148 protein-coding genes, 1 tRNA gene, 2 pseudogenes and 1 riboswitch are annotated in these 166,078 nt (G+C 68.8%); of the genes and pseudogenes, 76 read left to right on the top strand and 75 right to left on the bottom strand.

Translation table 11 applies throughout. The annotated features are described in order from the left end of the window. Window positions 1–359: 359 nt before the first annotated feature. Genes AB0395_RS10375 through AB0395_RS10335 form a run of 9 tightly spaced genes read right to left on the bottom strand, consistent with a single transcriptional unit; the run spans window position 360 to window position 12,354 of the window. Window positions 360–2,180 carry a glycogen debranching protein gene (locus AB0395_RS10375; RefSeq protein WP_366278923.1) on the bottom strand — a complete coding sequence of 607 codons (1,821 nt, stop codon included), beginning with the start codon at window positions 2,178–2,180 and terminating at the stop codon, window positions 360–362. A 29-nt stretch (window positions 2,181–2,209) separates the two neighbouring features. Next, the gene (locus AB0395_RS10370) at window positions 2,210–3,124 is read right to left on the bottom strand and encodes a carbohydrate ABC transporter permease (protein ID WP_366278922.1); all 915 of its coding nucleotides are present in this window, start codon (window positions 3,122–3,124) and stop codon (window positions 2,210–2,212) included. 13 nt (window positions 3,125–3,137) lie between these two features. Beyond that, window positions 3,138–4,076 (bottom strand): sugar ABC transporter permease, encoded by a 939-nt coding sequence (locus AB0395_RS10365; RefSeq protein ID WP_366278920.1) that lies wholly within the window; start codon window positions 4,074–4,076, stop codon window positions 3,138–3,140. A gap of 5 nt (window positions 4,077–4,081) precedes the next feature. Then, window positions 4,082–5,389, bottom strand: a complete 1,308-nt coding sequence (locus AB0395_RS10360) for a sugar ABC transporter substrate-binding protein (protein ID WP_366278918.1) — start codon at window positions 5,387–5,389, stop codon at window positions 4,082–4,084. 39 nt (window positions 5,390–5,428) lie between these two features. Further along, window positions 5,429–6,196 (bottom strand): SDR family NAD(P)-dependent oxidoreductase, encoded by a 768-nt coding sequence (locus AB0395_RS10355; protein WP_366278916.1) that lies wholly within the window; start codon window positions 6,194–6,196, stop codon window positions 5,429–5,431. Then, window positions 6,193–7,428 (bottom strand): NAD(+)/NADH kinase, encoded by a 1,236-nt coding sequence (locus AB0395_RS10350; RefSeq protein ID WP_366278914.1) that lies wholly within the window; start codon window positions 7,426–7,428, stop codon window positions 6,193–6,195. Before AB0395_RS10350 ends, AB0395_RS10355 begins: the two co-directional genes overlap by 4 nt. Continuing rightward, window positions 7,425–8,984 (bottom strand): aminomethyl-transferring glycine dehydrogenase subunit GcvPB, encoded by a 1,560-nt coding sequence (gene gcvPB, locus AB0395_RS10345; RefSeq protein ID WP_366278912.1) that lies wholly within the window; start codon window positions 8,982–8,984, stop codon window positions 7,425–7,427. Before gcvPB ends, AB0395_RS10350 begins: the two co-directional genes overlap by 4 nt. Continuing rightward, on the bottom strand, window positions 8,981–10,312 hold the full coding sequence (gcvPA, locus tag AB0395_RS10340) for an aminomethyl-transferring glycine dehydrogenase subunit GcvPA (RefSeq protein ID WP_366278910.1): 1,332 nt from the start codon (window positions 10,310–10,312) through the stop codon (window positions 8,981–8,983). The genes gcvPB and gcvPA overlap by 4 nt, the downstream gene beginning before the upstream one ends. Further along, window positions 10,309–12,354, bottom strand: coding sequence for a beta-galactosidase (locus tag AB0395_RS10335; RefSeq protein ID WP_366278908.1), 2,046 nt, complete (start codon window positions 12,352–12,354; stop codon window positions 10,309–10,311). Before AB0395_RS10335 ends, gcvPA begins: the two co-directional genes overlap by 4 nt. A 109-nt stretch (window positions 12,355–12,463) precedes the next feature. Between AB0395_RS10335 and AB0395_RS10330 the strand changes: the two genes are divergently transcribed. Next, complete coding sequence (locus AB0395_RS10330) at window positions 12,464–13,102, top strand: GntR family transcriptional regulator (protein ID WP_366278906.1); 639 nt, start codon at window positions 12,464–12,466, stop codon at window positions 13,100–13,102. 243 nt (window positions 13,103–13,345) lie between these two features. Further along, a complete protein-coding gene (locus AB0395_RS10325) occupies window positions 13,346–13,567 on the top strand; it encodes a hypothetical protein (protein ID WP_366278905.1) in 222 nt (73 codons plus the stop codon). Between the two features lie 53 nt (window positions 13,568–13,620). On the opposite strand, the gene AB0395_RS10320 is transcribed toward AB0395_RS10325, so the two are convergent. From AB0395_RS10320 to ngcE, 5 genes are all read right to left on the bottom strand, one after another. Further along, the gene (locus tag AB0395_RS10320) at window positions 13,621–13,911 is read right to left on the bottom strand and encodes a 4a-hydroxytetrahydrobiopterin dehydratase (protein ID WP_366278904.1); all 291 of its coding nucleotides are present in this window, start codon (window positions 13,909–13,911) and stop codon (window positions 13,621–13,623) included. Next, on the bottom strand, window positions 13,898–14,503 hold the full coding sequence (locus tag AB0395_RS10315; RefSeq protein ID WP_366278902.1) for a hypothetical protein: 606 nt from the start codon (window positions 14,501–14,503) through the stop codon (window positions 13,898–13,900). The genes AB0395_RS10320 and AB0395_RS10315 overlap by 14 nt, the downstream gene beginning before the upstream one ends. 85 nt (window positions 14,504–14,588) lie before the next feature. After that, window positions 14,589–15,497: a carbohydrate ABC transporter permease gene (locus AB0395_RS10310; RefSeq protein WP_366278901.1), complete on the bottom strand. Its 909-nt coding sequence runs from the start codon at window positions 15,495–15,497 to the stop codon at window positions 14,589–14,591. Continuing rightward, window positions 15,497–16,408 carry a sugar ABC transporter permease gene (locus tag AB0395_RS10305; protein WP_366278899.1) on the bottom strand — a complete coding sequence of 304 codons (912 nt, stop codon included), beginning with the start codon at window positions 16,406–16,408 and terminating at the stop codon, window positions 15,497–15,499. Before AB0395_RS10305 ends, AB0395_RS10310 begins: the two co-directional genes overlap by 1 nt. 6 nt (window positions 16,409–16,414) lie before the next feature. Then, complete coding sequence (ngcE, locus tag AB0395_RS10300; RefSeq protein ID WP_366278897.1) at window positions 16,415–17,872, bottom strand: N-acetylglucosamine/diacetylchitobiose ABC transporter substrate-binding protein; 1,458 nt, start codon at window positions 17,870–17,872, stop codon at window positions 16,415–16,417. A 330-nt stretch (window positions 17,873–18,202) separates the two neighbouring features. Between ngcE and AB0395_RS10295 the strand changes: the two genes are divergently transcribed. The 6 genes from AB0395_RS10295 (at window position 18,203) to AB0395_RS10270 (ending at window position 22,523) form a co-directional block, all read left to right on the top strand. After that, window positions 18,203–18,868, top strand: a complete 666-nt coding sequence (locus AB0395_RS10295; RefSeq protein ID WP_366278895.1) for a class II aldolase/adducin family protein — start codon at window positions 18,203–18,205, stop codon at window positions 18,866–18,868. Between the two features lie 141 nt (window positions 18,869–19,009). Beyond that, a complete protein-coding gene (locus tag AB0395_RS10290; RefSeq protein ID WP_366278893.1) occupies window positions 19,010–20,221 on the top strand; it encodes a DUF4032 domain-containing protein in 1,212 nt (403 codons plus the stop codon). 152 nt (window positions 20,222–20,373) lie between these two features. Then, window positions 20,374–20,754, top strand: coding sequence for a roadblock/LC7 domain-containing protein (locus AB0395_RS10285; RefSeq protein WP_366278892.1), 381 nt, complete (start codon window positions 20,374–20,376; stop codon window positions 20,752–20,754). A gap of 4 nt (window positions 20,755–20,758) precedes the next feature. Next, on the top strand, window positions 20,759–21,700 hold the full coding sequence (locus tag AB0395_RS10280) for a hypothetical protein (protein WP_366278890.1): 942 nt from the start codon (window positions 20,759–20,761) through the stop codon (window positions 21,698–21,700). Window positions 21,701–21,758: 58 nt separating this feature from the next. After that, on the top strand, window positions 21,759–22,139 hold the full coding sequence (locus AB0395_RS10275; protein ID WP_366278888.1) for a roadblock/LC7 domain-containing protein: 381 nt from the start codon (window positions 21,759–21,761) through the stop codon (window positions 22,137–22,139). A 12-nt stretch (window positions 22,140–22,151) separates the two neighbouring features. Continuing rightward, entirely contained in the window at window positions 22,152–22,523 is a 372-nt protein-coding gene (locus AB0395_RS10270; protein WP_366278886.1) for a hypothetical protein, read from the top strand. A gap of 454 nt (window positions 22,524–22,977) precedes the next feature. Here AB0395_RS10270 and AB0395_RS10265 read toward each other — a convergent pair whose 3' ends face one another. Next, entirely contained in the window at window positions 22,978–23,592 is a 615-nt protein-coding gene (locus AB0395_RS10265) for a hypothetical protein (protein WP_366278884.1), read from the bottom strand. A gap of 230 nt (window positions 23,593–23,822) precedes the next feature. After that, window positions 23,823–23,972: riboswitch (cyclic di-AMP (ydaO/yuaA leader) on the bottom strand. A 265-nt stretch (window positions 23,973–24,237) separates the two neighbouring features. On the opposite strand from AB0395_RS10265, the gene AB0395_RS10260 reads away from it, so the two are divergent. The 3 genes from AB0395_RS10260 (at window position 24,238) to AB0395_RS10250 (ending at window position 27,987) form a co-directional block, all read left to right on the top strand. Then, entirely contained in the window at window positions 24,238–25,146 is a 909-nt protein-coding gene (locus tag AB0395_RS10260) for a lytic polysaccharide monooxygenase (protein ID WP_366278882.1), read from the top strand. Window positions 25,147–25,282: 136 nt separating this feature from the next. After that, the gene (locus AB0395_RS10255) at window positions 25,283–27,337 is read left to right on the top strand and encodes an ATP-binding protein (RefSeq protein ID WP_366278880.1); all 2,055 of its coding nucleotides are present in this window, start codon (window positions 25,283–25,285) and stop codon (window positions 27,335–27,337) included. Then, window positions 27,334–27,987: a response regulator transcription factor gene (locus AB0395_RS10250; protein WP_366278878.1), complete on the top strand. Its 654-nt coding sequence runs from the start codon at window positions 27,334–27,336 to the stop codon at window positions 27,985–27,987. Before AB0395_RS10255 ends, AB0395_RS10250 begins: the two co-directional genes overlap by 4 nt. 56 nt (window positions 27,988–28,043) lie before the next feature. On the opposite strand, the gene AB0395_RS10245 is transcribed toward AB0395_RS10250, so the two are convergent. The 4 genes from AB0395_RS10245 to AB0395_RS10230 form a co-directional block, all read right to left on the bottom strand. Continuing rightward, entirely contained in the window at window positions 28,044–28,838 is a 795-nt protein-coding gene (locus AB0395_RS10245; protein ID WP_366278876.1) for a DUF4253 domain-containing protein, read from the bottom strand. 330 nt (window positions 28,839–29,168) lie between these two features. Next, on the bottom strand, window positions 29,169–30,008 hold the full coding sequence (locus AB0395_RS10240) for a carbohydrate ABC transporter permease (protein WP_366278874.1): 840 nt from the start codon (window positions 30,006–30,008) through the stop codon (window positions 29,169–29,171). Further along, complete coding sequence (locus AB0395_RS10235; protein ID WP_366278872.1) at window positions 30,005–30,934, bottom strand: sugar ABC transporter permease; 930 nt, start codon at window positions 30,932–30,934, stop codon at window positions 30,005–30,007. The genes AB0395_RS10240 and AB0395_RS10235 overlap by 4 nt, the downstream gene beginning before the upstream one ends. A gap of 5 nt (window positions 30,935–30,939) precedes the next feature. After that, the gene (locus tag AB0395_RS10230; RefSeq protein ID WP_366278870.1) at window positions 30,940–32,202 is read right to left on the bottom strand and encodes an extracellular solute-binding protein; all 1,263 of its coding nucleotides are present in this window, start codon (window positions 32,200–32,202) and stop codon (window positions 30,940–30,942) included. Window positions 32,203–32,382: 180 nt separating this feature from the next. Between AB0395_RS10230 and AB0395_RS10225 the strand changes: the two genes are divergently transcribed. Together AB0395_RS10225 and AB0395_RS10220 are read left to right on the top strand one after the other, a co-directional pair. After that, window positions 32,383–33,168, top strand: coding sequence for an IclR family transcriptional regulator (locus AB0395_RS10225; protein ID WP_366278869.1), 786 nt, complete (start codon window positions 32,383–32,385; stop codon window positions 33,166–33,168). 131 nt (window positions 33,169–33,299) lie between these two features. Then, window positions 33,300–34,244 carry a sugar kinase gene (locus tag AB0395_RS10220; RefSeq protein ID WP_366278868.1) on the top strand — a complete coding sequence of 315 codons (945 nt, stop codon included), beginning with the start codon at window positions 33,300–33,302 and terminating at the stop codon, window positions 34,242–34,244. Window positions 34,245–34,393: 149 nt separating this feature from the next. Here AB0395_RS10220 and AB0395_RS10215 read toward each other — a convergent pair whose 3' ends face one another. From AB0395_RS10215 to AB0395_RS10205, 3 genes are all read right to left on the bottom strand, one after another. Beyond that, complete coding sequence (locus tag AB0395_RS10215; protein WP_366278866.1) at window positions 34,394–35,251, bottom strand: acyl-CoA thioester hydrolase/BAAT C-terminal domain-containing protein; 858 nt, start codon at window positions 35,249–35,251, stop codon at window positions 34,394–34,396. 408 nt (window positions 35,252–35,659) lie between these two features. Next, window positions 35,660–36,688, bottom strand: a complete 1,029-nt coding sequence (locus tag AB0395_RS10210) for a hypothetical protein (RefSeq protein WP_366278864.1) — start codon at window positions 36,686–36,688, stop codon at window positions 35,660–35,662. Between the two features lie 543 nt (window positions 36,689–37,231). Continuing rightward, window positions 37,232–39,040: a glycoside hydrolase family 15 protein gene (locus tag AB0395_RS10205; protein WP_366278863.1), complete on the bottom strand. Its 1,809-nt coding sequence runs from the start codon at window positions 39,038–39,040 to the stop codon at window positions 37,232–37,234. 693 nt (window positions 39,041–39,733) lie between these two features. On the opposite strand from AB0395_RS10205, the gene AB0395_RS10200 reads away from it, so the two are divergent. From AB0395_RS10200 to AB0395_RS10190, 3 genes are all read left to right on the top strand, one after another. Next, complete coding sequence (locus AB0395_RS10200; RefSeq protein WP_366278935.1) at window positions 39,734–39,874, top strand: SEC-C metal-binding domain-containing protein; 141 nt, start codon at window positions 39,734–39,736, stop codon at window positions 39,872–39,874. Window positions 39,875–40,198: 324 nt separating this feature from the next. After that, on the top strand, window positions 40,199–40,819 hold the full coding sequence (locus AB0395_RS10195) for a peptidase inhibitor family I36 protein (protein ID WP_366278861.1): 621 nt from the start codon (window positions 40,199–40,201) through the stop codon (window positions 40,817–40,819). A 47-nt stretch (window positions 40,820–40,866) separates the two neighbouring features. After that, window positions 40,867–42,390: a hypothetical protein gene (locus AB0395_RS10190; RefSeq protein WP_366278859.1), complete on the top strand. Its 1,524-nt coding sequence runs from the start codon at window positions 40,867–40,869 to the stop codon at window positions 42,388–42,390. A gap of 200 nt (window positions 42,391–42,590) precedes the next feature. On the opposite strand, the gene AB0395_RS10185 is transcribed toward AB0395_RS10190, so the two are convergent. Beyond that, window positions 42,591–42,667 (bottom strand) — tRNA-Lys (locus AB0395_RS10185). Window positions 42,668–42,783: 116 nt separating this feature from the next. Here AB0395_RS10185 and AB0395_RS10180 point away from each other — a divergent pair. Together AB0395_RS10180 and AB0395_RS10175 are read left to right on the top strand one after the other, a co-directional pair. Then, a complete protein-coding gene (locus AB0395_RS10180; protein WP_366278857.1) occupies window positions 42,784–43,635 on the top strand; it encodes a MoxR family ATPase in 852 nt (283 codons plus the stop codon). Between the two features lie 142 nt (window positions 43,636–43,777). Continuing rightward, complete coding sequence (locus tag AB0395_RS10175; protein WP_366278856.1) at window positions 43,778–45,190, top strand: VWA domain-containing protein; 1,413 nt, start codon at window positions 43,778–43,780, stop codon at window positions 45,188–45,190. Between the two features lie 143 nt (window positions 45,191–45,333). On the opposite strand, the gene AB0395_RS10170 is transcribed toward AB0395_RS10175, so the two are convergent. Further along, window positions 45,334–46,095 carry a nuclease-related domain-containing protein gene (locus AB0395_RS10170; RefSeq protein WP_366278855.1) on the bottom strand — a complete coding sequence of 254 codons (762 nt, stop codon included), beginning with the start codon at window positions 46,093–46,095 and terminating at the stop codon, window positions 45,334–45,336. A 198-nt stretch (window positions 46,096–46,293) separates the two neighbouring features. Here AB0395_RS10170 and AB0395_RS10165 point away from each other — a divergent pair, with 198 nt between their 5' ends. After that, window positions 46,294–46,878: a TetR/AcrR family transcriptional regulator gene (locus AB0395_RS10165; protein WP_366278853.1), complete on the top strand. Its 585-nt coding sequence runs from the start codon at window positions 46,294–46,296 to the stop codon at window positions 46,876–46,878. Between the two features lie 73 nt (window positions 46,879–46,951). On the opposite strand, the gene AB0395_RS10160 is transcribed toward AB0395_RS10165, so the two are convergent. Then, a complete protein-coding gene (locus tag AB0395_RS10160; protein WP_366278851.1) occupies window positions 46,952–47,773 on the bottom strand; it encodes an SDR family oxidoreductase in 822 nt (273 codons plus the stop codon). Between the two features lie 115 nt (window positions 47,774–47,888). Here AB0395_RS10160 and AB0395_RS10155 point away from each other — a divergent pair, with 115 nt between their 5' ends. After that, entirely contained in the window at window positions 47,889–48,473 is a 585-nt protein-coding gene (locus tag AB0395_RS10155) for a helix-turn-helix domain-containing protein (RefSeq protein ID WP_366278850.1), read from the top strand. A gap of 102 nt (window positions 48,474–48,575) precedes the next feature. Further along, a complete protein-coding gene (locus AB0395_RS10150; RefSeq protein WP_366278848.1) occupies window positions 48,576–49,205 on the top strand; it encodes a GNAT family protein in 630 nt (209 codons plus the stop codon). Here AB0395_RS10150 and AB0395_RS10145 read toward each other — a convergent pair. Continuing rightward, window positions 49,202–49,792, bottom strand: coding sequence for a TetR/AcrR family transcriptional regulator (locus tag AB0395_RS10145; protein ID WP_366278846.1), 591 nt, complete (start codon window positions 49,790–49,792; stop codon window positions 49,202–49,204). The genes AB0395_RS10150 and AB0395_RS10145 overlap by 4 nt on opposite strands. 88 nt (window positions 49,793–49,880) lie before the next feature. On the opposite strand from AB0395_RS10145, the gene AB0395_RS10140 reads away from it, so the two are divergent. Then, window positions 49,881–51,014 carry an FAD-dependent oxidoreductase gene (locus tag AB0395_RS10140; RefSeq protein ID WP_366278844.1) on the top strand — a complete coding sequence of 378 codons (1,134 nt, stop codon included), beginning with the start codon at window positions 49,881–49,883 and terminating at the stop codon, window positions 51,012–51,014. A gap of 24 nt (window positions 51,015–51,038) precedes the next feature. Here the strand turns inward: AB0395_RS10140 and AB0395_RS10135 are convergent, their stop codons facing one another. Beyond that, entirely contained in the window at window positions 51,039–51,929 is an 891-nt protein-coding gene (locus AB0395_RS10135; RefSeq protein ID WP_366278843.1) for a DMT family transporter, read from the bottom strand. Between the two features lie 143 nt (window positions 51,930–52,072). Beyond that, window positions 52,073–52,435, bottom strand: a complete 363-nt coding sequence (locus tag AB0395_RS10130; protein ID WP_366278841.1) for a VOC family protein — start codon at window positions 52,433–52,435, stop codon at window positions 52,073–52,075. A 296-nt stretch (window positions 52,436–52,731) separates the two neighbouring features. On the opposite strand from AB0395_RS10130, the gene secA2 reads away from it, so the two are divergent. Beyond that, window positions 52,732–54,933, top strand: a complete 2,202-nt coding sequence (gene secA2, locus AB0395_RS10125) for an accessory Sec system translocase SecA2 (protein WP_366278933.1) — start codon at window positions 52,732–52,734, stop codon at window positions 54,931–54,933. A gap of 129 nt (window positions 54,934–55,062) precedes the next feature. On the opposite strand, the gene AB0395_RS10120 is transcribed toward secA2, so the two are convergent. The 7 genes from AB0395_RS10120 to AB0395_RS10090 are packed head-to-tail and all read right to left on the bottom strand — an operon-like array spanning window position 55,063 to window position 61,445. Further along, window positions 55,063–56,046, bottom strand: a complete 984-nt coding sequence (locus AB0395_RS10120) for an LLM class F420-dependent oxidoreductase (protein WP_366278840.1) — start codon at window positions 56,044–56,046, stop codon at window positions 55,063–55,065. 27 nt (window positions 56,047–56,073) lie between these two features. Further along, window positions 56,074–57,681: an ABC transporter substrate-binding protein gene (locus AB0395_RS10115; protein WP_366278838.1), complete on the bottom strand. Its 1,608-nt coding sequence runs from the start codon at window positions 57,679–57,681 to the stop codon at window positions 56,074–56,076. A 27-nt stretch (window positions 57,682–57,708) separates the two neighbouring features. Then, complete coding sequence (locus AB0395_RS10110; protein ID WP_366278836.1) at window positions 57,709–58,467, bottom strand: ATP-binding cassette domain-containing protein; 759 nt, start codon at window positions 58,465–58,467, stop codon at window positions 57,709–57,711. After that, a complete protein-coding gene (locus tag AB0395_RS10105) occupies window positions 58,464–59,453 on the bottom strand; it encodes an ABC transporter ATP-binding protein (protein ID WP_366278834.1) in 990 nt (329 codons plus the stop codon). The genes AB0395_RS10110 and AB0395_RS10105 overlap by 4 nt, the downstream gene beginning before the upstream one ends. After that, window positions 59,450–60,295: an ABC transporter permease gene (locus tag AB0395_RS10100; RefSeq protein ID WP_366278832.1), complete on the bottom strand. Its 846-nt coding sequence runs from the start codon at window positions 60,293–60,295 to the stop codon at window positions 59,450–59,452. Before AB0395_RS10100 ends, AB0395_RS10105 begins: the two co-directional genes overlap by 4 nt. Window positions 60,296–60,297: 2 nt before the next feature. Beyond that, a complete protein-coding gene (locus AB0395_RS10095) occupies window positions 60,298–61,242 on the bottom strand; it encodes an ABC transporter permease (protein WP_366278830.1) in 945 nt (314 codons plus the stop codon). Then, window positions 61,239–61,445, bottom strand: coding sequence for a hypothetical protein (locus tag AB0395_RS10090; protein WP_366278829.1), 207 nt, complete (start codon window positions 61,443–61,445; stop codon window positions 61,239–61,241). Before AB0395_RS10090 ends, AB0395_RS10095 begins: the two co-directional genes overlap by 4 nt. Before the next feature lie 434 nt (window positions 61,446–61,879). On the opposite strand from AB0395_RS10090, the gene AB0395_RS10085 reads away from it, so the two are divergent. The 9 genes from AB0395_RS10085 (at window position 61,880) to AB0395_RS10045 (ending at window position 70,597) form a co-directional block, all read left to right on the top strand. After that, window positions 61,880–62,692, top strand: a complete 813-nt coding sequence (locus AB0395_RS10085; protein ID WP_366278828.1) for a sugar phosphate isomerase/epimerase family protein — start codon at window positions 61,880–61,882, stop codon at window positions 62,690–62,692. Between the two features lie 28 nt (window positions 62,693–62,720). Next, window positions 62,721–63,320: a nuclear transport factor 2 family protein gene (locus AB0395_RS10080; RefSeq protein ID WP_366278826.1), complete on the top strand. Its 600-nt coding sequence runs from the start codon at window positions 62,721–62,723 to the stop codon at window positions 63,318–63,320. After that, window positions 63,313–64,353, top strand: a complete 1,041-nt coding sequence (locus tag AB0395_RS10075) for a maleylacetate reductase (protein ID WP_366278825.1) — start codon at window positions 63,313–63,315, stop codon at window positions 64,351–64,353. Before AB0395_RS10080 ends, AB0395_RS10075 begins: the two co-directional genes overlap by 8 nt. Continuing rightward, complete coding sequence (locus tag AB0395_RS10070; protein ID WP_366278823.1) at window positions 64,350–65,240, top strand: dioxygenase; 891 nt, start codon at window positions 64,350–64,352, stop codon at window positions 65,238–65,240. The genes AB0395_RS10075 and AB0395_RS10070 overlap by 4 nt, the downstream gene beginning before the upstream one ends. Then, window positions 65,237–66,874, top strand: a complete 1,638-nt coding sequence (locus AB0395_RS10065; RefSeq protein WP_366278822.1) for an FAD-dependent oxidoreductase — start codon at window positions 65,237–65,239, stop codon at window positions 66,872–66,874. Before AB0395_RS10070 ends, AB0395_RS10065 begins: the two co-directional genes overlap by 4 nt. Then, complete coding sequence (locus AB0395_RS10060) at window positions 66,874–68,187, top strand: amidase (protein WP_366278931.1); 1,314 nt, start codon at window positions 66,874–66,876, stop codon at window positions 68,185–68,187. Before AB0395_RS10065 ends, AB0395_RS10060 begins: the two co-directional genes overlap by 1 nt. Window positions 68,188–68,193: 6 nt before the next feature. Then, a complete protein-coding gene (locus AB0395_RS10055; protein ID WP_366278821.1) occupies window positions 68,194–68,871 on the top strand; it encodes a hypothetical protein in 678 nt (225 codons plus the stop codon). After that, complete coding sequence (locus AB0395_RS10050; protein WP_366278820.1) at window positions 68,868–69,608, top strand: SDR family NAD(P)-dependent oxidoreductase; 741 nt, start codon at window positions 68,868–68,870, stop codon at window positions 69,606–69,608. The genes AB0395_RS10055 and AB0395_RS10050 overlap by 4 nt, the downstream gene beginning before the upstream one ends. 173 nt (window positions 69,609–69,781) lie before the next feature. Further along, entirely contained in the window at window positions 69,782–70,597 is an 816-nt protein-coding gene (locus AB0395_RS10045) for a helix-turn-helix transcriptional regulator (protein WP_366278929.1), read from the top strand. 129 nt (window positions 70,598–70,726) lie between these two features. Here AB0395_RS10045 and AB0395_RS10040 read toward each other — a convergent pair whose 3' ends face one another. The 10 genes from AB0395_RS10040 to AB0395_RS09995 all read right to left on the bottom strand — a co-directional run bounded on the left by AB0395_RS10040 (window position 70,727) and on the right by AB0395_RS09995 (window position 81,123). After that, window positions 70,727–71,929 (bottom strand): lipase, encoded by a 1,203-nt coding sequence (locus tag AB0395_RS10040; RefSeq protein ID WP_366278819.1) that lies wholly within the window; start codon window positions 71,927–71,929, stop codon window positions 70,727–70,729. A 123-nt stretch (window positions 71,930–72,052) separates the two neighbouring features. Then, window positions 72,053–72,691: a response regulator transcription factor gene (locus AB0395_RS10035; protein WP_366278817.1), complete on the bottom strand. Its 639-nt coding sequence runs from the start codon at window positions 72,689–72,691 to the stop codon at window positions 72,053–72,055. Between the two features lie 43 nt (window positions 72,692–72,734). Further along, entirely contained in the window at window positions 72,735–73,910 is a 1,176-nt protein-coding gene (locus AB0395_RS10030) for a sensor histidine kinase (RefSeq protein ID WP_366278816.1), read from the bottom strand. Between the two features lie 216 nt (window positions 73,911–74,126). Next, window positions 74,127–75,029 (bottom strand): aliphatic sulfonate ABC transporter substrate-binding protein, encoded by a 903-nt coding sequence (locus AB0395_RS10025; protein WP_366278815.1) that lies wholly within the window; start codon window positions 75,027–75,029, stop codon window positions 74,127–74,129. Beyond that, the gene (locus AB0395_RS10020) at window positions 75,026–76,192 is read right to left on the bottom strand and encodes an LLM class flavin-dependent oxidoreductase (protein ID WP_366278813.1); all 1,167 of its coding nucleotides are present in this window, start codon (window positions 76,190–76,192) and stop codon (window positions 75,026–75,028) included. Before AB0395_RS10020 ends, AB0395_RS10025 begins: the two co-directional genes overlap by 4 nt. Further along, window positions 76,182–77,168 carry an LLM class flavin-dependent oxidoreductase gene (locus AB0395_RS10015; protein WP_366278811.1) on the bottom strand — a complete coding sequence of 329 codons (987 nt, stop codon included), beginning with the start codon at window positions 77,166–77,168 and terminating at the stop codon, window positions 76,182–76,184. Before AB0395_RS10015 ends, AB0395_RS10020 begins: the two co-directional genes overlap by 11 nt. Next, the gene (locus AB0395_RS10010) at window positions 77,168–78,247 is read right to left on the bottom strand and encodes an ABC transporter substrate-binding protein (protein WP_366278809.1); all 1,080 of its coding nucleotides are present in this window, start codon (window positions 78,245–78,247) and stop codon (window positions 77,168–77,170) included. The genes AB0395_RS10015 and AB0395_RS10010 overlap by 1 nt, the downstream gene beginning before the upstream one ends. A 115-nt stretch (window positions 78,248–78,362) precedes the next feature. Then, window positions 78,363–79,079: an ABC transporter ATP-binding protein gene (locus AB0395_RS10005; RefSeq protein WP_366278808.1), complete on the bottom strand. Its 717-nt coding sequence runs from the start codon at window positions 79,077–79,079 to the stop codon at window positions 78,363–78,365. After that, window positions 79,076–79,885 (bottom strand): ABC transporter permease, encoded by an 810-nt coding sequence (locus AB0395_RS10000; RefSeq protein ID WP_366278806.1) that lies wholly within the window; start codon window positions 79,883–79,885, stop codon window positions 79,076–79,078. The genes AB0395_RS10005 and AB0395_RS10000 overlap by 4 nt, the downstream gene beginning before the upstream one ends. Before the next feature lie 191 nt (window positions 79,886–80,076). Continuing rightward, the gene (locus tag AB0395_RS09995; protein WP_366278804.1) at window positions 80,077–81,123 is read right to left on the bottom strand and encodes an NrtA/SsuA/CpmA family ABC transporter substrate-binding protein; all 1,047 of its coding nucleotides are present in this window, start codon (window positions 81,121–81,123) and stop codon (window positions 80,077–80,079) included. Between the two features lie 542 nt (window positions 81,124–81,665). On the opposite strand from AB0395_RS09995, the gene AB0395_RS09990 reads away from it, so the two are divergent. The 9 genes from AB0395_RS09990 to AB0395_RS09950 all read left to right on the top strand — a co-directional run bounded on the left by AB0395_RS09990 (window position 81,666) and on the right by AB0395_RS09950 (window position 96,314). Next, window positions 81,666–82,853 (top strand): ADP-ribosylglycohydrolase family protein, encoded by a 1,188-nt coding sequence (locus AB0395_RS09990; protein ID WP_366278803.1) that lies wholly within the window; start codon window positions 81,666–81,668, stop codon window positions 82,851–82,853. 412 nt (window positions 82,854–83,265) lie between these two features. Beyond that, on the top strand, window positions 83,266–83,535 hold the full coding sequence (locus AB0395_RS09985) for a hypothetical protein (protein ID WP_366278801.1): 270 nt from the start codon (window positions 83,266–83,268) through the stop codon (window positions 83,533–83,535). After that, window positions 83,528–84,148 (top strand): DUF6879 family protein, encoded by a 621-nt coding sequence (locus AB0395_RS09980; protein WP_366278799.1) that lies wholly within the window; start codon window positions 83,528–83,530, stop codon window positions 84,146–84,148. Before AB0395_RS09985 ends, AB0395_RS09980 begins: the two co-directional genes overlap by 8 nt. Then, window positions 84,148–84,987 (top strand): DUF6082 family protein, encoded by an 840-nt coding sequence (locus AB0395_RS09975; protein WP_366278797.1) that lies wholly within the window; start codon window positions 84,148–84,150, stop codon window positions 84,985–84,987. The genes AB0395_RS09980 and AB0395_RS09975 overlap by 1 nt, the downstream gene beginning before the upstream one ends. 840 nt (window positions 84,988–85,827) lie before the next feature. Continuing rightward, entirely contained in the window at window positions 85,828–92,448 is a 6,621-nt protein-coding gene (locus AB0395_RS09970) for an RHS repeat-associated core domain-containing protein (RefSeq protein WP_366278795.1), read from the top strand. Between the two features lies 1 nt (window position 92,449). Further along, window positions 92,450–92,935: a hypothetical protein gene (locus tag AB0395_RS09965; protein WP_366278793.1), complete on the top strand. Its 486-nt coding sequence runs from the start codon at window positions 92,450–92,452 to the stop codon at window positions 92,933–92,935. Window positions 92,936–93,297: 362 nt separating this feature from the next. Beyond that, entirely contained in the window at window positions 93,298–93,465 is a 168-nt protein-coding gene (locus tag AB0395_RS09960) for a hypothetical protein (protein ID WP_366278791.1), read from the top strand. 537 nt (window positions 93,466–94,002) lie between these two features. Further along, window positions 94,003–95,454: a hypothetical protein gene (locus AB0395_RS09955; RefSeq protein ID WP_366278789.1), complete on the top strand. Its 1,452-nt coding sequence runs from the start codon at window positions 94,003–94,005 to the stop codon at window positions 95,452–95,454. After that, window positions 95,451–96,314: a hypothetical protein gene (locus AB0395_RS09950; protein ID WP_366278787.1), complete on the top strand. Its 864-nt coding sequence runs from the start codon at window positions 95,451–95,453 to the stop codon at window positions 96,312–96,314. The genes AB0395_RS09955 and AB0395_RS09950 overlap by 4 nt, the downstream gene beginning before the upstream one ends. A 94-nt stretch (window positions 96,315–96,408) precedes the next feature. Here the strand turns inward: AB0395_RS09950 and AB0395_RS09945 are convergent, their stop codons facing one another. Continuing rightward, a complete protein-coding gene (locus AB0395_RS09945) occupies window positions 96,409–97,704 on the bottom strand; it encodes a hypothetical protein (protein ID WP_366278786.1) in 1,296 nt (431 codons plus the stop codon). Window positions 97,705–97,706: 2 nt separating this feature from the next. After that, window positions 97,707–100,262 carry a hypothetical protein gene (locus tag AB0395_RS09940; RefSeq protein ID WP_366278784.1) on the bottom strand — a complete coding sequence of 852 codons (2,556 nt, stop codon included), beginning with the start codon at window positions 100,260–100,262 and terminating at the stop codon, window positions 97,707–97,709. Window positions 100,263–100,793: 531 nt separating this feature from the next. On the opposite strand from AB0395_RS09940, the gene AB0395_RS09935 reads away from it, so the two are divergent. Further along, window positions 100,794–101,192 carry a hypothetical protein gene (locus tag AB0395_RS09935; RefSeq protein ID WP_366278782.1) on the top strand — a complete coding sequence of 133 codons (399 nt, stop codon included), beginning with the start codon at window positions 100,794–100,796 and terminating at the stop codon, window positions 101,190–101,192. 108 nt (window positions 101,193–101,300) lie between these two features. Here AB0395_RS09935 and AB0395_RS09930 read toward each other — a convergent pair whose 3' ends face one another. Then, the gene (locus AB0395_RS09930; protein WP_366278780.1) at window positions 101,301–102,065 is read right to left on the bottom strand and encodes an SDR family NAD(P)-dependent oxidoreductase; all 765 of its coding nucleotides are present in this window, start codon (window positions 102,063–102,065) and stop codon (window positions 101,301–101,303) included. Between the two features lie 111 nt (window positions 102,066–102,176). Between AB0395_RS09930 and AB0395_RS09925 the strand changes: the two genes are divergently transcribed. Continuing rightward, on the top strand, window positions 102,177–103,031 hold the full coding sequence (locus AB0395_RS09925) for a helix-turn-helix transcriptional regulator (protein WP_366278779.1): 855 nt from the start codon (window positions 102,177–102,179) through the stop codon (window positions 103,029–103,031). A gap of 138 nt (window positions 103,032–103,169) precedes the next feature. Here the strand turns inward: AB0395_RS09925 and AB0395_RS09920 are convergent, their stop codons facing one another. Next, window positions 103,170–103,619, bottom strand: a complete 450-nt coding sequence (locus AB0395_RS09920; RefSeq protein ID WP_366278778.1) for a DUF5615 family PIN-like protein — start codon at window positions 103,617–103,619, stop codon at window positions 103,170–103,172. Then, entirely contained in the window at window positions 103,600–104,259 is a 660-nt protein-coding gene (locus AB0395_RS09915; RefSeq protein ID WP_366278777.1) for a DUF433 domain-containing protein, read from the bottom strand. Before AB0395_RS09915 ends, AB0395_RS09920 begins: the two co-directional genes overlap by 20 nt. 680 nt (window positions 104,260–104,939) lie before the next feature. Here AB0395_RS09915 and AB0395_RS09910 point away from each other — a divergent pair. Beyond that, the gene (locus AB0395_RS09910; protein ID WP_366278776.1) at window positions 104,940–105,356 is read left to right on the top strand and encodes a PPOX class F420-dependent oxidoreductase; all 417 of its coding nucleotides are present in this window, start codon (window positions 104,940–104,942) and stop codon (window positions 105,354–105,356) included. Between the two features lie 402 nt (window positions 105,357–105,758). On the opposite strand, the gene AB0395_RS09905 is transcribed toward AB0395_RS09910, so the two are convergent. Next, window positions 105,759–106,880 carry an FAD-dependent monooxygenase gene (locus AB0395_RS09905; protein ID WP_366278774.1) on the bottom strand — a complete coding sequence of 374 codons (1,122 nt, stop codon included), beginning with the start codon at window positions 106,878–106,880 and terminating at the stop codon, window positions 105,759–105,761. A gap of 62 nt (window positions 106,881–106,942) precedes the next feature. On the opposite strand from AB0395_RS09905, the gene AB0395_RS09900 reads away from it, so the two are divergent. Beyond that, on the top strand, window positions 106,943–107,395 hold the full coding sequence (locus AB0395_RS09900; RefSeq protein WP_366278773.1) for a MarR family transcriptional regulator: 453 nt from the start codon (window positions 106,943–106,945) through the stop codon (window positions 107,393–107,395). Between the two features lie 260 nt (window positions 107,396–107,655). On the opposite strand, the gene vph is transcribed toward AB0395_RS09900, so the two are convergent. From vph to AB0395_RS09880, 4 genes and pseudogenes are all read right to left on the bottom strand, one after another. Then, window positions 107,656–108,519: a viomycin phosphotransferase gene (vph, locus tag AB0395_RS09895; RefSeq protein WP_366278772.1), complete on the bottom strand. Its 864-nt coding sequence runs from the start codon at window positions 108,517–108,519 to the stop codon at window positions 107,656–107,658. A 63-nt stretch (window positions 108,520–108,582) separates the two neighbouring features. Then, window positions 108,583–108,864, bottom strand: a pseudogene (locus tag AB0395_RS09890) (IS630 family transposase); the annotation flags it as partial. A 74-nt stretch (window positions 108,865–108,938) separates the two neighbouring features. Further along, window positions 108,939–109,118 (bottom strand): annotated as a pseudogene (locus tag AB0395_RS09885) (MFS transporter); the annotation flags it as partial. A gap of 29 nt (window positions 109,119–109,147) precedes the next feature. Further along, a complete protein-coding gene (locus tag AB0395_RS09880; protein ID WP_366278771.1) occupies window positions 109,148–109,885 on the bottom strand; it encodes an SDR family NAD(P)-dependent oxidoreductase in 738 nt (245 codons plus the stop codon). 36 nt (window positions 109,886–109,921) lie between these two features. Between AB0395_RS09880 and AB0395_RS09875 the strand changes: the two genes are divergently transcribed. Next, window positions 109,922–110,056, top strand: coding sequence for a hypothetical protein (locus AB0395_RS09875; RefSeq protein WP_366278769.1), 135 nt, complete (start codon window positions 109,922–109,924; stop codon window positions 110,054–110,056). Here the strand turns inward: AB0395_RS09875 and AB0395_RS09870 are convergent. Next, on the bottom strand, window positions 110,037–110,609 hold the full coding sequence (locus tag AB0395_RS09870) for an NADPH-dependent F420 reductase (protein WP_366278768.1): 573 nt from the start codon (window positions 110,607–110,609) through the stop codon (window positions 110,037–110,039). The genes AB0395_RS09875 and AB0395_RS09870 overlap by 20 nt on opposite strands. Before the next feature lie 130 nt (window positions 110,610–110,739). On the opposite strand from AB0395_RS09870, the gene AB0395_RS09865 reads away from it, so the two are divergent. The 3 genes from AB0395_RS09865 to AB0395_RS09855 all read left to right on the top strand — a co-directional run bounded on the left by AB0395_RS09865 (window position 110,740) and on the right by AB0395_RS09855 (window position 113,972). Further along, complete coding sequence (locus AB0395_RS09865; protein WP_366278766.1) at window positions 110,740–111,231, top strand: MarR family winged helix-turn-helix transcriptional regulator; 492 nt, start codon at window positions 110,740–110,742, stop codon at window positions 111,229–111,231. Window positions 111,232–111,650: 419 nt separating this feature from the next. Further along, complete coding sequence (locus AB0395_RS09860; protein ID WP_366278764.1) at window positions 111,651–111,797, top strand: hypothetical protein; 147 nt, start codon at window positions 111,651–111,653, stop codon at window positions 111,795–111,797. Between the two features lie 189 nt (window positions 111,798–111,986). Further along, window positions 111,987–113,972: a hypothetical protein gene (locus AB0395_RS09855; RefSeq protein ID WP_366278762.1), complete on the top strand. Its 1,986-nt coding sequence runs from the start codon at window positions 111,987–111,989 to the stop codon at window positions 113,970–113,972. A gap of 1 nt (window position 113,973) precedes the next feature. On the opposite strand, the gene AB0395_RS09850 is transcribed toward AB0395_RS09855, so the two are convergent. Continuing rightward, entirely contained in the window at window positions 113,974–114,417 is a 444-nt protein-coding gene (locus tag AB0395_RS09850; protein ID WP_366278760.1) for a hypothetical protein, read from the bottom strand. Between the two features lie 87 nt (window positions 114,418–114,504). Here AB0395_RS09850 and AB0395_RS09845 point away from each other — a divergent pair, with 87 nt between their 5' ends. Then, complete coding sequence (locus AB0395_RS09845; protein WP_366278759.1) at window positions 114,505–114,795, top strand: hypothetical protein; 291 nt, start codon at window positions 114,505–114,507, stop codon at window positions 114,793–114,795. A gap of 358 nt (window positions 114,796–115,153) precedes the next feature. Here the strand turns inward: AB0395_RS09845 and AB0395_RS09840 are convergent, their stop codons facing one another. Beyond that, the gene (locus AB0395_RS09840; protein ID WP_366278758.1) at window positions 115,154–115,438 is read right to left on the bottom strand and encodes a DUF397 domain-containing protein; all 285 of its coding nucleotides are present in this window, start codon (window positions 115,436–115,438) and stop codon (window positions 115,154–115,156) included. Between the two features lie 38 nt (window positions 115,439–115,476). Then, window positions 115,477–116,409, bottom strand: a complete 933-nt coding sequence (locus AB0395_RS09835; protein WP_366278756.1) for a helix-turn-helix transcriptional regulator — start codon at window positions 116,407–116,409, stop codon at window positions 115,477–115,479. 131 nt (window positions 116,410–116,540) lie between these two features. Here AB0395_RS09835 and AB0395_RS09830 point away from each other — a divergent pair, with 131 nt between their 5' ends. From AB0395_RS09830 to AB0395_RS09790, 9 genes are all read left to right on the top strand, one after another. Then, a complete protein-coding gene (locus tag AB0395_RS09830) occupies window positions 116,541–116,807 on the top strand; it encodes a hypothetical protein (RefSeq protein ID WP_366278755.1) in 267 nt (88 codons plus the stop codon). Then, entirely contained in the window at window positions 116,804–117,208 is a 405-nt protein-coding gene (locus tag AB0395_RS09825) for an ATP-binding protein (RefSeq protein ID WP_366278754.1), read from the top strand. Before AB0395_RS09830 ends, AB0395_RS09825 begins: the two co-directional genes overlap by 4 nt. Before the next feature lie 4 nt (window positions 117,209–117,212). Continuing rightward, window positions 117,213–117,506 carry a hypothetical protein gene (locus tag AB0395_RS09820; protein WP_366278752.1) on the top strand — a complete coding sequence of 98 codons (294 nt, stop codon included), beginning with the start codon at window positions 117,213–117,215 and terminating at the stop codon, window positions 117,504–117,506. A gap of 602 nt (window positions 117,507–118,108) precedes the next feature. Beyond that, complete coding sequence (locus AB0395_RS09815) at window positions 118,109–118,552, top strand: hypothetical protein (RefSeq protein WP_366278750.1); 444 nt, start codon at window positions 118,109–118,111, stop codon at window positions 118,550–118,552. A 195-nt stretch (window positions 118,553–118,747) separates the two neighbouring features. Then, window positions 118,748–120,079: a sensor histidine kinase gene (locus AB0395_RS09810; protein ID WP_366278749.1), complete on the top strand. Its 1,332-nt coding sequence runs from the start codon at window positions 118,748–118,750 to the stop codon at window positions 120,077–120,079. 74 nt (window positions 120,080–120,153) lie between these two features. Next, window positions 120,154–120,792 carry a response regulator transcription factor gene (locus AB0395_RS09805; protein ID WP_366278927.1) on the top strand — a complete coding sequence of 213 codons (639 nt, stop codon included), beginning with the start codon at window positions 120,154–120,156 and terminating at the stop codon, window positions 120,790–120,792. 163 nt (window positions 120,793–120,955) lie between these two features. Next, window positions 120,956–121,312, top strand: coding sequence for a nucleotide pyrophosphohydrolase (locus tag AB0395_RS09800; protein ID WP_366278747.1), 357 nt, complete (start codon window positions 120,956–120,958; stop codon window positions 121,310–121,312). Between the two features lie 126 nt (window positions 121,313–121,438). Further along, window positions 121,439–123,328 (top strand): DUF2075 domain-containing protein, encoded by a 1,890-nt coding sequence (locus AB0395_RS09795; RefSeq protein WP_366278746.1) that lies wholly within the window; start codon window positions 121,439–121,441, stop codon window positions 123,326–123,328. Between the two features lie 152 nt (window positions 123,329–123,480). Next, on the top strand, window positions 123,481–125,367 hold the full coding sequence (locus AB0395_RS09790) for a DUF2075 domain-containing protein (protein ID WP_366278745.1): 1,887 nt from the start codon (window positions 123,481–123,483) through the stop codon (window positions 125,365–125,367). Here the strand turns inward: AB0395_RS09790 and AB0395_RS09785 are convergent. Then, window positions 125,360–125,614, bottom strand: a complete 255-nt coding sequence (locus tag AB0395_RS09785) for a hypothetical protein (protein ID WP_366278744.1) — start codon at window positions 125,612–125,614, stop codon at window positions 125,360–125,362. The genes AB0395_RS09790 and AB0395_RS09785 overlap by 8 nt on opposite strands. A gap of 659 nt (window positions 125,615–126,273) precedes the next feature. Here AB0395_RS09785 and AB0395_RS09780 point away from each other — a divergent pair. The 8 genes from AB0395_RS09780 to AB0395_RS09745 all read left to right on the top strand — a co-directional run bounded on the left by AB0395_RS09780 (window position 126,274) and on the right by AB0395_RS09745 (window position 136,876). Then, a complete protein-coding gene (locus tag AB0395_RS09780; RefSeq protein ID WP_366278742.1) occupies window positions 126,274–127,263 on the top strand; it encodes a hypothetical protein in 990 nt (329 codons plus the stop codon). Between the two features lie 489 nt (window positions 127,264–127,752). After that, the gene (locus AB0395_RS09775; protein ID WP_366278741.1) at window positions 127,753–128,595 is read left to right on the top strand and encodes a D-isomer specific 2-hydroxyacid dehydrogenase family protein; all 843 of its coding nucleotides are present in this window, start codon (window positions 127,753–127,755) and stop codon (window positions 128,593–128,595) included. A 286-nt stretch (window positions 128,596–128,881) separates the two neighbouring features. After that, the gene (locus AB0395_RS09770; RefSeq protein WP_366278740.1) at window positions 128,882–129,538 is read left to right on the top strand and encodes a hypothetical protein; all 657 of its coding nucleotides are present in this window, start codon (window positions 128,882–128,884) and stop codon (window positions 129,536–129,538) included. A gap of 599 nt (window positions 129,539–130,137) precedes the next feature. Further along, window positions 130,138–130,905: a DeoR/GlpR family DNA-binding transcription regulator gene (locus AB0395_RS09765; RefSeq protein WP_366278738.1), complete on the top strand. Its 768-nt coding sequence runs from the start codon at window positions 130,138–130,140 to the stop codon at window positions 130,903–130,905. Window positions 130,906–131,164: 259 nt separating this feature from the next. Next, a complete protein-coding gene (locus AB0395_RS09760; protein WP_366278737.1) occupies window positions 131,165–132,715 on the top strand; it encodes an amino acid permease in 1,551 nt (516 codons plus the stop codon). Beyond that, on the top strand, window positions 132,712–134,160 hold the full coding sequence (locus tag AB0395_RS09755) for an FGGY family carbohydrate kinase (RefSeq protein WP_366278735.1): 1,449 nt from the start codon (window positions 132,712–132,714) through the stop codon (window positions 134,158–134,160). Before AB0395_RS09760 ends, AB0395_RS09755 begins: the two co-directional genes overlap by 4 nt. Beyond that, window positions 134,157–135,587 (top strand): NAD(P)/FAD-dependent oxidoreductase, encoded by a 1,431-nt coding sequence (locus tag AB0395_RS09750; protein WP_366278733.1) that lies wholly within the window; start codon window positions 134,157–134,159, stop codon window positions 135,585–135,587. The genes AB0395_RS09755 and AB0395_RS09750 overlap by 4 nt, the downstream gene beginning before the upstream one ends. Before the next feature lie 11 nt (window positions 135,588–135,598). Next, complete coding sequence (locus AB0395_RS09745) at window positions 135,599–136,876, top strand: NAD(P)/FAD-dependent oxidoreductase (protein WP_366278732.1); 1,278 nt, start codon at window positions 135,599–135,601, stop codon at window positions 136,874–136,876. A 54-nt stretch (window positions 136,877–136,930) separates the two neighbouring features. Here the strand turns inward: AB0395_RS09745 and AB0395_RS09740 are convergent, their stop codons facing one another. From AB0395_RS09740 to AB0395_RS09720, 5 genes are all read right to left on the bottom strand, one after another. Then, window positions 136,931–138,226: an amidohydrolase gene (locus AB0395_RS09740; RefSeq protein ID WP_366278731.1), complete on the bottom strand. Its 1,296-nt coding sequence runs from the start codon at window positions 138,224–138,226 to the stop codon at window positions 136,931–136,933. Between the two features lie 70 nt (window positions 138,227–138,296). After that, window positions 138,297–139,502 carry an amidohydrolase family protein gene (locus AB0395_RS09735; RefSeq protein ID WP_366278730.1) on the bottom strand — a complete coding sequence of 402 codons (1,206 nt, stop codon included), beginning with the start codon at window positions 139,500–139,502 and terminating at the stop codon, window positions 138,297–138,299. Further along, window positions 139,492–140,775: a glutamine synthetase family protein gene (locus AB0395_RS09730; protein ID WP_366278728.1), complete on the bottom strand. Its 1,284-nt coding sequence runs from the start codon at window positions 140,773–140,775 to the stop codon at window positions 139,492–139,494. Before AB0395_RS09730 ends, AB0395_RS09735 begins: the two co-directional genes overlap by 11 nt. A gap of 125 nt (window positions 140,776–140,900) precedes the next feature. Next, window positions 140,901–142,385, bottom strand: a complete 1,485-nt coding sequence (locus tag AB0395_RS09725) for an APC family permease (RefSeq protein ID WP_366278727.1) — start codon at window positions 142,383–142,385, stop codon at window positions 140,901–140,903. Window positions 142,386–142,567: 182 nt separating this feature from the next. Next, window positions 142,568–143,449, bottom strand: coding sequence for a MurR/RpiR family transcriptional regulator (locus tag AB0395_RS09720; protein ID WP_366278726.1), 882 nt, complete (start codon window positions 143,447–143,449; stop codon window positions 142,568–142,570). A gap of 772 nt (window positions 143,450–144,221) precedes the next feature. Between AB0395_RS09720 and AB0395_RS09715 the strand changes: the two genes are divergently transcribed. Next, the gene (locus AB0395_RS09715; protein ID WP_366278724.1) at window positions 144,222–144,887 is read left to right on the top strand and encodes a hypothetical protein; all 666 of its coding nucleotides are present in this window, start codon (window positions 144,222–144,224) and stop codon (window positions 144,885–144,887) included. Beyond that, window positions 144,884–146,284, top strand: a complete 1,401-nt coding sequence (gene lpdA, locus AB0395_RS09710; protein WP_366278722.1) for a dihydrolipoyl dehydrogenase — start codon at window positions 144,884–144,886, stop codon at window positions 146,282–146,284. The genes AB0395_RS09715 and lpdA overlap by 4 nt, the downstream gene beginning before the upstream one ends. A 133-nt stretch (window positions 146,285–146,417) precedes the next feature. Here lpdA and AB0395_RS09705 read toward each other — a convergent pair whose 3' ends face one another. The 3 genes from AB0395_RS09705 to AB0395_RS09695 form a co-directional block, all read right to left on the bottom strand. Beyond that, window positions 146,418–147,506: a hypothetical protein gene (locus AB0395_RS09705; protein ID WP_366278720.1), complete on the bottom strand. Its 1,089-nt coding sequence runs from the start codon at window positions 147,504–147,506 to the stop codon at window positions 146,418–146,420. Between the two features lie 365 nt (window positions 147,507–147,871). Next, on the bottom strand, window positions 147,872–148,249 hold the full coding sequence (locus tag AB0395_RS09700; protein WP_366278719.1) for an STAS domain-containing protein: 378 nt from the start codon (window positions 148,247–148,249) through the stop codon (window positions 147,872–147,874). A gap of 269 nt (window positions 148,250–148,518) precedes the next feature. After that, the gene (locus tag AB0395_RS09695) at window positions 148,519–150,438 is read right to left on the bottom strand and encodes an amino acid transporter (RefSeq protein ID WP_366278717.1); all 1,920 of its coding nucleotides are present in this window, start codon (window positions 150,436–150,438) and stop codon (window positions 148,519–148,521) included. A gap of 456 nt (window positions 150,439–150,894) precedes the next feature. On the opposite strand from AB0395_RS09695, the gene AB0395_RS09690 reads away from it, so the two are divergent. Further along, window positions 150,895–151,263: a hypothetical protein gene (locus tag AB0395_RS09690; protein WP_366278716.1), complete on the top strand. Its 369-nt coding sequence runs from the start codon at window positions 150,895–150,897 to the stop codon at window positions 151,261–151,263. A gap of 252 nt (window positions 151,264–151,515) precedes the next feature. Beyond that, window positions 151,516–153,435 (top strand): potassium transporter TrkA, encoded by a 1,920-nt coding sequence (locus AB0395_RS09685; protein WP_366278715.1) that lies wholly within the window; start codon window positions 151,516–151,518, stop codon window positions 153,433–153,435. 262 nt (window positions 153,436–153,697) lie between these two features. Here AB0395_RS09685 and AB0395_RS09680 read toward each other — a convergent pair whose 3' ends face one another. The 5 genes from AB0395_RS09680 to AB0395_RS09660 all read right to left on the bottom strand — a co-directional run bounded on the left by AB0395_RS09680 (window position 153,698) and on the right by AB0395_RS09660 (window position 158,513). Continuing rightward, complete coding sequence (locus AB0395_RS09680) at window positions 153,698–153,928, bottom strand: DUF2277 domain-containing protein (RefSeq protein ID WP_366278714.1); 231 nt, start codon at window positions 153,926–153,928, stop codon at window positions 153,698–153,700. A 358-nt stretch (window positions 153,929–154,286) separates the two neighbouring features. Continuing rightward, the gene (locus AB0395_RS09675; protein ID WP_366278713.1) at window positions 154,287–156,095 is read right to left on the bottom strand and encodes an ABC transporter ATP-binding protein; all 1,809 of its coding nucleotides are present in this window, start codon (window positions 156,093–156,095) and stop codon (window positions 154,287–154,289) included. Continuing rightward, window positions 156,092–156,949, bottom strand: a complete 858-nt coding sequence (locus tag AB0395_RS09670; protein ID WP_366278712.1) for an ABC transporter permease — start codon at window positions 156,947–156,949, stop codon at window positions 156,092–156,094. The genes AB0395_RS09675 and AB0395_RS09670 overlap by 4 nt, the downstream gene beginning before the upstream one ends. Further along, window positions 156,946–157,893 (bottom strand): ABC transporter permease, encoded by a 948-nt coding sequence (locus tag AB0395_RS09665; RefSeq protein ID WP_366278710.1) that lies wholly within the window; start codon window positions 157,891–157,893, stop codon window positions 156,946–156,948. Before AB0395_RS09665 ends, AB0395_RS09670 begins: the two co-directional genes overlap by 4 nt. Further along, a complete protein-coding gene (locus AB0395_RS09660) occupies window positions 157,890–158,513 on the bottom strand; it encodes a TetR family transcriptional regulator (RefSeq protein ID WP_366278708.1) in 624 nt (207 codons plus the stop codon). The genes AB0395_RS09665 and AB0395_RS09660 overlap by 4 nt, the downstream gene beginning before the upstream one ends. A gap of 103 nt (window positions 158,514–158,616) precedes the next feature. On the opposite strand from AB0395_RS09660, the gene AB0395_RS09655 reads away from it, so the two are divergent. The 5 genes from AB0395_RS09655 (at window position 158,617) to AB0395_RS09635 (ending at window position 164,427) form a co-directional block, all read left to right on the top strand. Further along, window positions 158,617–160,272 (top strand): ABC transporter substrate-binding protein, encoded by a 1,656-nt coding sequence (locus AB0395_RS09655; RefSeq protein ID WP_366278706.1) that lies wholly within the window; start codon window positions 158,617–158,619, stop codon window positions 160,270–160,272. 2 nt (window positions 160,273–160,274) lie between these two features. Beyond that, on the top strand, window positions 160,275–161,564 hold the full coding sequence (locus AB0395_RS09650) for a M14 family zinc carboxypeptidase (RefSeq protein ID WP_366278704.1): 1,290 nt from the start codon (window positions 160,275–160,277) through the stop codon (window positions 161,562–161,564). A gap of 141 nt (window positions 161,565–161,705) precedes the next feature. Beyond that, entirely contained in the window at window positions 161,706–162,683 is a 978-nt protein-coding gene (locus tag AB0395_RS09645; RefSeq protein WP_366278702.1) for a LysR substrate-binding domain-containing protein, read from the top strand. 45 nt (window positions 162,684–162,728) lie between these two features. After that, entirely contained in the window at window positions 162,729–163,745 is a 1,017-nt protein-coding gene (speB, locus tag AB0395_RS09640; RefSeq protein WP_366278701.1) for an agmatinase, read from the top strand. 169 nt (window positions 163,746–163,914) lie between these two features. After that, window positions 163,915–164,427, top strand: a complete 513-nt coding sequence (locus tag AB0395_RS09635) for an RICIN domain-containing protein (protein ID WP_366278699.1) — start codon at window positions 163,915–163,917, stop codon at window positions 164,425–164,427. 289 nt (window positions 164,428–164,716) lie between these two features. Here the strand turns inward: AB0395_RS09635 and AB0395_RS09630 are convergent, their stop codons facing one another. Then, window positions 164,717–165,790 (bottom strand): helix-turn-helix domain-containing protein, encoded by a 1,074-nt coding sequence (locus AB0395_RS09630; protein ID WP_366278925.1) that lies wholly within the window; start codon window positions 165,788–165,790, stop codon window positions 164,717–164,719. A 9-nt stretch (window positions 165,791–165,799) separates the two neighbouring features. Further along, on the bottom strand, window positions 165,800–166,078 hold a 279-nt coding region (locus tag AB0395_RS09625; protein WP_366278698.1), incomplete at its 5' end, for a hypothetical protein.

Below are 166,078 nucleotides of genomic sequence, written 5' to 3'. Positions count from 1 at the left end.
GGGGACGGGGCGGCGACTGCGGCGGGCGCGAGGGCCATGCTGAAGGCCGCGACCGTGGAAAGCACGGCGGCGGACAGAGCAAGGGAACGCATGAGGTTATTACCTTTCGAAACAGCGATGAGATAGTGCGGGGTCGTTTCCCCCGGCACCGCCCTCAGGATTCCATCGAGATCATCTGATGATCAACATCTAGGAATCGAAGCTGGAGTGAACGGGGTGAAGATCTTCCGCTACGAGGAAAAACCAGCCACACCGCAAGACGGTTACCACTTTTCTACGTGCACTCCCGCTGAGCTTCAGAAAGGTGACAGCTTATTGAACGCGCCGCCCCGAATCTCGCCAACGTAATACAAATTGTCTTACACGTCGGGCCGGGTACGGCGGACGGCCAGGTCGAGGAAGAGGGCGGAGGACCAGCCGAAGCCGACGGTGGCGCGCGCGGCGCGGGCGCCGGTGAGCGGGTTCCAGTACTCGTACAGACCGCCGCCCGCGTTCACCATGGCCAGGGTCCGCCTCGTCAGCTCGTCGGCCACCTCGGCGAAGCCGGAACGGCGCAGGCCCTCGATCAGCAGGTAGTTGACGTTGAGCCAGACCGGACCCCGCCACATCGCGTCGGGGTCGAAGTCCGGGTCGTCGAAGGCGACCGTGGGCACCGGGCGCTCGGCCCAGAAGCTGGGTGAGAGCAGATCGGCGACCAACTGTTGCGCGATCTCCTCCGGCAGGCGCCCGGTGAACAGCGGCATCAGCTCCAGCGGAGTCCGGGTGGCCACCTCCACCTCGGCCACCTCCCGCCCCGGCGCCGCCGTACGGCGATCCGCCTTCGACAGGGTCACGAAGCGGCTGCCGTTCCAGCGTCTGGCGACCAGCAGCTCGACGTGCTCGACCGCCCGCTCACGCCAGGTCTCGGCCTCCTCCGTACGGCCCAGCGCCTCGGCGATGTCACCGAGACGATCGGCCTGCAGGGCGAGGTAGGAGTTGAGGTCGGGAGGCTCGGCCCTGGGGCCGTTGTCCCAGATGGGGCTGTCGTCCAGCCCGGACGAGTAGGGGTGGAGATACTCGGCGAGCCCGTCCCCGTCGGGGTCGGAGACGGTCAGCCACCACTCGTGGGAACGGGCGATCGGCTCGTAGACCTCCGCGAGGAAGTCCAGGTCGGGGGCCACCTCGTGGATCTTCCAGACGGCCCAGGCGGTGAGCGGGGGCTTGGTCACCGGTACGACGCCCCCGATCGGCGTCACCGGGGCACCGTCGCCGGCCGGTTCGGCCTCGCCCTCGGCCCCCGTCTCACCGTGTCCGGGCACGCTCTCCCCGCCCGCCACACCTGCGGAACCCCCCGTGCCGACGTGCTGGGCCAGGCGGAGGTGGTCGGAGCGGGGCAGGTCGGTGGTCTCGGCGAGCACGCCCAGGTCGTGGACCACGTCGGGGATGAGACCGTCCTGGCGCTGGTGGTCGAGCAGGATGCGGATCTGGTCGCGGGCCAGCTCGGGGTCGGCGTGGCGCAGGGCGATCGCGTGGAAGTAGGCGTCCCAGTTCCAGACGCCGACGTATCCGAACTTGGAGGGAACGACACCCTGCCTGCCTCCCGCGAAGGCGATCGGCAACAGGTTCACGCCGAGCGTCCACCACGCCTGCTCGGCCCGCTCCCGGAACTCCTCCGGTACGGCCGGCATCCGGTCGAACCACTCCCGCCACCGGAGTGCGGCCCGCTCAAGCAACGCGGGGCCGTCAAGCGTGGGACCGTCGAGCACGGAACCCTCACACGGGTTCGGGCCGTGTCCCACTCCCCCCTCGCGTTCCCGGGCCGCCGCGCCGTCCCGCGTCCGCCCCTTCTCCCCCGGCCGATCTCCCACCAGGACGAACGCCCCGTCGATCTTCCCCTCGCCGCCGTCCCAGACGGCACGCGCCCCGGAGCCGACCAGCACCAGCGTCTCCGCGTCGGCGAACACCAGGTCGACGCCCCCCTCGAAGGAGATCCGGTCGGCATGGGCCCGCCGTACGGCCAGCTCGGAGCCCGGGTCGTCCCCGGCGAACAGCCGCAGACCGGTCAGCGTGGTCGCCTCCGACAGCCGGGTCTCGTACTCGGCGCGGGCGATCCACAGCGAGCCGTCGTCCGCCGCCATCACCAGCAGCCGGGACCCCCGGTCGGTGAAGGGCGTCGCCCGCAGGTCGCGGAGTTCAGGCATCGTCCGTGTGTCGCGGAGTTCAGACATCGTCAGCGTCCTCCCAGGCCGGACATGGCCATGCTGTTGAGAATGCGCCGCTGGCCGATCAGGAAGGCGATCATCATCGGGATGACCGAGATGGCGGAGGCGGCGAGGGTGAGACCGTAGTCGGTTGCGCCGTGCTGCCCGGCGAACTGGCTGACCAGCAGCGGAACCGTGGCCAGCTCCGGCGAGTTCAGGAAGATCAGCGGGAAGAAGAAGCTGTTCCAGCTCGCCAGGAAGACGATGATGCCGAGCGCGCCCATGCCGGGCCTGACGTTCGGCAGCACGACCCGCCAGAAGATCGTCCAGCGGTTGGCCCCGTCAAGGCGAGCGGCCTCCTCAAGCTCGATCGGGACCGCCCTGATGAACTGACGCAGCAGGAAGACAGCGAAGGGGTTGACGTAGCCGGGCACGATCAGCGCCAGATGGGAGTCGATCCAGCCGAGCTTGGAGAGCATCAGGTAGAGCGGCACGACCGTCACCTGCGAGGGAACCATCTGGGTCGCGAGGAACAGCCCGAACAGCAGCCCCGAGCCCCGGAAGCGGATCCTGGCGAAGGCGTAGGCGGCCATCGCCGAGGTGACCAGGGTGAGGACGACATTGAGGGCCGCGATGGAGAAGCTGTTCCAGTAGGCCTGGGCGAAGGGCAGCGAGCCGAAGGCGTCGGGGTAGTTCTGCGCCCGCCAGGGGTTGGGCAGCCAGTCGAGCGGCGCGTTGAGCATCTGGTGCGTGCCCTTGAACGACGTCAGCAGCATCCAGACGAACGGGAACAGCATGACGAGCCCGCCCGCGATGAGCGCGGCGTGCAGGGCGACCCGGCCCAGGCGGCGGAGCCCGGAGGCGCCAAGGGGCCCGGAGGTGCCGGACGTGCCGGGAGAGCCGGAGACGCCGGGGGTTCCGGCGGACCGGGAGATCACAGCCATCGACGCCCCCCTTTCACGAGTCGTAGTGGACGAAGCGCTTCTGCACTCCGAACTGGACGAGGGTGACGAGCAGCGTCAGCGCGAGCAGGATCAGCGCCGCGGCGCTGCTCATGCCGAACTCGAACTGTTTGAAGCCCAGGTCGTAGACCTGGTAGACGATCGTGCGGGCGCCGTCGTTGTGGTCGGGGTCGACCAGCACGTAGATCTGGTCGAACGCCTGGAACGAGCTGATCACCGCGACCACGGTCGAGAAGAAGACCGTCGGGGAGATCATGGGCAGCGTCACGGAGCGGAAGACGCGGATCGGGCCCGCGCCGTCCATGCGGGCGGCCTCGGTCAGCGACGGCGGGATGGTCTGCAGGCCCGCCAGGAAGATCACGACGTTGAGGCCGAGCGAGGACCAGATGGTCACGACCGCGATGGCCACGATCACCCAGCTCGGGTCCTCGAGCCAGTCGGGCAGCGTGATCCCGAACCAGTCGTACACGGTCCTGTTCAGGACACCGTAGTCGCCGCTGGCCAGGATGATCTGCCACATCACCGCGACCGCGACCGAACTGGTGATCACCGGCAGGAAGTAGACGACCCGGTAGAAGGTCTTGCCCTTGACCTGGTTCAGCGCGACGGCGATGAGCAGCGCGAGGGCCAGTCCGATCGGGACGGTCAGGAAGGCGAGCTTGACGGTGTTCCACACCGCCGTACCGAAGTCGGGGTCGGACAGCTGAGCGGCGAAGTTGTCGAAGCCGACCCAGGACTTCTCGCCGAGCCCGTCCCACTTCATGAACGCGAGCACGACGGCGAAGCCGAGCGGGAAGACCAGGAAGGCGAGCAGGCCGAGGACCTGCGGAGCGAGGAAGAGCGTGGCCCACCAGCCGTCCCGGTTCCGCACGCGCGTCGCAGCGCGCGCGGGCCGGGGCTTCGCGGTGGGGCGCGTCTCGGTGACGACGCCCACCACCGCTATCCGATCTTGCCGTCGACGAGCGACTGCAGCTCGGTCATACCCTGCTCGAAGGGAGTCTTCCCGGTCCAGATCTTCAGCAGGTGGTCGTTGATGTCCTTGGTCAGACCGGGGACCGCGACCTCCTCCGGGTAGTTGGCGAAGCCGGTGTCACGGACGTCGAGGAAGGTCTGGGCGTGCGCCGGGTAGTTGTCGGCGAGCACGACCTGCTCGGCCCCCTTGATCGACGGGACGGCGCCGCCGCCCTTGAGCCGCAGGAGCTGGCCCTCCTTGCTGACGAACTCGGTCAGGAAGGTGAAAGCCTCCTTCGGATGCGCCGAGTCCTTGTTCAGTGCCAGGTAGGAGGCTGCGACCGCACCCGGCATCGGCTGGCCCGTCTCGGAGGGGAACGGCACGATGTCGTAGTTGGGCAGGTCGCCGCCCTTGCGCAGCGCGTCGATCATCCAGCGCCCGCCCGCGTAGAAGCCCGCGGTTCCCTTGAGGAGTTGGGTGCTGGCGCCGTTGCTGGCGGGCAGCACGTCGGCCGACAGGAAGGTCTTGTCGGCGTAGCCCTTGGCGAGGGTCTCCAGGGCCTCGCGGGACTTGGGGTCGGTTGTGGCGACGAACCTGCCGCCGTCCCAGACCTTGCCGCCGAAGCCGCCGATGACGCTGTAGGTCGAGCCGTACCAGTTCCAGAAGATGGACCCGGCCTTGCCCGCCGCCTTGAGCTTGGCGTTCATCTCCAGGTACTTGGCCATGGTCCACTTCCCGGCCGCGTTCAGCTCGGCCGGGTCCTCGGTGATCCCGGCGTCCTTGAGCGCCTTCTTGCCGTACCAGAGGACCTCGGGGTTGGTATCGTTGGGGACGCCGTAGATCTGGCCGTCCTTCCTGGCTCCGCCGTAGATCCCGTCGAAGAAGTCCTCGGGCTTGCTCTTGCTGTCCGGGCCCGCGAGCTTGTCGTCGAGCGGGGCGAGCACCCCGGCGGCGACGAACTTGCCCACGTTGTCGTCGCCGACGAAGAAGACGTCGGGCGCGGTCTTCGAGGTGAGCTGGGTCAGCAGCTTGGGGTGGTAGTCCTCGTACTTGGGGACCGTCTCCATCTTCAGCTCGATGTTCGGGTGACGCTTCATGAAGTCGTCGTTGAAGCCCTTGTAGAGCGCGACGTCCTCGGCCGAGCCCCAGGTCGACCACCTGATGGTGACCTTTCCTCCGGCTGACGCGTCCCCGGCCGCGCCGCCGCTACCGCTGCCACTGCACGCCGTGGTCACGGCGGCGGTCAGGACGAGGGCCGTCGCGGCCAGGAACTTCTTGGATGTGGGAAAAGACACGGTGTGCCTCCTGGGGGTTGCGTTGTGGGGGGTGGTGGGTCAGGCGAGTCCGCCGCCGTCGACGACCAGGGCCGCGCCGGTGACGTAGCTGGCGGCGTCACTCGCCAGGAACAGGACGGCCTGGGCGATCTCGTCCGGGGTTCCGGAACGGCCCATCGGACGGTCGGCCGCGTCGGCCGCGAAGGCCGCCCAGTCCTCGGAGAGCTGCCGGGCCTCCTCCCGGAGCATCGGGGTGTCGGTGTCGCCGGGGTTGACCGAGTTGACGCGGATTCCAGCCTTGGCGTGGTCGATGGCCAGGGCGCGGGTCATGTTGACCACGGCTGCCTTCGAGGCGCAGTAGGAGATGGCGTTGCCGCCGCCCTTGAGGCCCCAGCCCGAGCCGGTGTTCACGATCGAGCCGCCGTCCTTCATGGCGGGGATCGCGTGCTTGCACATGAGGAAGACGGAGCGGACGTTGACCGCCATGACGCGGTCCCACTCGTCGGCCGAGATCTCCAGCGCGGTGCTGCGGCGGATGATCCCGGCGTTGTTGAACACCACGTGCAGGCCGCCGAAGGTCTCGACGGCGGTCCGTACGGCCCGCTCGCAGTCGGCCTCTGCGGCCACGTCCGTCTCGACGCCGACGGCCCTGCCGCCCTCGGCCTCGATCTCCCCGGCGACCCGTGCCGCGCCCTGGCCGTCGATGTCGGCCACGACCACGGCCGCGCCCTGGCGGCCGAACAGCAGCGCGGTGGCCCTGCCGATGCCGGACGCGCCACCGGTGACGATGGCGACCTTGCCGCTCAGCGCGTTGGTCATGATGGTCATGACGGGAACTCCTCGATAGCGGAACGGATCCGGTACAGCGCGCTCTCGCGGTGTCCGGTGATGACGGGGACGTAGCCCTCGACGAGGGCGTCCGCCTCCGGGTCTCCGGTGTCGGCCAGCAGCGGCCGCCCGTTGAGACCTGCGAGCTTCTGCTGGGTCGCCAGGACGACGAGCCCTCCGGAAGCCATGATCTTTTTCAGCACGGCCGGGCTGATCTGCTGGTTGCCGCGCCCGAGCACGAACCCCTGCCCCCCGATCACCGAGACGACGGCGTGGGTCTCACGCCCGTCGACGAGGTCGAGAAGCTCCCTCTCCGCCACGTCCGCGGCGACCAGTTCCCCGTCCTGGACGACGTCGACGCCCAGCAGGGTCGTGGCCAAGCCGAGCAGCCTGCCGACGGCCATGGTGGTCGCGCCGGGGCCCAGGACGTAGCGGACGCCGGGCCGCATACGGGCGACGACCTCGGCGGCGACTCCCTCCGCCGAGCCGGGGGCGCCGGAGGAGGAGCCGACCTTGCGGCCCGACAGGCGCGCCCTGACGGCGGGGACGCGGAGGGTGCCGTAGAGCCTGGGGCTGACCGCGCCCCGCCGGTAGGCCTCCTCATCGAGGTCGACCACCTCGGCCTCGACCGTTCCGCCGTAGGTGCCGCTCCCGTCGGTCCCGCCGGGCGCCGGGGCGTCCCGGGCGAACTCGGCGGCCACGGCCCCCGCGGTCGCGGGGCTGACCGCGAAGCATCCGGAGTAGACCTTCACCCCGGCCGGGACGCCGAGCACCGGGCAGGACGGCGCCCCGTCCAGCACGTCCCTCGCGGTGCCGTCCCCACCGGCGAACAGCAGCAGGTCGACGGCGTCCCTCATGGCCTCGACGGCCGCCGTCGTGTCCTTGCCCGAAGAGGGGGCGCCGGGAACGATCCGCAGCAGCTCGGGGACCGCCCCCGCGGCCCGCGCGCTGTCCTCGCCCATCGGGCCGGGGACGGTCAGGATCCTCGCGCCGGGACGCCTGGCCAGCAGGGCCCGTACGGCCTGCGCCGCGCGCTCCCCGGCGCGCAGGGACGCCCCTCTGGCCAGCGCCCGCCGCTGGATCTCGGCGCCGTCGCTGCCCTTGAGCCCGGCCGGGCCCCCGACCCCCGCGACCGGGTTGACGACCAGCCCGACCGTGAAGGCCTCACCCCGCGCCGGGGCCTGGCGGGGAGCAGCGGAGGCCGCGGAGGTCACGGACCGTTCGGACGTCATGCCAGGTGCTTGCGGGTGTAGGCCCGCCAGGTCGGCGACCACTGCTTGGGATCGTCGAGCGAGGTCGGGTCGATCTTGTGGATCGTCTGGTTGTACGGGGCGCCCCTGACCAGCTCGGGATCGCGGCGGGCCTCGTCGGCGACGTGGGCGAGGATCGCGGCGTACTCGTCGAGATCCTCCTTGGAGTAGGACTCCGTCGGCTCCAGCGTGAAGGGCTCCGGGACCAGGAAGGGGTGGTGGCTGGTCCAGTAGTGCACGCCGAAGTCGGCGGCGCGGACGCCGATCTCCTCCGAGTGCACGCCCGTCTCCTCGAACAGTCCCTGCCAGGAGTAGCGGACCTGCTCCAGGCGGCCCCTGTCCCAGTGGGCGGAGGCTCCGGGGATCTGGAGGATCTTGTGCATCAGGTAGTTGTTGTTGAGCACCGCGGTCTCGGCGACCTCACGCAGGCCCTCGGCGCCCAGCGCCATGATCCAGGCGTAGGCGCGGACCACGTTCGGGGTCACGCCCAGGAACGGCCGCATCTTGCCGACGGAGCGCGGCCGGTCGGCGTCGAGGCGGTACCTCTCGCCGTCGAACTCGACGGTCGGGCCCGGCAGGAAGGGCTCAAGCGCCTCGGAGACGCAGCTGGCCCCCGCGGCGGGGCCGCCGCACGCGTGCGGGGTCGAGAAGGTCTTGTGCAGGTTGAAGTGGCACAGGTCGAACCCGGCGTCGGCGGCGCGGGTGATGCCCAGCAGGCCGTTGGCGTTGGCCTGGTCGTAGCAGGCCAGGCCGCCCGCCTCGTGCACGATCCCGACGAACTCCTCGATCCGCGGGTTGAAGATGCCCGTGTCCTCGGGATTGGTGATCATCAGGGCCGCGGTGCGGGGCCCGGCCGCTGCGCGCAGCGCCTCGATGTCCGGGTAGCCGTTCTCGTCCGGCATCAGGGTGATGACCTCGTACCCGGCGACCTTGGCGCAGGCCGCGTTCGACGGGTGCGAGAACATCGTGGTGATGATCTGGTCGCGCCGCTCGCCGTCGCCACGCGAGGCGTGGTAGGCGCGGATCATCGCGACGTTGGCGTAGATCGCTGCGGATCCGGAGGCGGGCTGCAGCGAGACCCGGTGCATGCCGGAGATCTCGGCGAGCATCCGCTCCAGGCGCCAGTAGATCTCCAGCACGCCCTGCACGCTGTCCTCCGGCTGGAGGGGGTGCAGCTCGGCGATCCTGGGATCGGTGACGAACCGGTCGTTGACCTTGGGGCTGTACTTCATGGTGCAGGTGCCCTGGCCGACCGCGATGGCCTGGTCGACGCCCAGGTTCTCCTGGGAGAGCCTGACGTAGTGCCGCAGCACGTGCAGCTGCGACATCTCCGGCAGCTTCGGCGGCTCGGCGCGCCGTACCGAGGCGGGCAGCTCGACCGCGGGCACCCCGGCGGCCGGTACGGCAACGCCCCTGCGCCCTGGACGTGACTGCTCGAAGATGATCGGCTCGTCCCAGCGGGCCTGGTGGAAGCGGCGCAACGGCGGCTTGGGAGCGACCGGCAGCTCGGCGAACGAGTCTCCTGCGTGCCCACTCATGCGAGCCCCTCCTGTACGGCTGCCGCCAGCCGGTCGATGTCGTGTCTGGAGTGCCGCTCGGTCACGCAGACCAGCAGCGTGCGGTCGTCCAGACGGACGCCGCCGAAGATGCCTCGCCCGCGCAGCGCGGCCAGGAGCGCGTCGGAGGACGGGACCTCGATCGCGAACTCCCTGAAGTGCACGGAGTCACCGTGCAGGACCGTGGCCCCCGCCTCCCCCAGGCGGTCCATCGCGTAGCGGGTGCGGGCCAGGATCGTCTCGCCGATCTCACGCATGCCCTCGGGGCCCATCAGCGCGAGGTAGACCCCGGCGGTGATGCCCCACAGGGCGGCGGCGGTGCCCACCCATTCCTTGCCCTCCTCGCGGAGGGCGAAGGAGGTCCTGTCGTAGAAGACGTCGCCGAAGCCGTACTCGCCGGGGACCGAGGTCGGCGCGACGCCGAACAGGCGGGAGGGGAACTCCGCGACCAGGCGTTCCTCGTCGCGGGTGGCGATGTATCCGGCGTGGCCGCCGCCGTAGTTCTGGTGCATGCCGAGCGACTGGATGTCGCCGCAGGCGATGTCGGCGCCGTAGGAGGCGGGCGGGGCGAGCACCCCCAGCGAGATCGGGTCGGCCGAGACGACCAGGAGCGCGCCCGCGGCGTGCGCGAGATCGGCGAGCTCGCGGCCCCTGGTCTCCACGACGCCGTAGACGTTCGGGGTCTCCAGGTAGATCGCGGCGAAGGTCTCGTCGATCTCGACCTCGCCGATCTCGCCGCCGGGACCGACGGGGGCGATCACCAGCTCGATGTCGTGGTCGAGGAAGTCGCGGAGCTTGCTCATCTTGTCCGCGGCGACGGCACCGCTGACCAGGACCTTCGACCTGCCGGTGTAGCGGGCCGCCATCCGGATCGCGGTCCCGGCCGCCTGGTAGCCGTCGTAGGTGGGGACGTTGACGACGTCCATCTCCAGCAGCTCAGCCATCATGCTGACGTACTCGAAGATCGCCTGGAAGCGGCCGTGGTCCTCGTACGGCTCGCCCGCGTACGCGGTGAGGAACTCGCTCCTGCCGTTGACCTCGTCGCAGACGGCCGGGACATGGTGCGGGTAGCAGCCGTGCCCGAGGAAGCTGAGCGCCTCGGTCGTGTCGGTGTTGCGCGCCAGAAGCCCGCGCATGTGAACGACCAGCTCGTGCTCGGAGGCCATCGGCTCCGGCAGGTCGAGCGGCCTGTCGAGGCGCAGGTTCGAGGGAATGTCCGCGTAGAGGTCCTCGACGCTCGCGGCGCCGACGGCGGCGAGCATCTCGGCCCGCACACCGGGTTCGGCGTTCGGGATGTATGGATGTGTCACCGTTCTCCTTCACTTGACGGGATGTCGGCGCCCGCGCCGCCCTGGTGCGGGGTTTCCGGCCCAAGACCGGTGCGGAGCACCACGGCGTCGCGGCCCGGGATCTCGATCCGGCCGCGCAGGTCACGGCCCGTGAGCAGGTCGGTTCCCGGCTCCCCGAGGTCCACCTTCACGGCGGAGGTGGTGTGGTTGAGCAGGAAGAGGAAACGGCCCCTGCGGGTCGCCTCGACGCCCTCGGGCACGTCGGCGACCGGCTCGACCCCGGCGGCGGAGAGGACCTCCTCGAGCACCGGCGTGACGTCGTCGAGCAGGCAGCCGAGGTAGGTCGCGTTCCCGCGCCTGGTGATCGCGGCCTGGCCGTCCAGGTCGCCGCCCTCGTAGCGGGCGAGCACCTCGGCGTCCTCGACGCGCAGCCACTCGGCCCAGGTCCGCACCGGTACGGCCCGCGTCCCGTCCTCCGCGGTCCCGGCGGTGAGCCGTACCGGCTGGACCGTTCCGTCCGGCAGCGGCCAGAACTCGTCGACCGTCAGGCCGAGCAGTTCCCGCAGCGGTCCGGGGGCGCCTCCGTCGTGGACCTGGTCGTCGGGGTCGACGACGCCGCTGAACGGGCCGACGACGAGGTGCCCGCGGAAGGCGGCCAGCCACTCGGCCTGTTCCTCGGCGCACATGTAGAGGTTGGGGGCGATCACCACGCGGTAGCCGGACAGGTCGCCGAGCGGCGGGACGAGGTCGACCGCGACGCCGCTCGCGTGCAGCGGTCCGTACCACGCCTGCAGGAGTTCCTTGAGCCTGAGCCGGTTCGACGGCATCGACTCGGGGGCCTCCAGGCCCCACCAGCTGTCCCAGCCGAGGACCAGGGCCACCTCGGCCCGGGTCGGCGCGCCCGCGACCTCGGCGAGCCGCCGCAGGTCGGCGCCGAGCCTGAGCGTGTCTCTCCAGCCACGTGAGGCGGTGCCGCCGTGCGGCAGCAGCGCGGAGTGGAACTTCTCCGGGCCGTACTTCGCCTGCCGCCACTGGAAGAACATGGCGCCGTCCGCGCCGTGGGCCACGGCCTGCAGGCTGTGCAGGCGCATCATGCCCGGCGGCTTCGGCGCGTTGACCTCGCGCCAGCTCACCGCGCTCGAGGCCTGCTCGAGCAGGATCCACGGCTGCCGCCGCAGCGACCGCATGAGGTCGTAGCTGAGCGCGACGGCCACGTGCGAGGCGGGGTCGGCGGGGTCGGGGTAGGCGTCGTCGCTGACGACGTCCTCGGCGGCGGCCCACTTCCAGTAGTCCAGGCCGTGCAGGATGCTCATGAAGTTGGTGGTCACCGGGACGTTCGGGGTGACCTCGCCGAGCACGGCCCTCTCCAGCTCGAAGCACTCGAGCAGCGCGTCGGAGCAGAAGCGCCGCCAGTCGAGGACCTGGGCGGGGTTGACCGGGCCTGGAGCCTTGCGGGGCGGGTTGACCTGGTCGAACGCGGTGTAGTGCTGGCCCCAGCACGAGGTGCCCCAGGCGGCGTTGAGGCCCTCGACGGAGCCGTGGCGGTCGCGCAGCCAGCGGCGGAAGTGCCCGGCGGACTCCTCGCAGAAGCATTCGAGCGTGTGGTCGGCGTACTCGTTGCCGACGTGCCACATGGCCAGCGCGGGGTGGTCGCGGTAGCGCTCCGCCATGACGCGGGCCAGCCGTACGGTGGCCTCACGGAAGATCGGGGAGCTCGGGCAGTAGCTCTGCCGGGAGCCGAAGTCGAGGCGGGTGCCCGATGCGTCGACGGGAAGCACCTCGGGGTGCTCGCGGACCAGCCAGGGCGGCGGGGTCGCGGTGGCCGTGGCCAGGTCGGCGGCGACGCCGTGCCCGTCGAGCAGGTCCATGATCCGGTCGAGCCATCCGAAGTCGTACTCGCCCGGCCGGGGTTCGAGGCGCGACCAGGAGAAGACGGCGACGGTCGCCATGTTCACCCCCGCCTCGGCCATCAGCCGGACGTCCTCGTCCCAGACGTGCTCCGGCCACTGCTCGGGGTTGTAGTCCCCCCCGAAGAGCAGACCGGAAACCCTGGTCAGACCCACCCGCAACTCCGATCTATGCCATGTAATATTTTGTATGCAGAATTCATAGTGCAGTATTTTGCATCGCGTCAAGCGGTACGCTTCGGACAAGATCAACCCAAGGAGAGCCATGCCGATCGAGCGGCGCCCCCTCCGCGAACAGATCCGCGACGAGCTCATGCTCAGGCTCGACCGGGGGGACTTCTCAGCCGGAACGGACATCAACGAGGCCGCTCTCGCCGCGGAGCTGGGCGTCAGCCGTACCCCGCTGCGCGAGGCCCTCATCACGCTCGCGGGTGAGGGCGTGCTGGAGAGCAACCAGGGCAGGGGATTCCGGTTCGCACCGGTGAGCCGCAAGGAGTTCCGCGAGCTGTGCGCCATCGTGGCAGCACTTGAGGCGCTGGCGCTGGACAGCTCCGACCCCGTCTACCTGGAGAGGGTCGCCCCCGAGCTGCTCAAGCTCGCCCAGGAGTTCTCCGACAACATCGCCGAGCGGCAGGACATCGAGCGGCACGACGACGAGTGGCATGACCTGCTTCTCGGCGGCTGCTCGAACGAGCGACTGCTCGACCTGATCACCAGCGTCAAGGCGGGGATGCGCCGCTACTCCCACCTGGTCGCCGGAGAGAGCACCCCGATGGAGCGCGCCGCCGAGGAGCACTGCCGGATCGCCGAGTACCTGATCGCCGGGGACCTCGAGGGAGCGGCGTCCGCCCTCAGGGACAACTGGGTCAACGGCATGGAGCGGATGATGTCCCGCATTCCTTGACGACGGACTCTCGCCCTGAGAGCGCTCCTCCGTTACGGGGAAGGCGCGCCGCCCTCAGAGCCCGGAACATGCGGGAACGTCGCAGGAAGGCGCACTTCAGTCCCACGGAGAGCGCTTCTCCTGATGTCGCGGAGAGCACCTCTCACTACCGGCTCGTTTCCGGCGAACTCATCATTGGGCTGCGACACCGAGCACGAAGGTGGTGACAGAGTGCGATTCTCTGTGGAAGAAGCTGACTTCTCTGTGGAAGAGGCTGACTGGCAGCGGATGCGCGGGCAATATGCCGCGGCGTGGTCCATCTGGCGGAGCGACGCGGGCCGATGGTACGCGACCCGGCTGACGAGGGCCCTGTCCCGGGCCCAGATGGATGCGAACCTCGCCATGACCGTCTGCGCGGAGGACGCGGAGGAGCTCATCGCACTCCTCGCCGAGCAGGAACAGCTGGCGGCCGGCGTGTCGTCATGAGCCCGCGGGGGCCACGTTCCCCGTGGCCCCCGTGGCCCCCGCGGTCCCGCGCCTCAGGTGTGCGATGCGGCGATCTCGTCGATGCGGGCGGCGAGAGTGAAGTCCAGCTCGGTCAGGCCACCCGCGTCATGGGTGGAAAGAACCAGGTGGAGGGTACGCCAGCGGATGTCGATGTCGGGATGGTGGTTGAGCCTCTCGGCCTCGACCGCGACCTCGTCGACGATGCGAATGGCCAAGGGGAAGTCGCGGGCGGTGATCGTCCGGCGGATCTCGTCGCCTTCGCGGCGCCAGCCGGGCACATCGGCCAGTTTCCGCTCGATCGCGGAGTCGTCAAGCAGGTCCATCGGCCCAGGAGATCACGTCGGTGGCCACGGCGCCAAGTCCGGGCAGGATCCCGGCGCGTCGGGCCATCGCCATGACCCCCCTGGCCATGGTCGCGGCGTGACCGGTCTGCTCGAGGAGCCGCTCCAGTTCGGGCAGCAGGCCGGGCACCCGGGTGAGGCTCCAGTCGTGCCACGGGGACAGGCGGGTGCCACCGCCGTCCGGGTCCTGCGCGCGGTAGGCGGCCAGGACGGGGCACTGGCCGTGGATCAGGGCGAGCCAGGCCTTGATGTCGGCGTTGAGCGCGGCGATCCTGGAGGGGGCCGCGTGCAGCCAGCCGTCGTCGCCGATCCGGTCGCACTCCTGTCCGGCCACAGGATAGGTGCGGGCGACCGCGCCGTGCAGGAACAGGCCGCTGGCCACCGTGAGCTGGCGCCCCTCGCACCAGTCGACCGCTCTCCGTAGCGGGATCGGGACGGTGCCGACGATGACCTCGCGCTGGGAGCTCGACGGCTCACGGGCGAAGCGCACGTGCACCTCGGCCCACATGTAGTAACCGGCCTCCCCCGCCCCGAAGAACGGGAAGGGGAAGGCCGACGGTTCCAGATCGGGCATGTACGGGTCTCCGGAAAGCACAGGGGTTCGTTTACGACTAAGGACGACTCCCCCGCGCCCTCTCCGGATTACCGGACGGGTGAGGTTATTTGACGGCGCCCGATGTCAGACCCGACTGGATCTGGCGCTGGAAGATGATGTAGATGATCATGACTGGGATGATCGCCATGCTCAGCGCGGCGAACAGGCCCGGCCAGTCGGCCTCGTAGCCCGCGTTCGTGGAGATGTTGGCGACACCCTGGGTGATCAGCCACTTGTCCTCGACGTTTCCCGACAGCAGCACGATCGGCAGGAGGTACTGGTTCCACTGGCCCAGGATGTTGAAGATCGTGATGCTGATCAGGCCCGGCCTGGCCATCGGCACCATGATCTGGAAGAACGTCCTGGTGTGCGAGCAGCCGTCCATCATCGCCGCCTCCGCCACCGAGGTGGGCAGCGTCTTGAAGAACGCCGACAGGAAGAAGACCGTGAAGGGCAGCGAGTAGGCGACGTAGACCAGGATCACCCCGAAATGGGTGTCGATCAGGCCGAGGTTGCGCACCACGAAGAACAGCGGGACCAGCGCGAGGAAGACCGGGAAGGTCATGCCGGAGACGAACAGGAAGTAGATCAGCCGGTTGCCGGGGAAGGTGTAGCGCGACAGCACGTAGGCCGCCATCGAGCCCAGCAACATGGTCAGGGCCGTGCTGCACGCCACCACGAAGACGGTGTTGAGCATGTACTGGCCGATGTGGGCCTTCTGGAAGGCCCGGCTCCAGGCGTCCCAGTGGTAGGACGACGGGAGCGTGATGGGGTCGCCGAAGATCTCGGCGTTGGTCTTGAAGGACCCCAGGAACGTCCACAGGATCGGGCCGATGATCAGGATCGCCCAGACCAGCAGCGCCACGTGGGACAGGGCGCCGAAGGCGCCCAACTGGCCCCCGCGCTTCCTTCTCGGCCTGCCGTGAGCGGCCCCGGAGCGCGAGGCGGCCTTGTACGCCGTTTCGGTAGCCATCAGAACTCGATCCTCTCGCGCCGGGTCACGCGCAGAGTGAGCGCCGCGAACGTGATGGTCATGAAGAACAGCACCACGCCCATCGCCGACGCGTAACCGAACTTGGAGAAGTTGAACGCGGTCCGCCAGATCTCCAGCGGCAGCACCGTCGTGGAGTTGTCAGGGCCGCCCCGGTCGACCGAGAGGACCTGCACCAGGGCGAAGGCGTCGAAGGCGGCGATGCCCAGGTAGACCCAGGCGACCTGCATGGTGTCCCACAGCAGCGGAAGCGTGATCTTGAAGAAGAGGGTGTAGCGGCCCGCGCCGTCCAGCGCGGCGGCCTCGAAGACGTCCTTGGGGATGGAGGACATACCCGCGGAGAACAGGACGACGTAGAAGCCGACCGCCTGCCAGACCATCACCCCGATGATCGACCACAGCGCGAGGTTGGGGTCGATGAGCCAGCCGACCGGCTTGATGCCCACCAGCCCGAGGAGACCGTTGATCACACCGCTCTCGTCCGGGCGGTAGATCGCCTGGAAGAGAACGCCGACGATGGCCACCGCCAGGACCTGGGGCAGGAAGAAGATCACACGATAGACCTTCGAGCCCCAGATCCCGGTCATCTGACCGCCCCGCTGCCCTCCGCTCAGGTTGAGCAGGAAGGAGAAGAACAGGGCGATCACGATGGTGACCAGCGGCATGACAAGCAGCAGAACACCGTGGTGACGCACCGCGGCCCAGAAGACCTCGTCGTCCAGCAGCCGGGTGTAGTTCTCCAGGCCGATGAACTGAGGGTTCGCCGAGATGCCCTTCCAGTTGGTCAACGAGATGTAGAAAGCCTGTAGATACGGGCTGATCACGAAGACCGTGTAGAGGATCACCGGCGCGGCCAGAAAGCCGACGATGAACCGATACCTGCCATGCCGCATGGGGACCTACACCGTCCGGTTCTGCTTGGTGATGGACGAGTCGGACTTGGTCTTGTCCGCGGCCTTCTGCATCTTGTCGCAGAACTCCTCGGCGGAGATACGGCCGAACATCAGCGCGTTGGTCTGCTTGCGCAGCTCGGTCTCCAGCTCCTTGTACCAGTTCTCGAAGTCACTGCGGGTGACGATGTTCGCCCCGGCGGCGGTCTGCGCGGCGCTGAGGCTCGCGTTGCCCGGCGACAGGTCCAGACCGTCGGCGGCACCGGTCACGACGGTGATGTTGCCGGACTTCTGGGTGAAGCCGCGCGCGCCCTCCTTGGAGAGCATGATGCGCAGGTACTCAAGGCCGCCCTTGACGTTCTTGGCCTTCGAGGGAACGAAGTAGGCCTCGCCCGCGGCGGCGCGAATGGCCTCGAAGGGCAGCTTGTCCGCGGCGGTGACGCTGGGGGTGGGCGTCAGGGCGTACTTGAACTCCTTGGGAGTCTGGCTCTTCTGCTCGTTCTCCAGCCAGGAGCCCGACGGGTAGAGGGCGACCTTGCCCTGGTTCTGCCGGGTCTGCACCTCGGTGTGGATCAGGCCCTCGAAGGACTTGTCCATGTACTTGCCGATCTCGGCCCAGGCGGCGGCGGACTGCTTGACCGAGTCGCGCTTCCAGACGCCGTCGACGAGGTTGTCGATGTCGACCAGGAGCTGGTTGCCCTCGATCTTCGCGGCGGAGATGAGGATCATCCAGTACGCGTAGTAGGAGGCGTTCTTGCCCGCGTAGGCGAAGGGGGTGATGCCCGCGGCCTTCGCCTTCTCACAGAAGGCCTTGAACTCCTCGAAGGTCTTCGGGGCGGTCCAGCTGTTCTTCTCGAACAGGGCCGAGTCGTACCACAGGCCGTAGGCCGAGAACACGTAGTTCATCAGGAACGGCTTGCCGCCGATGAGACCGGACTCGACGGTGCCCGGGGCGACCGTGTCGCGCACCTTCTTGCTCGGGTCGTCGATCGAGGCGGCGTCCCACAGCTCGGTGAGCTCCTGGAGCTGACCCTCCTGCTGCAGGGCTCCGGCGTCCATGAGGTCGGTGCCCGAGTTGGAGATGACGTCCGGCACGTCGCCGCCGGCGAAGCGGGGCTGCAGGGTCTGCGCGATCTGCTGGGTCGCGACGTGCTTGACGGTAGCCTTGGGGAAGGCCTTCTTGTACAGCGGCTCGTGGATGTCGGTGGCGTAGCTGTCACCGAGGCCGCCCTTGAAGATGACCACTTCGAGCGGGGCGTCGGCGGCGACACCGAACGGGTTGGCGGCGGAGACCGCCCCACCCGAGGAGGGAGCGGCCGAGGTCGTGGCGGCGGGAGCCGCGCCGCCCCCGGTGGCGCACGCGCTGAGGAGTCCAGCGGCGGGCCCTGCGACCAGAGCGGTCAGGCCGATCCGGCGGAGCATCTGCCGCCGGGTGATATCTCCGGGCGTACCGGCCGAGTTGGACATTGTAACCCTCCTGGGCGGGGGATCAATTAGGAAAGTTTCCTAAACGTTTGCCTGAAGGTACGTAGCCCCAGACTCCAGCGTCAAGGGGTCGCAGCCGGTCTAGACCGAGCCGTGATGTCCTCGCGACATATCCGGTAGCAACGAAGCAGCAAAGTAGTCCGGACCTTGACAGATTGGCACACAGTACCTGATACCTCACGCGCCGCCATTGACTCATGACCTGCACACAAGTAAAGAATCCAGGTTCTCCGGCAAGCTATCGATAGGGGCCGGTCTAGACCAGATAATGGTGGTTTGCCGCGTACTACCGCAAGACCCTACTTTTGGGACATGTTGCTGGCGGAGCAGCGTCGGCTGCTGTGTGAACACGGCCGGATGACGGTCGAGACCGGACTGGTCATCGGAACGTCGGGAAACCTCAGCGTCCGCGCCGGTGACCTGGTCGCGGTGACGCCCGGCGGGATCGCCCTCGATCGCCTCGAACCCGAGGCCTGCCCCGTGGTCGACATCGAGGGACACCTGGTCGAGGGAGAGCTCCAGCCGTCCTCGGAGACCCCCATGCACCTGGCGGTCTACACGGCGACCGGCACCGCGGCCGTGGTGCACACCCACTCGACCTTCGGCACCGTGGTCGCCACGACCATGACCGAGCTGCCGCCGATCCACTACAACACGATGCTGCTCGGCGGCACGGTCAGGGTGGCCGAGTACGCCACCTACGGCACCCCCGAGCTGGCCGCGAACGTCAGGGCCGCCCTCGGGGACAGGCGCGCGGTGCTGCTGGCCAACCACGGAGGGGTGACCCTCGGCGACGACCTCCCCCAGGCCTTCGAGGCGACCAGGCTGCTTGAATGGCTGTGCGAGGTCTACGTGCGGGCCAGAGCCGTCGGGGAACCTAGGACACTCACCGAGGAGCAGCTCTCCGCCGTCGTACGGCGGGCATCCCACACCCCCGTCTTCCCCCGCCGCGAGAGCAGCGAGAATCGCGAGACCTGAGCGGAACGCCAGAACCGAGCAGAACAGGACATCCGGTCCTAGGAAGGGCCGGGGAGCACCTCTCCCCCGTCTCTTCTCGCCTTTCCAGGCCCCGAGCCCACCCGGGCCCCCTCCAGGACCCCCAACGTGAGGATTGACGCGATGCCTCTCCAGCTCACCGGAACGCCGAGCGACCCCGACCTGATCCGCCTGCCCTGGGACGTCCCCCTTGAGGAGTGGCCGTCTCACCACCTGGTGTCCCTGCCGCGTGGCATCTCGCGGCACGTGGTCCGCTTCGCCAGGCTCTCCGGCAAGGTTTACGCGATCAAGGAGATCAGCGAGTACTACGCCAAGCGCGAGTACCGTCTGCTGTGGGACCTGGGCAGGATGGACACCCCCTCGGTCGAGCCGGTCGCCGTGGTCACGGGCAGGACGGACGCGAACGGGGAGCCGCTCGACTCGGCGTTGATCACCCAGCATCTGCAGTTCTCCCTGCCCTACCGGGCGGTCATGTCGGGAACCGTCCGCCCCGAGACGCTCAACCGGCTGCTCGACGCGCTGGCCGTCCTGCTGGTCCGGCTGCACCTGACCGGCTTCTACTGGGGTGACTGCTCGCTGTCGAACGTGCTGTTCCGCAGGGACGCGGGCTCCTTCGCCGCCTATCTGGTCGACGCCGAGACCGGCGAACTGCACCCCATGATCAGCGAGGGGCAGCGTCTCCACGACATCGACCTCGCGCACACCAACATCTTCGGCGAGATGCTCGACCTCCAGGCGGGCGACATGCTCCACTCCTCGATCGACCCCGAGGAGGTCGCCGACTCGGTCTGCGCGCGCTACCACGGGCTCTGGGGCGAGCTGACCTCCGACGAGATCATCGAGGAGGTGGACTGGCACATCATCGACCAGCGGATCCGCAGGCTGAACGACCTCGGCTTCGACGTCGCCGAGATGATGGTCCGCCGCAAGGCGGGCACGGGACGGCTGATCGTCCGGCCCAAGGTGGTCGACGCCGGTCACCACCAGCGCAGGCTGCTCAGGCTCACCGGGCTGGACGTCGAGGAGAACCAGGCAAGGCGGCTGCTCAACGACCTCGACTCCTTCCGGGTCTCGCAGGGCCTGCGCCACGAGGACGAGGCGATCGTGGCCCACCGGTGGCTGGCGGAGGTCTTCCAGCCGACGATCGATGCCGTCCCCGCGGAGATGCGACGCAAGCTGGAACCCGCCCAGATCTTCCACGAGGTGCTCGACCACCGCTGGTTCACCTCGGAGGCGGCGGGGCACGACGTCGGACTGCCCGCCGCCGTGGAGTCGTACGTGAAAAACGTTCTTATTTACAAGCCAGACGAAAAGGCGCTCATCCCTGACGAGTAGAAAATATCCCCTACTCCGTAGGAACAACCTCCTACCGTGACGCTGATTCCTCTTCCTCTTTATATCTGACTTTTCATGAGGACACCCGAATTCAGGGTGATATCCCTACGCTGACCGGGCGACGTTGTGAAGTCGTTGGCGAGGGAGATCCCGTGCTCGGAATCGAAGGCTGCCTGACTGAGGTCATGTCCATCCCCGGCGCGCTGGACGCGATCCTGATCGATCAGACCAGCGGGACCGCCGTCGCGGCCGGCGGCCTGAACCGCCATCTCGACGTGGAGAGGTCGGCCGCCGGACTGAGCGAGACCCTGCGGGCGATGTTGGACGGGCTCACCACGACCTCCGCCAACGAGATCGTCCGGATCCGTGATGTGATCATAACCACCGATGACGGACACCATTTACTGAAACCGCTTGAAACGGTATTCGATGGCCCTCTAGTGATTTATGTCCGCCTCGATTCACAGCGCTCCAACCTGGCCCTGGCACGCCATCGACTTCAGGCGCTTTCCGGCCGCCTGATAACGACCTGAAGCCATGCCCACAACGCGGAACCTCCTCAGCGAACTGGCCGCCGACCGGGCGACCGGCGCCCTCCATCTGGGCGGAGCCGGGACGTTCTACCTCACGGACGGTCACGTTACCTGCGCGGAGAGCCCCGTCGCCCCGCGGGTCGAGGACCTGCTCGCCGCCTGCGGCAGGGTCTCGGACCAGGCCGTACGGCAGGCCATGCGCGCCGCGGCCGAGGGCAGGCTCGGCGGCGAGGTGCTGGTCACCCAGGGCGTGCTCACCAGGGGCGAACTGGAGTTCTGCGTGCTCTGCGCGGTGCTCGACGCCGTGTACTTCCTGTTCGACGCCCCGGAGCACGGAGCGAGGTTCCGCCGGGGAGAGCGGCACTGGCTCGGGCCGCAGTGGTACTTCGACATGACCGGACTGCTCCGGGAGTACAAGAGAAGGAGGACGCAGTTGGACCGGACCTGGCCGTCCGCCGATCTGGACGCGCTCCCGGTTGTCCCCGTCGGCCGCGTGCCCGCGCAACGGGTGGTCCTGACCTCCCTCCAGTGGGAGGTCGTGGTCGGCGCCGACTCGACGGCGACCCCCGCGGACCTGGCCCACCGGCTGGGACGCCCCGCGTACTCGGTGCTGCTGGCCGTACGGCAGCTCGCCGCGGCCGGGCTCCTCCGTGTTCCCAGGGGCGAGATCACCGCCGCGCCCGACCCTCCCGCCGCGCCCACCACGCCCGGCGCCCTGGACGACACACCCATCACGCGCGGCGCCCTGGACGACGCCCCCACCCGGCCCGACACGCGCGTGGGCGCACTGCCCAGACGGGTCGCGGGCACCCGCGAGATCAGGGACGCGGTCGCGGACGGGACCGACACCGCGGAGGCGGCGCAATGGCTCCCCCTGACGACGGGGGACCCCGCCGACGTGGCCCTGCTCATCCGGCTGAAAAACGCATTGGAGGCACTCACATGAGCTCGGTCCGATGCCAATAAGGCTGCGGACACTGAAGAGGACCGGAAGGAGGGTGCCAGTGGAACTGCGCGACGAGGTGCGCCGGGAGATGACCCTGCTGCGCGAGCGGATACCGGACGTCGACGGAAGCGTCGCGTGCAGCGTCGACGGCCTGACCATAGCCAGCGACCTGGATCGGGCCTCCGAGCAGACCGGTGCCCTTTCCTCCGCGTTGCTGGCCCTCAGCCGCCGGATGGCGGACATGGTCGGCAAGGGCGCCTTCGAAGAGACGCTGATCTCCGGCACCAACGGCTACGCGGCCTTCTACGCGGCCGGACCCAAGATCGTCCTCACAGTCCTCGCCCGCCCTGGGACCAACCTCGGGCTGCTGCGGCTGGAGGGGCGCAAGACGGCGGCGAACCTGGCCGCCATCACATCTCGCACATGGACAACCCAGTGACCGGAGGCATGAATGGGCAACATGGACATCTCCCTCAAGGAGATGATGGCGATCGACGGGGCGGTCGGCTCGGTGGTCGTGGACTACAACAGCGGCATGGCGCTGGGCGCCCTCGGCGGCTCGAAGGACCTCGACCTGCAGATCGCGGCGGCCGGTAACACCGAGGTCGTCAGGGCCAAGATGCGGACCATGGAGTCGCTGGGCATCAAGGACGGCATCGAGGACATCCTGATCACGCTCACCAACCAGTACCACCTGATCCGCCCGATCACCGGCAGGAACGGCAAGGGCCTCTTCCTCTACCTGGCGCTCGACCGCACCCGGGCCAACCTGGCGCTCGCGCGGCACAACCTCCGCGGCATCGAGGAGAGGCTCGAGATCTGATCCTCCGGTACGGCACGTCCCCGGGAGGCGCGGGCCGTACCGGAGCTCCCCCTCCCCCGAGGCGGTGAGCGGCGTCGACCGCGGCGACGAGTCCGTCAGATCACGCGGAACAGCACGTCATCTGACGAAAAGAACAAGAGCGGGCACCCGTTTGGGTGCCCGCTCTTGCTTTTCCAGGGGGTGCGGGGGTTCGCCGGGGGGGCGGGGAGGTGGGGATCCCTCGGGGGCGAGGACCGCCGGGGGACGCGGAGCGGGGGGGTGGGGGTGGGGGAAGGAGGGCCGGAGGCGGAGCGGGGACCCTCGGGGCGGGGGCGGGGGCGGGGGCGGAGGCGGAGGCGGAGGCGGGGATGGGGATCCGGGGGGTTCGGGGGGTTTCCGAGGGTGGGGATCGAGGGGTGGGGATCGGGGGGAGACGAGGACGGGGGATCCTCCGGAGGTCTCCCCCGGCGGGAGCCTAGGGGCGCGCCGCGTCGGCCAGAGCGGTCGTCGGGGGCGCGGCCGGGTTGTCGTCCATGACCTTCCAGGCACCGCTGGCGTACGCGACGGGGTAGTTCTTCTTGCCCACGCCGTCGCCCCACTTGGTGATGACGTAGTCGACCTTGATGTGGCCCGCGCCGTCGACGCCGTCAACGCCGAGCGAGCTGGAGTTGAAGGTGCCACCGGTCAGGTCGGCGAAGGTCTTGGCGTCGAGGTCGATCATGACACCGCTGCTGGAGGGCACACCGGGACCGCGGTCCCCGACGAAGAACTTGGCCTTCTTGCCCTTGTAGATGACGTACCCCTCGGTGAACAGCGGCCAGCTCGGGCTCGCGATCATGCCCTTCTGCATGGGCTTGCCGCTCGCGGGCAGGCCGGTGTCCCCGGCGCGGCCCGAGGAGTCGTCCCAGAAGTAGGAGGCCTTGGTAGAGCCCTTGAGCAGGGCGGTCTCGGAGGCGGCGGGAGCGGTGGATCCGGTGCCGGTGTCGGCCGCGGCGGGAAGCGCGGAGACGACGCCGGCGGAGGTGAGGACGCTCGCGCCCAGCAGAGTGGCGGCGATCAGGCGGTTACGCAGGGCAAGGGAGAAACGCATAGAAAACAGGCTCTTTCGCGAGGGAACAGGACAGCCTCGTGCGCCAAACGAAGAGAAGGCACGGGCGTGAGCGCTCACAGGGAAGAGAAGTCGCAGCCGGAGAGACCGGACGCTACGCGGAGCGCGGTGCGAGGTGGGGTGCCGCGGTCAGGCGCGGCGGAAAAGTCTTAGTAGATCCGCACGAGTGCGGTGCTTGCCGGCACGAAGGCAACAAAGCGATCCATGAGGGGATCTCCTCTCCATCTCGTCTACCGGGTTAGCTGACGGGTTCGGGCGGTGGAGTTGCCCTACCGCCGCAGGTTCGCGGCGGATTCACCCCAAGAAGTGGGTCCCCGGCTCCCGTGACCCCTCAGGGCTTCGGGATTCGACGTCTGCCGGCCGCTCCTTCTCGTGAAGGGCAAGTCACCGACTGAGAACAACTAGGACACTACCCACCAGAAGGTGTCAAAGCAAAACAAAAGCCATGAAAACCCCAGAAGATCTACCTTCAATGCCCAAGAAAGGGGCATTGGCCACCCCTTGACCTTGCTCCTTCCTGGGCGTTAAGTTCATTGAAACTGTTAGGAAACTTACCTAATAATTTCCTAGTGAACATGCCTCTGACCTGCAGGTTCTCCCTCTTACCCCCCGAAGGAGACACTCTCCATGAACAAGCGAAGGATCGGCCTGACGGTGGCGGCCGCAGCCGCCGCTCCCGCCCTGCTGGCGACGGTGATGGTCAACTCGGCATCCGCCCACGGCTCGATGGGAACGCCCGTCAGCCGGGTTTACGCCTGCTATCTGGAGAATCCGGAGTCGCCGGACACCCCCGCGTGCAAGGCCGCGGTCGGCCAATGGGACACCCAGCCGCTCTATGACTGGGATGAGTTGAACATCGGCACCGCCAACGGCAAGCACAGGGAGATCATTCCCGACGGGCAGCTCTGCAGCGCCGGGCGCGCCAAGTACCGGGCATACGACGCGCCCCGCACCGACTGGCCCTCGACCGCGCTCCCGACCGGAGGCGGCCCCTACACCTTCCGCTACCCCTACACCGCCGACCACCCCGGCACCTTCGAGATCTACATCACGAAGGAGGGCTTCAACCCGCTCCAGCCGCTGAAGTGGTCGGACCTGGACACCACGCTGCTGGCGAAGGTGCGGAACCCGTCCAAGGTCAACGGCGAATACGTCATCCAGGGCCAGCTGCCCGCGAGGACGGGCCGCCACATCGTCTACTCGATCTGGCAGCGCTCGGACAGCGCCGAGGCGTTCTACACCTGCTCCGACGTGACCTTCGGCAACGTGTCCACCCCCACCCCCACCCCCACCCCCACCCCCACCCCCACCGTGACGCCGACCGCGACCCCGACCGCGACCCCCACCGTGACACCGACGGTGACGCCGACCCCGACCCCGACCTCGACCACCTCCCGGCCCTGGGCGGCCGGTGTCTCCTACACCGCGGGGAACCTGGTGACCTACGGCGGCGCCACCTACCGGTGCCTGCAGCCGCACACCTCCCTGCCCGGCTGGGAGCCGTCCAACGTCCCCGCACTCTGGCAGCGCCTTTAGAACCCTGTAGAACCCTTTAGAACCCTGTAGAACACAGCACCGTCTGGACACCGCGCCGCCCGGAGAGCAGTGCCCGTACGGGCGGCGCGCCTGCGGGACCCGCGAGCGGCGCCCGGTCCCGCAGTACCGTGGACGCGTGCTGATAGTCCTCGGCTGCGCGGTGCTCGTCGTGGCGCTCTACACGCTGGCGCTGTACGGCACGGCCGGAACCGCCGCACTCGGAGCGGTCGCCGTCACGCTGGCCGTCGCGATCGTGATCGGCATAGACGGCGGGAGCGTCAGGGGGGGCGCCGGGTTCGGGACACTCACGGCGGGCGGCTCGGCCGTCGTGTGGTCCCTCGGCCGCTCTCACAGACGCCGCAGGGCGGGCCGTTCCGCGCTCGCCGCCTACCGCGCCGCCTCCGCGGCCGTGCCCCGCCTGGCCGCGACCGTCGAGCGCGACCGGATCGCCGCCGAGCTCCACGACGTGGCCGCCCATCGGCTCACCGGGATCGCAGTCGCCTCGGCCGCCGCCCTGCGACTCGCCGATCCCGCGCTCACCTCGGAGGCCACCGCCCACGCCGCTGAGGCGGGCCGCCTGGCCGTCGCGGAGCTCGACCGCCTGGCCTCCCTCGACCGGCGCGGCGAGAGCGCGACCCTCGCCGACATCGACACCCTGGTCGGCGGCCATCCCGGAGTGGCCTACCATCGCGCGGTCGCCTCCGTACCGCCCGAGGCCGCCGCGCTCGCCTTCCGCGTGGTCAGGGAAAGCCTGACCAACGCGATGCGCTACGCCACCGGCGCCGCCGTCCACGTTCGCATTGAGAGCCCCGCCGGAGCGGGGCGGCTGGTGGTGACGGTAACCGACGACGGCGCGCCGGCCGCCGTCGACGGTCTGGGCTCCGGGACCGGTCTGGCCTCCCTCGACCGGGCGGTGCGCGCCCTCGGCGGCACCCTGACCGCGGGCGCCGGGCCCCCGGGTTTCGGGACCACAGACACCGGGACCACAGACGCCGGAACCGCGGGCGGCTGGACCGTCAGGGCAGTGCTCCCCCTGCCCTCGCCCCCCGGCGAGACGGCCCTGCCCGTGCCGCGCTCGTTCTCCCTCACCACCCTGTACGGCATGGCCCGCCGGGGCGATCACCCGCGACGCGCCACGGAAGGCTGGCGGGGAGCGGCGGCCCTGGACTGGGCCCTGGTGGTGCTGGCCGTGGCGTTGCCCGCGGGGATGGGGCTGCTGTACACCGACGTGCCGCCGCCGTTCAAGGCCACGGCGTCGGGCATGCTGCTCCTGGTCCTGCTCATACTGCACGCCGTACCGCTGAGGTGGCGGCGCCTCGCACCGAAGCCGAGCCTGGCGGCGGCGCAGGGGGTGCTGTTGGTCTGGCTGGCGTGCGACGCGGCCGGGCTGACCGCGCCACACTCCGCGCAGCTGGTGCTTGAGTGCTGGTGGGTGGAGCTGACCCTGCTGTACACCGTCGGCGCGTACGGCTCCCGCGGCTGGCCCGCCCCGATCGTGGTGGCGGGGCTGGGCGCCTTTCCCCTGGTCGAGGGGCTGACGGGGCCACCGATCGCCGTCTGGGCGACGCTGACGGCCGCGTTCGCCGTGCCAACGGGCATGGCGTGGGGAGCGGGCGTGCTGGTCGGCAGGCGCAGGCGCAGGCGGCGGGACGCGGCGGCGCTGGACCGGGACAGGCTCGACCTGGAGGCGGCCGAGGCGGCCAGGGCCGAGCGGGGACGAATCGCGGCCGGGCTTCGCCGTACCGCGGGGGCACGGGCCGAGGCGGTGGTCAGAGCCGCGGAGGACCGACGGCTCGACCTGGTCCTCACCGAGGCGAAGGCCGGGCTCGGCGCGCTCAGGGAGCTTCTCGACGAGCTTCGCGGCGCCCCCGAGGGTGATCCGGCGGACGACACGCCTCCCCCCGTCGTCGCCGGGATCGCGGCGCTGGCCACCAGGCGGCGCGCCGTCGTCAGGTACGCGGGAGCGCGCCGCCCGCTGCCCGCCGCCGTCGAGGTCGCCGCGTACCGCGTCGCCGAGGCGCTGCTGGCCGACGGGGAGACGGTGACGGTGACCTACCTTGAGGACGGCCTCGCGCTGTCCGGCCCTCGCGGGGCCAGGAGGGTGCGGGCCATGGCGGACGCGGCGGGCGGTACGGTCGCCGAGACAGATGACAGGGTGCGGGTGTGGCTGCCGGAGGTGTTCCCAGCATGATTCGGGTGACGATCGCCGACGACCAGGCGGTGGTCAGGGTGGGGATCACGGCGGTGCTCGACGCGGAGCCCGACATGACCGTCGTCGGCCAGGCCGCCGACGGCGAGACGGCGATCGCGCAGGCCACGGCTCTGCTTCCCGACGTGGCCGTGCTGGACATCCGGATGCCGGGAGTCGACGGGCTCACCGCGACGGCCAGGATCACCGCCGAGGTCCCGGGGACGAAGGTGGTCGTGCTGACCACGTTCGGCCTGGACGAGTACGTGTTCGCGGCGCTGCGCGCGGGAGCTGCGGGGTTCATGCTGAAGGACGCGGACCCTGAGCGGATCATCGACGCCGTCCGGGTGGTGGCCGGGGGCGACGCGCTGCTCGACCCCAGCGTGACCCGCAGGCTGATCGACCGTTTCACCGGCGAGCCCGGCCCTGACGACGCGGCCCGCGTCTGCGGCCTGACCCCCCGCGAGACCGAGGTCCTCCTCCACGTCGCCCGTGGCCTGTCGAACGCCGAGATCGCGACCGCCCTGGGCATCAGCCCCTCGACCGTCAAGGATCACGTCGCGGAGATCCTCGCGGAGCTCAGGGTCCGCGACCGCGTACAGGCCACGATCGTCGCCTACGAGGCCGGACTGATCCGTCCCGGGATCCGGTGACCCCCGGCGTGACGTTCCCCCTGCCCGGCCACACCCCGGCGACGCCACCGAGGTGATCAGTCCCACCAGAACGACCAGGCGTTCCTGCCGGTGATCTGCTCGGCGTAGTCCATCAGCGTGCCCGAGCTGTAAATGACGCTGTCCGGGCAGAACGTCCAGTGCTCGGCGGCGACGTGGAGGGCGTGCTCTCGGGTTACCGGGGGTGCGGCGACGCTGAGGTCCAGGGTGTTGAAGCCCAGGCCGACCACCCGCGCCCCGAACCTGTCCTCCCAGCTACGCACCACGGCCGCGAGCGGGACCATCCACTCGTTGTGGTTCAGCGCGCCCTGCCATCCCATGACGGCCAGCACGTCGGCCCCTCGCTCGGCAGCGACCAGCCCGAGCGGGGTCCTGCGCTCGGCGACCAGCCCGGCATACCAGTCGGCGACCACACCGGGATCGGCGGCGAACTGCCCGGAAGGAGCGGGCCCCGGGCACTGGGGGCCGTAGGGGGCCAGCAGCTCCAGCTGATCGGCGTCGGCCCGCTCGACCCAGTCCGACCACACCTCGGCCATGAACGCCGCCGCGTGGTAGTTGTCGATCTCGGCCACCGCGTCAGGGGCGATCTGCCCCGCCGACCACGGCTGCACCGAGTCCTCAAGCAGCACGGGCCACAACCCCGAGTGCTCGTGCTCCACCCGCAGCTCGGCCCAGAGGTCGCCGGAGACCGCCAGGTCGCTGAGCCAGAACGCCGGAAGGTGGTCGAGCGAGAACTGCGAATACTCGGGGTCGGGCCACACCACGTCTCCTGGCGGCAGCTCGACCGAGATCCTTCGCCCGTCGCCGCCGTCGGCGAACAGCTGCCCCAGCAACGGCGGAAGTTGCCCACGCTCGCAATCGCTCATTCCTACCGATCCGATCCTGACCACGGATCAATTTTGGCCCGTCAGGTGTCCCGAGCGACAGTTATCCCCCACAGAGGGTAAAAACGAGCAGTACACAGGGGGTGTGACCGAGGCCGCGCACCGGGCGGGAAACCGCCTCCGGACGCGGACCGCCCGGCAGGACCGCCGAATCCAGGCACCCGGCGACCGGGACCGACTCCAGACTCGGACCGACTCCGGACGGGGACGGGACGCAGACGGGGACGGCGGGCCCGGCGGGAGGCACGGGACCGGTGAAGAACACGGGGTCGGCGGGGGTCAGTCCTTCACCGCCCCGCCGAGCCCGGCCACCAGCCTGCGCTGGACGGCCACAAAAAAGATCAGTACGGGAATGGTCATCAGCGTCGAGGCCGCCATGATTCCGCCCCAGTCGTTCTCGTCGGGTTTGAAGAAGACCAGCAGGGCCGCGGGCAGGGTCTGGTTGTCCTTGGCCGAGATGATGAAGGTCCTGGCGAAGATGAAGTCGTTCCACGCGGCGATGAAGGAGAACACGCTGGTCGCGACCAGGCCGGGCGCGACGAGAGGGAACAGGATCCGCCACAGGATGACGGGCCTGCTCGCGCCGTCGATCATCGCGGCCTCCTCAAGCGCCTCGGGGACCGCCGCGACGAATCCCCGCATCATCCAGACCGCGAACGGCAGCGAGAAGGCCAGGTGCACCAGGACGAGCGAGCCGAGCGTGTTGAGGCCGACGCCGGGCACCGCCGTACCGAGGTCGCGGACCAGGAAGAACAGCGGGATGGTCAGTGCTTCGACGGGGATCATCTGGGCCACCAGGAACATGATCAGCACCGTGGTGCGGAACCGGAAGCGGAACCGGGTCACCGCGACGGCGGCGAGGAAGGCCACGACCGCGGACAACACGACCACCGTCAGGGCCACGACGACGCTGTTGAGGAGGTAACGGCCGAAGTTCTCCCCGCCGAGCACCCGCTGGAAGTTCTCGAGGGTCGGCGCCAGGGTCCACGGGCGGACCCGCAGCGACTGGATCTCGCCCGCCGGTTTGAACGCGGACAACACCATCCAGTAGATCGGGAAGAACGTGACGAACGCGGTGACCACCGCCACGGTGTTGGCGATCAGGCGGGATCTGCTCACAGCCTCTCCCCTCCGCGGTGGATGGCGCGGATGTAGAACAGGGCGACCACGAGCAGGATCAGCGTCATGATCACGCCGATCGCCGAGCCGAGGCCGTACTCGGAGGAGCCGAAGGCGGTCTGGTAGGCGTAGACGTTGAGCACGGAGTTCTGGCCCGCGATACCGCCCCCGTTGGTCATCACGTAGATCTGCGTGAAGATCTTGAAGTCCCAGATGATCGACTGGATGACCACGATCGTGATCAACGGCCGCAACATGGGCACGATGACCCGCCAGAAGGTGTGCCACGCCGAGGCCCCGTCGAGCGAGGCCGCCTCCAGGACCGAGCCGGGGATGGCCTGGATGCCCGCGTAGAGGGTCACCATGACGAAGGGGAAGGAGTGCCAGACCACGGTCGCACCGACGACGCAGAACGTGACCCATCTGTCGTAGAACCAGTTGAAGCCCTCGATGCCGAGAACCTGGTTGACCAGGCCCAGGTCGGCGTCGAACAGGAACATCCAGACGGTCGCCCCGGTCATCGCGGGCGCGGCCCACGCGGCCATCGCGGCCAGCGACAGCAGCAGGCGGGGAATCCGCCCCGCCCTGGTGAGCACGAGGGCGAGCGCCGCGCCGACGGCGAGCGTCACGACCACCAGGGCGGCGGCGAACGCCAGGGTCTGCCAGAGCACCGACCAGAAACGGCCGTCCCCGAGGATGGTCGCGTAGTTGCCGAACCCGACGAATCTGGTCGGCTGACCACCGCTGACCTGGGCCTGCCGGTAGTCGAACACCGACAGCAGGCCGAGCATGTAGAGCGGGTAGCCGAACAGCGGCAGCAGTACGGCCGCGGACGGCAGCAGGTAAAGCCAGGGCCGCAGCCCGCCCCCGAGGCGGGGCGGCGCCCCGCGGGCCCGGAGCTTCGGGTCCGCGGGCGCCGTGGTCATCGCGGTCATGACCGTCCGAAGGCGGCCTTCACCGCGGCGGCGGCCTCGTCGGTCGCCTGCTCGACGGTGGCCTGCCCGGTCGCGACCTTCTGGAGCATGGTCGGGATGACCTTCTGGTTGTCGATCTTCCCCCAGGCCGGGTCGATCGGCACGAAGCGGGTCCCCGCCGCGACGGTGTCGAGGAACGGCTTGAGGAAGGAGTCCTTGGCCGCCAGCTCGTCGCGCGCCGAGGTCAGGGTCGGCAGGTTGCCCATGGCCTCGTACATCTTGGTCTGGTAGACCTTGCCGCCCAGCAGTTCCATGAACGTGATCGCCAGCGAACGGTGCCGGCTGTTCTTCATGACGCCGAGGTTGTTGCCACCGGAGAAGGCGGGGGCGATCGTGCCCTGCTTGCCGCCGGGCAGCGGTACCACGGCGTACTTGCCCGCCGCCGCGCCCGCGTCGACCGCGCCGCGGCTGAAGTTGCCGAGGATGCCCATCGCCGCCTTGCCGCTGGCGAACAGCTCGACGGTCTTGCCGCCGGTGAGGCTCGCGCAGGCCTGGGGCGGGCAGTTGTCGTCGCTGAGCAGGTCGGTGTACGCCTGGACGCCCTTGCGGGCCGCTGGGCTGCCGAGGTTGTCGATGTCGCCGCCCGCGTCCCAGACGAAGGGGAGCGCACCGAAGGTGTACTCGCCACCGACGGCGATGCCGTACAGGTCGGGCTTCTTCTTACGGATCTCGCGGGCGGTCTCGGCCAGAGCCGTCAGGGTCGCGGGTGGCTTGAGGCCGAGCTCGCCGAAGACGTCGGTGCGGTAGTAGAGGGCGCGGATGCCGATGTACCACGGCAGGCCGTAGACCTTGCCGTCGACGGTCGCGGACTTGAGGAGGTCGGCGCCCACGTCCTTGCTCTCCGGCCACGCCGCCAGGTCCGCGCTCAGGTCGGCGAACCCGCCCGCGGCGACGTACTCCGCGAGGTCGGTGTTGCCGTACTCGGCGACGTCGGGGGCGCTCGCCGGGTCGTTGAACGCGCCCTTGAACTTCTCGTGCCTGGCGGGCGTCGTCGGGATGTAGGTGATCTCGACCTTCACGCCCGCGTTCGCGGCGGTGAACTCCTTGATCGCCTCCGCGACGACTTTCTCCTTAGGGGCGCGGTTCGGCTCGTCGAAGAGCCACACCCGCAGGGTCCCGGACTTCTCATCACCGCCGCTCGCGGACGGGGCGGTCGACGGCGCACACGCGGCGAGGGCCAGCAAGGCCGCACCTGCCGATGCCCAGTTCAGGATCTTCACAGATCTCTCCTCCCGTTGTCCCGTTGGCGGCAGACCCTAGGAAGGGCTCCCGGGTCACCGAAAGGGGGAGTGTCCTTTGTTCTGCACTGCAGAACCTTGTGTCGCAAACTGGAAACAAGACTTCCAATTACCCTAATTTGATCTCCGTGTTCGACCCGCCGGATCACACTTGAGGCCGCAATGAACGAACCCGTCCCGGAACGCAACCAGTCGGCCTCGCTACGGCGGGCCCTCGCGGTACTGGAACACGTGCGCGACCACGCGGGTGCCGGTCAGGGTCTGTCGCTCACCCGGCTCGCCGAGGCTCTCGGCCTGTCCAAGAGCACGGTGCTCAGGCTGACCGTCCCGCTCGTCGAGGCCAGGCTGCTGGAGCGCGACCGCAGGACCGGCGCCTACCGGCTCGGGCACGGCGCACTCCGTCTCGGCCAGGCCTATCTCGCCACGCTGGACCTGCGCACCGTGGCGGCCGAGGAGTCACACCGGCTGATGAGTGAGGTCAGGGAGACCGTCCACCTCGTGGTCTACGACCCGCCGGACGTGGTCTACATCGACAAGGTGGAGAACGAGACCACCGTGCGGATGGCCTCGCGCGTCGGCAGCAGGGCGCCCATCTACCGAACCGCCGTCGGCAAGGCGATCCTCGCCTGGCAGCCCGAGGAAGACGTCGAGAGGGTCGTGTCCGCCGGAATGCCGCCGATGACCCGCCACACCATCGTCGACGCGGACCGCCTGCGCGCCGAGCTGAGCCGCATCCGGCAGCGGGGCTACGCGGTCGACGACCGCGAGAACGAGCCCGAGGTGCGCTGCGTCGCCGCCCCGATCTTCAACCACGCCGACATCGTGACCTCGGCCATCTCCGTCTCCGGGCTCACCTCACGGATCACCGCCGCCCGGGTCCGCGACCTGGGCCCGCTGGTCACGGAGACGGCACTGCGCATCTCCAGGAAGCTGGGCTCGACTCGCTGACTCCTTTCGCACAGTCCATCGACCCGCTGCCCCTCTCACACAGCCCGCAGCCGGAGCCGGGGGCTCCGCTGTCACCCTCAGGAACCCCACTCCCTCATGTCCGACGACAAGCACCTAAGGACCAATTTCTGATGATCGATCTGGTGACGCTCGGGGAAAGCATGGCGCTGTTCACCGCACGGCGTACCGGTCTGCTCCGGCACGCCCGCGACTTCGGCCTCGGCGTTGGCGGCGCCGAGTCGAACCTGGCCATCGGTGTCAGCCGTCTCGGCCGGAGCGCGGCGTGGATCGGCAGGGTTGGCGCCGACGAGTTCGGGGAGCTGCTCCGCTCGACGCTGGCGGGCGAGGGGGTCGACATCCGGGGGATGATCGTCGACCCGGAGGCGCCGACGGGGCTGATGGTCAAGAACAGGCGGACCGCCGAGCTGGTCGACGTGCGTTACTACCGCTCGGGAAGCGCCGGGTCCCGGCTCGGGCCCGCCGACCTGGACGTCGCACTTCTCAGGTCGGCACGAGTGCTGCACGTCACGGGCATCACGCTCGCGCTGTCCGCCTCCGCCGCCGAAGCGGTACGCGCCGCGGTCACCGAGGCCCGCGACGCGGGCGTGACGGTCTCGATGGACATCAACTACCGCCGAGCCCTGTGGACCCCGGACGAGGCGTCCACGGCGCTGCGAGAGATCGTGACGGCGACGGACGTGCTGTTCGCCACCGAGGCCGAGGCCCGCCTGATCGCCGAGGGCGAGGACGCGGTCGGCCTGGCCAAGGCCCTTTCCACTCTCGGCCCCCGCCACGTGCTCGTCAAACGGGGCCCGCTCGGCGCCGTCGAGCTGTCCGACGGGGTGGTACGGCATGCGGAGCCGTACCGGGTCACCGAGATCGACCCGGTCGGCGCCGGGGACGCCTTCGCCGCGGGCTGGCTCGCCGAGACCCTGGAGGGAGCGGCCCCCGAGCGGCGCCTGGCCACCGCCTGCGCGGCCGGAGCCTTCGCGGTGACCTCGGAGGGCGACTGGGAGAGCCTCCCCCGCCGCATCGACCTCGACCTCCTCAACCCGGCGGACGCCGTCGCCCGCTGACCTCGGCCACACGCCCGCCGTACGTCGCCCGTCTCCTCTGCGGGAGACGCGGCGGCGGTGGGTGTCGCAGGCAGGTCCCGAGGCTCGCAGCGCCGGTACGGGACGCCGCCTGGGCGACCGCAGTAGGCGGAAAGATCCACAAAACAGGCCTAAGGCTCGATCTGAAAGATCTCCAGAACATGGGGCCAGGCCGCCGTTCCCAGGGCGGCGTCCGTCTGCGGGGATCCTCCGTACAGGTACGGTCTCGCCCCTGAAGCGGGCGATTCGCCGGGAAAACGGGGACGGTGGCCCGCATCCGGGTCGCTGACCAGGCGAACCGGGCGCCCCGCCGCCGAACGGCGGGCGGCCAGTTCCTCGCTGAAGGGAAGCGCGGGCCACATCCGGTCGTCCGCACCCGCGACGAGGAGAAGGTCGGCCTCCGCCCGCTCGACGGGAATCGCCGCCGCCCGCGCCGCCTGGGCGAACCTCTCCCGGCTGCGTTCGTAGAGCGCGCGGTACGCCACGGGGAAACCCTCCGGCTCGGCCGGAGACCAGGTTTCGTCATAGGGGACGAAGGGCACCGGCTCTCCTCGCCAGGTCCACGAGGACCGGCGCGGAACGGTGAGCCCATCGGCTCCGGGGCCGACGTTGGCCCAGGCGACCGAGGTGGGCGACAACGCGACCACCGCCTCGACGCGGGGATCGAGCCCGGCGACGAGCAGGGCGGCCTCGGCCCCCTTGGAGAGCCCCATCACGCCGACGCGCCGTACCCCGGCGTCCAGGAGCAGGTCGACGACGGCGGTGAAGGTCTCCAGCGGGATCTCACAGATCCCCTTCGGCTGCCCCGGACCGCCGAACCAGCGGATCGACAGCGCCGTGGCACCTTGCCGGGCCAGCAGGCGCGACCGTTCGGTCTCGACCCGCCCGCTGGAACCCGCCAGCACCAGCACCCCGACGTCTCCACCGCCCCTGGGCCCGACCAGAATCCCCTCGCGGGGGCCGTCGAGGCCACGCTCGATGATCTCCATGCCTCCCCCCTACCCGGGGCCCGTCCGGGTCTATCCGGGTCTATCCGGGTCTATCCGGGTCTATCCGGGGCGAGGATCAGGACGGCCTGGCGACGAGGCCGTCACCCCCTCTGCCCGCTGACACCGGCCTTTCAGGCTCGGAGGCCCTTGCCGTTGGCCTGAACCCGTTTGAAGGTGCTGTTCCTCTGGTGTGGCCTTGATCTGGAGAATCCAGATCAAGGCCAGGCCGGAACAGCACCTTCGTCAAACCCGGTTGCGTCCATGCCTGTCGTCATCCCACCCTCAGGTGCGGTCGAACAGGCAGCGGTCGCAGACCGTCGCATCGGTGACCCGCGTCCACCTCAGACGTGCGAAAGGTCCACGAGAGTCGGTGGCCGGTACGGCGACGCCACCGTCGCCGTACCCCCCTTACCCCCGCCGGAGGGGAGCTGCGGGCGTGGTGCCGGCGCTCCTGAGGCCAGCCTGGAGCGTGTTCTTGAGATCCGCGTCGAGCCTGGCGCGGGCGTCCTTGAGGCTGGTGTCGAGCCTGTTCCTCAGCTCGGCCGCGAGAGCCCTGATGCCTGCGTCGAGCCTGTTCCTCAGGTCGGCCTCGAGGGCCCTGAAGTCGGCCTCGAGCCTGATCCTGAGCTCAGCCTCGAAGTGGCTGTTCCTGACGTCGTTGTCGTTCTTGACGTCGTTGTCGTTCCTGACGTAGTTGACATTCCTGGCGTCGTTGTCGTTCCTGACATCGTTCTTGACGTCGTTGTCGTTCCTGGCCTCGTTGCGGTTCCTGGCGTCGTTGTCGTTCTTGACGTCGTTGTCGTTCTTCAGGTCGGCGTCGACCTTGTTCTTGAGGTAGGCAGCCAGCTCGGCCTTGGCGTCGTTGTAGGCCCTGTTCCTCAGGTCGGCGTCGAGCTTGTTCTTGACCTCCGCCTCCGCCTCGGCCTTGGCGTCGTTGTAAGCCTTGTTCCTGAGATAGGCCTCCACCTCGGCCTTGGCGTCGTTGTAGGCCTTGTTCTTCAGGTCGGCGTCGAGCTTGTTCTTGACCTCGGCCTCTGCCTCGGCCTTGGCGTCGTTGTAGGCCTTGTTCTTGAGATCGGCGTCGAACCTGTTCTTGAGCTCCGCCTCCGCCTCGGCCTTCTGCTTGGCGATGGCGTCGGCGAGACTGCGGGAGTCGGCAGAGGTGTCCAGATTGAAGTTGACCCTCTGGTCAAGCTTCTGCGACTGGTTCTGCAGCTGGCGCTGGAACTGGCGCTGCAGCTGCCGCTGGCGCTGGAACTGCTCCAGCAACTGCTGCCGCCAGCTTCCAGGCCCGTCACAACCAGAACCGACACAGCCGGCGGCGGCGCCGGCGCTGGCCGCGGTGACGGTGGTCGCGGCGCCGAGGCCAACGACTCCGCTTGTCAGCACCGTGCTGCTGGCGACGAATGTTACGACGACGCCCTTGAGCTTGGACATTGCACGTCCCCCTTGAAAGATCGATTGCCCCGCGCTTCGGCGTTCTCCAAATTGACCGGAAAACGCCTCCGACAACCTTTGCGGATCACCTTGCGCCTCTTTGTTTTCCTCGCACATCGCCGGATAAACGGCGACCGCCCACTTCTTTTGCTCGATTATCGCCTTATTGAGGATGTCGGACTTATCCGTTAACTTGCGCACACCCAGGTCAAGACACAATGTCACTAAGTTTGCCATTTTTTCCCAAAAAGCCGCAACCACCAACATTCGACCTCGAATCCGACAACTCGCCTTTCGGCTGAACATCCACCTTCGACAGAGCTTATTAAGATGAGAGTGATTCGCCACATAATGCAGCCAGATGCCACCAACAAGCGGATTACCGGCTTTGGTAACCCATCTCCACGAAGGGCATTTATCTTAAATATGTCTGATTTGGGATGATCTATCAGCGTCGTCCTGGCCCGAGGCGGGGCGAGGCGCGGTGAGCGGCGTCTCCAAGAGGCGCGATGGGTGGTGTCTCCAACCGGAAGCCCCGGCGTGTCATCCGCCGCTGTCGCGGATGGCGTCCGCGGCGTTGATCAGGCCGATGTGGCTGAACGCCTGGGGGAAGTTCCCAATGGGCTCGCCGGTCAGGGAGTCGACCTCCTCCGCCAGCAGGCCGACGTCGTTGGCGTATGACGCGGCGGTCTCGAACGCCTGCCTGGCGGGCGCCTTCCTCCCGGCGAGTGCCAGGGCGTGGGCCAGCCAGAACGTACAGAGCAGGAACGTGCCCTCGTCCCCAGCGAGCCCGTCGGCGGCACGGTAGCGGTGCACCAGGCCGCGTTCGTCGGTCAGCCGCGTGGCGACGGCGTCGACGGTCGCGCGCACGCGGGGGTCGTCGCCGGGCAGGAAGCCGACCATGGGCAGCATCAGCGCGGCGGCGTCCAGGTCCTCTGAGCCGAACGCCTGGGTGAAGGCCCCCGCCTTCGGGTTCCATCCCTGTGTCAGGATCGCCTCGCGGATCCGCTCTCGGGTCTGCTTCCATCCGGCCACGCGGTCGGCGACTCCCAGCACGGGGGCCAGCGCGACGGCCCTGTCCATGGCCACCCAGCACATCAGCTTGGAGTGCAGATAGTGCCGCCCCGGCCCCCGCACCTCCCACAGGCCCTGGTCCGGCTCCTGCCAGCGGCGAGCGGCCATCTCCGCGACGCCGACCAGGAAGGAGCAGGTCAGCCCGTCGAGCGGGCGCGCGTGCCGGTAGAGCTGACCGGCCGCGTCGAGCAGCTCACCGTAGACGTCGATCTGGCGCTGGCGCCACGCGTCGTTGCCGACGCGCACCGGGGCGCTGCCGCGCCAGCCGGTCAGATGGGGCAGCGGCCGCTCGCTCAAATCGCGCTCGCCGCCGACGCCGTACATGATCTGCAGGTCGGCCCCCTGGTCGAGCTGGGTGGCCGAGGCACGGGCGAGGAAGGCGAAGAAGGCCGCCTCCTCGACCTCGCACGTCGCGGTGGCGAGCGCCTGGAGGGTGAAGCTGGTGTCGCGGATCCAGGTGTAGCGGTAGTCCCAGTTGCGCTCACCGCCGACGCTCTCCGGCAGGGAGGTGGTGGCCGCGGCGACGATGGCGCCGGTCGGGGCGAAGGTCAGGGCGCGCAGCACCCGCCCGCTCTGGTCCACCTCCTTCTCCCAGGGGCCTCGGTAGCCGAGGTGCGCCCTGGACCACGAGCGCCATCCGGCGACGGTGTCCTTGATCCGGCGATGGACGTGCCACGGGCTCCTGCGCGGCGGATCCGGCGCCCAGCTGGAACTGGCCTGCAGAGCCAGGCAGAGTCGCTGCCCGGCTTTCAGCGTCACCGTGCCACGCGCGGTCGAGCCGCTCACCCGCAGGGGAACCGGGGCCGACAGCGTGAGGACGTTCGCACCGCCGCGCGCGACCAGCCCGCCGCGCACCGGCTCCATCAACGGCCGGACGAGCCCGAACTCGGGACGCGGCGCGTACTCCGTCTCCAGGGTCACCCGTCCCTCGACACACGTCACCTCGCGCAGCAGGACTCCCGGTGAGCCCACGCCCAGCGAGTGCCCGCGCTCCCTGCTGCCCAGGGCGAGCGCGTCGACGAGCACCACGGTCCCGTCGCGGCCATGGAAGGTGGTTTCGAGCACCAGGGTGTGCTCCAGATACCTGCGGGTGACCTCTGCGGGGCAGGTGGGGCGGATGCTCCAGTACCCGGCGTCCTCGTCGAGCAGCCTGGCGAAGAGCGCCGGGCTGTCGAAGCGGGGAAGGCACAGCCAGTCGACCGAGCCGTCCGAGGTGACCAGCGCGGCGGACCGGCAGTCGGACAGCATGGCGTGGTCGCTGATCGGTCGCGTGCTCAAGGGTGCACCTCGCCAACCGCCGGCTGAGGATCACGGATCTCACGGACCCGAAACGAGCCCGGGTTCGGCGGCCACCGGCACGGCCCCGAGGGACAACGAACGCCTCAAATGAGAATATTCGCCAACGATGCCCCTTTCAGGCATTGTAAATCAGCCCTGCGGGCTCCCCCTCGACGGTCCCGACCACGTCGGCCACCCACCGCACGACGGCCCGCGTCCGGCGCCGGACCACCGGCCGGTCGACCGGCCCGCCTTCCTGACCCGGCGCCGCCTGACGCGACGGGATCCTGTGAACACCCCGGCGGACGGGTGCTCGAAATCCGGGAAGAAATCATCGCCATTCGACCTGACCTCATCACTCGCGGGTCGCACGGCTCGTCGAATAGCGAGGAGGCTCCCTTGAGCGAGTTGACCAGGGTGGACAGAGCGACTTTGGGCGATTAGTGGACGAGCAGGTGGACGTGGTCGTCCTCGCCGTTGAACTCGACCGGTTCGGCGCCGAAGCCGTCGCCTACCTCGATCATTCGAAGGAAAATCGTTCGCCTCCTCGCCCCCTGAGTTCTACCGTCGGTGGCAGTTGCCCAACTGTCAGGGAGGCCCATCATGTACCGCGAAGAGATGTCCTTTTGAGCCCACCAGCAAGCGCCGCCGGGGGTTCCCTCCAGCGAGACCCGCGTCAAGCGGGGTAACCGCATCGTCGGCGTCGACACGGAGCTGACCGAGAAGCTCGGCCGCAACGATCCGTGCCCCTGCGGCTCCGGGCGGCGGTTTCCGCCGCTGCTGCCGTGCCACCGGCCGCTACGACGACACCCTCGGCCACCACTACGTCCGTGACCGCCCCCGCTGATCCGTGGCGGAAACCACACCTGATCAGGACGATCGCCCAACAAGGAAACTCCAGGCCGGTGAATCCGGCCCGGAGACTCCATGATTCGAGCGGCATTCCCGCATGAAAATAGGATCACCAAAAAGTCCGGATCGGGCTGCGCCACCAACCTTGACGTGTATGGACGAAACCGCAGAAGATAAAGACAGCCGTCGGCACCGCTGGAAGCAGGTGACGAAAAATCCGGCTTTCGCGATTCGGGGACCATCCTGTCGAGGTCATCAGCAGTGATGATGATCCGATCAAATCTGCTGCGCCATCCATAGGACCTCATGGTCCGACCTCGACCATATGATCATCGGCCAGATTTTCCCCAAGTCGGAAGAAATAACATGACAAGGGATGAACGAAGCGGATCCGGCTCGCGGATAGCCATAGCGGTCGCCATCATAGGCCTGGCCTCGGCCGTCGTGACCTCTCCATCATGGGGCCAGCAGTTATGTCTCAGGCTCGGGTTCTGCCAAGCCGACAGTAACGGCCCCACCCAGGAAGCCAAGAGCGGCGGTGACGGCTCACACAGCGGGACCTCCTCGAAGCATCGAACCAAGCCGTCCGCTGACTCGACGGAGGGGAGCCCCCGGGACACCCCCACTCCGCCCGATGACTCGGCGAGATGGAGCTGCCCCGGCGGAACGTTCTGCGGATGGGACGGCCCCCAGGGTACGGGCTCCTTGTTCGTTCAAAAGGACGCCACATGCGCCCTTCATGACATCGGGAGCGCCGGCTTGGGCGACCGGCTCACCTCATATCAGAACCGGACCGGCAAGAAAGTCACTCTGTACAACTGGACCGGCACCGAATGGCAGACACTCGTAGAGGTGGCCGACGGCGAGAAAGGCGACGTGCCGCAGTCAGCGAACAACACGACCGACGCGGTGAAGGTCTGCGATTAACCGAACATTGAACCCGTCGCACCCTCCGCCGGAGACCTGCCGGAACCGTGCCGAAGGGCATCCACCGGACGACCACGGACGCTTCTCGGCCTGGCTGGATCCTCGAAAACAGAGAAACCCCAGCTCGGCGTGCCGAGCTGGGGTTTCTCATGTGGTGCGCCGCCGGGCACTTTCCCTATCCAGCGGATATTTGCCTATGTTTGACTGGGCGCGCACCGGCGGGGATTCATGTTGGTCTTGAGGGGTGGGTGCTCGGGTCCATGGTTCGCGACGAACCGTTCGGTCTTGCCGCGATGAGAGCGACGTCGCAGTTCGCGGCCCTGGAGCCGATCTGGGCGGGAATCAGCTCGGCGAGACAATTGCGTGCTCTGCTTGTTTTTGGTGCTTTGTTCAACGAGCGCGTCTTCGTTCATGACACGCAGCTGATCGACAACCCCAGGGTCGTCGGTGATTTCGGCAGAGGCGATCTGCGAGGGATCAACTTCTATCGGCTGCTCCGTGAACTCGTCGCTGTCAGGGTCGTGGCGGTGGGGCTCCGCAATGACACCTACCTTCGCCTGGAGGACCGGCGCGTTCCGGTCAACTCCCTGGCCGATGTGTTGAGCAGCTGGAAGAAGAACAGCCCGGATGGCGGCGGGTGGGTCATCTCTCCGATCTCCGAGACGCGGGAGAGGATGGTCGCCGACCTTGACGGGGTGCTCGCCGCCGACGGTTCCATCGTTGTTCCCTACGACGTTCCCTACGACCACGCACAGGCGAAAGACGGCTTCATGCGGCAGGTTCGCGCGGCGGCGAACTCAGCGGACTCGGTTCTGGCCGGGCTGTTGGCTCAGCAGCCGAGTGAGTTGCGCCGCCGTTATGACGAGATCCTGGCGCGGCCACAGTTCTCGCACTCTCCGGTCTTCGCTTTGCTGGACGACCCCGGACTACCGGTCTCAAGTCCGCTTATCCAGATTCATGGCCTGTTCGACGAGACGGCCCACGCCGACCTCTTCAACGCCCGAATTCTGGGCTCCGACTGGGACTCGGGCCAGAGCACGGGCCTGGCCGAGGCCGTTCTCGCCGGTGACAGGGCCGAGCAGAGCAGAGCCGACTCCCGGCTGGGCTCGGCCGAGCTGATGGAGACGGCCTACCGTATGGTCGAGGGCCCGCCACCCGATCTCCTCGCCACGCTTCGCCTCGAAGAGATCATGGAACTGCGCGAGCAGGCCGCCGAGCTGTTCGAGATCCAGTCGTACTTCGAGGTCCGCGACGTCGAGACCGCGGACAACGCGCTGGAGACCGCGCTGGCCGACTGCGCGGCAGATCACTGGCAGCGCATCTGCGAACACATCCGGGCGACCCGCCCCCACCAGACGGTCGAGCCGACCAGGCTCGGCACCGACTCCGCGCTCTCGGGGCTACTGGCGCGGCGGGCCTTCCGGGGCGACCGGAAGCCTCAAAGCCCGGAATGCAGCCAAGAAGGCAACGTCTCCAGAAATCCAAGGTTCCGAAACCGTCCGCTCATGTCGCGAACAGAGCGTCTCGTGTCGATCGTCCGAGCCTGTGCTTGCCGAAGGGGAGGCCCGTGAAGATGGGCGCTTGGCGAAGGTTCCGATGAAATCCTGTGGCGATCATGGCCACTGCGGCGGGTCGAAATGATCGTTTCCGCCGGAACGGCGGCGTTCGAGCCAACATGGAGCAAACATCGGGCAGAAACCGGGACGAATCGGGACACCGGAAACGCGAACAGCGCATCCCCTGTGATCAAGAGATGCGCTGGTCGGATGTGTGGTGCGCCGCCAGGGACTCGAACCCCGGACCCGCTGATTAAGAGTCAGCTGCTCTAACCAACTGAGCTAGCGGCGCTTGAAGCCCTTGAAGGATAGCGCACTTCCGACAGGGCTTCGAAATCCGGCGAGATCACCGGCGGAGTGGGGCAGCGGTTAGGGTAGAACAACATTCGGCCATGTTCGGGAGCACATATGTGGTTCGCCTCGCCCGCCGACGTCAGCGAGCGGCTCGGTGCCGTGGACTATCTCGCCGACGACTCCATCGCGACCTCGGTCTTCCTCGCGGGCGCGCTCGGCAAGCCGCTGCTGGCCGAGGGGCCGGCCGGGGTCGGCAAGACCCAGCTCGCCAAGGCCGTGGCGGAGGCGACCGGGGCCCGGCTGGTCAGGTTGCAGTGCTACGAGGGGCTGGACGAGGCCAGGGCACTGTACGAGTGGAACTACAAGAAGCAGCTCCTGCGGATCCAGGCGGGCGGGGACCAGGACTGGGACACCACCCACGACGACATCTTCACCGAGGAGTTCCTGCTCGAGAGACCGCTGCTACGGGCGATCCGCTCCGAGACACCGACCGTCCTGCTGATCGACGAGACCGACAAGGCCGACGTCGAGGTCGAGGGGCTGCTGCTGGAGGTCCTGTCCGACTACCAGGTCACCATTCCCGAGCTCGGCACGATCAGCGCGGTGCGCAGGCCGTACGTGGTGCTGACCTCGAACGCGACCCGTGAGCTCTCCGAGGCGCTGAAGCGGCGCTGTCTCTATCTGCACCTGGAGTACCCCACGCCGGAGCGCGAGCGCGACATCGTGCTGGCGCGGGTTCCGGCGATCGAGGCGGCCCTGGCCGAACAGCTCGCGCACACGGTCGCCACGCTGCGCACCCTGGAGCTGAAGAAGGCACCCTCCGTCGCGGAGACCGTCGACTGGGCCAACACCCTGCTCGCGCTGGGCAGGGCCGAACTGGACGAGGAGACCGCGGGCGCAACCCTCGGGGTCGTGCTCAAGCACGCCTCGGACCAGAGCCGGGCGCGCAAGGAGCTGGGCCTTTGAAAGCCCCCAGCGGCCCGGCATCACGGGCGAGTACGTCACGGCGACCGGCACCGGTGAACGCCCCCGGCCGCAGGGCGCGGTCAGCGGACGCCCTGCCCTGGGAGATGAGGGGCGCCTTGACCGGTGAGGCGGGAGGTCGGCGGTGAGCCTGCTCGACCGGCATGTCGGCTTCGTGCACGCGTTGCGCCAGGCCGGGCTGCCGGTCTCACCCGCTGAGGGGCTGGACGCCGCCAGGGCGCTCGGAATGATCGACCTCACGGAACGGGAGTGGTTACGCGCCGCGTACGCCTCGACCCTGGTCAAACGGCCCTCGCACCGTCCCGGTTTCGACATCCTCTTCGACCTGTGGTTTCCCACCTCGACCACCGGCCTGTACGGCCGCCGCGATGAGGACCACCCCGCGCCCGGGGAGGGCACCACGCCTGAGAAGGAGGGCGTCCCCGGATTCACCCCGGAGACCGCCGGGATCCCCGAGCTGCGCGACCGGCTGGCCGGGCTGCTGCTGGGCACTGAGGCAACGACGAGGACGGACGAGTTCGCCCGCGCGATGGTCGAGCGCTTCGGCCGCCAGAGCGCGGGACCCGGCAGGCAGAGCTGGTTCTCCTATCCGGTGCTGCGGGCACTGTCCCCCGAGACGCTCATGGCCAGACTGCTGGCCGAGGTCCTGGAGGGGCGAGAGCGCGGCGGCCTCGCCGAGAAGGTCGCCCGGCAGCGGATCAGCGCGAACACCAGGCGTTTCGAGGAGGCCGTCGCCACCGACGTGCGGCGCAGGATCGCCGAGGAGTCGGGGATCGAGCGGATCGCGCGCTCGGCCGTGCGGCCGCCGCTTGAGCGGGTCGACTTCCTGGGAGCGACCAGGGACGACCTGGCCAGGCTGCGTCGGGAGGTGTATCCACTCGCCCGCCGCCTGGCCACCCGGCTGACCGTCAAGCACCGGCTCGGGCACCGTGGCCGCCTGGACTTCCGCCGGACGGTCCGGGCCTCGCTGTCCAGCGGCGGGGTGCCGCTGAGCACCTTCAACAGGCCACGCCGGCCGCACCGGCCCGAGCTGGTCGTCCTGTGCGATGCCAGCGACTCGGTCGCCTCCTTCGCGCACTTCACGCTGCTGCTGACCTATGCGCTGCGCGAGCAGTTCGCCAGGGTCAGGGCGTTCGGCTTCGTGGACACCGTTGACGAGATCACCCGTTTCTTCGCCCCTGGCGCCGACGTGGCCGAGTCGATCACGCGGCTGGCGAAGGAGGCCGACATGGTGCGCTTCGGGCGGACGAACTACGGCTACGCGCTGGAGCGGTTCGCCGAGCGCCACGGCGACGCCGTCGGCCCGAAGACGTCCCTGCTGATCCTGGGCGACGCCAGGTCCAACTACCAGCCGCCCGCGCTGGAGACGCTGCGACAGCTGAGCCTGCGGGCCAGGCACTCCCACTGGCTGAACCCGGAGCCGAGGAAGCAGTGGGACACGGGCGACTCACTGGCGACAGCCTACGGCGGGATCGTCCCGATGTACGAGTGCCGGAACGTCGCCCAGCTCGCGGCGTTCGTCGAGCGGCTCGCCTGACCCCCTCGCGCCGGACACGGGGGCCATCGGGCACACAGAGAACCGTCGTGCGCGGAACCTGCGCCGGACACGCGGAGCGGCTCTCTTTCCGGCCTTCCGGGCGTTCGCCGGGCGCCGCCCCACGTCTCCCGAAAGAGCGACGGTCAGTTCATCCGGCGCAGCACCCTGGCCGCGGTCCTGGCGAGCAGCTCCACCTGGTCCTCGTCGAGCTCCATGCGCGGCCCGGCCAGGATCCAGCGCGCCACCAGGCGCGGCTTGAGCAGGGTGAGCCCCTCCGCGCTGACCGTCCGCCTGAGTTCGCCGCCGTGCACCGCGAGCAGCGGCTCGATCGTCACGGGGACGCCAGACTCGCGCGAGAGGACCTCGGCCAGCGACTCCGAGGCCTTGACGAGCGCCTTGGCCACCGACGTGCCGTACTTCTCGCCGAAGAACAGCCGCTCGCCGTACCTGGCGATCTCGGTGTCCGGGGACCACGCCTCGTTGTCGACCACCCAGATGCCACCGGGCCCGATGACCAGATGGTCGATCGATGCCTCTCCGGGTACGGCGCGGCCGGCGAGGATCCGGTAGCCACGCCTGCTGAGCCTGCGGCGCAGCAGCCTTCCCGTGATGGTCTCGCCCCTGCGCCTGCCCCGCCAGACCGCGGTGGCCTCGTAGGAGCGCCAGGTCCAGAACATGTCGCCCGCGCCGACCAGCAGCCCGCACACGAGAGCGACGAGCACGGGAGCGGGGAGGGCGAACCGGTAGGCGAGCACGAGACCGACGGCCAGGCCTCCGGCCGCCTTGAAACCGCGCTGTTTCCAGCGCTGGTCCGCCTCCTTGCGCCAGAACTGCTCGTACATGACCTGGGGCGAGTGACCGTGAACCGGCTCCTCGCTCGTCACGTAGATCGATCCGCCGGGCACAGCGAACTCCCGAGAGTCGAATGGTCAGGTGGACGCGCGGATCTGCGACGCTGAAGATCCTCGGACATCAAATACCCACCCGGGGGTTCGGGGCACCCCGGACCATCCAAAGGTGATGGAACTAACACAACTCGGATAGCTTCCAGCGGTTTAACCGACCAGTCGGTATGCTTTCCCACACCACACGATGGGAGACTGATGACTCAGGACCGCGAGCCGGTTCGGCAGCGCCTGCTCAGCGAGGCCACCCGGCTCTTCGCGGAGCAGGGGTTCGAGGCTACCTCGGTGCAGGAGGTCGTCTCCGCGGCCGGTGTCACCAAGGGCGCGATGTACCACTATTTCGATTCCAAGGACGACCTGCTGCACGAGATCTACGGGCGCGTGCTGCGCATGCAGATGGAGCGGCTCACCGAGTTCGCCGACGGTCCCGGCTCGGTGAAGGAGCGTCTCCACGCCGCCGCCTCCGACGTCGTGCGGACCACGATCGAGAACCTGGACGACTCGAAGATCTTCTTTCGCTCGATGCACCTGCTCGCGCCCGACACGCGAAAGCGCGTCCGCGCCGAGCGCCGCCGCTATCACGAGCGCTTCCGCGACCTGGTGGCCGAGGGTCAGCGCGAGGGCATCTTCAGGGACGACACGCCCGCCGAGATCGTCGTCGACTTCTTCTTCGGCTCGATCCACCATCTGGGCAACTGGTACAGCCCCGAGGGCGCGCTCTCCGGCTCCGAGGTCGGTGATCACTTCGCCGACCTGCTGCTCACCTCGCTGAGGCCGAGGTGAGCGACCGGCCGGGCGGATGACGCGGCGCCGGACGGGGCGGTCCCGGCGGCCCGGTGGCGGCGCGGGACGGTCCTCACGCGGCGCCCGCCGCCGTGTCCCCGGTGACACCGGAGGAGGCCGTCGCGACCCCCTTCGTGATCATTCGCGCGATCAGCGCGTTGAGCTTGCGCGGACGCCGGGGCATGAGGTGGGCCATGCCGAAGTTGCTCAGCCCCGGCACGACGTAGCCGCGGTCGCGGTCGAGGGCCCGCAGCGCGCTGCGGACCACCCGCTCCGCCGTGTTCATCCGCGCCCCGATCGCCGCCGCCCTCGTGCCCATCACCTCGAAGAACGCGGTCTCGACCGGTCCCGGGGCGACGGCGAGCACCTTGACCCCCCGGCCCCTGAACTCGCTCCACAGCGCCAGGCTGAAGTTGAGCACGAACGCCTTCGACGCGGCGTAGGTCGCGATGTAGGGCGAGATGTGGAATCCCGCGATCGATCCCACGTTGACGACCGCGCCGCCGCCACGAGCGATCATGCCGGGGACGAACGCGTGCGTCAGGCCGACCAGGGACACGACGTTGACCATCAGCTCGTCGTGCTCCCGCTGCGCCGGGATCTCCTCGAAGCGGCCCCCGGTGCCGAAGCCCGCGTTGTTGACGAGCAGGTCGACGGTGAGCCCCCTGGCGGCGACCTCCGCGGCCACCCGTGACGCCGCGTCGGGAGCGGCGAGGTCCTGGCCGACGACCTCGGCCCGCACGCCGTGCGCCTTCCGCAGTTCCTCGGCCAGGCTCTCCAGTCTCCCGACTGAGCGGGCGACCAGCACGAGGTCGTGACCGCGCGCGGCGAGCTGGCGGGCGAACTCGACGCCGATGCCCGAGGAGGCGCCGGTCACGAGAGCGGTGGTGTTCATCGCGAAACTCCCTTGGCTTGGGTTCCTGTGTCACAAACGTAGCAGCTAGCCAAATAACGGCAACATATGTGTTGCAGATAAATTCTCAAACGGTGCGGTGCTGTAGCCTCTGTCCATGGAAACGACGGGGCGCCGGTTGCGGGCGGACGCGGAGCGCAGTGTCCGGACCATCCTGGAGGCGGCGGAGCGGCTGCTCAGCGAGAATCCGGGCGCGACGATGGAGCAGATCGCCGAGGCCGCCGGGGTCGCGAGGACGACCGTCCACCGGCGGTTCGCCAGCCGGGAGGCCCTCGTCGAGACCATGGCGACCTCCGCCTGGCAGGAGATCAGCGAGGCCGTCGACGCCGCCAGGCCACACACCGCCCCACCGCTGATCGCCATGCACCAGGCGACGGCCAACGTGCTCCAGATCAAGTCCGGATGGCGGTTCGCCCTCGGCACCCTGCCCCCGCCCGGTGAGGAGGCCGCGCGCATCTACGACGAGGTCATGGCCAAATGCGACGTGGTGTTCACACGCGCGCTCGAGGCCGGGATACTGCGCCCCGGCACCGACCTGCTCTGGGCACGGCAGGTCTACCTCGCGCTGATCAGCGAGGTGGTGCACGGCTCCCCCGCCGCGGGGCCGCGCTCCGCCGACGATCCGGACGCGCTGGCCGCCCTGGTCATCGACACCCTTCTGTACGGCCTGGCACCACGATGACCCCGCCCCGGGCCCACCGGAGGGCAGGGCGCGAGGTGGTCACGGAAGACACGCCCCAAGTGGACCTTCCGGCAGGTCACGACCGGTCATAAGGTCGTCTTCATGACCGCGACCATGCCCGCCCCCGTGACCCTCGAAAGCGATGCCGTACGACTTGAGCCGCTGAGCCCCTCGCACGTCCCCGAGCTGTTCCTTTCCGGCGGGGGCGACGACGAGGTGTGGCGCTGGCTCCCGGTCGCCACCCCACACACCGAGACGGAGCTGGCGAAGATCGCCGCGGGGCTCATCCACGACCGGGACCTCGTGCCGTTCGCGGTGGTCGTCAAGGAGACCGGCCGCGCGGTCGGCTGGACCGCCTACATCGACACCCCGGGGTTCGAGGAGAGCATCGAGATCGGCTGGACCTGGTACGGCCGAGCCGTGTGGCGCTCGGGCGTGAACACCTCGTGCAAGATCCTGCTGCTCGACCACGCCTTCGACAAGCTCGGCGTGAACCGGGTCCAGCTGAAGACCGACGTCCTCAACACCCGTTCCCAGGCGGCGGTCCGCCGCATCGGCGGCGTCCAGGAGGGTGTCCTGCGCCGCCATCGCCGCCGCCCCGACGGCTCGTGGCGCGACACGGCCTACTTCAGCATCCTGGACGACGAGTGGCCCGCCCATCGTGCCCGTCTGACACGCGTGGAAGCCCCCCACACGCAGCGGAAAACCTCGGCACGCACCGGCGGAGGCTAGCGTTCAGGTCGTGACGGGGGCTGGGGAAGCATCCCTCTCAGCAGTTCCCCGACGCCGAGGCGGAGATCGTCAAGGGTTGGGGCGGCCCCCGCTCCGACGATGGCGTCGAACATCACCCCCTCGCTGAAGGCGACGATCTGGCGGCTGTGCCGTACCGGATCCGACGAACCCGCGGCGGCGAGGATCGCGACCGCGGGATCGCGGAAACGACTTCCCGCCTCGTCGTAAACCTTGCGCAGTTCGGGGCGGCGGGTGGCCTCAAGGGCCAGTTCGTAACGGGCGACCGTCCTGCGGCGGTCGACGGTGAGCTGTGTCCACAACACCTGGACCGCCGCCTCGGCGAACGCGGCGGGCTCGTCCGTCCTGCCGACGTCGAGGACGGACGCGAACGCGACGATCTCCAGCTCGGTGAGCCGTTCCAGGGCCAGTTCGAGCAGCGCCAGGCGGGTGCGGGCGAGGTTGGACGTCGAACCGGGCGGCAGCCCCGCCTCCTCGTCCACCGCCCGATGGGTCAGGCCACGCATGCCACGCTCGGCCAGCAGGGTGATGGCGGCCTCGGCGACCAGCTCGGCACGTTGGGACTTCACCCGTCAATACTACATTTGTAGTTAAGCGGCGAGAAGAGTAACCTTCACTACATCCGTAGTGACTACAACTGTAGTGAAGGAGCGGGCCATGGCGCGCGCAGTGGTGATCGGGGCGGGAATCGGCGGGCTGACGGCCGCCGTGGCACTGCGGCGGCGAGGCTGGGACGTGACGGTGTGCGAGCGGGCCCCCTCCCTGGAGCCGGTCGGATCCGGGCTGGCGATCGCGGCCAACGCGCTCAAGGCGCTGGACACGCTCGGCATCGGCCACGAGATCCGCGCGTTGTCGGCGGTCCGCGGCGAGGGCGGGGTCAGACGCCCGGACGGCCGGTGGCTGATGAGGACGACCGATGAGGCCGTCTCCGCCAGGAACGGCGACTCCATGGTGCTGCTGCGCCGCGCCGACCTGGTCGACGCGCTCTCAGCCGGGCTCGCCCCCGGCTCGGTCCGGCTGAACACCACGGTGCGCGGAGCCGATCCCGGCAGCGGCCTGGTGACCACCGACACCGGCGACCTGGAGGCCGACCTGGTGGTGGCCGCGGACGGCATCCACTCCCCTACCAGGACCGCGCTGTTCCCCGGCCACCCGAAGCCCCGCTACTCCGGGGTCACGAGCTGGCGGCTGATCGTGCCGCGCGGCGGCGTTCCCGCCCAGACCTTCGAGAGCTGGGGTGCGGGCAGGCTCTTCGGGGTCACACCACTGGCCGGCGGGCTGGCCTACTGCTACGCCACCGACACGGTTCCGTCGGGAGGAGGGGGCGGAGACCAGCGGGCCGAGTTGCTGCGCCTGTTCGGCGGATGGCACTCCCCCATTCCCGAACTGCTCGCCGCGGCCTCACCCGAGAAGGTGCTCAGGAACGACGTCCACCACCTCCCCGCCCCACTGCCCGCGATGCATCGGGGCAGGATCGCCCTGCTGGGCGACGCGGCCCACCCGATGACCCCCAACCTGGGCCAGGGGGCCTGCCAGGCGATCGAGGACGCGGTGGTGCTGGCCCACGTCGCGGGAGAGAAGGGCGGCCTCGCCGCCTACACCGAGGCCAGGATGGCACGGACCTCGAAAATCGTGGCCAGGTCCGCGTCGATCTGCCGGACCACGCAGCTGCGCAACCCGCTGGCCGTACGGCTGCGCGACACGATGATGGCACTCACCTGGCGACTGGCCCCGGCGCGTGTGACGAGCGAGATGGACGAGATCCTCGGCTGGGCACCGCCCGGCACGTGATCGGCGGGCCGGGGCGCCGCGACGCTACGACGCGACCGAGGCGGGCTCGCGGACGGGAGTACGGCTGCCGCCGTGATCGGGGGAGAGCCGCCCCAGGGTGACGGTCCCCCAGATCAGCACCGCGGCGGCGAGAAGGGCGGGGATCACGTTGGCCGCCCCGGTGGGCATGGGCTCCTTCAGCAGGACCGCTCCCGCGATGATCGAGGTGATGGGGTCGACCACCTGGACCGCCGCGTACGCGATGCCGAAGTAACCCACCTCGTAGGACTTCTGCAGCAGCACCACCGCGCAGACGAGCAGCACCGGGATCGCGACCGTGAACCAGGTCAGCAGCCTGCTGAGGTCTCCTTCGAGGCCGCCGCCGACCACCCTGACGAAGGTGGAGACGCTGGCGGTCACCGCCCCCGCACCCACCGACAGCAGCAGTGCCTTGGCCGAGCCCGAGACCTTCCTCGCGGCCAGCTGGGCCACCAGCACGATCAGCCCGACGCAGGCGAGGAAGCCGAGCGCCTCGCCGTTCGTCATGTGGGGGGTCGCGGCGTGCGACGGGACGAGCAGCATCAGGCCGAGCAGTCCGACGGCCACCGCGATCGACCCGAGGATCTCCTCCTTACGCGGTCGCCTGCCGTGCAGGACCGCCGCCAGCGGCACGGCGAACACCAGCGTCGCCACGCTGATCGGCTGTACCACGACCAGGGGGGCGAGGCTCAGCGCGACCGCGTGCAGGGATGCCCCCGTGAAGCCGATCACCCCGCCCAGCCACCAGCGGGGCCGTCTCATCAGCCTGAGCGAGGCGCCCTCCGACACCGCCTCGAACTGCTGAAGCGCCGCTCCCAGGGCATAACCCAGCGCACCGACCAGAGCGATCGACACACCGACCCAGGTCATCGCCACCCACCGGAAGCGAGCAGACATGGGTAAAGAAGCGATTCTCGGGTCATCCCGCAAGCTTAAAGCGCTCCAAGGGTGGGTAAGGGGCCGCCCAAGCGGGACGAGAACCATTTTTCCCGCGAAACGCCGCCCCAGCCTGCTTATCCACCCCAGAAGACATTTTTCCGCTAGTTCCTGGGCGGGCAGACGCAGAACAGGTGGCCCTCCGGGTCGGCGAGCACGGCCCATCCGTCCCCGCCCGGCTGGAAGTCCGGCTTGGTCGCCCCGAGCACCAGGTAGTCCTCCACGGCCTTCTTCACGTCGGGCACCCGGACGTCCAGGTGGAACTGCTTGCCCGGACCGGGCCAGGGCGCCGGCTTGCGGTCGGGGTTGTGCTGGAAGTAGATGGTCATCGTGCCGTCGCCGACGGCGGCGTACGCGTCGTCGGCGTACTGGACCTCGTAACCGAAGACCGCCGCGTAGAACTCCGCGAGCCGCTTGGGCTCGGCGCAGTCGAGATTCACGGCGATGAACTGTGCGATCGTCGTCATGGCCCTCATCGTTGCGCCGATACCTGTCAGGCTATGTCAGGATCTTCGCGGGATTCCGGACATCCCGACAAGGCGAGCAGGACGTCCCGTTCGCGCCCCTTCGGCTGCGGACGGTCACGGTGGCGCCTGCCGTACATATCCGTGGAGAACATGGTGACTCGCCATCCGGCGCCCGGGGGTATCCGGTGATCGTTCTGATCGGTACGGTTCGGTGAGACGAGGATGAGAGTGTTGATCGGGAACCGACGGTCGGGAACGTGAGCCCGGAGACGGGCGTTGGAGGGAACGTGGCCTCGATAACTCAGCTCTTCAGGCGGTTCCTTGAGCGTCCCGGTTCGATCGACCTGACGCCCTTCGAGCGGACCGTGGCGGCGGCGGGGGCCAGGGAGGACCGGATCCGCGAGCTCGCCGAGCTGCCCGGCCCCTCGGTCGACGACCTGCCCGAGTTCTGCGCCGTCGTACGGGAGGCCGCGCGGCGCACCCTGGGGCTGCGGCCCTACGACGTGCAGCTGGTCGGCATGCTCGCCATGCTCTCCGGCAACGTCGCGGAGATGGCGACGGGCGAGGGCAAGACCCTGTCCGGGGCGATGGCCGCCGCCGGATACGCCCTGCAGGGCAAGCGGGTCCACGTGATCTCGGTCAACGACTACCTGGCCCGGCGGGACGCCGAGTGGATGGGCCCGCTGTACGACTCGCTGGGCGTCTCGGTCGGCTGGATCGGCCAGACCTCGACGCAGGAGGAGCGCAGGGCCGCCTACGACAAGGACGTGACCTACGGCTCGGTCAGCGAGATCGGTTTCGACGTGCTCCGCGACCGGACCCGTGTCGACGTGGCCGACCTGGTCGTGCCCGCGCCGGACGTCGCGCTGGTCGACGAGGCCGACTCGGTGCTGGTCGACGAGGCCAGGGTGCCGCTGGTGCTGGCCGGGGCGACCGACCCCGGCGACGCGGTCCCGGAGATGGCGGCGCTGGTCCGCCAGCTCGTCAGGGGCTACCACTACGAGCTCGACGACCAGGCTCGCAACGTGCACCTGACGACCAAGGGCATCGACACGGTCGAGCAGGCGCTTGAGGTCGACCTCTACGACAGCCCCGCCACGCTGACCGAGGTCAACCTCGCCCTGCACGCGCACGCCCTGCTGACCAAGGACGTGGACTACATCGTCCGTGACGGCAAGGTGCACCTGATCAACCCGTCCAGGGGCCGGGTTGCGCTGCTGCAGCGCTGGCCCGACGGTCTGCAGGCGGCGGTGGAGGCCAAGGAGAAACTGCCGCCCTCCGCGACCGGCGAGATCCTCGACTCGATCACCGTGCAGGGCCTGATCACCCGCTACCCGCAGCGGTGCGGCATGACCGGCACCGCGGTGGCGGTCGGCGACCAGCTCCGCGAGTTCTACGACCTCAAGGTCGCCGTGGTCCAGCCCAACCGGCCGTGCGTGCGGACCGACGACCCCGACCGGCTGTTCGAGTACCGGATGGACAAGGACCGCGCCCTGGTCGACGAGATCGTCGAGGTGCACGCGACCGGGCGGCCGATCCTGATCGGCACCCTGGACGTGGCCGAGTCGGAGCGGCTCTCGCTGACCCTGAGCGGCCGTGGCCTGGAGTGCGTGGTCCTCAACGCGAAGAACGACGCCGAGGAGGCCTCGATCATCGCCAGGGCCGGAGAGCGGGGCGCGATCACGGTCTCCACCCAGATGGCGGGCCGGGGCACCGACATCCGCCTCGGGGAGGGCGTCGAGGAGCTCGGCGGGCTGTACGTCATCGGTTCGGGACGGCAGGCCAGCAGCCGCCTGGACGACCAGCTCCGCGGCCGTGCCGGGCGTCAGGGCGATCCCGGCGGCTCGGTCTTCTTCGTGAGCGGCGAGGACGATCTGATCACCCATTACGTGGCGGACGAGTACGCCAGGGGCGTGCCGGACCGCGACCTCGTGGGACACGCCCAGCGTGTCGCCGAGGGCGTCGACATGGAGATCCACCGCAACACCTGGCGTTACACCCGCCTGCTCGAGCAGCACCGGAGCATGGTGCTCGACCTGCGCGGCAAGGTCCTGCACGGACGCTCGGCGGGTGAGGCCCTGGCGTCGGCCCTCCCCGAGCGATGGTCGTCGCTCGGGGAGACGGTCGGCGAGGAGGTGCTGCACGAGGCCGCCAGGCAGATCGTGCTGTTCCACCTCGACCGTTCGTGGGCCGACCACCTGGCCTACCTCGCCGAGCTGCGCGAGGGCATCCACCTGCGCGCGCTCGGCCGCCTGAGCCCGATCGACGAGTTCAACAAGGAGGCCAAGCCCGCCTACGAGCGGATGCTGGCCGAGACCGAGTCACGTTCGATCGAGACCTTCGAGACGGCCACGATCACCTCCGACGGTCTCGACCACGAGGACGCGGGCGTCAAACGCCCGACCGCGACCTGGACCTACCTCGTCCAGGAGAACCCCTTCGGCACCGAGTGGGAACGCATCCTCAACCGCCTGACCACCAAGGTCCGCCGCCGCTGAACGATCGGCGGCCCGTCGGGGGCCGTGACGCCCTTCGCGGGTGGCGTCATCCGGCCCCGGGAGCCGTGACGCCCTTCACGGGTGGCGTCATCCGGCCCCGGGAGCCGTGACATCTTTCGCGGGGTGGTGCTATCCGGCTGCCGGGCGCAGACCGGACAGCACGGACGCCAGATCGTCCCGGCCGGACAGCAGCCCGGGGGTCGGGGCCACGTAGAGCAGGACCGAGGTCACCCCGTCCTGCACGAAACGGCTGATCTGCCTGCGGCACTCGGCCACCGTCCCGTGCACCCACAGCGCGTCCACCAGATCGTCCGGCAGGGCCTGCCCCGCGGCCGCCCTGTCACCGGCGTCGAACAGGGCCCGCGACCGGTCAAGGCTTTCTGCCCGGCCGAGCCAGTCGTGGAAGGCCCGGTAGGGCGGCTGGTTGAGGATCCAGCCGAGGAACGCCCGCCCCGCTCGCCGCGCGTACTCGGCGTCCTCGGTCGGGCAGACGAAGACCTTGACCACGATCTCCTTGCCCGCCGGCCGGGGGCCCGCGGTCTGGAGGACCTGGGTGAGGTCGTCCGAGGTGAGGACGTTGGTGATGAAGCCATCGCCCTCGGTCAGCCCGAGCCGCACCATGCGCGGCCTGAGCGCGCCAAGGACGATCTTGACGTTGGCCGCCCTCATCTGGAAGCCGCGGACCGAGAAGGTCTCGTACTCCTCGTCGACGTGCTCGCCGCGCAACGCGCTCGACAGGAACCTGAGCGTGTCGCGCAGGCGGGCGATCGGACGGTCGAAGGGCACGCCGTTCAGCGCGGAGACATGGGCCGGGACCGAGGTGCCGATCCCGAGCCTGACCGGCCCGTCCGCCAGGTCCGCCAGGGACGCCGCGGTCTGGGCGAGCACCGCGGGCCCCCTGGTGGGGACCGGTACCACGCCGGTGCCGACGCCGAGGCGCGGTTGCCAGGCCGCCGCGGCGGCCAGCGGGGTGAACGCGTCGACGCCACCGCCCTCCCCGGTCCACACGTCCGCGTAGCCGAGGTCGGGCAGCGCCTCGACGACCCGCCGGTGGTCACGCGGTGCCAGGCCGGGCAGCGGCAGGTTGACCGCCCAGCGAATCTCGTCACTCATCGTTCGGTTCTCCTCAGGGGCGACACGCTAGTTGGAGACGGACACGGTGGTCAGGTCGACGAACCAGGACTTCGGCTGGATCAGGCCCTTGACCCCGGGGGCGATCACCCTGGGGTTGCGGTCGCCGACGACGAACAGGTAGGGCGCCTCGGCGCTGACGATCCGCTCGGCCTTGCGGAACAGCTCGATCCGCTTGGCGGGGTCCAGTGTCCGCTCGGCCTCCTTGGACAGCTCGTCGACCTTCGCGGAGTACCAGTGCCCGTCGTACACGGGCGAGTCCTTGGCCCAGAACGCGCGGATCAGCGATTCGGCCTGGTAGGTGACGGTGGAGGCGCACTGGATGTCGGCGCCCGCGGCCGGCTTGCCCGCGTTCAGGTCGGCGAGCAGCGCGGACCACTCGACCTTCTGGATCTTCACGGTGATCCCGATCCTGGCGAGCTGGTCCTGCAGGGCGGTGGCGATGGGGATGGGGACGAGGTTGCCCGAGCCTCCGGTGGGGACGGCCAGGGTCGCGCTGAACCCGCCGGAGACGCCCGCCTCGGAGAGCAGCGCCTTGGCCTTGGCCAGGTCGTAGGAGTAGGTGTCGTTCGCCGGGTCGTACACCTCCGTCGAGCTGGGCGCGTGCTGGTAGGCCGGGTCCGCGGTGCCCTTGAGCAGGTTCTCCGCGATGGACTTCCTGTCGATGGCGTAGTTGGCGGCCTGCCGTACCCGGACGTCGTTCCACGGCTTCTTGGCCTGGTCGAACGTGCAGTACCAGAGATGGTCGTAGTTGTCGCTGAGCAGGGAGTATCCCGAGGACTTCAGGGATTCGACGTCGTCGGGGCTGGGGTACTCGATCCAGTTGACCTCGCCGGACCGCAGCGCGGCGGTGCGCGCGGCCGCGTCGGGGATGGGCCGCAGGACCAGCTTGCCGAGCTTGGGCGCCCCGCCCCAGTAGTTCTTGTTCGGCAGGAGGACGAGCTGCTGGCCGGGCGTGAGCGACTCGAAGACGAAGGGGCCCGTGCCCACCGGGTGCAGGGCGAAGTCCTGGTTGCCGTGCTTCTTGACCGCGGTGGGGCTGGGGAAGGTGAGGAAGGTCAGGTCGCTGAGCAGGTGCCCGGTCGGCTGGGGGGTAGTGATCTTGACGGTCTCGCCGTCGACCTTCTCGTACGCCTTGATCTGGCCGCTCCACAGGCCCGCGGCACCGGCGGCGGCCGGGTAGTAGAAGGGGCTGTCCTTCTTCAGCAGCCGGTCGAAGGCGAACACGACGGCGTCGGCGTCGAAGGGGGTGCCGTCGGTGAAGGTCACGCCCTTGCGCAGGTGGAACGTCCAGGTCAGGCCGTCCTCGCTGGTCTCCCAGGAGGTGGCGAGGCCGGGGATGACCTCCGGTGTCCTGTCCGACTGCTTCAGGTTGTAGCGGGTGAGTCCGTCGTAGAGCTGGAAGTTGACGAATCTGTCGCCTTCGAAGCCCTGGGTGAACGACAGGACCGTGTCGGTGCCGGGGATCTCCGAGGCGGTCATGCCGATGACGAGGGTGCCACCGGAGCCGGAGGCCGGGGCGCCGCCGGTCGGCTGGGCACCGGAACCGCAGGCGGCGGTGGCGAGACAGGCGCCGAGCGCCAGGGCGAGCAGGGCACGCTGGGGGGTGAGGGACATGGTGGATCTCCTGAGGTGACCGTGGGTTCAGCGAATCGGCGGGATGGAGGACAGCAGTTCTCGGGTGTAGGGATCGTTCGGGGCCGTCCAGATCTGGTGGGTGTCCCCCTCTTCGACCACCCGCCCCAGATACATCACGGCCACCCGGTCGGCGATGTGCTCGACGACCGCCAGGTCGTGGGAGATGAACAGGATGGCGACGCCGGTCTCGCGCTGGAGTTCGGCCAGCAGGTTCAGCACCTGGGCCTGGATGCTCTTGTCCAGCGCGGACACCGCCTCGTCGCAGACGATCAGCTCGGGGTCGGTGGCCAGTGCCCTGGCGAGGGCGACCCGCTGGACCTGGCCGCCGGACATCTCGTGCGGATACCGGCCCGCGTCGGCCGGTGGGACGCCCACCCGGTCGAGCATGTCGGCGACCCTGGCCTGGATCGCCGACCGGCGCCAGCCGTGCGCCCGCAGGTTGAACGCGATGGCCTCTCCCACGGTCAGCCGCGGGTTCAGCGAGGTCTGCGGGGACTGCGGCACCAGTTGGAGCCTGGCCCGCAGCCTCCGCAGCTGCGCGCCCGTGGCCCTGGTCAGATCGTGCCCGGCGAAGACGACCTGTCCGGCGTCGGGGCGCAGCAGCCGCAGGACCATCTTGGCGGTCGTGGACTTGCCGCTGCCCGACTCGCCTACGAGGCCGAGGATCTCCCCCCGGCGCAGGGACAGGCTGACGTCGTCAACGGCCGCGACCCCGTTGGGGAAGCGCTTGGACAGGCCGGTCGCGGACAGCAACGGCTCGGTCATCCCACTCTCCGTTCGTCGGCGGTCCACGGCACCGGGCAGGCGACGGAGCCGCCGTCGGTGACGGGTTCGAGGACGGGTGACGTCGTCGAGCACTCGGCGACGGCGTGCGCGCAGCGCGGGACCAGGGCGCACCGCCCCTCGGTCACCGTCGTCGCCGAGGGCGGCAGGCCGGGCAGCCCGACCAGCTCGCCGCGCGGAACGCCGGGATGGGGCTGCGCGCCGAGCAGCGCCGCGGTGTACGGGTGGGCGGGCCGGTCGAGCACCCGGTCCCCGGGGCCTTCCTCGACGACGCGTCCCGCGTACATGACCACGACCGAGGAGGCCATCAGCCTGGCGACGCCCACATCGTGGGTGACCAGCAGGATCGCCATGTCCAGCTCGCGCTGGAGGCTGCCGAACAGCTCCAGGATCTGGGCCTGCACGGTCATGTCCAGCGCGGTGGTCGGCTCGTCGGCGATCAGCAGCCGCGGGCCGCAGGCGATGGCGGCGGCGATGACGACCCGCTGACGCATGCCTCCGGACAGTTCGTGCGGATAGGACTTGGCGACGCGCTCGGGCGTGCGGATCCCGGCCAGCGTGAGGAGTTCCATGACCCGCTCGCGCCTGGCGGCGCGTGAGGTCAGGACGCCGTGGGCGCGCAGCACCTCGGCGACCTGCGCGCCCACTTTGCGCAGCGGGTCCAGCGAGCCGCCGGGGTCCTGCGGCACCAGGCCGATGTCGCGACCCCGCCGCGACCGCATGGCCCGTTCGTTCAGGTCCAGCAGGGACTCGCCGCCGAGCCGCACCGCGCCGCCGACCCGTGCCCCGCCACCCAGCAGGCCCATGACCGCCCGCGCGGTGACCGACTTGCCACTGCCCGACTCGCCGAGCACCACCGTGGTACGGCCTGCGCCGAGCCGGAGGGTGACGCCGCGGACCGCGTGTGCGACCCGCTGCCCCGCGACGAAGTCGACGGTCAGGTTCTCGATCTCCAGGAGCTCGCTCATGCGGTGTGCCTCGACCTCACGTCGAAGTGGCTGCGCAGCCCCTCGCCGAGCACGTTGAACACCACGGAGGCGAGGAAGATCGCCGCGGCGGGGAGCAGCGCGAGGAGGGGTGCGGTGAAGACGTGCTGACGCAGGTCGTCGACCATCGCGCCCCACTCGGCGCGGGGTGGCGCGACGCCCAGGCCAAGGAAGGACAGCCCGGCCCCGAGCACGACACACAGACCGACAAGCGCCGAGCAGTACACGCTGACCTGGGGCAGGATGTTGGGCAGGACGTGCCACCTGGCGATGGTCGGCCAACGGGCGCCGCTGGCCCGTGCGGCCTGCATGAAGTCCAGCTCACGTAGCCCGGCGACCTCGGTGACGACGACCCTGGCGACCGCGGGGACGAGGATGACCGACAGCGCGACCAGCATGCTGACCAGTCCCGCGCCCAGCGAGGCGGCGATGGAGATGGCCAGCAGCACCGCGGGGAAGGCGAAGATCACGTCCAGCCCGCGCATCACCGTGTTCTCCAGGCGGGGGCCGCCGAGTCCCGCGACGATGCCGAGCAGCGTGCCGAGGGTGCCCGCGACCGCGACCGGCACCAGACCGGCGACGAGCGAGGCCTGGGTGCCCCAGACCAGCCGGCTCAGCACGTCACGCCCCTGGCCGTCGGTGCCGAGCGGGTGGCCGGGGCTGCCCAGGGACAGCAGCCGGTGCGACAGGTCGCCCACGTCGGGGTCGGGCAGCGGCAGCAACGGCGCGAGCGCCGCCACCAGCACGAGCGCGAGAACCGCCACTGTCCCGGCGACCAGGGCCGCCGGTGGGCGGCTTCTTGGCGAGGGCGGGCTGATGGCCATGGCTACCTCCGTACTCGGGGATCGATGAGGGCGTGGGCGCCGTCGACCACGAGGTTGATCAGGACGAACGAGACCGCGATGAACAGCACGCCGCCCTGGATGAGCGGCAGGTCCCTGGCGGCGATGGCGTTGTAGAGGGCGTGACCGAGCCCGGGCCAGGAGAAGATCGTCTCCACGAAGACGACACCGCCGACGAGGTAGGCGAGCTGCAGCCCGACGATGGTCAGCAGTGAGGGAAGCGCGTTGTGCAGGGCGTGCCTGGCGATGGTCGCGCGGTGCAGCCCCCTGGCCCGCATCGCGTCGATGTGGTCACTGGCCAGGACGTCCGCGAGGGCGGCGGAGAGCATCCTGGCGATGACGCCCATCGGGATCATCGCCACCGCGACGGCGGGCAAGACGAGGTGCAACAGCACGTCACCCGGCCCGCCACCGGAGATCGGGTCGCGCATGCCGCCCGCGGGCAGCACCCGGTACCGCACGGCGAGCACCACGACCAACAGCAGCGCGATCGAGTACTGGGGCACGGACATGGCCAGGAAGGAGAAGGCCGAGGCCAGCCAGCGAGGTGGCCTGCGGGAGCTGAACGCACCCACCGCGCCGAGCGCGACGCCGCCGATGAACGCGATCAACGCCCCCGCGGCGGCGAGCAGCGCGGTGTTGCCGAAGGCGGACCAGACCACGTCGAGCACGTCCCGCTGTAACTGGATGGACGTGCCGAACCGGCCCTGTCCGACGTTCCACAGCCAGGTGAAGAACTGCGCGGGCAGCGGCTCGTTCAGGCCGAGCCTGCTGCTCAGCTCCTGCCGCGCGGTGGGCGTCGCGAGCGGCCCGAGCAGGCTGGCCACCGGATCGCCCGGCACCAGCTTGGTGGTCACGAAGACCACGAGGGACACGCCGAACACGGTCGGGACGGCCAGCGCCAGCCGGCGGAGAAGAAACCTGGTCACACCGTCACCCCCTGCCGGACGGAGACACGAGGCGACCGCAGGAGGGCGCCGGCCCGCGCTCCGCCGGCCTCGGCGGAGATCGGCGCGGGCATCACGCCGAATCCGCGGACGGTGCCCGGGTACCGGTGCGACGCGACGAGGTCGCCGCCGTCCATGGACGGGCAGGCGTCCACGACGGCGGCGATTCCGGGATCAGGGTCCATGTGGTTCTCCATGTGTCGTGGTCGCGGGTCCGCCGGCCTCGCCTCGGTACGGCCACGGCGGCCCGTCCGTCATCCCGGCGTCGATATGGATGATTCGTGCGCTATCCGCACGATTGTGCGCATAGTAATCGCAGGCGAGTTCCCCCGCAATACCCTCGGGAACAGTCGTGCGCACAGCGCACCGCCGTGCGCCCTAGTGACGCCACCTCGCCGGACGACGAAAGACGGATCCGGTGGCGGCGAAACGGACCGGCACGGAGGGGCCGAAAGGCGAGGGGATCCAAACAGCGCTCCACCCGGCCCCGAAGTAGGGAGCAACCACCCCCGCCGGACAAGGAGAGGCCACGTCAGACCTCGCCCGGCATTGCCCCGGGACACCCATAGTGTTTATTATGCGCACAGATGTGCGTATAGCGCACAAGAAGGGAGCGGCCATGACGACCCGACAGGCGATCACGCTCTGCGCGATGACGTTGCAGCGGGCGTCGTTCCCCGACCGGGTGAACGCCGCCGCGACGGCCGGCTTCGACTCGATCGGACTGACGCTCGGCCAGTACCGCGCCGCGCTCGCGGACGGGCTGGACGACACGTCGATGCGCGCCCTGCTCGACGCCCACGGCCTGCGCCTCGCCGAACTCGAGACCCCGTGGGACTGGGCCGCCGACGGCGACGACGACAGCGACGACGGCGAGCAGCTCTTCCACGCCCTTGAGGCACTGGGATGCCCGCAGCTCAACGCGGTGCAGTTCGCCGTCCATCCGTACGAACGGCTCGTTGAGCGGTTCGCCGCGCTGTGCGCCAGAACCGCCGCGGCGGGCGCCCAGGTCGCGTTGGAGTTCATGCCGTTCAGCGAGCTGCCCACCGTGGCGGACGCCTGGCGGCTGGTCCGTGATTCACGGGCGGCCAACGCGGGCATCCTGCTCGACAGCTGGCACTACTGGCGCTCCGGTGGCTCGCGGCACGATCTCGCGGCCGTCCCGCCGGGCAGGATCCTCTCGGTTCAGCTCAACGACGCCCTGCCCACACCGGGCGCCGACCTGCGCCACGAGGCCAGGCACCTGCGGCTGCCGCCCGGCGAGGGGACGACGGCGTTCGTCCGGCTGCTTCGCGAGCTCGGGGTGACCGCACGCATGTCGGCCGAGGTCTGGTCGGACGAGCTCGAACGGCTGCCGCCCGAGATGGCCGCCAAGCGAGTGCACGACGCGACCAGCCGCGCGCTGGCCGAGGCCGCCCTGCCCAACCACTGACCCGTACGACAGGCAAGGAGAGCAGCACATGAACGGCACGGACGAGGCTGAGATCAGGCGACTCGTCGAGAACTGGGCCCTGTGGCGGGACGCGGGTCACTGGGAGCGGTTCGCGACCGTCTGGCATCCGGAAGGCGTCATGCAGGCCACCTGGTTCCAGGGGGGATACCGCGAGTTCATCGACATCAGCAGGAAGGCGTTCGAGAACGGCGTGCGCATCTGGCACTTCCTTGGCGGCACCTCGGTCGACGTCGCCGGTGACCGGGCGATCGCGCAGACGAAGATGACAATCACCCAGCGGGCATTCGTCGACGGCGTCGAATCCGACGTCGTGTGCACCGGCAGGTTCTACGACTTCCTCGAACGTCGCGGGAGTTGGGGCCTGGTGCTCCGGCAGCCCGTCTACGAGCGAGACCGCATCGACCCCGTCGACCCCGGCACCCTGCTCCGGCTCGACCGGGAACGACTGGACGGCCTTCCCGAGGGCTACCGGCATCTGGCCTACCTGCAGACGGGCCTCGGCTACCAGGTCAAGCGGGACATGCCGCAGCTGACCGGCGCACCGGTCGAGGCGCTCTACCGACGGGGCGAGGACTGGCTCAGGGGTGTGGCGATCTCCGATGGCTGAGCCCTTCGTCCACGAACAGGGCGCCTCGCGTGTCGTGTTCGGCACGGGACGGCTGGCGTCGGCGGCGGCCGAGGTCGAACGCCTCGGCGGCCTCCGGGTGATGCTGATCGCGGACCGGCACAGCGCGCGGCACGCCGAAACCGTCGCGCTGGCGCTCGGCGACCGCCTGTGCGGGCGCATCGAAGAAACGGCGACGCACGTCCCCGCCGCGCTGGCCGACGCGGCGACCGAACAGGCCATCCAGATCCGGGCCGATCTGCTGGTGTGCGTCGGAGGGGGCTCCGCGACCGGCCTCGCCAAGATCGTCGCTCTGCGCACCGGTCTCAGGATCCTGGCGGTTCCGACCACGTACGCGGGCAGCGAGATGACGCCGATCTGGGGCGTCACCGGCGACGGCCGCAAGCGGACGGGGCGTGACCCCGTCGTCCAGCCCGTCACGGTTGTCTACGACCCGGCGCTGACCCTCGACCTGCCCGCCAGGCTCTCGGCGCAGAGCGGCATGAACGCGCTGGCGCACCTCGTCGAGGCGCTCTACGCGCCACAGGTCTCGCCGCTGGTCGCGACCGCGGCGGTCGAGGGGGTGACCGTGCTGGCCGACGCACTGCCGAAGGTGGTGGCCGACCCGCTGGACCTCGCGGCGAGAGAGAGCGCGCTGCGGGGCGCCTGGCTGGCCGGATGGGTCCTCGGCCTGGCGCCGATGGGGCTGCACCACAAAATCTGCCACATACTCGGCGGTGCCCACGGGCTGCCGCACGCGGCCACGCACGCCGCCGTCCTGCCGTACGTCGCGGCCTACAACGGGGCGTATCTCCACCGGCTTGACGGTGTCCTGAGAGAGGCGGCGACCGGTCTGTGGGACCTCAGGGAGAGCATCGGAGCCTCCGGCGGTCTCGCCGACCTGGGCCTGGACGGCAACGCCCTGGGCGAGGTCGCCGAGCTCGTCACGGCTGAGCGCCCCGCCAACCCGCGCGCGGTCGACGCCGACGGCGTGCGCCGGATCCTGCTGGCCGCCTTCGAGGGGGCGAGACCATGAGCGTGCGTTTCGACGGGGGCGGGACCATGAGCGCGCACGACGAACTCACCCGCACAGTGCTTGAACGTCTTGAGCACACCCCGGACGGGCGCCTGCGTGAGGTGATGCTCTCGCTCGTCAGGCACCTGCACGCGTTCGCGGTCGATGTCGACCTGCGCGAGGAGGAGTGGCTCGCGGGCGTGCGGTTCCTCACCGAGGTCGGCCGGACGTGCACGCCGAACCGGCAGGAGTTCATCCTGCTGTCGGACACCCTCGGCCTGTCGAGCCTGGTGAACGACCTGGACCACCCGGCCGTCGACGGGGCGAGCGAGTCCACGATCCTCGGGCCGTTCTACGTGCCGGACGCGCCGTTCCGCGACGACGGCGCCTCCATCGTCACGGTCGACCTCGGCGGCGAGCCGCTCCTGGTGACCGGTGAGGTCACCTCGACCGACGGCCGGACACTGGCGGGCGCGGTCGTCGACGTCTGGCAGACCGCGCCGAACGGCCGCTACGACGTGCAGGACACCGACCAGCCGGAGCACAACCTGCGCGGACGCTTCCGCACGGACGGGAAGGGTCGTTTCAGCCTGCGTACGGTCCGCCCGGTCAGCTACCCGATCCCGGACGACGGGCCGGTCGGCCGCCTGCTGCGGGCCACCGGCCGTCATCCCTGGCGGGCGGCGCACATCCACGTGATCGTGTCGGCCCCGGGGCACCGGCCCCTGACCACGACGATCTTCGACGCGGAGGACCGCTACGTGGCCTCCGACGCGGTCTTCGGCGTGAAAACGAGCAGGCTGCGGGTGTTCGACCGCGCCGCCGACGGCTCACTGCGTCTGGACGAGCACTTCCGGCTGCCGCCGGTTCCGTCATCCGTACAGTCACCCCAAGGAGCTTCCACTTGATCCGATCACGGCACTTCGATCTCGTCGTCGTCGGCGGCGGCCTCGGCGGGATCGCCGCCGTCCTCGCCGCCGCCCGGCTCGGCCTGCGCAGCGTGCTGGTGAGCGAGTCCGACTGGCTCGGCGGCCAGGTGTCCAGCCAGTGCATTCCGCCGGACGAGCACCCGTGGATCGAGTCCACCGGCTGCACGCGCACCTACCGGGAGTTCCGGGACCGGGTGCGGGCCTTCTACCGGCGCAACTACCCGCTGAACCCCGCGGCCATGACGACGGGGCGGCTCAACCCCGGCTCAGGCAACATCGGCCCGCTCAGCCACGAACCCCAGGTGGCGCGGCTCGTCCTGGAGGAGATGATCGCCCCGTGGCTCAGCAGGGGGCTGATCACCGTCCTGCGCGGCTACCGGGTGGCCGGGGCGTCGACCGGGGCCGACGAGGTCGAGTCGGTGCTCGTGCGCGACGCCGAAGGCCACGGCGTCGAGCTGACCGGTGCTTTCTTCCTCGACGCGACCGACCTCGGGGACCTGATCGACCTGGCCGGGGCCGAACACGTCTTCGGCGCCGAGAGCGCGTCCGAGACCGGCGAGCTCCACGCCCTGCAAGGGCCCGCGGACCCCTTCGACCAGCAGGCCATCACCTGGGCCCTGCTCCTGAGCCTGGAACCGGGGACGGACAACACCGTCGAACGGCCCGCCGACTACGACAGCTGGCGTGACCACCGGCCGCCCGCGTGGCCGGGACCGCTGCTGAGCTGGGAGGTCAGCGACCACGTCACCCACCGGCCCCGGCGGCGGCCGCTCTTCACCGAGCAGGCGTCCGCGGGAGGCGTGCGCTACGACCTCTGGCACGCCAGAAGGGTCCTCGACGCGGCGCACCTCGGCTCCGGATGGGCCGACGTCACCGCCGCCGCCTGGCCGATGATGGACTACTCACGGCTGCCGCTGCTCGGGGTCGACGCCGAGGCACGGGAACTGGCGCTGAGCGAGGCACGGCAGTTGTCGCTGTCGTTCCTGTACTGGATGCAGACCGAGGCGCCCCGGCACGACGGCGGTCACGGCTACCCCGAGCTGAAGCCGCGAGGCGATCTGACCGGCACGCCCGACGGGCTGGCCAAGATGCCCTACATCAGGGAGAGCCGCCGCATCCGCAGCGAGTTCACCCTGCTTGAGCAGCACATCGGAGTCGAGGCGAGGGCGGGGCTCGAAGGAGCGGAGCGGTTCGCCGACAGCGTCGGGATCAGCGCCTACCGGATCGACGTGCATCCCTCGACCGCCGGGCGCGACACGATCGACATCGACACCTGGCCGTTCCAGATCCCGCTCGGCAGTCTGATCCCGGTTCGCCTGCGCAACCTGCTGCCCGCGGCGAAGAACATCGGCGCGACGCATCTGACCAGTGGCGCCTACCGGGTGCATCCGGGCGAGTGGACGGTCGGCGAGGCCGCGGGCGCGCTGGCGGGCTTCTGCGTCAGGCGCCGGGCGCGTCCCTCCCAGGTACGGGCGCAGGAGATCATGCTCGAGGAGTTCCAGACGATGCTGAGGGGCACCATCGGCATCGAGCTCGAGTGGCCCAGCTACGGGGCGCTCGTGCCCCGGCACCGGTTCGGCTACGTCGAACAGCTCTCCCCGGTCGGTCCGTGATGCCCAGGACACGCCATCTCCTCGCCGAGTACGGGGGCATCGCGGGCCTGGCGGCGGCGCGCACCGATCTCGTCCGGGTCGCTCTGGACCGGATCGCGGCCCTGGACAGCGAGCTGCACGCGTTCACCCAGGTGTTCACCGAACCGGACGCGCCCCTGGGCGGCGGACCGCTCGCCGGGGTGCCCGTCGCGGTCAAGGACAACATCGACGTCGGCGGCCGGATCACCACCCTGGGCAGGCCCGCCGCAGAGCGGGAGCCCGCGGCGCGCGACGCCGAGGTGGTGACCAGGCTTCGGAACGCGGGCGCGGTCGTCGTGGGCAAGACGAACCTGCCCGAGTTCGCCAGCTCCGCCGTGACCGTCAACCTCCACTACGGCGACGCCCGCAACCCCTGGGACCTGGAGCGCACCGCGGGTGGATCGAGCGGGGGCTCGGCGTCCGCGGTCGCCGCGGGCATGGTGGCCGCGGCGCTCGGCACGGACACGGGCGGCTCGACACTGATCCCCGCGGCGCTCACGGGTGTCTGCGGGTTCCGGCCGACGCCGGGACGCATCAGCCTCGACGGGGTCGTGCCGCTGAGCCCGTCCTTCGACACGGTGGGCGTCTGCGCCGTCGACCCGGCGGACATCTCGCAGGTGCACCGTGTCCTCGATGTCCTCGACGAGGCCCCCGCCCGGTGGCCCGGCCTGGCGGGGCTGCGGATCGGCGTACTCGACGGCTACTTCCTCCGCGCCGACGACGACGTGCTCGCGCGGCTCGACGCGACCGTAGGAGAACTGGCGGCGGCGGGCGCCGCCGTACGCTCCGTGACGCTGCCTTCGGCGCACCTCGTGCTCGAGCACGCGCGAGTGATCTACGGGTTCGAGGTCGCCGACGTGTACGCCGGGTTGCTCGACAGGGACCGCACGTACGCGCCCGCCGTCGAGGCCCGCCGGGCCCATCCGTACGGCCCGGCCGACCTGGCCCGCGCCACGGCTTTCAGGGACGCGTGGCGGGCAGAGCTCGCCGCCGCCTTCGCGGAGGTGGACGTGCTGCTCACGGCCACCACACCGACGACCGCGCCGCTGATCGCCTCGGCGGCGGAGGAGTCGACGACCGCGCTCATCCGCCATACCTATCCGTTCTGCCTCGCGGGCACGCCCGCGCTGTCACTGCCCGCGGGACGGTCCCGCGGGCTGCCCATCGGCGTGATGCTCGTCGCGCCTCCCGGTGAGGACCACTGGCTGCTCGGCCTCGGCGTCGCCTGCCGGCAGGTCCTCACCGCCTTCGAAAAGGCCACAGAGAAGCCCACAGACAAGCCCACAGAGAGATGAGAGAGCATGCACATCTATCTGCACGAGACGATTGATCCGGTGAGGAAGCCCGGCGCGCACACCCGCTACCTGGACGAGCTCGGCGAGATCGTGACCACGCATGGCAACGCCAAGGGGTCCGCGGGTGGCCGCTGCATCGCCAACTGGGTGCCCGTCTTCCTGACCGGCCAGTGGCCGCAGATCATCGGCTTCTGGCAGATGCCCGGCGGGTGGGACGGTTTCGCCAAGCACTTCGACACCCACACCGAGCTCTTCCACGAGCCCCTCGACCGGTGGTACGGGGAGCGCTCCGGCGGTTTCGACCGGGTGCTCGTCGGCACCGACTACACGCCCACGCTGGATGAGATCCTGGCGTCGGGCACGCGGGCCCCCGTGGTGCTGCACGAGACAGTACGGCTCCGCCCCGGCGACGCCCCGAAGTATCTGAGGCTGCTCGGCGACGTCAAGGAGGCGCTCGGCGACCGCTACGGGTTCGGCGTTCTCGGCGGATACGAGGTGGCCTTCCGCAACCAGAGCGAGGCCGTCGTGGTGTGGTCCTTCCCCGACGTCGCCACGCTGGTCCGCACCCAGTCCTCGACGGCCGAGTTCCCCGAGCTGCTCGCCTGGCGCGAGCAGAGCGCCACGCTTGAGCTCTCCCACACCGGCGTCGTCGTCAGGCCCACGTCATGGTCCCCGCTCCGATGAGCGTCGCGGTGATCACCGGGGGCGGCGGGGACATCGGCGGCGCCGTCGCCACCAGACTGGCGCAGGACGGCTGGACGGTGATCGTGACCGACGTCGACCCGGCCGCCGCCCGCCTGGTCGCCGAACGTCTTCCCCGGGCGCACGCGAGGCGGCTGGACGTGGCCGACCCGGACGACATCGGCGCGTTCGTGTCCTCGGCCGCGTCGGACTTCGGCCGTGTCGACGCGGTGGTCTGCGCCGCGGGCATCGAGCCCCCGCAGAACCTGGCCGACATCGACGTGGCCTCCTGGGACCGTACCCAGGACGTCAACCTGCGCGGCCCCGCGCTGCTCGCCCAGGCGGTGCTGCCGCTGTGGACCGAGCAACGCTCGGGCTCACTGGTCAACATCGGGTCCCGCACATGGCTGGGCGGAGGACATCCCGGGTACGCGGCCTCGAAGGCGGGACTGGTCGGCTTGACCAGGTCGCTGGCGATGGAGCTGGCCCCGATCGGGGTGCGGGTCAACGCGGTCGCGCCCAGCTTCGTCCGCACCGGGTTCAGCAGGCAGCGCGGCGACGAGCGGATGCTGGACGACTACGCGGAGCGGGTCCGGGCGATGACCCCGATGCGCGAGCTGGTACTGCCCGTCGACGTGGCGAACGCGGTGGCCTTCCTGGCCTCCGACCAGGCTGCGCGGATCACCGGCGAGGTCCTCCACGTCTGCGCGGGTTCCCAGCTTCCGATGTTCCTCCACTGACCCCGCGCGGTACGAGAGATCCCCGTCCGCGCCCCCTGGCGGGGGCGCCGTGGAACGGCCGGCGGAGCGTACCCGGCTACCTCCGCCGGCCAATGGCGGCCAAACGGATTTACGAGGTGACATCACGGCTTTCGTTACGTGAATGGTAATGCTTGTGCAAAGTTATCCCCGATATCGTGTTATTTGTGACCACCAGCAGCGCGTCCCGCCCAGTCGGTGAACTTCTGCGCCAGTGGCGGGAACGACGGCGCATGAGTCAGATGGATCTCGCCCTCCAGGCCGACATCTCCACCAGGCATCTGAGCTTCGTGGAGACGGGCCGCTCGAAGCCGAGCCGGGACATGATCCTGAACCTGGCCGAGGAGCTCGACCTACCGCTGCGTGAGCGCAACCACCTGTTGCTCTCGGGGGGATTCGCCCCGGTTTATGCGGAGACGCCGCTCAACTCCCCGCAGATGGTGTCGGTGCGAGAGGCGCTGGGCCAGGTGCTGAGCGGGCACGAGCCGTACCCGGCAGTGGTCGTCGACCAGCGCTGGAACCTGGTCGACCGGAACTCCGCCACCGGCGTCCTGCTGCGCGGCGTGGCCCCGGAGCTGCTCGTCCCGCCGGTCAACGTGCTCCGGCTGAGCCTGCACCCCAAGGGGATGTCACAGCGGATCATCAACCTGGGCGAGTGGCGGGCCCACCTGCTGCACCGGCTGCGCCGCCAGATCAGCCTGACCGCGGACCCGGACCTGGCCGCGCTCTGGCGCGAGCTGGACGACTACCCCTGTGACCAGCCGGAGCCCGAGATCGAACGGCCTGGCCCCGGCGACATCGTGATCCCGCTCCGGATCCGCCGCGGCTACCGGGAACTCGCCTTCTTCAGCACCATGGCCACCTTCGGCACCCCCCTGGACATCACCGTCGCGGAACTGGCCATCGAGGCCTATTTCCCCGCCAACCCCGAGACGGCCGCCTACCTGCAGCACCAGCATCATCCGGACTGACCACCCGCCACGGGAGACTCCTTCGACAGAATCCCGGAGAACGTACTCACTGGGAACACAGCCGATCACTCGGCAGCGCCCGACTCTCATGGATGGTGAGAGCGGTGACCAACGGCCATGCGGGCGACGCTACGGAATGAAGGTCACCTCGGGAAACCTCGGCGACGGGCCGTCCAGCAGGTGGCCCCTGCCTCGCAGGTGCAGGTCGAAGAAGGCCAGCGGGTAGGCCCGCTGGACGGCCTCGCCGCGTTCGGGGGCGAGCGTGCCGATCTCCTCGGCGAGCTGGGCGGGCGTCCACTTCAGCAGTGCCGCCACCTGCGGGGCGATCACTTCCAGGTCGCCGTAGGAGGCGTGCTCGACCCCTTCGGTCCTGATGTTGAGCTTCCAGCCCTTCAGATTCGACCAGAACGTGGCCAGGTCGGGGATCTGGTCGCGGACGGCCTTGGTCGCGGTCATCAGCATGTACGGCCGGGCCAGCCCCGCGGTGACGACCGGGCCCGCGGCCGGGCCGTCCATGGCCAACCCCGCCTTGATCCGCCGGTCCTCGAACATGGCGGACGCGACCGTGGGCCCGCCGGCCGAGTAGCCGAACATGCCGACCCGGCTCAGGTCGAGCAGGCCGCGCAGCCCCTTGGGGAGCCTGCGGTGGTCGGCGTCGGGGTTGCCGCCGCGGTCGAGCACCATGAGCTGGTCCAGGACGAAGCGGGTGTCGGCGATGCGCTGCCCGTAGATCACCGAGCCGGCCCCGGCGCCGTCGTGAACGGGGCCCACCACCCGGCCGTCGGGGAACTCCACCAGGCCGTCGTAGGTGTGGTCGATTGTGGCCACCACGTATCCCCGGCTGGCCAGTTCCTCGACCACCACGGTGTTGGCCGAGCGGAAGGAGTCGTTGCCCGGGGAGTACAGCACGACGGGCAGCCTGCCCTCGCGCCGGTCGGCGGGGGCGCCCTCGTGCCCGTGGGTCCGCGGTAGCAGGACGGCTCCCTGAGGCAGGCCCTCCTGGCGCAGGTACTGGGCCGCTGCCTTGGGCGGCAGCCAGGGCGCGACCGGGTACGCGGCGACCTTCCTGGCCGGGTAGGTCAGGCTGATCATCAGCTCGCGGTCGTGGCCCGCGCCCGCGAACGGGTCCTTCCTTGAGCGGTCGACCAGATGCAGGGACACCGTGCCGAGCGGGGAGGGGCCCGTCGGCGCAGAAAGGGTCAGCTGGGGCGGGGCGGCGGCCTGGGGCCCGGCCTGGGTCTTGAGCTGTGTCCTGGCCTCGACGGCAGTCGGTACGGCCAGCGACGCGACGGCCAGCAGGGCGGCGGCGCACACCACTCGCGGGGAGATCACACGCACTCCTTCTGATCATTGGAAGTGGGAGTGCTCCGAAGCTAGTGACCCGCCCCGGCCAAGGTCGTCTACCCCAGGGCTCATTTCGCGCCGGTGGGCTACGCCTTTCAGCCGAAGCCGGGTTCAGCGCACGGTGACCAGCCCGCTGCGGTAGGCGATGATCACCAGGTGCACGCGGTCGCGGGCGCCGAGCTTGGCCAGGAGGTGCCTGACGTGGGTCTTGGCCGTACCCGGCCCGATGTGCAGTCGCTCGGCGATCTCGTCGTTGGACAGGCCCTCGGCGACCAGCGCGAGCACCTCCCGCTCGCGCGTGGTGATGCCCTCCAGCGGCTCAAGGTGAGCGCGGCCGGTGAACTCCTTGATCAGCCGCCGGGTGATGCCCGGGGAGAGCAGCGCGTCGCCCGCCGAGACGACCCGGATCGCCGCCAGCAGGTCCCTCGCGGGGGTGTCCTTGAGCAGGAACCCACTGGCACCGCCGCGCAGCGCCGCGTACACGTACTCGTCCAGGTCGAAGGTGGTGAGGATGAGCACCTTCGTGTCACTGGACGAGGTGATCAGGCGGGTGGCCTCCAGACCGTCCATGCCGGGCATCCGAATGTCCATGAGCACGACGTCAGGCGCCTGCGCGCGGGCCACTTTGACGGCCTCCAGGCCGGTGCCGGCCTCGCCGACGACGGTCAGGTCCTGGGCGGTGTTCACAATGCCGCACAACCCCGCACACACGAGGGTCTGGTCGTCGGCGACCACCACGCGGACGGTCATGCCGCGCACCCGGGGACGGCCAGGGCGGCGGTCAGGCTGAGGTTCATGCCGGGTACTCCGTGGTGGGAAGGGTCGCGGTGACGCGGAAGCCACGTCCGGACAGGGGTGCCGCGTGGAACGCGCCGCCGTACAGGTGCACGCGCTCACGCATGCCGACCAGGCCGTGTCCTAGATGCGGAGCACCGGCCTCCGGGCAGCCGACGCCGTCATCGGCGATCTCGATGGAGAGCTCGTCCGGCCCGTAGCACAAGGTCACCCTGGCCGAGCCGACGGCGGCGTGCCTCACCACGTTGGTGAGGGCCTCCTGCACGATCCGGTACGCAGAAAGGTCGATCCCGGGAGGCAGTGTGCGGGGCGGCCCGGTAGTGGTGAGCCCCACCCGGACTCCCGCCCCGGCGATCTGTTCCAGGAGCCGGTCGAGGTCGGCCAGCCCGGGCGCGGGCGCGAGATCGGGCCCTTCGCTCCGGTCCTCCTCGCGGAGCACGCCAAGCAGCCGCCGCATCTCGGCCAGGCTCTGGCGTCCCGTGGTCTCGATGGCCGTGAGCGCGGCCCGCGCTTCCTGCGGCCTGTCGTCGATCACCAGGGCGCCGAATCCCGCCTGTACGGTGACCACGCTCATGCCGTGCGCGACGACGTCGTGCAGCTCGCGGGCGATGCGCATCCGCTCGTCGGTGACACTCTGCCTGGCCAGCCTGGCCTGGTTACGCAGCAACTCCCCGAGGTGGCGGCGATGCATGCCCACGGTGTACCCGACGGTCCAGACCGTGGTGAACAGCAGCACGGAGATCACCGGAGGCCCGCCGATACGTGGGAAACCGGGAATCCCGGTCGCCACGGCGGCGACCAGCGACATCCCGAGCGCGACGAAGGCGGTGCGCGGGCGGCAGACGGCCGCCACCGCGTACAGGACGTAGGCCACGGACAGCATCCCCAAGACGATCGCCCTGCGCTCGACCAGCTCCGCCGCGACCAGCCCGGCCAGGGCGAGCCCGAACGCGACGACCGGCCGCTGACGGCGCAGCGCGATCGGCAACGCCGACACGACCACGCCAACGGGGACCACCGCGAACCGCTCGGCCCCCCTGACCTCATTGGCCGGCAACAGGAAGACGGGGAGCGCGTAGGCGACGGCGGCGAGCCGATCCAGCGCCAGCCAGTGCCCCGGCCGGACTCGCCGGATCATCAGCGGAAGCGGGCCTTGATCCCCTTCAACACGCACGGCCCAAGGGTAGGCACAATGCCCCCGACAATCACACCAGCCGTCTGCCGGCGACAGGCGGCCACGACGCTGCGCGAGATCCAGGACCCGCCGCGCGACCTGCTGATGGAGGCGATGTGGTGCCTGGTAGGGCGGCCGGCTCCGCCGACCGGCCCTTTCGGAAGAGGTGCGACCTCTCCGAGGGGCCGGTGGCTCTCGATCACGCGATCCCGGTGATCACTTGATCAGCTTGGCGATCTCCGGGTCGACCGCGTCCGCGACGGTGATCTCACGGTCGATGAGACCGCTGGCGTGGAAGAGGTCCGCGGCGCGCTGCTGCTCGGCGACGAACTCGTCGGTCACGGGGTGCAGCCCGAAGGGGCGCTTGCGCAGGGCGTTCTCCCAGTGGTCGAGGTCGCCGCCGTCGTCGGCCGCGAACAGCGCGGCCGCCTCGCGGTAGTTCTCCTGGATCCAGGCGTCGGACTCCTGCAGGGCGGCGACGATCGCGGCGAGCTGCTCGGGGTGCTTGTCGGCGAAGTCGCGCCGGGTGAACCACAGCGAGCGGTGGCTGAACAGCCCGTCGGTCGCGACCAGCTCGCGGACGGGCGCCTGCGCCTCGACCCTGCTGAGCGAGGGGTAGGAGCCGACCCACGCGTCGACCTCGCCGTTGAGGAACAGCTCGCCCGCGTCGACTCCCGCATCGACGGGGACGATGTCCTTCCAGGTCAGACCGGCCTTGTCGAGCGCGAACAGCAGCAGCGTCGTCTGCCACGAACCGTGCCCGAGCGCGACCCGCCTGCCCTTCAGGTCCTCGAGGGAGACGATCGGCGAGTCCTCCTTCACGACCAGCCTGCCGTTCTCGTGGCGGGAGCCGGAAACCGCGACGTAGACGACGTCGTGCCCCTTGCCCTGGGCGGTGACCGGCGGTGTCGAGCCGGTGCCGATGAAGTCGTAGCCACCGTCGAAGAGGTGGTCGCCGTGGACCGAGGGCAGCCCGTCGGTCGGCGCGGGCGCCTCACCGGCCGGGAGGCTGCGCAGGTCGACCCACTCGACGTCGGGGATCGCGCGCTCCAGGATGCCCCGGTGACGCAGCACCCACAGGGAGTTGTTGTGCGGGAAGTAGCCGACTCGGACGCTCATGAAGATGTTCCTTCCAGTAGTGGTGACTCGGTCAGTGGTGACTCGATGCGGAGGTCGTGACCGCGCAGCAGCGGCAGGACGTTCTCGCCGACGCGGTAGGCCTCCTCCAGGTGTGGCACGCCCGCGAGGATGAACGCGCCGACACCGAGGTTGATCAGTTCGTCGAGCCGTTCCGCGACCTGCTCGTAGCTGCCGACCAGGCCGAACGCGGGCCCGCCGCGCAGCAGGTGGAAGCCGCCCCACACGTTGGGCGTGACCTCCAGATCACGGTGGCCGTTGATGGCGCCGGTGACGAACGACTGGCTGCGCTGCCAGCCGATGGAGTCTCCGGTGGCGCCGCGGAGCACGGTTGGGTCGATGTTGTCCCAGCCCCTGCGGATCTCCTCCCAGGCCTCCTCCTCGGTCTCGCGGGCCACGACGTCGATGCGGACCGCGAACTTGGGCGTGCGGTCGCTGTTCGCTCTGACCTGCTCGAACTTCTCGGTCAGGGCGTGGAACGGCTCCAGCCACGACAGGTAGTAGTCCGCGTGCCGCCCGGCCGCGTCGATGGCCGCCTTGGACGACCCGGAGAAGTAGATCTCCGGGAACGGCTGCCCGGTCAGCTCCTCGGGCAGCCCCGCGCCCTCGACCCGGTAGAAGCGGCCGTCGAAGTCGAACGGCCCGCCGTCCCAGACGCCCTTGAGCACGTCGAGGAACTCCGAGGTCCGCGCGTAGCGGTCGTCGTGGTCGACCCTGTCGCCCCACCAGAGCTGGTCGGGGCCGCCGCCTCCGGAGATGATGTTGTAGACGACCCGGCCGCCCGTGGCCCGCTGCAGGCCGGCCGACATGCGCGCGGCCTGCACCGGGTGGAGGAAGCCCGGCTGGAAGGCGATCATGAACCGGTAGGTCGTCGTCTCCCTCGCCAGGGTCGCCGCCGCCGCCCACGGGTCGTCGGTGTTGGGGAACGAGGGGAGCAGGCCGCCGACGAAACCGGAGATCTCGGAGGCTCTGGCGACGTCCCCCATGTGCTCGACGTAGCTGTAGTCGTCCCGTCGTCCGTCCCGCACGCCGGGGGCCAGGCTTCCCGGCACGACCGGGGCCCACTCCCCCCGGCTGACGATCCGCCTGCGGAGCGACGGCTGGTCGCCGTGCGTCCCGATGCGCCAGTAGATGTCAACGGACATGAGCGCCCTCCTTCGCCAGCAGCGGCAGCAACCGCTCACCGAGGCGGTAGGTCTCCTCGATGTACGGCGTCGCCTCCAGGAAGAAGGCGCCGACTCCCCGGTCGATGTAGTCCCTGATTCCGGCCGCGACGGTCTCGTACGACCCGACCAGCCCACCCTGAGCGCCGGACTCCCGCGACCTGAACCCGCCCCACAGCCGGGTCCGCGGGTCCGGGTCGGGGAAGGCGTCGGCGGTGCCGCCGTGGCGCAGCCACAGGCGGCGCGCCACCTCCCATGCCTCGTCGTCGTCATCCCTCGCCAGCACCGGGAGCCGCAGGCCGTACGTGACGCCCGGGAGGTCGACGGCCTCGATGTCGTCGGCGGGGTCGAAGATGTGCACGTCCGCGTGCCGCGCGGACAGTTCGAGCGCCTCCTTCGAGGTTCCGGAGAGGTGGACCCTGGGGAACGTCCTGCCCGCGAGCGGGGACAGGAAGCCACCGGCGAGCACCTGGTAGAAACGCCCGTCGTAGGTGTAGTCCTCCTGCGTCCAGACCCCCTTGGCGACGGTGAGGAACTCCTCGGCGCGCGCGTAGCGGTCCGCGCCCTCCAGGAAGTCACCCTGGGCCCTGGCGACCGCCGGGTCGAGGGCGACGGCGATCAGCCAGTCGAGGCGGTCGCCGGAGAAGCGCTGCAGCGAGGCCGAGATCTTGGCCGCGTAGACAGGCGTGGCGATGCCGGGGTGGAACCCGGCGACGACCCGCAGCCAGCGGCTCTGCCTGAGCAGGCTCGCCGCGGCGACCAGCGACTCCTCTCCTCGCGGATCGAAGGGGGCCAGCGCGCCGCCGAAGGCCGCGATCTCGGCGGCCCTGCCCGCCTGCAGCAGATGATCGAACGGCCCGAAGGCGCCGCGGGGGTCGGTGACGAAGCCCGGCAGATCAGGCCTGGCGCCGCGCCCGCCGTTCCCCCGGCTCGGCAGCGTGATCGTGAAGGTGGCCATCAGACCACCGCCGCCCTGCCCTGATCGGCGAGCCGGGCGGACAGTTCGCCGGGAACGTCGGCCCAGAGGCCGTTCTCGCGTCGCCCGGCGAGCAGGTCCCCTGCAGCGGCCAGCGGCTCGTGCGCGACCCAGGCGTCGAGGTCGACGTCGGCCGCGAGGAAGCCGTGGAGCAGCAGGAAGTCCTTCTGGACCCGCAGCAGTTCGAGCCGCTCCTGCGACAGGTCGGGGTGGAGGGTGCGGTGGAAGTCGCCCCGGTAGGCGGTGGTGACGCCGTCCGCCCCCGAGCGGGTCTCGGCGGCCAGGATGTCTCGTACGGCCTCCAGGTTGCCCGCCGCCCAGTCCGCGGCGCGCAGCGTCTGGGCCAGGAAGGCCGCCACCAGATCCGGGTGCTCGGCGAGCAGGTCCTCGTGCACGGTGATCGGCCGAGGGGTGCCGTTGTTGACGCGGGTGCGGCGGTCGGGGTGCGCGTCCAGGTCGACGGCGACCACGGCGCCGATCTCCCTGGCCTGGTCGGCGGAGCGCGCTCCCTTCACGTAGATCGCGTCGACCTCGCCCGCGGCCAGTTCCTCGATTCCCGGCCAGGACCAGGCCCGCTCGTCCGCGCCCCGCCCGACGTCGGACGTCGGCTGCTCGACCTCGACGAACGTCACGTCGTCGAAGCCGAGCCCGGCCTGGGCCAGCGCCCCCTTGATCCCGTGCAGGGCCATCGCCCTGGGGAAGCTCCTCGCCCGCGTCCCGGCCCACTTCGGCAGGGCGACGCGCGCGCCGCGCAGCCCGGCGGCGTCGGTGATCCCGGAATCAGGGCGGACCAGGACGGACTGCCACTCCTCAATCCAGGTCAGCCCGATCAGCCGGGTCCTCGCCCCCTCCGAGCGCGCGGCCAGTGCGGGAACGTTCCCGCCCTCCCGGAACAGCCCGAGGAGCCGGTGGTCGAAGTGGTGTTCCGACAGTTCGGGGCCCGCGTCCTGCAGGACGCCGACCTCGCCGAACTCCTCGTCGAGCCAGCCCAGGTTGTAGGCCAGCCCGCTGGCGGTGGGAACCGGGCAGCGGGTGAACCAGATCTTGTCGATCGTTGACACGTGACTCCTCTGTACCGCAGAAGTGCTTCTCGAGTGCTTTCAGGACTTCAGGACTTCAGGGCCTCGGGGCGGGACGGCCCTGGTCGTCGCCCCTCGGTTGCCCCTCAGTGGCCCCTCAGTGAGAGACGGCGGCGACGCCGAGGTGTGACAGGAACAGCCGCCGGTGGGCGATGAACGCGGGGTCGTTGCGGTCCCGCGGGTGGGGAAGGTCGATCGGCTGCTCGACGGCGAAGGACCCGTGCCGCAGGACCGCGACCCGGTCGGCCAGCCGTACCGCCTCGTCCACGTCGTGCGTGACGAGCACGACGGCCGGACGGTGCCGTGCGCACAGCTCGGCGACCAGCTCCTGCATCTGCAGCCGGGTCAGCGCGTCGAGCGCGGCGAACGGCTCGTCGAGCAGCAGCAGCTCGGGGTCGCGGACGAGCGCCCTGGCCAGGGCGACCCGCTGGGCCTCCCCGCCGGAGAGGGTCGCGGGCCACGCTCCGCCGTACGTCTCCAGGCCGACCTCGGCCAGCGCGGCGAGCCCGGCCGCGCGCGCCGACCTGGGCAGCCCGAGGGTGACGTTGGCGAGCACCCGGCGGGCCTGGACCAGGCGCGGTTCCTGGTAGACCGTCGTACGGCGACGCGGAGCGAGGACGGCTCCCGCGTCGGGGAGTTCGAGCCCGGCCAGGATCCGCAGCAGCGTGGTCTTGCCGGTGCCGCTCGGCCCGAGCAGGACGAAGAACTCCCCTCGCCTGATCTCCAGGTCGATCCCGTCCAGGACGGTCTTGGAGCCGAACGCCTTGCGCAGTCCCTCGATGCTGACGGCGGTCTCGGCCGAGGTGACGCTCACCGGGCCGCCACCTGCCCGCGCCACGGCATGGCCGTCCGCTCGACGCCCCTGATGACCAGGTCGATCAGCAGGCCGAGCACCGCGTAGATCACGATGCACAGGACCATGTAGTCGGTGCGGTAGTACTGCTGGGCGAGGGTGACGAGGTAGCCGATCCCCTCGGTCGCGCCGATCTGCTCGGCCGCGATCAGGCCGGTGAGCGAGACCGACAGGCAGATCCGCAGGGCCATCAGGATGTTCGGCAGGGCGGTCGGGATGATCACTCCGAAGGCGAGCCGGAAGCCGGTGAGCCCGAACCCCCTGGCCGCCTCGACGATCTTGCGGTCCACGCCGCGGACGCCGAGGTAGGTGTAGGCGTACATCGGGCTGGCCGCGGCGACCGCGATCAGGACCACCTTGAACGTCTCCTCGACGCCGAACCAGGAGATGAACAGCGGGACCAGGGCCAGGAAGGGCACGGCCCGCTTCATCTGCATGGTCGGGTCGACCAGTTCCTCGCCCAGGGCCGACAGTCCCGCGACCACCCCGAGGAGGAGGCCGATGCCGCCGCCGGTGAGGACGCCCAGCCCCGCACGCTGGGCCGAGGCGAGCAGGTAGTCGCCGAGCTGCCCGGTCGCGACCAGCTCGCCGAGCGCGCCGACCACGGCACCGGGCCCGGCGAGGATGTCCGGGGAGACGGCCCCACTGGCCGTGCCGTACCACCAGGCGGCCAGCAGGAGCAGCGGGACCAGGAAACGGACGGCGGTCGAGACGACGGGGCTGCGCCTGCGGGAGCCCAGGTAGCGGGGCGGTTCGAGGGCCGTCAAACTCCCCTCCCTCGGGAGGTCCTCTTTCCCTCCCGAGGCCGTGTCCCCGGAAACTTGCCCGCCCGAGGCCGCGTGTCCAGCGGCTTGGCCGCCCGAGACCGTGTCCCCGGGGCCCTCCCCGCTCTGGGCCACCTGGTCGTGGGTCTCTTCCCGAACAGACGCGGGGACGCCTCCGGGGACCTTTTCGAGGGTCATGCGGCCGGCTTGAGATCGAAGATCACGTCGCTCGGGTTCACGGTGCCGGGCAGCACGCCGTACTTCTGGAAGACCCCGGCCACGTCGGTCACGAAGGAGGCGTCGGCGGCGGTGGCGAAGCGCGGCACGTTGGCGTATGTGGACTTGGCGTTCTCCTCGGCCAGACGGGGCCCGGAGATGGCGGTCGGCCCCTGGGTGAGGAAGACGTTCTGGAACTTGTCGGGGTTCTGCTTGGCCTCGGCGGTGAGCTCCTGCAGGACCTTGAGGTAGACGCGGACCACCTCGGGATGCTGGGTGAGCAGCTCGGTGCGGGCGGCCTGCATGTTCAGGTCCCGGTCCTTGAGGTCACGTCCGTGGACGACGACCCGCGCCCCCTTGGCCACGGCCTCGGGGTAGGCACGCACGATCGCCCACCAGGCGTCGACCTTGCCGGTGGCGAAGGCGGAGGCGCCCTGGTCGGGGTTGAGGTAGACCCGCTTGACCTGGTCGGCCGGGATTCCGGCCTCCTGCAGGGCCAGCAGCAGCAGGTACTCACCGCGCCCGCCCTTGTTGACCGCGACCTGCTTGCCGACCAGGTCCTTGACCGTCTTGATCGGGCTGTCCGGCTTGACGACGAGCCCGTCGGTCTGCGGCGCGGCCGGGTCGTTCACCGGGTCGGTGAACGAGAAGATCTTGATGTCCTTGCTGCTGACGAGGTAGCCGAGGACCGGCGAGATCGCCCCTTCCAGGACGTTGATCGATCCGGAGCGGACGGCGTCGACGGTGGCCGTGAAGGAGGCGTACGACCCGCCCCACTCGACCTTGGCCCCCACCTCGGCCAGCCTCTTCTCCAGGATCCCCTCCTTCTTCGCCACCGCCAGCGGCCCCGAGTTCCCCGGATCCTTGATCTTGAGTACGGCTCCGCCGTCCTTGCCCCCCGAGCCCCCGGCTGCCGCCGCCGCGGTCTTGTCGGTGCCGCTGCCTCCGCAGGCGGCGGTGAGAGCGGTGAGCGAAAGTGCCGCGACTACGAGCGCGGCACGCGTCCGTCGACGAGATGTCCACATGATGGCTGGCCCCTTTGGAAGATCGAGAGGTGAGGAAACGCGCACGCCCGACGTGTCGGGGGCGTGCGGAGGCGACGTCGTGCGGAACGGCGGCGCCGGGCAGGGCGCGCGGAACGACGGCGCGTGAGGAGAGGAGGGGGAGACGAAAGGCTCAACGTGGAGGACGGAGCGCGCTCACGGACAGAGGCTGCTGTCCAGGCGCATGAGATCGACGACCCGCCGAAGGGTCAGGGGGACTCGCGACACATTTCCTATATTTCAGGTAGGTTTAATCCTCGTCAAGTCCTATCCCACATCATGGCATCCAAAACACGTGCGCCACAGATCGAACAAGGAGCGTACGAGCCATCCCCTCGCCCATTGACCACATCATGGGAAGGCTGGGAGGAGTTGTCCGATCGACTCCGTGAACGGAGTTTTGACCGTAGAGTTCCTCGCGGACGTGGTGTCGATCTCAAACCGTGACCGCTTCCGACCGACTCGGCCCCCGGGCCGCCACGGACGCCTCCCCTTCTCACGGCGGAGGCAGAAGGATTGTGATCGTGCGTCGTTCCATCGATGACCTGCCCGGATACCGGAGTCGCGTGCGGGGCTGCTTGCTGGGCGGTGGGCTCGGCGACGCGCTGGGAGCACCCGTCGAGTTCGAGTCGATCGGCAGGATCCGCAGGCAGTACGGCTCCGCGGGAGTGACCGGGTTCGTCCCCGACTGGCGCGGCAAGATCGGCCTGATCACCGATGACACGCAGATGACGCTGTTCACCGTGGAAGGGCTGATCCGGGGAGCCGCCGAGGAGGGAACGCCCTCGGGGACCTCGGGAGCGGCGGTGGCCCCGGGAGCTTCGGGACAGACAGCCGCCTCGGGGACTTCGGGAGGGACAGCCGTCCCGGGGGCCGAGGCCGCCGCCGTACGGGACGCCTACCTGCGCTGGCTGGACACCCAGCGGCGCCCCTCCCCGCCGCCCGCCGACGGCGCGGTCCGCACCGGCTGGCTGCGTGAGCAGGGATGGCTCTACTCCCAGCGAGCCCCAGGCAACGCGTGCCTTTCGGGGCTGCGCCACGAACAGGCCACCGCCGCGCCGTTCGGTGAGCCGGGACCGGTCAACCCCGGCTCGAAAGGCTGCGGGACGGTCATGCGCTCGGCCCCCTTCGGGTTCGACGCGCGGGATGCCCGGCACGCGTTCGACCTGGCGGCCGAGTGCGCCCAGATCACCCATGGCCACCCCACCGGATACCTCGCCGCGGGTGCCTTCGCCGCCCTCGTCCACTTCGTGATGGAGGGGCGGTCGCTGACGCGGGCCGTACGGGAGAGCATGGATCTGCTGGCGACCTACCCGTCCCACGAGGAGACCAGCCTGGCCCTGCGCGCCGCCATCTCCCTCGCGGCACAGGGCGCCCCGAGCCCGGAGAAGGTGGAGTCGCTCGGCGGGGCCTGGATCGCGGAGGAGGCCCTGGCGATCTCCGTCTACTGCGCACTGGCGCATCCGGAGCCCGGTGACCTGCGCGACGCGCTGCTGCTGGCGGTCAACCATTCCGGCGACAGCGACTCCACCGGCGCCGTCTGCGGAAACCTCCTGGGAGCCCTGCACGGGGAGGCGGCCCTTCCCGCCGACTGGCTCGCCCACCTTGAGGGCCGCGAGACCATCGTCGAACTTGCCGACGACTTCACGACCCAGGCGACCGAGGGACATCCGACGACCGAGGCCTGGCTGAGGAGGTATCCCCGCGGCTGACCGAGGCCGGGACACCGTTCTCCCCGCCCCTCTCAGCGCCCCCGAACCATCGGATCTTCCCGCCCCGAATCATCGGGTCCCGGATGGCATCCCCCCGTTTCCCCGGACAGGGACTTTTCCGCTTCCTCCCTGCCTTCCCGGGCGAGGACTTTCCGGCGCGCCGACTTCCCGGGGTATGGGCAGAAGGAAATCCAGGGGTTTTTCTCCGCGGAGCCGTACCACCAACCCCACCATCACGGAACAGGATTGTTCACCCGAAAACGGATTTCCGCCTCCCGGGCGTCGCATTTTACCGGCCCGACGGGATTTCCGTCGGGGCGTTAGGAAAAGCCATCGGCGGGGGCCATTGCACGGCCGGATGGATCATGTGAAACTCGGGGGACGTTGGGGAGATCGACGAAACGAGGGCATCATGGCTCGTCCTTGGGAGGCCGATCCGCGCGCCGAGCTACACAGGCGCCTCGGCAAATCGCCACTGGAGCTCGGCAACACGACCGCGAGTCCGGACTGCCCGGACATCTGGGAGCTCTCCAACGGGGACATCGCGGTGATCGGCCGCGATCTCACCGAGACGTACCAGGGGCGCCTCCCCGAAGGGGTGAGCCTCTCGCGCGACGAGCGTCTCGTGGTGATTCCCAGAAACCAGCTCATCTCCGCCAAACAGGATATACCAGATGATTGATGATATAAGTACATATAAAGCGGAGACTCTTAGCCCGGAAGGGTATATTTCGGATTTCTGGCCATATTTCCAGGAGATCGAAGGCGTCTTCTGGAAGCTCGAATGCCGCCAGTCGTTCCGGGAACCGCGCAACCCCAGCTGGCAGGCCCTGGACCGGGGAGACTGGGACGAGGCGCTGCGGATCATCGACGAGACTCGCGACGAGATCCGGGCCCCCGTCCTGGAGGCCCCGGGGTTCCCGATGCGCCGGGTCCGCGTCGTGCAACGGCCCTACACGCCCTACCTGCGGTGGGAGCTGCACTTCATCCGGCTGAGGGCGGAGGCGGGAGAGCAGATCCGCGTCCTGGACGCCGGTGACCTGGGCGCGGGACGCGACCATCACTCCCTGCCCGAGCTGGTCATCCTGGGCTCGTCGGTCATGTACGAGGTTCTCTACGACGGCGGCGGGACCCTCAGCGGCGCCCGCAAGATCGTCGACTCCGGGCTGATCGAGTCCTGCAGGCACGACGTCGAGGACCTCTTCACCCGGGGCGAGGATCTTCTGCCCTTCCTCGACAGGGAGCAGGCAGCGCTTCCTCCCCCGTTACAGACCGCGGGCCGAGAGCTCGGGTAGTGCGCGGCAGGCCCCTGCTCAGCCGACTCGCCGGCGGCGGGCGCCGCTTCCTCGTCCTCGCGTTGCTCTTCCTCCTGGTTCTGGCGGTACCCGGTTTCGTGGTGATCTCTCCTCTTTTCCTCACCCTGCTCAACGACCAGAACGCCGACTGGAGCAGGCTGAGCGACATCGGCCAGACCTACGGGGCCGCGTCCGCCGTGCTCGCCGTGTTCGCCCTCATGGGCGTGACGGCCTCGCTGATCCTCCAGGCGCGGGAGACGAAGGCGGGCCGCGAGCAGACGCTGCGCGCCCTGCACACCGACCTCATGCGAATGGCCATGGACGACCCGATCTACCGGGCCTGCTGGGGCACGTTCTTCACCTCGGAGAACCCGGACGAGCAGCGCGCCCACATGTACGTCAACATGATCGTCAACCACTGGCTGATGATGTGGGAGCTGCGCGCCATCACCGAGGCGCACCTGCGGGCGATCTCCGTGGTCGTCCTGGGCGGCCCTGTCGGCTGGCGGTTCTGGACCGACGCCCGCGAACGGCGTCTGCTGAGCGCGAGCACCCGCAGGGAACGCCGTTTCAACCGCATCCTCGACGAGGTCTACCGCACGGTCCCCTCCCCGCCCCTGGACTCCCCTCCTCCGTCCCCGGCACGCTCTCTGCCTAAGCTGCCTCTCAAACTGCCTCTGCCCAAGCTGCGCGCCCCTCTCGTCACACGCCGAACGGCACGTCTCTCTACACGCCGCACGGAACGGGGGCTGCTGGTCCTGGCGCTGCTGGTCGCGGTCGCGTCCGCGATACGGGGTCTCAGGGGCGGCGGACACCGAGACCGGGAAACCCCCTCCTGACAAACCCGGCCTCGGCGCCCCTTTGCCCGCCGACAGCAACAGCAACAGCAACAGCAACAGCAACAGCAACAGCAACCATCGGACAGCACGGGTCGTGGTGAGCCATCCCGCCCAGTAGTGAGTTTTCGGATGAACCAGCCCATCCCACCTCACGCCGTCCCGCCGTACTGGATCTTCATAATCGGTGAACCCGCCTGCTATCTCCTTCGTCCTTTGACAGATCCGCCGTATGCCGAAATGATCTCGCCTCCCGGCGGCCTGAATCGGTCGCCTGCCATGCCTTATCTGCTGAGAACTCATGGACTTCCAGATTTCGGTCCGCCGCCGTTGACAGCACGGACGCCCCGACCCGCTTGAAGGCACGATCGATACCCCTGCGCGAGATTCGCATCATCCTGGACCAGCCATCACGCGGCCGGAGTGGGGCAGCAACTCGCAGCTCGCCCTCCGGGTCTTCAGAAATTTTTGCCTTCCCAATCGCGTCGGCAACCGGGATTGTATACCCGATGTGACGCATATCACATTGGGCGATTTACAAGCAATCATTCGGTTGACTCGTGTTCATGACTGCAATCTTGATCAGGCTTAACAAGATGTGGAGTACGCCGCTTCGAAGCAGTTCATTGCGCTACGTAACCAGCGAAACACCTTCTTACCTGTTGACCGTTCTTATCGCCTCAACCAGCATCCACGGTGATCACCATTTTATTTGCTCCTTATCTGCTCTCTGACGCATAACGCTCTCTGTGTGAGGTCTGCGTCAGCGTGCTTACGGAAGGGATCGGGATGCGGATTCGGCGTGCGCGAATATGGCTGACGGCACCGGCGATCGGAGTTGCGATGGCGCTCCTGGTCTCCGGGGTCGGAGTTCCCGACGGCCTGGTGCGACAAGCGGCGGCAGCCGCGCCGAAAGCGGACCCGGAACCTTCGGTGAACGGCCGTGCCGTACCCAGACCCAAGGTCGGTAAGGGTGCGGAGGAGACCACGCCGGTGGCGAGGCCGAAGCCGCCGGTGTGGCCCAAGCCGGGCAGCGCCGAGGTCGAGGTGAAGTCCGCTCTGGCCGGGGCCGATGGGCTGCCGGTTCGGGTGGGAACCAGCGGCTCCGGCGACGGTGTCGGCAAGGTCAAGGTGGAGACGCTGGCACCCGACGCAGTGCGCCAACTGGGCGGTGTGGGGGTGGCGGCCCGGATCGAGCGGGTCGACGGGAGCGATGCGTCGGGCAGGGTGCGGGCGGAGTTCTCCTACGCGGGGTTCCGGGATGGCTTCGGCGGTAACTTCGCCTCCCGTCTGCAGGTGGTACGGCTGCCCGCCTGCGCCCTACAGGTGCCGCGCCCGCGTACCTGCGTGGTGCGTCCGCAGGTGGTGCGAGCGAGAAACGATCTCAAGGCGGGTGTGCTGGTCGCCGAGGTGGAGGTCGGCAAGGCCGCCCCCGCGAAGGCGCCCGCGACGCCGAAGGGCGACAAGAAGGTTGTCGCGAGGGCGACAGCCGAGGCCGCCGCGGCCCGGCGGCTGGCCGAGGGGTCGGTGTACCTGCTGATGGGCGGACTGACCGGCCCGGACGGCAACTTCGGCGCGACCGATCTGAAGCCGTCGGGCACCTGGCAGGCGGGCACCTCGGGCGGCGGCTTCAGCTATGACTACCCGCTGCCCGAGGCGCCGTCGCCGATCGGCAACGGGCCCGACCTGTCGCTGCAGTACGACGCCTCCGCCCTGGACGGCCAGGGCGACTGGACCAACAACCAGTCCAGCGTGGTCGGCGCGGGCTGGGAGCTGAACACCGGCTTCATCGAACGGAAGTACCGCCGCTGCGTCGTGGACAACTTCTACGACGAAGAGGCGAACCTGGTCTGGACGGCCGAGGAGATCGGCAGCTACGGCAGGGCGTTGTGCTGGGAGTCGCCGGATGACAACGACGGTGACTCCTCGACCAACGATAGGACGCAGTCGGAGCTGGTGCTGAACGTCGGTGGCCGGTCGGCGCAGATCGTCAAGGACCGGGTCTCCGGGCTGTGGAAGACGGTTCCGGACTTCGGGTGGAAGATCGAGCAGCTTTCCGGTGGCGCGGACGGTCAGGAGTACTGGAAGGTCACCTCGTCCGAGGGGCAGGTCTCCCGGTTCGGCTACCGCAAAGACGCCCAGTGGCAGGTGCCGTATGTCGGCAACGACTCCGGTGAGCCGTGTTACGACCGCTACTACAACGACGCGGTGCCGCCGACCTGCACGGGGGTGTGGCGGTGGAACCTGGACCAGTCGGTCGATGCCAACGAGAACGTGATCGACTACACCTACAACCGGGAGACCAACTACTTCTGCCTGCCCAGCTGCGCCCATGAGCTGTACCGGGTGCTGCCCTACGACCGGGGCGGTTCCCTCGCCAAGGTGGAGTGGGGGCACAACAGCCAGGTGGCCGGGAGCGTGCCGACCGCCCGGACCGTGTTCACCACCGCCGACCGGGGCAGCCCCGACGTGCCGACCGACTTGAGGTGCGACGCCCCTGCCGGGTGCGCCAACGGCGCGATCGCCTTCTATTCCACCCGGAAGCTGGCCTCGGTGCTGGCCGAGTCGCTGAACCCGGCCGGAAGTGGCTGGGATTCGGCGAGCAGGCTGGACCTGACTCAGACGTGGGTGTACACGCGCACCGACTTCGGCGCGCCGTACGACCCGGTGCTGTGGCTGGACACCGTCCAGCAGACCGGCCTGGCGGGCGGGTCGACCACGCTGCCGGCGACGGACTTCGACGCGGTGTCGGTGGCCGGGAAGATGTCGTATGACGACATGTCGGACTGGACGCAGCAGCTGTCGTGGCGGATGGTGCCCCGGATCGGGGCGATCGCCAACGGGATGGGCGGCCGGATCGAGGTGGCCTACGGCCAGGCGGACCCGTGTTCGGGCGGCAAGGGCCGGGACGGCACCAACTACTTCAACGACCATGTCGGCGACTGCTACAAGATCGACAAGAGCATCGACGGCAATGAGTTCTGGACGGTCTACTACAAGCAGCTGGTGACCAAGGTCACCGAGAAGGACACCGTCGCGGCCTCCCCGGACGTGGTCAACGGCTATGAGTATCTGGGCGCGCCGGGCTGGGCCTCGCCGGTGGAGTACGCCCAGCCGGGGCTGGCGCCGCCGTCGACCGACTGGCGCGGATATGCCACCGTGCGCACCACGCGGGGAAGCGGCACGGACCCGGCCGACTTCACCGTCACCTCCGACACCTTCCTGCGCGGTCTGGGCACCATCGTCACCGACTTCGAGGGTGGTACGGTCACCGACGCCAAGGCGCTGCAGGGGCAGTTGCTGCAGGAGCAGACCTGGAAGGTGACGGCTCTGAGCCCGCGTGCCTTCTCCGAGGTCGAGTCGACGAGGTATGAGTACACGGTCCAGTCGACCGGCAACGGCCCAGGCATGCAGGACCCGGCTTTCGTGCTGCGCACCAAGGAACGCGGCCGGGAGCTGGTGACCGGCGGCACCTGGCGATGGAGTGAGTCGCGCACCGCCTACAACGCCGACGGCCTGCCCACCAAGATCAACGACTACGGCGACACCGCCGTCGCAGGCGACAACACCTGCACCACGACGACCTACGCCCGCAACGTGACCTCCGGGCAGTGGTTCACCAACCTGCCCTCGACCGTTGAACAGCGCTCCGGCGACGACTGCGTAGCGGGAACACTGATCGGTAAGACGGTCACGCTGTATGACGGCGGCACCGACCCGGCGACCAACGCCCCCAGCGACGGCAACACCACCGAGACCCGCACCTACACCGGCGCCTCCAGCCTCTCCACGACGAAGGCGACCTTCGACGACTACGGCCGCCCGCTGACCTCCACCGACGCCCTGAACAAGACGACCACGACCGTCTACAGCCCTGCGGTCGGCTGGCCGCACACCGGCGTCACCGTCACCAACCCGCTCGGCCACACGACGACCGTCAAGTCCTCGCACCTGAGCGGACTGCCGGCCTCCGTAGTCGATGCCAACAACAAACGGCTGGAGATCGACTACGACGCGCTGGGCCGTACCACCACGCTGTGGGGGCCCGGTGAGCCGCGCAGCGGCGGAACTCCGACCGCGACCGTCGCCTACGACGTCTCGGCCACCGCACCGGCCAGGACGACGATGCGCAAGCTGCTGTCCGGCACCGGGGCGGGCGCGAAGTACATCACCAGCTACTCCTACGACGACGGTCTCGGTCGGACTAGAGAGGTCCAGGCAACCTCGCCGGCAGGCGGGCGAATCGTCATCGCCACCGTCTACGACGCCCGCGGCCTGCCCAGGGCCGTCACCCAGCCGACCTACAACACCGGGACCCCGGGTAGCGGTCTGCTCAACCCCGCGCTCACCAGCGTGCCGCAGTGGACCGAGACGCTCTACGACACCCTGCAGCGGCCGACCGCGGTGATCGAGCGCAGCCTGACCTCCGAGCTGCGCCGCACCACCACCGCCTACCCGGGCGCGGACCGGATCGAGGTCACTCCGCCGGTCGGTGGCAAGACCGCCACGCTGTCGGATGCGGCCGGGCGGACCGTGAAAACCGAGGAGTGGAAGGACGCCACCGCCCACCACGACACCACCTACGGCTACAACGTGTCCGGCCAGCTGAACAGGGTCACCGACGCCAACGGCAACGTCCGCACCTTCACCTACGACTGGCTGGGACGGCGCACCGCCGCCACCGACCCGGACGCGGGCAATTCCACCACCGGCTACGACGCCGCAGGTCGGCCGGTGTGGGACGTCGACGGCAACGGCACGAAGATCTCCTACAGCTACGACGACCTCGGCCGTCGCACGGCCCAGTGGGTCGGTGAGGCCGGGACCGGCACCAAGGCCGCCGACTGGGTCTACGACACCCTGGCCAAGGGATACCTGACCTCGGCCACCCGGTACGTCGGCACGGCCGCCTACACCGACACCGTCACCGCCTATGACGACGACTACCGGCCGATCGGCACCAAGCTCACCATCCCGGCCTCCGAAGGTGCCCTGGCCGGTGACTACGCCTTCAGCGCCGCCTACGACCGCGCCGGCAACCAGATCGGGCAGGGTATGCCCGCCGCCGGTGGTCTGTCGGCCGAGACGCTCACCCTGTCCTACACCGACCTCGGCCTGCCCAAGGCGCTGACGTCGAACTACGGCGGCTCTGCCACTTACGTCAAGGACACCTTCTACTCGGAGACGGCTCGGCTGACTGAGCGGCACTACGGCGCGAACGCCCAGGTGAAGCGGACCCTCACCTGGGATGCCGCCACCGGCTGGCTGTCCAGGCTGACCACCACCGCCAAGGCGGACACCACCGCGCCGGTCACCGCCCAGGACGACCAGCTCACCTACAACGCCGCCGGGCAGATCACCCGGATCCTGGACGCGGCCTCGGCCGTTCCCGGCAGCACACCTGGTCAGTCCGAGTGCTTCACCTACGACGGCCTGTCCCGGCTGAGCGCGGCGTTCACCACGACCGGCTCTTCCTGCGCGGCCGGTCCCAGCGTCGGGGGTGTCGACCCCTACAGCCAGGGCTACGCCTACGACGCGGTCGGCAACCTCACTGGCCTGACCGACGGCTCCTCCGCCGCCACCTACACCTACCCCACTCCGGGAGCCTCGGCGGTGCGGCCCAACGCGGTCACCTCCATCACCCGCACCGGCGGCACCGACACCTACGGCTACGACAACGCCGGCCAGCTGACCGCCCGCACCGTCGGCGGCAAGCAGGGCACCTTCACCTGGAACCCGCTCGGCCAGCTGGACAAGGCCGTCATCGACGGCGCCGAGACCTCCATGGTCTACGACGCCGACGGCGAACGGCTGATCCGCCGCGACCCCGACGGCAGCCGCACCCTGTATCTCGGCGCGATGGAACTGAAGCTGTCCGCCGGAACGGTCAAGGGCACGCGCTACTACACCGGCCCGGACGGCTCAACCATCGCGATGCGCGACGCCACGGGCGTGAAGTGGCTGGCCTCCGGCCTGCACGGCTCCACCCAGCTCGCCGTCGACAACGCCACCGGCCAGGTGGCCCGCGAACGCTACCTGCCTTACGGCAAGCGCCGCGGCACCGACGACCTGCCCTTCACCGACCACGGCTTCCTCGGCAAGGTCGAGGACGACTCCACCGGCCTGAACTACCTGTCGGCCCGCTACTACGACCCGTCGATTGCCCGGTTCGTCTCCACCGACCCGCTGCTCGACCTCGGCAAACCCCAGTGGATCAACCCCTACAGCTACGCGGGCAACAATCCCATAGGCCTGTCCGACCCGACGGGACTGCACCCCGCGCCCCTGCCACAGGGAAGCGCCGATCCCTGCGCCAAGCCCAGCAGCCGGGCCTGCAAACTCCAGCGCAAGCAGCAGGCCGAGGCCAACGCCAACGCCGTCAAGGCCCAGGTCGACCAGCAGCTCAAGCTGATGCTCGACGCGCTCATGGCTCTGGCCGATATCGCCGCCGAAGTACTCGGCATCAAAGCGGGCATCCAGTGCTTCAAAACCGGAGATCTCGGCGCGTGCGGGGAGACGGCGCTCAACGTCCTGGGCTCACTCGCCGGGGGCATCGCCGGAAAGATTGCCGCCAAATATGCCGTGCCCTGGAAGTGGAAGAAGGCCTACGAGATCGGGAAGAAAGTCTGGAAGTACGCAGACGACGCGATCAATGCCTTCAAGAACTGGGTAAAGGCCAAGGACAAGCTGAAGGTCGCCGAAAAGGCCCGGGAAGCAGCACAGCAGGCCTACGCGGCATGTAAGAGACCAAGCAGCTTCGTCCCCGGCACCAAGGTGCTGATGGCCAACGGGACCGAGAAACCCATCGAACAAGTGAAGGTCGGCGACAAGGTCGTCGCCACCGACCCTGAGACGGGTGTCACGGCAGCGCAACCCGTCATCGCGCTCATTACCAGTCAGGGCAGTAAGAACCTCGTCCAGATCACCGTCGACACCGATGGCGATAAGGGTGACGCCATCGGCGTCGTGATCGCGACCGATCAGCACCCCTTCTGGGTCAGTGGTCAGCGGGCTTGGGTTCAGGCCACCAAACTCCAGCCTGGTTCGTGGCTTCGGACCAGTACCGGAGCGGTCGTAGAGGTCATTGCCATCGCTAGGCGGATGGTTCGATACCAAAAGGTCCACAACCTCACGGTCGCCGAGACACACACCTATCATGTGAAGGCAGGAGTCGCCGACCTCCTGGTTCATAACGCTGGAGATGATCCCAAGTCCGGCATTATCTTCCGATCTGGAAAATATGTCTTCCAGGTATACGCCAACGACCATGGACCTGCACACGGACACCTGAAAGGCAAGGGTTTCGATATTCAGATAGGCCAGAACGGCAAGCCGTTGAAGAGTAACATCACCTTGACGGCCGAACAGCAAAAAATTCTAGACGAACACAAGAGCCTGGTCCGATCTAGCATTAAGAAGAAGATGAAAGAATATCGAGCCAACAATCCGATCGACGACTGTTGAGATGGATGAATTCGCAGAAACTCTGGCAGAGCTGGCCGAGCTTGGCGGCGAAGGTCAAATCGACCACAAGGACGATCATGAGCGTTGGCGACTGTACTCAAACACACTGGCCAATTTAGACGATCTTCGTCTTCGCCTGCTGTTCCAGGCTGTGGGATGGGAAGACGATCCCGCGATCGCGCTGTCGGTGGTCCTGCGCGTGCTGGAGGTGATCCCTACAGCCGACAGGACTTCCTGGATCCACCGACTCGCGGACGACCGGAGCCGAGATTACGCCAGCGCGAGAGCTCACGACATCAGTATCCTAGAGTCTCTAACGGAGCCGTCTATGGATGTTGAACCAGGCTACGTGGAGCAGGAATGGTCCGAATGGCTACAGATACGTTTGGCGACCCTCAGTCGCGACGCTAGAATCCTGACGCACCTGGCGAATTCGGGAAGCACGAAACGCATCAGAAGAACGGCTTCCGAGCACCTTGGGAAGTGACACAGGACCGTCACACATGACCACAAAGTGTCACTGGAGACGCGGCAGGGAAATGGATTCCGCTCTTCACGCCAGAAGCAGCCCGGGCCTGCCCCAAGAGCAGGCCCGGAGGCGTCGCGAACGAACCGAATCCGGACTTCGGAGAGGTGTAGCGCTGGCGGGGGCCAATGATCCAGGGGTCTACATTCCTTCGCGATCGTTTGATGATCTTGATAGCCGGGATGTAGCTACTTCTTGGCCTCCGATGGCGGCGACCGGTCTGGCGACCCACAACGCCAGCGCCCAGCCCGTTCGAGACAGGGGACGAACTCGGCGGTCAGGCTCGATGGCATGAGCGATGACACGGAGTTGGAAGCCTGCCCGTGCTGCAGGTTCATGGCGAGATCGAGTTCACCAAGGGCGAGTGGCTCCTGGTCGACAGGCGCCTGGCCGAGCTGGCCGGTATCGGCTGCAGCTGCCGGACGGCGGACCATGCCGGTGCTGACCACCGCGGGACAGGACAAGTCCCTGACGGTGATCAGCGTGGCTGACCTACGCCTTACCGGGGAAAGGGAAAACGAGATTCGCCATGTGAACAGCACGGTAGGTAGTGCTGTTCACACTGATCACGGTCCCCCGCTGGAATCGTCCTAGCGCTGCTCCAGGTGGTCGAGTCACACGCCCCCTGGTTCCTCACCAGCGTCGCTGCAGGGTTCACTGCCCTGACGGGACTGCTCTTACGTACTCATTCAGCCCGCGTCGCCCTGCGCGCCTTGCGTCGTCGCTTCATTCCATAAGTCTGCAAATCAGACCAGAACGTCGTATCAACCGTTCTTGCCCCCCAAGTCTCCTGAGCCCTCATCTCGGTATGAGGAAGCCAGATCAGCACCAGCTTGGCGTGAGGCCGCCCCAGGACGATCGAAGCGCAACCCCTCGTACCGGATCACCGCGATCGCCGAACCCGCCTGCCGTCTCCTTCGTCCTTTGACAGATTCGCCGTATGCCGAAATGATCTCGCCTCCCGGCGGCGTGAACCGGTCCATTGGGAGGGCCGGGGAAGGCCCAGCAGCATCGAGGAGGGACGTCGAGTGTCCGTGACGGACCAGGAGCTCGCCACCGAGCTTCGCGAGCTTGCCGACCATCCCCATCTGACAGCCCGCCGGGATCAGTTGTGCGACCTCGCGGACGCGATCACCGACCCCGGCAAGGCGGGGCGCTGGTGTGAGATCGACCTGTTCGCCGCTTTCTCTCCCGACGACACCATCCTCACGGACGGCGAACCGGCGAGGAACGTGTCCTCGGGGAAGAAGCAGAGACGGTCTGGCAAGCTCGGTGCCGCCATCGGCCCCGCGCTCGTCTTCGTGCCGATCTTCATCACCTGGCTGGGGCTGATGATGGCCACCAGCGCCTATGGCGACGTCCTCGACGCGGGCGGCCCTGACGCGGCTCGCCGCCCCTTCCTGGAGATGTGGCAGCAGGGCTTCGACGGCAGGCTGCCCGGGTTCTTCAAGTTCGACAACATCGCGCTCTGCACCCTCGCGGCGATCTTCTGCCTCATCTTCTGGACCGTGTTCGAGAACATCACGAAGAACAGAAGCGAGGAGGCCGCGGAGCGGGACCTGGCGGCCCTCCGTGTACGGCTCCGCAACGCGCTGACCCAGGCGAGCCTCACGCTCGGCGAGGTGCGGCTCTCCTCCCCCGCCCGGTTCGGAGCCGAGCTCAGCAAGACGGCGGCCGACATCGGCTCCGTCGGCACGACGGCACGCAAGGTGCACACCGAGCTGGTCGAGGCGCTCACCCTGACCCTGGAGGTCACCCAGAGGACCACGGACGCGCTGACCGCCAGCGCGCTCGACGTGCGCGACGGCGTCGAGCTCCTCGGCAAGCACCTGGCGGCCATCAACGGCACCTGTGACGACCTCACCACGGTGGTCGCGCGGGCGTCGGCCATGATCGACAGTGCGGGGACCAAGACCGGACAGGCCGTGGCCAAGGCCGGAAACCAGCTGTCGACGACCATCTCGCAGACCACTCTCGACATGCGGCGTTCGTTCAACGACGAGCTCGTGCGCTCCATGAGGTCGGTCCAGGGCACGGTCTCCGGCCTGGACACCCGGATCGACAAGCTGGTCGACGCGACGAAGAGCATCGGCTACGCGGTCGACCGCGCGGCCATCTCGATCGACGCGGTCGGCTCGTCGACGGAGAAGGCCGTCGACCTCCTCGGCGAGCGGGTCAGCGACACCCTCGTCGGCACGACCGAGGAGTTCCGCCGGACCTTCGGCGGCACCGGCGCGGAGATCAGGGAGGCCCTCGAAGGCTGGTCGGCCACGACCGAGGCCCGTATCTCCCGCGTCGAGCGTCTGTCCGCTCTCACCGGCGACGGCCAGGGCCTCGGCGACGGCCAGGACTTCCGGCGCAGGACCGGCAATGGTGAGGGTCCGGACTCCCCGCGGAGGACCGGCGACGCCGAGACCGCCCGGCAACAACGGACCGGCGACGGCGACGGCCAGGACGTACGGCGGAGGACCACGCGGTGACCGCCCGCCGGAGGACCTCGACCTCGACCCTGCTGGCGGGCTGGCTCTTCGCCGACCTGCTGCTCGGAGTCACGATCATCATGCTGGGAGCCCAGGCTCCCGCCTCCCCGCAGGCCCGGCCCGTGGCGGACGTCGGCCAGCCCACGACGGACGCCACCCAGACCATGACAGACGTCGGCCAGCCCACAGCGGCCGTCGCCCAGACCATGACGGACGTCGGCCAGCCGACTGCGGCGGTCGCCCAGCCGACGGCGGACGGCGCCCGTCCATTGCGGGAGACCGTCCGGTCCCTGCCTGACCCCGTCCAGCCCTCGCCCGACGCCGCCCGGCCTTCACCGAGCCCCGGCCGGTCGTCGCCCACCCCCGTACGGTCGTCGCCCGACGCCGCCCATCCCCTGCCGAGCACCACAAAACCCTCCGCGGAGAAGAGTTCCAAGCCCGCCCGGCCGACCTCCTCCACGGGCTCTTCCCGCAGGCCCTCCCCGACTCCGTCCCCCTGTGTCAGCCGCCTCGGGGACGTCCAGGCGAAGCCGATCACGATCTCCTTCCAGCTCGCTCCCGGCATGGGTGACGACGCGCTGGCCGTACAGGTCAGGCAGGAGCTGCTCAGGCGCAGGGACCAGCTGGCGGGACGGCACGCGGGCATGGTCCTGACCTTCGGCGCGGACGGCGGGGCGGGGAACGGCGTCCGCCTGGCCACCCGGGTCAACACCGCCATCCGGGAGACCTACCCGCGCATCTTCGGCGCGGCCGTGACCCGCAACTTCCACGACCTCGCCGCCCCGCCCGGGTCGATCTCCATGGAGATCTACCTCATGACCTACGGCTGCTCCCCCACACCCGACCGGTCAGGATCCTGAGCTCTCCTGAGCGGCTACGGCCAGGGCCGCCTGTGCGGGCATGTCACGAGCACGGGTGATCCGGGCAGGGCGGAGCGCCTACCCCACGCCTCGCCTACCTCCTCGATCTCGCCGTGAAGAACATCGGATCCGCGTGGGCGAGCGCGTGGGACATGGTTCCGCGCAGGAAAAGACCGTGGCCGTGGGCACGACCGAGGTCGTAGTCGCCGTCATGCCATCCTCGTGACCGGTTGCCGACGATCTCCTCCTTGCCGTCGTGATGGTTCGCGAGGTAGTAGCGAAAGAACGACACCGGCAGGCACACCAGGCCGAACCGTCCGTCCGACGTGTAGGCCTCCGAGGCGACGCCTCTTTTCTCGCCTTTGCTTTCCTTCGCCGCGCCGTCGGACCAGGAAACGCTCTCCAAATCGAGGTTGACCCGGTCCGTCCAACTGTTCCCGCTCGGTATCGGATTACCGAGGCAGTGGTTGTAGTGACTGCGGTACACCGTGTAAACGTAAGCCCGGGCCTTTCTGTTGAACGACGCCCACTGACGAGCGCCCTCCCAGAGCCTGGCCAGGGCGGGAAGGCGCTCCTCGTCGTTGTTTCCGAGGTTGATGTCGAAGGCGTTCAGCTGCATCAGGTGTTCGGTGAAGAAAGGTTTCCTGCTGATCCGCCGCATCAGCTCGACCAGCCGATCCCCGCTGCGGCTGTACCCGGAGAGCATGACTCCGCCTATCTTGTCGAACTGCGCCGGGCCGGACGCGTTCAGCAGCGACGAGAGGGACCGGTAAATATCGGTCAGTGCGCCGAGCATGCCGTCAGGGGTGATCAGGTCGCTGAAGTTTCCGCTGACATCGGCGACCGGAACGACGTACGCGAGGTTCGGATCACGCTCGGTGACGGCCATGACATGATGGGCGACGCTCTTGAAATCGGCGCACAGATAGCGGGTTCCGAGCTTCACGTAGTACGGGACGCCGTCGGCGGGCAGCTTGCCCGTCCAGTAGGGACGTGAATTCAGGTATTCGCCTTCGTACGTCGGCGGATGGAAAAGGACGTGGAAGTTCAGCGGGGCGAGCAGGGCGCCCCTGCTCAGCCGGTTGGCGAGCGCGCTCGGGAGCCAGACGAAGAACAGCCGCGTCGTGCCGGAGTCACGCTCGAGCGCGAAGGCGCGCCCGGCGAACTCCTTCCTGTTGCCGTCGTTGATCCCGGCGGAGCCGAACGGCTCGGCGTGGTAGCTGATTCCGTCGGTGGCTCCCTTGTCGAGGATCTTCCAGCCGAACTTCCTGAGATCGCCGCCGGGGAGCAGCGCGGCCGGATCCGGCTCAACCTCTCCGGACGGCCCGCGCCGGAACAGCCCGCCGGGCTGGAGTTCCAGGACCGTGCGGCCGACGTCCCTCATCGCCATCGCTACGAGATCGTGCTGAGATTGGACGTGAGGGCGATGTCCGTGCCGGAGGACGGTGTGTACTCGTTCCACTCGGCGATGAGCGCGCCCTTCTCGCCCGGCTGGAGAATCGGCACGGGACCTTGCGTACCGCGGTGGGCGAAGGCGAGTCTGGCGACCGTGATGGTCCTCGAGTCGGGAATCCCGGTGACCATCTGGGCCTCCTGGATCTGCCGGTCATCCTCCACATCGATCACGACCGGTAGCCCGACGACGAAACCCGAGCTGTCGGCGACCCTGATGTTGACCGGATTGGCGCTCACCGCCACATCCACCGACGAGGTCGTGAAGACCGCGTCCTGGAGGCGCACGGCCGCCCTCGCGGGGTTGGCCGGCGGGACTCCGGGATAGTTGCGATCGTCGTACGCCGCGATCTCCTTCGCGATCGACAGATAGGGGGCGGGGATGTCGGCGCCGATGCCACCGCCCTCGGCGTAGCGCATCCAGCGCTCCTCCCAGCCCTTGCGCACGGTGAGCACGACCCGTGCGCTGCCGGCACGCAGGAACGCCTGCCGGTTCGGGTCCGGGTGACGCAGCTGCCGGATGAACTGCCAACTCGGCGGCACATCCCAGAAGTAGGAGTACAGGAACGTCACCACGTTCTCCCACTCGATCGCCTGGTTGACGAACCGGATGAGATCCTCGTACTGCCGGACCAGCGTCCACTGATCGGGGGTCAGCCCCAGGCTCGGCCCGTCGAAGCCGATGCCGTGCTCGAGGTCGACCTTCGCCGCCTTGAAGGCGTCCAGTACGGCGGGCGGCATGAAGTCGAAGTCGGTGCCGAGAATGAACCTCAGCACGCACTTCATGATCTCGTCGCTCTCCTCACGCCGCAGGGTCAGCGTGTCGACGCTCGCCAGCTTCTCCTCGATGGCCGCCACACGTGCCGCTATCTCCTGCTGCTGCGCGAAGTGTTCGTTCTGCGCGGCGTCGTACAGGGCGTTCCAGACATCGGTCCGCCACTGCTCGATCGCCTCCGGCGTCAGCTCCAGATTCACCGCGAGACGGACCAGCGCCTGCTCTGCGTGGTGGAAGAAGAAGGTGACCTTCTGGTGGCCGGTGTAGCCCTGCATGAAGGGCACGCCCGAGGAGACCGACATGACCCTGTGGTCCCGGATGACCAGCGCCCCGCCCTGGTTCTGCCATGCCCCTTCGATGCGGGACCCGATGACGTCGAAGTTCATTCCGTCGTCGGAGTCGTCCTTGCCGATATGGGCGTCCAGCCTGAGCTCCCGGATGCGTGTCCCTCCGGGAACGTCGAACTCGAGGTCGAGGAAGTGCCAGCCGCCCCCGGTATTGACATGGGCGCTCGGGGTCAGGGGCGTCGGGTCCGCGGGATACGCCCTGACCGACACGCCGTGGCGCTCGGCGAGCCACTGGTATTTCGGGACCCCGTTGGGATCCGGCTGGCCGTCCTGGTTGACGAGCTGCGGCGTGATGTCGGACCGCTTCACGTCGAACGTGAACGGGCCCTGCTGTGCCCGCAGCGATTCGAGCTCCGCGTACGCCCGCCGCATCGCCGCGCCCGGCTCGGGCACCACGACGTCGTACGTCAGGCGGAGACCGTACCGGTACAGCCGGACCCGCCACTTTCTCATGAGGCTGAAGTAGTCGATCCGAACGGGGTTGTTGCTCGAGTTCTTCAACACGCGCGTCGAAGTCTCGGACGTTCCCGTCTCCGTCTTCGTCGATATGGTGACCTTGTGCTCCCGCCTCGACCGTGACGAGGCCTTCTGGGTGGTCGTCCGCGCGTGCTTGATGCTCTCGGTGGCCGACAGCGACTCCGATCCCTGGGCCGTGAAGCCGGTGGTGCTCGAACCGGAGATGATGGGAATGCCGCCCTGGACCGTGCCCGTGATGTTGAACTGGTTGGAGTGCTGGCTCTGTGACGACGTCGACTGGGCGAGGTCCGTGTTGTCCGTCACTCCCGTCTCGCTGACCTCCTCCAGCGAGTCGGTGACGATCGTCGTGAACTCCTTCGAGGTGACGGACCACTCCGTGTGCGTGACCGCGGTCTCCTCACCTGGAGCGAGCGGAATGGTCGACACGAGCTCACCGCGCTGGATGCCGGCCGGAACCATCTCTATCCGTTCGAGATTGAGCAGCCCTATCGGTGGCGTCGCGGTGTTGGCCGCCAGGCCGCGCAACGCGACGGCGGCGGCGTTGAGCGCCTGGACGGATTGGCCGAGCTCGTACGGGGAATCCGCCGTCTCGGCCCGTTTCGTGTGCTCGGCGCGCTTCTCGATGAGCGCTTCGGCGAATCGCATCAGCTCCCTCACGGGAATCTGCGAGATCCCGGTGCCGTCAGGGCGGAGCGCGGGCACGATCGGGTCCTCGAAGGCCCTGAGGAGATCCAGGGTCTCGGGTGAGACGTGCGTCGCCTCCTCGTACTGCCGCTCGGCGTCCTGCAGCCGGTCGCGGACGTCGTCGGTGTCGCCCGGCTGCAGGGCCAGCTGCCGGATCGCCCCTAGTTTGATGATTCCGCCCCCGAGTCCGCCGTCCGTCGCGGGGACCTTCACCGGTACGAGCGTTCCTTTGAGAATCTCTCTTGCCGAGTTGTCGAGCACTGGCGCGGATGGGGGATTTGGATTATCGGCGGCAGTCGACATGGCCTACCCTTTTTTAGATTTATCCCGACCTAGGCACAATGCCGCGTTTTGTCCACTTTAAGGGCATAGAAAGGAGAGGGGAAACGCGAATACGCGGCGTTACGCGCCCTCAGGGTACGCCTTCACCCCTCTTTAAGACAGGTCGCTATACCGATTCCATCTAACGTCCGATGCCCTCAACGGCGAAGCAGATGAACAGTTGAGAGAAATAGGCATTTTATGGAGCTTTGTCGGTGATTGCTTTCCGCCCTCATCTTGCCGCGACCGGACGGCGGACCAGGCGGAGTACGGTTCCCGGCGGCCCTGCCCGACCCGTCGACGGTGGACCACAACACTGTCCCCGCGTCCCGGACAGACCATGATCAGCAGTGACCGACGTCGTCGGCGAGCTCGCGATGCCTCGTGGCATCGACCATGATGAGATCCGGGATCATGCGACACATGGACACGGGAACGACGGACACGGACGGCGTCCTGGACCGGGGGCCGGTCGGGCGGTGGCGTACGGCGGGCGGCACCGCGACCGTGCTGGCCTGCGACGAGGTGGTGTTCGCCCCGGACGGCACGGGCCTGCTTCACACCCACTCGGTGGTCTTCGGCCCGGAGACCCTGGAGTTCCGGTGGCGCATGCCGGGCCGGGCGTGCCTGTGGATCCGGCTGACGGACACCGACAAGAACGACGACCTGACGGACACCGACGAAGCCGGCGACGGCGAGCTGATCTCCCTGGAGTTCCGCTCACACGAAACCGACACCGGACGGCAGACGGTGCTCGCGGAAACCGGCCAGAACGGCTTCTGGCTCCTCCTCGACCCCCTGGAACGAATCGGCGACACCTGACCCGACGTCCCCTCACATCGACGCCGAGATCACGGTAAATCGATGCCGACGGCTTGAGAATCGGCGCTGACCACCGAGTCGACGCTCGCGCCGATGGTCCGTGTTCGGCTATTCGCCGTGCGGGTCGGACGCGTTGAGCGTCTCGACGACCTGGTCGTAGTCGCCGCGCGCCTCGCCGTACCGCAGGAACTTCACCCGCTCGACCTGGATCTCCTTCGCGTCGGGCTGGGCCTGGAGCAGTGCGACGACCTCCGCCACGAACTTCTCCAGCGGCATCGCGAACTCGCTGTCCTCCTGGCCGGGCAACAGCGAGGTGCGGACGGACGGCGGTTCGAGCTCCACGATCTTCACGCTCGTGTCGGCGAGTTGCAGCCGGATCGACTCGCTGAGCATGTGGATCGCGGCCTTCGACGCGTTGTAGCTGGGCGTGACCTTGAGCGGTGCGAACGCCAGGCCCGAGGAGACCGTGACGATGGTGGCGTCCGGCTGCTTCTGCAGGTGCTCGACGAACGCGGCGATGAGGCGGATCGGGCCGAGCAGGTTGGTCGTGATGACCGACTCGGCCGAGGCGAGAAACGACTCGGGCCTGTGCCAGTCCTCAATGCGCATGATGCCGGCCATCGTGACGAGGACGTTGAGATCCGGGTACCTGACCAGTACCTCCTTCGCGGCGGAGTCGATGCTCGCGGGATCGCTCGTGTCGATCCGTACGGTTCCGAGACCAGGGTGCTCGGCGGCGATCCGCTCCAGCACGTCGGCCCGCCGGCCACCGACGATGACCCGATTCCCCTTGGCCTCCAGTTCCAGAGCGAGAGCGAGACCGATGCCGCCCGTGGAGCCCGGAATGAAGACGGTGTTTCCTGAGATGTTCACAGGTCCAGCCTGAGCCGTGGGCCGCGGCGTGTGCAGAGAGCGCCTATCGGGGGATCGGCGATCCCTGGTTCCCGGTCGTCGGCCCCTGGGCGCGGGGCGGATACTGAATCCATGGACCGCAGCGCGCTCGCCGACTTCCTGCGCCGCCGCCGTGAGACGCTGCAGCCGCAGGACGTCGGCCTCCCGGCCGGCGCGCGCCGCCGAGCCCCGGGCCTGCGGCGCGAAGAGGTGGCGGCCCTCGCCGCGATGTCGGCCGACTACTACACACGGCTCGAACAGCAGCGCGGTCCCCAGCCCAGCGAGCAGATGCTCACCTCGCTCGCCCGTGCGCTACGGCTGACGGGCGACGAGCGCGACTATCTGTTCCAGATGGCGGGGCACAACCCTCCGGTGTCGGTGACGGCCGCGACACACGTCGCCCCCGCGCTGCTGCGGGTGCTCGACCGCCTCGACGACACCCCGGCGCTCATTCTGTCCAACCTGGGCGAGACGCTGGTGCAGAACCGGATGGCCGACGCCCTGTTCGGCGACAAGTCCGGCTACACGGGCCTCGCCCGCAGCGAGATCCACCGTTGGTTCACCGTCCCCTCCGAGCGGCTGCGCTACCCCGAGGACGACCGCGACAGGCAGAGCCGCGCCCAGGTCGCGAACCTGCGGGCCGCCTACGGATCGATGGGCCCCCTGTCCCGGGCCGGTGAACTCGTCCGGGCCCTGCAGAAGGCGAGCACGGAGTTCGCCGAGCTGTGGGACCTGCACGAGGTCGCCAAGCGCTTCGAGGACCACAAGACGCTGATCCATCCCGAACTCGGCCCGATCGAGCTGGACTGCCAGGCGCTGTTCACCGAGGACCAGTCCCAGACACTGCTCGTGCTCACCGCGCCTCCACGCACCGAGGGCTACGAGAAGCTGCAACTGCTCGCCGTCCTGGGCCAGGAACACTTCGGCACCCCCCGAAGAAACCGCTGAGCCCGCCTGCCCCAGCCCGAGGTACCCGCGGTGACTTACAAGAGGCCTCGAGACGAGAGAACGAGCGGCGCCTTGTGGCTCACCTTCACCACGCGTGCCAGAGCACGCTGTGATGATGGTGGAACGGACGGACAAGGACTACGCCGAATCCGGCCAGTATTTGGGCGGGGAAACGGCCGGGTCCACAACACGAAGGCGGCTGGCCGGAGTCGGGTCGATGCCGCGCAGTGTCACCAGACGTTGCCCGTCCGCCCCGGCGAGAAGTTCCAAGGCAGCGGGAAGACCGGCGGCGACCGTGGCGATCGCGAGCCCGACTCCGGCCAGCCCCGGATGTCTGTGGGGATACTCGATCCGGTGCAGCCCGGAGGCGGCGATCGCCGCCACCTCTCTGGGACGCTGCATCTGCCGGGCGTCATTGGTCAGGATGACGTGGAATCCCTCGTCTATCGCCCGAGGATAGAGATTCTCGTCCTTGGTCCCGGACCAGCGATCGAGATCGAGCAGGTGAACGATCTCGTGATTCAGCACAAAGGCCTTGATGGCCTGATGGAGAGGTCTGGAGACGTTCTCATCCAGCAGCAGCCTCACGCGGCTCCCAGGGGGGATCGGGATCGTAACTGTCGACGTAGTCGGCGAAATCAACGGCGTCCAGGGCCGCGGTGGCCGTGACGCTCGGATAGTAGTCAGAGATCCGCTCCGGCGAGACTCCGTCTCTGAGCAGAGCGGCGACCTCGTCGTAGGGAACGCGCGTGCCCTCGATCACCGGCACCCCGCCGCGAACCGCCGGATCCACCATCACATGAGCACGAGGCTGCAGCAACGACGGGATGTGTCTGCCGTCGCGGTAGAACGGCTGCAGGACGTCGACCATCTCGTGAATGACGACGTTGGCCTTCTTCTGGACCAGATCGACGGCCTGATCGGAAGCGGCCAGATAGATGGTGCCTTCGTCGGCGACCAGGGTGTAGGACGACAGATGGTCCCGCTCCTTCAGATCGTCGCGAAGCGTGTCGAGCGCCCGTCTGATCTTCTGCAGTGAGGCGTGGTTGCGCAGCTTGACACAGGTCCTCAGCGCCACCACGTCTCGGAAGGAATAGAGGACCGGTCGCGTACCGGAGACCTCCGGGATCAGCACCGCACCCCGGCTGGCCCGGGCGGTGCGCCAGTGCGCGAGCTGGCGAAGCGTGGCGCCTGACAGCGCCGCGGCCAGCTTCGGATCGTAGACCACCGCTTCTCCCTCCCGTACTCGGCGAACCAGCCCCCCGCCTGGCCATCATCGCAAATCTCCCCCGACCCGTCAGGCATTGGACGGTCTGCGCCTCACGGTTTCAGCTTGGGCCGCCGGAGACCGCCTCTCGCCTCCAAGAACTCCGCTTTGAGTGTTTCTCCGTAATTCCTGCCGGTTGCTTCCGCTCTGAACACCGGGCTTCGCCGCCAGAAAAAGATGATGACATAAAGCGAAGCAATCATTACATCCAGCTATGGCACTGTCAGCAGATTGCCGCATCCCGAGCCGCTCGCCGTCAGGCGGCCAGCCCGTCGTCCAGGTGGTCACGGACCTCGCGGACCGTCACGGCGCCACCGTACGGCTCGGATCGACCAGCGAGCCGCCGACGACGTCCAGCCGCCCCTCGGGGAACACCGACGAGGTGACCGGCGTGCACCACAGGTGCTTTCCGCTCGACATCGGCCGGCGGTAACCCCAGTTCGCGAGCAGTTCGACGAGGCAGAGCCCACGGCCGCTCTCGTCGTCCAGGCCTGGCTCCTGAGGACGGGCGGGGCATGGAACGAGCCGCGTACGGAGGGTCGGGAATCGGCACCACGTGAGATGTGACACCGTGGGCATACGTCTCGTGAACCACATGCGCCACCTCCACCACAGGGACGCCGACGCGAAGAGGAGAGATCATGTCGAAGCCGCCGCTTCCCGAGGAAGCAGTCGCCATGTTGAGGAAACCGAATCCCGCCGTCATCACGACGCTTCAGCCCGACGGCCAGCCGGTGTCCACGGCCACCTGGTACCTCTGGGACGACGGCCGGATCCTGGTCAACATGGACGAGGGCCGCAAACGGCTGAGCTACCTACGCAACGACCCCCGGGTCACCCTCACCGTGATCGACGAGGGCAACTGGTACACCCACGTCAGCATCATCGGGCACGTCGCCGAAATCCGCGACGACGAGGATCTGACCGACATCGACAGGCTGTCCCAGCAGTACGGCGGGCAGAAGTATCCACGGCGCGACCGCGGCCGGGTCAGCGCCTGGATCGAGATCGACCGCTGGCATGGCTGGGGCACGCTCAAGGACAACAGCCAGGTCTGACGCCCACGCCCGCCCGGGCATCGGCGGCTGGGATCGCCTCTCGATCTCCCCCGATCCCGGGCGCGCATCAGGCATCACGCAGTCACGGGAATCCGCGGTACGGGCGACCTCCAGCACCGCCAAGACTCTCTTGGCGGTGCTGGACGAAGCCGCTCAGGCTCACCCGCACTCCCGGTCGCATGGTCGTGATCGCGACTTGGCCCGCCGCGACGTTCCGGGGAGACGAACGCTTTCAGGTCAGGCGGAAGCTCTGGCGCCCGGCGCCGGGTCGCGTCGAGATGACCAGATGATCGACGGCCCGCGCCCCCGCAGCGACAGCTGACAGGCCCCGGCCGGGGGATCATCTACTTTGGTACCCCGCACGAACGGCGGGAGGTTTCTTGAGAGCCGCGGCCGGAGTGGTCACCCGGCCGCCGCGCTGAGGCGGTTGCTGTAGCGGGCGAGCATGCTGGTCTGGGAGGTCTCGGGGAACAGGCGGCCGATCAGCGGTGGGATGCGCCAGTTGGCGGGACTGCGCCTGGCCAGCCGAGAGACCAGGGACACGCGCGGGTAGCGGGCCTTCTCGTAGGCGCGCAGCCGTACCGCCGGATCGCCGCCCTTGGCGAGCTCGCGTCCGAGCACCCACACGTCCTCAAGGGTCTGGTTGGCGCCCTGCCCCAGGGTGGGGGGCATGGTGTGGGCGGCGTCGCCGATCAGGGTGACGCGGCCCTCTCCCCAGACCTGGCGGACCTTGTTCCAGTGGTGCCCGAAGAAGCCGAGGTCGTCCTCGGACACGGCGGCGAGCACCTCGGGGACGGGTGACGCCCAGTGCCCGAAGCGGCGCCTCAGCTCGGCCAGCGGTGCGGCGGGCCGTGGGTCGGTGGGTGACCAGCGCACGTCGAACCACCACTGCAGCATGCCGTCCCCGGCCGGGATCAGCCCGCACGCCCCCTCTCGCCCGGTGATCATGAGATGGAGGTGCGTGCGGGTGAGGTCGATGTCGACCGGGCTGCGGCCCTGCCAGGTGCCGAAGGTCGCAGACCGGACGACGCCCTCGCCCCACAGGTGGCGCCGTACCACCGAGTGGTGGCCGTCGGCTCCGATGAGCAGGTCTCCCGTGGCCGTCGTCCCGTCGTCGAAGGTCACCGTGACCCGGTCACGGTCCTGAGTCAGGCTCTGGCATCTCATGCCATAGCGGATGAGGTCGTCGGGCAACCCCTCGCCCAGACGATCCAGCAGGTCGCGGCGGGCGATCGTCCTGGTCTCGAAGCCGAAACGCTCGGCCGTGTGGACGAGGTTCATGGTGGTGCGCAGCCGGCCGTCGGAGGTGAGTGCGTCGATCCTGTCGATGCGTCCTCTCACCCCCTCCAGGCTGACGCCGAGATCGTTCAGTACGGCGGCGCCGTTGCTGAAGATGGTCAGCCCCGCTCCCCCCACCCGCCGGGCAGGAGCCTGCTCGAACACCCGCACTCGATGCCCGGCGGCCAGCAGGCCTCGCGCGACGGCCAGACCGCCCACCCCGGCACCGATGACAAGGATCTCCATATTTACTCCAGTTCGAAGTATCTCCGGTATGAAGATATATCGATCTGGAGTAGGTTGAGAACGTGGCCCCCAAGCATCCGGAAGAGGACACCTTCCGCGAGTTCCTCATCGCGGCCCTCCTGTACAACGAGGCGGTCGCCAACCGGCTCGGCCTGCAATCGGTCGACGTCGCCGCCGTCATCCTGCTGGAGATGCGGGGACCGCTCACCGTGGGGGCGATCTCCGAGGAGCTCGGGCTGCCGTCGGCCTCGACGACCCGGCTGGTCGACAGGCTGGAGAAGGCGGGCTACGTACGGCGGGTGCGCGGCGAACGCGACCGGCGCATGGTCACCGTGGAGCTGATCGAGGACGGCCTGGGGGACTACGAGGCCGCCCGCGACACGGCCAGACGGCACCTGGAAACGGTCGGAGCGCACTACACGCCGGAACAGGTGCCGCTGCTGCTGGGACTGCTCACCCGCGTCGGCGAGGCCTACCGATCGGCCACCAAGGAACTACGAGAAGACACGACCTGAACCACTCCGACACCTCCCCGCCGACCGGCTCGGTCCCGATTTCGAAGAGCTGACATAACCGACGGCGGCGACACAGCAGCTTGGGCATGCCGACCTCGATAGCGTTCGAAAACGCGACCATCGTGGCATGAAAATCCAGAAACCCACCCCCACGAGACCCGAGGCATACCAAACTGCATGATGCCTTTGTCTCGCTTGCCTGTTGTCTCATCTGCTGGCGACGGCTGAGAAAGCTTCAAACATGATCGTGTTATGAGTTCTTAGCGGTAGTCAGCCAGGCCGTCCGCGAGTTCTTCTTCGTCTCCGTCGCGGATGGCGTAGAGAGCTTGTTGTAGAGCGAATGTGTCGCGGATCGCGGCAATGCGGGTGGTGAGTCCGTGGTTTGACAAGCTGCCCAGGGCAAGCACCCGTTCCAGGAGCTCAGCACCGTAGCTGGCGCCGATGGCTGCAAGGTCCTCGGCCGGATCGCTGAGTGCGACATCATCCCAGTCGAGTACTCCGGCAAGGTGTGGCAGGCCGTGCGTCCATTCCCACAAGACGTTTTCGGCACCGAGGTCGCCATGCACCACTGCTCGGGTGAGGTGGGGAAGGCTATCGAGTGCTGCGAGCTCTCGCTCGGCCCGTAGGCGCCCACTGTCGGACATGAGCCGGAACAGCTCCGCGCGCACGCTCTCAGCGAACCGTCTCCACCGGCCTGCCGGTGCCTGAGGCAGCACTGCTCGTACCGTCTCGTCGATGCCGGCACGGGCCAGACCGCCCAGCAGCGTTGCATACTGCGCCGCCACGGTGTCGGCCACCCGGACATCGTTGAGTGCGTCGGCTCGGAGCGGTTCCCCGGGAATGCGGGTGAGTACCAGGAACGGCACCTCGTCGGCGTCATGGGCGCCGCCCTGGAACAGCGGTTCGGGTGTGCGGAAGCCGAGGTCGAGCCCGGCGAGTGCGCGTAGTGCGGCCACGCGCTCGGGCAGCCGGGCAGCCGCCGCCTGGGTGCGAGGCAGGCACACAACGCGGTCTGAGCCAATGACTACGTTGTGGAATTGCCCTTGTCGTACCGCGAGATCATCTGGTTCGTCTTCAGGCAGCAGCCGGCTCAGCAGAGCGCCATGCGTCTTACGGATGTTCACCAGTGTGACCTCTGGATCCTTCGATGGGGCGGAGGCGAAGTGTATGAGTGTATGAATGTGCCGTCAGGCCACGCTGGCGAGCGGGCGTCCGCCCCAGCAGATGCCCTTCTCACTGCGGATGCGGGCGCGTTCCTTGCGTTGCGCGGCGAGGACATCGGGGTGGCGGGCGTTGGCATTGCTCCAGCGTAGGCAGGCGTGCATGGCCCGGGTCCGCACCATGTGGTTCGGGTGGTTCGAGTTCGCGATCGTGAACTGCCGCAGCGGGCCGAAGTGCGCTTCTATCGGGTTGGCCCAGGAGGCGTTGGTCGGGGTGAAGCACAGCTCAACCCGGTTCTTCTCCAGGCTGGTGCTGCGTATCCGTGCCCGGCCTCGATAGTGAGTCCGGCGAGCAGGGAGCCGAGGGTGTCGGCCAGGTTGAAGGCGCCGATGAGGGGGGCGCCGATGACCGCGCCGGCTGCGTATCCCGAGAGCAGCAGCCCGGCGACCGGAATGCTGACGTCGAAGTCGGCGACCAACTCGGGCAGCAGGCCGTTGATGATGAATTCGGTGGTTCCGATGCCGAATGCGCTTATCGCAAGGGCGAGCAGGGTCACGGGCATGAGGGACTCCTGCCAGCATTGGGAAGAGGTCAGCGCGGGTAGGCGCCGCCGTCCAGACTCAGCACTTGGTTGGTGAGATATCCGTTGCGCAGGACGGCCAGCGCCAGGTCGGCGACCTCCTCGGGTTGGCCGAACCGGCCGACGGGCAAGGTGCGGGGATCGGCGTTGCCAGGCAGCATGCGCGTGTCGGCGATCAGAGCGGGCGCCAGGGCGTTGACCGTCACGCCGCGGGCGGCGACGCGGACGGCCAGGAAGTGGGTCAGGCCGTGCAGTCCGGCCTTGGAGGCGGCGTAGTCCGGGCCGATGACGCCGCCGGTGAAGGCGGCGACCGAGGACATGAACAGCACGCGCCCATACCCGCGTGCGGCCATGCCCGGCAGGGCGTGCTGGGCCAGCAGGAAAGGGGCGCGCAGGTTGATCGCGAGCGTGCGGTCCCACGCCTGAAGGTCGAGCGTGGTGTAGTCCTGCTGGAGCGCATGTCCGGCGTTGGGGATCAGGATGTCGACGGGGCCGCCGAGCGCATCGGCGGCCTCATTCAGCAGTCTGGCCGGGACATGAGGGTCGGCGAGGTCGCCGGTGAGCGCGACCGCGTCGACCTTCGCGTTCTGGGCCTGGGCGACCAACTCGTGGGCCGGGCTGGAGTGTGAACCGTAGACGAAGGCGGTCTTCACGCCGGCGGCGATGAGGCGCCGACTCAGTGCCTGGCCGATGCCGCCTGATGCCCCGGTCAGCAAGGCAACCCTGCCGGACAGGTCGTGATCGCTCATCTCCCACTCTTTCCGGTGCACGCCGCGGTTGTACGGATGGCCGGCGGATCAAAGGTCTGCCGGGTGGCCTCCTCGCCGAAGGCATGGGACGAGATCCGCTCGTACGGGCTGATGACCGCCGAGCGGAATCCCACCGTCCGCGTCGAGATCGTCATGCCCGTGCCAGGGTGAAGCCGATGCCTGCGCCCATCCCCAACCCGTACGCGAGCTGGATCAGCAGTTCCACGGCCGGCTCCAGGTAGCGGGCGTTGGCCAGCGGACCGGCGTCCACGGCATCGAAGCCGAGCTGCGCACCCAACTCCAGCACGGTCTTCTTGGCGGCCTCATCGTCGGAGGCCACCGGCAAAAACAGGCCAGAGGTGTCCAGAGTGGCGGCGAACACGGTGTTGAAGGCCTTGACCACTCGGGCGCCGGGCAGTGTGGCGGCGACCTGCTCCCCCGCCGAGGTGGTGTGCCCGATGGTCAGCGACATGAAGTCGGCCGCCAGCGGGTTGGTGACATCGATCACGACCTTGTCCCGTAGAGCGGTCTTGATCTTGGCGTCGATCTGGGCGATGGCGGGGAACGGCACGGCCAGCACGGTGACGTCGGCCTCGGCGACCTGCGCCGCGACCTGGTCCGGAGCGGTGGAAGAGTTCGCCGTGGTGACCGTGTGCCCGGCCGTGGCAAGACGGCGCTCCAGCGCGGAGCCGACGTTGCCCTTGCCAATGATGCTGATCTTCATGAGTGACCCTTTCCAAGATGTGAGGCGCGTCGATGGCACGACACGAGATGCGTCGAATTCGACGCATTGGCGCAACGGAGTCGATCGTACGGATGCGTCGAATTCGACGCAACTCCGGTAGGCTCCCGACATGAGCGAACCGCGGTGGTTGAACGAGACGCAGATGCGCGCCTGGACCGGCTTCCTGGAAACCTCCGGCCTGATCCAGCGCCACGTGGAACGGCAGCTTCGAGAGGATGCCGGGCTCACCATGATCCAGTACGAGATCCTGCACTGGGCCAACGAGTGCGCCCCTCAACGCCGGTGCATCACCGAGCTCGCCGACCTGATGATCACCTCGCGCAGCGGCCTGAGCTACCAGGTGGCCCAGCTGGAGAAGGCCGGACTGCTACGCCGCGAAACCGACACCAACGACGAACGCAGGGCCATGGTCGTCATCACCGAAGACGGCCAGCGACTCCTCGAGAAGACCGCGCCCGGACATGTGGAGGCGGTCCGCGACGGCCTCATCGACCTCTTGACCGACGAGCAGATCGCCCAGCTCGCCGACATCATGGACGGTGTGCGCACCCGACTGCGTCCCCGTGTACTGCCAACCGCCTCCCGAAAAAGGGCCACCTGATCGGCACGCTGACCCACCGCTCCCTCGCGCGGATCCCCCCGGGAACACTCGGCAGTGTGACACAGAATATGAATTATCTGTCACATTGACTGATTGTCGATCGTGTCCGCCCAGCTCGGCATCCGCCGTTCCGGATGCGACTCGGTACCGTTATGTGTCACAACGGCGAATCCGATTTCCGACTCCCCATGCGAGTCGACGTAGTTGCCCTCGACCTGCATGGTGGTGCCGTGCCGGATAGCCCAGACGGCCGGCTGTCAACGATGGCTCCGCTGTCACCGGCGAATCGGGCACCCACCGGTGGCGGTGCCACCGGAGCCGACATCGCCTACGAGACCGAGTAGACCACGATCCAGACGAGACAAGTCCACATCGACAGCCTGGCGTGCTCCACCATCGATTACGGCGAAGCCGCCTGCATGGCGAACCCGGAACGCTGGGTGTCGGAGCCGTACTCCACCACGCGCCGAGGATTCGTGTGCGCCGTCGACTTCGACGAGGCATCCCGTCTGGCCGCCACGAACAACACGCGGCTCACCGGGAACATCCTCGACAAGCCCTGTTAGACCTCACCGGTTCCGCCTCCGTCCTCACCATGGGAGGAGAGTCGGATAAGTCCATATTCTCGATGCTTAATGCATTCATTGTCGGACTAGAGTGAAATAACTAAAAACGGGGCGAGGGGAATGGTGGAGCCGATGACGTCGGGAGCGGGGCCTCTGTCGCCGGACTTCAGTGGGATCGATCCTGACCTGATGCGGGGTTTCATCAGCGGACTGGAACGTGGCCGTGACGTGATCGGCGAGCAGTCCGAGCGGATCCGGCAGCTGCTCGCGACGGCCGAGGTGTCGGCGGTGGGACTGCGGCCGATCAAGGAGATCGAGGGCTGGGTCGGCGACGAGCTGCCGAGGCTGCGCGAGCGTCTGCAGACGATCGACCAGGACCTCCCCATGCTGGGAGGAGTACCCGGCCTCCCGAAGCAGGTCTCGGCGTGGACCGACGAATGGCTCAAGGACCCGGTCAAATGGGGGCTGCTGCCGTACGACGAGAAGACAGGGAAGTCCTCGGCGGGCGACAGCGCCAAGAAGGGCACCGACCTCGCCTTCCAGCTCGGTCAGCTTCCCCCGTCTCCCCTCGGCCTGCCCGACGCGGCCTACGACCGGATCCTCGACAAGCTCGCCGACGGACAGAAGGACCCCTACCTCACCGCCGGGTTCTTCCGGGTCCTCGGCCCCAAGGGCATGCTCGGCATGATCCAGCGCCTGGAGAGATACGACAGGAAGGCGGCCGAGAAGCACCGGCAGGCCATGGGCAACGCCCTGGCCACGGCGGTCCGCGAGCAGCCGGGCCTGCTCGGCTCGGCGTGGAAGGCGAGCGACCTCAAGAAGACCCCGGACAACGAGCTGGCCTCTCTGCTCCGGTACGGAACGTTCCCCGCCGCGTGGCTCACCGGGATGGTGAAGGACAAGGTGGGAAAACAGGTCGGCGACGGCGACAGCACCCGGCCCCGACGCTGGAAGACCGACCTCGTCCCGTTCCTGCCCGCCCTGGCGAACAACCCCGAGGTGGCCAGGGGCCTGTTCAACTCCATGCCGCGCGAGAAGCTCAGGGACCTGTTCACCGAGCTCAACCGTACGGAGACCCCTCTACCTTTCCGCCGGCCTCCGGGCCTGGACTTCGATGTCAGCGCGGAGTTCGGCCGGATGCTCGCCGCCGGAGGCGGAGCCTACGAGGAGGGCCCGCACAGCCCCGAGGCCGCGAAGTTCGCCTTCACCACCATGCTCATCATGGGGAACCTCAGGGACACCGACGGCACCGCCGACTCCCCGGGCACACCGATGGAGGTCGCGCCGAAGGCCAGGGTTTTCATGTCGGAGCTGGCCGGCGCCTACGCCACCGAGATCACCGAGGGGGCCAACATCGGCGACGCCAACATGACCCAGGACAGCGCCCTGAGGCCGTTCACCTCGGCTCTCGGGACGACCTCGGCGTTCACCCTGAGCCCGGAGGACACCTACCGCTTCCTGAAGACCTTCGCCGACTCCGCCGAGAACCTCGCCCCGTTCGACAGAGGGATGGGCCGCTTCTCCCAGCAGCTGATCGCCGACGCCTTGGCGACGACCCGGCGCACTGGAGACACCAAGCTTGCGGACAAGGTGTTCACCGCCCTGGGCAACGCACGTGGCTTCGAACTGGCCGCCGTCGAAAAGGTGCAGGGAAACCTGGACATGATCGACAAACAGCGGAAGGACACGCAGAACTTCTTCCGCGACGCAGGCATCGGGCTGGTAAGCATGTACGCGGCACCGACCAAGGTGGCGGAGTACGCCTGGTACGCGCTGAGCACTTACCTCTCCGCCGACGGCGCCTTCGGTGAGGGGGACGAGACCCGGATGGACCGGGTCAACAAGCAGAGCTCCGTCGAAACCCTCGGCCGCCAGCACACCTACGCGCAGATCCTCATGGCCAACGGCTTCGCTCCGACGATCACTCCCGCCGACTTCCAGGCCGTCCACCCCTTCGACGTCCCCATCGCCGACGCCAAGGGCAACCTCAAACCGTTCTCCGAGCTGATCAAGGAGGGCAACCGGGGACTTGAGGCCTTCGAGAAGTGGGCAACCACCAATGGCATGGGCGGCAAGGACGAACTCGCACCCGGAAAGCTGTCCGCTGACACAGCGGGGTGGTTCGAGGGTGGCAAAGGACGTGGTCAGGAACGCGCTCTGGCCTTCGACAGTTAGATCATGAGGCCGACAGGCACTCTGTTTCCCCCTTGACCGCATAATGTCCATTACCCGGCGACTCCAAAACTATCTTTGTCTTGTAGTCGTTGCTGGCAAGCTTGATGGGCGCGTTCCCCCGGTCTTCGACAATGCGATAAGTGGCTACTCCGGAAAGGGTACCCAGAAGAAGAGTATTGAGGCTGTCAGCCTCACGATCTGTTGCCGCATCCCTACCGACAGCGGCGAATGTTCGCTTGGCTTTGCCCTCGCCGCAGGGGATGTCCCGTCCACCAGGATCCGTGATTTGGACGTCCAAAGCGTGGCGCTGCTTCATCAGCTCGGTGATGTGTGACTTGAGCGTCTCCCCTGCCTCGGCCGCCGTGGGGCCGCTGTCAGCACATCCGGACACCGCCAGCAACGCCACCGCGCAAACCACGACGCCGAGCCGTACAGAACGTCCCATGAAATTCCTCCGGGGCTGGCCGATGTGCTGTAGATCCAATAATGTCCAATAGATCCGTCCGATGTATCGGCATCCGAAGAGGGATACATGAATCCTGGCTCGGCGGACCTGGTGCCCAACCCACGGCGTCAGGTGTTGGAGCAGACATTGGCTGAGGTCAGGGCACGGATCGCCATTCTGGAGGCCGCGCTCGACCCCGCTCACGGGCAGTTCACCGGCCAGAAGGTGTGGGTGGGGCCGAAGGCCCGGACGTTCGCCGAGGATCTCAACGCCCGCCGCGTACGGCTCCGCCAGGCCGCCAGGGCACTCCTCGACACGCTCGAAGAGGAGCTCCGTTCCGCCCCGGAGAAGGTCTCACCTTCCGCCGCCCGACACTGACGTGTGGGACCGGCGAACCGGGCGCCGCCTGCCCGATCGTCGTGACGGACAACAAGGATCATGGCCTTCGCCACACCCACGCGACAACCGCTTGCCCCACCGCATCCGAACTCACCCGGTATCTGTCCTCACCTGGTGCTCGTCGTCACCCGGTGCTTTCCCCTCACCGTCTCCAGGGGTCTTCCGCACCCGTCCTCCAGGAGTACTCGGCACCCGTCCTCACCAGGTTCGGGATCACCACTCACCCTCACCTCGTTTGGGATCATTCAGGCGCCCGTACGGCGAGCGGTGGGGCGAGGCGAATCGGCGTCGGGGAACGGTCTTCAGCCCGACGCGCCTTCCTTGCCACCGCATTAGGTCAGGCCTTGGGGCGTACGATCAGGCCGTCGAAACCTCCGCCCTTGATGACACTGAGGAAATCGGCCCACTCGGAAGGAGCGAAGGCCAGCACCGGGCCGTCGGAGTCCTTGGAGTCGCGGACCAGGAAGAGACGGTCGGTGTCTGCTCTGATCTCGGCTTGGGGGCTGTCGACGGCCTCGACACAGTCCTGACCGTTTCCGCTGAGAGAACTCTTGTGCCAGATGCCAACTTCGACGCACTGTCCGCCATTGGCGTTGCTACGGCTGGACTTACGCCAGATCACGGAGGAAAAGTCCATCATGGCTGCTCTGCTCCATCCAGTCATATCTGCCGTATAGCCTGCGCGATCAAGCTACGAGTCTGGTCCGGGCCGAGAGCTCGTGCCCGCAGGTGGTTGAAGAGTAAGACGTAAGCCCCCACTTCGGATCTATCCTCCAAATAGACACTTCCCTGCCAATACTCCACGTAGACGGTGTCAGGATCAGCTGGCTTCGGGAAGCTCAAAATCGTGAATCCGCCATCCATCGCCGGGTGGACGCCAGCGGCGAAAGGCAAGATCTGCAGGGTGACGTGGTTCAGCTCAGAGAGCCGGATCAGCAGCTCAAGCTGCTCTCGCACCGCCTCCGCTCCCCCGACCGGACGGCGGATGACCGCTTCGTTGAGGATGAACCACATCTCGGGCGGATGAGCCCGCTCAAGCACTCGCTGTTGCCGCTCCATGCGAATCGCGAGGCGGCGTTCCAACTCTGACTCGGGAGGCAGCACGGGCGCCGATCTCATCACAGCTCGCGCATAGCCTTCGGCTTGAATCAGGCCGGGGATGAACTCCGGCTGATACTCCTGAAAGGTCGCCGCCTCCTCTTCCAGACCGACGTAGCTCTGCACCCACTCCGGGATCGCCTCAGAGACCTTGTACCACCACCCGCGCTTGCGTGCATCGCGCGCGAGTTGAAGCAGTGCCTCCCGGCGCTCACCGGTAAGGCCATAGAGATCGAGCATCATGGCCACGAGTGCGACGGTGGCAGCGCTCGTAGCGGATTCGATCCGCGTGACGGTGACGGGCGAGCATCCGGCATGCTTAGCGACTTGATCTCGAGTCAGCCCGGCTTCTCTGCGGAGGCGCTGCAACTCCGCCGCAAGACGACGTCTGCGAACCGAGGGACCTCGCTCTGCACCCACTTCACTCCTCTCCGTAATCGACCTGTCGCAGTCTGCCGCACCAATCCACCTCACATCAACATGCACGATGTTCATTTCGATTCTCCTTGCAGAGAGCTCCTGGGTCATACAGACTGAGCACGGATAGTTACGGATCACTCATTGAGAGTGATGAAGGTGCGTTCGGTCCAAGCCAGGAACCCCAGCGAGGTTGAGGGAGGACGGAAGTGCGTGATCACCACAGATGGAAAATCCACCTCGTGGAGCTGGCGTGGGAGCTGAGCGATCTCGGGTTCGACTCCACGGTCAGGCTTCCCCCCAGGCGGCGGGCGAGTCTGGAGATCTTCATGCCGTCAGGACGATTCAGGAGCACCGCGTCCCACCCCGGCCGCGTCTCGGTGTTCACCTGGAGCCGACGCCGCAACCAGGGACTCCAGGTTGTCGATCACGTTCGGACTGCCTTCGAGAAGATCGGGAAGGGGATCACACCATGAAGGCACTGGGGATGCTCGGACAGGTCGCCCTCCCGGGAGAGGTCGCCTCCGTCCCCGTCGCGCGCCGCTACGTCCGCGACCTGCTGGACACCGTCGGCCACGCCCGCGACGACGACGCCCTCCTCCTCGTCACCGAACTCGTCAGCAACGCCGTACGCCACTCCCACTCGGGCCGCCCCGGCGGACGGATCACAGTGTCCGTCGCCACCCATGATGGAACGCTCCACATCGACGTGACCGACGCCGGATCAGCCGACCACCAGCCACGCCTCTGCTCCCAGGTGGACGCCGACAGCCCTGGCGGACGCGGCCTGTGGCTGGTCCAGGAGCTCTCCTCCGCCTGGGGCTGGCAGGAGATCCCCGGCGGCCGGGTGGTCTGGTTCCAGTTGGTGGGAAGGTAAGACAATGATCCAGTGGGACTACCCACCCCGTTGCCTGAGCCCTCACGTCGCCTCCCCACGCTCCCATTGCGAGCCACTGAAATGGAACGCTCCAGCCTCGGAGGGGAAGGTCAGGGTCGTCCGGTGGACGTGCGACTGCGGATCGCTCTTCTACGAACTGTGCCAGACGAACGGCCTGCGCTTCATCCGCCGCACGAAACGGACAGAGGGAACCCCCTGGGTCGAGGAGAGCGACCACTGGCCGACCGCCGAGGCTGACGCCATGTGGACCGCCCTGCTGTTCGGCCTGGTCCGCTAGCCCGTCTTCCTGTGGGCGGACCAACCTCACCTACCCGATCGGCGCGGTCGGGGAAGGGCACCTCCGATTCCTCGTCCGCCCTGTGGAGGAAGAGCTTCCCCGGGATCGGAGAAACCGGCAGAAGCGGGCTTCCTCCACGTGGCAAGCGCCGTAACCCCGGACGCACGGCGTAGCAAGCGCCGTAACCCCGGACGCACAGCGTGGCGAGTGCCCTGGCCCCGGACGCACGGCTCCTCGGGACGCCGCCACGTGACATCCCCCGCCACGGCGACAGCCCGGACAGGGCCTGGCGGTCAGCCGAACGGTGGATCGGCTCAGCCGAACAACCGATCCGGCGGTTCAGCCACCGATCCATGAGATCGGCCGATGTGCGCCCGGGGCCGGTGTTGCGACGCTGAGGACATCGGGTCCGCGAAAGGCCGGAAGGGCGAGTACACGCCGGAGGTGAGCGGGGGCGGCGTCCGCGCGCAAGCCCTGAAACACCGGTCGGCCCGAGAAGCGACAGGCCCGGAACACTCGCCGGCCCGAGAAGTGATGGCCCGGAACACCTGTCGGTCCGAGAAGCGACGTCGGCATGAGGAACAGGGAAGAGAAGGAGCATCATGAACGCCCGGACTCCGCGTCTCAGCGTGATATCCGATGAAGCCCTGAAGCATCCGCGCAGTCTGACGGCGTTCCGCGGCATGAGGCTGCTCGTCGGCGGCTACGTCCTCATCAGTGCGCTCACCCTCGTGGCCGTCTACCTGCTGCGCGACAACCCCGCGCTGGTGAACGACGCGGTCTGGGTCCGCGGCGGGATCGTCGCCGTCACCTCCGTGGTGATGCTCGGCTTCGTCGTCGGTACGGCCCGAGGCCGCCGCCGCTCCTACCTCCGGCTGCGGCTCGCCTCGGCCATCATGGTGGTGGCCGTCGCGGTCCTCATCTCGTTGCCCGGTTTCCTGCCGGTGTGGATGCGGATCGAACAGGCCGTCTGCGGACTCGTCCTGATCGGTGTCGTCGTGATCGTCAACGGCAGGCACCTGCGCTCGCTGTTCACCGCCAAGTAGACCGGCGCACCGGGAGACGAGTGGACCGGCGCACCGGCGGATCAGCGCACCCGCGCCCGCGGCGATCCTCGGTCCTCACGGCGTTCGCACTCCCCCACTTTGCTCCGTCGCCGCTCCCACGCACAGGTGGTGCCGCTCGAACAGGCCGCGGCTAGATTGTTTCGCCGGGGGCGGGTACCGGCGAGGAGGACGCAGATGGACGGTTCGACGCCGTACTCCCGGCCGGACGCGCGGGAGCGACGGTGGTCGGCACCGGTGACCGTCGGACCGTACCTGTTGCTGGCGGTCCTGAGCGTCGTCACGGTGATCGGCGAGTGGTCGGCGAGGGACTCCCTGCTCATCGACCTGGCCCTGTGCGCGCTGGCCGCGGCGTGGATGCTGTGGATCTTCACATTGCATCCCGCCTGGCGGGAGCACCCGCCGATGATGGCGACGTTCTTCACCGGGCTGATCCTGATCATGGCGGTCCTGGTGCTCAGGGCCCCCTGGTTCGGGATCTTCACGCCCGCCGGATACGTCTACGCGTTCAGGCTCCTGCGCTGGCCGTGGCGGCTGCCCGGCGTCGCCGCGGTGGCGGTCGTTTCGGGTACCGCGCAGGCCTACGCCGTGGAGAAGACCACGGTCACCGGTCTGATGATCTACGGTGCCATCCTGGCCGTGAACGTGCTCTCCATGTGTGGCTACGCCTGGTTCGCCCGGCGTAGTGCCGAGCAGGACGAGCAGCGCGGGCAGGCCCTCGAAGAGGCACGCGAGGCGAACCGCAGGCTGGAGGCGACGCTGGCGGAGAACGCGGGCCTGCACGAGCGGCTGCTGGCCCAGGCGAGGGAGGCGGGCATTCACGACGAGCGGCAGCGGATGGCACGGGAGATTCACGACACCCTGGCGCAGGGACTCACCGGGATCATCACCCAGCTGCACGCGGCCGAGCATGCCCGCGACGACCCGCCGGAGTGGCGAAGACATGTCACGGCCGCGACCAGGCTGGCCAGGGAGAGCCTGTCCGAGGCACGGCGATCGGTGCACGCACTGCGGCCGGAGCCCCTGCGGACAGCACGACTTGGCGAGGCCCTGGCCGCTGTCGCCGAGCGCTGGTCGGCCCTGCGCGGCATCCCGGTCCAGGTCACGACGACCGGTACGGCACGGCCGATCCGGCCGGAAACCGAGGTCGTGCTGCTGCGAACCGCGCAGGAAGCACTGGCCAACGTGGCCAAGCACGCCCAGGCGACCAGGGTCGGGGTGACACTGTCGTACATGGAACACGAGGTCGCCTTGGACGTGCGCGACGACGGCACGGGCTTCGATCCGGCCCGGCTCGGTGACGGCGTCACCGGAAGCACCACCGCCCCAGGCGATGGCGACATCACCGGGAGCGGTACCACCGCCCCGAACGGTGGCGGCTTCGGTCTTGTCGCGATGCGGCAGCGGATCGAGGGCCTGTCGGGAACACTGCAGATCGAATCGGAACCGGGCCTCGGCACGGGGATCTCGGCCTGCGTCCCGGCCGCGCCCGCGAAGGACCGCGCGTGAGCCGCCCGGAAACCGCCCCGGAGACCGTCGGCCAGGGCGGCCAAGGGGGCCAAGGGGGCAACGCCGACACGCCGATCAGGCTGCTGATCGTCGATGATCACCCCGTTGTCCGGGACGGCCTCAGCAGCATGTTCGCGCGCGACCCTGGGTTCGAGGTGCTCGGCGAGGCCGCCGACGGCGCCGAGGCGGTCCGGCTCGCCCAGGAGCTGCGGCCGGATGTGATCCTGATGGACCTGCGGATGCCCGGTATGGACGGCGTGACCGCGATAACCGAGCTGGTGAGGCGAGGTGTCGCCGCACGTGTGCTGGTGCTGACCACCTACGACACCGACAACCACGTGCTGTCGGCGATCGAGGCGGGCGCCACCGGCTACCTGCTCAAGGACGCTCCCCGCGCCGAGCTCCTGCGCGCGGTCCGGGCGGCGGCCGGGGGCGAGGCCGTACTGTCGCCGTCGGTCGCGGCCACACTGATGAACCGGGTCCGTTCCCTCAGCGCGGGACCGCTCAGCCGGCGAGAGCTCGAGGTTCTCGAACTGGTCGCGGCCGGGAACACCAACCGGGAAACCGCGGCCAGGCTGTTCATCACCGAGGCCACGGTCAAGACCCACCTGCTGAACATCTACGCCAAGCTCGGCGTCGGCGACCGCGCCGCCGCCGTCGCCGTCGCGTTCAACCGCGGACTGCTCACCCCGGGAACACCGGAACGGCGATGACAGAAGCCGTCGACGTCAGGCACGCCATCCGCGAAGCGAGGGCACGAATCCCTGGCCCCCTTCCCGCCGCCCCTCGACGTCAGACATCGGCACCGACCATGGCGTGTCCCTTCCCGTTCGGGATCAGAACGTCGCCCGGCCCGCTTCCCTGTAGCGTGCTCGCATGACGGGGCTTGAGGACCTGACCGACCGGTTGCGGCGGTTCGCGCAGGACAGGGACTGGGAACGGTTCCACACACCGAAGAACCTGGCCATGGCTCTGGCAGGAGAGGTCGGCGAACTGCTCGCCGAGCTGCAGTGGCTGACCCCCGAGGAGGCGGCGACGGTCATGGACGACGAGGCCGCCGCCAAACGCCTCAGGTCGGAGATGGCGGACGTCATGACCTACCTGGTCCGCCTCGCCGACGTGCTGGAGGTCGACCTCGTCGAGGCGACCCACGCCAAGATCGACGAGAACGACGAACGCTTCCCCGTGAAGACCTCCCGCGGATCGGCCAGGAAGGCCCCACCGCTCGTCTGATTTTGTCGGATGATCGCGGTAATGTTCCTGGCATATTGATGCGGCCCGACGGGCTTTCGCTGATCGGCTGATCACGGACACGCCCCCATACCGCACGAGTCTCTCGTGCTGCCTGGGGGTAGGTCCGTGACGGCATTTCGGCATTCCGCCGAAAGTCTGGCCAAGCTGGCGACCGACGATTCGGTCCCCGAGAAACGGCTCAGCGAGGCCATCGCCGAGCACCTCAGAAGGACAGTGCGCGTCAATCCCTCCCCTGCCGAACGCAGATCCTGGGATCGCAGCCTTCCCCTCCTCGCCCGCGACCTGGTCGACGCCGGGCTGGGCGCCGTCGAGATGCTGGTCGAATACCAGCTTCCGCTGACCAGCAAGCGCGCCGACGTCGTGCTCGCGGGAGTTGACCGTCGTACGGCGGGCGACGCCTACGTGGTGGTCGAGCTGAAGCAGTGGAGCCGGGCGGAGCCGTTCGAGGACAATCCCAGGCTCGTCCTCGTCGAAGGCATGGCAGGCGGACCCAAATTGCACCCCGCGCTCCAGGTCGAGGACTACTGCGACTACATCAGCGACTTCGTCGGGGCCGTCGAAGGCCATGACGACGCGATTAGAGGCGTGGCCTATCTGCACAACGCGGCCGACCTGGACATCCAGGACCTCTACGCGGGAGTGCACAGCGAGCGGACCCGCCTGTTCACCAAGAGCCGCCGCGGCGCCTTCCTCGACTACCTCCGTGAGCAGTTCGCTCCCCTGCCGGGCGCTGACGCGGCTGACCGGCTGCTCAACAGCGCGGTCCGTCCCTCGAAGCAGCTCCTCAAGCTCGCCGCCCAGGAGATCAGGGACCGCGAGCAGTTCGTCCTTCTCGCGGAACAGCGACTGGCGTACGAGATCGTGCTGAACTCCGTCGGCAGGGCACGCGGAGCCGACTCGAAGGAGGTCGTCATCGTCAGCGGCGGCCCGGGAAGCGGAAAGAGCGTCATCGCGCTGTCCCTGCTGGGCGAGCTGTCCCGGCAGGGCCGCCCCGTCATGCATGCCACGGGCTCCCGTTCCTTCACCGAGACGCTGCGCCGTGTCCCGGGCAAGGGCTCCTCGAAGGTGAAGAATCTCTTCAAGTACTTCAACAGCTTCATGACCGCCGAACGCAACGGTCTCGACGTCCTCATCTGCGACGAGGCCCACCGCATCCGGGAGACGTCGCAGAACCGCTACACCCCCGCCCGCCTGCGCAGTGACCGCCGCCAGGTCGACGAGCTGATCGACGCCGCGCGGGTTCCCGTCTTCCTGCTGGACGAGCACCAGGTCGTACGGCCCGGCGAGATGGGCACCGTCTCCGAGATCAGGAGCCACGCGGAGGCCCGCGGTTTCCGGGTCCACGAGGTCTCCCTCGACGGACAGTTCCGCTGCGGAGGAAGCCGCGCGTACGAGGAGTGGGTGCTGCGGCTTCTCGGCCTGCTGCCCGGAGGCCCGGCACTGTGGCACGGAGACGACCACTTCGAGGTCTCACCGGCCGAGTCGCCCCAGGAGCTCGAAACCCTGCTGCGCGCGAAGCTGGACGAGGGATACTCCGCCCGGATGACGGCCGGCTACTGCTGGCCGTGGAGCAACCCCCTCCAGGACGACACGCTCGTCCACGATGTCCAGATCGGCGACTGGTCCCGCCCGTGGAACGTCAAGAGTGAAAGGGCCGTAGGTGAAGCCCCCGCGAGCTCCCTGTGGGCGACCCAGGACGGCGGCTTCGAACAGGTCGGCTGCGTCTACACCGCCCAGGGCTTCGAGTACGACTGGAACGGCGTGATCATCGGCCCGGACCTCGTCTACCGCGACGGCAGGCTGGTCACAGTCCGAAAGGCCAGCAAGGACCCCGCTCTCACCCGAAGCACCGCCGACGAACAGGCCGACCGGCTGATCAGGAACACCTACAAGGTTCTACTCACCCGTGGAATGGTCGGCACCGCCCTTTTCTCGACCGACCAGGAGACGCAGCTCTTTTTGAGAGAACTAATGGGACATATCTCTCACACATAAAGCAGCAGGCCACAATTACACATACCATTCCATGGTGCGATATGCTCCGTTTCAATGAAACGGGGTTCGGTAAGCTCTAGTCGACTTGACCAAAGCAGACACAATCGCTTCCCCCGTGAACCTTTCCGCTACCGGGGGACACATTCGTGAAGGTGGGATACCGCACATCCGCGGAAAGCCTGTTCAACTCCCCGATAGAGCTGATCACGAACCAGCTGAAGGATCAGCTGGGAGGAGCCAGGTCGGAACCGGCGTCCTGGAAACACAGCCTTCCCGTGCTCGCGAAAGACCTGGTCGAGGCAGGGCTCGGCAAGGTCGAGGTGCTCATCGAGGTTCGATTTCTCAAACTCAGCCGCGCCGATGTCGTCCTCGCGGGTGTGGACCACACGGGCCGTGACACCTATCTGGCGGTGGAGCTGAAGCGGTGGAGTCGCGCGACTCTCTGTGACGACGATCCCGGCCGTGTGCGCGTACCGCGGACGCAGACGAACCCCAAACATCCGCTCATCCAGGTCAGAGACTACTGTGACCAACTGATCGCCCTCGCCGGACACCTCGGGGGAGACCCGACGCGCGTCGGCGGAGTCGCCTACCTGCACAACGCGGAGAGCCATTCTGTCGTCGGCCTCCTCCCTCTCGCCGTGGACGAGCACACCAGGATCTTCACCCAGACGACGCGAGGCGCGTTTCTCGAGTACCTCACCGGCCGATTCTCCCCGCATTCCGGGCGCGACGCCGCAGACCGCCTGCTGGGAGGTGTCGAGGGTCCCACCGTTCCTCTGATGCTCCACGCGGCCGACGTCATGCGGCAACGCCATCACTTCACACTGAGCAAGGAGCAGCAGGTCGCCTACAACCAGGTGATGGACGCGGTCGAGGAGGCTCGCAGGGCGAAGCTACAGCGGATCGTCGCGGTCACCGGTGGCCCCGGCAGCGGGAAGAGCGCCGTCGCCGTACAGTTGCTCAGCGATCTCGGCGCCCGAGGAGTCCAGGCGTCGATCGCCACCGGTTCCCAGGCGTTCACCATGAGCCTGCAGAGATACGCCGGTAAGGACCACTCCCAGCCGCAGCACCTCTTCCAGTACTTCAACAGCTTCGTCGAGGACAGGGGGCCAAGGCAGATCGCCCTCATCTGTGACGAGGCTCATCGCCTCCGCGAGACATCCACAGCGGATCCCTCGCTCAAACACCTCGAGACCGGCCGCCCCCAGATCGAGGAACTGGTGAACGCGGCCTATGTGCCGGTTTTCCTGCTCGACGAGCACCAGGTGATCAGACCCGGCGAGATCGGCAGCCTCGCCATGATCCACAACTACGCCTTGGCAAAGGGGCTCGGGTTCACCCATGTCCACCTGTCCGAACAGTTCCGGTACGGCGGCAGCGCACGGTACGACCAGTGGGTCCTCGACCTGCTCGGACTGCCTCCGAACGCCCCGCCGCGCACGCCCGCGAAGTGGCCCGGAGACGAACGCTTCGAGGTCAGGCTGGCCGAAACTCCGGAGTCGATGGAGTCGTTCCTCCGCGAGAAAATGCGCATGGGCCACACCGCCCGGATCTCCGCCGGCTTCTGCTGGCCGTGGAGCGACCCTGTCGAAGGGGCTCTCGTTCCCGACGTCCGGATCAACGGGTGGGAGCGCCCATGGAACGTGAAGGGCCTCCAGGACATCGGCAGCGCTCCTGCCCAGCCCTACTGGGCTCTGGCGGACGGCGGTTTCGACCAGATCGGATGCGTCTACACCGCCCAGGGCTTCGAGTTCGACTGGGCCGGGGTCATCATTGGACCCGACCTTGTGGCCCGTGGCGGACGTCTCGTGCCCAACAGGGCCGGAAGCTGCGATCCGAAGGTGAGCGCGCGGTCGGTCGACGACCCGAAGTTCAACATGCTGATCCGCAACACCTACAAGGTACTGCTGACGAGGGCGCTGAAGGGAGTCGTCGTCTACGCCGTCGACGACGCCACCCGGGAGTTCCTCGGCGAGTTGATCGCATCAAGTGAGCGGATTCCGGCGGACACGTCGCCGCCCGCTCCCGTCACCTGATCGACCAGCGGACCGGTTCGCCGAGTACGGCGGCGGCGCCGTCGAGGTCGGCCAGGCGGGTGGCCAGGGTGGCGACGGCAAGGCGTTCGGGGAGGGCGGCGCTGAACTTCAGGCCGTGCAGCGCCTTCTCGTCCACCTCGGAAAGGCAGAACCGGTCGGCGACGTCGACGGTCCCGACTTTCCATATCTCCGGCGTGAAGTTGCTCCGCAGCCTGCCGAACGCCTCGTCGACACGCTGGCCAGGCACCGCGACGCCCTCCAGTGTCGTGACGAGCGTGGTGTTGATCCGGAAGCCCTCACAAGGTTCACCAGCGAACGTCGCCCGTCATAAAGTCCCGAGTGATGATGGTCCCGCCGGGTGGACAGTGTCGACGGCGTTCTCACTCAAGGAGTAGGTGACCGAGAAAACGTCGTTCGCTGAAGCGGCGCCTCGGGTGCCACGATCTTCCTTGATCCCCCTTTCCCCACCCCTACAACCGGGCGGATAACGCGGCCATTGCCGACGGTCGCTGACAGACCAAAACGCTGGCCAGCTTGCCGATCAGGTGGGTGAGCCACTCGAGTACAGCCAACAGGCACCACCAGCCCTGGCCGTCACCCGCAAACACATGGACCTCGTCGACCACGATGGTCTGGGAGACCCTCGAAGAACTATCAACGACGAGACGGTCCGCTGGTTACAGCACCAGGCACGTGCTTGACGAGCCCACTTGCAGTGGAAACCCATCAAAGATCACCAAGCTCGGCTCGAGTACTGAGACCCGCAGAGGTCAACCTTCCCCATGACTTGCCAGAAGCACCTGCACCCATAAAGATAATTTGCACACTTTCATGCAATCATCCAGACTAGAACCCCTTCTACGACTTCGCCCCATGTGACCTTTTTATGCCCAGAAAGTAGGATGCATGCGAGTCATGATGCAGCCGGCCAGTTTAGCTAAGCCCTCTGTCCGCCGCCACTACGAGGACACCATCCAGCGGCCTGTCAATCTGACTACCTACAGCCACCTCCTTGGTTCGGATCTAGACGTGCTGCGTCCCCTCTACCCCTCAGATACCGCGCCGATGTGGGGCGTAACGCCAGGAAAGAAGAACGTAAACGTCGGCAAATACAAAAAACTACAGCCTGGCGACTATGTTTTCTTCTATGGTCAGAAGCGACTATATCTCGGGGGACTAGTCACACACACCTTCCATAACCCGGCACTCGCCCTCCAACTCTGGGGTACCGATGATGACGGAAAAACCTGGGAATACATGTATGCCCTCGATGACCTAAAGGGCTGCGATATTCCAATAACAGAGGTACGGAACTGCGTGGCCGCCATTGGGCCAAACTTCTTCATACAGAACCCATATATCGCGGAAGGAGAGGACGCAGAGAATCTCATCGACCTTGCCCAGATAGATATCGGAGACGTGCCAACTTCTCCTACAACCATGGATTCAGCATCGGAAATCATACCCTTCAGCGGCGAACTCGAGCGGGAGGTTTCTCGAGCCAGCCGTCGTGAACAGGCAAAGCTGAAGCGCATTCTTTTGCCCGGAACCAGCGGGGTATGCGCACTCTGCGGACGGACTTTCGAGCGACGCCTACTGGTGGCCGCCCACATCAAAAAGCGCTCCGCGTGCTCCGATCAAGAGCGGAGAGATTTAGCGAACGTGGCCATGCTCAACTGCATCCTCGGTTGCGACGCTCTTTATGAGCACGGATACGTCACGGTAGGGCCATTCGGAGAGATTTTGATCAGCAATGCTGCACTCAACGGACCTAGCATCAGGGAGCACATACATCTCTACCTGAAGGGGCGTACCACCACCTGGTGGAACGCCACCAGAGAGAAATATTTCGCGTGGCACCGAGCACACAGCTACCGGAGCGGCCTTCCTACATAGGACTCCTTTCGGGAAACCTTACAGCTGTTCATCCAGTCACCTAATTATCCAGAAAATAACGATTATCAAGGATAAGCTCATCCCGTTTCAAACATCGCGAACCAGCGGACCCGCACCGTCGACTTACCAATAAAACTTTCATGTCAGTAAAGAAGTATCATCGAGCCTCGCGATTGACCGTTGCTTATTTACGTCACAATTACCCAGAGGTATACACATCTGCTCAGTTAACGCCACGCTGATGAGCTTGCCAGTCTCATCACAGAGAGTCGGCTTGTCCAAGAACTCAAGGGAAGCTTCGATCTTCGAGACTCTCAAGCCACGCCCAGCCAGCCGTAGTGACCGCGCTGCGGCAGAATGACAGACATGGAAGTCGGTGTTGCAGTTGCCCCGTTTGTGAAGGAAGTGGCGGCCGATGGGCGGCCCAACTCGCCTGAACAGGACCATCTGAGCTCCGAGATCATGAAGGCCGTATCGCGGGGTGGTGGGGTGAACGTGCCGTTGGGGGAGGCCAACGGGCTGGTGTGGCTGGTGCCCGGGGAGCCGGAGTTGCTCGGGGCGGCGCTGGACGGCCATCCCGGGGTCGGGTGGGTGCAGTTTCCGTGGGCGGGGGTCGAGAGGTTCGCACCGTCGGGGGTGTTCCGGCGGCCGGTGACCTTCACCTGCGCCAAGGGGTCGTTCGCCGGGCAGGTGAGCGAGCACGCGCTGATGCTGACGCTGGCCTGTCTTCGGAGTGTCTCACTGCAGGCGCGGACGCCCAGGTGGTGCTCGGTGGATCCCCGGTCGTTGCACGGGCTGCGGGTGACGATCCTCGGCGGGGGCGGCATCGCCACCGAGCTGGTACGGCTGCTGCGGCCGTTCGAGTGCCGGGTGACGGTGATCCGGCGTCGCCCTGAGAAGGTGGAGGGAGTTGAGGAGACGCTGCCGCCCGCGGCGCTGCACGCCGTACTGCCCGGGACCGACGTGCTGGTGCTGGCGCTCGCCCTGACGCCGGAGACGAGGCATGTCGTCGGCGCCGCCGAGCTGGCGCTGCTGCCCACGCACGCCGTGGTGGTCAACGTCGCGCGCGGCGCGCACATCGATACGGACGCCCTTGTCGAGGCCCTGCGGCAGAACCGGATCTCCGCGGCCGGGCTGGACGTGACGGATCCGGAGCCGCTGCCCGAGGGGCATCCGCTGTGGGACGACCCGAGGGTTCTCATCACCTCGCACTGCGCGGACTCGGCGGAGTACGTCACGCGGATGCTCTGCGAGCGGGTCGAGCGGAACGTGCGCAACCTGCGGGCGGGTCATCCTCTGGAGGGGCTCATCGATCCCGCCAGCGGATACTGACCTCACGGCCCTGGGGCGGTCATCGGGTTACGCGCGGAACTTCGTCCCTACCTCGCACGTTCGGACGTTGACGAGTCAGTGAAAACCTGACACAACGAATGCGGAACGTTCCGGCCTCACATCTTGTCAGCTTCGCTTTGACGCTGGAATCTCCATACCGCCCGGCTTCCGGCCGCATTAAAGTCACCCTCGATCCCTTGTTCCTAGGTCCGGCGAGTCCTGCGGCACGAGTGGAAACCGCCGGCCGTACGCCGAGGCTGCTCAGGTTTGGAAAGGACATCCGACCGTGGCGGACGGTGATGGATCCCAGAACCAGACAAATACGAAGACAAATGCGAATGACAAGGATGCCGGGCACAGGACGGCCGTCACCGCGGCGTTGATCGGCGCGGGCGGGGCGATCATCGCCGCCGTCATCGGGGTGGTGGCGGTCGTGATCGGGCCACAGTCCGGCAAGGACGTCGGAACCGGTTCGGCGGCGACCACGCCGGCGTCTTCCGCGGAGACCTCTTCCGCCGCCGCTCCCTCGGTCACCGGGAATCCGGCGACCCCGGCCCCCACGGTGTCCCTGCCCGAGATCCCAAGGGATCCGAGCGCGCAGTACCAGGGCTCACGGCTGCTGACCAAGAGCGGTCTCGATCTGGACCACACCCCTCCGGATCCCAGTTGGGAGGACCTGCTGTACGAAATGCGCCCCGGCCGGGGGATCATGGTGGGCCCGTCTCTCGTCTCCGCCTCCTGGTCCGCGCGGAACGCACCTTCCCTCGCTCAGTGCGAGGAGGCCCTGCGGAAGGGCTGGCCGGTCGGGCACGTATTCGGCCACGCGGCACCGGGAACGGCCTTCTGCATGTGGACGAACGTCGACAACGTGGCATTCGTAAGGATCGCGCAGGAGGCGGGAGAGGAAGGCGTCCCGGTCGACATCACCGTGTGGAAGAAATGACCGGACCGCCCGCCCGAACGTGAGGGCGGGGCAGGGAACTTCGGTGGCGCCGGAGTGTTCCGGTTCTCGCCTCTTCCGGGGAGATGGACGGAAGCGGGCGCGAACATCGAGACGTTCTTCTCGACCTTCCACACGGAAGCGGGCGCGAACATCGAGACGTTCTTCTCGGCTTTCCGCTTCGCCTGATATCCCGGTTCTGACCTGAACGACGCCGTCATCGGTATCCGGGGCCATGACCACGAACGTCGCCGGGTCGAACGCCGTTCACCGGCGCCGGCCCGGCCCGGCCCGTTCCACCACTCGCCGTACCGGCGCCCCCGGACAACCACGAACACGGCAGAGGTGTGCCGTCGCCGCACCGGTCTCCGGGATGGCCGCCCATCGACACCGCTCACCGCATCGACACCTCGAACACGGCAGAGGTGTCAGGTCGCCTTCACCGCCTCGGTCACGTGCGTCCCCTCTGTCGCAGGGCACACGGCGTCGGGGAAGGTTTCGGCAAAAAGTCCGCTTCTCTCGAAAACGGTCATTGACCAATAAACCACAGCGAACCATAATTCCCCTCATGGAAGCACAGAATTCCACAGAAGTGGGCACGCATGCTGCCCGCTGAGCGGCACTCGCGGATCGGGGAGGCGCTGCGGGCCTCGCGGGTGGTCAGCACGGACGAGCTGGCCCGCGAGCTCGGGGTTTCCGCGGAGACGATCCGCCGTGACCTCGTGCTGCTCGAGCGCCGGGGGAGGCTGGCGCGCGTGCACGGGGGCGCGACGATCGCGCTCGGGCAGGCGTCCGGGGAGGAGGCCCCGTTCACCGAGCGGACCGGGACCGCCGCGGAGGCGAAGAGGCGCATCGGCCGCGCGGCGGCGGCGCTCGCGCACCCGGGCCAGACGATCGTGATCGACGTGGGGACCACCGCCGTCGACGTGGCCCGCGCCCTGCCGCTGGACTTCTCGGGAACCGTGGCCACGTGCTCCCTCCTGGTCGCCGCCGAACTCTCCGAGCGGCCCGGTGTCGAGATCCTTGTCTGCGGGGGCAGACTGAGGGGAGGGGATCTCGCGCTGTCGAACTCGCTCGCGCAGGCCTTCTTCGCGGACCTGAACCCCGACATCGCCTTCCTCGGCTCGGGGGGCGTCGACGCCACCGCCGGTCTGACCGACTACTACCTGGACGAGATCGCCACACGCAGGACGATCCTCAGGAACGCGGCCCGCTCCTACGTGCTGGCCGACTCGAGCAAGTTCGGCAGGATCGCCCGCCACCGTGTCGCGGGCATGGACGAGTTCGCGGGGCTCATCACGGAGGCCGAGCCGCCGTCGGGCATCCAGGACGCCGTCACACGTGGAGGCGGGGTGATCGTTCTGTCGTGAAGGTCCTGAAACCCGCCGAAGGTCGGCGAAGACCACCGAAGATCTCCGAGGACCGCCGAAGGTCACCGAAATCCACTGAAGGTCACCGAGGACCACCGAAGATCCCCGAGGACCGCCGAAGGTCACCGAAGACCACCGAAGGTCTCCGGGGACTCCCGAGGGTTTTCGAGGATTCGAGGAGCCGGGCGGCGCGGCAACGCCACCCGGCTCGGACTCCCAGCCAATGCGCCATCTGACAGGAAACACAGGAGTGGGTTCCATGCCCCAGTATTCACCACCAGAGCAGGACAATCAGACCAGCTCGAACGTCGAGGAGTTCGGCTACAAGCAGGCGATGAAGCGTGGCACCGGCCGCTTCGCGTCGTTCGCGGTCGCGTTCGCCTTCGTCTCGATCGCCACCGGCATCTTCACCACCTACGGCTCGGTGCTGAAGAGTTCGGGACCCGCCGGCATCTGGACCTGGCCCATCGTGATCGTCGGCCAGCTCGCCGTCGCGTTCATCTTCGGCTCGCTGGCCGCGCGCATCCCGGTGACCGGCTACTCCTACCAGTGGACCTCCCGCTTGGCCAACCCGCTCCTCGGCTGGATCATCGGCTGGATCTCGTTCACGTTCCTGGCGATCGTGGTGGTCGCGGTCGACTACACCATCGCCTCGACCGTGCTGCCCGTGCTGCTGAAGTACGAGGGAACGGCGATGAACGCGTGGGCGATCACCGGGGTGGTCATCCTGGCCCAGGCCTTCCTGGTGGGGTTGTCGACGAAGTGGACCGAGCGGGTCAACAACTTCGCCGTCTCCGCCGAGCTCATCGGCATGATCGCCCTGGTCCTCCTTCTCCTGGGCGTGGGGTTCGTCGCGAAGGAGGTCAACTTCGCGAACCTGTTCAGCACCGGCGCCATCCCGGCCGAGGGCTATCTCAGCTTCGGCACGCTCACCTCGGCGGGCCCGTGGATGCTGGGCTTCCTGCTCGGCGCGTTCACGATCGTCGGCTTCGAGTCCGCGGCCAACCTCGCCGAGGAGACGAAGGACCCGGCCCGCGTCGTGCCCCGCGCGATGTGGCAGGCGGTCCTCGCCTCCGGTGTGCTGGGGTTCCTGTTCCTCATCGCCGTCACCCTGCTGGCGGGTGACCCGGTCGAGCTGGCGAAGTCGGCGACGCCGATCGCGGACGTGATCACCCGGGTCCTCGGTCCCGTCGTGGGTACGGCGCTGCTGGTGCTGGTGGTCATCGCGATCTTCGCCTGCGGCATGGTGATCCTCATGACCGGGGTGCGCCTGGTGTGGGCGATGTCCCGTGACGAGCGTTTCCCCGGCTGGCAGGCCCTGCGGAAGATCTCGCCGAGGTTCGGCACGCCGCTGAACGCAACCGTGTTCATGCTCGTCATCGGCGAGCTGATCCTGGCGATCTTCTCCACCCGGACCGACGCCCTGTTCGGGCTGTTCGCCGCCGCGACCCTGCTTCCGGCGATCATCTACGCCGCGACCGTCGCCCTGTACGTGGTCAAGAGGAAGTCGCTGCCGCCGAGCAAGGGGTTCGACCTGGGCAGGTGGGAGATCCCGGTGATCGTGGTCGCGGTGGTCTGGCTGGTGTTCGAGCTGCTGCTGTTCCGCGACGCCTCGTTCGCCGATCCGTGGGCCTACGTGCTGATCATGCTGGTGCTGGGGGCGGCGTACCTGGCGTATCTCCTGGTCGCGCGGGGCGGGGCCAAGAGCCTGGCGATGCCGGACATGCACTCCATCGACGCTGAACTGGACGCCGACGCCGCCGCCGGGCACGAAACCGTCCAGAACACGGATCGGGGGCACGAACGATGACCACGGTACTGGCGATCGACCAGGGAACCTCGGGCACGAAGGCGGTCGTCGTCGACGGCTCGGGCAAGGTGCTCGGCCTCGCCGAGCTACCGGTGCGCCCCGCCTACCTGCCCGGAGGCGGCGTCGAGCAGGACCCGAAAGAACTGCTCGACTCGGTCCTGGACGCGGGACGGCAGGCCGTCGCACAGGCCGGGGTGCCGATCGACGCCGTCACGCTGGCCAACCAGGGGGAGACCGTGCTGGCGTGGGACCCCGGCACGGGTGAGCCCCTCTCCCCCGCCATCGTGTGGCAGGACCGCCGGTCCGAGGGGATCTGTACGGAGCTCGAAGGGCAGAGGGACCGGATCGCGCGGACCACCGGCCTGGTCCTGGATCCGTACTTCTCCGCGCCCAAGATGGCCTGGCTGCGCAGGAACGTGACCGGCGAGGGCGTGGTCACCACCTCCGACGCGTGGATCGTGCACCACCTGACCGGGGAGTTCGTCACCGACGTCTCGACGGCCAGCCGGTCGCTGGTCACCCGGCTCGACGACGCCGAATGGGATGCCGGGCTGCTCGAGCTGTTCGGGCTCGGCGAGGAACGGCTGCCGCGCGTCGTCGCGTGCGACGAGGTGGTCGGCCGCACCTCCGCGTTCGGCGGGGACGTCCCCGTCGCCGGGCTGGTGGTCGACCAGCAGGCGGCGCTGCTCGCCGAGAACTGCCTGAAGGCGGGCGAGGCGAAGTGCACGTTCGGCACCGGCGCGTTCCTGCTGGCCAACACCGGCACCTCCGCCGCGCGCTCGACGGCCGGTCTGGCGGCCTCCGTCGCCTGGCGGGTCAGGGGGGAGACCTCCTACTGCCTCGACGGCCAGGTCTACACGGCGGCCTCGGCCGTACGGTGGATGCAGAGCCTGGGCCTCATCCGCACCGCCGCCGACCTCGACACCGTCTCGGCGGACGACAACGAGGGGGTGCTGTGCGTCCCGGCGCTGGCGGGCCTGGCCGCCCCGTGGTGGCGGCCGGACGCCAGGGCCGCGTTCACCGGGATGACGCTGTCGACCGGCAAGGGGCACCTGGTGCTGGCCGTACTCGAGGGCATCGCGGCGCAGGTCGCCGAGCTCGCCGACCTGGTCGCCGCCGACCTCGGGCAGCCGCTGAGCACGCTGCGCGTCGACGGCGGCCTCACCCGCAGCCGGGTCCTCATGCAGGCGGTCGCCGACCTGACGCGGGTCAGGATCGAGGTCTACCCGTCCGAGCACGCGACGCCGCTGGGCGCGGTGGCACTGGCCCGCGTCTCGCTCGACCCGTCGCTGTCGCTTGAGGACGCGGTCGACGCGTGGGAGCCCAGCACGACCTACGAACCCCGATGGTCCGCGGACCGGACGACCGACTTCCGCTCCCGCTGGACGGAGGCCGTCTCCGCCGTCACGGCACGGATCACCACGACACGGGAGGAAAAACGGTGAACACCACGCGGCGAGCCACGTTCGACGTGGCGGTGATCGGCGCGGGCATCGTCGGGTCCGCCATCGCCAGAAAGCTGGCGGGCTACGAGCTGAGCATCGCGCTGCTTGAGGCGCGCGACGACGTCGGCGACGGCACGAGCAAGGCGAACACCGCCATCCTGCACACCGGCTTCGACGCCAAGCCCGGCACCCTCGAGTCCCGTCTGGTGCGTGAGGGCTACCACCTGCTGTCCGACTATGCGAAGCAGACAGGCATCCCGGTCGAGCACACCGGCGCCCTGCTGGTCGCCTGGACCGAGGAGGAGCTCGACGCCCTGCCGGGACTGAAGGAGAAGGCCGAGCTCAACGGGTACGGCAGGGCGGAGATCGTCGGCGCTGACGAGGTCTACCGGCAGCTTCCCCATCTGGGAGAAGGGGCGCTGGGCGGCCTGACCGTGCCCGACGAGTCCATCATCTGCACCTGGACCACCAACCTGGCGCTGGCCACCGAGGCCGTGCTGCGGGGGGTGACGCTGTTGCTGAACCGGCGGGTCCAGTCGGTCGAGGAGCGCGGCGAGACGACCGTGCTGCGCACCTCGGGCGGGGAGGTCACCGCCCGCTGGGTCGTCAACGCGGCCGGGCTGGGCGCCGACGTCGTGGACCGGCTGTTCGGCCACGACCGCTTCACCGTCACGCCGCGGCGCGGCGAGCTGCTGGTTTACGACAAGCTCGCCCGCCCGCTGGTCGACAGGATCGTCCTTCCCGTGCCGACCTCGCGCGGCAAGGGTGTGCTGGTCAGCCCGACCGTCTACGGCAACGTCCTGCTCGGCCCGACCGCGGAGGATCTCACCGACCGCACCGACACCGGGACCTCTGAGCGGGGGCTGGAGTTCCTCCTGGAGAAGGGGGGCAGGCTCATGCCCGACCTGCTGCGGGAGGAGGTCACCGCGACCTACGCGGGTCTGCGCGCGGCGAGCGACCACCCGGACTACCTCATCGAGGCCGACGCGCGGCAGCGGTACGTTCTCGTCGGCGGGATCCGCTCCACCGGCCTCACCGCGGGCATCGCCATCGCCGAGCACGTCGCCGGGCTCGCCGAGGAGGCAGGGCTGCGGCTCGTGCCGCGCAAGGACCTGCCGGAGCCGCCTCACATGCCGAACATCGGGGAGGCCTACCTCCGTCCGTACCAGGACGCCGCCCGGATCGCCGCCGACCCCGCCTACGGGACGGTGGTCTGCTTCTGCGAGCGGGTGACGGCGGGCGAGATCCGCGACGCCTTCCGATCACCGATCCCGCCGACCGGCCTGGAGGGGCTCCGCCGCCGCACCCGGGCGATGAACGGACGCTGCCAGGGATTCTTCTGCGGCGCCGAGGTCGGGAACCTACTGGAAACCAAGGGCGGGAGCGTCTGCGAGCGGCGCCGCTCCCCGCTGGAGGCCAACCGATGACACACCAGCCGGTGACAACCGACATCACCACCCTCACGCCCGCCGTCGTCATCGTCGGCGCCGGGCCGTCCGGGCTGAGCGCCGCCCGCGAACTCGCGCCGAGGCTCGGCGGTGACGTTCTCGTCCTCGACCGGGAGAGTACGGCGGGCGGCATCCCCCGGCACAGCGACCATCCCGGCTACGGGATCAGGGACATGGGGCGGTTCATGAGCGGCCCCGCCTACGCCCGCAGGCTCGTCCGGCAGGCCGAGGCGGCCGGGGCGACGATCCGTACGAACGCCACCGTGACCGGCTGGGCCGGTGAGCGGACGATCGAGGCGACCACCCCGCAGGGCCGCCTCCGCGTCGAGGCCGGGGCCGTCGTCCTGGCCACCGGCGCCCGCGAGCGCCCGCGTCCGGCCCGTCTCATTCCCGGGGACCGGCCCCGTGGCGTCTACACCACCGGGCACCTGCAGAACCTTGTCCACCTGCGGCACGGCAGGGTCGGTGAGAGAGCCGTCATCGTGGGGGCGGAGCTGGTCAGCTGGTCGGCCGCGCTGACCCTGCGGGAGGCCGGCTGCCGTACCGTCCTGATGACCACCGAGTACCCGCGGCCCGATTCCTACGCCCTGTTCAGCGTCCCCGGCAGGATGCTGTTCGGGGCAAAGGTCGCCACCCGCACCCGGGTGAGCCGGATCATCGGCAGGCCGGAGCTGCGCGCGGTCGAGATCGAGAACGTCGACACCGGGGAGAGGCGAATCGTCGAGTGCGACACGCTCGTCCTCACCGGCGACTGGATCCCCGATCACGAACTCGTGCGCGCCGCCGGGATCGCCCTGGACCCCGGCACGAAGGGCCCACTGGTCGACAGCGCACTGCGCACGGACCGGCCGGGCGTGTTCGCCGTGGGCAACCTGCTCCACCCGGTCGACACGGCCGACATCGCGGCGATCGACGGCGCCCACGTGGCGCGTTCCGTCATGGCCTGGCTGAACAACGCGGCGCGATCGGAAGAGGGAGCGTGGCCGACCAGCGGGCAGGTGCGTTTGGTCGCTGACGCGCCCTTCCGGTGGGTCTCGCCGGAGATCCTGCGTCCCGGTGACCCCGTTCCCGCCCGTCGCCGCCTGCTGCTGTGGAGCGACCGGTACATCCCGTTCCCGCACGTCGTGCTGCGGCAGGCGGGGAAGGTCGTGGCCCGCAGGCGGGTGTGGTGGCCCGTGGCCCCGGGCAGGGTGTTCCGCGTCCCGACGGACGTCCTGTCCTCGGTCGACCCCAAGGGCGGCCCCGTACACATCACCGCGGAGGGCTGACACGGTGGCACCGGCCCCTGCGCCACGCCCGCGCATCTGACGGCGCCGGGACGGCTACGTGGCCACCTCGCCGATCACCTTCGCGGCGGCCAGGTACGCGGCCAGCAGGCCCTCCGCGACCGCCGCGACCGTCTCATCCTCCGGCAGGAACCCCGGGGTGTGCAGCCCCGAGGCCGTGTCCGTGCCGACGAACAGCATCAGCGACGGCACCGCCGCCGCGAAGTAGGCGAAGTCATCGGCCCCACAGGAACGCAGGGTTGCCGAGACGTGCCGAGCGGCGGTGTCCGGGGACACGGCGAGCAGACGGGCGGTCTCCTCCGCGAGGCGGGCGTCGTTGACGAGCACCGGCTCGCCGCGTGCGATCAGCACCTCGGCCTCGCAGCCGTGGGCACGGGCGACACCGTCGGCGATCACCCGGAACCGCTCGTGGAGCCGCTCGCGCCAGGCCTCCGACATCGTGCGTAGGGTGCCGCGGGCGACGGCGTCGGCCGGGGTGGCGTTCGGGGCGGTGCCCGCAGAAACCGTGCCGAAGGTGACGACGGTCGGTGTCATCGGGTCGGCGTCGCGGCTGACGAGCTGCTGGGCCGCCACGATGATCTGGGCGAGCGCCAGGACCGGGTCCCTGGCCAGCTGGGGATAGGCGGCGTGCCCGCCCTCGCCCCGCACGATGAGCGTGAACTCGTCGGCGGAGGCGTTCACGGCCCCCGGGGTACAGGCCGTCTCGCCCGCGGCGAGCACCGGCTGGACGTGCGCGGCGACCATCGCGCCGATCCCATGCCGTTCCAGCGCGCCGGACTCGACGATGTCGAGGGCGCCCGAGGGGTAGGTCTCCTCACGCGGCTGCAGCACCGCGACCATCGGGGGAAGCCTTCCTCCCGGGATCTCCCGCCCCGCCTCCTGCGGTGACCACACACCTCCGCCGGATTCGGAATCCCCCAGGGCGCCCCCCTCGCCTCCCGAAACCTTCTCCCGGGTGCCCATCTCGGTGTTCACCCGGTCGACCGCCCTGGCCAGAGCGACCAGCGCGGCGAGGTGGACGTCGTGGCCGCAGGCGTGCATGGCGCCGTTGCGCGCGGCCCAGGAGACGCCCGTCTCCTCCGCGATCGGCAGGGCGTCCAGCTCACCGCGCACCCCGACGGCCCGCCCCTCGCCGCCGACGCGGACCAGCGCACCGGTCTCCGCGACGCGCTCCGTCACGCCGTCGCGGGGCAGGGCGTCCAGCACGCGCTTGAGCGTCGGCTCCTCCCTGCCCGAGAGGTACGGCTCGGCGTGCAGTTCCCGCCGCAGCTCGCAGGCTCCGGAAAGCTCGGCGCTGAGCGCGGCACGCAGCCGCTCGTAGACGTCGTTCACACGCTCTCCCCGTCTCGGCGAATCAGAGCACACCCTTTCCGAGCCGGCGAACCGGCTGATCGGACACCCGTCACGCGCCCTCCGCCAGGCCGTAGACGCGGCGGGCGTTCTCCGCGCCGATCATCGTGGCGACCCGTACGGCCTGCGCCCGGCTCCACTCCCCGTCCGCGACGAAGCCGGACAGGACGCGGGTCATCGCGCGCCGCCAGAGCAGGGCGCCCAGGTGGTGCAGCTCTGCGGGACCCCAGGCGTCGGAGGAGAAGAGGATCTTGGCGAACGGGGCCAGTTCCAAGCTCTCGGCCACGACGGCCACGCTGCGCGCCCCGGTGTAGTTCACTCCCAGCCCGACGTCGAAGTAGACGTTCGGGTACACCTGGGCGAGGAAGCCCGCGTTGCGGTGGAACGGGTAGCAGTGCAACAGCAGCAGCGGGACCCCGCTGGGCTCGGCCAGCTCGATCAGGCCGCGCAGCAGCAGCGGGTCGGAGCGGTGCAGGTCGACGTCGGGGTCGCCGTAGCCGATGTGGAACTGCAGCGGCAGGCCGCGCTCGATGCCCTTCCAGATCAGATGGCGCAGCAGCACCGGGTCGTCCACCCGGATCGTCCCGGTCCGCTCCACCGTCCGCAGCCAGCGTCCCGCCGCCGCCGTCACCTCGTTGGAGGTCGGCGGGCGGGGATCGAAGTCGAGCCCGTGACGGTAGGCGACGATCGACTTCAGACCGCGGGCCGTACGGCTGCGCTCCCCCAGCGCCGTCTCGAAGCGCGCGGCGAACCCGGCGGCGTCGGTCCCGTCCGCGACGACGCGTTCGGCGACCGCCTCAAGACGGACGACCTCGTCGGCCGGTCGTCCCGCGACGGCGGACATCCCGGCCGGGTCGAGGATCTCCTCGCCCCGATAACCGGTCTCGACCAGGAAGTGGCCGATCCCGCCGGCGGCGAGCAGACGCTTGTTGACCTCGTCGGCTCCCAGCTCGGCGCGGCGGGCGAGGTAGGCCTCGGGGGCGGCGTGCGGGACGAGGCCGAGCACGGGCGCGCAGTGCCGCAGGATCGCAAAACCGACCTGGGAGTCGAACTGGGTCATCCAGCCGGGCACCGGCCTGTTGGACTCGGTGATCAGCTCCTCGAACTCACGCCGGGAGACGTCCGTGGCCAGGGCACCGTGCACGTGGTGGTCTACCAGCGGGATCGCCTCGATCGCCCGTTCGAGGGCCTCGGACGACATCGCCCGCTCCAGGGCGTCCGGCGACGCGGAGGACGACTCGGGGAACTCAGTGGACATCGGCGATCCTCCGGCAGCGTTCGGCGTCGTCAAGCCCGGCCAGCGCCTCGAGCTCGGCCCGCTTGACCGAAAGATAGGTGGTCAGCAGGTCGGGGGCGAGGAAGCCGCGCACGACGTCGTCCTTCTCCAGCGCGTCAAGGGCCTCACGCTGCGACGTGGGCAGCGGCGGCACGCCCGCGAGCTCCGCCTCGGTGGCCGACTCGGGCCAGACGACGGGCTCGGGGTAGCCGCGCCGGATTCCCTCAAGCCCGGCGCGCAGCAAGACACCGAGCGCGAGCCAGGGGTTGGCGGTGGCGTCCGCGGCCCGGTACTCGAGGTTGAGCTGGGCTCCGGCCTCCGGGCCCGTTCCCGGGCAGATGCGCAGCATGGCTTCCCGGTTGCGCTCGGCGAGGAAGACACCGCCCGCGCTCCACCGGTGCGGGGTCAGGCGCAGGAACGACACCGGGCTCGCGGCGGTGACAGCCGTCAGCGCGGGGGCGTGGCGCAGGATTCCGGCGGAGAAGCGCGCTCCCAGCTCCGACAGGCCGCCCGGTCGCGTGGGGTCGTGCAGGACGGGTTCGCCGTCGGCGTCGCGGAACGACAGGTGGATGTGCACGCCGTTCCCCGAGCCCTCGGGATGGGGCAGCGGCGCGAAACCGGCCCGTAGTCCGCGCCGCCGGGCGAGGTCGCGGACGAGTTCGCGCAGCAGCACCGCCCTGTCGGCGGCGGCGAGTGCCTCGGCCGGGCTGAGCGTGATCTCGTGCTGGGCGTCGCCGTACTCGGGAAGCCACGTCTCGGGGGCAAACCCCGCCCGTTCCAGGAGGGTCACCAGCTCGGAGCCGAACGGCTCGGCGGTGCGGTAGCGCTCGAAGGAGAAGGGCGGCGAGGCGGGCAGGCCCGCGAGGGTGAACTCGTGCTCGAACGAGGCGATCACGGTGACGCCCAGTTCCGCGTGCAGGTCGGCGACGGCGGTGGTGAGGAATCCCCGGGGACAGCACTCCCAGGGCGTTCCGTCGGGCAGCGTCTGGTCGGCCAGGTAGATCCGGGTCGCGGGCACGTCGCCGTCGGCGGGGATATCGACGCGGGTGGCCGGGTCTGGCATGAGCCGCAGGTCACCCGTCGACCCGAACACGTTGTCCGCGATTGGCCCAAAGGAGGTGATGGCCAGGTCCGCGGGGACCCAGCCGGTCCCGCCACGCAGCAGGTCCTTCTCCCGGGAGGCCGGTACGGCACGGCCGCGAAGCTGCGCCGCCAGATCACAGGTCGCGGCGAAGACGGTGGGTGCTCCGGTCATGGCGGGTGCCTCCTGTGACGGATTCTGGGACGGAGAGGTCGCCGGGACCTGTTCCCCGGACGAGGGCGTACAGGCCGTTGAGCTTTCCCGCGGGAGCTGGGTCCGCCCCCTGAGCACGGATGTCGTCATGCCTGTGCCGCCTCCCGCCGCCCTGTCCCGGCCCCGGGCGCGGGCGCCGCGGGACCGTCGGGCCCCTCGGCCCCGGTCAGCTCGGCGGTGAGACGCTCGCCGATCCTGCGGGCCAGCTTCGGCGCGGCCAGTACGGCCACCAGCCCCGCCAGGCACCAGGCGGCCGCGATCCACGGGAAGAAGCTGAGCGGGCTGGCCTGTCCCACCGACTGGTTGTAGAAGACAAAGCACAGGTAGGCGATCGCCAGCACCGGGATCACGATCTCGTGCCGGGGAATGCGCCCGCGCCCCGAGATGATGAACGCGATCACCCCGGCCCCGGCGACCGCGTAGGCCACCAGCAGGCACAGCACGCCGAGCGTGGCGAACCAGTAGTAGGCGTCGAAGGCGGAGACGCCGGTCAGGTCAAGCACGACGTCACCGGCCAGAGCGATGGCCAACGCGGCGACCAGCGCGACGGTGGGGCTCCCGGTGCGTCTGTCGGTACGGGCCAGGGCCCCGGGCCCGAAGCCGTCCCTGGCGAGGGCGAACATGAGCCTGCTGGCCGCGGCGGCCGAGCTGATCGAGGCGGCGAACGCGGACGCCACCGCGGTGAAGGCGATGACCAGCGAGAACCAGGTGCCGATGTAGGTCTGTGCGAGCGCCGACAGGGAGGACTCCGAGCCGGAGAAGGCCGCGATCCCCTTCTCTCCGGTGCCGAAGCCGATGGTCTGGGCGAACATCACGAAGACGTACAGGCCACCGGTGAGCAGGACGCTTCCCGCCAGGGCGCGGGGCACGTTGCGGCGTGGGTCCGCGGTCTCCTCGCCCAGGGACGCACACGCCTCGAAACCCGCCCAGGACAGGAAGGCGAACACCGTGGCGGTCATGACCGCGCTCATCGTGGTGCCGCCGAGCCCGAACACCGACAGGTCGAACGTCTGCCCGCCCGGCGCGTGCCCGGTTCCCGTGCGGATGACGATGATGGCGCTGAGCACCAGCATCCCGACGATGCCGACGCCCTCGACGACCAGCAGGGTCCGCGCGGTGACGCGGGACTCCCGGGAGTTGACCGCCCAGACGCCGACGCACGCGACGGCGGCCACGACGAACCAGGGGACGTGCAGGGAGAAGCCCAGCGCGGCGGCGAAGGCCTCGGCGAACACCGAGGTCGCGGCCAGCGTGCACACCGCGAAGAAGACGTAGGTTCCCAGCAGCGCGAACCCGCCGAAGAACCCGGCCCTGGGACCCAGCGTCACCCCGGCGAGGGCGTAGACGGATCCGGCGTGGTTGAAGTGCCGCGTCAGCCGTACGAACCCGTAGGCGACCAGCGCCACGCCGAGAAGGCCCAGCACGAAGACCAGCGGTACGGCCTTGCCGACCGTGGCCGCCACACCGGCGCCGTTCAGGGCCATGGCGAGGGTGGGCCCCATGAGCCCGACGGACAGGGCCAGCGCTTCCCACAGGCGTAGCTTGCGAGGCGGGCGCAGTTCTTCGGTCACGGCACCTCCTGATGGTGACGACGGCGCCGGCGGCGAACGCGACCAGCACGTGTGGATGAAACATAGCTTTCATGAAGACCATCAACAAGAATTCATGAAACATTTATTACATCCACGCCCAAGGCTCGGCCGATGTCCCGCCTCCCACATCCCGCGCCCCGCGTCCCGCATCCGGGCGGCGTTCAGCCGAGCGTGACGTCGCCCACGATCTCCTCACACTGGCGCAACCGCTCCTCGCCCGCCTTCCCCAGCCTCGCCGTCACCCCCGCGACCACCGTCTCCACCAGCGCCAGCGCGGGGACGAGGCTGTCGAACGGGCTCGGCGCCTCGACCCGGACGGGAATCACCAGGTCGGCGACCTCGGATGCCGGAGACAGCCACGGATCGGTGAAGAGCACGACCTTGGCTCCCCTGTCGTGCGCACGGCGGGCGAACTCGACGATGTCACGCTGGTAGCGGCGATAGTCGAACACCACGACGACGTCGCGCCGTCCGACGTCCACGGAGAACGCGGCCAGGCTCTCCGGACGCGGGTCGAGCACGCGGGTCCCCGGACGGAGCAGCCGCAGGTGCAGGTCGAGGTACTCGGCGAGGATGTGCGAGTATCTCCCCCCGATCAGCGCGACACGGCGGCTCTGGTCGGCCAGCAGGACCAGCACCGCCTCCAGCTCGGAGTCCGACAGTGCCGCGAAAGACTCGTCAAGCCGCTGCCGGAAGGTCGCCCCGGCCGTCACCCTCAGCGAGTCGGGGGCGATCCCGTCGCCGAGTTGCTGGGCAAGCGTGAGGGGCGAGGCCCGTCGCGCCTCGATCTCGTCCCGCAAGGCCTGCTGGAACGCCCGATACCCCGCGAAACCGAGCCTGGCGACGAACCGGACAACGGTTGGCGCGCTCACCCCCGCGCGTTCGGCCAGCCGCGCCGCGGTCTCCAGCCCGGCCGTGGGGTAGTTCGCCAGCAGGGTCCTGGCGACCAGCCGCTCCCCCGCCGAGGATTCGGCCAGGCCGCGCCGTACCCGCTCCGCGACCGAGGCGAACCCGAGCTCTGCGCCCTCCGCGGAACCGGGCACACCCTCTCGTCCCTCCGAAACAGGCGCGTTCCCCCGCTCCCCGGAAACGGGCGCGTCCCCTCGTCCCGCCTTCCCGCCCTCTTCGGTCATCGGAACCCCTCTCGGCCGTTTCGGGTCGTCCAAGCCCTCATTCTGGCCGGTCGGCACCGGTGCCTCTCACAATGTGCTTTCACGATCCGCCGCGAACGACCGAAGACGCCCTCTTTCCCGACCTGTTGAGGGCGAGACCACGCCAGGAGACGTTCTCTTTCACACTCTTTCACAGCCCGTCGCTCCCGGAGACGCCTCCATATTCCGCCGGGCCATTCCCAGGAAAAGGCCGATGTTTGGCGTGCCTAGACGGCGGGAACCGGCTTCTTCGAGGAGGGCTGGGCGCCTTCCGGTCTCCGCATCCCGCCCGAAAACCCGTTCGACCTCGGCGCCCACGCCGTACGCCCCGCCAGGCCCCCGGCACGCTCCGACCGTGACGACCGCTCCCGCGCGCGGGCCCGCCACACGAGGGGCGAACTCGGATATGCCATTCCCTCACGATCGCCGCGCGTTAATCAACGTCGATCCAACCCAGCAAAGACCAAATATGATTAAATAGCGAAACATATCTAATAGGATCGAAGAATGCTATTGTTCGGCACGGGGCCGCGCGTTGGTGGGATCGGGGATTTTCCAACGTGACGTGACCGCGAAACCATGACGTCGAAAGTCACAGCGGTCGTCCCGGCATGTCGGTCGTCGAAGTGCCCGCAACGTCGCGGGCACCTGGGGAGAAGCTTCGATGCTCCAGACCATCCTGCTCGTGCTCGGACTGTTCGCCGTTCTCGTGAGCATGGTGAGCTTCGTCGAGGGCACGTCGCTGCCCGGGCTGATCTCGGATCTCCGCACCGAGACCCTCCGCACCCGCCGCCTGCGCCGCAGCCGCCGCGACAACGCCGTCTACCCCTACTTCTACGACGTCGGGCTGAAGAACAGGGCCGAAGGGCAGCCGCCCGCGCCGGCCGGAGGGCGGGTCAGCGTGGGCCGCTGCAAGCTGGACGACACGCCCATGCCGGAGGGGATGTGCGCCGTCTACACGCTGTACCACCACGACACCGGTCATCGGGTGCCGTGCACCGGCGAGGAGGCCCGGCGGTGGAGGGAGGCGGCGGTCGAGTACGTGACGGCGCTGCGGGGGGCGGGCGCGGCACTGCGCGCCGCGCACGAGCAGGCGAGGCTGCGGCCCGCACGGCTGCTGCCCGGTGGGCGGCGCAGGATCGCCGCCGAGCTGCGTGAGGCGCGAGGGCGCTTCCGCGACCTGGCCCTGGCTGCCACCTCGGCGTACCGGCCCGTGCACGACGAGATCGAGCACCGGCTCGGGCAGGAACGGCGTGAGCACGAACACCGACCGGAACGCCACCCCCCTATGAACGCGACGGCCCGCCGTTCAATAGTGTCCGACCCATGAGCACTCACTATGACGTCGTAGTCCTCGGTGCGGGCCCGGGGGGATACGTGGCCGCGATCCGTGCCGCCCAGCTGGGCCTGAGCACGGCGATCATCGAAGAGCGTTACTGGGGCGGTGTCTGTCTCAACGTGGGATGCATCCCCTCGAAGGCACTGCTGCGCAACGCGGAGCTCGCCCACCTGTTCACCCACGAGGCCAAGACCTTCGGCATCCGGGTCGAGGGCACCGTCACCTTCGACTACGGCGAGGCGTTCAAGCGCAGCCGTAAGGTCGCGGACAGGCACGTCAAGGGCGTGCACTACCTGATGAAGAAGAACGGCATCGTCGAGTACGAGGGGCGGGGCGAGTTCACCGACGCGAACACGCTGCGGGTGACCGGCACCGACGGCGGTGAGCAGACGGTGACATTCGACCACTGCATCATCGCGACGGGCGCCACCACGAAGCTGCTGCCGGGAACGTCGGTGACCGAGCGGGTGGTGACATACGAGGAGCAGATCCTCAGCGACGAACTGCCCGAGAGTGTGATCATCGCGGGCGCGGGCGCCATCGGCGTCGAGTTCGCCTACATCCTGCACAACTACGGCGTCAAGGTGACGATCGTGGAGTTCCTCGACCGCGTCGTCCCGCTCGAGGACGAGGAGATCTCGGCCGAGCTGGCACGGCACTACAAGCGGCTCGGCATCGAGGTGCTGACCTCGACACGCGTCGAGTCCATCGACGACTCGGGCGACAAGGTGCGCGTGACGGTCTCGCGTGACGGGCAGCAGCGGGTCCTCGAGGCCGACAAGGTACTGCAGGCGATCGGCTTCCAGCCCCGCGTCGAGGGGTACGGCCTTGAGCGAACCGGGGTCGCCCTGACCGACAGGGGCGCCATCGCCATCGACGGCCGGGGCCGTACGAACGTGCCGCACATCTTCGCCATCGGCGACGTGACCGCCAAGCTGATGCTCGCGCACGCGGCCGAGTTCATGGGGATCGTCGCCGCGGAGACCATCGCGGACGCGGAGACGATGGAGCTCGACTACGTGATGATCCCGAGGGCGACGTACTGCCAGCCTCAGGTCGCGAGCTTCGGCTACACCGAGGCACAGGCACGCGATCTCGGCTACGACGTCAAGGTGGCCAAGTTCCCGTTCACCGCCAACGGCAAGGCCCACGGCCTGGGGGACGCGGTCGGGTTCGTGAAGATCCTCAGCGACGGAGAGCACGGCGAGCTGATCGGCGCCCACCTGATCGGCCCGGAGGTCACCGAGTTGCTGCCCCAGCTCACGCTGGCCCAGCAGTGGGACCTGACGGTCACCGAGGTCGCCCGCAACGTGCACGCCCACCCCACGCTCGGCGAGGCGGTCAAGGAGGCGATCCACGGACTGGCGGGCCACATGATCAACATGTGAGGGCGGCCTCGCATGGCGGCCGTTCCCTGGAGTGCCGGGCCGATGACCATGGAGTGGTCACCGGCCCGATCCGGGACGCCTCCTGCGGTGCCTGGCACGCCCCGCGGGACGTGCCAGGCACCGGAGCGACGGGCTAGAAAGCCGAGGTGTACGTGGTCAGGGAGGGCCGGTTCGCCCGGACGAGCCCGTTGTAGCAGGCCACGTCGCGGACGGTCGCGGTGAGGGCGCCGGTGAACCACAGCGTCAGCAGGTTGCAGTATTCGGGGCCCGGCCCGTACGCGGTGACCTGGACGTGGTCGGGCAGCACGCCGACCTGCGGGAAAGTCACCAGACGGAGGCCGACCCCGGCGGACTGCACGGTGTTCAGCGCCCCTTGGGAGTTGTAGTTGACCGCGGGCGGGACCGGCGAGTAGGGCCCGGCGTTAGCCGGGGTGTTATCGAAGGTGTAGGCGAAGTTCTTCGGCGGGAGCGCCGCTCCGGTGATCGCCCGTTCACGCTGGTAGGTGAGCGTCCAGCCGGTGTTGAGCGGGATGTTGGTCGCGTTGTGGCAGCGCACCCTGACGGTCTGACCCGCGGGCGCGGACGCCCAGGCGGCGACCTTGCAGCGGGCGGGCTGGGTCGGGTTGACCGCGGTCACCTGGAGACCGCCCGCCCTGCCGGCCGATCCGAGACCGGGCAGGGAGACGGTCCAGACGCCCGGCGGCCCGGCGACGACGGTGTTCGCGACTCCCGCCGAGTTGAACTGGGTGGCGATCGCCGCGCCGTTGTAGTGAACGTAGCCGAACGCCTTCGGCGCGGGCAGCAGGCCCGTGCTCTCCTCGAACAGGACGGTGAACGGGACGGTCACCGGGGCGCCGCCGTACTGGTAGCACCGCACCGCCACGAGCAGGTCGGGTCCGGAGGGCCCCCACTTCAGGACCTGGCACCAGCGCGGACTCGGGGAGACGGCCGTGACATGCACGACGCCACCGGCGACCGCGAGCTGCGGGAACCTGACGTACGTCGGGCCGCCCACCGGGGTGAGGACCGAGACGGTCGGGCCGGGTGGCCAGCTTCCCGCCTGGTGGGCGAGGTTGGGGACGCCGTTCGGAACATCGACGTAGGCGAATCCCCAACGGTTGGGGACCGCGGCTCCGGCGCTCGTGGCCGCGGCGGTGAGGCCGCTCGCGAGCACACCGAGGACACAGAGGATTCGCATGATGACTTTTCGTGACTGACGCATGCCGCTCTCCATCGGCTGGGGGATGAACGGCCAGACACGACCGACGACCTCGGCATGCCGAGCAGGCAAAGTCGGGGAAATGTCTGGTTTGAGCCATTTTTTGAGCTCTCGACAACCCGCGCGCCGCCCCAGGGAAGCCCGGCCCGCCCGATCGCCTCGACTCCACACGCGACACAGGGGTCAGCGAGTCGACGGCGCCCGCCGAACGCCCGCGATCGGACGCGCCCCACACCGGCGATCGACCGCCGGGCGCGGCCACACCCCCCACCTGATCACAAAGCGTTCATTGTCGATTACTTTACGTCATAGTTAACGGTTCTGGCCCGGTCCGTCAAGTCCCCGGCCGCCTGCCCGTCCTCGCCGTCTCACTCCTGGCCGGAGGTCCTGTCGCCGGAGATGTGCCGCAGAGAGCCGACCACGTCGGAGTCGATGGCGAAGAAACCGTGGAGATCGGTCATCCGCAGGAGCCGCTCCAGGTGACCCCGCACCCCCGCCAGACGCATCCATCCACCCGCGTCGCAGGTCAGGGTCACTCCGCTGAGGAAGGTCCGCAGACCGTTCGAGTCGCAGAAGGTGACCCCCTCGACGTCGAGGACGATCCGGGGGCGATGGTCGGCGACCAGTCCTCTGATGGCGTCTCTCAGCAGGGGACCGGAGGTCCGATCGATGTCGCCCACGACCGTGAGCACGGCGCAGTCCGCCTCCTCGTGGTGGGTGACATGGACGACCAGTTCCTTGCTCATCGCCACGTTCCTCCAGCATGGATGCCCCGTCCTTCAGGGCGGGGAGGATGCCAAAAGGTATACCCGTCTTCCCCCGGCGATCGGGCGACGGGCAGGAGACATGTGCGTAACGCCCGCCGCCGCGCGGGAACGCGACGGCGGCCCCTGACAGGGTCTGCGCAGGCCCTGCGCGGACCCTGTCAGGGGCCCTTGTGCGGTGCCCTTGTGCGGGCCCCTTGTGCGGGCCCCGTCCCGGTGCGGGACGTGCGACCCGTCGGTGTCGGCCCGGGTCAGCCGACGTGGACCAGCGGGCGGCGTTCCGGGTCGGGCTCGGCCAGGCGGAGAACCTCGCGGGTGAGCGGAGGGATGTCCCCGCCGCCGAAGACCAGGTAGCGCAGCAGCGCGCCGATGGGGTTGCCCTCGGCCCAGTGGAAGTAGACGTTGGGCATCTTGCCGGTCTGGTCTCGTACGTAGAGCAGGGTGGCCGCGATCGCGTTGGGGATGCTCGCGCTCTCCACCCGCAGGATGCGGAAGCCGTACCGCTCCTCGCCGATCACGCGCAACTCGGAGGCGAACTCCGAGGCGTCGGGCACCGTCACCTCGAGGAAGATGAGCCCCTCCGCGCGCCTGAGCCGGTGGCGCTCCCACGCCTCGCGGGCCTTGTCGACGTACTCCTTGCAGTCGCGCTCGTTCGGCTCGTTGGCGATCAGGTGGATGTTGGCGGCCTCGTTGATGTAGCGGCGGGCCTCGTCGTTCATGGTGATGTGGGTGACCCGCAGCTCGGTCGAGCGGGTGGCCCTGGAGGTCAGGGAGGTGACGACGATCGCCAGGACGAAGAAGAGCGCGATCACGAGGCCGTCCGGCCGCTCGATGATGTTCGCGACCGTGGCGTACGCGAAGATCAGGGTGACGAACCCGAACGGGATCGCGACCCTCGTCCTGCCCTTCTTCCACGCCGACAGCGTGACGGCGACCGCGGCGGACAGGATCAGCGCCAGCACACCGGTGGCGTAGGCCCCGCCCTGCGACTCGACGTCCGCGCGGAAGAACAGGGTGATGGCGAAGGAGACGACGGTGAAGACCAGCACCATCGGGCGGGTCGCCCGCGTCCAGTCGGGAGCCATGCCGTACCGGGGGAGGTAGCGCGGCACGATGTTGAGCAGACCGGCCAGCGCGGACGCCCCGGCGAACCAGAGGATCGCGATCGTGCTGATGTCGTAGGCGGTGCCGAACCAGTCGCCGAGATAGCTGTGCGCCAGGTAGGCCAGCGCCCGCCCGTTCGCTCCGCCGCCCGGCTCGAACTCCTGCGCGGGGATCAGCACGGTGGTCGCGAAGCTCGAGGTGATCAGGAAGACGCTCATGACGAGCGCGGCCGTGGTCAGCAGCTTCCTCGCGCCCTTGACGCGCGTGCTCAGATCCCCCTTGACCAGCGGCATCACGGCCACGCCCGTCTCGAACCCTGACAGGCCGAGAGCGAGCTTGGGCATCACGTAGAGCGACGCGGCGATCATCGCGATCGGGCTCGAGTGCGCGGAGGTGAGCGCCGCCCACCAGTCACCGACCTGGCCCGGGTCGGCGAGGACGTGCTGTACGGCCACCGCAAGCACGACCACGTTGAGCAGCAGGTAGACCGCGACCAGCACGACCGCGATGGAGATCGCCTCGCTGAACCCGACGAGGAACACCGAGCCGAGCAGGGCGACCAGCAGCAGCGTCACCGGCACCTGCCAGCCCCGCAGGGCCTCGGGGACGAAGGGGTTGTGCAAGATGTGGGCGGTCGCGTCGGCCGCGGACAAGGTGATGGTCACGATGAACGCGGTCGCGACGAACCCCAGCAGGAACAGCACGAGCAGCTTGCCGCGCCAGCCCGGCAGGAGGCTCTCCAGCATCGACAGCGAGCCCAGGCCGTTCGGGCTCTCCCCGGCGACCGCCCGGTAGGTGGGCAGCGCGCCGAACAGGGTCAGGGCGACCAGCAGCAGTGTGGCCACGGGGCTGAGCGAACCCGCCGCCAGGGCCGCGATGCCCGGCTGGTAGCCGAGCGTCGAGAAGTAGTCGACGCCCGTGAGGCACATGACCTGCCACCACGCGTGCTGCTTGTGCGGCGCCTCTTGGTGATGCGGACCCAGGTTCCCGTGGTCGAGCCGCTGCAGGCCCTCCAGTAACCATTTACGGATTCCGGTTCCGGCGTCCTGCGGGGTCGACGTGGTCAACCCGGTCACCCCCTGCGGTCATTTGATGCGTGCGACAGGAACCCTACTCAAAGCGGATCCGGCGATCGCGCCCAGCCGCCCTTTTCCCGTTCTCCGGCGAAGAACGCCCACGCTCCCCGGGAAAGCCCCGGTGAGCCCCGGTGAGCCCCGGTGAGCCCCGGTGGCCCGGTTAGTCCCGGTGAGTCCCGAGGAACCCTGGTGAGGCTTGGCGCCCGGCGAGGCCTGGTGAGACCCGAGAAGCCTCGGTGGGCCTCGGGCAGCCCCCGCCACCCCCACCCCCGCACCCGCACCCGCACCCGCACCCGCCAGGAGTGAGCCGCCCCCTGGGCGGCGGCAGGCCGTTCGGGCCGCTCCGCGCAAGTCGCCACGCAGCCACAAAACCCAGACTGGACACCTTAGGTAATGACTTGTTTACTTTCAGTGACCACAACAACACCTTCCGACCCAGGAGAGAGCATGCGCCACAACAAGCTCACGACTGTCGCCCTGGCCACCCTCGTCGGTTGCGCGGGCCTGACGGCGGTGACCGCCGCCCCGGCCACGGCCTCGATCCCCGCGGCCCCCGCCCCCGCCGTCGCCGACTTCGGCGGCTACCAGCTCGTCAAGCTGCCCAACGCCAACGTGCCCAACTTCACCCGCCGCACGGTCAGGTGCCCCGCAGGCAAGCACGCCGTCGGCGGCGGCGCCGAGGCCCAGGGCAACAAGGCCATCCTGGTCGGCTCCTTCCCCACCGACGACGGCACCGGCTGGATCGGCCTCGGCCGCCAGGACGGCTACAACGACGTCGGCATCAGCGTCTACGTGATCTGCGCCAACGTCACCTGATCACTCCCCGCTCCCACTCCGGCCGGACCTCGCGAGGTCCGGCCGCCCCTTTTCCCGAGGCACGGCACCGTTTCCCGAGACCCAGCACCGCCGCTTCCCGAGACACAGCACCGCCGCTTCCCGAGACACAGCACCGCCGCGTCAGCCGGGAGCACCAGGCTCCCCTCCGCCTTCCGCTTCCGCCGACATCAAGCCATAATCACTTTCGGTGTCCACAAAGTCACCTAACGTCAGGCACTGGAGGGCTCACCATTGAGGCGCCTGCGCTACCGCTTCGACAATCTCATCGCCCAGGGAACCTGGGCGATGATCGGCCTGCTCGCCGTCACGGCGCTCGCCATGTCGGTCATCGGGGCGACGGCCATCCTCACCCTCGCCCCGGGCACCGTCGATCTGCCGTCCGCGCTCTGGTCGGGCCTGATGCGCACGATGTCGCCGGTGATGGTGACCAGGGACAGCGGCTCACCCGTCTTCCTGGGGAGCATGCTGGTGCTCGCCTTGACCGGAATCGTGATCTTCAGCACGCTCATCGGGCTGATCAAGACCGGACTCGACCACAAGCTCGCCAGCCTGCGCAAGGGCCGGTCGCTGGTCGTCGAGCGTGACCACACCGTCGTGCTCGGCTGGTCGGAGCAGGTCTTCCTGATTCTGTCCGAGCTCGCCGCCGCCGGCCCCGGCGGCGGCGGGACGACCTGCGTGGCGATCCTCGCCGACAGGGACAGGATCTCCATGGAGGAGGCCATCAGGGACAGGGTCGACCTCCCCCGCCGCCTGCGTGTCGTGTGCAGGACCGGGAGTCCAACGGATCCGGTGGACGTGGCCATCGTCAGCCCCGGACGGGCGCGGGCGGTCATCGTGCTCGGCTCGGAGGACTCCGACTCGGACGCGAGAACCATCAAGAGCCTTCTCGCCCTCGACGCCGCCGGAGTGCTGCCGAGGGTCCAGTTGGTCGCGGGCATCCGCGATCCGGACAACCTCATCGCGGCACGCCTGGCGGGCGGGGGCAACGCGTTGATCGTCGACGTCGACGAGGTCTCCGCGCGGGTCATGGTCCAGACCTGCCTGCACGCCGGCCTCTCGATGGTCTACAACGACCTGCTCGGCTTCGGGGGCGACGAGATCTGCTTCCGTCCTCCCGGGGACCTCGTCGGAGAAAGCTTCGGCGATGCCCTGCCCATCCTGGAGAACTGCTCCCTCATCGGCTTGGAACGAGAGGGGAAGACCCTGCTCAACCCCTCGGGGGAGACCAGGATAGACGCGAGCGACCGACTCATCCTGATCATGGACGACGGCGCGGCGAAGCCGCTCCGCACCTCGACCGAGGTCGACGACGGCGCGATCGTCGCCGGCGGTGAGCACGACCCTGTGGCCCGCCGTGTCCTGGTCCTCGGCTGGAACGACTGCGGTGCCGCGATCGTCACCGAGTTCGATCACTACATGCCGCCGGGCTCGCAGGTGAAGGTCGTCGCGAAAGACCCCCGGATGACGTCCTGGGTCGACGCCCTTTCGAGCAGGGTCGGCCGCCTGACCCTCACCTGCGAGACCGGGGACATCACCCGGTACGGCACCCTCGAGGCGCTGGACATCGGAGCCTACGATCACGTCCTGATCCTGGCTGACGACCGGCTCAGCCCGCACGTGGCCGACTCGCGCACGTTCCTCACCCTCCTGCACGTCAGAGAGATGAGCAGAAGCAACGGATGGCGGCACAGCCTGGTGACCGAGATCGCGAAAGACTGCGACCGGCGTCTCGTCGAGGTCACCGAGGTCGACGACTTCATCGTCAGCTCGAAGGTCACCAGCCTGCTGATGATCCAGATCGCCGAGAACCCCCGGCGCCACAACGTGTTCGCCGACCTGTTCGACTCCGGAGGCCAGGAGGTCTACATCAGGCCCGCCGGTGACTACGTGCGGCTGTCGGCCCCGGTCGACTACGCGACCGTGGTGGCCGCAGCCGGGGCATACGGCGAGGTCGCGATCGGCTATCGCAGAGAGGGCACGGGCCGGGACGGCGACGACAACGGCATCACCCTGAACCCGCCCAAGAGCAGAAGACTGACCTTCGAGCCGGATGACGCCGTGATCGTGCTCGCCGGTGGCGACCCGCACCCGGGGGCCGACAACCGCTCGTCGGCGCCCCAGGGAAAGGCACTGACCCGCGAAAGCGCATGAGACGTGTGCCGGATCTTTCCGTCCGTCCCAGTCACCCGTCGTCCCCTGCCCCGAGGCCGGACAGAGCAGGTCCCGAGGCCAGGCGGAACACCCCGTGGCCTCCATGCCGTGACGCCCGTGACGCGGCGAATGGCGTGAAGCCGTACCCGGGGTCCGTCAGGTCCGCCGAGGGCGGGGCCGTCAAGAAGCAGGAGCCGAGCCGCCGGGAACCCGGGGCGCCAGGCCACCGGGGCGGGGAGGCCCGGGCTCACGTCTCCTTGGCTCAGGTCTGGGGGCGTTCCCGTGGGAGGTGCGTCAGCTGGAGGTCTCCGAGGAGCGTCTGCGTCGCGGCGGCGATGGCGTCCACGGCCCGCTCGAAGGCTTCGGCGTTACGCGCGGACGGGAGCCGGAAGCCGGAGACCTTGCGGACGTACTGGAGCGCGGCGGCTCGCACGTCCTCGTCGGTCACGTCGCTGGCGTAGGGCTCCCGAAGGGTTTTGATACTCCGGCACATGACAGGGACCATATTCCACCTCACCGACAAAAGCCCGGAGTAGCCGACGCGCTCGGAGCGGGAGCGTCTCACCGGACCGCCGTCCCGAGCGTGCCCGCGCCGACGCCCGGGTCTTCGGCGATCCCGCTCCGGGGAAAGGCAAGAACCCCGAGCCGGACACACCGGCCCGGGGTTCTTCCTATGTGCGCCGCCAGGGACTCGAACCCCGGACCCGCTGATTAAAGTTCGCGACCTATGCGTCGATTGAGAATCCTGAGCCGCGCCCGCCCGCCCCCCGCCTGGTTGCGTCTACGCAAACCAGCCTGGCGGGTACGGATACCACGTACACGGCCGAGGCGGACGGCGTGGAGATCGCGTGTCACATGCTCATACTCGTCGGACGGCGAGTCGGTTTCCAGCCGGGGGCGGGGACGCTGGCGCGCAGGGCTTTCGTGTACGGATGCTGGGGTCTGTCCAGCACGTCACCCGTGAGCCCGCTTTCGACGATGCGGCCCTGCCGCATGACGACGCAGGTCTCGGTGAGCTGCCGGACGACGGCCAGGTCGTGGCTGATGAGCACGTAGCTGACGCCGGTGGCCCGTCGGATGTCGTCGAGCAGGTTGAGGATCTGCGCCTGGATCGACACGTCCAAAGCCGAGACGGATTCGTCGAGAATCAGCACCTGGGGTTCCACCGCCAGCGCTCGGGCGATGGAGATCCGCTGCCGCTGTCCTCCGGACAGGCGGCGTGGGAATGCCCGTTGCTGCCGTTCGTCGATCCCCACCATGCCGGCCAGCTCGCGGATCCGTGCCGCGCGGGCGCCGCGATCCAGTTCGGGCCGGTGCAGGCGCAGCACCTCGTCGAGGCACGTCTGCGCGGACTGGCGCGGGTCGAGCGTGGAGTACGGGTCCTGGAACACGATCTGCAGTTCTCGTGCGCGTTCCCGGCGTTCGGCGAGCCGTACGGCGGGCTTGGAGCGGTCGCGGCCGCAGACCTCGATCGTCCCCGCGGCGGGTGCGGTCAGCCCGACCAGCATCCTGGCCACCGTCGTCTTGCCCGATCCGGACTCGCCAACGATCCCGATCGAGCCGCCGGACACGAGCGAGAACGAGACGTCGTCGACGGCTCGGTGGCCGTGGAAGTCCTTCGACAGTCCGGTAACACGCAGCACGGTGTCGCTGGAGGCGGTCAGCTGCTCGCGGGTAGCGGTCGTCGGCGTGGACGTGAAGGTGATCTCGCTGCTTCTCAGGCATCGCGTGGGGGCCGCGGAGGCCAGGTCGAGCGCCGGGTGCTCGTGGGCGCACCGGTCGATCGCGAAACCGCACCGATCGGAGAAGGCACAGCCTGGCGGAGCCTCGAACGCCGCCAGCGGTCGTCCCGGTACGGCACGCAGACGGGGAAGCACCCGCTCGAGGTCGGGGCGTGCGCCCAACAGCCCGGCCGAGTAGGGGTGCCGCGGTGCGCGCGGCAACCGATCGCTGGTGCCGACCTCGACGATCTCGCCGGCGTACATCACCGCGATGCGGTCGCTGATGACGGCGGCGAGTTCGAGGTCGTGGGTGATGAACAGCATGGCCATGCCGCGGTCGCGGCGCAGCTCGTCCAGGAGCGCCATCACTTCGGACTGGGTCGACACGTCCAGCGCCGTGGTCGGCTCGTCGGCGAGCAGCAGGCGCGGATCTCCGGCGAGCGCCGCGGCGATCATGATGCGTTGCAGCAGGCCGCCCGAGAGCTCGTGAGGGTATTGCCGCAGTCGCCTTCGGCCGTCGGAGATGCCGACGTCGTCGAGGAGCTTGATCATCTTCGACTCGGCGGCGGTACGACGGAGCCCGCCGGTGGTCGTCAGGCCTTCCACCAGGAAGTCTCCGACCGTCCGGATGGGGTTCATGTGAACGCGCGGGTCCTGGAAGATCATCGCGATCTTGCTGGCACGGTAGCGGCGCAGGGCCGCCTCGTCCAGGTTCAGCACGTCCTGGCCGTCGACCCTGATCGTTCCCGATACCGTGGCCTGGTGTGGGAGCAGCCGGGCGATCGATCGGGCGGTCATCGACTTGCCGGAGCCGGACTCGCCCACGAGGGCCACCGTCTCGCCCGTGGCCATCTCGAGGTTGAGGTCGCGCAGGACGAGTCGCCGCCCGCCGCCGACGGTGAGGCTGACGTTCAGGTCGTGGATCGTCAACAAAGTCATGCGGCCAACTCCTCAGCTCGGCGCAGCAGGCGATTTCCCACCAGGGAGAAGGAGCAGATCGCGGCGATCAGGCAGATCCCGGACGCGATCGACTCGCCGGGGTATCCGGCCAGGACTCCGGCCTGACCGGTCGACACCATGACGCCCCAGTCGGCCGAGGGCGGCTGCACGCCAAGCCCGAGGTAGGACAGCCCGGTCAGGTCGACCGTCGCCCAAGCCAGGGTGAGCGCGGCCTGGCCCATGACCATGGGCAGCACGTTGGGGACGACGTGCCGCACACAGATGCTCACCCCGGAAAGCCCCTGCGCGGTGAGCGCGTCGACGTAGTCCTTGCCGATCTCAGCCAGCGCGGCCGATCGCACGACGCGGGCGATGTACGGCACATAGGCCATCGCCAGAGCGATCACGAGGGCGAGGGGACCTGTTCCGAGCACGGCGACGGCGATGACGGCAAGCAGCAGCCCGGGGAAGGACAGGGCGGCGTCGAGGACACCGGCCAGGACGGTGTCGACCCACCCGCCCCGCCAGGCAGCGACCACCGCCACAGCCATCCCAAGCGTGGTGGCGAGCACGACGATGGCCAGCGGACCGAGAAAGCTGGATCGAGCACCGACGAGGAGCCGGGAAACGATGTCGCGGCCCTGTCCGTCGTATCCGAGCCAGTGGCTCGCGTCCGGTCCCCAGTACGCCTGCGACAGCTCGACCGCGTTGGGGTCGTGCGGGGCGAGCAGCGGCCCGAAGGTCGCCAGGAATGCGAACAGAACGACACCCGCGAGGGCGAGGTGGCCCGGCAGGTCCAGCCCGACGATGCGGGGAAGACGTCGCCGTGTTCCGTGGGTGCTGAGCGTGGTCATGAGGAGCTCCACTTGGCGCGAACCCGGGGGTCGAAGAGAGCCGCGAGCAGATCGACGAGCAGGTTGGTCAGCGCGAACACCACGAGCAGCACCATCGCGATGGCCTGCGCGACGGGGAAGTCCTTCTGCGTCACCGAGCTGATCAGCAACCCGCCGAGGCCGTTGAGCTGGAAGGCGGTCTCGACGATGGCGGTGCCGACGACCATGCCGGCCAACGAGAGCCCGGCCGCGGTCACGATCGGGACCAGGGAGTTGCGGAGCACATGCCTGCGCAGCACGTGCCGGCGTGGCAGGCCGCGGCCGAACGCCGTTTCGACGTGCTCTCGTCCCATCTCCTCGCGGATCGACGTCTGGACGACCGAGCCGACCACGGGCCACCAGCTCACCGAGAGCGCGATCGCGGGCAGCGCGAAATGGTGAAGGCGATCGACCGCCCCCGTGCCCTGGCCGAAGACGGGGAACCAGCCGAGGCCAACGGCGAACACCGAGATCAGGACGGTGGCGGCGACGAAGGCCGGGGTGGCGATGCTGACGCTCATCAGGGCTGAGACGCTGTCGTCGACCAGCCGGGAGCGGCGCTTGGCCAGCCCTCCGAGCAGCAGCCCCACCGCCACCACGATGAGGAAGGTCATCAGCACCAGCAGCGCGGTGGTCGGCGCCGCGGCTCGCAGCAGTTCCGAGACCGGTGCGTGCTGCTGGATGGACTCGCCGAAGTCACCGCTGAGCAGGCCACGAAGCCAGGAGAGGTACCGCTCGGCGAAGGGCTGGTCGAGGTGGTACTGCTCGGCCAGGGCGGCGCGCTGCCCCGGCGTGGACGGCCGGTTGCCCAGAAGGAAGTCGATGGGGCTGCCCGGCGCCAGCAGGATGCTGGCGAACACGGCCAGGCTCGCGGCGAAGAGCGTGGCCACGAAGATGCCGAGGCGCGACAGGACGAATCTGGTCATGATCCGGCCCGTTGCCGATCGGGTTCACGCACCCGGAGGCCATCGAACAGGCGGGTCAGGCCCGCGCGGGTCGCGCTCTCCAGGTAGTCGCCGTTCGGCGATATGACGGCGGACAGGAACAGGCCGTCGAGGGTTGAGGACAGGAACAGCGCCAGGTCGAGGTTCGGCTCGCCGCCCAGCGCCCGGATCGTGGCGTCGCACAGCGCGAACCCGCTCGCCTCCCAGGCTTCGAAGGCACTCCGGTCGAAATGTTGTCCTGCCAGTTCGAGTGTCAGCGCGAGGGTGGCGGTGGTCGTCACCTTCCGCAGGCCCGCACGGCTCATGACCTCGGCGACGAACAGTTCCACCAGCGCGGCGGGGTCGTCGCCGGTCTCCTCCACCTGGGCGCGCAGCCGGGTGAACGCCGCGGCCTCCTGGGTGGCGACGTCAGCCAGGGCACCCGTGATGAGCGCTTCCGTGCTGGAGAAGTAGTAGGTGATCAGCCCAGGGGCCGCTTTCGCCTGCCTGGCCACGCTGCGATGGGTGACGGCACGGACTCCCGCGTCCGCGATCACCTGCAAGGTCGCGTCAAGGATGCGGCGACGGGTCTGTTCCCCCTTGGGGTGCGTGTGGCTCGGCATGGCGGCCATTCAACCGAAAGTTGTACTTGTGTTCAAGAGTTTCTTGTGCAAATGTTCAATTCCTTCGCCGGTCTTCCCTTGCCTTGGACTCAGGAGGCACCCGATGTCTCATCCGCTTCGTCGACACCGACCGGCCAGACCCGTAGCAGTCGTCGTCGGCGCCGTCCTCGTGCTCACCAGTTGCGGGCGTCCGCACGACGACAAGCCCTCAGCCGCGCCAGGCGATCATCCGGTCACCGCGCCCGCGGCCACCCAGCGGGTCGAATCGGTCACCTGGAACCTCCCCGGGGAGCCCGCCAGCCTGGACCCCACCAAGGTCTTCAGCGGGACCGATCTGTGGGTGAGCTCCAACGTGTGCGAATCGCTGCTCGCGTTCACGCCCAGCGGTTCCCTGGAGCCGGGGCTGGCGGCATCGATCAGCACACCGGATCCCAGCACCTACGTCGTGCACCTGCGGCAGGGCGTCACCTTCAGCGATGGACATCCCCTGACCGCCGAGGACGTCGTCTTCAGCATCAAACGCGTGACCGACCCCGCCTCCGGGTCCTACTGGAGCCAGTTCGCCGCCCGGCTCGACAAGGTCGCCGTCACCGACGACCAGACGGTCACGATCACCTTGAAGCAGCCCGATGCCGTCTTCACCGGGATGCTCGCCACTCCGATGGGGCAGATCGTCAGGAAGGTGGCCGCCGAGAAGGCCGGAACGACGTTCGGCAGCGCCCGGGGCGGCATCGTGTGCACCGGCCCGTACACGGTGGCGTCGTGGAAGAAGGGCGACAGCATCACCCTGGCCGCCAACGACCGCTGGTGGGGCGCGAACCGGCGCCCGCTCCTGGCCCGGACGGTGAAGTTCACCTTCATCGCCGACGACAGCACCGTCGCCTCCGCCCTCGCCAACGGCGACGTGGACGGGACCTTCGCCGTCCCGGGCGGCGCCGCCTTGACCAAGCTGACGAACACGGCGAGCGGGAAACTCCACCTCGGGCCATCGACCGCCCAGACCGCCCTGGTGCCCACCCGGCTCACCGGCACCGGTCCACTGGCCAATCCCCTGGTGCGCGAGGCGCTGTCGTCCTCCATCGACTACTCCGGCATCATCTCCACGATCTTCGGCCCCACCGCGAAGCCCCTGCGCGCCATCGTGCCGCCCGGCGCGTTCAGCTACGCGACCGCCACCTTCCAGCAGGCCTACGACGCGCTGCCCGAACGCCGGCGCGACATCGCCGCCGCCAGGCGGCTCCTCGCCCAGGCGGGCACGCCCCATCCGGCCATGACGCTGGCCGTCCCGTCGAGCGTGGCCGACCTCGTGCGCGTCGGCGAGGCGATCCAGAGCAACGCCAAGGAGGCGGGCTTCACCATCACGATCAAATCGATGCCCGACGCGGACTTCTACCCGCTCTTCTCCAGCGCCGACGCCCGCGCCAAGGTCGACGCGTTCATCACCGACTGGTTCGCCGACATCCCCGATCCTCTCGAGCTCTACGAGCAGATCGGGACGCCGGGGTCGGCCGCCGACTTCGGCGGATACGACGACAAGAAGGTCGCCGCACTCCTCGACCAGGCCAGATCGACCCCCGACGCCGAGCAGCGCGCCCAGCTCATCGTCCAGGCCCAGCAGGCCATCACGCGCGACAATGTGTGGCTTCCCATCGCCTACAGCCTTGGCACCATGTTCCTCAACAACCGCCTCGGCGGCGCGACCTCCGCCAGCCCCTACAGCTTCTACTCGCCCTGGCTCACGACGCTCGGAGGACGCTGACCATGGAGCGACTCAAGCAGTACCTCGGAAGGGTCCCGGACGCCTCCCGCTTCCCGACCCTTCCCGAGATCGAGGATCGGCTGCGGCGGATCCACGCGCGCCACCCGGAGACGACGGCGCTCAAGGTCATCGGCACCTCTCGCGGCGGGCGGCCGCTCACCATGCTGTCCGTGGGCGTGGGGGTTGCCCGGGGAGACCGGCACGCCGTGGTCACCGGCATGCCCCACCCCAACGAGCCCACCGGCACACTAGGGGCCCTGGCCCTCGGCGATCTCCTCGCCGCGGATCCGTCGCTGGTCGAGGAGCTGGGCCTGGTCTGGCACCTGGTGCCGTGCGTCGATCCCGACGGCGCGGCGCTCAACTACGGCTGGTACGGCGGCCCGTATACCCGTCGCCACTACGCCGAGCACATCTACCGGCCCCCGTTCCCCGAGCAGTACGAGTGGACCTTCCGCCGTCCCGACCTCGACCCGCCCGGCCTGGAGCCGATCCCCGAGTCCGCGGCCGTCGCCGCCGTCATCGACGAGCTACGGCCGACGTTACTGATCACCATGCACAACGGCGAGACCGGCGGCCTTTTCGCCTATGTCACCCATGATCTGCCCGGCCTGGTCGACGGGCTCGGCGAGACCGGCGAGGCGACCGGGTTGCCCATCCATGGGGGGCCACCCGAACTCGACGTCCACGTCCTGGGCCGAGGGCTCTTCCAGATGGCCGAGCCCGCGGGCGGCATGCTGTCGAGCACCGAGTACGCCCTGCCGTACGGCACCGTGGGCGTCGTCCAGGAGCCGCCGATGTGGATCCACCCCGCCATTGCCGACGACTCCCTCAGCGATCAGACCCTCCGGCAGGTACACGAGGCCGCCCAGGCGGCCAGGGCCGACCTGGCCGTCCGCATGGCGGGCTGGGTGGCCGTCATCCGGGCGCACCACGATCTCAACACCACTCGCGGCCGGGGAGTGCTGGAGCAACTGAGGTATGTCCAGCACCTGAACGCCGGTCCCGAGCCCAGCCTCGAGTCGGCCGACCAGCGGTGCACCGTGGGCTACGCACGGTCTGTGGCCGAGGACGTGCTGCTCGACACACTGCGCTGCGCGGGACATCTGGCAGCGCTTCTCCGGGACGAATCAAAGAGATCGCCGTTGAATCCGGAGGTCGCCGGCGTTCTAGGCCAGGTGTCGAACACCCTGGCGGCGTCGGCTGAGCAGGAGAGCGGACTCACCTTCGTCGGCCTCGGACCTGCCGTCCGTGCCCACGTCGGCATGGCGCTGACCACTGCGGCCCTGTTGTAACCGCTGGCCCGCGGGCGAGGCGCCGAGCTGTGAAAGGGAGCTCCGCGCCGAGCCGGGACCGTCGATGTCGTTCGTCTCCCACGACCCTGCCGTGGTCCGCTCTGTGGCCGGCACCATCGTGGTGATGCACCACGCGCGATCGTGGAGACTGGACCAACCGAGGAACTGGTCCGTGCGCCTTGTCATGACTACGGGCGCGCCATGCTTGAGGCGGTGCCCGACCGCATGATCGACCTGCGTCAGCTCCAGGTGTTGCGTGCCATAGCGGTGAACGGCTCCCTGGCGGGGGCGGCGCGGCAGCTTCAGTTCGGCCAGCCCACGATCAGCTACCACCTGGAGGCGCTGGAGTCCCACCTCGGTGCCCGGCTGGTCGAACGGAGCCCGGCAGGCGCCGTCCTGACCGACATCGGCGCGATGGTGCTGGAGCACGCGGCAGGAGTGCTCGACCGGATCGCGGTGGTGGAGTCGGATGTGCGGGCCCGTCTGGCCCACGGCTTGGCCACTCTACGCGTCGGCGCCTTCACCACTGCCGCCACGAAACTGCTCCCGCGCCCGCTGCGGCGGGCGACCGAGGACAGCGGGGTCCGGGTCGAATTAACCGAGGCCGAGCCCCTTGAGCTGCTCACACGGGTCAGAGCCAGGTCGCTGCACTGCGCGCTGATCTACGACGTCGCGGGGGCCACGCCGCGCTACGGATCGGATCTGTACGTGGAGAAGCTGTTCGACGATCCCTTCCGCCTGCTGCTGCCCGCGGACCGCGCCGCCGCCGGGCCCGTCGATCTCGGGCAGCTCGCCGACGAGGGCTGGATCATCTCCGCCGGCGGCTACGACCCCAGCGACCAGACGCTTTTCGCCACCTGCCAGTTGCTCGGGTTCCGCCCCCGCATCGTGCTCCGTACGGACAACTACAGCGTGATCCACGGATTCGTGGCCGCCGGCGGCATGGTCGCGCTGGTGCCCGAGCTCGCGCTGGAACAGGGACACGATGTCGTCGTCCGGGAGACGGCGCAGGAGGTGGGCGCGCGCAGCGTCCTGTTCGTCACCCCGGCGGGTCCGCAGCCGCCCCTCATCGAACGGCTTCGGGCGGAGCTCCATAGCCACTATGGAGCCAGTGCCTAGAACCAGGGCATTCCGGCTGTTTCGCCTGACTGCGAGGATGCCGACATGACTCGCTATGGCGCCATGTACGGCCCTGACCTCACGTTTCTCGGCGTGCCCTCCTGCGATCTCGACGAACCCGAAACCTGGAGCGATGCCCGGGTCGTCATCCTGGGGGCTCCATACGACGGCGGCACCTCCTACCGGGCGGGCGCCCGCTTCGGTCCAGGCGCCATCCGCCAGGCCTGCTACCTCGGGCATGACGGTATCCGGCCTTCTCTGGCCCTGGGCGTGGACGGCCTGCTGGACCTCAAGGTCAAGGATGCCGGGGATGTGGAGATGTTCAGCGGTGACGCGCACGGCGCCCATGCGGCCTTGGCACGCGCGGTGAACACCGTTTCGGCGGCCGGGAAGATTCCGCTCGTGCTGGGCGGTGATCACTCCATCGCCCTGCCGAACGTCACGGGCGTCGCCCGGGCGGTCGGCTGGGGCCGGGTCTCGATCATGCATTTCGACGCCCATGCCGACACCGGCGACAGTTCCTTCGGCTCGCTCATCGGCCACGGCCAGCCGATGCGCCGCCTCATCGAGTCCGGTGCCACCAGGGGTGACAGGTTTCTGCAGATCGGGCTGCGCGGCTACTGGCCCGGGCCGGAGACGCTCACCTGGATGGCCGGGCAGCGGATGCGCTCCTACGAGATGACCGAGGTCGTCGAGCGTGGCCTGAGCACTTGTCTCGACGAGGCCTCGCGAATCGCCGTCGATGATTGTGACGGCGTGTATCTGTCGATCGACGTCGACGTGGTCGATCCCGGCATGGCCCCGGGCACGGGAACCCCCGAGCCCGGGGGCCTGACATCACGCGAACTGCTGGACGCCGTACGACGGCTCGCCTACGAGCTGCCGATCGTCGGCGTCGAGGTGGTCGAGGTCGCTCCTGGCCACGACCACGCCGACATCACCGCCATGCTCGGCAGCCGGATCGTGCTGGAGGCGTTGTCAGGTCTGGCCCGCCGGCAGGCGGAGAAGAACGGCGAGCTGGAGCCATGGGATCGCAGCCGGCCATTGCTCGACCGCTACTGAGCCACGAAGGGGCGCCGCGCTGCCGATCCGGCTCTGCGGCCGGCCGGTCTCCTGCACGCATCGTTCAGAAGGACCGCACGCGATGCGCACACCCCGGAGCCGGTGAAATCTAGGCTTCCTCGCGGTGCTCAAACGTCGGCCGGATCACCGGCCCTTTTCTGGGGGATCCATGAACAAGAAGACGATTCGGCTACAGAGGTTCGGGGCGGTTGCAGGCATGGCAGCCCTGCTGATCGGCTTGCAGACATCGGCCGCCAGCGCTCGGGGCGGGTACTACTTCAAGAACCTCAACAGCCAGAAGACCCTGGAGATCGGCGGCTGGTCCACCGGCAACGGCGCGTCCGTGAACCAGTGGGACCTGCACGGCGGAGCGAACCAGGAGTGGACCGCCTACTCCTACACCACCGGCAAGTGGGACTACATCAAGAACATCAACAGCGGAAAGTGTCTGGAGATCGGCGGCTGGCGCACGGACAACGGTGCGCCGGCGAACCAGTGGGACTGCCATGGCGGAGCGAACCAGCAGTGGGAGCTCTACTACATCAGTGACTACGTGATGGTGATCAAGAATCGCAACAGCGGGAAGTGCCTGGAGATCGCCGGCGGGCGCAAGGACAACGGCGCGCCCGCACGCCAGTGGGATTGCCACGGCGGTCTGAACCAGCAGTGGGTCATGGAGTAGAGCGGTAACCTCAAGGAACGAGGGACTATTCCGCCTGCTCAGTGTCGATGTCCCGGACCAGGATGATTCCCGACCGGCCGACACGGCCCGGCCGGCTGGTCGGGCCTGAACGAGATGCCAGGTCATCGGCTTCCGGGCGGTCGCGGCCGGCGAGCCGGTCCAGGCGATGGTGCGGGCCGCGGCGGCGATCGCGGCCTCGCGCCGCCGGACGTGTCGGTGCCGGGAAAAGCCGCTGTTCAGAGCGGAGAACGAGCCTCGCCGGCCGACCGATCGGCCACCTGCCTGATGCTCATCCTGTCGCCACATTCACTGGTTCGCCCTTTAAGTGCGAGGTTCTCAGGCTGCACGGCCGGTGAGAGGGCGTTAAGGCTTGGTAGCGGTAGTCGTGGGGGGTGGTGCCGTAGGCGGTACGGAAGGCGCGACTGAAAGAAGAGGCATGGGGGAATCCCCAGCGGGCCGCGATCATCTGTACAGGTTGATCTCGCAGAGGTTCCGATGCGAGGTCGGCACGGCACCGTTCCAGGCGCCGCCTCCGGATCGACGCTGCGACCCCTTCGTCGTGGTGCTGGAACAGGACATAGAGGGCTCGCAGCGACAGGTGATGGCGGTCGGCGATGAGCCGTGGTGTGAGGTCGGGGTCGGCCAGATGATTGTCGATGAAGGTGTCGATACGCCGGAGCAGCGCGTGCGCGCGGGTCTCGGCCGAGGCCATCGTCGAGGCGTCGGACAGGTGAGCCAAATGTGAGGCGGCCAGGTCCACGGCGATCCGCCCCAGCTCGTCCAGACTCGACGGCGTGCAGTCAGGGCCGTTACCGGCAAGTGAGACCAGAAGATCCGAAAGGATCGCCGCGCTGCCCGCGCCGCCGGGTATCGGCCGGGCGAGCAGCGGGTCGATTCGCTGGGACGCCAATGGCATCTCGGCCTTCGGTATCTGCAGGACCACGACGTCGACGTTCCGGCCGTCCATTCCCGACCCGGACTCATACGGGCGCGAGGTGTCCCACAAAGTCATGCCGCCCGCGCCGAGCAGCGCTTCCCCGCTGTTCTGGGCGAACTGCACCGTCCCGGAAAGGACCAGCCCCAGCTGGTACTGCTCCGGATCGCCGACGTGGATCAGCCGCTGGGTGCGCCGTGACCGCAACGGCGAGTAGGTGAACCTCGACAGCTGGACCGGTCCTAAGTCCAGGACCGCGCCCTCGGCATAGAACCCGGACGGATCTCGCGGCATGAACACCGACGGCATCAGCGCCCGCGAGATCGTCTCGGCGAACCAGCCGAACCTGTCGGCCTCCGCAACCGCGTCCGTGCCCCCGCCCTGCCAGCCCACGACACCCCCCGATGCCAGCGCCCCGGCCCCCGCCATGGCGCGCAATCACACGGAAGAAAACCTACAAGATCCACAAACGAGACCAAAAATCATAGAAGCGATCATGTTGACGTTGACCCTGTGCTTGCCGAAGGTGATGCCTGTGCAGGTGGGCGACCAGTGAGGGCGTTGTCGGAATCCTGTGGTGATCATGACCGTTGCGACGCGGTCGGGTTGATCATTTCTGCCGGGGCGGCGGCGTTCGAGCGGACATCGGGCAGAAAACCACACGAACCAGGACGATTGAAACGCGAACAGCGCATCCCCTGTGATCAGGGGATGCGC

Source organism: Streptosporangium sp. NPDC051023, assembly GCF_040689595.1.
GTDB lineage: Bacteria > Actinomycetota > Actinomycetes > Streptosporangiales > Streptosporangiaceae > Streptosporangium.
The sequence above is the reverse complement of the archived record's forward strand: the minus strand, read 5'-3'. Positions and strand labels throughout refer to the sequence as shown.

Bases quoted from the DNA above. Each gene is read 5' to 3' on its own strand.
- AB0395_RS10055 (WP_366278821.1), top strand. From the start codon at position 68,194: ATGCACATCTATCTGCACGAGACGATTGATCCGGTGAGGAAGCCCGGC.
- AB0395_RS09765 (WP_366278738.1), top strand. From the start codon at position 130,138: ATGCTGCCCGCTGAGCGGCACTCGCGGATCGGGGAGGCGCTGCGGGCC.
- AB0395_RS09865 (WP_366278766.1), top strand. From the start codon at position 110,740: ATGAGCGAACCGCGGTGGTTGAACGAGACGCAGATGCGCGCCTGGACC.
- AB0395_RS09705 (WP_366278720.1), bottom strand. From the start codon at position 147,506: ATGCGTCAGTCACGAAAAGTCATCATGCGAATCCTCTGTGTCCTCGGT.
- AB0395_RS10350 (WP_366278914.1), bottom strand. From the start codon at position 7,428: ATGACGTCCGAACGGTCCGTGACCTCCGCGGCCTCCGCTGCTCCCCGC.
- AB0395_RS09715 (WP_366278724.1), top strand. From the start codon at position 144,222: ATGCTCCAGACCATCCTGCTCGTGCTCGGACTGTTCGCCGTTCTCGTG.
- AB0395_RS10150 (WP_366278848.1), top strand. From the start codon at position 48,576: ATGACCGCGACCATGCCCGCCCCCGTGACCCTCGAAAGCGATGCCGTA.
- AB0395_RS09905 (WP_366278774.1), bottom strand. From the start codon at position 106,880: ATGGAGATCCTTGTCATCGGTGCCGGGGTGGGCGGTCTGGCCGTCGCG.
- AB0395_RS10025 (WP_366278815.1), bottom strand. From the start codon at position 75,029: ATGAGCGTCCGAGTCGGCTACTTCCCGCACAACAACTCCCTGTGGGTG.
- AB0395_RS09730 (WP_366278728.1), bottom strand. From the start codon at position 140,775: ATGACCGGAGCACCCACCGTCTTCGCCGCGACCTGTGATCTGGCGGCG.
- AB0395_RS09875 (WP_366278769.1), top strand. From the start codon at position 109,922: ATGGCCGGCGGATCAAAGGTCTGCCGGGTGGCCTCCTCGCCGAAGGCA.
- AB0395_RS09845 (WP_366278759.1), top strand. From the start codon at position 114,505: ATGAATCCTGGCTCGGCGGACCTGGTGCCCAACCCACGGCGTCAGGTG.
- AB0395_RS10320 (WP_366278904.1), bottom strand. From the start codon at position 13,911: ATGGACCTGCTTGACGACTCCGCGATCGAGCGGAAACTGGCCGATGTG.
- gcvPB (WP_366278912.1), bottom strand. From the start codon at position 8,984: ATGAGTGGGCACGCAGGAGACTCGTTCGCCGAGCTGCCGGTCGCTCCC.
- AB0395_RS09880 (WP_366278771.1), bottom strand. From the start codon at position 109,885: ATGAGCGATCACGACCTGTCCGGCAGGGTTGCCTTGCTGACCGGGGCA.
- AB0395_RS10215 (WP_366278866.1), bottom strand. From the start codon at position 35,251: ATGGAGATCATCGAGCGTGGCCTCGACGGCCCCCGCGAGGGGATTCTG.
- AB0395_RS09825 (WP_366278754.1), top strand. From the start codon at position 116,804: ATGAAGGCACTGGGGATGCTCGGACAGGTCGCCCTCCCGGGAGAGGTC.
- AB0395_RS10160 (WP_366278851.1), bottom strand. From the start codon at position 47,773: ATGAACACCACCGCTCTCGTGACCGGCGCCTCCTCGGGCATCGGCGTC.
- AB0395_RS09665 (WP_366278710.1), bottom strand. From the start codon at position 157,893: ATGACCAGATTCGTCCTGTCGCGCCTCGGCATCTTCGTGGCCACGCTC.
- lpdA (WP_366278722.1), top strand. From the start codon at position 144,884: ATGAGCACTCACTATGACGTCGTAGTCCTCGGTGCGGGCCCGGGGGGA.
- AB0395_RS09815 (WP_366278750.1), top strand. From the start codon at position 118,109: ATGAACGCCCGGACTCCGCGTCTCAGCGTGATATCCGATGAAGCCCTG.
- AB0395_RS10015 (WP_366278811.1), bottom strand. From the start codon at position 77,168: ATGGCCACCTTCACGATCACGCTGCCGAGCCGGGGGAACGGCGGGCGC.
- AB0395_RS09700 (WP_366278719.1), bottom strand. From the start codon at position 148,249: ATGAGCAAGGAACTGGTCGTCCATGTCACCCACCACGAGGAGGCGGAC.
- AB0395_RS10075 (WP_366278825.1), top strand. From the start codon at position 63,313: ATGGCTGAGCCCTTCGTCCACGAACAGGGCGCCTCGCGTGTCGTGTTC.
- AB0395_RS10295 (WP_366278895.1), top strand. From the start codon at position 18,203: ATGTTGCTGGCGGAGCAGCGTCGGCTGCTGTGTGAACACGGCCGGATG.
- AB0395_RS10250 (WP_366278878.1), top strand. From the start codon at position 27,334: ATGATTCGGGTGACGATCGCCGACGACCAGGCGGTGGTCAGGGTGGGG.
- AB0395_RS10110 (WP_366278836.1), bottom strand. From the start codon at position 58,467: ATGACCGAGCCGTTGCTGTCCGCGACCGGCCTGTCCAAGCGCTTCCCC.
- AB0395_RS10225 (WP_366278869.1), top strand. From the start codon at position 32,383: ATGAACGAACCCGTCCCGGAACGCAACCAGTCGGCCTCGCTACGGCGG.
- AB0395_RS09680 (WP_366278714.1), bottom strand. From the start codon at position 153,928: ATGTGCCGGAGTATCAAAACCCTTCGGGAGCCCTACGCCAGCGACGTG.
- AB0395_RS10315 (WP_366278902.1), bottom strand. From the start codon at position 14,503: ATGCCCGATCTGGAACCGTCGGCCTTCCCCTTCCCGTTCTTCGGGGCG.
- AB0395_RS09800 (WP_366278747.1), top strand. From the start codon at position 120,956: ATGACGGGGCTTGAGGACCTGACCGACCGGTTGCGGCGGTTCGCGCAG.
- AB0395_RS10130 (WP_366278841.1), bottom strand. From the start codon at position 52,435: ATGACGACGATCGCACAGTTCATCGCCGTGAATCTCGACTGCGCCGAG.
- AB0395_RS10370 (WP_366278922.1), bottom strand. From the start codon at position 3,124: ATGGCTGTGATCTCCCGGTCCGCCGGAACCCCCGGCGTCTCCGGCTCT.
- AB0395_RS10090 (WP_366278829.1), bottom strand. From the start codon at position 61,445: ATGGACCCTGATCCCGGAATCGCCGCCGTCGTGGACGCCTGCCCGTCC.
- AB0395_RS09735 (WP_366278730.1), bottom strand. From the start codon at position 139,502: ATGTCCACTGAGTTCCCCGAGTCGTCCTCCGCGTCGCCGGACGCCCTG.
- AB0395_RS10155 (WP_366278850.1), top strand. From the start codon at position 47,889: ATGGAAACGACGGGGCGCCGGTTGCGGGCGGACGCGGAGCGCAGTGTC.
- AB0395_RS10120 (WP_366278840.1), bottom strand. From the start codon at position 56,046: ATGAGTGACGAGATTCGCTGGGCGGTCAACCTGCCGCTGCCCGGCCTG.
- AB0395_RS10140 (WP_366278844.1), top strand. From the start codon at position 49,881: ATGGCGCGCGCAGTGGTGATCGGGGCGGGAATCGGCGGGCTGACGGCC.
- ngcE (WP_366278897.1), bottom strand. From the start codon at position 17,872: ATGTCCAACTCGGCCGGTACGCCCGGAGATATCACCCGGCGGCAGATG.
- AB0395_RS09820 (WP_366278752.1), top strand. From the start codon at position 117,213: ATGATCCAGTGGGACTACCCACCCCGTTGCCTGAGCCCTCACGTCGCC.
- AB0395_RS09675 (WP_366278713.1), bottom strand. From the start codon at position 156,095: ATGACTTTGTTGACGATCCACGACCTGAACGTCAGCCTCACCGTCGGC.
- AB0395_RS09945 (WP_366278786.1), bottom strand. From the start codon at position 97,704: ATGGCGATGAGGGACGTCGGCCGCACGGTCCTGGAACTCCAGCCCGGC.
- AB0395_RS09870 (WP_366278768.1), bottom strand. From the start codon at position 110,609: ATGAAGATCAGCATCATTGGCAAGGGCAACGTCGGCTCCGCGCTGGAG.
- AB0395_RS10105 (WP_366278834.1), bottom strand. From the start codon at position 59,453: ATGAGCGAGCTCCTGGAGATCGAGAACCTGACCGTCGACTTCGTCGCG.
- AB0395_RS10210 (WP_366278864.1), bottom strand. From the start codon at position 36,688: ATGTCCAAGCTCAAGGGCGTCGTCGTAACATTCGTCGCCAGCAGCACG.
- AB0395_RS09925 (WP_366278779.1), top strand. From the start codon at position 102,177: ATGGACCGCAGCGCGCTCGCCGACTTCCTGCGCCGCCGCCGTGAGACG.
- AB0395_RS10085 (WP_366278828.1), top strand. From the start codon at position 61,880: ATGACGACCCGACAGGCGATCACGCTCTGCGCGATGACGTTGCAGCGG.
- AB0395_RS10290 (WP_366278893.1), top strand. From the start codon at position 19,010: ATGCCTCTCCAGCTCACCGGAACGCCGAGCGACCCCGACCTGATCCGC.
- AB0395_RS09630 (WP_366278925.1), bottom strand. From the start codon at position 165,790: ATGGCGGGGGCCGGGGCGCTGGCATCGGGGGGTGTCGTGGGCTGGCAG.
- AB0395_RS10180 (WP_366278857.1), top strand. From the start codon at position 42,784: ATGTGGTTCGCCTCGCCCGCCGACGTCAGCGAGCGGCTCGGTGCCGTG.
- AB0395_RS09810 (WP_366278749.1), top strand. From the start codon at position 118,748: ATGGACGGTTCGACGCCGTACTCCCGGCCGGACGCGCGGGAGCGACGG.
- AB0395_RS10375 (WP_366278923.1), bottom strand. From the start codon at position 2,180: ATGCCTGAACTCCGCGACCTGCGGGCGACGCCCTTCACCGACCGGGGG.
- AB0395_RS09660 (WP_366278708.1), bottom strand. From the start codon at position 158,513: ATGCCGAGCCACACGCACCCCAAGGGGGAACAGACCCGTCGCCGCATC.
- AB0395_RS09690 (WP_366278716.1), top strand. From the start codon at position 150,895: ATGCGCCACAACAAGCTCACGACTGTCGCCCTGGCCACCCTCGTCGGT.
- AB0395_RS10195 (WP_366278861.1), top strand. From the start codon at position 40,199: ATGGTCCGACCTCGACCATATGATCATCGGCCAGATTTTCCCCAAGTC.
- AB0395_RS09860 (WP_366278764.1), top strand. From the start codon at position 111,651: ATGGCGAACCCGGAACGCTGGGTGTCGGAGCCGTACTCCACCACGCGC.
- AB0395_RS09655 (WP_366278706.1), top strand. From the start codon at position 158,617: ATGTCTCATCCGCTTCGTCGACACCGACCGGCCAGACCCGTAGCAGTC.
- AB0395_RS10165 (WP_366278853.1), top strand. From the start codon at position 46,294: ATGACTCAGGACCGCGAGCCGGTTCGGCAGCGCCTGCTCAGCGAGGCC.
- AB0395_RS09970 (WP_366278795.1), top strand. From the start codon at position 85,828: ATGGCGCTCCTGGTCTCCGGGGTCGGAGTTCCCGACGGCCTGGTGCGA.
- AB0395_RS09835 (WP_366278756.1), bottom strand. From the start codon at position 116,409: ATGAACATCGTGCATGTTGATGTGAGGTGGATTGGTGCGGCAGACTGC.
- AB0395_RS09635 (WP_366278699.1), top strand. From the start codon at position 163,915: ATGAACAAGAAGACGATTCGGCTACAGAGGTTCGGGGCGGTTGCAGGC.
- AB0395_RS10115 (WP_366278838.1), bottom strand. From the start codon at position 57,681: ATGTCCCTCACCCCCCAGCGTGCCCTGCTCGCCCTGGCGCTCGGCGCC.
- AB0395_RS10330 (WP_366278906.1), top strand. From the start codon at position 12,464: ATGCCGATCGAGCGGCGCCCCCTCCGCGAACAGATCCGCGACGAGCTC.
- AB0395_RS10235 (WP_366278872.1), bottom strand. From the start codon at position 30,934: ATGACCACGGCGCCCGCGGACCCGAAGCTCCGGGCCCGCGGGGCGCCG.
- AB0395_RS10080 (WP_366278826.1), top strand. From the start codon at position 62,721: ATGAACGGCACGGACGAGGCTGAGATCAGGCGACTCGTCGAGAACTGG.
- AB0395_RS09755 (WP_366278735.1), top strand. From the start codon at position 132,712: ATGACCACGGTACTGGCGATCGACCAGGGAACCTCGGGCACGAAGGCG.
- AB0395_RS10280 (WP_366278890.1), top strand. From the start codon at position 20,759: ATGCCCACAACGCGGAACCTCCTCAGCGAACTGGCCGCCGACCGGGCG.
- AB0395_RS10355 (WP_366278916.1), bottom strand. From the start codon at position 6,196: ATGACCATCATGACCAACGCGCTGAGCGGCAAGGTCGCCATCGTCACC.
- AB0395_RS10100 (WP_366278832.1), bottom strand. From the start codon at position 60,295: ATGGCCATCAGCCCGCCCTCGCCAAGAAGCCGCCCACCGGCGGCCCTG.
- AB0395_RS09935 (WP_366278782.1), top strand. From the start codon at position 100,794: ATGGACACGGGAACGACGGACACGGACGGCGTCCTGGACCGGGGGCCG.
- AB0395_RS10035 (WP_366278817.1), bottom strand. From the start codon at position 72,691: ATGACCGTCCGCGTGGTGGTCGCCGACGACCAGACCCTCGTGTGTGCG.
- AB0395_RS10265 (WP_366278884.1), bottom strand. From the start codon at position 23,592: ATGCGTTTCTCCCTTGCCCTGCGTAACCGCCTGATCGCCGCCACTCTG.
- AB0395_RS09670 (WP_366278712.1), bottom strand. From the start codon at position 156,949: ATGACCACGCTCAGCACCCACGGAACACGGCGACGTCTTCCCCGCATC.
- AB0395_RS10220 (WP_366278868.1), top strand. From the start codon at position 33,300: ATGATCGATCTGGTGACGCTCGGGGAAAGCATGGCGCTGTTCACCGCA.
- AB0395_RS09910 (WP_366278776.1), top strand. From the start codon at position 104,940: ATGTCGAAGCCGCCGCTTCCCGAGGAAGCAGTCGCCATGTTGAGGAAA.
- AB0395_RS10305 (WP_366278899.1), bottom strand. From the start codon at position 16,408: ATGCGGCATGGCAGGTATCGGTTCATCGTCGGCTTTCTGGCCGCGCCG.
- AB0395_RS10060 (WP_366278931.1), top strand. From the start codon at position 66,874: ATGCCCAGGACACGCCATCTCCTCGCCGAGTACGGGGGCATCGCGGGC.
- speB (WP_366278701.1), top strand. From the start codon at position 162,729: ATGACTCGCTATGGCGCCATGTACGGCCCTGACCTCACGTTTCTCGGC.
- AB0395_RS09985 (WP_366278801.1), top strand. From the start codon at position 83,266: ATGGCTCGTCCTTGGGAGGCCGATCCGCGCGCCGAGCTACACAGGCGC.
- AB0395_RS10070 (WP_366278823.1), top strand. From the start codon at position 64,350: ATGAGCGTGCGTTTCGACGGGGGCGGGACCATGAGCGCGCACGACGAA.
- AB0395_RS10135 (WP_366278843.1), bottom strand. From the start codon at position 51,929: ATGTCTGCTCGCTTCCGGTGGGTGGCGATGACCTGGGTCGGTGTGTCG.
- AB0395_RS09855 (WP_366278762.1), top strand. From the start codon at position 111,987: ATGCGGGGTTTCATCAGCGGACTGGAACGTGGCCGTGACGTGATCGGC.
- AB0395_RS09780 (WP_366278742.1), top strand. From the start codon at position 126,274: ATGCGAGTCATGATGCAGCCGGCCAGTTTAGCTAAGCCCTCTGTCCGC.
- AB0395_RS09760 (WP_366278737.1), top strand. From the start codon at position 131,165: ATGCCCCAGTATTCACCACCAGAGCAGGACAATCAGACCAGCTCGAAC.
- AB0395_RS10260 (WP_366278882.1), top strand. From the start codon at position 24,238: ATGAACAAGCGAAGGATCGGCCTGACGGTGGCGGCCGCAGCCGCCGCT.
- AB0395_RS09980 (WP_366278799.1), top strand. From the start codon at position 83,528: ATGATTGATGATATAAGTACATATAAAGCGGAGACTCTTAGCCCGGAA.
- AB0395_RS09650 (WP_366278704.1), top strand. From the start codon at position 160,275: ATGGAGCGACTCAAGCAGTACCTCGGAAGGGTCCCGGACGCCTCCCGC.
- AB0395_RS10270 (WP_366278886.1), top strand. From the start codon at position 22,152: ATGGGCAACATGGACATCTCCCTCAAGGAGATGATGGCGATCGACGGG.
- AB0395_RS09850 (WP_366278760.1), bottom strand. From the start codon at position 114,417: ATGGGACGTTCTGTACGGCTCGGCGTCGTGGTTTGCGCGGTGGCGTTG.
- AB0395_RS09995 (WP_366278804.1), bottom strand. From the start codon at position 81,123: ATGTGGACATCTCGTCGACGGACGCGTGCCGCGCTCGTAGTCGCGGCA.
- AB0395_RS10310 (WP_366278901.1), bottom strand. From the start codon at position 15,497: ATGGCTACCGAAACGGCGTACAAGGCCGCCTCGCGCTCCGGGGCCGCT.
- AB0395_RS09965 (WP_366278793.1), top strand. From the start codon at position 92,450: ATGGATGAATTCGCAGAAACTCTGGCAGAGCTGGCCGAGCTTGGCGGC.
- AB0395_RS10050 (WP_366278820.1), top strand. From the start codon at position 68,868: ATGAGCGTCGCGGTGATCACCGGGGGCGGCGGGGACATCGGCGGCGCC.
- AB0395_RS10020 (WP_366278813.1), bottom strand. From the start codon at position 76,192: ATGTCCGTTGACATCTACTGGCGCATCGGGACGCACGGCGACCAGCCG.